General features: G+C 58.2%; 149 protein-coding genes, 1 tRNA gene and 1 riboswitch. Of the genes, 81 read left to right on the plus strand and 69 right to left on the minus strand.

The window, feature by feature from the left end; all coding sequences use genetic code 11:
* The first annotated feature begins 210 nt into the window (after nucleotides 1–210).
* Nucleotides 211–696 (plus strand): methylated-DNA--[protein]-cysteine S-methyltransferase, encoded by a 486-nt coding sequence (locus N902_RS0114695; RefSeq protein WP_034623119.1) that lies wholly within the window; start codon nucleotides 211–213, stop codon nucleotides 694–696.
* A 264-nt stretch (nucleotides 697–960) separates the two neighbouring features.
* Here the strand turns inward: N902_RS0114695 and N902_RS0114700 are convergent, their stop codons facing one another.
* The 7 genes from N902_RS0114700 to N902_RS0114730 all read right to left on the minus strand — a co-directional run bounded on the left by N902_RS0114700 (nucleotide 961) and on the right by N902_RS0114730 (nucleotide 13,665).
* Nucleotides 961–2,034, minus strand: coding sequence for a phosphotransacetylase family protein (locus N902_RS0114700; protein WP_027371513.1), 1,074 nt, complete (start codon nucleotides 2,032–2,034; stop codon nucleotides 961–963).
* Between the two features lie 197 nt (nucleotides 2,035–2,231).
* The gene (nifJ, locus tag N902_RS0114705; RefSeq protein WP_027371514.1) at nucleotides 2,232–5,888 is read right to left on the minus strand and encodes a pyruvate:ferredoxin (flavodoxin) oxidoreductase; all 3,657 of its coding nucleotides are present in this window, start codon (nucleotides 5,886–5,888) and stop codon (nucleotides 2,232–2,234) included.
* Nucleotides 5,889–5,988: 100 nt separating this feature from the next.
* Nucleotides 5,989–8,139, minus strand: coding sequence for an L-lactate dehydrogenase (quinone) large subunit LdhH (gene ldhH / locus N902_RS0114710; protein WP_027371515.1), 2,151 nt, complete (start codon nucleotides 8,137–8,139; stop codon nucleotides 5,989–5,991).
* Between the two features lie 171 nt (nucleotides 8,140–8,310).
* Nucleotides 8,311–8,949 (minus strand): LutC/YkgG family protein, encoded by a 639-nt coding sequence (locus N902_RS0114715; protein WP_034623122.1) that lies wholly within the window; start codon nucleotides 8,947–8,949, stop codon nucleotides 8,311–8,313.
* Nucleotides 8,950–8,958: 9 nt separating this feature from the next.
* On the minus strand, nucleotides 8,959–10,290 hold the full coding sequence (locus tag N902_RS18225) for a (Fe-S)-binding protein (RefSeq protein WP_051564643.1): 1,332 nt from the start codon (nucleotides 10,288–10,290) through the stop codon (nucleotides 8,959–8,961).
* Between the two features lies 1 nt (nucleotide 10,291).
* Nucleotides 10,292–11,677, minus strand: a complete 1,386-nt coding sequence (locus tag N902_RS0114725; RefSeq protein ID WP_027371517.1) for an FAD-binding oxidoreductase — start codon at nucleotides 11,675–11,677, stop codon at nucleotides 10,292–10,294.
* Between the two features lie 290 nt (nucleotides 11,678–11,967).
* Nucleotides 11,968–13,665 carry an L-lactate permease gene (locus N902_RS0114730; RefSeq protein ID WP_027371518.1) on the minus strand — a complete coding sequence of 566 codons (1,698 nt, stop codon included), beginning with the start codon at nucleotides 13,663–13,665 and terminating at the stop codon, nucleotides 11,968–11,970.
* A gap of 462 nt (nucleotides 13,666–14,127) precedes the next feature.
* Here N902_RS0114730 and N902_RS0114735 point away from each other — a divergent pair, with 462 nt between their 5' ends.
* Nucleotides 14,128–14,844: a FadR/GntR family transcriptional regulator gene (locus tag N902_RS0114735; protein WP_208596343.1), complete on the plus strand. Its 717-nt coding sequence runs from the start codon at nucleotides 14,128–14,130 to the stop codon at nucleotides 14,842–14,844.
* A 314-nt stretch (nucleotides 14,845–15,158) separates the two neighbouring features.
* Here N902_RS0114735 and ftsY read toward each other — a convergent pair whose 3' ends face one another.
* A complete protein-coding gene (gene ftsY, locus N902_RS0114740) occupies nucleotides 15,159–16,478 on the minus strand; it encodes a signal recognition particle-docking protein FtsY (protein ID WP_027371520.1) in 1,320 nt (439 codons plus the stop codon).
* 36 nt (nucleotides 16,479–16,514) lie between these two features.
* A complete protein-coding gene (locus N902_RS0114745) occupies nucleotides 16,515–17,237 on the minus strand; it encodes a Smr/MutS family protein (protein ID WP_084288482.1) in 723 nt (240 codons plus the stop codon).
* A gap of 115 nt (nucleotides 17,238–17,352) precedes the next feature.
* Between N902_RS0114745 and moaA the strand changes: the two genes are divergently transcribed.
* The 6 genes from moaA to argH all read left to right on the plus strand — a co-directional run bounded on the left by moaA (nucleotide 17,353) and on the right by argH (nucleotide 23,591).
* A complete protein-coding gene (gene moaA / locus N902_RS0114750; RefSeq protein ID WP_051564644.1) occupies nucleotides 17,353–18,384 on the plus strand; it encodes a GTP 3',8-cyclase MoaA in 1,032 nt (343 codons plus the stop codon).
* A 10-nt stretch (nucleotides 18,385–18,394) separates the two neighbouring features.
* Complete coding sequence (locus tag N902_RS0114755) at nucleotides 18,395–19,378, plus strand: PhoH family protein (RefSeq protein WP_027371523.1); 984 nt, start codon at nucleotides 18,395–18,397, stop codon at nucleotides 19,376–19,378.
* Nucleotides 19,378–19,806 (plus strand): rRNA maturation RNase YbeY, encoded by a 429-nt coding sequence (gene ybeY, locus N902_RS18230; protein ID WP_051564645.1) that lies wholly within the window; start codon nucleotides 19,378–19,380, stop codon nucleotides 19,804–19,806. Before N902_RS0114755 ends, ybeY begins: the two co-directional genes overlap by 1 nt.
* 111 nt (nucleotides 19,807–19,917) lie before the next feature.
* The gene (gene argF, locus N902_RS0114765; protein ID WP_027371524.1) at nucleotides 19,918–20,817 is read left to right on the plus strand and encodes an ornithine carbamoyltransferase; all 900 of its coding nucleotides are present in this window, start codon (nucleotides 19,918–19,920) and stop codon (nucleotides 20,815–20,817) included.
* A 115-nt stretch (nucleotides 20,818–20,932) separates the two neighbouring features.
* A complete protein-coding gene (locus tag N902_RS0114770; protein ID WP_027371525.1) occupies nucleotides 20,933–22,132 on the plus strand; it encodes an argininosuccinate synthase in 1,200 nt (399 codons plus the stop codon).
* Nucleotides 22,133–22,178: 46 nt separating this feature from the next.
* On the plus strand, nucleotides 22,179–23,591 hold the full coding sequence (argH, locus tag N902_RS19565) for an argininosuccinate lyase (protein ID WP_027371526.1): 1,413 nt from the start codon (nucleotides 22,179–22,181) through the stop codon (nucleotides 23,589–23,591).
* Here the strand turns inward: argH and N902_RS0114780 are convergent.
* Nucleotides 23,576–23,669 (minus strand) — tRNA-Sec (locus tag N902_RS0114780). The genes argH and N902_RS0114780 overlap by 16 nt on opposite strands.
* A 210-nt stretch (nucleotides 23,670–23,879) precedes the next feature.
* Between N902_RS0114780 and ftsH the strand changes: the two genes are divergently transcribed.
* From ftsH to N902_RS0114810, 6 genes are all read left to right on the plus strand, one after another.
* Complete coding sequence (gene ftsH, locus N902_RS18240) at nucleotides 23,880–25,877, plus strand: ATP-dependent zinc metalloprotease FtsH (protein ID WP_034623128.1); 1,998 nt, start codon at nucleotides 23,880–23,882, stop codon at nucleotides 25,875–25,877.
* Nucleotides 25,878–26,295: 418 nt separating this feature from the next.
* Nucleotides 26,296–27,153 carry a dihydropteroate synthase gene (gene folP / locus N902_RS0114790; RefSeq protein ID WP_027371527.1) on the plus strand — a complete coding sequence of 286 codons (858 nt, stop codon included), beginning with the start codon at nucleotides 26,296–26,298 and terminating at the stop codon, nucleotides 27,151–27,153.
* 2 nt (nucleotides 27,154–27,155) lie between these two features.
* The gene (gene glmM, locus N902_RS0114795) at nucleotides 27,156–28,508 is read left to right on the plus strand and encodes a phosphoglucosamine mutase (RefSeq protein WP_027371528.1); all 1,353 of its coding nucleotides are present in this window, start codon (nucleotides 27,156–27,158) and stop codon (nucleotides 28,506–28,508) included.
* A gap of 62 nt (nucleotides 28,509–28,570) precedes the next feature.
* Nucleotides 28,571–29,449: a UTP--glucose-1-phosphate uridylyltransferase gene (locus N902_RS0114800; RefSeq protein ID WP_027371529.1), complete on the plus strand. Its 879-nt coding sequence runs from the start codon at nucleotides 28,571–28,573 to the stop codon at nucleotides 29,447–29,449.
* 54 nt (nucleotides 29,450–29,503) lie between these two features.
* The gene (gene priA, locus N902_RS0114805; RefSeq protein ID WP_027371530.1) at nucleotides 29,504–31,837 is read left to right on the plus strand and encodes a replication restart helicase PriA; all 2,334 of its coding nucleotides are present in this window, start codon (nucleotides 29,504–29,506) and stop codon (nucleotides 31,835–31,837) included.
* 149 nt (nucleotides 31,838–31,986) lie between these two features.
* Nucleotides 31,987–32,481 carry a rubrerythrin family protein gene (locus tag N902_RS0114810; protein WP_027371531.1) on the plus strand — a complete coding sequence of 165 codons (495 nt, stop codon included), beginning with the start codon at nucleotides 31,987–31,989 and terminating at the stop codon, nucleotides 32,479–32,481.
* 129 nt (nucleotides 32,482–32,610) lie between these two features.
* Here N902_RS0114810 and N902_RS0114815 read toward each other — a convergent pair whose 3' ends face one another.
* Together N902_RS0114815 and icd are read right to left on the minus strand one after the other, a co-directional pair.
* Nucleotides 32,611–34,539 (minus strand): aconitate hydratase, encoded by a 1,929-nt coding sequence (locus N902_RS0114815; protein ID WP_034623131.1) that lies wholly within the window; start codon nucleotides 34,537–34,539, stop codon nucleotides 32,611–32,613.
* 64 nt (nucleotides 34,540–34,603) lie between these two features.
* The gene (icd, locus tag N902_RS0114820) at nucleotides 34,604–35,824 is read right to left on the minus strand and encodes an NADP-dependent isocitrate dehydrogenase (protein WP_084288484.1); all 1,221 of its coding nucleotides are present in this window, start codon (nucleotides 35,822–35,824) and stop codon (nucleotides 34,604–34,606) included.
* Nucleotides 35,825–36,019: 195 nt separating this feature from the next.
* Between icd and N902_RS0114825 the strand changes: the two genes are divergently transcribed.
* Nucleotides 36,020–37,060, plus strand: a complete 1,041-nt coding sequence (locus N902_RS0114825; RefSeq protein ID WP_027371534.1) for a threonine aldolase family protein — start codon at nucleotides 36,020–36,022, stop codon at nucleotides 37,058–37,060.
* Here the strand turns inward: N902_RS0114825 and ptsP are convergent.
* From ptsP to yedF, 3 genes are all read right to left on the minus strand, one after another.
* Nucleotides 37,057–39,345 (minus strand): phosphoenolpyruvate--protein phosphotransferase, encoded by a 2,289-nt coding sequence (ptsP, locus tag N902_RS0114830; RefSeq protein WP_027371535.1) that lies wholly within the window; start codon nucleotides 39,343–39,345, stop codon nucleotides 37,057–37,059. The genes N902_RS0114825 and ptsP overlap by 4 nt on opposite strands.
* A 139-nt stretch (nucleotides 39,346–39,484) precedes the next feature.
* Nucleotides 39,485–40,288, minus strand: a complete 804-nt coding sequence (locus N902_RS0114835) for a pseudouridine synthase (protein ID WP_244147437.1) — start codon at nucleotides 40,286–40,288, stop codon at nucleotides 39,485–39,487.
* A gap of 106 nt (nucleotides 40,289–40,394) precedes the next feature.
* Nucleotides 40,395–41,030: a sulfurtransferase-like selenium metabolism protein YedF gene (gene yedF, locus N902_RS0114840; protein ID WP_027371537.1), complete on the minus strand. Its 636-nt coding sequence runs from the start codon at nucleotides 41,028–41,030 to the stop codon at nucleotides 40,395–40,397.
* A 252-nt stretch (nucleotides 41,031–41,282) separates the two neighbouring features.
* Between yedF and N902_RS0114845 the strand changes: the two genes are divergently transcribed.
* The 9 genes from N902_RS0114845 (at nucleotide 41,283) to N902_RS0114885 (ending at nucleotide 49,769) form a co-directional block, all read left to right on the plus strand.
* Complete coding sequence (locus tag N902_RS0114845) at nucleotides 41,283–41,678, plus strand: thioesterase family protein (protein WP_027371538.1); 396 nt, start codon at nucleotides 41,283–41,285, stop codon at nucleotides 41,676–41,678.
* 455 nt (nucleotides 41,679–42,133) lie between these two features.
* Nucleotides 42,134–43,387 (plus strand): metallophosphoesterase family protein, encoded by a 1,254-nt coding sequence (locus N902_RS0114850; protein WP_027371539.1) that lies wholly within the window; start codon nucleotides 42,134–42,136, stop codon nucleotides 43,385–43,387.
* Complete coding sequence (locus tag N902_RS0114855) at nucleotides 43,384–46,866, plus strand: ATP-binding protein (protein WP_027371540.1); 3,483 nt, start codon at nucleotides 43,384–43,386, stop codon at nucleotides 46,864–46,866. The genes N902_RS0114850 and N902_RS0114855 overlap by 4 nt, the downstream gene beginning before the upstream one ends.
* Nucleotides 46,867–47,135: 269 nt before the next feature.
* Nucleotides 47,136–47,534 (plus strand): Mth938-like domain-containing protein, encoded by a 399-nt coding sequence (locus N902_RS0114860; protein WP_161635201.1) that lies wholly within the window; start codon nucleotides 47,136–47,138, stop codon nucleotides 47,532–47,534.
* Between the two features lie 42 nt (nucleotides 47,535–47,576).
* On the plus strand, nucleotides 47,577–48,155 hold the full coding sequence (locus N902_RS18245) for a hypothetical protein (RefSeq protein ID WP_208596344.1): 579 nt from the start codon (nucleotides 47,577–47,579) through the stop codon (nucleotides 48,153–48,155).
* Complete coding sequence (locus tag N902_RS18965; RefSeq protein ID WP_153304253.1) at nucleotides 48,106–48,408, plus strand: hypothetical protein; 303 nt, start codon at nucleotides 48,106–48,108, stop codon at nucleotides 48,406–48,408. Before N902_RS18245 ends, N902_RS18965 begins: the two co-directional genes overlap by 50 nt.
* Nucleotides 48,405–48,611, plus strand: a complete 207-nt coding sequence (locus N902_RS0114870; RefSeq protein ID WP_027371542.1) for a DUF2905 domain-containing protein — start codon at nucleotides 48,405–48,407, stop codon at nucleotides 48,609–48,611. The genes N902_RS18965 and N902_RS0114870 overlap by 4 nt, the downstream gene beginning before the upstream one ends.
* Nucleotides 48,612–48,832: 221 nt before the next feature.
* The gene (locus tag N902_RS18250; RefSeq protein ID WP_051564650.1) at nucleotides 48,833–49,303 is read left to right on the plus strand and encodes a universal stress protein; all 471 of its coding nucleotides are present in this window, start codon (nucleotides 48,833–48,835) and stop codon (nucleotides 49,301–49,303) included.
* 226 nt (nucleotides 49,304–49,529) lie between these two features.
* The gene (locus tag N902_RS0114885; RefSeq protein ID WP_027371544.1) at nucleotides 49,530–49,769 is read left to right on the plus strand and encodes a hypothetical protein; all 240 of its coding nucleotides are present in this window, start codon (nucleotides 49,530–49,532) and stop codon (nucleotides 49,767–49,769) included.
* 149 nt (nucleotides 49,770–49,918) lie between these two features.
* On the opposite strand, the gene N902_RS0114890 is transcribed toward N902_RS0114885, so the two are convergent.
* From N902_RS0114890 to N902_RS18255, 4 genes are all read right to left on the minus strand, one after another.
* Nucleotides 49,919–50,590 carry an ABC transporter ATP-binding protein gene (locus tag N902_RS0114890; protein WP_027371545.1) on the minus strand — a complete coding sequence of 224 codons (672 nt, stop codon included), beginning with the start codon at nucleotides 50,588–50,590 and terminating at the stop codon, nucleotides 49,919–49,921.
* Nucleotides 50,590–51,282, minus strand: coding sequence for an ABC transporter permease (locus N902_RS0114895; protein ID WP_027371546.1), 693 nt, complete (start codon nucleotides 51,280–51,282; stop codon nucleotides 50,590–50,592). Before N902_RS0114895 ends, N902_RS0114890 begins: the two co-directional genes overlap by 1 nt.
* Nucleotides 51,283–51,487: 205 nt before the next feature.
* Nucleotides 51,488–52,318: an ABC transporter substrate-binding protein gene (locus N902_RS0114900; protein ID WP_027371547.1), complete on the minus strand. Its 831-nt coding sequence runs from the start codon at nucleotides 52,316–52,318 to the stop codon at nucleotides 51,488–51,490.
* 539 nt (nucleotides 52,319–52,857) lie between these two features.
* Nucleotides 52,858–53,865 carry a hypothetical protein gene (locus tag N902_RS18255; RefSeq protein WP_051564651.1) on the minus strand — a complete coding sequence of 336 codons (1,008 nt, stop codon included), beginning with the start codon at nucleotides 53,863–53,865 and terminating at the stop codon, nucleotides 52,858–52,860.
* A gap of 201 nt (nucleotides 53,866–54,066) precedes the next feature.
* On the opposite strand from N902_RS18255, the gene recA reads away from it, so the two are divergent.
* The 4 genes from recA (at nucleotide 54,067) to metG (ending at nucleotide 61,659) form a co-directional block, all read left to right on the plus strand.
* On the plus strand, nucleotides 54,067–55,146 hold the full coding sequence (gene recA, locus N902_RS0114910; protein ID WP_027371548.1) for a recombinase RecA: 1,080 nt from the start codon (nucleotides 54,067–54,069) through the stop codon (nucleotides 55,144–55,146).
* A 293-nt stretch (nucleotides 55,147–55,439) separates the two neighbouring features.
* Entirely contained in the window at nucleotides 55,440–58,091 is a 2,652-nt protein-coding gene (gene alaS, locus N902_RS0114915) for an alanine--tRNA ligase (protein WP_027371549.1), read from the plus strand.
* Nucleotides 58,092–58,576: 485 nt separating this feature from the next.
* The gene (locus N902_RS18260; RefSeq protein WP_034623138.1) at nucleotides 58,577–59,704 is read left to right on the plus strand and encodes a PSP1 domain-containing protein; all 1,128 of its coding nucleotides are present in this window, start codon (nucleotides 58,577–58,579) and stop codon (nucleotides 59,702–59,704) included.
* The gene (gene metG, locus N902_RS0114925; RefSeq protein ID WP_027371550.1) at nucleotides 59,701–61,659 is read left to right on the plus strand and encodes a methionine--tRNA ligase; all 1,959 of its coding nucleotides are present in this window, start codon (nucleotides 59,701–59,703) and stop codon (nucleotides 61,657–61,659) included. The genes N902_RS18260 and metG overlap by 4 nt, the downstream gene beginning before the upstream one ends.
* Before the next feature lie 6 nt (nucleotides 61,660–61,665).
* Here the strand turns inward: metG and N902_RS0114930 are convergent, their stop codons facing one another.
* The 3 genes from N902_RS0114930 to N902_RS0114940 form a co-directional block, all read right to left on the minus strand.
* Nucleotides 61,666–63,096 (minus strand): RtcB family protein, encoded by a 1,431-nt coding sequence (locus tag N902_RS0114930; RefSeq protein ID WP_027371551.1) that lies wholly within the window; start codon nucleotides 63,094–63,096, stop codon nucleotides 61,666–61,668.
* Nucleotides 63,097–63,144: 48 nt separating this feature from the next.
* Nucleotides 63,145–63,390: a FeoA family protein gene (locus tag N902_RS0114935; protein WP_027371552.1), complete on the minus strand. Its 246-nt coding sequence runs from the start codon at nucleotides 63,388–63,390 to the stop codon at nucleotides 63,145–63,147.
* A gap of 99 nt (nucleotides 63,391–63,489) precedes the next feature.
* Nucleotides 63,490–63,720 carry a FeoA family protein gene (locus N902_RS0114940; RefSeq protein WP_027371553.1) on the minus strand — a complete coding sequence of 77 codons (231 nt, stop codon included), beginning with the start codon at nucleotides 63,718–63,720 and terminating at the stop codon, nucleotides 63,490–63,492.
* A 253-nt stretch (nucleotides 63,721–63,973) separates the two neighbouring features.
* Between N902_RS0114940 and carB the strand changes: the two genes are divergently transcribed.
* The 5 genes from carB to N902_RS18265 all read left to right on the plus strand — a co-directional run bounded on the left by carB (nucleotide 63,974) and on the right by N902_RS18265 (nucleotide 73,110).
* Entirely contained in the window at nucleotides 63,974–67,210 is a 3,237-nt protein-coding gene (gene carB / locus N902_RS0114945) for a carbamoyl-phosphate synthase large subunit (RefSeq protein WP_027371554.1), read from the plus strand.
* Nucleotides 67,203–68,585, plus strand: coding sequence for an amidophosphoribosyltransferase (purF, locus tag N902_RS0114950; protein ID WP_027371555.1), 1,383 nt, complete (start codon nucleotides 67,203–67,205; stop codon nucleotides 68,583–68,585). The genes carB and purF overlap by 8 nt, the downstream gene beginning before the upstream one ends.
* A gap of 62 nt (nucleotides 68,586–68,647) precedes the next feature.
* Nucleotides 68,648–69,670: a KpsF/GutQ family sugar-phosphate isomerase gene (locus N902_RS0114955; protein WP_051564652.1), complete on the plus strand. Its 1,023-nt coding sequence runs from the start codon at nucleotides 68,648–68,650 to the stop codon at nucleotides 69,668–69,670.
* On the plus strand, nucleotides 69,670–72,042 hold the full coding sequence (locus N902_RS0114960) for a penicillin-binding protein 1A (protein ID WP_027371557.1): 2,373 nt from the start codon (nucleotides 69,670–69,672) through the stop codon (nucleotides 72,040–72,042). Before N902_RS0114955 ends, N902_RS0114960 begins: the two co-directional genes overlap by 1 nt.
* A gap of 72 nt (nucleotides 72,043–72,114) precedes the next feature.
* Complete coding sequence (locus N902_RS18265) at nucleotides 72,115–73,110, plus strand: nucleoside recognition domain-containing protein (protein ID WP_051564653.1); 996 nt, start codon at nucleotides 72,115–72,117, stop codon at nucleotides 73,108–73,110.
* 77 nt (nucleotides 73,111–73,187) lie between these two features.
* Here the strand turns inward: N902_RS18265 and N902_RS18270 are convergent, their stop codons facing one another.
* Nucleotides 73,188–75,446, minus strand: coding sequence for a mechanosensitive ion channel domain-containing protein (locus N902_RS18270; RefSeq protein ID WP_051564654.1), 2,259 nt, complete (start codon nucleotides 75,444–75,446; stop codon nucleotides 73,188–73,190).
* Between the two features lie 188 nt (nucleotides 75,447–75,634).
* On the opposite strand from N902_RS18270, the gene N902_RS0114975 reads away from it, so the two are divergent.
* Nucleotides 75,635–75,916, plus strand: a complete 282-nt coding sequence (locus N902_RS0114975; protein WP_027371558.1) for an amphi-Trp domain-containing protein — start codon at nucleotides 75,635–75,637, stop codon at nucleotides 75,914–75,916.
* A gap of 4 nt (nucleotides 75,917–75,920) precedes the next feature.
* Here N902_RS0114975 and N902_RS0114980 read toward each other — a convergent pair whose 3' ends face one another.
* A complete protein-coding gene (locus N902_RS0114980; RefSeq protein ID WP_051564655.1) occupies nucleotides 75,921–77,906 on the minus strand; it encodes a peptidase U32 family protein in 1,986 nt (661 codons plus the stop codon).
* Nucleotides 77,907–77,938: 32 nt separating this feature from the next.
* Here N902_RS0114980 and N902_RS0114985 point away from each other — a divergent pair, with 32 nt between their 5' ends.
* The 3 genes from N902_RS0114985 (at nucleotide 77,939) to N902_RS0115000 (ending at nucleotide 79,642) form a co-directional block, all read left to right on the plus strand.
* Nucleotides 77,939–78,361, plus strand: coding sequence for an archease (locus N902_RS0114985; protein WP_027371560.1), 423 nt, complete (start codon nucleotides 77,939–77,941; stop codon nucleotides 78,359–78,361).
* 81 nt (nucleotides 78,362–78,442) lie between these two features.
* Nucleotides 78,443–79,042, plus strand: coding sequence for a class I SAM-dependent methyltransferase (locus N902_RS18275; RefSeq protein WP_051564656.1), 600 nt, complete (start codon nucleotides 78,443–78,445; stop codon nucleotides 79,040–79,042).
* Between the two features lie 189 nt (nucleotides 79,043–79,231).
* Complete coding sequence (locus N902_RS0115000; RefSeq protein WP_027371561.1) at nucleotides 79,232–79,642, plus strand: Ros/MucR family transcriptional regulator; 411 nt, start codon at nucleotides 79,232–79,234, stop codon at nucleotides 79,640–79,642.
* 312 nt (nucleotides 79,643–79,954) lie between these two features.
* Here the strand turns inward: N902_RS0115000 and nadE are convergent, their stop codons facing one another.
* The 7 genes from nadE to N902_RS0115035 form a co-directional block, all read right to left on the minus strand.
* The gene (gene nadE / locus N902_RS0115005) at nucleotides 79,955–80,734 is read right to left on the minus strand and encodes an NAD(+) synthase (protein WP_027371562.1); all 780 of its coding nucleotides are present in this window, start codon (nucleotides 80,732–80,734) and stop codon (nucleotides 79,955–79,957) included.
* 39 nt (nucleotides 80,735–80,773) lie between these two features.
* Nucleotides 80,774–81,787: an endolytic transglycosylase MltG gene (gene mltG / locus N902_RS0115010; protein ID WP_051564657.1), complete on the minus strand. Its 1,014-nt coding sequence runs from the start codon at nucleotides 81,785–81,787 to the stop codon at nucleotides 80,774–80,776.
* On the minus strand, nucleotides 81,784–82,230 hold the full coding sequence (ruvX, locus tag N902_RS0115015) for a Holliday junction resolvase RuvX (RefSeq protein WP_027371564.1): 447 nt from the start codon (nucleotides 82,228–82,230) through the stop codon (nucleotides 81,784–81,786). The genes mltG and ruvX overlap by 4 nt, the downstream gene beginning before the upstream one ends.
* A 23-nt stretch (nucleotides 82,231–82,253) precedes the next feature.
* A complete protein-coding gene (locus N902_RS0115020; protein WP_027371565.1) occupies nucleotides 82,254–85,835 on the minus strand; it encodes an FAD-binding and (Fe-S)-binding domain-containing protein in 3,582 nt (1,193 codons plus the stop codon).
* Nucleotides 85,836–86,341: 506 nt separating this feature from the next.
* On the minus strand, nucleotides 86,342–88,678 hold the full coding sequence (hypF, locus tag N902_RS0115025; protein ID WP_051564658.1) for a carbamoyltransferase HypF: 2,337 nt from the start codon (nucleotides 88,676–88,678) through the stop codon (nucleotides 86,342–86,344).
* Nucleotides 88,675–89,721 carry a tRNA nucleotidyltransferase/poly(A) polymerase family protein gene (locus N902_RS18280; protein WP_034623144.1) on the minus strand — a complete coding sequence of 349 codons (1,047 nt, stop codon included), beginning with the start codon at nucleotides 89,719–89,721 and terminating at the stop codon, nucleotides 88,675–88,677. Before N902_RS18280 ends, hypF begins: the two co-directional genes overlap by 4 nt.
* A gap of 6 nt (nucleotides 89,722–89,727) precedes the next feature.
* A complete protein-coding gene (locus N902_RS0115035; protein ID WP_034623147.1) occupies nucleotides 89,728–90,180 on the minus strand; it encodes an acyl-CoA thioesterase in 453 nt (150 codons plus the stop codon).
* Nucleotides 90,181–90,552: 372 nt separating this feature from the next.
* Between N902_RS0115035 and N902_RS0115040 the strand changes: the two genes are divergently transcribed.
* Both N902_RS0115040 and N902_RS0115045 read left to right on the plus strand, forming a co-directional pair.
* Nucleotides 90,553–91,344, plus strand: coding sequence for an enoyl-CoA hydratase/isomerase family protein (locus N902_RS0115040; RefSeq protein ID WP_027371568.1), 792 nt, complete (start codon nucleotides 90,553–90,555; stop codon nucleotides 91,342–91,344).
* A gap of 544 nt (nucleotides 91,345–91,888) precedes the next feature.
* Complete coding sequence (locus N902_RS0115045) at nucleotides 91,889–92,668, plus strand: enoyl-CoA hydratase/isomerase family protein (RefSeq protein ID WP_027371569.1); 780 nt, start codon at nucleotides 91,889–91,891, stop codon at nucleotides 92,666–92,668.
* Between the two features lie 37 nt (nucleotides 92,669–92,705).
* Here the strand turns inward: N902_RS0115045 and N902_RS18285 are convergent, their stop codons facing one another.
* Entirely contained in the window at nucleotides 92,706–93,683 is a 978-nt protein-coding gene (locus tag N902_RS18285; RefSeq protein ID WP_051564659.1) for an MBL fold metallo-hydrolase, read from the minus strand.
* The gene (locus tag N902_RS0115055) at nucleotides 93,680–94,879 is read right to left on the minus strand and encodes a DNA polymerase IV (protein WP_034623149.1); all 1,200 of its coding nucleotides are present in this window, start codon (nucleotides 94,877–94,879) and stop codon (nucleotides 93,680–93,682) included. The genes N902_RS18285 and N902_RS0115055 overlap by 4 nt, the downstream gene beginning before the upstream one ends.
* Nucleotides 94,880–95,184: 305 nt before the next feature.
* On the opposite strand from N902_RS0115055, the gene N902_RS0115060 reads away from it, so the two are divergent.
* A complete protein-coding gene (locus tag N902_RS0115060; RefSeq protein ID WP_027371571.1) occupies nucleotides 95,185–96,948 on the plus strand; it encodes an ABC transporter ATP-binding protein in 1,764 nt (587 codons plus the stop codon).
* Here the strand turns inward: N902_RS0115060 and N902_RS18290 are convergent.
* The 10 genes from N902_RS18290 to N902_RS0115115 all read right to left on the minus strand — a co-directional run bounded on the left by N902_RS18290 (nucleotide 96,900) and on the right by N902_RS0115115 (nucleotide 107,865).
* Complete coding sequence (locus N902_RS18290) at nucleotides 96,900–98,450, minus strand: SidJ-related pseudokinase (RefSeq protein ID WP_051564660.1); 1,551 nt, start codon at nucleotides 98,448–98,450, stop codon at nucleotides 96,900–96,902. The genes N902_RS0115060 and N902_RS18290 overlap by 49 nt on opposite strands.
* Nucleotides 98,451–98,881: 431 nt before the next feature.
* Nucleotides 98,882–100,090 carry an FprA family A-type flavoprotein gene (locus N902_RS0115075; protein ID WP_027371573.1) on the minus strand — a complete coding sequence of 403 codons (1,209 nt, stop codon included), beginning with the start codon at nucleotides 100,088–100,090 and terminating at the stop codon, nucleotides 98,882–98,884.
* Between the two features lie 84 nt (nucleotides 100,091–100,174).
* Entirely contained in the window at nucleotides 100,175–100,558 is a 384-nt protein-coding gene (locus N902_RS0115080; protein ID WP_027371574.1) for a transcriptional repressor, read from the minus strand.
* Between the two features lie 97 nt (nucleotides 100,559–100,655).
* Nucleotides 100,656–102,278, minus strand: coding sequence for a citramalate synthase (gene cimA, locus N902_RS0115085; protein WP_034623150.1), 1,623 nt, complete (start codon nucleotides 102,276–102,278; stop codon nucleotides 100,656–100,658).
* Nucleotides 102,279–102,401: 123 nt separating this feature from the next.
* On the minus strand, nucleotides 102,402–103,637 hold the full coding sequence (locus N902_RS0115090) for an aspartate kinase (RefSeq protein WP_027371576.1): 1,236 nt from the start codon (nucleotides 103,635–103,637) through the stop codon (nucleotides 102,402–102,404).
* Nucleotides 103,638–103,696: 59 nt separating this feature from the next.
* Entirely contained in the window at nucleotides 103,697–104,179 is a 483-nt protein-coding gene (gene tsaE, locus N902_RS0115095) for a tRNA (adenosine(37)-N6)-threonylcarbamoyltransferase complex ATPase subunit type 1 TsaE (protein ID WP_027371577.1), read from the minus strand.
* 123 nt (nucleotides 104,180–104,302) lie between these two features.
* A complete protein-coding gene (locus tag N902_RS0115100) occupies nucleotides 104,303–104,749 on the minus strand; it encodes a CBS domain-containing protein (protein ID WP_027371578.1) in 447 nt (148 codons plus the stop codon).
* A gap of 162 nt (nucleotides 104,750–104,911) precedes the next feature.
* On the minus strand, nucleotides 104,912–106,453 hold the full coding sequence (locus tag N902_RS0115105; protein ID WP_027371579.1) for a bifunctional ADP-dependent NAD(P)H-hydrate dehydratase/NAD(P)H-hydrate epimerase: 1,542 nt from the start codon (nucleotides 106,451–106,453) through the stop codon (nucleotides 104,912–104,914).
* A 278-nt stretch (nucleotides 106,454–106,731) separates the two neighbouring features.
* Nucleotides 106,732–107,127, minus strand: a complete 396-nt coding sequence (locus N902_RS0115110) for a holo-[acyl-carrier-protein] synthase (protein WP_027371580.1) — start codon at nucleotides 107,125–107,127, stop codon at nucleotides 106,732–106,734.
* A gap of 15 nt (nucleotides 107,128–107,142) precedes the next feature.
* Nucleotides 107,143–107,865, minus strand: coding sequence for a pyridoxine 5'-phosphate synthase (locus N902_RS0115115; RefSeq protein WP_027371581.1), 723 nt, complete (start codon nucleotides 107,863–107,865; stop codon nucleotides 107,143–107,145).
* 848 nt (nucleotides 107,866–108,713) lie between these two features.
* Here N902_RS0115115 and N902_RS18970 point away from each other — a divergent pair.
* The 6 genes from N902_RS18970 (at nucleotide 108,714) to N902_RS0115140 (ending at nucleotide 114,691) form a co-directional block, all read left to right on the plus strand.
* Nucleotides 108,714–109,241 (plus strand): GspH/FimT family pseudopilin, encoded by a 528-nt coding sequence (locus N902_RS18970; protein ID WP_027371582.1) that lies wholly within the window; start codon nucleotides 108,714–108,716, stop codon nucleotides 109,239–109,241.
* The gene (locus tag N902_RS0115125; protein ID WP_027371583.1) at nucleotides 109,234–109,839 is read left to right on the plus strand and encodes a PilW family protein; all 606 of its coding nucleotides are present in this window, start codon (nucleotides 109,234–109,236) and stop codon (nucleotides 109,837–109,839) included. The genes N902_RS18970 and N902_RS0115125 overlap by 8 nt, the downstream gene beginning before the upstream one ends.
* Nucleotides 109,839–110,198 carry a type IV pilus modification PilV family protein gene (locus tag N902_RS0115130; RefSeq protein WP_027371584.1) on the plus strand — a complete coding sequence of 120 codons (360 nt, stop codon included), beginning with the start codon at nucleotides 109,839–109,841 and terminating at the stop codon, nucleotides 110,196–110,198. Before N902_RS0115125 ends, N902_RS0115130 begins: the two co-directional genes overlap by 1 nt.
* A 179-nt stretch (nucleotides 110,199–110,377) precedes the next feature.
* Nucleotides 110,378–111,550 (plus strand): pilus assembly PilX family protein, encoded by a 1,173-nt coding sequence (locus tag N902_RS19895; RefSeq protein WP_153304255.1) that lies wholly within the window; start codon nucleotides 110,378–110,380, stop codon nucleotides 111,548–111,550.
* Between the two features lie 187 nt (nucleotides 111,551–111,737).
* Entirely contained in the window at nucleotides 111,738–113,087 is a 1,350-nt protein-coding gene (locus N902_RS0115135; RefSeq protein ID WP_027371585.1) for a UDP-glucose dehydrogenase family protein, read from the plus strand.
* A gap of 344 nt (nucleotides 113,088–113,431) precedes the next feature.
* The gene (locus N902_RS0115140) at nucleotides 113,432–114,691 is read left to right on the plus strand and encodes an IS110 family RNA-guided transposase (protein ID WP_051564662.1); all 1,260 of its coding nucleotides are present in this window, start codon (nucleotides 113,432–113,434) and stop codon (nucleotides 114,689–114,691) included.
* 365 nt (nucleotides 114,692–115,056) lie between these two features.
* On the opposite strand, the gene N902_RS0115145 is transcribed toward N902_RS0115140, so the two are convergent.
* Complete coding sequence (locus tag N902_RS0115145) at nucleotides 115,057–115,968, minus strand: AEC family transporter (protein ID WP_027371587.1); 912 nt, start codon at nucleotides 115,966–115,968, stop codon at nucleotides 115,057–115,059.
* Nucleotides 115,969–116,090: 122 nt separating this feature from the next.
* Here N902_RS0115145 and N902_RS18300 point away from each other — a divergent pair, with 122 nt between their 5' ends.
* Entirely contained in the window at nucleotides 116,091–116,837 is a 747-nt protein-coding gene (locus N902_RS18300; protein WP_034623152.1) for a hypothetical protein, read from the plus strand.
* Nucleotides 116,838–117,033: 196 nt separating this feature from the next.
* Here the strand turns inward: N902_RS18300 and N902_RS0115155 are convergent, their stop codons facing one another.
* Nucleotides 117,034–118,800 carry an ARMT1-like domain-containing protein gene (locus tag N902_RS0115155; RefSeq protein ID WP_051564663.1) on the minus strand — a complete coding sequence of 589 codons (1,767 nt, stop codon included), beginning with the start codon at nucleotides 118,798–118,800 and terminating at the stop codon, nucleotides 117,034–117,036.
* A gap of 177 nt (nucleotides 118,801–118,977) precedes the next feature.
* Here N902_RS0115155 and N902_RS18305 point away from each other — a divergent pair, with 177 nt between their 5' ends.
* The 8 genes from N902_RS18305 (at nucleotide 118,978) to N902_RS18325 (ending at nucleotide 129,604) form a co-directional block, all read left to right on the plus strand.
* Nucleotides 118,978–119,250, plus strand: a complete 273-nt coding sequence (locus tag N902_RS18305; RefSeq protein ID WP_051564664.1) for a hypothetical protein — start codon at nucleotides 118,978–118,980, stop codon at nucleotides 119,248–119,250.
* Complete coding sequence (locus N902_RS0115165) at nucleotides 119,247–122,459, plus strand: SpoIIE family protein phosphatase (protein ID WP_027371589.1); 3,213 nt, start codon at nucleotides 119,247–119,249, stop codon at nucleotides 122,457–122,459. Before N902_RS18305 ends, N902_RS0115165 begins: the two co-directional genes overlap by 4 nt.
* A gap of 394 nt (nucleotides 122,460–122,853) precedes the next feature.
* Nucleotides 122,854–123,444 carry a hypothetical protein gene (locus N902_RS0115170; RefSeq protein WP_027371590.1) on the plus strand — a complete coding sequence of 197 codons (591 nt, stop codon included), beginning with the start codon at nucleotides 122,854–122,856 and terminating at the stop codon, nucleotides 123,442–123,444.
* Nucleotides 123,445–123,599: 155 nt separating this feature from the next.
* Nucleotides 123,600–124,898: an NAD(P)/FAD-dependent oxidoreductase gene (locus N902_RS18310; protein ID WP_051564665.1), complete on the plus strand. Its 1,299-nt coding sequence runs from the start codon at nucleotides 123,600–123,602 to the stop codon at nucleotides 124,896–124,898.
* A 45-nt stretch (nucleotides 124,899–124,943) separates the two neighbouring features.
* Nucleotides 124,944–125,930, plus strand: coding sequence for a 2-hydroxyacid dehydrogenase (locus N902_RS18315; RefSeq protein WP_034623153.1), 987 nt, complete (start codon nucleotides 124,944–124,946; stop codon nucleotides 125,928–125,930).
* An 8-nt stretch (nucleotides 125,931–125,938) separates the two neighbouring features.
* Nucleotides 125,939–126,361: a hypothetical protein gene (locus N902_RS0115185; RefSeq protein ID WP_153304256.1), complete on the plus strand. Its 423-nt coding sequence runs from the start codon at nucleotides 125,939–125,941 to the stop codon at nucleotides 126,359–126,361.
* Nucleotides 126,362–126,554: 193 nt separating this feature from the next.
* Nucleotides 126,555–128,234, plus strand: a complete 1,680-nt coding sequence (locus N902_RS18320) for a L,D-transpeptidase family protein (protein ID WP_161635202.1) — start codon at nucleotides 126,555–126,557, stop codon at nucleotides 128,232–128,234.
* 329 nt (nucleotides 128,235–128,563) lie between these two features.
* Complete coding sequence (locus tag N902_RS18325; RefSeq protein WP_051564667.1) at nucleotides 128,564–129,604, plus strand: transglycosylase SLT domain-containing protein; 1,041 nt, start codon at nucleotides 128,564–128,566, stop codon at nucleotides 129,602–129,604.
* Between the two features lie 122 nt (nucleotides 129,605–129,726).
* On the opposite strand, the gene N902_RS0115200 is transcribed toward N902_RS18325, so the two are convergent.
* A complete protein-coding gene (locus tag N902_RS0115200; RefSeq protein ID WP_027371592.1) occupies nucleotides 129,727–130,575 on the minus strand; it encodes a ribonuclease H-like domain-containing protein in 849 nt (282 codons plus the stop codon).
* A 222-nt stretch (nucleotides 130,576–130,797) separates the two neighbouring features.
* Here N902_RS0115200 and N902_RS0115205 point away from each other — a divergent pair, with 222 nt between their 5' ends.
* Nucleotides 130,798–132,153, plus strand: coding sequence for an HD domain-containing protein (locus tag N902_RS0115205; protein ID WP_027371593.1), 1,356 nt, complete (start codon nucleotides 130,798–130,800; stop codon nucleotides 132,151–132,153).
* A 39-nt stretch (nucleotides 132,154–132,192) separates the two neighbouring features.
* Nucleotides 132,193–133,113 (plus strand): HpcH/HpaI aldolase/citrate lyase family protein, encoded by a 921-nt coding sequence (locus tag N902_RS0115210; protein ID WP_034623154.1) that lies wholly within the window; start codon nucleotides 132,193–132,195, stop codon nucleotides 133,111–133,113.
* Nucleotides 133,114–133,127: 14 nt separating this feature from the next.
* Here the strand turns inward: N902_RS0115210 and N902_RS0115215 are convergent, their stop codons facing one another.
* Together N902_RS0115215 and N902_RS0115220 are read right to left on the minus strand one after the other, a co-directional pair.
* Nucleotides 133,128–135,086, minus strand: a complete 1,959-nt coding sequence (locus tag N902_RS0115215) for an ABC transporter ATP-binding protein (protein WP_027371595.1) — start codon at nucleotides 135,084–135,086, stop codon at nucleotides 133,128–133,130.
* Nucleotides 135,076–136,821, minus strand: a complete 1,746-nt coding sequence (locus N902_RS0115220) for an ABC transporter ATP-binding protein (protein WP_027371596.1) — start codon at nucleotides 136,819–136,821, stop codon at nucleotides 135,076–135,078. The genes N902_RS0115215 and N902_RS0115220 overlap by 11 nt, the downstream gene beginning before the upstream one ends.
* Before the next feature lie 129 nt (nucleotides 136,822–136,950).
* Between N902_RS0115220 and N902_RS18330 the strand changes: the two genes are divergently transcribed.
* The 3 genes from N902_RS18330 to cbiB all read left to right on the plus strand — a co-directional run bounded on the left by N902_RS18330 (nucleotide 136,951) and on the right by cbiB (nucleotide 140,809).
* A complete protein-coding gene (locus N902_RS18330; RefSeq protein ID WP_034623156.1) occupies nucleotides 136,951–137,166 on the plus strand; it encodes a hypothetical protein in 216 nt (71 codons plus the stop codon).
* A 2-nt stretch (nucleotides 137,167–137,168) separates the two neighbouring features.
* A complete protein-coding gene (locus N902_RS0115230; protein ID WP_034623157.1) occupies nucleotides 137,169–139,763 on the plus strand; it encodes a cobyric acid synthase in 2,595 nt (864 codons plus the stop codon).
* Between the two features lie 95 nt (nucleotides 139,764–139,858).
* Entirely contained in the window at nucleotides 139,859–140,809 is a 951-nt protein-coding gene (gene cbiB, locus N902_RS0115235; RefSeq protein WP_027371599.1) for an adenosylcobinamide-phosphate synthase CbiB, read from the plus strand.
* Between the two features lie 16 nt (nucleotides 140,810–140,825).
* Here the strand turns inward: cbiB and N902_RS18335 are convergent, their stop codons facing one another.
* From N902_RS18335 to N902_RS0115305, 14 genes are all read right to left on the minus strand, one after another.
* On the minus strand, nucleotides 140,826–141,212 hold the full coding sequence (locus N902_RS18335; RefSeq protein WP_153304257.1) for a DUF4870 family protein: 387 nt from the start codon (nucleotides 141,210–141,212) through the stop codon (nucleotides 140,826–140,828).
* Between the two features lie 641 nt (nucleotides 141,213–141,853).
* The gene (locus N902_RS0115245) at nucleotides 141,854–142,657 is read right to left on the minus strand and encodes an alpha/beta fold hydrolase (protein ID WP_034623159.1); all 804 of its coding nucleotides are present in this window, start codon (nucleotides 142,655–142,657) and stop codon (nucleotides 141,854–141,856) included.
* A gap of 1 nt (nucleotide 142,658) precedes the next feature.
* Entirely contained in the window at nucleotides 142,659–143,381 is a 723-nt protein-coding gene (cobJ, locus tag N902_RS0115250) for a precorrin-3B C(17)-methyltransferase (RefSeq protein WP_244147439.1), read from the minus strand.
* 35 nt (nucleotides 143,382–143,416) lie between these two features.
* Nucleotides 143,417–144,433 carry a cobalt-precorrin 5A hydrolase gene (locus N902_RS0115255; RefSeq protein ID WP_027371602.1) on the minus strand — a complete coding sequence of 339 codons (1,017 nt, stop codon included), beginning with the start codon at nucleotides 144,431–144,433 and terminating at the stop codon, nucleotides 143,417–143,419.
* Nucleotides 144,426–145,205, minus strand: a complete 780-nt coding sequence (gene cobM / locus N902_RS0115260) for a precorrin-4 C(11)-methyltransferase (protein ID WP_208596345.1) — start codon at nucleotides 145,203–145,205, stop codon at nucleotides 144,426–144,428. The genes N902_RS0115255 and cobM overlap by 8 nt, the downstream gene beginning before the upstream one ends.
* Before the next feature lie 98 nt (nucleotides 145,206–145,303).
* Nucleotides 145,304–146,563, minus strand: coding sequence for a precorrin-6y C5,15-methyltransferase (decarboxylating) subunit CbiE (gene cbiE, locus N902_RS18340; RefSeq protein ID WP_051564670.1), 1,260 nt, complete (start codon nucleotides 146,561–146,563; stop codon nucleotides 145,304–145,306).
* Between the two features lie 197 nt (nucleotides 146,564–146,760).
* Nucleotides 146,761–147,861, minus strand: a complete 1,101-nt coding sequence (gene cbiD / locus N902_RS0115270; RefSeq protein WP_027371604.1) for a cobalt-precorrin-5B (C(1))-methyltransferase CbiD — start codon at nucleotides 147,859–147,861, stop codon at nucleotides 146,761–146,763.
* A gap of 180 nt (nucleotides 147,862–148,041) precedes the next feature.
* Nucleotides 148,042–148,680, minus strand: a complete 639-nt coding sequence (locus N902_RS0115275) for a precorrin-8X methylmutase (RefSeq protein WP_027371605.1) — start codon at nucleotides 148,678–148,680, stop codon at nucleotides 148,042–148,044.
* Nucleotides 148,681–149,004: 324 nt separating this feature from the next.
* On the minus strand, nucleotides 149,005–150,060 hold the full coding sequence (locus tag N902_RS18345) for a hypothetical protein (RefSeq protein ID WP_051564671.1): 1,056 nt from the start codon (nucleotides 150,058–150,060) through the stop codon (nucleotides 149,005–149,007).
* A 111-nt stretch (nucleotides 150,061–150,171) separates the two neighbouring features.
* Nucleotides 150,172–150,927 carry a precorrin-2 C(20)-methyltransferase gene (gene cobI, locus N902_RS0115285; RefSeq protein WP_027371606.1) on the minus strand — a complete coding sequence of 252 codons (756 nt, stop codon included), beginning with the start codon at nucleotides 150,925–150,927 and terminating at the stop codon, nucleotides 150,172–150,174.
* A 244-nt stretch (nucleotides 150,928–151,171) separates the two neighbouring features.
* A complete protein-coding gene (locus N902_RS18350) occupies nucleotides 151,172–152,062 on the minus strand; it encodes an ABC transporter substrate-binding protein (RefSeq protein ID WP_244147440.1) in 891 nt (296 codons plus the stop codon).
* Nucleotides 152,063–152,245: 183 nt separating this feature from the next.
* A complete protein-coding gene (locus N902_RS0115295; RefSeq protein ID WP_027371607.1) occupies nucleotides 152,246–153,046 on the minus strand; it encodes an ABC transporter ATP-binding protein in 801 nt (266 codons plus the stop codon).
* A 105-nt stretch (nucleotides 153,047–153,151) separates the two neighbouring features.
* Nucleotides 153,152–154,168: a FecCD family ABC transporter permease gene (locus tag N902_RS0115300; RefSeq protein WP_027371608.1), complete on the minus strand. Its 1,017-nt coding sequence runs from the start codon at nucleotides 154,166–154,168 to the stop codon at nucleotides 153,152–153,154.
* Nucleotides 154,169–154,183: 15 nt separating this feature from the next.
* A complete protein-coding gene (locus N902_RS0115305) occupies nucleotides 154,184–155,077 on the minus strand; it encodes a sirohydrochlorin cobaltochelatase (protein ID WP_034623161.1) in 894 nt (297 codons plus the stop codon).
* Between the two features lie 476 nt (nucleotides 155,078–155,553).
* A riboswitch (cobalamin riboswitch) is annotated at nucleotides 155,554–155,766 on the minus strand.
* A gap of 193 nt (nucleotides 155,767–155,959) precedes the next feature.
* On the opposite strand from N902_RS0115305, the gene N902_RS18975 reads away from it, so the two are divergent.
* From N902_RS18975 to ahcY, 12 genes are all read left to right on the plus strand, one after another.
* Nucleotides 155,960–157,669, plus strand: coding sequence for a cobyrinic acid a,c-diamide synthase CobB (locus N902_RS18975; RefSeq protein ID WP_051564672.1), 1,710 nt, complete (start codon nucleotides 155,960–155,962; stop codon nucleotides 157,667–157,669).
* Nucleotides 157,670–157,766: 97 nt separating this feature from the next.
* Entirely contained in the window at nucleotides 157,767–159,056 is a 1,290-nt protein-coding gene (locus N902_RS0115320; RefSeq protein ID WP_153304258.1) for a tetratricopeptide repeat protein, read from the plus strand.
* Nucleotides 159,057–159,190: 134 nt separating this feature from the next.
* Entirely contained in the window at nucleotides 159,191–159,925 is a 735-nt protein-coding gene (locus N902_RS18365; protein WP_161635203.1) for a DUF3450 domain-containing protein, read from the plus strand.
* Nucleotide 159,926: 1 nt separating this feature from the next.
* Nucleotides 159,927–161,402 carry a MotA/TolQ/ExbB proton channel family protein gene (locus tag N902_RS20430; protein ID WP_084288506.1) on the plus strand — a complete coding sequence of 492 codons (1,476 nt, stop codon included), beginning with the start codon at nucleotides 159,927–159,929 and terminating at the stop codon, nucleotides 161,400–161,402.
* Between the two features lie 297 nt (nucleotides 161,403–161,699).
* Nucleotides 161,700–162,311, plus strand: a complete 612-nt coding sequence (locus N902_RS0115335) for a MotA/TolQ/ExbB proton channel family protein (protein WP_027371611.1) — start codon at nucleotides 161,700–161,702, stop codon at nucleotides 162,309–162,311.
* A 3-nt stretch (nucleotides 162,312–162,314) separates the two neighbouring features.
* A complete protein-coding gene (locus tag N902_RS0115340; protein ID WP_027371612.1) occupies nucleotides 162,315–162,725 on the plus strand; it encodes an ExbD/TolR family protein in 411 nt (136 codons plus the stop codon).
* 21 nt (nucleotides 162,726–162,746) lie between these two features.
* Nucleotides 162,747–163,523: an energy transducer TonB gene (locus tag N902_RS18980; protein ID WP_051564674.1), complete on the plus strand. Its 777-nt coding sequence runs from the start codon at nucleotides 162,747–162,749 to the stop codon at nucleotides 163,521–163,523.
* 107 nt (nucleotides 163,524–163,630) lie between these two features.
* Nucleotides 163,631–164,578 carry an ABC transporter substrate-binding protein gene (locus N902_RS18380; protein ID WP_051564675.1) on the plus strand — a complete coding sequence of 316 codons (948 nt, stop codon included), beginning with the start codon at nucleotides 163,631–163,633 and terminating at the stop codon, nucleotides 164,576–164,578.
* On the plus strand, nucleotides 164,571–165,602 hold the full coding sequence (locus tag N902_RS0115355; protein ID WP_051564687.1) for a FecCD family ABC transporter permease: 1,032 nt from the start codon (nucleotides 164,571–164,573) through the stop codon (nucleotides 165,600–165,602). Before N902_RS18380 ends, N902_RS0115355 begins: the two co-directional genes overlap by 8 nt.
* Before the next feature lie 66 nt (nucleotides 165,603–165,668).
* Complete coding sequence (locus N902_RS0115360; RefSeq protein WP_034623165.1) at nucleotides 165,669–166,502, plus strand: ABC transporter ATP-binding protein; 834 nt, start codon at nucleotides 165,669–165,671, stop codon at nucleotides 166,500–166,502.
* A 259-nt stretch (nucleotides 166,503–166,761) separates the two neighbouring features.
* Complete coding sequence (locus N902_RS0115365) at nucleotides 166,762–167,691, plus strand: ArsR/SmtB family transcription factor (RefSeq protein ID WP_027371615.1); 930 nt, start codon at nucleotides 166,762–166,764, stop codon at nucleotides 167,689–167,691.
* 27 nt (nucleotides 167,692–167,718) lie between these two features.
* Complete coding sequence (gene ahcY / locus N902_RS0115370) at nucleotides 167,719–168,981, plus strand: adenosylhomocysteinase (RefSeq protein WP_027371616.1); 1,263 nt, start codon at nucleotides 167,719–167,721, stop codon at nucleotides 168,979–168,981.
* Between the two features lie 135 nt (nucleotides 168,982–169,116).
* Here ahcY and N902_RS0115375 read toward each other — a convergent pair whose 3' ends face one another.
* The 5 genes from N902_RS0115375 to N902_RS18385 all read right to left on the minus strand — a co-directional run bounded on the left by N902_RS0115375 (nucleotide 169,117) and on the right by N902_RS18385 (nucleotide 172,733).
* Nucleotides 169,117–169,914, minus strand: coding sequence for a metal ABC transporter permease (locus N902_RS0115375; protein ID WP_027371617.1), 798 nt, complete (start codon nucleotides 169,912–169,914; stop codon nucleotides 169,117–169,119).
* The gene (locus N902_RS0115380) at nucleotides 169,907–170,689 is read right to left on the minus strand and encodes a metal ABC transporter ATP-binding protein (RefSeq protein ID WP_034623248.1); all 783 of its coding nucleotides are present in this window, start codon (nucleotides 170,687–170,689) and stop codon (nucleotides 169,907–169,909) included. Before N902_RS0115380 ends, N902_RS0115375 begins: the two co-directional genes overlap by 8 nt.
* Nucleotides 170,690–170,712: 23 nt before the next feature.
* The gene (locus tag N902_RS0115385) at nucleotides 170,713–171,600 is read right to left on the minus strand and encodes a metal ABC transporter solute-binding protein, Zn/Mn family (protein ID WP_027371619.1); all 888 of its coding nucleotides are present in this window, start codon (nucleotides 171,598–171,600) and stop codon (nucleotides 170,713–170,715) included.
* A gap of 2 nt (nucleotides 171,601–171,602) precedes the next feature.
* Complete coding sequence (gene amrA, locus N902_RS0115390; RefSeq protein ID WP_027371620.1) at nucleotides 171,603–172,190, minus strand: AmmeMemoRadiSam system protein A; 588 nt, start codon at nucleotides 172,188–172,190, stop codon at nucleotides 171,603–171,605.
* Nucleotides 172,191–172,295: 105 nt separating this feature from the next.
* Nucleotides 172,296–172,733 (minus strand): YkgJ family cysteine cluster protein, encoded by a 438-nt coding sequence (locus N902_RS18385; protein WP_161635204.1) that lies wholly within the window; start codon nucleotides 172,731–172,733, stop codon nucleotides 172,296–172,298.
* A gap of 250 nt (nucleotides 172,734–172,983) precedes the next feature.
* Here N902_RS18385 and N902_RS0115400 point away from each other — a divergent pair, with 250 nt between their 5' ends.
* Nucleotides 172,984–174,156: an MFS transporter gene (locus N902_RS0115400; RefSeq protein WP_027371621.1), complete on the plus strand. Its 1,173-nt coding sequence runs from the start codon at nucleotides 172,984–172,986 to the stop codon at nucleotides 174,154–174,156.
* Nucleotides 174,157–174,190: 34 nt separating this feature from the next.
* Complete coding sequence (locus N902_RS18985) at nucleotides 174,191–174,955, plus strand: hypothetical protein (protein ID WP_153304260.1); 765 nt, start codon at nucleotides 174,191–174,193, stop codon at nucleotides 174,953–174,955.
* On the opposite strand, the gene N902_RS0115410 is transcribed toward N902_RS18985, so the two are convergent.
* Both N902_RS0115410 and N902_RS18395 read right to left on the minus strand, forming a co-directional pair.
* Nucleotides 174,942–175,580 carry a cytochrome b/b6 domain-containing protein gene (locus N902_RS0115410; RefSeq protein ID WP_027371622.1) on the minus strand — a complete coding sequence of 213 codons (639 nt, stop codon included), beginning with the start codon at nucleotides 175,578–175,580 and terminating at the stop codon, nucleotides 174,942–174,944. The two genes, N902_RS18985 and N902_RS0115410, sit on opposite strands and share 14 nt — an antisense overlap.
* Before the next feature lie 69 nt (nucleotides 175,581–175,649).
* Nucleotides 175,650–177,296 (minus strand): tetrathionate reductase family octaheme c-type cytochrome, encoded by a 1,647-nt coding sequence (locus N902_RS18395; protein WP_153304267.1) that lies wholly within the window; start codon nucleotides 177,294–177,296, stop codon nucleotides 175,650–175,652.
* Nucleotides 177,297–177,784: 488 nt separating this feature from the next.
* On the opposite strand from N902_RS18395, the gene N902_RS0115420 reads away from it, so the two are divergent.
* The 7 genes from N902_RS0115420 (at nucleotide 177,785) to N902_RS0115450 (ending at nucleotide 184,626) form a co-directional block, all read left to right on the plus strand.
* The gene (locus N902_RS0115420; RefSeq protein ID WP_027371623.1) at nucleotides 177,785–178,345 is read left to right on the plus strand and encodes a 4Fe-4S dicluster domain-containing protein; all 561 of its coding nucleotides are present in this window, start codon (nucleotides 177,785–177,787) and stop codon (nucleotides 178,343–178,345) included.
* Nucleotides 178,342–179,238, plus strand: coding sequence for a CoB--CoM heterodisulfide reductase iron-sulfur subunit B family protein (locus tag N902_RS0115425; protein WP_027371624.1), 897 nt, complete (start codon nucleotides 178,342–178,344; stop codon nucleotides 179,236–179,238). The genes N902_RS0115420 and N902_RS0115425 overlap by 4 nt, the downstream gene beginning before the upstream one ends.
* A gap of 74 nt (nucleotides 179,239–179,312) precedes the next feature.
* Nucleotides 179,313–181,298, plus strand: a complete 1,986-nt coding sequence (locus tag N902_RS0115430) for a CoB--CoM heterodisulfide reductase iron-sulfur subunit A family protein (RefSeq protein ID WP_027371625.1) — start codon at nucleotides 179,313–179,315, stop codon at nucleotides 181,296–181,298.
* Entirely contained in the window at nucleotides 181,262–181,720 is a 459-nt protein-coding gene (locus tag N902_RS0115435) for a hydrogenase iron-sulfur subunit (RefSeq protein ID WP_027371626.1), read from the plus strand. Before N902_RS0115430 ends, N902_RS0115435 begins: the two co-directional genes overlap by 37 nt.
* Nucleotides 181,721–181,797: 77 nt before the next feature.
* A complete protein-coding gene (locus N902_RS0115440) occupies nucleotides 181,798–182,757 on the plus strand; it encodes a 4Fe-4S dicluster domain-containing protein (RefSeq protein WP_027371627.1) in 960 nt (319 codons plus the stop codon).
* A complete protein-coding gene (locus N902_RS0115445; protein ID WP_027371628.1) occupies nucleotides 182,757–183,824 on the plus strand; it encodes a 4Fe-4S dicluster domain-containing protein in 1,068 nt (355 codons plus the stop codon). The genes N902_RS0115440 and N902_RS0115445 overlap by 1 nt, the downstream gene beginning before the upstream one ends.
* Entirely contained in the window at nucleotides 183,802–184,626 is an 825-nt protein-coding gene (locus N902_RS0115450) for an FAD/NAD(P)-binding protein (RefSeq protein WP_027371629.1), read from the plus strand. Before N902_RS0115445 ends, N902_RS0115450 begins: the two co-directional genes overlap by 23 nt.
* Nucleotides 184,627–185,010: the final 384 nt, after the last annotated feature.

Here is a 185,010-nt window from a genome sequence, read left to right on the forward strand (position 1 = left end):
ATCATGCACGTGAGTGCCGGGTTTCCCCCTTTTGGCGGGACCAAGAAAATGTACGGGCCTGCCGCTCACGGCACACAGAAGAGACGGCAAACTCTTATGTAGGCAATTCCACTTTCTGTGTCCAGGAGCCCAATTTTTTTTAGAAAGGTAAGAGTTTCAAGGAGTCAGGCGAAATCAGGTGGGTGGTCACTCCGGGAGAGGTTTGGAGAAATGACCGGCTATATGTGTCATGTGGACAGTCCCCTGGGATGCATCGTGTTGACCGGGACCCGGAACGGGCTGAGCAAAATAACATTTCAGTCCACTTCCCCTCCAGCCCGGAATGCCCCGGGCCCGGGGTATATGCAGGAGGCCAGAAAACAGCTTCTGGAGTATCTGCGCGGGGAGCGGACCAAGTTCGCCGTCCCCCTGGATATTCAGGGCACGCCCTTTCAGCTTCAGGTCTGGCAGGCTTTGCAGGAGATTCCGTACGGACATACAGCCTCCTACGCAGATATAGCCGCCAGTATAGGCAATCCCCGGGCCTGCCGGGCAGTAGGCGGGGCAAACAACACGAACCCGGTGCCGATTGTCATCCCCTGTCATCGGGTCATCGGACGCAACGGCCGGCTGGTGGGCTATGGAAGCGGTGTGTGGCGCAAGAGGCTTCTTCTGGAACTGGAAGGACGTACTCTACAACAGGACCCGGGATTATAAGCCCGGGTCCTGGACACACAAAATATACGGCAAACTTTACAATTTCACAGTCGGCATCAAAGAACCATAAGCCCGTACTCTCAGGGGGGGTGTGTTATCTGATGCGCCTGCAAAAAATATGTTTTTGCAGGCAGTGTTAAGTTTTAAGTTGAGAGTTTTAAGTGAAATCAAATGGTTGCAAATTTTAATTTGTGCGTTTAACCCTAGTCTTCGACTTTTTGCAGTTGAGTCGTATCTGGAAGCCTCTGGGGGCATGCCACGCAGCTAGGAATCGCGAATGCCCAAAGCAGTGGTGATGGTGTGATAGTCGAGGATGGAGTTGACCAGATCGATCCCGTGCTTGATCTTGACCGTGTCCCGAAGCTTGCTGCTCTCCAGGATCGTCTCCATCCGCTTGGCGACGGTGTAGGTATCGTCTTTGACCACAATCAGGGGCACCCCCAGGACCTCGGACCTGGAAAGAATGATGTCGTTGGGATACAGGTTCCCGGTCAGGATCAAGCAGGGGCATTTGCCTTCCAGGGCCACGAGCTGCAGGTCGGATCTGTCCCCTCCGACCAGGACGGCGGAGTTTCTCCGTTTTTTGAAGTGGAGCATGAAATTTTCCACCTGCATGGTCCCGATGAGGAAGTTTTCGACGATGGAGTCCTGCTTGCCGGGGACGGAAATAATCTTGCCCCCCAGGCGCTGGGCCAGATCGCCGACCCGGATGGCATTGAGCAGGTTGTCTTCTGGGATGGATCCGAGCACCGGAATGCCCTTGCGCTCCAGCATGGGGGCTATCTGGTCCCGGACTTCCTTCATCTGGGGCTCGGGAACGCAGTTAAAGACTGCCCCGATCATGTCCGTTCCCACCAGCTCCTTGGCGCTGATGATGTAGTCGTAATAGAACTCTTTGATAAAGCGGTCGATGAGTAGAACCTTGGCCCCCAGGGATTTGGCTACATCCAGACCGGCCACGTTGCAGTACTTCCCGGCGTGCAGAAAGCTGCCCGAGCCGCAGATGAGCATAATGTCCACTTCCCGGCTCAAGGTGGAATAGGCGGAGACGATCTTGCTCAGCAGGTCCGGACATCCTTGGCTGAATGCCTGTTCGCGCAACTCTTCAGTGACCAGAACAGGGGTAACCAGCTCCAGGTCCTGGCTCAGCCCCAGAGCGTCCTGAATGAAAAAGGCATCTTCGTCGCCCATCCTGTTCTCCATATCCCGGGGCAGGGTTCCGATGGGCTTCATATAGCCCACACGGTATCCCTGAGCTTGAAACTTGGAGCCCAGGGCCATGGCCAGGAGATTCTTTCCGGCGAATCCAGACGTTGAGCCGATATACAGTCCAGGCATTCTTTCCTCCTTTTTTCCTGCCCGCACTCTGTGTCAGAGCACACAGGGTGTAAATGCGAGACGGGAATGAATGACGCAGATGCATTCTATCCGCTCATGCCTGTTTTGTCATTGGTTTTTCAAGCTGGAAAAAGAAAAGGGGAAGGCCGGCGGCCTTCCCCTTGGACAGTCTCGTTCATCTCAGACGTCTGGGCGCGCTATGAGCTTGCCCGTCCGTCGTCGCAGGCTTCCCCTGAATCAGGCCTGGACTGCTCCGGGACGTCTTTGATCTGGCAGTGCTCCGTATCCTGGCCCTCTCCGCCTCCGGAGCTCTCCGGGGAAGGGGAGGAGACCTGGATCGGCTCTTCGTTGGCCATCCGGCGCAGGATCTCGTACCGCTCGTTGATATCCACCTCGATCTGGGCCCGCAGGACCTTGGACTCTTCCGGGAAGGTCCGCTCCAAGAGGTTGTAGCGGTTTTCTCCGCTCAAGAACTCCTGCAGGGTCCCGTCCGGGGCCTTGGAATCCAAGGTGAAGGGGTTTTTCCCTTCCCGGGACAGAAGCGGGTTGTACCGGTACAAGGGCCAATAGCCGCTCTGAACCGCCAGCTTTTCTTCCTCCTGACTCTTGCCCATGCCCTTCTTGATTCCTTGGTTGATGCACGGGGCGTAGCAGAAGATGATGGACGGACCCGGATAGGCCTCGGCCTCGGTAAAGGCCTTCATCAGCTGTTGCTTGTTGGCCCCCATGGATACGGAGGCGACGTAGACGTAGCCGTAGGTCATGAGCATCCGGCCCATGTCTTTCTTGATCGTCTTCTTGCCTGAGGCGGCAAACTTGGCGATGGAGCCCATGGGCGTGGCCTTGGAGGCCTGGCCGCCGGTGTTGGAGTAGACCTCGGTGTCCAGGACCAGGATGTTTATGTCCTCGCCGGAGGCCAGGACGTGGTCCACGCCGCCGTAGCCGATGTCGTAGGCCCATCCGTCGCCGCCGAAGGACCAGACAGACTTTTTGGTCAGCATGTCCTCAAGCCCCCAGATCTCATCCAAAAGCGGGGTGGGAGGGGTCTGGATCAGCAACTGCTTGACCAGGTCCCCGTATTTTTTCGAACCCTCGGCCTCATCCTTGTGCTCCAGCCACTTGGTCATGGCCTCCTTGAGCTCCTGCGGGATATCGGTCTCAACGGCCTGGCGGACCAGGTCGGCCAGCTTGTTTCTGCGCTGGGTGACCCCAAGGAGGATGCCGTAGCCGAACTCAGCCGAGTCTTCAAACAGGGAGTTGCCCCAGGTCGGACCGTGCCCTTCCTTGTTCGTGCAATAGGGTACGGAGGGAGCCGTTCCACCCCAGATGGAGGTGCAGCCAGTGGCGTTGGCAATGAGCATCCGCTCTCCGAAAAGCTGGGTCAACAGCTTGACGTACGGAGTCTCTCCGCATCCGGCACAGGCCCCGGAGAACTCAAGAAGAGGCTGATGGAGCTGCGAGCCCTTGACCGAGTTGCGGGACATGATGTCGTCCTTGAAGCTGACCGTGGTGGAGAAGTCGTAGTTGGGAACCTGCTCCTTGGTCTGGGTGTGCAGGGGCTTCATGACCAGGGCCTTGTCCTTGGCCGGACAGATGTCCGCACAGTTTCCGCATCCCTGGCAGTCCAGAGGATTGACCTGGATGCGCAGGTGATAGCCCTTGAGGTCCTTGCCTTTGCCCTCAATAGTTGCAAAGCCCTCTGGAGCGTTCTGGCGTTCCTCCTCGGTGAGCAGGACCGGGATAATGGCTGCGTGGGGGCAGACAAAGGCGCACTGATTGCACTGAATGCAGTTTTCCGGGATCCATTCCGGAACATTGATGGCCACGCCGCGTTTTTCGTATTTGCTGGTCCCGACAGGCAGGGTCCCGTCCGGCTCAAAGGCGCTGACCGGGAGCTCATCCCCCTTCAGGGACAGGATGGGCCGCATCACGTTCTGGACGAACTCCGGTTCGTCGGCATGGGCCAGAGGCGTGTCCGTGGCTTCGGCCCAGGAGGACGGATACTCGATGGGCACGATGTTTTCTATGGACTGATCAACAGCTGAAATGTTCATGTTGACCACTTTGTCGCCCTTCTTGCCGTACGTCTTGCGGATGGAGTCCTTGAGCAGGTCCATGGCGGTTTCAAAGGGCAAAACCTCCGCCAGCTTGAAGAAGGCGGTCTGCATGATCATGTTGATCCGTCCGCCCAGGCCGACATCGGAGGCGATCTTCACCGCGTCGATGGTATAGAACTTGAGGTTCTTCTGGGCGATGGACCGTTTCATGGATGCGGGCAGGTTCTCCTCCAGGGCCTGGACCGAGGTCCAGGGGGAGTTGAGGACGAAGGTCCCGCCGTCCTTGATCCCTTCCAGGACGTCGTATTGGTTGACGTACGCCGGCTGATGGCAGGCCACGTAGTCGGCGGCATTGACCAGGTAGGTGGACTGGATGGGCTCTTTGCCGAACCGGAGATGGGAGACGGTGTACCCGCCGGACTTCTTGGCGTCGTAGGAAAAATAGCCCTGGGCATAGAGCTCTGTGTTGTCCCCGATGATCTTGATCGCGCTTTTGTTGGCGCCCACGGTCCCGTCTGAGCCCAGACCCCAGAACTTGCACTGGACAGTGCCTTCGGGCGTGGTGTCGGCAAAGGAGGGATCCACGTCCAGGGAGCTGCGGGTCACGTCGTCGGTGATGCCCACGGTGAAGTGCTTTTTCGGTCCGGCAGAGGTCATATTGTCGAAGACTGCCTTGACCATGGCCGGGGTGAACTCCTTGGAGCCCAGGCCGTAGCGGCCGGCACTGAGCACGGGGATCTCTTCCCGCTCCATGAAAGTGGTGCTTATATCCTGATACAGAGGATCGCCCAGCGCCCCGGGTTCCTTGGTCCGGTCCAGGACGGTGATTCGTTCGGCGGAGGCCGGAAGGACCCGCAGAAAGGCCTCGGGAACGAAAGGACGGTATAGGCGGACCTTGATCAGACCGACCTTTTCATTCTGTTTATTCAAGTGGCGGACCACTTCCTCAATAGTGTCGCAGGAGGAACCCATGGAGACCACGACCCGGCTGGCATCCGGGTGGCCCACATAGTCGAAAAGCTTGTACTGGCGGCCGGTGAGCTTGGACACCTTTTTCATATTGTCTTCGACGATGGCCGGAAGCTGTTCGTAGAACAGGTTGGCCGCTTCCCGGTTCTGAAAGAAGATGTCCGGGTTCTGATTCGTGCCCCTAAGGTGGGGATGCTCGGGATTCATGGCCCTGGAGCGGAACTCTTCAATTGCCTCGTAATCGACCAGCTCGGCCATGGCGTCGTAATCTATCAGTTCCACCTTCTGGATCTCGCTGGAGGTCCGGAAGCCGTCAAAGAAATTGATAAACGGCAGGCTGCCCTGAATGGAGCTTAGGTGGGAAACCAGGGCCAGGTCCATGACTTCCTGGACCGAGGCGCCGGATAGCAGGGCGGTTCCGATCTGGCGGCAAGCCATGACGTCGGAGTGGTCGCCAAAGATGGACAAGGCATGGGTTGCAACGGCCCGGGCGGAAACGTGAAAGACACCTGGCAGCAGCTCGCCGGCAATCTTGTACAGATTGGGGATCATGAGCAGCAGGCCCTGGGAGGCGGTGAAGGTGGAGGTCAAGGCCCCGGCGGCCAAGCTGCCGTGGACTGCCCCGGCGGCTCCGGCTTCAGACTGCAACTCCCGGATGGACACCGTTTGCCCGAAGATGTTCTTGCGGCCTTGAGAGGCCCATTCGTCGGCCACTTCGCCCATGGAGGTCGAAGGGGTGATGGGATACAAGGCCGCTACGTCGCTCAACGCATAGGCGACATGCGAGGCGGCGGTGTTCCCATCAATGGTTTGCGTCTTTTTGCCCATAGCATACTCCTGACTGATGTGGTGGATCCGTTGGATCCGTTTGTATTTTCAGGCCGGCATACTAATGCCAAAATGTACCAAGGTCAATGTACAGGCCGTATTAGCGCATTTGGCGGGTCAATGCCTCCACTGTGTGCAGGACCTCCAGCTTGCCCTGCCGCCTGGCTGCCGTTCCCCGCAGCTGCATGATACACCCGGGACAGTCCGTGGCCAGGATGCGGACCCCTTCCTGTTCCAGCCTGTGCAGCTTGGTGTTCACTATCTCCCCGGACACCTCGGGGAACTTGAGGGAGTAGGTCCCGCCCAGGCCGCAGCAGGTCTCTTCCTCCGGAGTGGAGACGTACTCAAGGCCCGCCTGCTGGAGCAGCTCACGCGGACCGTGGGTGACTCCCATGCCCCGGCACAGGTGGCAGGGAGCATGGTAGGCGGTGCGGACCCCGGTGTTTTGGAACATGGCCTTTGCAGGCCGCAGATAGGTGTGCACAAAGGAGCTGAAGTCGATGATCTTATCCCCGAACTGGCGGGCCTTGACCCGGAGGCCGGACTCCTGGTCCAGAAGCAGGGGATAGTTTTCCTGCAGATGGGAGCCACACGAGGCGCACAAGGTCAAAATAAAGTCCACTTCGTTGGGATCAACGGCATGTATATTATGCCTGGCGACCTGAGCGGCGGCCTCTTTCTCCCCGAGCATAAGCAGAGGAAGGCCGCAGCAGCCCTGGTCCCGGGCAAAGCTGACCTCCACCCCGTGGCGGGTGAGGAACTCCACCGCCTGGACCAGCTGCTCGGGGTAGACGAAGTCCTGCAGGCAACCGGTAAACAGCCCCACTTTATATTTGGGATGGGAAACCGCGGTGTCCAGCTTGGGCCACTGGTCCCGGAACGCCTTGGGGGCCAGGGCGGGCAGGGCTTTGAAGTCGTATTCCTCAGCCAAAAGAAAATGGGGCAAATGGCGGAGAAAGGGCCCTTTCTGGACCGGCTTCTGACCCAGCTTTCCGGCCCGGAGCATGGTGTGGAACAGCCGGCGATGGGTGAGGACATGGGCGGCGGCGGTATTGATCAGGGGCTTTTTGCCCTGGCTCTGAATCAGGACCTGGACTTCCTTGATCAGGCGGGGCAGGTCGATGCCAGCCACGCAGACATCCTTGCAGGCCTGACAGTTCAGGCAGTTCTGAACCAGATTGGCGTCCGCCTTCAGGCCGTGGAAGAAATAGGTCAGGATCAGGCCGATGGCTCCGATATAGATATGTCCGTACCGGTGTCCGCCGACAAGACGGTAGATGGGGCAGACATTGGCGCAGGCCCCGCAGCGCACACAGCGCAGGGCCTGGGAAAAGATCGGATCCTGGGCCAAGGCTCTGCGCCCGTTGTCCAGAAAGACCACGTGTATCTCTTTGCGGCCCTCAGGTCCGGGGGCGCATTCCACGGCCCCGGTGATCCAGGTCACATAGGAGGTGATAGCCTGGCCGGTGGCGTTTCTGGGCAACCCCTGTAGAATGGTCAGGGCGTCGTCCAGGCTGGGCAGAAGCTTGTCCAGGCCCAGCAGGGCGACATGGACCCGAGGCAGGGTGGTCACCAGTCGCCCGTTTCCTTCATTGGTCACCAGCCCCAGGGTCCCGCTCTCGGCTATAGCGAAGTTGGCCCCGCTGATGCCCATGTCCGCATCCACAAAACGCTGTCTGAGCTCCCGCCTGGCCACCTTGACCAGGGATTCGATGTCCGTGCCCTGCTCCCTGCCGGTTACCTCGGTGAACAGGCGGCTGACCTCGTCCCGGGAGAGATGGATGGCCGGCATGACCATGTGCGAGGGACCCTCGTTCCGAAGCTGGATGATCCATTCGCCCAGGTCGGTCTCGGTCACCGTCAGCCCGTTTTCTTCCAAGGCATGGTTGAGCAGGGTCTCCTCCGCAGTCATGGACTTGGACTTGACGATGTTGGTGCACTTGGACTTTCGGGCAATGCGGGCGATGATCTCGTTGGCCTCCCGGTCCGTGGCCGCAAGATGAACGTGCACCCCGGCCGCTTCGGCCTGGGCCTTGAACTGAGCGAAGAGCTCGTCCATATGCTGCACTGCCCAGTCCTTGCGCCGGCCGATATCGGCAACCAGTTCCGAGACGTCCCTGCCGGCAAAGGCCTTGGTCCTCCCGGTTGGATAGGCCCGAGCGAAGTTATCCAGGGCCTGGCGTTGAAACTCCTGATCCAGAGCCTGTTTCAGCTCCTTGCGGTATTCTTTGAGCGTGTCGGCTGTCTGCATAATAGATATCCTTTACAGGCTATTTTTGGTTCTTCGACGTAGCCTGTGGATTTTTGGAGTTTGCCATCTCTTCTGTGTGCCCACTTTCGGCCCGGTATTTTCTAAACCCCACCAAGGGGGGGGCTGCCCCCTCCCGGCACTCAGGTGCAGGTCACTGCTTGTCGAAGAGTCCTATGCATTATCCTCGATAATGTAGATGTGCACGTCCAGCGGCCCGTGTACACCCAGGGTCAAAACCCGCTCGATGTCCGCGGTCCGGCTGGGGCCGGTAATAAATGAAGTGTAATTGGGCGGTTTGCCGAAATCCGCGGCCAGGGCCTGGTTCAATGCCGCAGTATCAGGCACAATCCCTGTCGCCGGAAGAAGAACGGCGTGGATCTCGCTGATCATCCCGGCCAGGCGGACGTCCTCCAGACTGGAGTTCAGGACCGCGGTTCCGGTCTCGGCAATGCCGTACTCCGCCCAGGTCAAGCCCACATCTATGCCTCCGAGGTGGGAGCGGAGTCCGGTCTGGATAAGCTTGATGGACTCCTTTTTGCACCGAGAGGTCAGTGCCTCCAGATCCCGGGGGGCGAGCCCGGGGGCGGCCATGATCTTGGACCAGTCCTTGAGAGAGCAGAGATCAGCCGCGGCTTCGGACAGATCCTGCTCGCATCCGGTGGCCAGCGGGGTGCAGGCTTGCTTGGCTGCGCAGCTCTGAACCACCTGGTCCAGGGCCTGCTCCAGGTCAGGGACCCGGATCACCTGAGCGGCGGAGGCTTCAGCCTTTTCCACGAAGGTCTGCAGGTACGACGGGTGTTCTGGATCCATGTCCGCTCCTTATGCTTGGCCCGGATTCCGGGCAGAGCCCGTGTCGGCCCGGATGCCCTGGGCGTAGATTTCTATAACGTGCTTGACCCGGATATCGGCGCCAGCCTTGGACAAGAGGTCGGTTATCTGCATCATGCAGGCCGGACAGCAGGTGGCCACCGTATCCGCTTTCGTCTGCAGGATGGATTGCCGCTTGACCTCTCCTATCTTTGCGGACAGCTCATAGTGCTGGAGGTTGAAGCTCCCCCCCATGCCGCAGCAGCGGTCGGCATCGGCCATCTCAACAAGTTCGAATCCAGGAGCTGCGGAAATCAGGGACCTGGGCTCTGCGGCCAGACCAAGGGATTTCTTCAGGTGACAGGGGTCGTGATAGGTGACCGTCTCTGTTTCGGATTGTGCTTTCTGGACAGGCCCGGGGGCAAAGGAGCCGGCTATGAACTGGCAGATATCCATGGTTTTGTCGGCCAGGGCCTGGATTCGTTCCCGGTCCCGCTCCGGGTAGTCCTCGGCCATCAAGGGCCAGATCTTTTTGATGGTCGCGGTGCAGGTGGCGCAGGGAGTGATCAGGCAGTCCACCTCCCGGCCGGCGAAGAGGTCCAGGTTGTCCCGGACCAGGCGGTCGTATGTCTTCCGGTCTCCGGAGGACAGGGCGGGAATCCCGCAGCAGACTTGTCTGGAGGGCATATAGACACCCACCCCGAAGTGCTCAAGGACCGAGAACGCCGCCTCGGCTACCCTGGGGAAAACCTTGTCCACCAGGCAGCCGGGATAAAAGGCGATCTTCAGGCCGCTTTGGCCTCTGGGGGTGTCCACTTCCCCCATCTTTTTGTGCCAGGAGGTCTTGGCCAAGGGCAGAAAGTGACGGTCCCCCAACAGGGGGGACACGAATCTGGCGCAGGAGGTCCCCAGGGTCTCGCTGACCGGCTTGGCGAACATCTTCTGGAATTTGGGGGCCAGGTCCAGAACCGCATTGAACAGGGTGGGATTGGCCAGCATGCCCCGGAAAACGGCCCTTTTGGCCGGGGAAAGCCCCAGGTAGCCGGTGATGACGGCCCGGGCCTGGAGAAAGATGTCCAAGACCTTGACCCCGCTGGGGCAGCTTGCTGCACAGGACCCGCAGAGCAGACAGCGGTCCAGACGTTCCTTGACCGCCTGCGGGTCGCGCAGGATCTCTCCGGCCAGGTTCTCGACCAGAGCGATCTTGCCCCGGGCGACGTCGGTTTCCCGACCGGTCTGAGCATACAAGGGGCATGCCGCCTGGCACATCCCGCACTTCATGCAGGTCACCATCTGATCGTCGAGCTTTTGCAGGCTCTTGGCCAGTTCGTGGATATCGGCCATATCAGCCCCCGATGATCTTGCCCGGATTGAGGATTTCATTCGGATCCAGGGCTTTTTTCAGTTTGCGGGAGTAATTCAGGGTGGCGGCAGTGACCTCCTTGGCCATGAAGTGGCGTTTGGCCAATCCGATGCCGTGCTCCCCGGACAAGGTCCCTCCCAGATCCAGGGCGGTGTTGAAGATCTCTTCAATGGCCTGATCCACCCGTTCGAACTCAGCCTTGTCCCTCCGGTCGGTGAGAATGGTCGGATGCAGGTTGCCGTCCCCGGCATGGCCGAAAGTGCCGATGGTTAGATCATACTTGGTTCCGATATCCCCGATGGCCCGGATCATGGCCGGGATCTTGCTCCGGGGTACTGTGGCGTCCTCCAGGACCGTGGTCGGCTTGAGCCGGGCCAGGGCGGGCAGGGCGTCCCGGCGGGCCTGCCATATGGCGTCTTTCTCGGCCTGGGTGCCGGCGACTTGAATCTGGGTGGCTCCCAGTTTGGTGCACAGGTCCCGGACTTTTTCAGCTTCCTCCTCCACCTGGACCGGATGACCGTCCACCTCAATGAGCAGCAAGGCCTTGGCTTCTGTGGGCAGGCCTGCATGTCGGAACTCCTCAACGGTCCGGATAGTGAACTGATCCAAAAACTCCAGGGTGCAGGGCACGATCTTGTGGGCGATGATGGCCGAGACCGCCTCCGAGGCCTTGTCCACGGAATCAAAGACGGCCATCATGGCCTGACTGGCCTGGGGCGGAGGGATGAGCTTGAACGTAATCTCGTTGAAGACGCCCAGGGTCCCTTCGGAGCCGACCATCAGCCCTGGCAGATTCAGGCCGGTGACGCATTTCACGGTCCGTCCTCCGGATTGGATCAGCTGCCCGTTCACATCGAAGAAATCCACCCCCATGACGTAGTCCTTGGTCACCCCGTACTTCAGACCCCGCAGCCCGCCAGCGTTCTCGGCCACGTTGCCGCCCAGGGTGGATACGCTCTGACTGCCCGGGTCCGGAGGATAAAAAAGCCCCTTTTCGGCCACGGCCTGGGCAAAAGGGGCGGTGATCGCACCGGGCTGGACCCGGGCGTAGAGATCTTCGGTGTTGATCTCCAGGATTTTGTTCAGCCCGTTGGTGACCACGACCACCCCGTTTTTCTTGCTGGGGATGGTCCCGCCGCTTAAGTTTGTCCCTGAACCGCGAACGGTCAGAGGGAGCTGATTCTCGTTGCACAGACGAACCGCATGACCCAGGGCCTCGCTGGTTGTGGGCCGTACGACCAGCTCCGGGATCACGGGGTCCAAAACGGCCGAGTCATAGGCATAGACCTGTCGGTCGGCCTCCTCGGTCATTACGTTCTCCGCCCCCAGAAGGGACTGGAACTCTTTGATCAGGCTGGATGATGCCATATTCCATGCTCCATGGATAGGCGCCGGCCATGGCCAGGAGATGGCCGGCGCATTTCAGGAATCTCTGTCTGGTGTTGAACACTACAACGAAACTTCGTTCTTCCATCATTTTCGCGCAAGCGGGAATCCAGGCATTTTGACAATAAGCTACAAAGGCTTTCCACTGGATTGTCACGCGTTTCGCGTGATGAGCCACGCGTCCCGCGTGGTTGCGATGTATTCCGCGATTAGGGCCGGGCAATAGTGAAACGATGAAAACGGCATGTGGCTTATATCTTTCGTTGTAGTGTTTAAAAAATGGTCGGGAAGAAGACATAGGAAAAGAGCAGTCCCATGATTCCGACCACAGCCCCGTACAGGATCAGGGGAAGGACGTTTCGCCTCAGGATCAGGCCTTCAACGCCGACCAGACCGACAGTAGCCGAGGCGGCGACAATGTTGTGGATGCAGACCATATTGCCCATGGCTCCGCCAACCGCCTGCAGAGCGACGATGATCTGCCGGGGGAGTTCCAGGGTTGACGCAATGCCGTACTGAAAGTCGGCAAAGAGGAGGTCGGACACCGTGTTGCTGCCGGTGATAAAGGAGCCCAGGGCCCCGATGAAGGCGGCGAAGAAGGGCCAGGAAGCGCCGGCGACCGAGGCCACTGCCTGGGCCATGGCCAGGGGCATTGAGGCATAATCAGAGGGATTCATGGCGGAGTTCTTGAATATCTGGACCAGAGCCACGGCGAAAAGCAGGGCGATGGTCGGATTCTTCATCCGCTTGAAGGCCGTTCCCCAGGCCTTTTTCACCTTGGCTCCGCTCATGCCGTGCAGGGGGATGGTCAGAACGGCCACCAGAATGAAGGGGATGACTCCCGGATTGTACAGTGGCCGCAGGGAATAGGTGACCCCCTCCTGGCCAAGGATGTCGGGGATGGTGAATTGCAGGGATTTGACCATCTCCCCGAAAGGAAGGAATTTAACCCTGGTCAACACCAGGATGAGGCCGACCAGAATGTACGGCAGCCAGGCCCGGAACTGGCTCATGCAGCACTGGAAGTTGATGTCTTTGGCTGTGGAGATCTCCCCGGTCCAGGAGCTGTCCCATTGGGACTGGGGGCCGAAGTCCCAGGTCTGTTCGGGGAGAAAGAGCTTCCTGCGGGCGATCCAGATCACGGCTCCGGTCCCGATCAGTCCTCCGAGCAGGGCAGGGAATTCCTCTCCAAAAAGGAAGGCCGAGCCCACGTAGGGAATGACAAAGACCAGGGATGCGACCAGGGAAAACTTCCAGGCCCCCAGGCCTTCTTTCCAGGATCGGTTCTGGCCGAAGAACCGGGTCAAAAAGCAGATCACGAACAGGGGCAGGAGAAAGGCCATGACCGAATGAAAAACAGCCGCCCATTTGCCGATGAGCATGTAGAAGCCGTCGATGTTGGAAAAACCGAGCTGGTGAGCGGAGGAGACAACTGCTTCGTTGATTTTGCCTTCCAGATTCTTGAGTCCGAACCAGATGGGGGTGCCGACCGCGCCGAAGGTGACCGGCACGGAGTTGAGAATCAGGGCGACCAGGACAGCGGCCAGGGGCGGAAATCCCAGGCTCAGGAGCAGGGGGGCGGCAATGGCGGCCGGAGTTCCGAACCCTGCTGCGCCCTCCAAGAAGGCGGCAAAGACAAAGGCGATGATAATGGCTTGAACCCGTCTGTCCGTGCTGATCCCGTGGAAACCGTAATTGATTGTTTCCATGCCTCCGCTCTCGGACAGGGTGTACAGGATAAGCAGGGCGCCGAAAACAATGAGCAGGACGGTCACCGCGCTGGCGAATCCCTGCAGGGTGGAGGCCAGCACGAGGGTGATGTCCATCTGCCAGACCGCTGCGGCCAGGATCGCTGCCGTCAGCCAGGCCAGAGGCATGGCTCGGGTTGCCGGCCAGCGAAATCCGACCATGAGGACCAATGCGACCAGGATGGGAACAAAAGCCAGTATTCCCAGGAAACCAACAGACATAAGGGCTCTCCTTGTTTGAAAAGGTCAAACCAAATACTATATTGTCCTACTCTCCGTGGCGGTTTCGTCTCGAGCCTTTGTTTTCGCTGAGAAACACCTGAAAACAGTGTTTAGACATCAGGTATACATTTATTGGTCTTACCAATAGACTTTTTAAATTTTGTTTGTCAATGGGGGTCGGCAGATTTTTGCTTGATTGGATGGAAAGTACTGGGCGAGGACAGAAAGAAGGCAAGGATCTTGGCTTGTTGGGCAGAGAGAATTTCGGTGAATCAGGGTGAAATACGCTTGGCGTGGGCTGTGTTTGGTGGTACTGTCCATGACAGTTCAGTTATGCTGGGCATGCTGCAGGGGACCAAAGAGGCTTATTGCAGGCTTGCTCGAACCATGTGGGAATATGGCTAGGCCATTTGCAGGGCATGCATGGGGTGCGGCCCTGAACCGGAACAGCAGAGGAACGAAATGGAAATGGATGTGCTGCTCAAGCCGATTAAACCCAAACGGCTTTCGGATCAGATCTTTGAGCAACTCCGCGATTCCATCTATCGCGGACAGCTCAAGCCTGGAGAAAAGCTCCCACCGGAGCGGGAGCTGGCAGCAGCCTTTCATGTCAGCCGTCCTTCGCTCAAGGCGGCCATGGACAAGCTGATCCATGTCGGGCTTATAGAACAACGACAAGGGCAAGGGACTTTTGTCCGCAGCAGGGAAGCCAGATATGATCAGAATCCGCTGCGCACTGTTCTGGAAGGAGAGGAGGTCACTTTGGTGGATCTGCTGGAAGTCAGGCTGGGGCTGGAAGTACAGGCCGCGTCCATGGCTGCCAGGAGAGCTACAGGCAAAGATGTTCACGCCCTGGAAATGTGCGTGCAGGACATGCTGTCCAGAGTCAGTGAAGGGGAAGTAGGCTCGGAAGAAGATGTGGCCTTTCACATGACTGTTGCCTACGCGACGAAAAACCCGGCTCAGATCTACTTGATGCGCAGCTTTTACGAGCTGCTTTTTCAGGGGATCAAGGAAAGCCGGTTCTATCTCTCAGAGGCTGGAAATCTGGAGCAGATGGGACAGCAGCATTTTCAGATCCTGCAGGGGATCAAGGAGCACGATTCCGAAAAGGCCCAGGAGATGATGCGGGAGCATATCTGTTTCGTCATCGATTTCTGCCTGCAAAAGCAGGAGTGAGGGGTCAGCGGTCGGGAGTCAGGAGTCCGGAGTCGGGAGTCGGGAGTCAGGAGACGGGAGTCGGGGGGCAGAAGACACCCCGTACTTGTCGAGGCCTTTGGTATGAAAAGCTGTTATGAATTATTCGTTAATAGTTGTCAGGATCCGATTGGGTAACCACTGCCAGTCGGTATCGGTATCGAAATCGTGCCCGCTTCGGGCATGTCGGTTGGTAAGAGGTCGGGAACCCTGATCTTGAAAGGGTGAACGCAGCAACGAGTGCGCCCTGTTAGAACATTCTGCACCCGGGGTGTACTCCATGGCCTGTTCCCCGCCTATGCGAGCAGGGCCCGGGCGAAGTCCTGAGGCGAGAAGGGCCGCAGATCCTCCATCTTTTCCCCCAGTCCGACAAAGGTGATCGGCAGCCGGTATTCGGAGGCGATGCTCAAGATCACCCCGCCCTTGGCAGTGCCGTCCAGTTTGGTCAAAATGATCTCGTCCACATTGACCCCTTCCTGAAACAGCTTGGTCTGGGACAGGGCGTTTTGTCCCGTGGTGGCGTCCAGGACCAGCATGGTCCGGTGGGGAGCGCCCTGGTGCTTCTTGTTCAGTACCCGGCGGATCTTGATCAGTTCGTCCATAAGATCCCGCTTGGTGTGCAGACGGCCGGCGGTGTCCACTATAAGCAGGTCGTATTCTTCCGCACAGGCCAGGTCCAGGGCTTCCCAGGCCACAGCCGCCGGATCGGAATGGGCCGTCTTGGCGTAAAATCCGGTTCCCACCCGCTGGGACCAGATTTCCAGCTGCTCTATGGCCGCGGCCCGAAAGGTGTCTCCGGCCGCGATCAGGACCTTGCGCCCCTGCATCTGCGCCCTGTGGGCCAGCTTGGCTATGGTTGTGGTCTTGCCCACCCCGTTGACCCCGACCATAAGCCAAACCTCGGGTGGCTCAGGTTTGATCCGCTTGGGCTGGGGTGGAAAGAGGGCGGCCAGCTCTTCGGAGAACAGGGCTTTGAACTCATCGCTGCTCTGGGGCCTGCTTTCCCGTACCCTGGATTGCATGCGTTCAATGAGCTTGGACGTGGTCTGCATCCCCACGTCGGCCATGACCAGAATCTCCTCCAGTTCCTCCCAGAACCGGGAATCGAACTCCGAGCTTCGGTTGAGCAAAGAGTCCACCTGCTTGGACAGCTGCTCCTTGGTCTTGGACAGGCCCTGGCTGAGCTTGATGAACAGGCGGCTCCTCTCGTCCTCCTCGTCTTCCAGGTCCAGGGCCAGGGCCAGGCGGTACTGCAGCTCGGAGCGGAACTCCTCCACCCGCTCGTAGTCCATCTCCTCCAGCCAGTGCCGGAAACTGCGGATGAAGTCCCGGGCTTCGGGGTCAGGTACTTCCAGGCATTGAAACAAAAAATGCAGACGGTCCCACAGGGTCTGGTCGGCCCGGTGCACATCCTTGACTATGTGTTCAAGCCAGACGCTGAGCCTTGGTTCAGCCTGCTGCAGATCAGAGAGCAGATCATTCTGCCACTGGAGCTCGGCCTGGGGGGCAGCCGGGCTGGCCTGGGCGGCTACGTCCTGGGCCTCGTTAGCAGACTCCTGGGGTGCGGCTTCCTGGTCCGTTTTCCAGAGTTTCTTGATCTTGCTGAAGAAACCCATTGATTATCTCCGAGTTGATAATTGTCTGTAGATGGTTTAAATATCATGGTTTGAGGTCAAACGGTCCCAGAATATCTTGCCCCGGCTTTTCTTGTACTTCCGGAGCAGGATATACAGGGCTCCGGCACCGCCGTGCTGGGGTTGGGCAGTAGTAAAGGCCAGAATGACCCGCTTGCAGGGATCGCGGATCAGCCAGTATTGGATCTGCTCCCGGAGCACGCCTCGTCCAGCCGGCGAGTTCTTTCCCCGTCCGGGAATAACCAGCAGGCATCGTTTCCCGGCCAAGTAGCTTTCTCTGATGAAGTGCAGCAGGAGGCTTTGGGCGTCGTCCACATTCAGGCCGTGCAGGTCCAGATGGGCCTCCGGGCTGAACTCTCCGTTTTGGAGCTGCCGCAAAGTTCGCTGGTTCAGGCCGTGTACAGCCCCTTGCAGGTATTCGTCCGTGAACTGGATGTCGAACTCTACCTTGCCCTGGACCAGGTCCTGCAGATATTTTTTTCCTTTTTCCCCTTCAGAGGCGGCCGCGGCGCTGGGGGGGACTTTCCTGGGCGAGACCTTGCGGCCGCGGCCATTGTCCTTTAAGGGCTCCACCCCCTGCATGGCCTGCAGAAAGGCGTCAGTCTCCGTCTCCCGGGGCTGAGAGTCGCCGGATCGGGATGTATCTGGTTCGGACTGCTGGGGTGCGCCCTGCCCCTGACTGCGGCCTTGTTTCGGCCGATCCTCGATTCGGGGAAGATCTTTCAAGTCCTTTAGGCGCATACGGGCTCCTGGGCACGTTCTACTCTGCACGGCAGGTTTTTTCAAGGGTCAGACCTCGCCTCTCCTGCCGGAAGAAGGGCCATTCTGATCGTGAACATTGAATTTGGATACACCCATGGACACTAAATACAGCACCCCCCTGCCCGGTTCCCTGGTCGACCAGCACGGGCGGAGGATCAGCTATCTACGATTGAGCCTGACCGATCGGTGCAATCTGCGCTGCTTTTACTGCAACACTTGTGCGGATTACACCTTTATTCCCCACCAGCGGATCTTGACCTATGAAGAATGCCTGCAGCTGATCGGGCTGGCCAGCCGGCTTGGGTTGAGCAAGGTCCGGCTGACCGGCGGCGAACCCCTCGTCCGCCGGGATTGTACCCGATTCGTGGAACGGGTTCTGGAGCAGTATCCGGAGGTGGATCTGCGCATGACCACCAACGGCACCCTGTTGGCCCCTGAGGCCAGGCGGTTTCGGGCCGCTGGCCTTCAACGGGTGAATGTCTCCCTGGATACTTTGGACCGGGCCAAGTTTCAGCGGATTACAGGCCGGGATTATTATTCCCGGGTTCGGCGGGGAATCGACGCCTGTCTGGAAGAAGGCATCCAGGTCAAGGTCAATGTCGTTGCCTTGAAGGGAATCAATGATCAGGAGCTGCCGGACTTTCTGCGGATGGCCTTGGACAATCCGGTGGATGTGCGGTTTATTGAATTCATGCCTGTAGGCCATTGTTCGGCCTGGAGCACATCCGTATTTTGGCCTGCGGAGGACATTCTCCGCAAGGCCGGGGAAATCACGGTGTTGGAGCCGGATCACGCCCCGGGCGAACACAGCGGTCCGGCCCGGATGTATCGACTGCCTGAAGGACGAGGCCGCCTGGGCCTCATCTCGCCCATGTCCGACCATTTTTGCGCCCGGTGCAATCGATTTCGGATAACGGCGGACGGGCGGCTGCGCACCTGTCTGTTTTCCGACCGGGAGTACTCCCTGCGGCCGCTGCTTCGATCCCCAAAGCACGGTCCGGAGGCCGTGCTCAAGGTCCTGCAGGCGGCGGGCAGGAAAAAGCCCTTTGGATCACAGCTGCTGGAGCAGTTTGCCCAGGCGGACGATTCGTTCTGCCGGCGGGACATGAATGCTATAGGAGGATAGATCCGGCCCCATGCACACCAGTCAGGAATACCTCAAGGAGCTTGAGTTCCAGGACCCAGACCTGGCCAGGGAGCTCTTCGGTCCGGAGGAAACGAATCTGTCCCTTCTGCGAAACGCTCTGCATGTTCAGGTCCACACCCGGGGGACCAAGGCAGTTGTGTCCGGTCCGGAGGAGCAGAACGTTCAGACCGCGGCCCGCTTTCTGGTTCAGATATACGAACTGCTGCGTCTGGGACACAGTCTGCAACGGCAGGATCTGGAAGCCGGGGTGCGGCTTATGGCCCGCAACCCTCAGGCCGATCTGGGCAGGCTCTTTGCTGAACAGCATTTCGCGGTCTCGCCCAAAAAGACCATAACCCCCCGATCCGTGGCTCAAAGCGATTATTTACAGGCCATCAGGAAGAAGGAGCTGGTTTTCGGCATAGGCCCGGCCGGGACTGGCAAGACCTATCTCGCGGTGGCCATGGCCGTGGCCCATCTGTTGGAAGGCAAGGTGGAGAGGCTGATCCTGACCCGTCCGGCCCTGGAGGCAGGGGAGAAGCTCGGGTTTCTGCCCGGGGACCTGGCGGAAAAGATCAATCCCTACCTGCGTCCTTTGTACGATGCGCTGCATGAGATGCTCGATTTTCGCAGAGTCCAGGACATGCTGGAAAACGGGGTGATCGAGGTCGCGCCCCTGGCCTTTATGCGCGGGCGGACCCTGAACAGATCATTTGTCATCCTGGATGAGGCCCAGAATACGACCCCGGAGCAGATGAAGATGTTTCTGACCCGGATTGGGTTCGGCTCCAAGGCTGTGGTGACCGGAGACATTACCCAGATCGACCTCCCGTCCCGAGTGGGCTCCGGGCTGGTTCAGGCCCAAAACGTGCTGCGGGAGATCCCGGAAATCCATTTCGGGTACTTTTCCGAGCAGGATGTCATGCGCCATGAGCTGGTGGGCAAAATAGTTCAGGCCTATACCCGGCACGAGGAGTCCAAAGAGTCCTCCTGATGATCCGCATTCATATCCTTCCGCAGGTCCGGGCGGTGACCGCTTTCTCTGCAGCAGAACTCAGGCGCATGGTCGGATGCATTCTCCATTCACTCGACTGGAAGGCGGGAGACCTCGAGATCCTGGTGACCTCAGACCGGGAAGTGGCCCAGAAAAACCGGGACCTCCTGGGACTGCCCGGACCGACCAATGTGTTGAGCTTTCCCCTGGATATGGATCCACGGACCGGGCTGAACGGCAGTATTGTGCTTTCGGCCCATGCCCTGTACAGAGAGTCTGATCTGTATGCCCAGGAGCCGGCGGAATACTGGCTGCGTATGCTCGCTCATGCCGTCCTCCACCTCGGCGGGTACGAACACGGTCCAGAGATGGAGGAGATGACCGGGCTGTGCATTGCCCGGGCCCTGGAGGAAACCCGGGGAAAATGAGCCGGGATTGCGGGGTTTACAAATAAAGCGCAGCGCATATACTCGGCGTTCTTTGCGCCCGGCCATGTTTTTTGCTGCATGTTTGCCCAACGTACGTGAGGAGATGGTTGCATGCCCCACAATGTGCTGACCTTGCTGGATATCCCGGCCAGCGACCTGCCCGCTCTCATTGACCGGGGCCGGGAGATGAAGGTTGAACGGACTGTTTCCAGGGTGCTGGAAAACAAGACCCTGGCCATGGTCTTTGAGAAATCGTCCACCCGAACCAGGGTGTCCTTTGAGGTGGCGGTCAATGAACTGGGCGGGAAGGCTGTGTTCATGACCCCGTCCGAGTCACAGCTCGGACGGAGCGAGCCGTTGCGGGATACAGCCCGTTGCCTGTCCCAGTATACCCATGGAATGATCGTGCGCACTTTCGCCCAGGCAAATTTGAACGAGCTGACTCAGCATGCCGATATCCCGGTGGTCAATGCCCTTTCCGATTCCTTCCATCCCTGCCAGGTCCTCAGCGATCTGCTGACTGTATCCGAGTATACCCCGGATTTTTCTTCCCTGACCATTGCCTGGGTCGGAGACGGAAACAATATGGCCCACTCCTGGATCAATGCCGCCAGGCTGCTTCCCTTTCGGCTGCGCATGGCCGTCCCCAAAGGGTTTGGGCCGGATCAGGGCCTCGTTCAACAGGCCGTGGAGGATGGGGCGGATATTGTTTTGAGCCACGATCCGGAAGATGCTGTCCGGGACGCGGACTACATCAACACCGATGCCTGGTTCTCCATGGGGCAGGAAGAGGAGGAACGGGAGCGGGCCCTGGCCTTTGAAGGCTTTCAGATCAATGCCCGGCTGCTGGAGAAGGCCCCGGTTGAGGCCAAGGTCCTGCATTGCCTGCCCGCCCACCGGGGACAGGAGATCTCTGAGGAGGTCCTGGAATCGGAGCGCAGCCTGGTCTGGGAGCAGGCCGGCAATCGGCTGCACATGCAAAAGGCCCTTTTGGAATGGGTGTATGCATGATTTTGGGGCTCAGTTCCATTCCCCAATGCGACCGGCTCGAATACAGACCGCAGCCGAGTGAACCGAGAACCGGGAACATTGAATGTATAAGCCCAATGAAGGAGTAAAAGATATCATGTCCCGTATAGAGAAAGTGGTCCTGGCCTACTCCGGAGGCTTGGATACCTCGGTGATTTTGAAATGGATCCAGCAGACCTACGAATGTGAAGTGATCGCGTTGACTGCGGATCTGGGCCAGGAAGAGGAACTTGCAGGGCTGGAAGACAAAGCCCAGTCCACCGGGGCGAGCAAGGCCTATATCCTGGATGTGCAGGAGGAGTTTGCCCGGGACTTTGTCTTTCCCGCCCTCCGGGCCAATGCGGTGTATGAAGGCCGTTACCTTCTGGGCACTTCCCTGGCCCGACCCTTGATAACCAAGCACATGGTGGAGGTGGCCCGCAAGGAAGGGGCCCAGGCCCTGGCCCATGGAGCGACCGGGAAGGGGAACGATCAGGTCAGGTTCGAGCTGGCGGCCATGGGGCTGGCGCCGGAACTGAGGACCATCGCCCCCTGGCGGGAATGGGAGCTGGCCTCCAGGACGGATCTGATCCGCTTCGCAAAGGAAAACGGCATCCCGGTTCCGGTGACCCAGGAAAAACCGTACAGCTGCGACCGGAATCTTCTGCATTTAAGTTTTGAAGGCGGGGAGCTGGAGGATCCGTGGCAGGAGCCCGGTCCCGGGACCTTTGTTTTGACCGTGCCCCCGGAACAGGCACCTGATCAGCCGCAGATCGTGGAAATAGATTTCGAAGCCGGCAATCCGGTGGCCGTGGACGGAAAAGCGTACAGTCCGGCAGAGGTGATCAAGGTCTTAAACCGGATTGCCGGGGCCCATGGCATCGGCCGGGTGGACATGGTGGAGAACAGGTTCGTGGGCATGAAGTCCAGGGGAGTCTACGAGACGCCCGGGGGAACGGTTCTGCACCTGGCCCACAGGGACCTGGAGGGGATCTGCATGGACCGGGAGGCCATGCATCTCCGGGACAGCCTGATCCCGAAGTATGCGACCATGGTCTACAACGGGTACTGGTATGCCCCGGAGCGGGAGGCCCTGCAGGCCATGATCGACGCCGGACAGAGCAAGGTCACCGGCACGGTGCGCATGAAGCTGTACAAGGGACAGGCCTATCCCCTGGGACGAAAGTCCCAGTATTCAATGTACAACCCGGCCATGGCCACCTTTGAGGCCGACGAGGTCTATGATCAGGCGGACGCGGCCGGATTTATCCGTCTTCAAGGACTGCGTCTTGTGGCCCGGGGGAGTCAGCAGGACTAGGCCGGACTGATCAAAATCCGGACATGTTATTAAAGAGAGCAGCACGATGAGCACATCAGGCATGTGGGGCGGAAGATTCAAGGGCTCCATCCAGGGCATGGTCCTGGAGTATACGGAGTCCATCGAGGCAGATCGCCATTTCGCCCGTCAGGACATTCGGTGCTCCAAGGCCCACGCCGCAATGCTCGGTCGGCAGCAGATCATTACCGACCAGGAGGCGCAGAGCATCATCTCCGGGTTGGATGCAGTTGAACGGGAGATAGAGGACGGCTCGTTCTCCTGGTCCAGGGATCTGGAAGACGTGCACATGAATATCGAGCACCGGCTGACCGAGATCGTTGGGCCGGTGGGCAAGAAGCTGCATACCGGTCGAAGCCGCAACGACCAGGTGGCCACGGCCTTTCGGCTCTTTGTCTCCGAGCGGATGCAGGAGTGGAGGAGGAATCTGCTGCGCCTGATCCGGGTGCTCGGAGACAAGGCTGAAGGCCACCGGGAGGTCATTCTTCCAGGATACACCCATCTGCAGCCGGCCCAGCCAGTGAGCCTGGCTCAGCATCTGTTGGCCTATGCCCAGATGTTCCGCCGGGATGTGGAGCGGATTGCCGACTGCCAGGACAGGGTCCGGGTCTCGCCCCTGGGGGCTGCCGCCCTGGCCGGCACCACCTATGATCTGGACCCTGAATACACGGCCAGGGAGATAGGGTTTGATCGGGTGTTCGCCAACAGCATGGATGCGGTCTCGGACCGGGATTTCGTTCTGGAGCCCCTGTTCGCCGCAGGCATGATCATGACCCATTTGAGCCGTTTGTGCGAGGAGCTGATCATTTGGGCCAATCCCAACTTCGGCTTTGTCCGCCTTCCGGATGGGTTCGCCACCGGATCCTCGATCATGCCCCAGAAAAAGAACCCGGATGTGGCCGAGCTCATGCGGGGCAAGTCAGGCCGGGTGATCGGAGATCTGATCTCCCTTTTGACCACCATGAAGGCCTTGCCTTTGGCTTATAACCGGGATCTGCAGGAAGACAAGCCTGGCTTTCTGGACGCCGATTACACGGTCAGCCTCTCCGTAGCGGTCATGGCCGAGATGATAGAGGCAACCGGATTTGATGAACAGCGTATGTACGCGGCGGTGCGGGCCGGATTTTTAAATGCAACTGAGCTCGCAGACTATCTGGTCGGCAAGGGGCTTCCTTTCCGCCAGGCTCATCACGTCACCGGCCGGATTGTGGCCAGGGCCGAGGAGCAAAACATCGGGCTGGAGGATATGCCCCTGGAACAGATGCAGGAGCATTCGCCGCTCATCGATGATGAGGTGTACGCTGTGCTGGATTACGAGACTGCGGTCGCCCGCCGGGAGAGCAGGGGAGGCACGGGCCCGCGGGCTGTGAGCACTCAGCTGCAAGAGCTGCGGGCTTGGCTGGACGGGCAAGGGGATAACGGGGGTGGCGGAAGCGTATAGGAGTCGAACCTACCGATGGGGGCGAACCCATCCACTGGATTTGAAGTCCAGGCGCCACACCGGTGACGAAACGCTTCCGCTGCGCACAATTGTCTAGCAGATATTCAATCTGAAGGCAAGCAGCCCCGGGGGCCTTTCAAGGCCTGTTTCTTGCTTGTCAACAGGGCGGGCATGCATTATTTTTGATCAGTTCACGGCTCATGTGCAGAGTTTTTTAGTCCCTGAGTGAAACCCGGGCCTCTTTTGCCGAGTCCGGCAGCCCTACACCCGACAGTATGGAGGCTTTCGTTGAATAACTTTCTGAAAAATTTGATACTTTGGGCGACCATTTCCCTGGTCATGGTCGCCTTGTTCAATATGTTCAATACCCCCCAAGGGGCCCGAAACCAGATTTCCTACAGTCAGTTTCGGTCCCTGATCGAGGGCGGGCAGGTTACCTCAGTGCAGATCCAGGGCAAGAAGATTACAGGAACCACCGAAGACAATCAGCGCTTTTCCACCTATGCACCTGAGGACCCGAATCTGGTTCAGACCTTGATGGGCAAGAATGTGGAGGTCTCGGCCAAGCCTGCTGAAGAGTCGCCCTGGTACATCACTCTCCTCGTGTCCTGGTTTCCTATGCTGCTGCTCATCGGGGTATGGATATTTTTCATGCGCCAGATGCAGGGTGGTGGCGGCGGAGGCAAGGCTTTCTCCTTCGGCCGGTCCAAGGCCAAGATGGTCACTGAAGAGACCGCAAAGGTCACCTTCGACGATGTGGCCGGGGTCGACGAGGCCAAGGAAGAGCTGACCGAGGTCGTGGAGTTCTTGAGCAACCCCAAGAAGTTTACCCGGCTGGGAGGACGGATTCCCAAGGGGGTGCTCCTGGTCGGCCCTCCGGGAACAGGAAAAACCCTTCTGTCCAGGGCCGTGGCCGGAGAAGCCGGGGTGCCCTTTTTCTCCATCTCCGGTTCCGACTTTGTAGAGATGTTCGTCGGCGTGGGTGCGTCCAGGGTCCGGGATCTCTTTGTCCAGGGGAAGAAGAACGCCCCCTGCCTCATCTTTATCGATGAGATCGATGCCGTGGGCCGGCAGCGGGGCGCAGGGCTCGGCGGCGGCCACGACGAACGGGAGCAGACCCTGAACCAGCTGCTGGTGGAAATGGACGGGTTTGAATCCAACGAGGGGGTGATCCTGATTGCAGCCACCAACAGGCCGGATGTCTTGGACCCGGCTCTGCTCCGGCCGGGACGTTTCGACCGCCAGGTGGTGGTGCCCAATCCGGACCTCAACGGCCGCAAATCCATCCTTAAGGTTTACTCCCATAAGGTGGCCCTGTCCAAGGAGGTCGACATGGACGTTATTGCCCGGGGGACGCCTGGATTTTCCGGGGCCGATCTGGAGAACCTGGTCAATGAGGCGGCTTTGATCGCGGCCAAGAATGATAAAGACCACGTGGACATGATTGACCTGGAAGAGGCCAAGGACAAGGTCATGATGGGCAAGGAGCGGCGCAGCGTTATCTTAAGCGAAGAGGAAAAGAAAACCACCGCCTATCATGAAGGCGGACACGCCCTGGTCGCCAACCTCCTGCCCAAGGCGGACCCTGTGCACAAGGTGTCCATCATTCCCAGGGGCCAGGCCCTGGGGGTGACCATGCAGCTGCCCCTGGATGATCGGCACAACTATTCCAAGGAGTATCTGGATGCCACCCTGGCTGTAATGATGGGCGGCCGGGTGGCGGAGCAGCTTTTTCTCCACCAGGTGACCACCGGAGCGAGCAACGATCTGGAACGGGCTTCCAAAATGGCCCGGAAGATGGTTTGTGAATGGGGGATGAGTGAAACTTTCGGCTCCATGGCCTTAAGCGACAATGGAAATGAGGTCTTCCTGGGCCGGGAGCTGGTGCAGCACAAGCAGTACAGCGAGGAGACCGCACGGCTGATTGATGCCGAGGTGCGCAAGATTCTGCAAGACGCCTACAACATGGCCAAGCGGCTGTTGGAGGACAATGAAGAGGTTGTGCACAATCTGGCCTCCGCCCTTCTGGAGCGGGAGACCATTTCCGGCAAGGATCTGACCACCCTGATGAACAGGGAAGAGCTCCCGCCCTTTGAACCCGCAGAGGGGGGCAAGGACCCGGGTCCGGGCCGTTCCAGCGGGGAGGAGGACCCGGAAGAAACAGACTCGGAGGACGCTGCCCGGGCTGAGGATCAGGCTGAGGAAGACAACGACGATGCTGAGTTCTCCTTTCGGGACGACGAGGAGGATCAGGCGGGCAAGGAAGGGACAGATAAATCGGCATAGGCCCGGGTTGCCCCCGAGCGGTTGGAATGCCTCGGCCGCACCTGAACAGAGGGCGCATGCCCATACAGGGAGGGGGTCTTCGACGTAGCCTGTGGATTGTTGGAGTTTGCCATCTCTTCTGAGTGCCCACTTTCGGCCCGGTATTTTCTAAGCCCCGCCAAAGGGGGATCCCTGCCCCCTCCAGGCTACTCACGTGCAGGTCACTGCTTTCTGTGTGACGAAAGCTTATCATGCACGTGAGTGCCGGGTGGCGGGACCAAGAAAATGTGCGGGCCTGCCGCTCACGGCACACAGAAGAGACGGCAAACTCTTATGGAGGCAATGCCACTTTCTGTGTCGAAGAGCCCAGGGAGATATTTGCGGCACGGCTGTCATGCATCGGAGCATTCTGCACAGAGCCGCGGAAGAGGACATCGCAATGACCACACCTGTGACCTGGACAATAGCCGGGGGCCGGGTTTTAGGCCCGGCCCCTTTTTTTGTGGCCGGAATCGTCAACTGCACCCCGGATTCGTTTTATGACGGGGGGCATTTCTTCGATCCGGATCAAGCAAGCGAGCAGTCTGTGGCCCTCGTGGATCAGGGGGCGGACATAGTTGATATCGGCGGCGAGTCCACCCGCCCCTTTTCCAGGAGGGTGAGCGCTGAGGAAGAGAAACGCAGGGTCCTGCCGGTCATCAATCGGGTTCTGGAGCGCAGGCCCCGGGCGGTTGTTTCCGTGGACACCTATCGGGCCGGGGTTGCCGCTGCGGCCCTGCAGGCAGGCGCAGGCATTGTCAACGATGTCTCGGCCTGCACCTTCGATCCGGACCTTATGCAGGTTGTGTCCGAATACAGGCCGGGATACGTGCTCATGCACTCCCAAGGCCGGCCTGAGGACATGCAGAAGGATCCCTCATATGACGATGTGGTCGGCGAGGTCTTTTCCTTTTTTGAGACCAGGATGAATCGGCTGGTTCAGGCCGGTCTGCCGGAAGAGCGCATTGTGCTGGACCCGGGGATCGGTTTCGGTAAGCTTTTGGAGCATAATCTGCGGCTTTTGGCCAATATACAGACCTTTTTCGCCCTTGGCCGCCCTGTGTATATGGGGCTGTCCAACAAGTCGACCTGGGGCAAGCTGCTGGATCTTGGACCTGATCAGCGGCAGACGGCAACTCAGGTGGCCACAGCCCTGATGGGGGCGAAAGGGGTGCCAATCCACCGGGTGCATGAGGTGGCGGATACGGTGCGTACGCTGCGCATAGTGCAGGCACTGCAGGAGCAGGAGGATGGTTAGCAATGAATGATAGGTTGTTCGGTACTGATGGTTTGCGCGGGCAGGTGAATGTCTTTCCCATGCAGCCGGAGGTGGTCATCCGTCTCGGACTGGCCGCGGGGCAGTATTTCCGCAACGGGAAGAAGCGTCATAGGGTGGTTATCGGCAAGGATACCCGCTTGTCCGGCTATGTCTTTGAGACAGCCCTGACCTCTGGTCTGTGTGCGGCCGGGATGGACGTGTTTCTGGTCGGCCCCATGCCGACCCCGGCCATCTCCTTTTTGACCAAGAATATGCGGGCCGACCTGGGGGTGGTCATCTCCGCCTCTCACAACCCGTTTCAGGACAATGGAATCAAGTTCTTTGACCGGGACGGGTTTAAGCTCAGCGATGAGACGGAAGAAGAGATCAGTCAGCTGGTGAACAACAGACAGTTGGTCTGGGACAGCCCCGCTCCGGAAGCCATCGGCCGGGCCACCAAGATCGAGGACAGTCCCGGACGGTATATTGTCTCCCTGAAGAACAGCTTTCCCTCGAACTTGAGCCTGGATGGGCTGACCGTGGTCCTGGATTGCGCCAACGGAGCAGCCTACCGGGTTGCCCCCCTCGTGTTTCAGGAGCTGGGGGCCAAAGTCATACCGGTGGGGGTCGATCCGGACGGATTGAATATCAATGCCGGATGCGGCTCTCTGCATCCCGAGTCCGTGCGGGCCAAGGTCCTGGAGACCGGGGCTGACCTGGGCATTGCCCTGGACGGAGATGCGGACAGGGTCATCCTGGTGGATGAAAAGGGGCGCATACTGGATGGTGATCAGGTCATGGCCATGTGCGCGCAGGACTTTCTGGACAAGGATCTCCTGCCGGGCAAGACCCTGGTGGCTACGGTCATGAGCAATATGGCCCTGGAGCTGTTCATGTCCGAGCGGGGTGGCCGCCTTCTGCGCACTCCGGTTGGAGACAGGTATGTGGCCGAAGCCATGCGCAGGCACGGGGCTGTGCTGGGCGGGGAGCAGTCCGGGCATCTCATTTTTCTGCAGTACAGTACAACCGGAGACGGAGTCCTGGCCGCCCTGCAGGTCTTGAAGGTCATCCAGGAGAAGCAGCGGCCCGTGTCTGAGCTGGCCGGGATTTTGGAGCCCTTGCCCCAACATCTGATGAATGTCCCTGTGCAGCGCAAGATTCCCTTTGAACAGGTGCCTGAAGTCCAAAAGATGGTCCAGGCGGCAGAGAAGTCCTTGCAGGGAAAGGGGCGGGTCCTGCTGCGCTATTCCGGGACCGAGGCCAAGGCCAGGGTCATGGTGGAAGGAATCGATCCAGAGCTGGTTCAGGCTTTGACCTCGGACTTAGCCCAAGTTATTCAGGATCATGTCCGTTAACGCTGGCGGCTTTCGTTGTCAGGTCGACATCCGGGTAATGAACGTTGTTCCGGGAGGGAGCCATGCGAATTTCCAAGGTCGTCATTCCGGTTGCAGGGTGGGGCACCAGGTCCCTGCCGGCGACAAAGAATCTGCCCAAAGAAATGCTCCCTGTGTTCAAGAAACCCGGGGTGCAGTACATCGTGGAAGAGGCCATTGAGGCCGGGCTCAAGGATGTGGTCTTTGTCACCAACCAGAACAAGACAATTATTGAAGACCATTTCGACTACAATCTGGCCCTGGAATCCGTCCTGGAGAGAACCGGGAAGCACGATCTCTTGAAGGTGGCCAGGGAAGTCGCCGAGATGGTGAACATCATTTCCGTGCGCCAGAAGCAGCAGCTTGGACTGGGCCATGCCGTACTCTGCGCCCGGGAGGTGATCAAGAACGAGCCCTTCGCTCTGATGGTCGGCGACGATCTGATGTTCAACGCCGACCCTGGAATCAGGCAGCTGACCAGGATCGCCGAGGCCGAGAGCATGGCCGTGGTCGGAGTGATGCCCGTCCCTGAGCACAAGGTCTCCTCCTACGGAGTGATCCAGGGGGAAGAGATCGGTCCGGATATGTTCCGGGTACGGGATCTGCAGGAGAAGCCCAGGTCCGGGGAGGCAGCCTCCAGGCTGGCCATGGTCGGGCGCTATGTGATGACCCCGGACGTGTTCGAGCACCTGCAGGATCTTTCTGCCGGGGGGCCGGACAATGAGATCCAGCTCACCGAGGCCTTGCGGGTCATGGCCCGCAACAACAGGCTGCTGGCGGTTCGGGTCCGGGGGATGCGGTTTGATATCGGGGACTGGACTGACTACTTGATCGCCAATATCTATTTTGGACTTCAGGACGAGGAGCTTCGGGATGACCTTGTCCAGCGCCTGCATGAGCTGGTTCCGCCTCCTTCCAAATAAAGCGAATGCCCTTTTCGGGACCTACATGCATCGAATGAGGTCGGCGTGGCCGGCATGACCCCGAGCGGTCCCACGGCTTGGGACGTCGCTTTGCTCAGCCCGCCGTACGCCACGCTGACCTATACCCAGCCAAAGGGGTTTCCGGACCAATCCTGGCAACCGGGGCTGCGGGTCGTGGTCCCGGTGCGCCGGGAGCTTCGGCTGGGCCTGCTTATGGACCGGGTTCAGCTTGAAGGCAGAGCGGCTCAGATGAAAGAGCTTCTCTGGCCCGGAGAACGATCCCCTCTCTTTTCTCCCGCCTTTCTTCGCCTGCTCAACGCCCTGACGGTCCGCTACGTCAGCTCGCCCGGGCGGATTCTGGCCGCTGTCCTTCCGGGGGCGGTCAAGTCTGTCGGGCCGAAGCTGGTCAGCTCCCAGGGGAGGATCAGCCTCAAACAGCTCGCGGACCTGAGCGGGGAGAGCAAGCAAGCCTGGATTGACGCGTGGCTGGCGGGTGAGCTCCAGTTTCAGAATTTTGGGGGATCCAAGACAAACCGGAAATGGGATGTGGCCTGCCAGCCGCCCTGGCCGCTTCGACCCCAGGCCCGCCGTCAGATGCAGATTTTGGATTATTTGTGGACCCAGGGCCCTCAAACCCGCCGGGAGGTGGTTCACACTCTGGGTGACTGGGCTGGCCGGGCCTTGAAGGAGCTGTCGGCAAAGAAGCTTATCGCACCCCGGGAGCCGGAACAGGCGGAGAGGACGCCGCAGGGTACGAAAAGTCACCTGCATCTAAGCCGGGATCAGGAGCACGTTCTGGCCGGACTGGAGGCGGACTTGGCCTCGCGGCGGGCCTGCGCCCGTCTGCTGTTCGGGGTCACGGGCAGCGGGAAGACCCTGGTATACGCCCGCCTGGCGGCCAGGTGCTTGGAGCAGGGGCGATCGGTGCTCCTGCTGGTGCCGGAGGTCGCCCTGGCCCTGCAGATCTTCATCCAAATCCAGGATCTGATTCCAGAAACAGCATCCATCCTGTATCACGGCTCCCTCCCACCAGCCAAACGGTCGGCACGCTTTGTTCAGGCCGGGAACGACACCGGACCGGTAATGGTTGTGGGCACCAGATCGGCGGTGTTTGTCCCTCGGTCGGACTGGGGGCTGATCATTATGGATGAGGAGCACGACGCGTCCTTCAAGCAGGAAGAGCGCCTGCCCTATCAGGCCAAGGAAGTGGCCTATTTCTTGAGCCGGGACCAGGGCGCTCTTTTGGTCCTCGGCTCGGCAACCCCGGACATGAAAAGCTTTCATGCCGCCCGAAACGGCGGAGTGGAGATGCTGACCATGCCCACCAGGATCAGTGGACGAACCCTGCCGGAGATAGAGATCGTCAACCTGCTGCAGGAACCGGAGGAGGACGGGCCCTTCAGCCCCCGCTGCCGTCGGGCCCTGGACGACTGCCTGCAACGGGGGGAGCAGGCCATCATCCTGCTGAATCGGCGGGGATACGCCCCGTTGGTCTATTGCACCTCCTGTGCCCAGGTTGTCCGCTGCGAGCACTGCGCAGTCGGCCTGACCTACCATAAGAAGCTGCATCGTCTGGTCTGTCATTATTGTGGGCATACCCGGGCTTTCCCTTCCCCGTGCGCCCACTGCGGCGGACATCAGTTCGTATCCCTGAATCAGGGCACGGAACAGGTGGAGGAGTATCTGCGCACCAGACTGGATCCAGACATTTCCACCCTGCGCCTGGATCGGGACAGCACCAGGCCTCAGGGAAGCATGGAGGAAATCCTGGAGCGCTTTGCCCAAGGCCGGGCTCAGGTTCTGGTAGGGACCCAGATGTGCAGCAAGGGCCACAACTTCCCCCAGGTGACCCTGGTTATTGTGGTCGACGGGGATGTGGGCCTGAACCTGCCTGACTATCGAGCCACTGAACGTACCTTCCAGCTTCTGGTCCAGGTCGCGGGCAGGGCGGGCCGGGGAGAGAGGCCGGGCAAGGTGTATATCCAGACCCGGAATCCGGATCATTACTGCTGGAGATTTGTGCAGGACTACGATTTTGAGGGGTTTTATGCCCATGAGATCGCTCTGCGCCAGCGGATGCACTACCCTCCCTTTGTCAAGCTGGCCCTGGTTCGAATGAGCGCTCCGGCCGACTCGGAGAAGGATGTGCACAGGCTCATGGATCTGGGAAAGGCCCTGTCCAGGGAGGGCAAGGAAAACGGGGTCCGGGTGTTGGGGCCGGCCCCTGCCCCTTTGAACCAATTGCGGGGCAGAGTGCGGATGCAGTGTCTGCTCAAGGCGGATGCATGGGCCGATATCCGTTCCGCATACATCCGCTTTGTACGCCGGGCGGGGCACCAGGGACGCTGCCGGATCCAGCTGGATCTCGATCCAATGCAGATGTTGTGAGAAAGTCAGGCTGGCAGAGACAGAGCCGGGGCACAGATGGGGTCTCGCAGGGAAGCCAGCTGACCCTTGACAGGGTAAAATATAATTGGTAATTATTCGCATCTGTAAGTTGATGAGTGTGACATAAATATCTACCAAAGGAGAAGGAAATGAGTTCGACCCAGGAAAACCTCATGGAGGCATTTGCAGGTGAGTCCCAGGCCAACCGCAAGTATCTGGCCTTTGCCCAGCAGGCGGACAAGGAGGGGCATACCCAGGTCGCCCGCCTGTTCAGGGCTGCGGCTGCGGCGGAAACGGTGCACGCCCATGCCCATCTGCGTACCGCAGGCGGGATCAACTCCACCGCGGATAACCTCAAGGAGGCCATTGCCGGTGAGACTCATGAGTTCAAGAGCATGTATCCGGAAATGATCGACAAGGCCAAGGAAGAGGGGAACAAGGCGGCTGAAAGAAGCTTCACCTTTGCCAATGAGGTGGAGAAGGTGCACGCAGATCTGTACCAGAATGCCCTGGACAATATGGACAGCCTGGAAGAGACCGACTACTTCGTATGTTCTGTATGCGGCTATACCTGCGGTCACGAGGCCCCGGAAAAGTGCCCGGTGTGTGGAGCCAAGTCCAAGGCCTTCTTCCAAGTCAGCTAGGACTCCAAGGACATTTCTGCCGCTTTTCCCGTGATTTTCGCGGATGCTGGACTCTTACAGCTCCCACGCTTTGGGTGGGAGCTGTAAGACTGCCTATCTCTTTGTGCCTGACCTCCTGGCTCGCCTCCTCTACTTCCCAGCCCTCTTCCTGGTGTGATTCAGGGTTCCGCCGGCCAAAAGGACCTCCCGCAGGCGGGGGGAGACATCCAGGACAGTGGAAACCTGCAGGGAGCCGGATGCATCGGTCACGATGATCTGCCCTCCGGACTGCAGGGCCTGATGCAGATTGATCAGCTCCAGGCCTTCGCCCTGGCTCAGTTTGTCCTTATCCTGGGGATTGACGAACTCCAGGGGCAGGATGCCGAAGTTGACCAGATTGAACTTGTGGATCCTGGCGAATGACTCGGCGATAACCGCCCGGACCCCCAGGTATCTCGGAGCCAGTGCGGCGTGTTCCCGGCTCGATCCCTGACCATAGTTGGCCCCGCCGACAATAAACCCGGTTTTAGCCTGTCTGGCCCGCTGGGGAAACGTCTCGTCGATCTTGCAGAAGATGAACTCGGAAATAGCCGGGATGTTGGCCCGTTTGGCCAAGATGTGGGCGCCGGCGGGCAGGATGTCGTCCGTGGTCACATTGTCCCCCAGGCAGAGCAGGACTTCACCGGCCAGTTCATCCGGCATGGCCTCAAACAGAGGCAGGGGAGCGATGTTCGGTCCGCGGACAATCTCCACCTCCTCATTTGTCTGGGCCGGGGGCACGATGAGGCTGTCGTCCACTGCAAACTCCCGGGGCAGATCGATCTGCACCGGCTGTCCGAAGGACCGCGGGTCGCGCAGCTGGCCGGAGAGTGCGGAGACTGCGGCTGTCTCCGGGCTGACCAGGTACAGATTGGCATCTGCCGTGCCGCTGCGCCCGGGGAAGTTGCGGTTGGAGGTCCGCAGGGAGACCCCTTGGGAGCGCGGGGCCTGGCCCACCCCGTTGCAGAATCCGCAGGCTGTTTCCACAATTCTGGCCCCGGCCTTGATCATGGTTTCCAGGGCCCCGCAGGAGGTCAGGTCCAAAAGGACCTGTCTGGAGCCCGGGGCGATGATCAGGCTGACCTCGGGGGGCACGGTTCCCTGCTCCAGGATCCGGGCGACCTTGAGCATGTCCTGCAAAGAGGAGTTGGTGCAGGAGCCTATGGCCACCTGATGCACCTCCAGGCCGTGGACCTCCTCCACCGGAACCACGTTGTCCGGGGAATGGGGTTTGGCCACCAGGGGCGGGACTGTTGCGAGATCGATGACCATCTCATCGTCGTACTCCGCATCCGGGTCGGCCTGGATCTCCCGCCAGTCCGCTTCCCGCTTCTGGGCCTGGAAATAACGGCGGGTGACCTCGTCGCTGGGGAAGACCGCAGTGAATGCCCCGCATTCGATGCTCATATTGGCGATAGTGGCCCGTTCCGTGGCTGAGAGCCCGGCCAGACCGTCCCCGGCAAACTCCAGAATGGTGCCCCGGCCTCCGGACACGGTCATGCGGCGCAGAAGCTCCAAGGCCACGTCCTTGGCCGCGGACCAGGACGGCAGCTGGCCGGTGAGGGTGACTTTGACCACCCGGGGCATGGGCAGATAGAAAGGGCGGCCGGCCATGGCCACAGCGATGTCCAGACCGCCGGCCCCGATGGCCAGCATGCCCACGCCGCCGGCTGTGGTCGTATGGCTGTCAGCGCCGAGCAGGGTCTGGCCGGGCAGGGAGAAGCGTTCCAGGTTGACCTGGTGGCAGATCCCGTTTCCGGCCCGGGAGAAGTAGAGCCCGAACTTGCGGCAGGCCGAAGCCAGGAAGTGGTGGTCGTCCATGTTCTCGAACCCGATCTGCAGGGTGTTGTGATCTGTGTAGGTCACCGAGCGATTGGTCTTTACCCGGGGGATGTCCAAAGCCTCGTACTGGAGCATGGCCATCTGGCCCGTGGCATCGTGCATCAAGGTGTTGTCGATACTGATCCCGATTTCCGAGCCCGGAGTGAGCTCTCCAGCAACCAAGTGGTTCTGGAGTATTTTGTGCACAAGATTGGGCATTTTGTTCTCCTTCAATTTTTTTTGCGTGCACGCAAAAAATTGTCTTTTGCATTGCGGTAGATGATTAGCGTATCCGGGAAGCAACCGCGTGGCCGAACTCGGAGCAGGACAGGACCGTGGCCTCCGGCAGGTCCTGGGCCAGGTCCCGGGTGACGGTTCCGGCGGCGATGGTTGCCTCCAGGGAGCTGCGGATGGCCTGGGCCGCTTCAGTCCAGCCCAGATGGTCGTACATCAAAGCCCCGGACAGGATCAGGGAGCCGGGGTTGACCTGGTCTTTTCCGGCCAGGCCGGGAGCGGTGCCGTGAGTGGCTTCAAAAACAGCCGCCTGGTCACCGATATTGGCCCCGGGGGCCATGCCCAATCCGCCGACTTGGGCGGCCAGTGCGTCGGACATATAGTCGCCGTTCAAATTGGGCAGGGCCAGGACATCATAGTCCTGGGGCCATAGCAGGACGTTCTGGAACATGGCGTCTGCTATGCGGTCCTTGATTACAATCTGGTCCTGGCCGGAAGACCCGTCCGGACCCAGGGCGGACTCGGGCACGGTCTGCCGCCCGAACTCTTCGGCAGCCAGCTCATAGCCCCATTGCCGGAAGCCGCCTTCTGTGAACTTCATGATGTTGCCCTTGTGCACCAGGGTTACGCTCCGCCGGCTTTGGTCGATGGCCCATTGAATGGCCTTGCGGACCAGGCGTTTGCTCCCGAAAGGCGACATGGGCTTGATGCCCACGGCTGCATCCTGACGCAGATTCGTGCCGAAGGTGTCGTGCAGGAAATCGATGATCTGCCTGGCCTCCGGACTCCCCGAGGCCCACTCCAGACCAGCGTAGACATCCTCGGTATTTTCCCGGAACACGACAATATTCACTTTTTCCGGCTCCTTGACCGGGCTGGCCACCCCGGGCAGATACCGGATGGGCCGAATGCAGGCGTAAAGGTCCAGGCCTACGCGCAGGGCCACGTTGACGCTGCGGATGCCGCCGCCCACTGGAGTGGCCAGCGGGCCTTTGATGCCCACCTGGTGGTCCATGAAGGCCTGCATGGTCTCCGGCGGCAGGTATTGGCCGCATTCCCGGTAAGCCTTTTCTCCGGCCTGGACTTCCATCCAGTCCACCCTGCGTCTTCCGCTGTAGGCCGCGCTAACAGCGGCATCGAAGACCTCAACTGCCGCGGCCCATATCTCCGGGCCCACGCCGTCTCCCGGAATATAAGGAATTGTTTTCCGGGCCCGGCGGGCATCTTCTGTCTGGTCCTGGCTGGGATTCTCCGTCTGCAACTGGGCCATGCTCGATTGTCCTCCTGGCAAATGGTGCGTACGCAGGCCGATCCTGCCCGAATCTCCCTCGGCGAATGCCCACGCAGTGTGCCACAAGAGCTTCTTGTTGGTCCAGAATGGAGTGGGGCGCCCTTGACAAGGGTCCCAGTTTTTTGAATAGGACATGCACGGACACATATCCCACCGAAGAGAAAGGACAGCTGTATGGATATAGATAAGAGCCAGTTCGCGTCAGACAACTATGCCGGCATCTGCCCCCAGGCCCTGCAGGCTATGCTGGACGCCAATGCCGGTTTTCAAGCCGCGTACGGTGAGGATCGATGGACCCAGGAGGCGTGTGACCGTTTCCGGGAGATATTTGAAACCGACTGTGAGGTTTTTTTCGTATTCAACGGCACAGCGGCCAATTCTCTGGCTGTGTCCGCCATGTGCCATTCCTATTACAGCATTGTCTGCCATGAGCTGTCGCATATGGAAACGGACGAATGCGGGGCTCCGGAGTTCTTCTCCAACGGAGCCAAGCTTCTGGTGGGCGGCGGGGAAAACGGCAAGCTCACCCCCCACAGCCTGCAGCAGCTGGTGACCAAACGCACGGACATCCATTATCCCCGACCCAGAGTGGTCAGCGTGACCCAGCCCACTGAGGTCGGAACCGTGTACAGTGTGGAGGAGCTCAAGGATCTCTGGGCCATGGCCCGGACCTATGGCCTGTCCATTCATATGGACGGGGCCAGGCTGGCCAATGCGTTGGATTTTCTTCAGGTAAGCCCCAGGGAGATCACCTGGGAGTGCGGTGTGGATGTCCTCTGCCTGGGGGGGACCAAGAACGGCATGGCCGTCGGAGAGGCGGTCATTTTTTTCGACCGGGCCAAGGCCGAGGATTTTGATTACCGGTGCAAGCAGGCCGGCCAGCTGGGGTCCAAGATGCGTTACCTGGCCGCTCCCTGGGTGGGCATGCTGCGGGACGGGGCGTGGCTGGAGAACGCCCGCCGGGCCAACGCCTGCGCCTGTCTTTTGGACCAGCTGCTCCGGGAGATTCCAGAGGTGGAGATCATGTTCCCCCGTCAGGCCAACGCCGTCTTCGTTACCTTTCCTCCACGGGTCACAGCCGCCCTGCATGCACGGGGCTGGAGCTTCTATTCCTTTATCGGAACCGGCGGAGCCCGGCTGATGTGCTCCTGGGCCAGTACCGAGGAAGGGGTGCGGGCCTTTGTCCAGGATGTGAAGGACGTTCTGGCCGGCTAGGTCCCCACCTGTTCCTGAGCCCAGGACCGGATCGCTTCCGAGTCGTTGAGCCCGAGGGCGAAGTCGGCAGCCCGAGCGGCTTCCGAGGTGTCTGCATTCCGGATCATCGCCTTGGCCCTGGGGATGGAGCTGGGGTTCATGCTCAGCTTCCGGATCCCGAGTCCAAGAAAGAGATAGGCGCAGGCCGGATCGGCTGCGGCTTCTCCGCATACCGAGAGCGAGGTCTGGGCCTTGCGGCACATCTCGGCTGCGTCGGCGATGATGGATAAAACCGCCGGATGAAACGGGGTATACAGGGATGCGACCTTGGGATTGTTCCGGTCCACTGCAAGGGTGTACTGGATGAGGTCGTTGGTCCCGATGCTGACGAAGTCAATGAGGGGGAGGAGACTGGGCAGTATTTTCGCCGTTCCGGGCACCTCGAGCATGATCCCGACCGGCAGCTCACAGTCCGCACCAATCCGGCGCCTTTCCTCTTCCACGATGGACAGAGCGACTTCCAGCTCGTGCATGCTGACGATCATGGGAAACATGAGCTGAGCCGGACCGTGCTCTGCGGCCCGGAGAACGGCCCTGATCTGCTGGCGGAACATCTCTTCCAGCTCCAGACTGACCCGGATGGAGCGCCAACCCAAGAACGGGTTGTCCTCTGCAGGGTAATCCAGGGCGGACAGGAACTTGTCCCCGCCAACATCCAGGGTCCGAAAGCAGACCGGCAACCCGCGGGCCTGCTTCAGCATCCGGGTATAGAGCTCAGTCTGCTCCTCTTCCGTGGGCAGGCGCTTGCGGATAACGAAAGGAAACTCCGTGCGGTACAGACCGATATGGTCGGCTCTGTACCGATGCACGATTTCCAGGTCGGAGAGAAGGCCGATATTGGCTCCCAGCTCAATCCGGGAGGTGTCTCTGGTCACCGCCGGCAGGGGGATGAGGGAGCGCAAATGTTCGGCCTGCACCTGGTGTTCCTGCAGCAGACGGTTATATTCCCTCTCGATCTCTTTATTGGGCTCCCGAAAGATCAAGCCGGACCATCCGTCCAGGATCAGGTCCTCTCCCTCCCGAACGGCGTCGAAAATATCCTCGACCTGAATGACAATGGGCAGCTCAAAGGATTTGGCCAGGATGACCGTGTGCGAGGTCTTGCCTCCTCTGGCCAGGACAATGCCCTTGAGGTGCATCTGACGCAGGGCGACCAGCTCGGTGGCCGACAGGTCGGAGGCAATGACTATGGTGTCCTGGGTCAAAGCTTGCGTACCATGGGGGGAGATGCCTAGGAGGTTGCGGAGCACGTTTTCGCCCACGTCCACGATGTCTTGACCCCGATCCTGCAGGTAGGGGTCGTCCACATTGGAAAAAATGTGCACGTACTCCATGACAACCTGCTTCAGGGCATACTCAGCCCGGTCCCCCATGCTGATGCGTTCAGCAACCTTGCGCCGGAAGGTGGTGTCTTCAGCCAGCTGCTTGTGAATGGTCAGGATGGACCGGTCTTCCTGGGAGAGATCAGCCATTTCCTCGATGAGCTGCGAGGTCTGCAGCACGGTGGTCTGCAGGGCGTTCTCGAACCGGGCCAGTTCAACATTGGGATGACAGTTCTGTATCGGCTCTACGGACTCAAACCCAATCCCGGAGGCCAAGATATGCGCTTTTCCCCGGGCGTATCCGGAGAGAACGGACTGTCCTCGAAGTAGGCTCCTGCGCTGCTCGGCCCCATCGGAATAATGGAGGGCATTCTCTGTCTGGTCTTTAAGCTTTTGAATCTCGGCCTTTTCCTTGTCCAGGGCCTGCAGCAGGCCGGAGTAGGCCGCGATGGACGAGATCTGAGATCCGATGGCGGCAAAGATGGGGATATCCTCTTCAGACAGCTCTCCCAGCTTTTCGGTCTGCAGGACCAGGACGCCGAGGCACTGCTGATGGTAAACCAGGGGGATGCCCAGGAAGGTCTTGAACACTTCCTCCCCGGTCTGCTCAAAGAGCTTGAACCGGGGGTGCTGCGCAGGGTTGAAGATCAGCATCGGCCTGCCCTGTTCCAGGGTCAGGCCGGTAAGCCCCTCATGAGCGGTCATGGCCACGCTGCCCACTGACTCCGGATGCAGGCCCACAGTGGCTTTGAGGACCAGATGTTGCCGGTCGGGGGTTAAAACATAGATGGAGCAGACATCCAGGCCATAGGTTGAGGCGATGAGCTGAGCGATTTGATGCAGGGTGGCTTCAGGATCGCTGGAGTCGGCGATAATCCGGCTCAGATCCGTGATCACCGAGAGATGGTCAGGCTGTTGGTACATGGCGGCTCACTTATGGCACGAACGTTGCTTAAAATCAAGAAACAGGGAGTCTGGAAAGAGCCGCATTTCCAGTCCAGCCCAGGTGGGCAGGGGCAGCGCAGTGAAAGAGCCAATCTTCAGTGCCCTTGTCCCTGTGGGGTTAGGGATCTGGAACCGAAGGCTCCGGCTCAAGTCCCACTTCGCGGTGCAATGCCCTGATTTCCTGGGGGGTGAGCTCTCGCACATTGCCGGGAGGCAGGTTGCCGAGAAATATGGGGCCTTCCTGGACCCGAATCAGCTTAAGCACGGTCAGGTCCAGGTCCCGACACATGCGTCTGACCTGGCGGTTTATGCCTTGAACCAGCCGCAGAGAGAGCCAGGCGGTGTCTTTTCCGGCCGGTTCCATAGAGACCTGAACCGGGGCCAGTCGTTCTCCTTCGGCCAGGCGCATCCCGTTGCGCATAGGCTGCAGCTTGGCCTGGGTAACCCGGCCGCGGACCAGGACCTTGTACACCTTGGGCACGTGCCATTTGGGATGAGTGAGGCGGTGAACAAGCTCCCCGTCGGTGGTCAGCAACAAGAGGCCTTCTGAAAAGTAGTCCAGCCGGCCAACGGGCACGGGACGACGCTGGAGAAGATCGGGCGGGAGGAGGTCCACAACGGTTGTCCTGGCCTGGGGATCCCTGGCCGTGGACACCACCCGGACCGGCTTGTGCAAGAGGATATATACATGGTTCTGATCGGCGCCCTTGCGGACTGTGAGCAGGCGGCCGTCAACCTCTATGCGGTCTGCATCCGGGTCGATCTTCAGGCCCATCTCCTGGACAACCACATTGTTGACCGTGACCCGCCCCTGGGCTATGAGATCGTCCGCCTTGCGCCTGGAGCACAGACCGCAGGCGGCTATGGCCTTGTTCAGGCGCAGGGACGGGGAGGAGTTGCTGCCGGACATGCGGGTATTCAAACCCGCCTTGGATCTGCTGTCAATGGGTGATTTCCCGGCCTGAACATGCTGCCGGCAGCAGCCACGGACCACTGCCCACTATCCGTCTGCCCGGCATGCACAGGACTTAGACCTTAATAACCTTATCCGCCAGTTGCAAACTGGTGACCACATCCAGCATGTTTGTGGTCTCCCCTATCTCTTTGCGGTCCAGAAGGTGAAAAAAATCCAGACAGGTTCCGCAGACCAGGATGGAAACTCCGCTGTCCTGCAGTTTGCGCAGACTGTCCAAGGCCGGACTTCCGGTTACAGCCAGCTTGACCGCGCTGTTTAAAAGCAGGATGCGCCACAGGGAGGGACCCATTTCCGGCAAGGTGGACAGGAAGTTGGCCATAAGCTTTTCTCCAAGCACATCGTCCCCGTGCCCGATGACATTGGAGGTGATGAACACCAGCTGGGCATCGGTTCCGGATTCAGAGCGAGGAACTGGAGAAGGGCCGGTTTGGGGGCTTGCCTGTACCGCCGTTTTCCGGGTTGTGCCTTCCCCTGCCTGGGCTGTAAGCTCAAAAATTCCGTCCTTGTCCCGGACATTGACAACCTGATACCCTTGGGAGCCAAGGAACCTGGTCACGTTTTCCCGGGCGGCTTCATTGTCCACCCGGATCACCAGCCGGTCCGGCTGGGATTGGGAAAGAGCATCCTTGCATTTTAGCACAGGCTGCGGGCAGGCCAGTCCCTGGCAGTCTAACGTGATTGCAGTCATCTGTGTACTCCATGTATGTTCAAACCTGTGCTGCCCACTGAAGGGGTATGCACTGCAATTCCGGGCAAACTACAAAATCCATAACCATCGAAGACCCCAATTCTCAAGAGCACAGTCAGCAAGCGGGGTCAAATAGCAAAATATAATCAAAAAAGAAAGATTGATTCCAAAACATAATCCTAAGATAATCGTTCAGACCCCTTGCCAAAGCTTAGGGGGAGGCCCCCCTGAACACATACATCCGGAGAAATAATGGACCAGAAAGGAACGCTCAAGTCGGGTGCCCGGGGCACGGCGGCGAAAATCCTTCAGCCTGAGGACCTGGCTGACCAGGTGGGAAGCGGCGATCTCCCGGTGCTGGCCACGCCGGTTATGGCCGCCTTGATGGAGAAGGCGGCAGTAGACTGCGTGCAAAAAATGCTGGAAGAAGGTACGACGTCAGTGGGCATCAGGCTGGATATCTCTCATTTGGCAGCCACCCCGGAGGGAATGGAAATCCGGGCCCAAGCCGAGTTGACCGGGGTAAATGGCAAAAAGCTGGTTTTCACGGTCCAGGCCTGGGATGAAGCCGAACTCATCGGCCAAGGAACTCACGAGCGAGTTGTGGTCAGCAGGGAGAGATTCATGGACCGGGTTCGAGGAAAGTAAGCTAGGAGTGCATTTTTTGTGCTCGGCAGAGGTCAGGCAGTAGAATTCACTAAAAGCAATGCGTTATGCTCTATCTTTTGGAGCAACGAAACGGCTCTTCGACACAGACAGTGGAACTGCCTACATAAGAGTTTGCCGTCTCTTTTGTGTGCCTTGAGCGGCAGGCCCGCACATTTTCTTGGTCCCGCCAAAAGGGGGAAACCAGGCACTCACATGCATGATATGCTCAGTCCATCTGAAGGCAATATCCATCATGTGAGTGCCTGGAGGGGGCAGGGATCAGGGATCCCCCTTTGGCGGGGCTTAGAAAATACCGGGCCGAAAGTGGGCACACAGAAGAGATGGCAAACTTTAAAAATCCACAGGCTACGTCGAAGAACCAACGAAACTTGAGGCGTCATAAATCATTCAGAAAAACAGGTAGCTGTAAAGCAGCCTTTGACTGTTGAGAGCTTATGTCCTCTTTCACCTTCATCCACGCCGCAGACCTGCACCTGGACAGTCCCCTGAGCGGGCTGGAAACCTATCCGGATGCCCCGGTGGAACAGATCCGGGGGGCCACCCGCCGGGCATTGGATAATCTGGTCACTCTGGCCCGGGAGCAGGAGGTCGCCTTTGTCCTCTTGGCCGGGGATGTCTTTGACAACTCTTGGCGCGATTTCCACACCGCACTGTTTTTCGCTCAGTGCATGGGTCGGCTGGGGGAGGCCGGGATTCCGGTCTATGCTGTCAGCGGCAACCACGATGCGGCCAACCCCATCGGCAAGACCCTGCGTCCGCCGGACAACGTCCATTTCTTTTCCCCCGCCAGGCCGGAGTCCGTCACCCTGGAACACTGCAGCACGGTCATCCACGGCCAGAGCTATCCCGGCCGCGAGACCAGCGAGGACCTGGCCGCCCAGTATCCGCCGGCCGTGCCCGGGGCCCTGAATATCGGGCTCCTGCATACCGGATTGACCGGGCGTCCCGGTCACGAACCCTACGCCCCCACCCACCCTGATATCCTGGCCGGAAAGGGGTATGCATACTGGGCCCTGGGCCATGTTCACCAGCGGGAGGTCGTCGGCCGCGATCCCTGGATCGTCTTTCCCGGCATCATCCAGGGCCGGCACATCCGGGAAACCGGGCCCAAAGGGTGCAGCCTGGTCCAGGTCGAGGACGGCCGCATCCGGGATGTTGTGCACCAAGAGATTGATGTTCTGCGCTGGCACCACGGCAGCGTTGACTGCACCTCCTGTGCCTGCGATGAGGATGTCCGCCAGGCTGTCCGCGGGCAGCTGCAGGCCGCACGGGACGCAGGTGACGGCCGTCCGGTCGCGGTCAGGCTGGAATGCACTGGAACGACTCGGATGCACGCCCGGCTGCACGACAGCGAGCAGCATTTCCACGAAGAATGGCGGACCCTGGCCGCTGAGCTGGGGGATTTGTGGATTGAAAAGATCCGGCTCCAGACCCGTCCGCCTGCTGAGCAGTCCGAAGAGATTGATCCGGATTCGCCGCTGGGCGAACTGATGCAATGCATTCAGGCCCTGGAACTGCCGGAAAGCTGCTCCAAGGAACTAGGGGACCTGATGAAGCAGCTTCCGAGTGAGGTCACCGAGGGCGAGGAGGGCTTGAATCTCAAGGATGCACAGCAGTGGCAACGGATGCAGGATGATGTCCGGGAGCTGCTTCTCGGCCGCCTGCTGCGCCAGGGAGGAACGGAATGAGGATCGCCCGTTTCACGCTGGAGGCCTTCGGTCCGTTTACGGACACCAGTCTTATCTTCGACCCGCAGCCCCTGCATCTGATCTACGGCCCGAACGAGGCCGGCAAGAGCAGCACCCTGCGCGCCCTGACCGCCTGGCTGTACGGTTTTCCCGAACGCACCGCCGACAACTTTCTGCACGCCAATCCCCGCCTGTGCGTCTCCGGCACCCTGGAAAACGGCAGCGGGGAGACATTCACTTTTTCCCGGCGCAAAAAACGCAAGGGCAGTGTCCTCGACGCCCAGGGCAATGCCGTTGATCCCCAAGTGGTGGCGGCTTGGCTGCAGAGATTGGATCAGGAGACCTTTCAGGCCCTGTTCGGCCTGGACCATTCAGGTCTGGTCCAGGGCGGGTCAACGATACTGCAGGAGCAGGGCAGTACGGGCACCACATTGTTCGCCGCCGGCAGCGGGGTTGCTTCCTTGAAGCAAATCCAGAACGATTTGCAGGAGGAGTATAAGGCCCTGTTCAAACCCGGGGGCAGCAGGCCGGAGCTCAACACCGCCCTGCAGCGCTACAGCGAGCTGAAAAAAGAGTACAACCTGCTTACCCTGTCCAGCACCGCCTGGAAGCAGAAGGAACGGGCCCTGCGCGAGGCGGAAAAGGCTCTGGAGTCTCTCAAGGAGCAGCGAAGGGTCCAGCAGGCCGAACGCCGCCGCCTGGAGCGGATTCAGAAGGCACTGCACCCCCTGGCCCGCCTGCGACGGGCAGAAGCCGGGCTGACCGAGCTCGGTCCGGTGCCGGAATTGCCCGACGATTTTCCCAAACGGCGTCAGGAGGGCCAGGTCCAGTTGCGTGAGGCCCAGCAGAGCCTGGAAAATGCGGAAAAGCGGTTGGCCATTGATCAGCAGAAGCTGGAGGCTGTATCCCTGAACACCGAGCTTTTGGATCAGGCCGCGAGTATAGCTGATCTGCACCAGCGCCTGGGTGCCTACCGCAAGGGGCAGAGCGACCTGCGCTCCCTGGAAGACGAGGAGCGCGAACAGCGCACTGCGGCCCGGGATCTCTTGCGGGGACAGCGCCCGGATCTGGACCCGGCCGACAGCGATACGGTGCACGCGCTCCTGCAGTACCGATCCCGCATTCAGGCCCTGGGCGAGCGCAAGCCTCTGGTAGACAAGGAGCTCGAAGAGAGTCATGACCTTTGGCAGACCAAGCGGGGCGAACTGGACCGGATCCGGGATGCTTTTCAGGATCTGCCCGCCGCCCAGGACACCACACTCCTGCGACAGGCAGCGGACCAGGCTGGACGCCTCGGGGACATTGACGCCGAAATCGGGAAAAAGGGCCATGAATGCGAACGCAAATATCAGGAGTGCACGACAATGTTCGCCCGCCTGGGCCGGTGGCACGGCAGGCCCGAAGACGTCCTGGCCCTGCCCTTGCCGCTGGAGGAGACGGTCCAGACCCTGAAGCAGGAGTGGGAGGACGCCCAGCGGCGAACCCAAGAGCTTGACGCCCAGCGCCATGAGTTGACCCAGACCCTGGCCGATCTGCACGAGCAGCTCCAGGCCCAGCAGCAGGCCGGGGCAGTGCCTTCGGAGGACGAACTGGACGCCAAGCGGGGGGAGAGGGATGCGGCCTGGTCCCTGCTGTACCGGCAGTGGGTGCACGGCGAAGACGTCAGTGACTCGATTTCCGAGATCACTCCTGAAGGCAACCTGATCCAGCATTTTGAGCGCACCCTCCAGGAGGCGGACACCATAGCCGATCGCTTGCGCCGGGAGAGTGACCGGGTCCATACCCATGCCCGGCTGGTGGCTCAGTACGACAAGGCCCGGCAGCAGTGGGCTGCGCTGGAGGAGGCGGAGCGGCACGCGGCCGCATCCCGGGAGGATTTGCAGGCGCGGTGGTGCAAGGCCTGGTCCCACTCCGGTATTCAGCCCGAGGATCCGCGCACCATGCTCGGCTGGCTGCAACGCTTTCAGAAAGTGGTCGATCAGGCCCGCAGTCTCCAAGAGGATCGTTTCGCGCTCCAGGAGCTGGAAACCAGGCGTCATGCTGCCCGACAGACCCTGGTCCGTGAGCTGCAGGCCCTGGATGAAGCGGTGCCCCGGGGGGAAGATCTGACCCCGGTCCGCGAGCGGGCAGATGCTGTCCTGGAGTCCAGGGACCAGGTGGCCCGCAAGCAGCAGCAACTCCAGGATGAACAGGCTCGCCTGGAGCGTGAGGCTGGAGCGGCCCGGCAACGGTTGACCGCTGCCGAGGAGGCCAAGGCCGCTTGGCAGAGGGAGTGGGGGCAGGCCATGCAGGAGTTGGGGCTGCCCCGGGATGCGACCCCCGAAGCGGTTCGCAGCTTCTTCACCGATCTCGATGCCTATCTCAGCCGGGTGAACCAGGCCGATGGGCTGCGGCAACGCATTGAGGGCATCCGGCGCGACAGCCGGGAGCTGGAGCATGATGTGGCCAGCCTCGTGGCCCGGACCGCTCCGGACCTTGCCGAGATTCCCATGGATCAGGCGATAGAGCGCTTAAACGGTCTCCTGCAGCGCGAACGCGACCGGGCCACCACCGCTGACCATTACCGGGAGCGAATCGCATCCACCCAGGAAGAGATCGAAGCGGCCAGAATTGCACGTGATGCGGCCAACCGGGAATTGACTGCGCTTTGCGACCTGTCCGGATGCACTACGGCCGAGGAGCTGGCCGGGGTTGAAAAGCGGTGGCAGGAGCACAGGGCCCTGGAGCAGGAGAAGGCCACAGCCTTGAACGAGCTCCGGGAGATCCCCGGCGTGAGGGATGTGGACGCGCTGATTGCTGAGGTGGAGGCCGAAAATCCGGACCAGCTCCCGGCCCGTCTCCAGTCCTGCGACGAGGAGCTGAAGCGTTTGGACCAGGACATTGAAGACCAGAGTGCCCAGGCGGGGGAGCTGCGCCGCGAGTTCCGGGAGATGGACGGCCGGGACGAGGCTGTGCGCAAGGCTGAAGAGGCCCAGGAGACCCTGGCTGTGATCCGCCGTCTGGCCGAACGCTACGCCCGGCTCCGATTGGCGTCCACGGTCCTGGATGAGGCCATCGAGCGCTACCGGGCCGAGAACCAGGATCCGGTCCTGGCCTTGGGCAGCGGCTACTTTCGGGAATTGACCCTCGGCTCCTTCGACGGCCTGCGCACTGACGTGGATGACAAGGGCGGTCAGGTCATCGTCGGTCTGCGCGGGGAGGAGCGCGTCCCGGTCGGGGGCATGAGCTCCGGAACCAGGGATCAGCTCTACCTGGCCCTGCGTCTGGCCTCTCTGGAGCATCGGCTCACGAGCAGCGAGCCCATGCCTTTTATTGTGGACGATATCCTGGTCAACTTCGACGAGGAACGTACCCAGGCGGCCCTGAAGGCCATGGCCAGGCTGGGAGAGAAGAATCAGGTTCTTGTGTTTTCCCACCACCGCCAGGTGGCGGATGCCGTCCGGGAGCTGAACCTGGGGCGGGTGCACAGCCTGAACTGAGCGCACTGCATGTCTTCCCGGGGGATCGTCCACAGAGGTCAGCGGGTGCATTGAAAAAATCCGGCTCTTGGACACAGAAAGTGGAATTGGCTACATAAGAGACGGCAAACTCCAAAAATCCGTATAATGCAAAGGATCACTGGCGCGAAGAATAAGCGTCCAGTGCATCCGTTTGTTGGGATTTTCTTTTTTCAGGATCGAAATCGCTATCGGGATCGGGATCGATATGCATAAGCTGACGGTTCCTCCTGCACCGAATGACATATTCTTTGGATTACGATAGCGATCCCGATTTCGATTATCCCAGCCAGTTGGGGTTCAATATCATGATCGAACAGTACTCGTTTGGACGCATGACCATCCAGGGACGGGTGTACACCGAGGATGTCCTCATCTGCCACCAGGCGTGTATCTCCCCTTGGTGGCGAAGGCAGGGACATGAGGTCCGGGTCGAGGACATCGGCCTGGTCTTGGAGCACAGGCCGGAGGCCCTCATTCTGGGGCAGGGACAGCCGGGACAGATGAAGGCCTCGCAGGAGGTGCGGGACCATCTTGGGGCCCTGGGCATCGAGCTGATCCAGAAGCCCACCCGAGAGGCTGTCCAGGTCTTTAATCGCCGGCTGGAGCAGGGCGCACATGTGTGCGGCGGGTTCCATCTGACCTGTTGAGGGGGGCTGATCGTGATTGGCGGGTTCAGAGGTCTTTTCCATGTGCTGGCCATTGTTCTGCTGGTGGCAGGTCCGGCTTATGGGGCGGATGGGGTCCAGGGACTTCAATCCTATTCGGACTATGCGGGGGGACACGATATCACTGGCTGGTACATGAGCGAAAAGCTGGATGGGATCCGGGGGTATTGGGATGGAGACAAGCTCTTGACCCGCTCCGGGGAGAGGATACATGCCCCTGAGTGGTTTACGGACTGTCTTCCGGACTTTGAGCTGGACGGAGAACTGTGGGCTGGACGGGGCAGATTCCATCTTGTGCACACCACGGTGCTGGACAGGGAGCCCTCTGAAGACTGGAGACAGATAACCTACAATGTGTTCGAGGTCCCGCATGCCTCTGGAGATTTCCCCGCCCGGCTGCAGAAGGCAAAAACATGGTTTGAGGACCACAACTGTCCCCATGTGCGGGTTGTACGGCAACGAATCTGTTCAGGTCCGGATCATCTGCAGCGGTTTGTGCAGAGGGTGAGAGGGAAAAAAGGCGAAGGGGTGATTGTCAAAGAGCCCAAAACATTTGTATGTAGAATTGTCCAGGGTCCATGTACTCAAGGTCAAGGTTGCTGAAAAGATGCGCGGGGTTGTGGTCGCCATCAATCCCGGACAGGGCATGTTCAGACGTATGATGGGCAGTTTGACTGTTCGGCTGCCCACCGGGAAGACATTCAAGCTGGGAACTGGTTTTTGCCGAGAGCAGAGGGAAGACCCGCCCCAGGTTGGTTACCGGGTGTTGTTTGAGCATCATGGATGGACGGTGCACAACAAGCCGCGCTTTGCCTCCTTTCTCAAGGTTGTTGATGAAGCGGAAAGCAAGCCATGAGCAGGCTGCTGATCATTGCCGGATTGGTCCTGGCGGCCCTGGGAGCAATCATGCATTTTGCCCCCTGGATGCTGGGCTGGTTCGGGAAGTTGCCCGGGGATATCCACATCCATTCGGGCCGGACCAGGATTTTCATCCCCATCACCTCAATGGTGGTGGTCAGTATTGTGCTTAGTGTGCTGATCAATATCTTTCGGCGCTGATCCGGCTTTTTCGGTGGTATGCCCGGAATACAGGCCCGGGGAATCTGCCGGTCCCAGCTACCCAGAATAGACGACAAACTCGGAGGAGTGAGATTTCATTTCCAGGGTCAAGAGCCGAAAATCAGCGCCTTGGAGTGACTGCATGCGGCGTGAACAGTGTCCACATCCCTGAGCCCTGAAAAAAACTCTGCAATGATGGTCTGGAGATACAGGAGGTATCTATGTCGTGGCTGCAGAAAAAGTGCGTGGTGGTGCCCATAGACTTTTCAGATGACAGCTTTCAGGCCATTGAGGTCGCCAGAGAGTTTGTAGAACAGGGTGCGGACCTGCATCTTGTGCATATTACCAGGCCGTGGAGTGAGCATGAGATCGGGGGATCCTGGGGACAGCAGACCGAAGAGGAGCGCCTGCATTCCCTTAAGCAAACCCTGCGGGATAAAGTGCAGGAGTCCGGATATAATGATGCCCAAATCGCCGTGTCCATCGGCAGTCCTCCGGTGGAGATCACCACCTATGCCCAAGAGGTGGGAGCGGAATTGATTGTTATGCCCTCGCACGGGAGAACGGGAATCAAGCACTTGGCTTTGGGGTCGGTCGCCGAACGGGTGGTCCGCATGGCCAAGTGCCCTGTACTGGTACTCCGGACCAAGGAAGAGCCGCACACCAAGAAAAAGCTCATTGCCTATGATTAGCTCCCGGGCTGCTCAGGATGGGACAAGCTTCACGATCCGAAAGTGGGCACACAGAAGAGATGGCAAACTCCAAGAATCCACAGGCTACGTCGAAAAACCAGAATCTTCCACCCTCACGCTATCCGGACAGGTCATATCCATAATTGGTGTTGACATGTTCTTGAATATGTGTGCTGACGCGTTGTATGGGCATATATAAATGACCACGAACAAAAGGAGGGTGAACATGGAAGATCTGCATCAGGAAAACAGTGTTTCTTTAGGCCGGGAAGGAGAAGTCATTTTTGTCCGCAAGGGCAGCAAGATGCCGATGATCTGTCCGTATTCGCCGAAAGGGGCCAACTGCAGCCATAATTGCCCCTTGCTGGTTGAAATGACCGGCGGCGGCTCCATGGAAAAAACGTATACATATCTGAAGTTTTGCAATGGAACGCTGCTGGAGCTGAGCGGGGATGAGAGGAAATAAGACCTCATTTCGGCTATTCGCAGTTGGCAGTCAGTCCGGGTCCTCCTGACTCTGAAGGTGGGATCCGGGCTTTGCTCCCATTCGGCTCACAACGCAGGGGCGATAAAATCGCCCCTGCGTTTTTTTTACCAAGATGAAGCTCAGAGGTCTCAGGACACGTCGTCCCCTGCGGGGATGATCTGTCCCTTGTGCAGAAAGAGAATTTGCTGGCTGATCCTGGTCAGCCATTTGTGATCGTGGCTGACCAGGATCAGGTTGGTGCCCCATTGGACGTGGGCCTGAAGGATTGCCTGCCGGGTCAGGTCTGTGCTTTCCTGATCCAGATTGGATGTGGGCTCATCCAAAAGAAGGACCTCCGGCTGCAGGACCAGCCTGGAGGCCAGGGCCACCCGCTGCCGTTCACCTCCGGAAAGCTGATGCCAAGCGCGGCGGGCGAAGATTTCCGGAGGAAGGCCGACCATGGTCAGGGCGGTACGTATCCTTTCCTCCGCCCCCTTTTCTTTGCGCACTTTCGGTCCGTAGGCCAGATTTGCGTATACAGAGCGTTTCAGCAGATACGGACTCTGGGTCAGAAGGGTGATTCTGCGTCTTAAGGCTTCCTTGGAAGGACGGGGCTCTTGCTCCCGGAACCGGATCACTCCCTGGTCCGGATCTTCCAGAAAGGCCAGTAGACGAAGCAGGGTGCTCTTGCCGCTGCCGTTGGGGCCGGAGATGCCCAGAATGGTATGGTCCGGGATAGAAAGTTCCGGGATATCCAGAACGGTCCGGCCGGCATACAAAACACGCACGTTGTGCACAGAATAGAGAAGTGCCACGGACATTATCCTGTTTTTCGGCCCAAGATGTGAAGTACGAGATTGACACCAAAGGCGATGGCCAGGAGGACAAGACCTAAGGCAATTCCCATGCCGAACTGCCCCTTGTTGGTCTCCAAAGCGATTGCCGTGGTGATGGTCCTGGTGTGCCACTTGATGTTGCCCCCGACCATCATTGAGATCCCAACCTCGGAGACAATGCGGCCGTAGGCGGTCACAGCGGCGGCAAGGATGGCATAGCGGGCCTCCCATACTGTAGAGATCATCACCTGACGGGCATTGGCCCCAAGGGTGAGCAACGTCGGCCGCAGGCGCTCGTCCATGTGTTCCACAGCCGAGGCGGTCAAGGCAATAATGATGGGCAGGCCGAGGATGATCTGGCCGATGGCTATGCCGGGCAGGGTGAACAAAAGGCCGAACTCACCGAGGGGACCCTGCCTGGATATGGCTGCGTAGACCAGAAGGCCGATGACAACGGTGGGAAAGGAAAGCAGGGTGTCCACGATCAGCCTGATTGCCTTCTTGCCGGGAAAGCTCGTGTATCCCAAGAGAAAGCCGCAGGGTATGCCCAGGATCAGACTGCCGGCAATGGAAATGGTGGATACTCTGACGGTCACCCAGATGGCGGAAAGGGTTTGGGCATCGCCTGAGGAGAGGAGCTTCAGGGCCTGGATCAGGCCTTGCCAGAGATAGTCCATGTCGTTTGCTCAACATTGGTCAGCCACGGCGGTCGTCTGATAAAGGGCAGCCGGGCCGGGTGCCCTGTGGGGCCGCTGTCTGCCGCCAACGCCAAACTGGTCTGCTTCGCTCCCGTAGGTGCCCGGCCCTGAGCGCGGGGCCTCCGGGAGCGAAAACGCAACCCGTTTTGCGGTGTTTGTGTTAAGAACAAAGCTTTGGACCGGATTATTGCGAATCGGCGTTGGGGGTGAACAGCTGTTTGCCCAGAAGTCTAAACTCGCCTATGGCATCCTGTACTGGGGGAGAGGAGATCCATTCTGCAAAACGGGTAGCCAGATCGTACTGAACATTGGGGCAGTGGTCCGGGCTCACCGGGATCACGCTGTACTGGTTAAACAGGGAGGTGTCGCCCTCAACCAGGATCTCCAGGGGGGGATTTCCCTCTTTGGAATGGGCGTACTTGATGTAGGTCCCCCGGTCGGTCAAGGTGTAGGCATCCCGCTCCGCGGCTATGCGGATGGTGGGCAGCATGCCCTGTCCGGTTTGCAGATACCAGCCTTGCTCTTCTGGAACCTCCAGACCAGCCGAGGTCCACAGCCCGCGTTCCTTTTTGTTGGTCCCTGAATCATCCCCGCGGCTGGCGAAAGAGGCGTTTTCCCGGGTCAGGGCCCGCAGGGCCTGGCCAATCTGCATGCCTTGGATGCCCGCCGGGTCGTTCTTGGGGCCGATGAGGACGAAATCATTGTACATGACCTGTGTTCTGTCCACGCCGTAGCCGTTTTGAATAAAGGCCTTTTCCGCAGGCGGGGCATGGACCATGAGCACATCCACATCGCAGTTGCGGCCCAGCTCCAGGGCCTTTCCGGTTCCCACCGCAGTCCATTTGAGTTCAATGCCCGTGTCCTCCTCGAACATCGGGGCCAGCTGGTCCAGGAGTCCAGTGTTGTCCGTGCTGGTCGTGGTGGCCATCATCAGGGATTGGCCGGCCCAGGACCAGGCGGCGGGAAAAAGGAGCGAAAGACACACAGCGGCGATGAAAACAACTCGTCTGTTCATGTTGTTCTCCCTCCGTAAAGGTAAGAAGTTTGTGCCCAGGTAATGGCCCTGAAGCCATCCGGACCTTGAGCTTGCTGACGATATGAGGTCAGGCTTGATATGTCAAATAGGATATCACGTACTGGCTCTTCGACGTAGCCTGTGGATTTTTGGAGTTTGCCATCTCTTCTGTGTGCCCACTTTCGGCCCGGTATTTTCTAAGCCCCGCCAAAGGGGGATCCCTGCCCCCTCCCGGCTACTCACGTGCAGTTCACTGCTTTCTGTTTGAGTGAGTTTAACATACACGTGAGTGCCGGGTTTCCCCCTTTTGGCGGGACCAAGAAAATGTGCGGGCCTGCCGCTCACGGCACACAGAAGAGACGGCAAACTCTTATGGAGGCAATTCCACTTTATGTGTCGAAGAGCCTTACGTACTGAAACCGGGTGGAACTTCATCACAGAATAGACGGCAAACTCCAAAAAACCACAGGCTGCGTGGAAGACCAAACGGATTCTGTATGCGGCTTGGGCTCAGGATGCGGACCGGTTGACTATTGTCTTTACCCCGGTTCTGTCCAGGCCATTTCAGGTGTGCGGTGGGGATCGACTTTCAGTTCCTGGATGGTCCCTCCGGGGGATCCGATACGGACGGCAACCGGGGTACTGCTCTGGATCGCTTTGGATGAAAACCTGGTCATGCATCTGGCCGCATCATGCACTGCGGCCGAGGGCCACCGGGCGGAAAGCTGCCGGCCCAGGGCCAACGGGCCGGGAAAATCAACCAGCTTGAACAGCAGATCCTCGGGCTCAACCATCCGGGCCAGTGTTTCGTTGTCTGCCTTGTTTCGGCCGATGGTCAGCCAGAGGCCGTCCGCCCAGTACTGCCGTCCGACCGTGGCCAGCTGAAAGTCCTGGATCCGGGGCGGAGTGAGGTTATGCATCAGGGGGTGGAAACGCTTGACGTGTTCCGGGTCGGTAAGCAGGCATCCACCGGCGGGGGTCGGTATTTCCGGAAGGCTGTATTCCTGGGCCAGGCGCAACTGTTCCTTGCGCCCCCTGCCCTGGATATCCAGGAGCTGCTCCCTGTCCACAACACCCTCTTTTTCCACAGCGGTTGGCGCAATCAGCCTGGCGCTTAAGGGACGCAGGAGATTGTCCTTCACGCCCGCCTCCCGGAGGATGATGTTTAAGGCGTCCCGCCGCTGGGACATGGGCCGCTGACCAAGGACCTCTCCGGTGGCCACAAATGAGCCCTGGATCCTGGGAAGCAGGGCCTTGGCCTTGTGCAGCATAAGGATCTTGCAGTCGATGCAGGGATTGAGGTGCTTGCCCCATCCCCATCTGGGCCCCTGGGTCAAGAGGCGGACAAAATCCTCACCGACGTCTTCTGCCGTGATATCCAGGCCGTACATTTTCTGCCAGTCGGACAGCTTCTCCGGATGCCCGAAAAACGGGCTGACGAAGTGAAGGCCCAAAGGTCTCAGGCCCTGGTCCTGCAGGACCTTGCAGGCCAGGATGCTGTCCAGTCCACCGGAAAAGAGAACCACACAATCGTATGTACTGCGCATATGCGCAATCCTAGCTCAGCTTGGCCCGGGGGGCAAGCAGGGCCCAGAGCACGGCTTCGGCTGGACTCCTTTGGGCCCGATGCCCCGGTGTATTGCCCTTGGCCTGTGGATCTGATAAAAATTCCTTTTGTTCAAAGAGATTTTCTGCACTGCATCCCGTGGAACGTGAACCTGCACCAAGCCAAGCACCTGGAGAAGCCCATGGCCCGGAAACAGAATCAGGGATCGGAAGACCTGCGCAAAGAGGCCCTCAAGACCGCGTTGACCACCATCGAGCGCAAATACGGACAGGGATCGGTCATGTTTTTGTCCGACGAGGCCCATCAGCGGGTTCCAGTTATTCCCACTGGAAGCATCGGTCTTGACCTGGCCCTTGGAGTCGGGGGCATACCCCGGGGACGGGTGGTCGAGATCTACGGCCCGGAATCCTCGGGCAAGACCACTTTGGCCCTGCAGATTCTAAGCGAAGCCCAGAAGAAGGGTGGGACCGTGGCCTTTGTCGACGCTGAGCACGCCATGGATGTGAGCTACGCCCACCGGATCGGGGTCAAGACCGATGAGCTTCTGGTCTCCCAGCCGGATTACGGGGAGCAGGCCCTGGAGATCTGCGACCTCCTGGTCCGTTCCGGGGCCGTGGACGTGATTGTGGTCGACTCGGTTGCCGCCCTGATCCCCCAGGCTGAACTGGAAGGGAATATGGGGGAGACCCAGGTGGGCGGGCAGGCCAGGCTGATGTCCCACGCCATGCGCAAGCTGACCGGGTCCATTCACCGATCCAAGACCTCGGTGATTTTCATCAACCAGATCCGGATGAAGATCGGGATGACCGGTTACGGCAGTCCGGAGACCACCACTGGAGGCAATGCCCTGAAGTTCTACTCCTCGGTCCGGCTGGACATCCGCAAGATCCAGTCCTTGAAGGACAAGGACGAGGTCTACGGAAACCGGGTCAGGGTGAAGATTGTGAAGAACAAGGTGGCTCCGCCCTTTCGGGAGGCAATGTTCGATATCCTGTACGGAACCGGGGTGTCCAAGGAGGGCGAGCTTCTGGATTTGGGCATTCAGCACGGAATAGTGGACAAAAGCGGCTCTTGGTACGCCTTTGGGACGGAACGGCTGGGTCAGGGCAAGGAGAACGTGCGGGCCTTTTTGCAGGAACACACGGATATCCGGCAGTCCATTGAGGACCAGCTTCTGGAACGCCTGGGGATGAAAGAGCCGAGCGAAGCAGAAGACAGTGGGCAGAAGACGGAGGAGAGCGGTGCAAATGCAGACACGTAGACCCTGGAAGCGGTTCTCAGTGTACCTTGTTGAATTTCTCCTCATTGCGGGCAGCTACAAACAGAACAGGGCCTATTATCCCTTTTGCTGAGAGATTCTTCGCTCCTAGACTCGCAATGACACACAGAAGAATGGCGGCCTGCCGGATAGTTCCGGTGACCTCCTCTTGTCATTCTGAAGGAGCGCAGGGACTGAAGAATCTATTCATGAGGATTGAGAATCGCTCAGCGGACAAGAAAGACAACGATCTGCATGGTGATACGCAGCAAGCTTAATGACCACAGGAGTTCATTGTGATCAGCGCGGCAGAGATACGACGCTCGTTTCTGGATTTTTTCGCTCAGCACGATCACCATATCGTGCCCAGCTCACCGCTTATCCCCAAGGACGACCCCAGCCTGCTGTTTACCAATGCCGGAATGGTCCAGTTTAAAAAGCTGTTTCTGGGGCAGGAGAGACGTCCGTACAGCCGGGCGGTGACCTCGCAGAAATGTCTGCGGGTCGGCGGCAAGCACAACGATTTGGAGAATGTGGGGCGCACGGCCAGGCATCATACCTTTTTCGAGATGCTGGGCAACTTCTCCTTCGGGGACTACTTCAAGGAACAGGCCATCGCCCTGGCCTGGGAGTACTTGACCAAGGAGCTGGGCCTCCCGGCGGACAGGATGTACGCCACAGTGTACAAGGACGACAATGAAGCCGCCGCCTTGTGGCAGAAGGTGGCCGGGATGCCTCCGGAACGGATCTATCGCCTGGGTGAAAAGGACAATTTCTGGTCCATGGGCGATACCGGTCCCTGCGGACCGTGCTCGGAAGTGCATTTCGACCAGGGAGAGCATATGGCCTGCGGTCCAGACTGCGAGATCGGGGTCTGCGAGTGCGATCGATATCTGGAGATCTGGAATCTGGTCTTTATGCAGTTTGACCGGGACGAGTCCGGGAATATGACCCCGCTGCCCAAGCCGAGCATAGACACCGGCATGGGGCTGGAACGCATCGCCGCTGTCTGCCAGGGCGTGTACTCCAACTTTGATACTGATCTGTTTACCGGTCTGATCCAGAGCATGGCCTACAAGGCCGGTGTGGAATACAAGGTCGATCCGGACACGGATGTGGCCCTGCGGGTGATTGCCGATCACTGCCGGGCGGTGCCGTTCATGATCGCGGACGGCATCCTGCCGGCCAATGAAGGCCGGGGGTACGTGCTGCGCCGCCTGATCCGGCGGGCCTTTCGGTTCGGCCGTTTTTTGGGGTTGACCGATCCCTTCCTGCACGAGATCTGCGGACAGACGGTGCGGGAAATGGGCGAGGCCTATCCGGAGCTGGAAAAGACCGGGGACTTCATGGACAAGGTCGTTTCCCAGGAAGAAGAAAACTTCAGCCGGACCCTGGACAAGGGCCTCTCCCTGCTGGAGGAGGAGCTGCACAAGCTGTCCGACGCAGAGACGCATCTGGTGCCCGGCGACGTGGTCTTCAAGCTCTACGATACATTCGGCTTTCCGGTTGATATCGTCAAAGATGTTGCTGAAAAGCAGGGATTTCAGGTTGATGAGCCCGGCTTTAATCAGTTGATGCACGAGCAGAGGGAGCGGTCCAAAGCCTCCTGGTCCGGGAGCGGGGAAATCGACCTTGCGGCCAGCTTTTCCGACTACTTGGATGCTGGGTGGAAGACAGAGTTCGTCGGCTACGATGCTCTGCAGTCATCCAGCCGGATAGTTGGCTTAATGGGACTGGACGGGCAATCAATCTCCCAGGTTGAGGCTGGAGAGCAGGGCTATGTGATCACAGCCAGAACACCTTTTTACGGCGAGTCCGGAGGACAGGTCGGGGACAGCGGACACATCCTGGCCGAAAGCGGGCTGGGGCGGGTGATCAATACCTTGCGGCCGGCCACAGACTTTATCGTTCATCACATTCAGGTTGAAAAAGGTCATCTGTTCCAGGACCAGGAAGTGAATCTGCATGTGGAGGAAGGGCCGCGGATTGCTACAGCCAGGAATCACACCTGTACTCACTTGCTCCACGCCGCTTTGCGCGAGGTACTGGGCGAGCATGTTAAGCAGTCCGGCTCATTGGTCGGTCCGGAGAGGCTGCGTTTTGACTTCACGCATATCCACCCCCTGACCGATGAGGAGCTGACCCGGGTCGAAGACAAGGTCAACGCGGCCATTCTGGCCAACATCGCCTTGCACAAGGAAATCATGCCCTTTGAACGGGCCAAGCAGGAAGAGGCCGTGGGGCTGTTTGCCGAGAAGTACGCCGACGAGGTGCGGGTGGTCAGCGTGCCGGGCGTGAGCAAGGAGCTGTGCGGAGGCACGCACCTGGAGGCCACTGGCCAGGCCGGGAGCTTTGTCGTTCTGTCCGAGGCCGGAGTCGCCAGCGGTGTGCGGCGAATAGAGGCCGCCACCGGTTGGAATGCCTTGATGTTTTGCCGCAGGCAGCGCCGTAACCTGGAAAAGACGGCCGGCAGACTGCGGGTGCTTCCGGACACTCTCCCGGAAAAGATCGACGAGCTGCAGGATCAGATCAAGACCCTGCAGAAAGAGAAGGAAGCCCTGCAGGCCAGCCAGTTGAACGGCAACGCCCAGGACGTGATGGCCCGTAAAGAGGATGTGAACGGCATACCGGTCCTGGCTTTGCATCTGGACCTGCCGCCCGGGGCCGGGATGAAGAGCCTCCGCTCCATGATGGACGATCTGCGGACCAGGATGCAGTCCGGGGTCATCTTCCTGGCCACGCCCAACGGAGATAAGGTCAATCTGCTGCTTGCAGTCAGTGCCGACCTGCACCACCGGTTTACCGCTCCGGATTTGATCCAGGATGTGGCCCGGGAAGTGGACGGCAAAGGCGGGGGGCGTCCGGACCTGGCCCAGGCCGGAGGCACAGATCCTTCCGGCATAGAGCGGGCGATATCCACGCTGAAAGGGCTGTTGGCCGAAAAATAGACTGGCCCCCAGGGGGGCAGGGATCCCCCTTTGGCGGGGCTTAGAAAATACCGGGCCGAAAGTGGGCACACAGAAGAGATGGCAAACTCCAAAGATCCACAGGCTAGGTCGAAGAACCACAGAGGAATACATGGGGTAAAGACCCTAAGCTGGCTCATCCTTGGCATCAATGGACTTTTTGCAGTTCCTTCCATCTTGTCCTTGTGAGGGAGCGAAGAAACTAAAGAATCTTCTACCCATACATGCCTACGGGGTGGGCAGGCTGGCGCTAACCAAGCAAACAAAGCTCAATACGCAATGCTCAGGGCTTTTTCATGCCAACCCACATACCTGCCAAGGGCAGGCACAACCAAGCATACAAACGATTTCAATACCGATACCGATTTCGATGCCGATATCGATTGAGGGTGGTTACCCAATCAGATCCTGATAACAATTAACGAATAACTATAACAGTTTTTCATACAAAAACGAGAAGATACGATATGCAGTGTTATCTGGGAGTCAAATTCCGGCTCCAGGGACAGATCTATTACTTTGTTGCCCAGGACGAAGCGGCAGCTGCCAGGGTCACGGACTGGGTGCTGGTGACCACGGACGAAGGGCCCGGCCTGGCCCATGTGGCCGTGGTCCGCGATGAGCCGCCTCCAGGGCTGGATCCGGAGGACATCAAGCCGGTTCAGCGTCTGGCCAATGCCGAGGACTTTCAGGCCAAGGCCCAGAATGATCAGGTGCGCAAGGAGGCCCTGGCCTTTTGCCGGGAGAAGATTCGTGAGTTCGGCCTGGACATGAAGCTGGTGGACGTTGAAATCCGCTTTGATCAGAGCAAGATCATCTTTTACTTCACGGCTCCGGCCAGGATCGATTTCCGGGAGCTGGTCAAGGTCCTGGTTTCCAAGCACAGGACGCGGATAGAGCTGCGCCAGATCGGGGTCAGGCATGAGGCCCAGATCCTGGGCGGAATCGGCAACTGTGGCCGCATCTGCTGCTGCCACTTGTTTATGCGCAAGTTCGAGCCGGTGACCATCAAGCTGGCCAAGGAGCAGCAGCTCTTCCTCAACCCCTCCAAGATTTCCGGGGCCTGTGGAAGGTTGCTGTGCTGCTTGAACTTTGAGCGCGAACAGTACGCGGATTTTCAGCGCCGATGTCCGAAGATCGGCAAATGGTACGAAACCCCGAAAGGGGAGGTAAAGGTCCTGCGGGCCAATATGTTCCGGGACTCCTTAATCGTTGATGCCGGGGAAGGAGAGCGGGAGCTGACCTTGACTGAATGGCAGGAGCTGGTTCAGGGCAAGGCAGGATCCCAGCTGGATCACGTCTTTGAAAGCAAGTCGAACAATCAGCGAGGTCCGCGGGGCAAAGCTCCGGAGTCAAGATCCGGCAAGCCGGTTCCGCCGGAAGATGACGGTGGGGGCCACCAGCCGCGGTCTGAGTCCAGATCCGCAGAGAAAGAGACGACAGGGGGGGCATCCAGAGATGCGCATACCCAGGGCCAGAAGAAGCGGGCCCATTCTCCGGCCGGGCCTTCCAGACGGGGCAAGGGCAAGTCAGGATCCAGGCCGCTAAAAGGCAGAAAAAGAAAAAGCAGGAAAAATGAGGAAGGGCCGCAGTGAACAGTTTCTATGTAACCACGCCTATCTATTATGTGAATGCCAAGCCGCATTTGGGCCATGCCTATACAACCATACTGGCGGATACTGTCAATCGATTCCATCTTCTGCTCCAGGAGCGGACCTATTTTTTAACCGGAACGGACGAACACGGAGACAAGATTGTCCAGGCCGCTGCGGACAATAACCAGGACCCTCAAAGCTATGTGGACGCGATCAGCGCTCAGTTCCAGGAGTTGTGGCCCCAGCTGGGAATAGCCACCGATCAGTTCATCCGGACCACCCAGGAAAGGCACAAACAAACGGTCCAGCGGTTTCTTCAGCTGGTCTACGATAACGGAGACATCTATTTCGGGGAATACGGGGGGTATTACTGTTTCGGGTGCGAGCGCTTCTACACTGAGAAAGAGCTGGCCGACGGCTTGTGTCCCGACCATTTGAAGAAGCCTGAATATATCCAGGAAGCAAACTATTTTTTCCGGATGTCCTCGTATCAGGACTGGCTGCGGGAGTACATCCAGGACAATCCCGATTTTATTCAGCCCAGCCAATACCGGAATGAGGTTCTGGCCATGCTCCGGGAGCCCATGGACGATCTCTGCATTTCCCGGCCCAAGTCACGCCTGACCTGGGGCATTGAACTGCCATTTGACTCCAGGTACGTGACCTATGTCTGGTTCGATGCCCTGATCAACTACATCAGCGCACTGGACTGGCCAAGCGGGGAGAAGTTTGCTGCCTTCTGGCCCTTTGCCCACCACGTGGTGGCCAAGGACATCTTAAAGCCCCACGCTATTTTTTGGCCCACAATGCTCAAGGCCGCCGGACTCCAGCCCTACAAAGGACTGCGGGTCCACGGGTACTGGAAGGTGGATGAGGCCAAGATGTCCAAGAGTCTGGGCAATGTGGTCGAGCCCTTGAGCATGCGGACCAAGTACGGATTGGATGGATTTCGCTACTTTCTGATGCGGGAGATGCACTTCGGCCACGACGGGAGCTTCACTGAGCCCGCCCTGGTCAACCGATTCAACGCCGACCTGGCCAACGATCTGGGCAATCTCTTCAACCGCTCCCTGGCCATGACCCACAAGTATTTTCAGGGGGCTGTCCCTGAATGCGGGCCCCTTTGCCCTGAGGACAGGGAGGTACTCGATCTGGGCCATAAGGCCGTCGAGGCCTATATCGACCATTTCCAGAGCTTTCAGGTGGCCCAGGCCCTGGAGGCCTTCTGGGAGTTTGTGCGCGGGATGAACAGGTATATCGACGCCATGGCCCCCTGGGGCCTGAACAAAGAGGGCAACTCGGAGCGGCTGCAGACGGTGATGGCCGTAGTCCTGGCTTCCCTGCGCCGAATCGCCCTGGCTGTCTGGCCGGTTATGCCTGATGCCGGGGAAAAGCTGCTCCAGCAGCTGGGGCAGGACCCAGATCCCAAACAGGCGGACCTGCGGGCGGAAGGACGGGATTGGACTATGCTTGCGCCGGGCACTCGGGTGGCCAAGACCTCCAACCTCTTTCCCCGCCAGGAGCTGGACATGGATAGGTCCAAAGGGGACGAGGACTGGGCCGGGAAGCAGGCTGCAAGCCGGAAGGCGGCGCGGAAGGCAAAGGATGTCCGGGAAGCCAAAGAGCCTGCTGAGATCGAGTTTCCCGACTTTCAAAAGCTTGACCTTCGGGTGGGAACCGTGGTCCAGGCTGAACCCGTGCCCAAGGCGGACAAACTGCTCAAGCTGCAGGTGGACATCGGCGAGGATGAGCCCAGGCAGATCGTCGCCGGCCTGGCCCAGGACTTCTCCCCCGCAGAGGTCCAGGGCAGGCAGGTGGTGGTGGTCGCAAACCTGAAGGCCCGGAAGATGCGCGGCGTGACCTCTCAGGGCATGGTCTTGGCTGTGCACGATGTCCAGGGACTTCGTCTCCTGGGGCCGGAGGAGGCGGTGCAGGCAGGGAGCAGGGTGAGCTGACCCGGACTATCCCTTGATGCAGGCCAAAGGGGTTACCCGGGCTACTTTTCGGGCCAGACCGGCCCGGTGGGTGCTTTCCACAACCAGGTTGACGTCTTTGTAAGCCTGGGGAGCCTCCTCGGCCGCTCCCCGCCTGCTTGCCGTGCGGAGGACGATTCCTTGATGGGCCAGGGCGTTGATGACGCTCTGGCCTTTCCATTTTTTCAGGGCCTGTTTCCGGCTCATGCTCCGTCCGGCCCCGTGGCAGGCCGAGCTCCAGGCCAGATCTTCCCCGGCCCTGTTTCCAGCCAGGATGTAGGAATGAGAGCCCATGGTCCCGCCGATGAGTACAGGCTGGCCCACATCCCGGTACTGAGCGGGAAGATCAGGATGGCCGGGACCGTAGGCCCTGGTTGCCCCTTTGCGGTGCACGTAAACCGCCTTTTGCTGACCGTCGACCATATGCTCTTCGATCTTGCAGGTGTTGTGACTGACATCATAGATCAGGGACAGGCGGGCAGCAGGAAAGAGCTGGGCAAAGGACTCCCGGACCAGATGGGAAAGGATCTGGCGGTTGGCCAGGGCGCAGTTGATCCCGCAGGCCATGGCCTGGTAAAAATCCCTCCCTTCTGGAGAGCGGATGGGGGCGCAGACCAGCTCGCGCTCCGGGAGGGCAATCTTGTACTTGGAGGCAGCCCGGCCCAGGGTCTGCAGATAGTCCGTGCCTATCTGATGGCCCAGGGCTCTGGATCCGCAGTGGATGGAGATCAGGATGTCGTCTACGTCCAGGCCGAAGGCCTCGGCTGCCGTCCGGTCGTAGATGGCATCCACTGCCTGGATTTCCAGGTAGTGGTTCCCGCTGCCCAGAGTTCCCATCTGCTTGTACTGCCGCTGTTTGGCCTGGGGGCTGACCTTGGACGGGTCCGCTCCCGGAGTCCGGCCGCTATCCTCGATGTTGGCCAGATCCTGGGGGTCGCCGTAGCCCTGAGCCACGGCCCAGGCGGCACCATGGACCAACACCTGGTCCAACTGCCTGGAGTTCAGGGATATGGCTCCCTGGGAGCCGACTCCGGCCGGAATCCGCAGGAAAAGGAGGTCTGCGGCCCGTTCTATATGCGGCTCGATCTGGGCACGTTTCATGGAGGTGTGCAGGCTGCGCACTCCACAGGAGATATCGTAGCCGATGCCGCCCACGGAGATGATCCCGCCCTGGTCCGGGTCAAAGGCGGCCACTCCGCCGATGGGGAATCCGTATCCCCAGTGGGCGTCGGGCATGACCAGGGAGGCGCGGACGATTCCCGGCAGACAGGCCACGTTGGCTGCCTGTTCAAGGACCTTGTGGTCCAGCCGGTGGATGAGATCCCATGCACCATAGAAGACGGCCGGAACCCGCATGGGACCATGAGCTGAAAGCTGAAAGCGGCATTCACCCGCAGAGACGAGTTGGTTGCTGTTCATGGCCGGCACCCCGGGTGCAGAGGGGCAAGATGTGGAGATTGGTTGAGATCAGGCGCTTAGCGGCTCAACCAGGATATAATCAGCTTCATTATTGCGCAAGGTCAAGGTGAAGTCGTTGATCTTCAAGGCCACCGGGTCCTTGAGCGGAGCCCGGCCGATGACTGTGATTTCCGTTCCAGGTACCAGGCCCATGTCCCGTATTCTGCGGCCGAGTTCGCCCTGGGCCTTCAAAGAGATGACCCGGGCCCGCTGGTTGAGGGTGAGGTGGCGCAGTCCAATGATATGTTCGTTCATAGCGTGCTGGTCCTTAGAGTCGATCGTATCCGTGAAAAAACGTAAGAAAGGCAGGCCTGAAAGGCCTGCCTTTCTCCATTGGTCCCCCGATTGGAGCAGCTATTCCGAAGCGAAGGCCAGGATCTTGGAGGCCAATCCCTGCCCCAGGACCAGCTCTGTGTCCCGGACCTTCATCCGGCAGGGTCCCCCGCCGCAGGATGTGATGCGGATGCTGGTTCCAGGGGTCAGCCCCATGGCGTAGAGCTTGGAACGGGCTCCGCCCCCGGCGTTGAGGGAGGAAATGGTTACCTTGCTGCCCGAGGGAAAATGATTTAAAGGAAAGGCACCCATAGGCATAGACCTCGCAATGAATGATTTGCCAAGTTTGGCCGTCCTAATTCTTATAAGGAGGTTACTTCCTCCTGTCAAGGGAGTTTTTCAAGGTTCTTCGATCCCGCCAATAAATGTTCGACGATCGCCCTCTATGGTATGTACCTTTTCGATTCTTGCCCCCAGGACCGGAATGAAGTACACGTCACCCGGACCGGAGAGGCGGCTACCCCAAGCGGACGTTATTTTATAATCCCCAAGGCCAGTGAGTGTTATGCCCAAAAGAACGGATTTACAACGAATCATGCTCATCGGATCCGGGCCGATCATTATCGGTCAGGCCTGTGAGTTCGACTATTCCGGGACCCAGGCCTTGAAGGCCCTGAAGGAAGAGGGCTATGAGGTGATTCTGGTCAACTCCAACCCGGCCACGATCATGACCGATCCGGACCTGGCGGATCGCACCTATCTGGAACCCATAACACCTGAGGTTGTGGCCCAGATCATTGCCAAGGAGCGGCCGGACGCCCTGCTGCCCACCCTGGGGGGGCAGACCGGGCTGAATACCGCTGTGGCCGTGGCTGAACAGGGAGTCCTGGACAGGTACGGCGTTGAGCTCATCGGGGCCTCCCTGCCGGTTATTCAAAAGGCCGAAAGCAGGCTCCAGTTTCGGGAGGCCATGGAGAGCATTGGCCTGAAGGTGCCCCAAAGCGGAATAGCCCAGACCATGGAGCAAGTCCGGGAGTTCGGGGAATCCCTGGCCTTTCCCATGATAATCCGCCCGGCCTATACCCTGGGCGGAACCGGGGGCGGAGTGGCCTACAACAAGGAAGAGCTGGAATCCTTTGCCAGGCAGGGGATGGCCGCGAGCATGACCTCGGAGGTCATGATCGAGGAGTCCCTGCTGGGATGGAAGGAGTTCGAGCTTGAGGTCATGCGGGACGGCAAGGACAACTGCGTGATTATCTGCTCCATTGAAAACCTGGACCCGATGGGGGTGCATACCGGGGACTCCATAACCGTTGCCCCGGCCCAGACCCTGACCGACCGGGAGTACCAGGAGATGCGCGATGCGTCTCTGGCCATCATGCGCGAGATCGGGGTGGAGACCGGGGGGTCCAACGTCCAGTTCGCCATCAACCCGGAAAACGGGCAGATGATGGTCATTGAGATGAACCCCCGGGTATCGCGTTCGTCCGCTCTGGCCTCCAAGGCTACGGGATTTCCCATAGCCAAGATCGCGGCCAAGCTGGCCGTGGGCTACAGCCTGGACGAGCTTCCCAATGACATAACCCGGGAAACAGTGGCCTGTTTTGAGCCCTCCATCGACTACTGCGTGGTCAAGATCCCCAGATTTACCTTCGAAAAATTCGCCAAGGCCCAGGATGTACTGACCACATCCATGAAGAGCGTGGGGGAAACCATGGCCATCGGCCGGACCTTCAAGGAGGCCCTGCAGAAGGGGTTTCGGTCCCTGGAGATCGGCGTGCCGGGGCTGGCCAAGGATTTTCGACCGGAGAGTCCGGATCCGGAGCTGATCCGGAGCAGGCTGCGGACCCCGAACTCGCAGCGTCTCTTCTATCTGCGCCAGGCCGTCCTGGACGGGTTTTCGGACCAGGAGATCATTGATCTGACCCGGATAGACCCCTGGTTTGTGGCCCATATCCGCCAGCTGGTGGAGTTCGAGGCCAGGTTGCTGGCTGCGGCGGAAGGCAACATGGAGTGGAAGCCGTGCGCACAACTAACCGAGCTGTTCCGGGAGGCCAAGGAGGTCGGGTTCTCCGATCAGCAGTTGGCCACGGTTTTTTCCCGGTCCGAAGCCGAGGTCCGCGGATTGCGCAAAACCATGGATATTCTGCCCACGTATAAGCTGGTGGATACCTGCGCAGCCGAGTTCGAGGCCTACACCCCGTATTTTTATTCCTCCTACGAGCGGGAGAACGAGGCCCGGAGCACCGGAGCCAGAAAGGTGGTCATCCTTGGCGGGGGGCCGAACCGCATCGGACAGGGAATCGAGTTCGACTACTGCTGCGTGCACGCGTCCTTTGCCCTGCGGGATATGGGGGTGGAGTCCATCATGGTCAACTCCAACCCGGAAACAGTGAGCACGGACTATGACACCTCGGATCGATTGTATTTTGAGCCCCTGACCCTTGAAGACACCTTGAACATCATCGAGCAGGAACAGCCGGAAGGGGTTATCATCCAGTTCGGGGGGCAGACTCCCCTGAATCTGGCCGTCTCCCTCCTGGAAAACTCAGTGCCCATTCTGGGGACGTCTCCGGACAGCATCGACCGGGCCGAGGACCGGGAACGGTTTCATGATCTCCTGCACCTGCTGGATCTGAAGCAGCCGGAAAACGGCACGGCTGTTTCCGAGGACGGTGCGCTGGTCATCGCCAGGCGCATCGGCTATCCCTTGGTGGTTCGGCCCTCCTATGTGCTTGGGGGCCGGGCCATGGAGATCGTCTACGATGAGCAGGATCTGCTCAATTACTTCCAGGAGGCGGTGATCATCTCACCGGACCATCCCATCCTGCTGGACAAGTTCATGGAAAACGCCATTGAGATAGACGTGGACGCAGTCTCGGACGGGGAAGATACCTATGTCGGGGGAATCATGGAGCACATAGAGGAAGCCGGGGTTCATTCCGGGGATTCGGCCTGTGTGCTGCCTCCGCATACCATCGGAGAGGAGATGATCGAAGAGCTAACCCGCCAAACCAAGGCCCTGGCCAGGGAGCTGGGGGTCAAAGGCCTGATGAACATCCAGTTTGCGGTCAAGGACGGGGAGATCTATATTCTGGAGGTCAACCCCCGGGCTTCCCGGACTGTGCCTTTTGTGAGCAAGGCAACCGGAGTCCCCCTGGCCAAGCTGGCCACCCGGGTAATGATGGGCGGGCGCTTGCGGGATCTGGATCCCTGGTCCCAGCGGAAGCGGGGGTATCTGGCGGTCAAGGAGGCCGTTTTGCCCTTCAGCCGGTTTCCCGGGGTGGATACCCTTCTCGGGCCGGAAATGAGGTCCACCGGGGAGGTCATGGGAATGGACGCCTCCTTTGGCTTGGCCTATATCAAGAGTCAGCTGGCCGCGGGACAGAAGCTGCCCATGCAGGGCACGGTATTCATTTCGGTCAACGACCGGGACAAAGCCCAGATTGTTGAGCCGGCCCGGACCTTCTCCAGTCTCGGCCTGCGCCTGGTGGCCACGCAAGGCACTGCGGACTATCTTGCTCAGCACGGGATTTCGGCCGATACAGTGAACAAGGTCTATGAAGGACAACCCAATGCCATTGATTTGATCAAAAACAAGGATATTGATCTGGTCATCAATACCTCGTCAGGAAAACTGACCATTCAGGATTCGTCCTCCCTGCGCCAAGCGACTATTTTGTACAATTTGCCATATACCACGACCCTGGCCGGAGCCAAGGCCATGGCCCAGGCCATGCGCGAATTGCAGGGCCGGGGGATGGATGTGCGCAGTTTGCAGGAGTATTACGGACATGCGTAAAGAGTATTGCGGTCTCATCGGCATCTACGGACATCCGGAGGCGGCCCGGATGGCCTATTTCGGACTGTATGCCCTGCAGCACAGAGGGCAGGAAAGTGCGGGCATCGTGACCTGGGACGGTGAAAAACTCCGGGAACAGCGGGGTATGGGCCTGGTGGCGGACGTGTTCAGCGAACGTCACCTGGGACACGAGCTCAAGGGCAAGACGGCCATGGGCCACATCCGGTATTCGACCACCGGGGCTTCCCTGCTCCGAAACGCCCAGCCGTTTCTGGTCCGGTTCCGGGATCTGCACATGGCCATTGCCCACAACGGGAACCTGGTGAACACCTATCAGTTGCGCAAGGAGCTTGAAGATCAGGGCTCACTGTTTCAGACCAGCATGGACAGCGAGGTCCTGATGCATCTGGTGGCCAAGAATCTGAATGGGAACAGCCTGGAGGAAGCCATTGCCTGTGCCTGCCGGCGGGTTCAGGGGGCCTACTGCCTGCTGATCCAAGCCAACTCCAAGCTTATAGCCGTCCGGGATCCTTGGGGCTTTCGGCCCCTGGTCCTGGGACGGGCTGGGGGGACAACGGTGCTGGCCTCCGAGACCTGCGCCCTGGATCTTCTGGAGGCCGAATACCTGCGGGAGGTCCGTCCAGGGGAAATGGTGGTCATTGAAGACGGCCGGCTGACCAGCATGCAGGCCGTGGAGTCCAAGCAAAAGAATCCCTGCATCTTTGAGCTGATCTACTTTGCCCGGCCGGATTCCATTGTCTTTGGGCATACGGTGTATACCTGCCGGAAGAATATGGGCCGGGCATTGGCTGAAGAGGCCCCGGTGGAAGCGGACTTCTGCATGCCGTTTCCCGATTCCGGGGTGTACGCCGCAGTGGGCTACGCCCAGGCCTCGGGCCTGCCCTTTGAGAACGCCATGATCCGCAATCACTATGTGGGGCGGACCTTTATCCAGCCCTCCCAGGACATGCGCGACTTCGGGGTTCGGGTCAAGCTCAATCCGGTCAAGGAGATGATCAAGGGGAAACGGATCGTGATTATAGAAGACTCCATTGTCCGCGGGACCACGATCAGGACCAGGATCAAGAAGCTGCGGGAGATGGGGGCCAAGGAGCTGCACCTGCGGGTGAGCTGTCCACCCATCTGCCATCCCTGCTATTATGGGATCGATTTTTCCTCCAAGGGAGAACTGATCGCAGCCAATCATACGGTTTCGGATATCGCCAAGTACATTGGCCTTGACTCTCTGCACTTTTTGACAGTCGACGGTCTGCGCCGTTCCGTTGACGCTGAGCGCAACTTCTGCCTGGCCTGTTTTCAGGGAGAGTATCCGGTCCTTCCGGGGGAGCACTATGGAAAGGCGAGGTTTGATTGATTGCCAACCCGAAGCAGGCCCGACACGGACCTGGTTGCATGAGGTGAGGTCAGGCATTGACTATGAGCGAGTTTGGTTCCCAGAGTTCACAACCGGACGGCATGGCCCGGGACTGGGTCAGTTTGGCCAGAGAGGTGCTGAATACGGAAATCCAGGGGCTGGAGCGGGTTCGGGACAACCTGGGGCCTGAGTTTGAGCAGGCGGTGAGCCTTCTGGCCGGCTGCCAGGGGCGGGTGGTGGTCACCGGGCTGGGAAAGTCCGGGCTGGTTGGACGCAAGATTGCCGCCACCCTGAGCAGCACCGGGACTCCGTCGTCGTTCTTGCATCCGGTGGAGGGGGCACACGGCGATCTGGGCATGATCCGGTCCGGAGATGTGGTTGTGGCCATTTCCAACAGCGGCGAAACAGACGAGCTCAATGCCATCATCCCGGCCCTGCTCAGTCTGGGAGCGAACATCATCGGCATGACCGGAAATATTCGTTCCCGCATGAGCCGGATGTGTCATGTGACCCTATGTACCGAAGTCCCTAAAGAGGCCTGCACCCTGGGCCTGGCCCCCACTGCGAGCACAACCGCCACCTTGGCCTTGGGCGATGCCCTAGCAGTGGCCTTGATTGAGTGGAAGGCCTTTGGGCGGGATGACTTCCGCCGCTTTCACCCGGGCGGAGACCTGGGCCGGCAACTGAGCATGAGCGTGCGGGCCTTGATGCACACCGAGGATGTGCCGACTGTGTATGCTGCGGACACCTTGGGCCGTGCCCTGGAGGTCCTGGATCAGGGCGGCATGGGAGCCGTGATTGTCGTTGATCTGGAGCAGCGGCTGCAGGGAATTTTGACCGATGGGGACGTGCGGCGGATGCTCTGCCGGACCGAGTACGACCTGAACAAGCCGATCCATACCTACATGACCCCGGAGCCGAAGTATGTCACTGTGGACCAAAAGGGCGGGAAGGTCCTGGACCTGATGGAGAAAGGAGCGATTATGGTCCTGCCTGTTGTGGATGAACGCCGTGTCCTGCAGGGTGCTGTGCATATGCACGATCTGCTGGGCAAGGGGAGACTGAGCTTTAACGGGATGAGCTGATGCGTAAATTTTTGGTAATTACAGCTGTTGCTCTTTCATCCCTGGTTGTGATCGGGCTCGTCGGGGGGCTCGGACTCTACCTGTGGGCGACGAATGATCTGCCCAAGGTGGAGAAGATCACGGACTACAATCCTGCACTGACCACAACCGTGTACGCCCAGGACGATGAGGTCCTGGGGTATCTGGCCAAAGAGAAACGCTTTCTGCGCTCTCTGGATCAGATGGCCGAGGTGGTTCCCCTGTGCTTTCTGGCTGCTGAGGACCACAGCTTTTATCAGCATGAAGGGATCGACATGCTGGGGATCATGCGGGCGGCGATCAAGAACATCCGGGCCGGATCCATTGTGCAGGGCGGAAGCACCATAACCCAGCAGGTGATCAAGGCCCTGCTTTTGACTCCGGAGCGGAGCTACGAGCGCAAGCTCAAGGAGGCCATCCTCGCCTATCGTCTGGAGAAGAATCTGAAGAAAAACGAGATCCTGACCATATACTTAAACGAGATCTATCTGGGCCACGGCGCATACGGGGTGGAGGCCGCTTCCAGAATCTATTTCGGCCAGCACGTTGATGAACTGAACCTGGCTCAGGCCGCGCTTCTGGCCGGTCTGCCCAAGGCGCCCTCCCTGTATGATCCGTACAAGAACATGGATCTGGCCCGAGCCAGGCAGCGGTATGTCCTGGATCGGCTGTTGGACCTGGAGTGGATCACCCAAAAGGAGTACGACCAGGCCCTGCAGGCCGATATAACCTTGCAGTCCATGGCCGATCCGACCTGGAAGGTCGGAGGCTACTATCTGGAAGAGGTCCGCAAGTGGCTGGTGGACAAGTTCGGAGAGGAAAAGACCTATTGCGGGGGGCTGGAGGTCAGGACCTCAGTAGACCTGACCCATCAACAGGCTGCTGAACAGGCCCTGCAGCAGGGGCTGGTCGCGTCCACAAAGCGGCGGGGGTGGCGGGGCCCGGTGTTCACCACCCAGGACACGAACTCCACCGCGGATTTGTCCCGGCTGGAGGAGGATTTCCCAGGAGCTCCCCAGGACTGGATGCTGGTTCGGGTGGCAAAGGTCCAGTCCGAAGGGGCCACAGTCAGCCACGGGAATCAGACCGGGTGGATCGATGTGTCCACAATGGACTGGTGCCGGGAGCCGGACCCGGACAAAGCTCCGGAGGATGTCCCCGCGGTTCGCGATGCCCGGAAGGTCCTGCAAAACGGGGACGTGGTGTGGGCCTCTGCACAGCCTGAAACTAATGGAGATGCCGGGCAGGATGAAGTCAGCCTGAAATTGCAGCAGCTGCCGGAAGTCCAAGGGGCCGTATTTTCCATGGATCCCAGAACCGGAGAGGTCCTGGCCATGACCGGCGGGTTTTCCTACTCCCAGAGTCAGTTCAACCGGGCTGTACAGGCCAAACGTCAGCCTGGGTCGGCCTTTAAGCCCATCGTCTATTCCGCGGCCCTGGACAACGGGTTCACCCCGGCATCCCTGCTTTTGGACGCCCCGATCGTCTTTTCCGGCCGGGATATGGAGCGGGATTGGAAACCGGAGAACTACGAGCGGCGGATATTTGGCCCCACGCTGCTGCGTACGGCCCTGGTCAAGTCCCGAAACCTGGTGACCATCCGATTGGCCAGGCAGATAGGCATTGATACCGTCATTGAGCGGGCCAAAACCCTGGGCCTTGAGGCCGAATTCCCCCGCGACCTGTCCGTCAGCCTCGGATCGGCCTCGGTCAGCCTCAAGGACATGTGCCAGGCCTATTCCGCCTTTGCCCGGGACGGAAGCACGATCAAACCCAGGTTGGTCACCCGGGTGACCGGCCCTTGGGGCGAGGAGATGTATGCCTCGGAGCCGGAGCAGATTCAAGGGGTGAGTGCGCAGAATGCGTACATCATCAGCTCCCTGTTGCAGGAGGTCATCCAGAGCGGCACAGGGTGGAGGGTTCGGAAGCTGGGGCGTCCGGTGGCCGGTAAGACAGGGACCACTGACGAGCAGAGAGACGCCTGGTTCATGGGCTATACCCAATATCTGCTGACCGGGGTGTTTGTTGGATTCGACCAGCCCAGACCCATGGGCAAATACGAAACCGGGTCCAGGGCCGCATCTCCTGTCTGGCTTCACTATCGGCAGGAGGTGGAGGACGGCTATCCACCGGTGCGTTTTCCCCAGCCCCGGGGTATCGTCATGGCCAAGGTCGATGCCTCGAACGGCTTTCTGGCCGGTCCGGGGACGGAAAAAAGCTACCTGCTGCCGTTTAAGGCCGGAACACAGCCTACGCGCATTTCAAAGGGCAGGGCTTCCCGGTCGGATGAATCCGAAGACCGGGATTCCGGAGGAGCAGATCAAGGCCAGGATATGCTGAAGTCCGTGTTTTAGTCTTTTCCAAAGCCCCTCCCGCGTCCCGGAGGCGCAGAGGCCACAGAGCAACCAGGTCGGAAGGCTGCGCGCATGAAGCTTTATCCCGTGTGGGTTTTTGGCAAACAGGCTTGGAGCGAAGCATTCCAGGTCAGCTGCCGGCTGTTCAAGATCATGATCCCCATCCTGATCGGGGTCAAGATCCTGCAGGAGTCCGGGTTGATTGTGTACCTGGCCAAGCCTCTGAATCCGGTCATGCAGCTCATGGGCCTTCCCGGTGAAACCGGTCTGATCTGGGCCACGGCCATGGTCAATAACCTGTACAGCGGGATGATCGTCTTTCTTACCCTGGCCGATTCCATGCAGCTGACAGTGGCTCAGGTAACAGTCCTGTCCACGGCCATGCTCGTGGCCCATGCCCTGCCCATTGAAGTCAAGATCGCCCAGTCCGCAGGCACCCGCTTTGTGTTTCAGGCCCTGTCCCGGATCGGCGGGGGCTTCGTCCTGGGCTGGCTGCTGCATCAGCTCTACTCCCTGACCGGCTGGCTCCAAGGGCCCAACGTCATCTTCTGGCAGGGGGAGGTCCCCACCCATCCAAGCCTGTGGTCCTGGGCTCTGAATCAGGCCACGAATCTTGGCCTGATATTCTTGATCATCCTGGCCCTGGTCCTGTTGATGCGGATCATGCACCGGCTGCGCATAGTGGACGCCTTGATCTGGCTGTTGCGGCCGGTGCTTCATTTTTTGGGTATCGGCCGGGAAGCGGCCACTCTGACCATCATCGGGATGGTTATGGGCTTGACCTATGGGGGCGGACTGATCATTCAGGAGTCCAAGTCCGGACAAGTGGCCCCCCAGGACGTCTTTTCCTCCCTGACCCTGATGGGCCTGACCCACAGCCTGATCGAGGATACGCTCCTTCTCTCCCTGCTGGGCGCACATATGTCCGGCATTCTCTGGGGCCGTCTTGTTTTCTCCCTCCTCGCGGTCGCCCTTCTGGTCCGTTTGCTCCCTCTCCTGCCCCAAAAAGTCGTACACCGCTTCCTGTTTGTGGGCAGGGTGCAGGGGACTGCGGCAAGCCGGGGATAAGCTCCCGATCCCGGGCCAAACCCGGGATCGGGAGCAGGGTACTTCGAAGCAACCCGCGGATTTTTAGAGTTGGACAGCTATTCAGTGTGTCCGCTTTCACCCCGGACCGCCCCGGTTTCCTTGTTCCCGAGCAGGTGCACATAAGCCGGCGGAGCAGATCCGTCCTTTTCCTGCCCGAAATACAGGGTGGTGTGGGGAAAGGGGATTTCTATGCCCGCAGCGTCGAAATGCAGCTTGACCAGCCGGTTGTATGCCCGTCCTACGGCCCATTGCATGCCCGGGGAGGTCATGATCCTAACCCGGATGTTCACTGAGCTGTCGGCCAGAGCGGTCACTCCGGACACCTCAAGGGGGGCCAGGATATGGTCCTTGAATTCCTCGTCCACAGCCAGCTGGTCAAATGCCTCCCGCAGGCAGGAGACCGCCTCGTCGATGCTTTCCCGGTAGGCGATCCCGTATTCGCCGACATGAAAGGCGAAGTCGCGCATGAAGTTGGAGACCGTGCCCACTGAGGAGAAGGGCACGATATGGTAGGTTCCGGAGAGGTCGCGCAGTCCCACGGAACGGATGCTCAGGCGCTCAGCTACCCCGGTGATGCCGCCGGCCGTGACCACGTCTCCTGTGTTCATGGCGTTATCAATCTGAATGAACACTCCGGTAATGATATCCTGAACCAGCTTTTGGGCTCCAAAACCGATTGCCAGCCCTAGCACCCCGGCGCCGGCGATGAGGGGACCGATGTTGATCCCGATCTCGGCCAGAACGATCATCCCGGTCATGATCATCAAGGTTATGGCCAACGCGTTGCGGAACAGGCTGATCAAGGTCTTGGCCCGGGCGGTCGGCTCTCCACGGCCGGCCCGGGGATTTAAGAAGTGCTCTATGACACTGGCCAACGCGACCCAAACGGCCAGGGCAACGATAAGGATAACAGCCACACTGAAGACCTTGCCGATCAGGTTGCGTCCTCCGGGGCTCGCATACCAGCTGCCCACATCAAAAAGCCCCCAGGCGTCCAGAATGAACAGGACGACGGCTGCCAGGATCACAGCCCGGATAACCTTCAGGATATTGGGGATATAGGCATTGAGCCTGGTCTCTAGAAGGGGGATTTTGTCCCGGAGCTCTTCGGTGAGCACGATCCGTCTGCCGATGAGCTGGGAAAGGATGCCGGAGAGGATGAGGCCGATGCCGACAAAGACCAGGGTCTTGACTGTGGCCAGCATGACCACGGGCAGGGCATCGCCCGGCCGGAGGATGGAGATGTTCAGGATGGCCAGGAAATAGGCCAGGACAGCTATATGCCAGATACGGGACAGAAGATGAAGGGAGATTCTGGAAATGCCGAGAGTGGAGGCCTGGGCCTTCTGGTCCAGGGCGTTTCGAAGCTTGACCCGGTTTGCCAGAACGGTTCGGAGCACATAAGCAAAGGCCCCGAGCATGACCAGGAAGTTGACAGCCTGGGCCAGGGCTGGAGAGACGCTGTGCCGGATCAGGGGAACGGCAAAAAGCAGGCCGTAGCCGATAAACCCGGAGAGTCTGGCCAGACGCCGGTTCCAGTACTCGGCTTCCTCGTCTCTGATGGGAATCAGGCGCAATCCAGAATAGCGGGAGGAGAAGAGCATCCGGATTGCGGCCTTGAACAGCTCCACAACCAAAAAGGCGTTCAGAAAAAGGGCAATGCGGGTGGGCAGGGCACCTGCCTCTCCAATGGCAAAGGTGGCCAGGAAGTTGCCGGTGATATAGGCCAGGACGACCACCAAGGCATCGGCAAGAGCAGCCAGAAAAACAGTCACCAGGACCCGGAGCAGGGCGCTTTTGCCCCCTCCGTAGAGGGACCAGCTGCTCAAACGGGAAAACAGGGGCCGGGCCAGACGCCGAAAGATGAAGAAGGCCAGGATGACTGCCAGGATGATCAGACCCATGTCCGTCGTTGCCTGGACCAGTGCATCCAGATTCCAGCCCTCTGCCGGGGCGGAGGTGAAGACCGAGCTCAGCGCGGTCCATATCTTCTGCATCTGGGTGACCAGGCTTCCGGCGAAGCCGCTCACTGCTTCGGCCAGCTGTCTGGCCAGGGATGTATCGGCTGAGGGCGCAGCCTGGGCGGCTCCGGACGAGGCCAGCTCCCCGCCCTTGTCTGCTGCAAGGGAACGCAGCTCCTGGATCAGTGCCTGACGGGACTGCTCGTTTTCCAGGAGATCGGCTATCGTGGAGTAGGCCGGGGGAGACGACTGCTCTGCCTGGGCAAAACTGCCTGTTGCGGATATGAACAGGACTGCCGTGGTCAGAAGAGGTATCAGCCAGGACCTCAGCGCTGAGAAGCCGGGAGTGTTCACGTCGTGGACCTCCATGTGGGTTGATGGTTAAAGATATGCGCTGGACAAATAGAGTGAAGCGCTCTTTGTTTTTGTTAAGTAAAGAGGGCGAGAGGCTTTTCACCCCATCATGGTGTCAAATTTGAGGTTGCAACACCTTGCATATACAACAATAGAGCGCCGGGATGTCAAACCCCAAGGAGCAAAAAATGGGCAGAGAAACAAAGATTTTTCAAAGCGAAGAACAGAAAAGCAGACCTGAATTGAGCGTTTTTCTCCGACACCTTGCGGACAAGATAGAAGCGGGCAGGGCAACATTGGCCCGGGGACAGGAAAAGGTTGCGGTGGACATACCCCGCAATGTGATTCTTGAACTGCAAGTGGAGGATGAAGACAAGGGCAGAAAGGGCACGCAGCACTCCTTAAAAGTCGAGATCAAGTGGTTTGAACAGGATGAGCAGGTTGAGGGCGGCCCTGTTCACCTGGAATAGAGGCCTACAAGAGCTGAAGGTCCCAGTTAAAAGAACTCACCCGGGTCGGGGGGGGCATTTTCTGAGGCCGACGTTCATGCAGATGGACGAAGAGCCGGTATCCGGCATCTTCCAGTTCACGTTGATGCGGGCTCAGATCCAGCTCCCAGTTGGGAAAATGATAGATAAGGGGACCCTTTTTCTGTATATAGGACGGCTCCTTTTTCGGGCTCTGGATCAGGCTGCCGGGGTGGAGTTCCTGATGCACGCTTCGAGCCACGCACAAGGGCCATGGACCGCTGAGGACGATTCCCAGAGGGAGCGGGGATTCCCGGGGTAGAGAAAGGAGATCGGCCCCGGACAGTTCCGGACTGGCCACGGCCCCGGAAAAGCCCAGACTCCGCAGTTCCTCCAGGCAGAGGGCATTGGCTGCGTTGCAATAGGGGCCGGCCCACAGAGACAGATCGTCCCTGGCCTCAAAGAGGGCGGCCTGCCAGGGGGCGTTGCAGCAGAATTTTTTGGCTCCGTTTCGGACCAGATTGCGGATGAGCCTTGCCCATCGGTCTTCCTCCTCCGGCCATATGACCGGGGGGAGCCAGAACCAGATTCTGGGGTAGACGGTTTTGCTGACTGTGATCCTCAGGACCGGGGAAAGCCAGAGTCCCGGGCTTCCAGGGCTCCGCCCCTCGGGGAGTCTGGGCCGGACATGGACGTGCTCGGCCCGGCCCGAGACCTTGGCGCTTCGAGGCAGGCGCGGTGAAAAGTCGGCTTGTTCCTGCCTCGGCTTGGGCAGCATCTGGAGCTGCGCGTGCAGGCGACGGAGACGGTCGGCCAGCTCCGGCTCCCGGCGGTCTATGAGCACGACAGGGCTTCCCGGGGCAATGTTCCCGGCCCGGGCGGGCAGGGCGATCTTTTTTCCCTTGGCCCTGAAGGCAGAGATCTTGTATGTCGTATGTCCGGGGAGGTCTTCGCTTCCTATCCGCAGCAGGTCCCCGGCCAGCAGGGGGGCTCTGGACGTGAATCCCACAGACCCGCCGGAGGACTTGTTCACCTTGCCCACCAGCTGTCCGGATCCGGTATCTTTTTCTGTGTTCACCGGGCAAAAAACGCGCTGGGGCAAGAAGCGGTAATGGGTTCCGGGGCGGCCCAGGCTCTGGTTCAGAAGGTCAAGAGCCGTTTTCCTGGCCCCGGGGTCCTGGGGAAAATCCCGCAAGAGCTGGTAGGCGCGGACAGCGTAGAAAACGTAGTGCGGGCCCTTCTTCCGACCCTCAATCTTCCAGGCCTTGACCTGGGGGATGTCCAAAAGGAGCTTGGTCAATACATCCAGGCTCAGATCCAGGCAGGAAAAGTAGCGTTTGGTCTTTCCCCGGTGGGTGTACAGGCGGCGGCAGGGCTGAACGCATCGACCCCGAAGGCCGCTTTTGCCGCCCAAAAAGCTGCTCCAGTAGCAGCGGCCGGAAACCGCATAGCACAGGGCCCCGTGCACAAAGACCTCCAGCTCTAAGTCCTCGGGACAGGAGTCGGCCATGGTCTTGACCTCGTCGATGCTCAGCTCCCTGGGGAGAACGACCCTGGAGATATCCAGACCTGGGAGCATGGGCAGGGACAGGGCTGAGGTCATGGCCGCCAGGGTGGAGAGATGGATTTGTCCTGTGTACTCCACTTGGCGGGCCAGATTGACCAGAGCGAGGTCCTGGACAATGATGGCCTGGGGCTGCACAGAAACCGTGATCCGCTGCAGGAGGCGGCCGGCTTGCTCCAACTCGCCCGGTTTGACCAGGGAATTGAAGGCGATATAGGTTTTGATTCCCTGCTCCCGGGCGAGAGCGGTCAGCCTGGCCAATTCCGGTATGGAAAAGTTTTCGGCTTGCATCCGGGCTGAAAAGTGTTTCAGGCCGCAGTAGATGCTGTCTGCGCCTGCGGAAATGCCGGCCAGAAAGCTGTCCGCGCCCCCGACAGGGGCCAGGATTTCCGGCTTGGGGCCTGAGTGGGTCTGATCATTTTCTGCCATGTGCGATGTCCTTGTCCTGCCTGAGGCGAGATATGAAGTCTGGATACGAGGTTTATGACCATGGTGCGGATATCGGGGTCCGCGGTTGGGGGCCGAGCTTGGAACAGGCCTTTGTCCAAGGGGCCACGGCCATGTTTAGCTTGATGACCGAGGATATGCAATCCGTAAATGCCACGGCCGAAGTGCGCATTGAGGCCCAGGGCTATGATCTGGAATCCATGTTTGTGGCCTGGCTGAACTCCCTGCTCACTGAGGCGGACTTGCACGGTTTGATCCTGACTGAATTCAAGGTCCAGATCAAAGACAATTTCACCCTGAGCGGAACGGCCAGGGGGGAGCCCTTTGCCGCCCTGGCCGGCGGCCCGGGGGTAGAGGTCAAGGGGGCAACCTTTTGTCAGACTGCTGTGTATGAGGATGGCGGGACATGGGTCGCCCAGTGCGTTGTGGACGTGTGATAGACGGTCAGATGAGAACGATGCAGCATGAGATGTGGGGATAGTATTTGTTCAGGGTGCTCAACGATTACCGGGGATTCTATGCATAAAGACAGGGTCCGGTGGAATGCCAAGTTCGAGGATCAAAGGGAGCTGGGAGAGCCCTCGTCCTGGATTGTGGACATGCATGCCATGGCTCCCGGCCCCAGGGCGTTGGATTTGGCCGCAGGCAGAGGAAGAAACAGCGTCTTTCTGGCCGGCCAGGGGTTTGAGGTCCTGGCTCTGGATGTGGCCGACAGGGCCGTACGTGCCCTGAAAAATCATTCCATACCCGGGATCTTTCCGGTTCAGGCCGATACGGACCGCTTGTGCCTTCATCCGGACAGCTTTGATCTCATCGTCTGCTGCAATTTCCTGGACCGCAGGCTTTTTCCGACCATAACCGAAAGCCTGAAGATGGGTGGGATTCTGCTCTATGAGACTGCAATGGAGAGCGATCTTGCAAAGAGCGGTCAGCCGATGAACCGGGACTATCTGCTGCGGGCCAATGAGCTGCTGCACGTCTTTTGGGGGCTGCGCATAGTTGCATATCAGGAGGCCGTAATTGCGGAAGGCCCGTCCGTGGACCCCAGGGTTGTGGCCCGCCTGGCTGCTCAGAAGGGCTGGACCGGGGATCGTTGTCTGATTCATTGCAAGGCATGAAACGAGTTGGGGGCATAGAGTGCGGATGCCCGGGAAAGCAGTCACACGCCGATGCCGCAGATGATAGATGACCGGGCTAAAATAACGATGCAGGAGAGATTTATTTTTTATCCCAAGATACTTGCCAAAAGCTTTCAAAGTATATATCCTGAAGAAGTTCACGAGTTAAAATAATTAAGGAGTTCCTGTATGGAAGAACATGTACAAGAAGCATTGGATATTGTGAAAGCTCAGGCAAGTGTTCGAAACATGACTGAGGAAGAAATCACATCCATGGTGCAAGGCTTGTCCAAGCAACTGAAAAAGATTACTGAAGGCGGGGCCGAAAGCCAGGAGAGGACGGAACAGCCCCAGGAGCCGGCTGTGGATCCAAAAAAGGCTATCCGTGAGAAATCAGTTGTTTGCCTGGAATGCGGAAAGACATTTAAGGTCTTGACCAAGCGCCATCTGGCCCTGCACGGTCTCACCCCGGAAGAGTACAAGGAAAAATGGGGCATGAAGAAAAATACGGCCCTGATTGCCAAAGGTCTGGCCCGGCAGCGGAAGCAGAAGATGAATGAGATGCAGCTCTGGAAGCGGAGAAAGGCGAACAATTCATAGCCGGACATTCCGTCTTCGAACACGGTAAACCCGGCTTTTCAAGTCACCAAATGGAATTTTTTTATCGTTCCCACGCTCTGCGTGGGAACTCTTTTGGACGCTCCGGCGTCCAGAAAGAGACCGCGGGAGCGGTCAGGAAAGCTCCCACGCAGAGCGTGGGAGCTATAAGTAATCGCCTGGCTCTTTGCAGGCGTTTGTTGTACCCAAACTGCAGCTGTAGTGTTTGTAAGTCACCAAATGGAATTTTGGGTTCTTCGACGCAGCGAGTGGATGCATGAAATACCACGTCCTGGGTCGAAGAGCCAAAAAAACTCACCGCAAATGGCCGGGGATCACTGCGACCGGGATGGGCTCCATCTTGTGCCGGTTCTTGGCGTGCAGCTTTGTATAAATGTCCAATACTTCCCGTTCCCGGTCCGAGAGAAAGCTCGGGTCCCCTCCCTGTTCCGCGAACTGCATGGCCTGCTCAAGCTCTGTATAGCTCGCCCCGAGCTGGTCCTGGTCGCTTCTGCTGTCCGCCCACAGCCCGTCGGTGGGGGGGACGTCCATGATCTCCTGAACGACCCCCAGGTGCCGGCCGAGGGCGTAGACCTCCGATTTCATCAGGTCGGCGATTGGAGCGATATCCACGCCTCCGTCTCCATATTTGGTAAAGAATCCCACCCCGAAATCCTCGATCTTGTTTCCGGTCCCGGGCACCAGCATCCCGTGATGAGCGGCAAAGGCATACAGGGTGAGCATGCGCAGCCGGGAGCGGGTATTGGCCATGGTCAAATCGTCCTGGATGTCCCGGGGAAGTGTGTTCTCCACGGCCTGAAAGGCGGATGTCAGGTCCACACGCACCCCCTGAACCTGGGTGAAGCTGGCCTCCAGCCAGGCGATGTGCCGGGCGGACAGCTCCATCTGGCTTTGGGGCTGATAGATGGGCATGTCCACCGCCAGGACCTGCATCCCGGTCCGTGCGCACAAGGTGGAGGTTACTGCGGAATCGATTCCTCCGGAAACACCGACCACAAAGCCCTTGGTTCCGGCATGGCGGGAGTAGTCGATAAGCCAGTCGACGATGAATTCGCATACCTTTTCCGTCTGCATAACTTCTCCTGAGGCCGGATTGCAGTGAGCATGAACCTCTCAGCGCAGCTGATAGCGGCGAACCGCACGGTTGTGTTCAGTCAGGGTGCGGCTGAAATGATGGCTTCCGTCGCCCTTGGAAACAAAGTACAGGTAGTTGTGCTGTTCTGGGTTTTTGGCCGCCTGGAGTGAAGCCAGGCCGGGGGAGCAGATCGGCCCCGGGGGCAGGCCGGCATGGGTATAGGTGTTGTAGGCATTCCCCTGGTCCCGCAAATGGGATCTGGTCAGGTTTCCATCAAAGCTCTGTCCCAGACCGTAGATGATGGACGAATCGCATTGCAGGCGCATGCCCCGCTGGAGTCGATTGGCAAAGACGCCGGCTACGGTTCTGCGTTCGTCAGGTCGTCCGGTCTCCTTTTCCACCAGGGAGGCCAGGATGACCAGGTCGTGAATCCGTTTGGGATCCGGGCTGGACTCGGGCCACAGGGTCTGGACCTTGGTGCTGAATTCCCGGAGCATGAGGCGGACAATGGGCTCCGCGTCCCGATCGGCCGGACGGGGCAGGTGATAGGTTTCAGGGAAGAGATAGCCTTCGGCGGAGTCGGCCGGGATGTTGAACTCCTTCAGGATGTCCTGGTCATGGATCGCGGCGTTGAACGCATCGTAGCTGGTCAGGCCGCTTTGGCCCACGATGTCTGCGGTCTGCCACCAGGTCAGGCCCTCGGGAATGCGAAGGGTATGCAGAACCTGCGGCCCCCTGGCCAAGGTCCGCAGAATATGCAGCCGGCTCCACCCGGTGTCGACCTCAAATTCCCCGGCCTGAATATTGGTGGACAGACCGGAACAGACGGCCAGCAGCCTGAAGAGCTTGGGGCGGGCTATGACCTTGTTCGCCCGGAGTTCATCAGTTATCTGGGCCAAGCTTTGCCCGGGCTGAATTCGGATATGCACGGTTGTGCCCGGGGTCTGGACCGGAAGGAATGTGTACTGGAGGGCAAACACGGCGCAGAGCAGGGCGGCGATGAAGGATGTGCACAAAACCACTGCCGCCCGTCGTTTCCACACGATTTTCATTCAGTATGCCCGGTGGTTGGAGTACAATCCGTGGGTGAACTTGAAGCGAGAAAGCTCTCCAAAATGACGACAGCCGCCATCTGGTCCAGGACCGGCTTTTGCTTCCGGGCGGAAAGCCCGGATTCCCGGAGTCTCTGGGCCGCCTCGGTAGAGCTCAGGGTCTCGTCCTGCAGATAAACGGGCCGAGAGGTGATCCGGCTGAGACGGCGGGCGAAGTTCCGGGCCTGCCTGGTGCTCAGGGTCTCTTCACCCTCCAGGCCGACAGGGAGTCCGACCACCAGGCAGTCCACGCCTTCCAGGTCCAGGACATCCTTGATTTCGCTAAAGAGCTGGGAATTGTCCTTTTTGACCAGAGTGGCGTAGGGCAGGGCAAGGGTCCCACCCGGATCGGACATGGCCAATCCGACCCGTTTGAGCCCAAAGTCAATGGCCAAGACCCGCACACAGTCTCCAGGCAGGGTCTGCTCTAGGCAGAGTTGAATTCTCCGGATTTAAGCTCATTCTGGATCTTTTTCGCCCATTCCCGGCCATACACCACCCTGTTTATGTATTCCAGGGCATGGATGACCTCCCGCTTGGGCTGCAAGTCCAGCAGGATGCGCCTGATGCCTATCTTGCAGGACGGGCAGCTGACCACTACGGGCAACTGCAAGGGGTAGTCCTGAATGTCCAGGGCAAGCTGCGCCTTTTTGCGGTCCCGGATGGTGTTGTATATATGCGGGGATGTCAAGGCGCCCAGGCCGCTCTCCCCGCAGCAGCCGGGACTGAGCTTGACCGGTTGGTCCAGCATCCGGCTCAGGGCCAGAGCGTAGACCTGGCTGCTGGTGTTGGCCGGCAGTCCGCTCCATTCGCTGTGGCAGGAACTGTGCAACAGCAGGGGGTGCCGGGAAACGTCCCGGTCTTCTTCCTGTGCACTGCGTCCGGCTTTGACCTGCTCTTCAATCCTCGCACCGTATCTTTGGTCCACGTACTGCAAAATATCAAGGAGTTTGGGGTCGGCGTTCTTCCGGCTCATGGTCCGGGTCCGGAGGAGGGATTCCCGGCATGTGCCGCAGGATGTGACCACCGCTCTGAGCTGAATGCGGTGCTCCTGGGCCAGGGATATGGCCCGGCCGATACCTTCATCAGCAGCGTTCTGGGTTGCCCTGTATTCCTGATGGGAACCGGACGCCAGCAAGGGATATCCGCAGCACTGCTGTCTGGGAGGGATGATCACCGCGGTGCCCAGGCTGAGCAAGAGATTGATGGCCGCCAGCCCGATCTCCTTGGAAAACAGGCTGGCTCCGCATCCGGGGAAGTAGTAGACCCCGGAGACCGGGGCTCCCGGCCGGTGTCCTCTGGGCCACAAAATGGGTGGTTCCCCGGGCTGGAGGACCTGGTACAGGTTGGTGAAGTCCAGGCTGGGGGCGGGTTCGCGGAACAGGATGTTCGTGCGCCGCTCGCGCCAGGACCTGGGCAGCCGGGCGATGGTCTGCTTCTGCACGCTTTGCCCGATGCTGCTGACCTTGGCCGCTGCGGGCACTCGTTCCGGGTTCCTGCTTAAGTACTTCATGACTCTGGTCTTGATCGGATGCTGACCGGTCCAGAAGTCCTCTTCCAGAAATGAGCGCATGGACAGGACCTGGTCCGGAACATTGATCTTTACCGGACAGATGGCTGTGCATTTTCCGCAGGCCGTGCACCGCTCCAGGATATCCTCCAGGGATTCCATAATGTGCTTGTCCGGCTGTCCCTTGTCCAGCAGACTGTAGTACAGGGCCTCGATCAGGGCGCCGAGGGTAATGATTTTGTTCCGGGGGTGATAGAGAAATCCTCGTTCCGGATAATACATGGGACAGACCTGCTTGCATTTCCCGCATCTGGAACAGGTCTGAATGGTGCGCAAGAGCTCAATGAGCTTGTCCTTGTGCGGCAGGCTGGTCTTGGCGATATCCTGGATCAGTCGGTTGAAGGAAAAGGTGTATGGAATCTGTTGAATCCCGGACTGCACCAATTTTCCTGGATTGAGCAGGTTTTTGGGGTCCACCTGCTGTTTGTAGGCGAACAGGTCCTGGATCTTTTTCTGATCCAGAAAGGCGATCTTGGTGATGCCGATCCCGTGTTCTCCGGATACCGATCCGCTGAGCTCCAAAACTTTCCTAAACACCTTGCCGGCGGCCTCCTCCGCCAGGCGGAGCATCTCCTGGTCGTTCGAATTGACCGGGAGATTCACGTGGCAGTTGCCGTCTCCGGCATGCATATGATTGGCTATGATGATCCGAGTGGAGCTCATATGCCGGTGGATGTCCTCCAGGTCCTGAGCGTGCTGCGGATGCCGGCTGATCAAGTCCTGGAAGAAGTAGTGGATCTGGAGCTCAAACTCCTGTTCAGCTAATTTTTTGCTGGAGATCTTTCGTTTCAGGACCTTGTTGGCAAAGGTCATCTCCATGTCGATAAACTCGTCCCCGGGGTCGACCTGATCCAGTTCGCTGACCTGCTGCAGGGCCTTGCGGTAGGCCCGGGCCAGATAGTGAAGATTCAACTCTTCGATAAAGTCGGCGAACTCGGGGATGGCCTGGATGGGGATGACCACGTCCTCATTGATCTTAAAGCCGCTGGTGTGCTTGGTGATGGCGCTGAGCCGATGCCGGTCGTGCCAGAACTCTTCAGCCTCTTTCTCGTCCCGGGCCACAAAGACGTCCACATTGTCCACCTTCTCCGCAATGGCCACAATGTCCTGCTTGATCTGCTCCAGGGCCTGCAGATCCCCGGAGTCTATCTGGATCAAAAGGACGGAGATCGGCTCGCCTTCGTATTTCTGGGATTTTTTTTCATACTCAATGGCCTGGACGTATTTGGTGCCGAACTCTTCCAGGGAGGACATCTTGACCAGGTCGCCCTGCTCTCTGATCCGGTCCCGGAGCTGCACCAGCTCAGTGATCACCCGCATGGCATTGTGCATGGACTGGCCGAAGAACTCCAGGCACAGGGTCTGGGAGTGCTCGGGCTTTGGGTACAGGGTAAAGCAGGCCTCGGTGATGATCCCGTCCACCCCTTCCTTCTGAATCCCCGGCAGGCCGCCCAGGACCTTGTTGCTGACGTCCTTGCCCAGCCCCGGAGCGCGGATATCCCCGCCTTCCAGGCTGACGGTCCGGAGCAGGTTGCCTTGGTGGTCGGTGACGTCAAAGACGGCCGTCTCCCGGGGCAGGATTTTGTGCCGGGGGTGATTGCGCCGGGTGACGGTTATGCTTTGCCCGGAGGGCTGGACCATGGTGTAGCTCAAGATATTGTCCAGGGTGGTCCCGTACTCGAAGGCAAAGGGTCCTCCGGCATTCTCCGAGATATTTCCTCCCAGGGAGGACGATGCCTTGGAGGCCGGGTCTACGGTGAAAAGCAGGCCGTGTTCGGCCACGGCTTCAATGGCGTTGAGGGTTATCACTCCGGTTTGGGCGCACAGGACCATATCGTAGGTATCGATGGACAGGATGGATTTCATCCGGCTCAGGCTGAGAATAATGGTCCGCCGGGCAGCCGGGATTGCCCCTCCGGTTAGGCCTGAGCCTCCGCCGCGGGGAACGATGCTGAACTCCATTTCGTTGGCCAAGGCAATGATCCGCTGGACCTCTTCCGTGCTTCCGGGGGCGACCAGAAGCATGGGGATTTCCAGCCGCAGGTCGGTGGCGTCAGTGGCGCACTCCACCAGGGCGTTCGGAGCCGTAACGATATGTTCGCTGGGCATGATCTGGGCCAAGCGTTGCTTGACCTGGGATTTGAACTGCTGATCATTCTGATATTCTTCCCAGAAGGATTCCAGTCCGTTTTTGATCTGTGCGTACTCCCCAGGGGCGATTCCCCCTTTTTCCGCCTCCAGGCGTTTGAATACGCTTTTGGCCACGGATTCGGCCGGAATGAAGGGGTTATAGCGGACGATGAAGAACTCGAATGACAAACTGGTAGCCAGCTCTTGAGTGGATTCGGACCAGGAACGAAACTCTTCCGCCGGAATAGAGAGAACGCGGTTCAAGATGGTTTGTCCCGGAACTGAGATATGAGGTGTTTTGTTGTGCATAATTGTAAGCTCAGTGTAAGATATGGGCACTCAATTTGAGAGAAACATGTATTTTAACCGCTTCTTTTCTCCTTGGCAAGTCAGACATGTAATGTTGAAGATATCGTTTGATGTCCAGGGGATAAAAGGGAAGCTGCCCGCCTTTCGGCCCCAGGCGAATCCGGGATGCAGCGCGCGCTGGTGAATAAAAATTGCTGGTTCTTCGACGTAGCTTGTGGATTTTTGGAGCTTGCCATCCCTTCTGTGTGCCCACTTTCGGCCCGGTATTTTCTAAGCCCCGCCAAAGGGGGATCCCTGCCCCCTCCAGGCACTCACATGATGGACATTGCCTTCAGATGGACTGAGCATATCATGCATGTGAGTGCCTGGTGGCGGGACCAAGAAAATGTGCGGGCCTGCCGCTCACGGCACACAGAACAGACGGCAAACTCTTATGTATGCAATTCCACTTTCTGTGTCCAAGAGCCAAATTGCTGCTCTGTGGGGTTGGAACCCTGGGACAGGTCTCAGCCCTTGCTGAGCCGGAATCGACCATAGACGGCCTGGCCCAGGGAGATGCAGGCGTCATTGGGTGGAAGGCTGTGATGGACCAGGGGGACAAGTCCCCGCTTTGCGAGCTCAGCAGGAAGACGTCTGGCCAGGGTTGCATTCTGGAGGACCCCGCCGCTGAGGGCGACATGTGCAAGGCCGGTTGTTCGGGAAGCAGCCAGGGCCCAGTCGCAGAGTCCCTGAATCAGGCCGAGGTGGAACCAGCGGCTGATGGAGGACGGGTTTCGGCCCAGGGTCCAGTCGGCATAGACCTGGGCAAAGAGATGCATGGTATCCAGGGCGGGCGTTTGCACGCCCGGTTTGACAGGGCAGCGGTAGCCGGGGCCTTCTTCCCGGGATTGGACTTGTTCCAGACGGATTGCAGCCTGACCCTCGTACTCGATTTCCAGGCACAGTCCGAGCAGGGCTGATACGGCGTCAAACAGGCGGCCGCAGCTGGTGCTCACAGCGCAGTTGATGCCCTTGTCCAGCATCTGGCCCACCATGTCGCTGGCCGCAGGGAAGGCCTTCAGCCAGGGCCATTCACGGTTTTCGGGGGCATGTTTCCCCAGGGAGAATAAAAAGCTCTGGGCCGTGCGCCAGGGTTCGGCTGCCGCTTTGTCACCCCCGGGCAGAGCGACGGGGCTGAAGTGCCCAAGCCTGTGGGTTTCCATCCGGGAGGGATCAACATACAGAAGTTCACCGCCCCACAGGGTGTGATCCGGTCCGAGTCCGGTCCCGTCCAGAGCCAGGCCCAGGCTGGGCTGATCCAGTCTGTTTTCAGTCAGGACGGCCAGAATATGGGCCGTATGATGCTGGAGGGCAAAAATCGGACGCCCGGTCTGTTCCGCGGCATAGCGGGTAGTCATGAAGTCGGGATGCAGGTCGGTGACCAGGGCGTGGGGAACCGTCTGCAGGATGGTCTGGAGATGGGCGATGGTCTCTTGATAAAACCCAAATGTGGCCAGGTTTTGGACGTCTCCAATATGCTGGGAGACAAAGGCCTGATCATGCTTGGTCAGGCAGACGGTGGCTTTGAGCTCCGGACCCAGTCCGAGGGTACTGGGCCCGCTTTGACCCAATGCAACGGGCGAGGGGACAAAGCCTCTGGCCCGGCGGTAGAGAAGGGGGGATTCCCGGTCCGGCAGGGTGCACAGGACCGAATCGTCGCTGCGGACCAGGATGTCCCGGTTGTGGAGCAAGAATAGATCGGCGATGTGCCCCAGGCGTTCCAAAGCTTCCCGGTTGCCAAGGGCAATGGGCTCGCTGCCGGCATTGCCCGAGGTCATGACCACAGCCGCCGGATGGTCTTTTGGGAAACAGGCCTCCAGCTTGGAGAGCAGAATATCGTGCAGCGGGGTGTATGGCAGCATGAGCCCGATCCTGTCCGTGTCCGGTGCCAGGCTGTCGGCCAGAGGACCGGGGATGCGTTTGGGAACCAGAACAATGGGCCGAACACTCCCGGCCAGCCAGGATATGTCCTGGTCCGTCGGGCGGGCCAGGGCACGGGCTGCGGACTCATCCCGGACCATCACCGCCAGGGGCTTGCCCGGACGGTTCTTGCGCTGCCGCAGGCGTTGGACCGCCCGGGAGTCAGTGGCCAGACAGGCCAGATGGAATCCGCCCAGACCCTTGACGGCCACTATCCGGCCCTGGGCCAGGGCCGCAACAGTCGCATCCAGGGCTTGGTGGCCCGCCAAATCGGATGCATCGCTGGAGCCCGGAGACCACACCCCGGGCCCGCATGCCGGGCAGGCGTTGGGCTGGGCATGGAATCTGCGGTCGGCCGGGTCGTGGTATTCCCGCTCACATGCTGCGCACATGGGGAAGCAGGCCATGCAGGTCGAGTCCCGGTCGTAGGGTACTGAGTGAGTAATCGTAAACCGGGGGCCGCAGTTGGTGCAGTTGGTGAACGGATACATGTACCGGGAGTTGGCGGGATCGTGGATCTCGGCCCGGCATTCGGAACACATGGCTATATCCGGACTGATCAGGATGCTGTGTCCGGGTCCGGTGGAGCTGGCCTGGATGTGAAAGCCGGAGAACCGGGGAGGGTTCTCCAGCCATATGCTTTCCAGGGCGGTGATCCGGGCCACCGGCGGGAGGTCCGTCTCCAGCCTTCGGCAAAAGGCCTGTACAGACTCCGTCTGGCCCTGGACAATGATCTCCACTCCCTGGGACGTATTGCGCACCTCTCCGCTCAGGTGCTCCTCCTGGGCCAAGCGGAAGACAAAGGGCCGAAACCCGACGCCCTGAACTCTGCCGCTGAGGGTGAGGTGCAGGGCAGGGGGTGGATTTTCCGATTTACTGGTCATGGCTGTAAGCTGCGGCAGCGGAGGTAATGCAGGTATTCTCCAGATCGTCGGCCCAAGTTCCGCCATTCAGGAGGAAGGCGAACCCCCCGGATGGTCCGCAGGTCCGCCTGGGCCCGGCTGAAATGGTCGTGTCCGTGAACGGCCCTGATCAGGCTCCAGAAGTCCTCCATCAACCCTTGGGCCTGCAGGTCCAGGAGCAGTGCGACCCGGTGCTCAGGGGCCAGGCGGTCGTAGTGTGCAGCCGTCTGGCTCCAGGCTGCGGCCAGCCGGCCGGCGGCTGTCATTGTATTGGGCAACCGAAGCCTGCGGCCCAGGGCCCCAGCCCGTTCTGCACTCATGGAATCCGGAACGCAGCCCGCAGTGCGGGCTGAAGCATCTTCCAGGCTGTGGACCAGGGCCATCCACACCCTCAGCTCCCTGCCGGCCAGACGATCCATGATCCGGGCGGACCGCTTCCGGTCTGCTCGGAGGAGTTCGTTCAGCCAGGGATGCAGACAGGTCGTACAGGCCAGAAGGCGCAGGAAATTGCCGGGTTTGGAGCCGCCACAGGCCAGGCGGACTTCCCGGCCCACCCGTTCGGGGGCTATGCGGTCCAGCATCCCGGCCGAGGCCACCCGGGTCATAAGGGACAGAAGCTCCGGCGCCGGACGGAACTCGGGCAGGCAGGCCTTGAATCTGGCCGCACGGATGACCCGGAGGGGATCGGCAAAAAAGTTTTCTGCCCGCACCGGCCGCAGCCATCTGTGAGCCAGATCGGATACGGCCAGGGGGTGAGTGTACAGATATCCGGACTGGTCCAGGGCCAGGGCATTGACGGTCAGGTCCCTGCCCAGCAGGTCCTGGTCGATGTTTTGGGCAGCTGAAACAGTATACTGTCTGCCCCGAAGCAGAAACACCGGATGGCTTTGCCCGACCTTTCTGGCCCGGGGATATGTCCGGGCGAACTCCTCTTCCCTGCAGCCCACGACGACATAGTCTGTGTCCAGCACAGGTCTGCCCAGGAAGGCATCCCGGACTGCGCCGCCGACGCAATAGATATGCATGCGCGCCTACCCGGCGGACTCCACTTCGAGCCCTTCATGCCGGGAGATAATGTCCAGAAGCCGGGGCGGGAACTCGGCCTTGTGCATGGATTCATAGTCAAAGGCCACAATGCTGGCTGTTCCCAGGGCAGCCGCGGTCTGGAGCTTGCTGGAGTGGATCAGGTACTGCTGCTCCAGATGGGAGGGGGTGATTCGCACCGTCCGGCAGCCCACGGCTATGCTGTCCGGATAGGTCAATGGGGCGATATAGGTGCAGCCGGCCTTGGCCAGGATGAAGCTCAGGCTGGATCCCGCGAAATAGTCCCCAAGGCCGGTGGTGTGGAAGTAATGCACCCTGGCGGACTCGAAAAAGCGGAAGAAGCGTGCGTTGTTCACATGCTGGAAGGCATCCATGTCCCCCCACTGGACCGGGAGATCCAGGCTGATCCGAAAGTCGTCAATGCTCAGTCGTTTGCTCATAGTCTCTATGCGGGGTTGAGGTTTGCCGGACGGTCTACTGGAAGACCACGAAAATTTTGGTTCTTCGACCTAACCTGTGGATTTTGGGAGTTTGTCGTCTCTGCTGTATGCACTTCCACTTTCTGTGTCGAAGAAACAAAATTTTTCATGCTTGGTTGCGCCTGCGCTTTGGCAGGCATCTGAGTTTGGAAGTGCCCCCCGGAAGAATGTACAATGACGTCAGAGCGGCCTGGACGTCAAGGTGTCCCCAAAGTGGAAGGATTTGAAATTTCGTCTTCTCCATGGCAATGTTGCCTCCAACAGAATGGATGGGAGTGCGGGGCGATTTCCGCCCCGGCCGCATTGGTTCCGGAAACACAAGGAGAAACGCGTATGGCTTATCAGAACATAGGGCTGGAGATCCAGGACGGAGTGGCGGTGGTGACCATTAACCGCCCCAAGGTGCTCAACGCCTTGAGCCCGGATACCTTGAAGGAGCTGGGGCAGGCCGTGGCAGAGATCCGCAGTACCGAGGAGGCCCGGGTCATGGTGATTACCGGAGCCGGAGACAAGGCCTTTGTGGCCGGTGCAGACATATCCGAGTTCCCCAAGATGAACGCCCTGGAAGCCAAGCATTTTGCCGAAGAAGGACAAAAGGTCTTCTTTGCCCTGGAAGAGCTGCCCATTCCGGTCATAGCCTGCGTGAACGGCTTTGCCCTGGGCGGAGGCTGTGAAATGGCCATGAGTTGCGATTTCATCTATGCTTCCGATCAGGCCAAGTTCGGGCAGCCGGAGATCAATCTGGGTATCATTCCAGGATTCGGGGGAACCCAGCGCCTGTCCAGACTGGTGGGCAGGGCCAAGGCGAAAGAGCTGTGCATGACCGGGGATCAGATCTCGGCCCAGGAGGCCAAGGATCTCGGTCTCGTGGCCCGGGTGTTTCCCCACGACGAGCTCAAGGATTCCGTAATGAAGACGGCCAAAAAAATGGCTTCCAAGGGCAGAGTCGCCCTGCGGGCCGTCAAGCAGGTCGTTGACCGGGGCGTGGAGGTGGACCTGAAGACAGGCTGCGCCTTTGAGGCCGAGGCATTCGCCACCAGCTTCGTCAGCCAGGACGCCAAGGAGGGAGCGACTGCCTTTTTGGAGAAGCGGAAGCCAGAGTTCAAAGGGACCTTCACCAGTTGAGAAACAGGGGTCTTTTCTATTACCCCACATGCCTGCCAAGGCGCAGGCAGGCTTGCGCTGACGAAGCATGCAAACGATTTCGATACCGATTTCGATATCGACTGGGAGTGATTATCCAACCGGATCCTGATAACGCCCCGCGGATCAGGAGCGAGGCCGGAGGCAAACGCAGTTTGCCGCAGGCCGAGACTGCTGGATCCGCTGGTTGTGAGGCGCTTTGCGCCGAGCATCCAGCGGATCTTATCCGCGGGGCGTTGTTGCCGGGCGCAAAGCGTCCGGCAACAACTATTAACTCATAACAGTTTTTCGGCTCTTGGACCCAGAAAGTGGAATTGCATACAGAAGAGATGGCAAACTCCAAAAATCCACAAGCTACGTCGAAGAACCAGTTTTTCATACACATGACTGCCGACCTGGCGCGCCATTATTGGAACACCCGGACCCTGCGTGGTTGAACGCCACGCAGGGTCCGGGTATTTTCTCTCGGTGCTTACCGTTCGGACAGTAGGCTCATGTACATCCCATGCGGAATATCGGAGGACCAATGCAACTGCAGACGTGTCGGTATGAACATCCAGGTTCTGGCCTGGGTCTGATCACTTTGGATCGGCCCAAGGAGTACAATGCGATCAACAAAACCATGACCCGGGAATTGGAGCAGGTCCTGAATCAGGCGGCCAAGGACGACCGGGTGCGGGTTCTGGTCCTGACCGGAAGCGGCCCTGCGTTTTGTGCCGGGGGCGACCTCGCCTGGCTGATGGAGGCCGATGACCAGCCCAAGAAACGGGAGATTGTGGATCTGGCCGGGGGCCTGATCGAAAAGCTCTGGCATTTTGAAAAGCCGGTTCTGGCCGGAGTAAACGGAGTAGCCGCCGGAGCCGGAACCGCCCTGGTCCTGGCCTGTGACATGAGCATTGCTGCCGAGTCGGCCAGATTCGCCCCCAATTTTGTGAACATCGCTGCTGTTCCGGACAGCGCTGCGTCCTGGCTGCTGCCCCGGGTGGTGGGCATGCACCGGGCCATGGAGCTGATGCTATCCGGCCGTACCCTGTCGGCTTCCCAGGCTTATGAGCTGGGACTCTTTACCTCTGTCGTTCCGGACACGGAGTTCCAGGACCAGGTTCGGGAAATGGCCGGGAGGCTGGCCGGGGGCCCGCAGGGCGCGATCAGGTCCATAAAGGCCCTGCTCAAGGCCAGCGCGGACAACGATCTGAGCCGGCACCTTGAAGAAGAAGCCGTGCGTCAGGTCCGGGCCTGGTCTGATCCGGACTTTGCCGAAGGCGTGCAGGCCTTTGTGCACAAGCGCACGCCCCGTTTCGCCTGATGGCCGAGCACCAAGGTAAAGACAGAGCCTCTGGCCCTCATGTGCAGGAGGCCGGGCTCCATATCTGGTGCGGTCCGGACCTGGTTTTGTGAATCTCGCCCCGGGATTCCAAATAGCTCAAGTGAGCAAGGGCCTCGCCGGTTGCAAACCACTTTTGGGCCAGGGGAAACTTGTTCCAGTCCGTGGTGTCCAAATCCCAGGTCATGCCGGAGGCTATATCGAAGCCGTGCCCCGGCTGGTCCCAAACGATCCGCCTGACCTCCTCCAGGCGCTGCACATGGTGCTCCCTGATCTCCCGGATCCGGCGTCTATGGTCTGAAAACAACCGTCTATGCCCGGGCAGAACCAGGGAAACCTCCAGGTCCTGCAGGCGATCCAGACTGTGCATGTAGTGGCTCAAGGGATCCTCCCCCGGCACCCATTGGGAGATGTTGGGGGTGATTTCCTCCAGCAGCGTGTCTCCGGCAAAGAGCAGCTTGCGGTCCGGCTCGTAGAAGCAGAGGTGGCCCCTGGTGTGCCCTGGAGTGAGCAGGCAGTGCAGGGTGAGCCCGTTATATTCGATCCTGTCTCCTTCCCCCAGGGCTTGAATCTCAACCGGACCCTGGGGCCGGTACTTGAATCCGGGATGGGCGTCCACTGCCTGGCTCAGCTGGTCGCCGGGCAGTCCGTTGAGCAGGGCAAAGCGCTGTATGGTCTCCAGGTCCAAAGGCCGGGTGATCACCTCCGCGTCCGGAGGACTCATGTATATCCCTGCCCCCTGGGCATACAGCCTGGGGACCAGCCCGCTGTGGTCGGAATGCATATGGGTGACCAGGACATCCAGTCTGGAGATATCTATCTCCAGTTCCTGCAGCCCCTGGTTCAGCGCCGTCCAGCACGAATCACGGTTCAGGCCGGTGTCGATCAGGCAGCTGCGCTCTGTTCCGTACAGGACGTAGGCATTGAGATACTTCAGGGGGTTGTTGGGCATGGGCACAGTGATCCGGTACACTGGGTCCTGAACCTTCTCGATCATTTTGTCTCCTTTGGCTCTGACGGTTCGCGGGTCTGCAGGCTGAGCACAGCCCCTCGGACCAGGGCCCGGTTCCCGAATTTGGCCGTGATAGTATCCACCGCCTGGTCCAGGTTCCGGTCCCGGGGGGAGTTCTGCTCCGGAAACAGGGAGAGCTGGGACTGTCTGGCCTGGAACTGGGAAACGCTGACCCCGCAGAGGCGCACGGATTTGGAAAGGCGCATCTCATCCAGCAGGCCGCAGACGGTTCGGTAGATGACCTGGGTGCAATCCGTGGGTTGGGCCAGGGTCCGGTTGCGGGTAACGGTTTGGAAGTCATTGAACTTGATCTTCAGGGTTACTGTCCTTCCCCGGCTCTTGATTTTCCGCAGAGAGCGGCCGACCTCTTCGCTTTGTTCCAGCAGCCAGGTCTTGATCGTCTCCCGATCCGCCGTATCCCGGGCAAAGGTGTCCTCGGCTCCGCAGGATTTTGCTTTCCGTCTGGGTACGACCTGTCCGTCATCCTGGCCCTGGGCCAGATAAAACAGTGCCCGCCCCCGCTTTCCCCATTTGGCTTCCCAGAACTCCAGGGAAAACTGACTGATCTGGCCGCAGGTCGAAATGCCCAGTTCATGCAGCCGGGCAACTGTTTTGGCTCCTACGCCGGGCAGCTTGGAAACAGGGAGGGAGGCCATGAACTCCGGGACCGAGGCCGGAGGAATGACCCGCAGGCCATCCGGCTTGTCCAGGTCTGAGCCGATCTTGGCCAGGAACTTGTTCGGGGCCAGGCCGATGGAACAGGTCAGTTCATGCTGGTGGAAGATGCGGTCTTTGATGCTTCGGGCAATGTCTTCAGCCGGGCCCAGGAGTCGTTCGCAGCCGGTGAGGTCCATATAGGCCTCGTCGATGGAGGCCTTTTCCACGACCGGGGAGCAGTCCTGGAGGATGGCCATGATCTGGCGGGAGATCTGGGCGTATCGCCGTCTGCGGCCGGAAAGAAAGATCCCGTGGGGGCACAGGTTGCGGGCCGTGGCCATGGGCATGGCCGAGTGTATGCCGTACGGTCTGGCCTCGTAGGAAGCAGTGGAGACCACGCCCCGATCGGAGAGGCCACCGATTATGACCGGCTTCCCCCGCAGGCTGGGTTGGTCCACCTGTTCCACAGACGCAAAGAAGGCGTCCATGTCCAGGTGGAGGATGATCCTTTGAGCAGTATTCATGAGATGTCGGGATGCATTGTGATACAAAAGGCACAGGTTAATGCGGACCTACCCGGGAGTCAAAATCCGAAAGCTCTGAGCCCCGATCTACATTGTATCCGCCATATGCGGCGCATCGTCAAGCATTCGGCAGTGGTCTCGACTTCTTGACATGCCGGTCAGGGGCGGTCATTTTGGGTTGCCTTTGGTTTGTGCTCTTGTCAGAGGACAGAAGACAGAGATCAGAAGACAGAGGTCAGAGATCAGAGGTCAGAGATCAGAGGGCAGAAGTCAGAGGTCGGTAAAAAACAAGGCGTAGAATCACGATGGGACTTGGAGCAAAATTTCACCTTCGCCCCAGACACAAGCGCATTTTGGCCTATGTCCGGGAAAGCTGGGGCAAGCTGGCCCTGGCCATGCTCTGTATGCTTGTGGTCTCGGCAACAACGTCCGGGACGGCCTTTATCGTCAAGCCGATCCTGGATGACATCTTCATGAAGCAAAATGAGCGCATGCTTTTGCTCATGCCCATTCTTGTCCTCCTCATTTACGTCTTTCGCGGCGTGGCCATGTTCGGCCAGGAATACCTCATGCAATACGTGGGGGAAAACATCATCAAGCAGCTGCGCGAAGACCTGTACGCCAAGATTTCCGACCTGTCCCTGTCCTTTTTTCAGCAGCAGAAGACCGGGGTTCTCATGTCCCGGATCACCAACGATGTGAACATCATCAAGACCATGGTGTCCACCGCGGTCACCGGGGCCCTGCGGGACGTATTTACCATTGTCGGTCTGGTCTTCGTTATCTTTTACCGGGACTGGCAACTGGCCCTGATCGCCATGGTGGTCCTGCCGGTGGCCTTTTTCCCCATCTACGAGTTCGGACGCCGGATTCGGCGCTTCAGCACCAGGAGCCAGGAATCCATGGCCGACTTGAATGCGTTTCTGCACGAGACCTTTGCCGGAAACAAGATCGTCAAGGCCTTCGGCATGGAGCCCCAGGAAAAGGCCCGTTTCTTGAACAAGAATCAGAAATACTATCGGTATGAGATAAAGACCTACCGGATTAAGGCCTTGAGTTCTCCGATCATGGAGTTCCTCGGAGGCATCGGCATGGCCCTGGTCATTTGGTACGGCGGATATGGGGTCATTCACGGGGACTCCACTCCGGGGACCTTTTTTTCCTTTATGACCGCTGTGATGATGATGTACGCTCCGATCAAAAAACTGAGCAAGTTGAACAACGCAGTCCAGCGGGGCATGGCCGCAGCCGACCGGGTATTCGACATCCTGGAGACCAAATCGGAGATCGTGGAGCCGAGGGATCCCGTGCCCATGCCTCCGCCTCCGCACACCGTATTTTTTGATCATGTCGGGTTTGCCTACGCCGGGAATACATCTGTCCTGCAGGATATCTGTCTTCAGGTCCAGCCCGGGGAACGGCTGGGGATCGTGGGGACCAGCGGGGGAGGCAAAACCAGCCTGGTGAATTTGATCCCCAGGTTCTACGATCCAACGTCCGGGACCGTCAGAATCGACGGGATCGATATCCGCAGCTTTGCTGTCTCTGAGCTTCGAAGCCGGATCGGGGTGGTCACCCAGGAACCGATTCTGTTCAACGATACAGTGAGGGCCAACATAGCCTACGGAACAGACAACCCCACCCAGGAGCAGATCCTGGATGCAGCAAGGTCAGCCTACCTGTACGATTTCATCCACAGCCTTCCTGACGGCCTGGACACGGTCATTGGTGAGCTCGGGGGGCGTCTGTCCGGAGGGGAAAAGCAGCGGATGTGCATAGCCCGCGCTCTGTTGAAGGATGCCCCGATTCTTATCCTGGACGAAGCGACATCCGCTCTGGATGCCGAAGCCGAGCAGCTGGTACAGAAGGCTTTGGAGAACCTGATGCAGGGCAGGACATCATTCGTCATTGCCCACAGACTGTCCACGGTCATCGATGCGGACCGGATCATTGTTCTGTCCGGAGGCAGGATCGTGGAGCAGGGCAGCCACGCCTCCCTGATGGCCGCGGGAGGGGAGTATTACCGGCTGTATTCCAAGCAGTTTTCCTCCCGGTCCGCCAGCTCCTGAAAAAAGGCCCGGGCGATGCACTGCCCGGCAACCGCAGCGGTAAAGCCGATAAGCTCAGGAGCTGAAATCCGGCTGTTGAACTCTCCCAAATGGGGGCCGGTGACCAGAGTGATATCCTGTTCACCCGGGGCACAATCCATGTCTGGGGCCAGGGCCTTGGATCTGAGCAGGGCGGTGAATTCCTGCCCGGTGTATTGCAGCTGATCCCGGGCCCTGAGCACCTCGGTCATATGCCGGTCCACTCCCAGGGGCTCTATCAGCGCCTTGGCCGTCTCATCGCAGTCCAAGGTTTCCGCATCCAGGGGAGCGCCCAGAAATCCCGCCGAATATTCCCGCACAATGGTCTTGAGCAATTGTGTAAAGGCCTGGGGATCAAAAAGATGCCTGGCATCCACTGGTTCCCTGTCCGGGGTCAGCCCCATACAGGTCGGGTCCTGGAGCCGGAACCAGCTCCCGGCCGCCAAAATGAGACTGAGGATCTGGGTCCCCAGGTGGTGAAAGAGATGCCGGGAGCTGCCGGACCAGGGCTGCAGATGCTCGAAATCGCGCAGTCCGGAGAGGCCGAAGTTCGGATACAGACAGGATGCGAACCACCGGTCCAGGCGTCCTCCCCTGGTCCAGACATACACCCCCTGGTCGTCCCGGCGTCCGGACTGAGTCCGGTTGTGAAACAGGGGAATGGGGGCTGTATGTACAATCCCCCGCCTGCTCAGCTGCCCGAATCCCCTGGCTGCCTTGGCCAGTACTCGGTCAAAGCAGGTAAAGTCCAGGTTGCGTTCAGGGGCCGGGTCCAAAGCATAGGTGAAGTAGGCCGGGGTGGTCAGATAGGGCAGGCAATATGGTGCATCCGGGAGTGATTCACCGCCCGAGGCTGTGATCCGTGAGGTGCGCTGGATCCGCAAGCAGCCCCGCAGGGGAACCGGGATGTGCTGATCCGGCAGGAGGTCCTTGTCTGCGCCCAGATACTGCATCCACCAAGCCTCATTGGCCAGATCATAGCCCTGGCCCTCTGTCCGGGCCATTTTGAGAACCAGGATCCGGCCGGGAAGGGCCGGGTCGGTGCACACCAGGCTGCGGCCGGCCCGGGTAATCCTTGGCTCGGACATGCCCGCCCGGCTGATCAGAGAATGAATATCCCGTGGAGGGCCGTCTTCCAGGTCCAGAGCGGGCTGCTGCGGGGGAGTGATGCTCAGGGGCAGGCTCCCCAAGGCCTGGGCCGCGGCCAGGGTGGTCGATCCGGTACTCGTGGCGGCGAATGCATGCAGGGTTTCCCAGGCCCGGGAACGCAAATGTCCGGGTGAGCTGCGGGATACGAAGCCGCTCAAGGCAGTGGCTGCTTCCAGGTACAGGAAGTGGGCGCAGGTCTGCCGATTGTGGGTGGGATCAGAGAGGACCCGGTGCAGGAGGTCGATGTCTTCCAAACCGGCCTGTTCCGGCTGTTGAGCGAGCTTTTGAGCTGTGGAGCGGACAGTCAGGTATTGGGCGGTAAAGGATGGGGGCATTGGACAGGATGAATATGTTCAGAAAATCGTTTCCTCGACCCAGGAAATGCAATTACAAATCGGCATGCCCGCCAAGGCGGGCACGTTTTCGCTAACGAGGCATACAAACGATTTCGATACCGATACCGACTGGGAGTGGTTACCCAATCGAATCCTGATAAGGCTGAGGATTACTGGCGCGAAGAATGAGCGTCCAGTGCATCCGTTTGTTGTGATTTTTTTCTTCGGGTTCGTAATCGCTATCGGGATCGGGATCGATCTCCTTAAACTGAGGGTTCCTGCTGCACCGAATGACATATTCTTTCGATTTCGATACCGATCCCGATTTCGATTTGGATTATCCCAACTAATAACTTATAACAGTTTTTCATACCAAACCACATGCCTGCGCCGTGGCGGGCATGTGGGTTGGTATATATCCGTGTGGCCGACTACCTTGAACCCGTGGCCCGGTCCTTGATCTGTCTGCCCAGGCGCTGGCCCACGGCAAAGAGGTCCTTGGCCTGATCGTGGGTGGGGACATGCTTTATGCCTGCCGGCTCTTCAGGCAGGTCCATGCCCATGTCCTGCAGCCACTGGGCGATCTTTTTCGGGGCCTCGCCGCTCCAGCCGTAGGAACCAAAGGCATAGCCGATCTTGTTTTGGGGCTTTAAGCCCTGCATATAGGTAAGCATGTCGGCGATCAGGGGAAGAACTCCGTTGTTGTGGGTCGGCGATCCGACCAGTACGGCCCCGGCGTCCCAGACTTCGCCCATGACGTCGGAATGATGCCAGCTCTTGATGGCAAAAAGCTTGACCTCGATGTCTTCCGCACTCAGTCCCGAAGCCAGGCTGTCGGCCATCATGGCGGTGGACTTCCACATGGTGTCGTAGACTATGACGGCCTTGGCTGTCGGCTGTTGAGCCGCAAACTCCTGGTAGGCGGCCAGGGTGTTGGCCACGTTGTCCTTGAGGACCAGCCCGTGATCCGGGGCGATCATGTCAATATCCCAGCCCAGCTCCTGGACAGCCTGCAGGGCCTTGGGGACCTGGGCGGAAAAGGGGAGAATGATATTGGCGTAGTAGTGAGCCATATAGGACTTGAGCTCCGGCCATGGGATCCAGTCGTCGAAGCGCTGGCTGGAGGCTATGTTCTGGCCGAAGGCGTCCTGGGAAATAAGGAGCTTGTCTTCAGGGATATAGGAGACCATGCTGTCCGGCCAGTGGAGCATCCTGGTCTCCAGAAACTGGACCGTGCGCTTGCCCAGAGAGGCTGTTTCCTTGTTTCCGACCACATGCAGGGGCCAGTCGTGGGTGTGGAAGCGGCCGTCAAGGAACTGCTTGCCCATTTTGGAGACATACATGACTTCTGGCCGGACCCGGTCCACAATCTCGGCCAGGCATCCGCTGTGGTCAGGCTCGCAGTGATTGACCACGATCTGATCGATCTTGGCCGGGTCGATAATTTGTGCGATTTGGCATAGAAGCTCTGAAGTGAACCTGGAGTCCACGGTGTCGAACAAGGTCACCTTGTCGTCCAGGACGAGGTAGGCATTGTAGGTGGTGCCCCGTGACGATTTGGAATATCCGTGAAAGTCGCGCAGGTTCCAATCCACGGCACCGACCCAGTACACTCCGGGTTTGATTTCCACCGGATTCATGACAGCCCTCCTTGGCTCTATGGTTTACAGCCCCAGCAGCATTTAAGCCCGAGCATTTCAAGTATACGAGGTGTTTTCCTGAGCTTAGCACTCGGGGCAAACCCCATAGACCAGCACATTGCAGCTGAGGATGGTGAAGTCGGTATCAATCTCCCGGCACAGGGCCGCGGTATCCGGTCCGGAGTGCACATCCGCCACTCGACCGCAGTTGGTGCAGCAGATATGGATATGCGGATGCGGATTTCCGTCAAACCGCATCTGGCTGTTTCCGGCCTGCACCTTCTGGATGATGCCTTCTGAGGACAACAGGTCCAGATTGCGGTAAATGGTCCCCAGGCTGACCTTGGGCAGCCTTTTGCGGACCATCTCGTAGAGCTCGTCTGCGGTTGGATGGGAACGTACCTTGCGCAGCTCCTCAAGGATGACTCTGCGCTGGGGGGTGACCCGAAGGTTCTTAATCGGATTCACAACTGACTCCTGAGTAATATTGAGAATAAATCTCATTAATTTTTATACACTGCGCACCATGCTGTCAAGGACTGATACGTCGTGTGAATCCTGTGCCTTAGGCATTCTCCTGTGCCTGCAGCCTGGCCAGCTTTTCCTGATCGTCCTTAAAAAGCTTGTAGTTCACCGAATCGACCAGGGCCTGCCAGCTGGCCTCGATAATATTGAAGGATACCCCCATGGTCATCCACCGGCATTTATGATCCCCGGACTCGATGAGCACCCGAACCCGGGAGGCGGTCCCGGGGGCATCGTTCAGGTTCGGGGAGAGGACCCGGACCTTGAAATCCAGCAGGCTCATTTCATGCAGCTTGGGGTAGAACTTTTCCAGTCCCTTGCGCAGGGCGTTGTCCAGGGCGTTCACCGGTCCTCGGCCGGTTGCGGCCGTGTGCTCGACCTCGCCTCCAACCTGGATCATGACCGTGGCCTCGGAGAAAGGTTCTCCGTTCTCCTGATTCTTGGCGTCCATGACCCTAAACCCGAGCAGGGAGTAATAGCGCCTGGCCCGGCCCAGGGTCCGGTTCAGCAGAAGCTCGAATGAGGCCTCGGCGACGCTGAATTCAAAGCCCTTGCTTTCCAGGGTTTTTATCTTGTTCAGTAGTTCCAGGACAAAGGGATCGTCCTTCTCCAGGGGAATGCCGTACTGCTTGGCCTTGAACAGAATATTGCTCTGTCCGGCCAGGTCGGAGAGCAGGACCCGCTGTTTGTTGCCCACGGACTCGGGCGGGATATGTTCGTAGGTCTTGGGGTTGCGGCGGATAGCGCTGACATGCACCCCCCCTTTGTGGGCGAATGCCGCCCTGCCCACAAAGGGCTGGCGGGCAAAGGGCCGGATGTTGGCCACTTCGGAAATATAGTGGGCCGCTGGAGTCAAGCGCTCCAGGTGATTCTGGGGCAGGGCCGTGTATCCCATCTTCAACTCCAGGCTGGGCAGGATGGAGCAGAGATTCGCGTTGCCGCAGCGTTCCCCCACCCCGTTTATGGTGCCCTGCACGTGGGTCGCCCCGGCCCGGACCGCTTCAAGGGAGTTGGCCACGGCCAGTTCCGAGTCATTGTGGGCGTGGATGCCCAGGTGGGTGTCCGGAAACTCTTGAGCGACCCGGGTGAAGATGTCCCTGACCTCCGAGGTCATGGACCCGCCGTTGGTATCGCACAGAACCAGGGCGTCCGCGCCCGCGGCTTTGGCCTGGTGCAGGCAGCTCAAGGCATAGTCCGGGTCATCCTTGAAGCCGTCGAAGAAGTGCTCGGCATCAAAAAAGAGGTGCCGGACGTGAGGCCGAAGATAGGCCAGCGAGTCGTGGATGAGCTCCAGGTTTCGCTCCAAAGTGGTCCGCAGGGCTTCCTGGACATGGATGGTCCAGGTCTTTCCGAACAGGGTGACCGCCGATGCTGCCGCCCGGAGCAGGAGGTTGAAGTGCTGGTCGTTTTCCGGGGTGGCCTTGGGGTTGTGCGTGCTGCCAAAGGCGGTCACAACGGCGTTTTTCAGGCTGTAGTGCTTGATTTCCTGAAAGTAGAGCTCGTCTGTGGGATTGGAGCTGGGCCATCCCCCCTCGATGAAATCAATGCCCAGATCATCAAGCTTTTGGGTCACCCGGATCTTGTCTTCAGTGGAGAAATGGACGTCCTCGGCCTGGGTGCCGTCCCGAAGGGTAGTGTCGTATACCGTGATTTTGGAAGTCATAACCTGTATCGATGTAAGTTTTTTATTTTCCGGGATCTGGATCGAGCGCTTTCAAGGATCACGAATTGAAATGACCAGCATTGGGAGCGACTACAAGAAGCGAGCTTATCTCAAGGGTCATTGCTATGATTCAGCAGCCGCCGGTTCCTGATCCAGGCCGAAGGCCTCGTGCAGGGTGCGTACAGCCAGCTCGGTGTATTTTTCCTGAATCAGGCAGGAGATTTTGATCTCCGAGGTGCTGATGATCATGATATTGATGTCTTCGGACTGCAGGGCCTTGAAGGCTATGGCCGCTACCCCTGAGTGATTGCGCATGCCCACCCCGATGATGGAGACCTTGCACACCTTGGTGTCCGGGAGAATGGCCCGGGCTCCAAGGTTCTCCTTGAGGCGGTCGATGACTTGCATGGTCCGGTCCAGGTCTCCCCTGGGGACGGTAAAGGTGATGTCCGTGCGGCCCTCCCGGCTGGGATTCTGGACAATCATGTCCACAATGATATTGGCCGAAGCCAAGGGCTCGAATACCGAGGCCGCAATGCCGGGCTCGTCGAATACATCCACCAGGGTGATTCGGGCCTGGTCCTTGTCGTAGGCTATGCCGGAAACCAGTACAGCTTCCATATCTTCATCCTCCTGCACGAGAAGAGTCCCTGGTTCATCGGAAAAAGTGGACCGGACATGAACCGGGACATTGTATTTCTTGGCAAACTCAACGGAACGGATCTGCAGCACCTTTGCCCCCATGCTGGACATCTCCAGCATCTCATCATAGGCGATTCTGGGCAGCTTTCTGGCCTGGGCGCATATGTTCGGATCTGTGGTGTATACCCCTGCGACATCGGTGTAGATCTCGCAGACCTCGGCGTTTAAGGCCCCAGCCAGGGCTACGGCGCTGGTGTCCGATCCCCCTCGCCCCAGGGTGGTCAGATGGTTGTTGCAGTCGCAGCCCTGAAAACCGGCCACGACCAGAACGTTGTACCGCTCCAGCAGCTCGTGGAGCTGTTCGGCATTGATGTCCAGGATCCTGGCCTGGCCGTAGCTCGGGTCGGTGTGAATCGGAATCTGAAATCCAAGCATGGACCTGGCCTTGATCCCGCTATTCTGCAAGAGCATGGAAAAAAGGGCCACAGAGATCTGTTCCCCGGTGGTCAACAGGACATCCAGCTCGCTCGGTGCCGGGGTATCAGACCACTCTCTGGCCATTTTCAAGAGGCGGTCGGTCTCCCCGGCCATGGCCGAGAGGACCACGATCACCCTGTAGCCTTGATCCAGTTTGCGCTGCACTTTGGCCTGGACCTGCTGCATGCATTGCAGGTCGGCCACCGATGTACCTCCGAATTTTTGGACGACAACCTTCATGACGATGCGATGCTCCTGTTCAGAATAAAAATCGGGACCTAAGCCTGATCCATGACCGCTTATCCACTGTGCAGTGCGCCTGTTTCACCCAGGGCGTGCAGCCAATCTTCAGCCCGGTCCCCGCGGGCCTGAAAACGGATGAGCCGGTCCTGCCCGGCCATTTCAATGGTTAGCCGCAGATAGTTTGCTGGAAGTTCGCTCCAGGGGAGATATTCCGCCCATTCGATGAACAGGGCCGCGTATTCCGTATCCAGGCATTCGGCCAGGGCCTCATCCATGCCGGCCCGGCCCAGGCGGTACAGATCGGCATGAATCACTTCCGGTCTGGTGGAATAGATATTGACCAGGTTAAAACTCGGGCTGCTGACTTCCGCCTGGTCACCTCCCGGGAGGTTTTCCACCACACAGCGGATCAATGTTGTTTTGCCCGCTCCCAGGGGCCCGGAGATCAGCACAGGGCAGGGGCCCTTGGAAATGATGATCTGGGCCAAGGTGTGCCCCAGCTCTGCGGTTTGGTCAAGATTGGAAAGGGTGCACTGCATATTGTGTTGTGCGGATAGGCATATTGGGAGAGTTGCGTGGATGCGATGCAGTCTCGGTGTCCAGATGGACTCTCATGCCCTCGCCCCGGCTCATTATGGCCACTTGGATAGCGACAAGGCGGTCTATTTGAGCATGGTCTTGAGCACGTCTTCCTTGCCCACAATGCCCACCAGCTTGCCGTCCTGGACCACGGGAATGGTGTGGAAGTTCTTCTTGACCATCAAATCGGCCACATCTTCAAGCTCGGCATCTGGAGAAACCGAGGTTGGATCTTTGGTCATGGCCTGTTCCACCGTGGTGGCGGCCATTTTTTGAACCTCTTTCTCCAAATGGCTCATGGAAGTCAGGGGAATGAGGCCGTCAAGCAGGGTGAATACCGTGGGCAGAGGAAGCTTTTTCTGCTGCACAATGAGATCGCTTTGGCAGATGATGCCCACCAGGATGTTTTCGGCATCGATCACGGGCAATCCATTGATATGATTGTCCAGGAGCAGGCTGGCTGCCTGGGATATCTTTGTCCCCGGCTGGACGGTCATCACGTCCGTGGTCATGATTTCCGAAATCTTCATATGCCACCGTTTTGTCTATTCAAAAGTTTGATGCAGATGCAATGTCTTGTGCCCGGTGGAGATGGTCGGGGCAATTGCTGCGCCCAAGAGGCTGGCTCCTGCTCGAAGCGAGAAAAAGCCTTTCCGTCCATTCGGGACGGCCCAGAGCGGAAACATACATTTCTAGCTGGGTTTGTCCAAAAGTTCAAGAACCCGGGGCAGGGTATGGGCGATATCCTGAGGAAGATGTCCGCGAAACGGAAAATCCTTGTGCAGGACCCGGCCTGTGGCTCCGTGCCAGAACACTCCGGCGCAGGCCGCAGGAAATGGATTCAACCCCTGAGCCAGCAGAGAGGCGATAACTCCGGAAAGCACATCCCCAGAGCCTCCAAGGGCCAAATGCGGCCAGGCCTCGGAACAGAGACGCACTGTCTGTTCAGGGGCGGCAACAATTGAGCCCGCTCCTTTCAAAACCAGCGTGGACCGCAGCTTTTGACTCCAGGTTCTGGCTATTTCTATCCGCTTGGCCACAATATCCTCCACACCTTGGCCGCAGATCCTGGCCATTTCCCCAGGATGGGGCGTGAGCACACTGTCTGCAGGGAGGTGGGCGGTCAGATCGGGGTTTTGGGCCAGGGCAAAGAGGGCGTCGGCATCAAAGACCGTGGGGGGATGATCGGTGTGAACATAGGAGCGGACAAAGTCCATAGCTCCATCAGTCCGCCCCAGTCCCGGACCGAGGACAACAGCGTCAAAGGACTGCACATCGGCCAGGTCGGCCATGCAGCCCTCGGTCCATTGCGACCCCGGTCCCAGGGCCATGGTCATAATGTCCGGCCAGCCCTGCTTAATCTCGGAGATCAATCCCCTGGGACAGCCCACAGTGACCAGGCCGGTTCCGGAACGCAGAGCGCCCAGGGCGGCCAGGACCGGAGCGCCGGTCAGACCGGGGGAGCCTCCGAGGATCAGAACGTGCCCGTGGCTGCCTTTGTGGGCCAGGTGGGAAGGCTTGGGAAGCAGGGACAGGGCCTGGTCATCCAGTTCATAGCAGGAGGGGGGATTCTGTTCCTGTATGGATCGAGGCAGACCGATGTCCTGAATATGCAGCCGGCCGCAGAATTCTTTGGCCTCCGGCATACGCAGTCCGGTCTTGGCTGCGGCAAAGGTCACTGTTACATCGGCCTTTACGGCTGTGGGGCTGGGACGCCCGGTGTATCCATTGATCCCAGACGGGATGTCGATGGACAGAACAAAGCATTTTCGACCCAACCTGTTTATGCACTGGATCCACTGTTGATAGTCTTCCCGCAGCTCCCCCTGGAAACCGGTACCCAACAGGCCGTCGACAATAATATCCGGAATGCACAGCCCTTCCAGGTTGTAGCCCTTTAGCGGGGTCATGGCTACCCCGGCCTTGTCGGCCAGATCGAGGTGAAATGCCGTCTCTCCGGAATAGGCGTCAAGGTCCCTGCTGTGGAGGACCAGACAGACGGCGCCCTGATCCACCAGGTGCCTGGACAGAGCAAAGGCATCACCGCCATTGTTCCCGGAGCCGGCAAAGAGGGCGATCCGTTTGCCTTCCAGCGGTCCTGCTTCTGTGCGCAGCACATGCAGGAGTTCGCGGCTGGCGTTTTCCATGAGCAGATGCCCGGGCAGGCCGAACTCATGAATGCTCAAGCGGTCCCATACGGCAATCTCATCCGGCGTGGGCAAGGGACGATACATGGCGCATCCTTGGTGTGCTAAGGGGCCTTATGAAGATAATGCTCTAATAGCCTGATTTTCCTTGGAAGTGTTATCATTACAGCGAAAGATAAGAGCAGTATGCCGTTTCCGTCGTTTCACTATTTTATCGTTCCCACGCTCTGCGTGGGAACTCTTTATGGACGCTCCAGCGTCCATAAAGAGACCGCGGGAGCTGTCAGGAAGGCTCCCATGCAGAGCGTGGGAGCTATAATTAATCGCCAGGCGCCCGCCTGGCTCCTTCAAGGTTTGGTCATGCCTTAGTTATCGCTGTAGTGTTCCTCACCTTCCAGGATGACCACCGCACATGCTGTATGCCGGGAGTGGGAGAGGCTGATATGCCATCTCCCGGCACCCGCTGCCCGGGCTGCCTCTGCGGCTTGGCCGCTGAGTGCGAGCTGTGGCTGTCCCTGGGGAAGATTGTAAACAGCAATGGAGCGAAATGTAATAGCACCCCGGAATCCGGTGCCCAGAGCCTTGACCGCGGCCTCCTTGGCCGCAAACCTGGCGGCCAGATAGGCGACAGGGGAAGCAGAAGGCAAGGCCTGGAGCTCGGCAGAGGTCAGTATCCTGGTTGAAAATCTGGTCCCGTGCCGGTTCCATATTCTCTCAATACGCTCCAGTTCAACCACATCCACTCCCAGGCCGACGATCATCGCATATGCCTTTGTTCAGCAGAATCCGCGGATAATATCCAGCATGTCCCGCACAGCGCGTTCCATGCCCACCAGGGAAGCCCGGGCCACAATGCTGTGACCGATGGAGAACTCGGAAACCCCTGGCATGTGGGCAAAGGCATGGATGTTGGCATAGGTCAGTCCGTGACCCAGATTGACCTTTAGTCCAAGGTTGTGGGCCAGGGCCAGGCCCTCCTTGATCCGATCAAGCTCCCTGTCCCTGCCGGCTCTGGTCTCGGCATCGGCAAAATGTCCGGTATGCAGCTCAATGTATTCGGCCTCGATCTCTGCGGCCGCTTTGATCTGATCCGGATCCGGATCGATAAACAGGCTGGAGGTGATGTCGGCCTGGTGCAGGGGCTGGAGGTACTCTTGGAGCTCTGTTTCCCGGCCCAAGAGATTCATCCCGCCCTCAGTGGTCAGCTCCTGCCTCTTTTCCGGGACCAGGCAGACGATGTGCGGCTTGGCCTGAAGGGCGATGTCCTGCATCTCCCGGGTGGCGGCCATCTCCAGGTGCAGCTTGGTGCCCAGGGTTTGGGTGAGCAGCCTCACATCCCGGTCCTGAATGTGGCGGCGGTCTTCGCGCAGGTGGACAATGATCCCGTGAGCCCCGCCAAGTTCGGCATGATGGGCGGCATGGACCGGATCGGGTTCATGGGCCAGTCTGGCCTGGCGGATAGTGGCAATATGGTCGACATTGACGATCAGGTCCGGCATTGTCGTCTCCTTGAAAAGTGTTCCCTGTCCGCCACAGTTCTAAAAGGCAAGGGGTGCGGTTTGTCAAGGCCTGGAACCGGAGAATGCAAGAGTTTTTCCCTTGAAACCCTGGGCCTTGGTACGGCTATAGTCAAAATAATGGCTTTTGTACACAAAGTATACCGAGCCAGCTGGCATCAAATCCGAGAATTTGACACCTTGGTCAAGGCTGGAGCATAATGCAGTGCATAAAATTACAGACAGAACCGGGGCTATTATTCATTTTGACCAGGGATTCTTCGCTCGCATACTCGCTCAGAATGACAGACAAAAGAATCACGGTCCGATGGCAACCATAAGAATGGCTGCCCGCCGGAGGGTGTTATGCCCCCACTTGATACGCCTGCAAAAGGCAGAATTACCACTACAACGACAGTCTGGGTACAACAAACGCCTGCAAAGAGCCAGGCGATTACTTATAGCTCCCACGCTCTGCGTGGGAGCTTATCCTGACCGCTCCCGCGGTCTCTTTCTGGACGCCGGAGCGTCCAAAAGAGTTCCCACGCAGAGCGTGGGAACGATAAAACTGCGGGGGGCGAAGACTGAAGAATCAATGGGTTAGAGACTATACTTTGGCTTACCATTGACATCAATTGACTTTTTGCAGTTCCGTCCTCTTGTCATTCTGAAAGAGCATAGCGACTGAAGAATCGATCCCTGTTTCAAGGAAAACCCGGCGGGGCAACTTGCGTACCGAACATTGATCATTTCTGGACCCGCTGTCGCAGTCTCTGGAACCCGCCTGCGCGGGAAAGTCGGAAAAACCCCAATTTTCGATGTAGGGTCAGCTTCTGAACGGATATAGCTTCATGCGTCAATTAAAGAACATTCATGGCGGCCACACAGGCCTGACCCTGATGGAGCTGATGGTGGTCATCGCCATCCTGGCCATCATGGCCGGCATGAGTATGTCCGCTTTAAGCGAGTATATCCCGGATTATAGGCTGAATGCTGCAGTGAGAACTCTGGTGGCTGATTTGCACAAGGCAAAGACCGAGGCTATAAAAGTCAACAAGTATGTGACAGTTGTGTTTGATACAGACGAATCTTCCCCTTCAGGTGGTATTGGATCTTATGTTGCCTTCATTGATAATGGGGCTGGTGGTGGTAACAGTGATAACCATGAACAAGACGGGGATGAATTAATTCTGATGAAAAATTATATACCAAAGAATGTAGTCATGTCTTCAGAAACATCATATAATTATGTCATATTCGATCAATATGGATTACCTAATACCCAAGGCAATATTATATTAAGAAATATTGAAAATGAAAAGATAAAAATAACAATTAATGAAACTGGATATATAGATATTAAAAATAAATATGAATAAAAATCAGAATTATATATCTATTTGGTTCCGAGGTGGATTCACTATTGTTGAGCTGCTTGTTACACTTGTGATCTCGGGAATAGTTTTGGGTGCTGTTTATAATGTATTTATTTCAAATAACAAAATATATATTAAACAAAACAAATTAGTTAAGATAGAGCAAAGACTTAGAGCAGCAATGAGCTTATTAACCCATGATATCCGGATGGCTGGATATGGCTCTGAACAAAATGACACTGTTGGCATAAATAAAAATGCATCGAGTGAACACAAGGTAATGCTGTCATTTTTTGATGAACAAGAGAATGCAACAATGAGCTATAGCTATTATGTTTATGACAGTGAAACATATGGAGATAATGCATTGGGGCGCAAGAAAAATAATGCAACAGTTCAGCCACTTATGCCCAATGTTAGGTCTTTTGATATTCAATATTGTAATCCTGAGAATGGATGTGAGGGGATAGCTAAAAATCTAGACAATATTAGTTATGTAACCATTTATTTGGCATCTTATGCCGATAATTCTCAATTGAATGTTCCTGATTTAAGCATGAACCGGACTGTCTACATAAGAAACGCCTGCCTGGAAGATTAATGCCATATTACGCTAAGAACAACTCCGATGGCTTGACTTTAATCGAGGTGTTGGTGTCCATGGTCATTCTGGTTGTCGGCATACTGTCTGTCATGACCATGCTGTCCACAGCAGCCAAAGGGAATGCCCAAGCTAGAAAAATGAGCCGGGCATTGAACGTTGCTGAAACAAAGCTGGATGAGTTTTTATACGGCGATGAGGCATGTAGTGGAAGTGGAAATCTCAATGGATATGAGTGGAATTACAATTCTACAGCAAGTAATCCGGTGAATGGAACAACCTATTGTAAGGTTACCGTTAGTTGGTCCAGTTATGGAGATGAAAAGAATATTTCTTTGGACACCTTAAGAGCTGAATGATTTAAATCTAACCTGGGTTGAGGAATTCGTCGTAATTTACTGAAATGTCCTAAATTGCGAGCACCTGAAAGGTGCGTGGCAATCTCATTCTGCCACCCCGAGATTGCTTCGCTTTGTTTGCAAAGACTCCTGAGAATCGATTAGCTTCCATTTAATTTGAGCTTGATAAGGTGTGGTAAATGTCTGAGACAAAGATAAATCAAGAGGGATCAACCCTTGTGGTCACAGTCCTAGTCCTGGTCATTCTGTCCATCTTGGGCACGGCCGCTCTGACCTTAACCAATACAGAGCTACTTATCGCCAGAAATATGAAACTAAAGGCTAATGCATTTTATAATGCTGAATCTGGAGTAAGATTTGCTTTGACAGGAATCAAGAGAGGTTTAATAAATAGTACTCTTGATTTACCAGGGATCAAAATTGATAAGGACGAGTTGAATGGACTGGACTTAAGTGCAACATTGAATGTTGATAATGCTAGATCTGAAGGTATTATATTCTTATATCCAAATCCATTAAGTGAAAATCCTGCTGATAGTAATAGATACTGTTTTATATCGACGGGAAAGGATGAAACTGACTCGGATACAAAAGCAACTATTTCAACTTGTTTTCAAATTAAGGATAAACCTTATTATGCATTTAAGCAAGGAATTGTTTCGGGAGGCAATATAAATATCAATGGGGTTGTAAATATTGATGGAAATCTACATGCCAATGGAAATATAACTCAAACAGGAGTTGGTGGAGGGGCAGTTGATGGTCAAGTTACATCTGTTTATGAGTCCGAGATTGATGCAGATGTGAATGGAACTATTGCTTTTGGTGAAGAATATGAAATACATATACCAAGGGTAACATCTGATAATATACCAAGTGAATTTGATGCCGATGAAGTTCTTTCAGGCGGAGAGGAAATTGATCAAAGCTTGGTAGACAATGTATGGAATGACACTTCTTCTGAAAATCCAATCATATATGTCAATGGAGACGTAACAATAAAATCAGGAACTGATGTAGCGAGCTTAACAATAATTTCAGAGGGTTCAATCGAATTCAAGGGTCATTCCTCATGGGAAGATAATGAAAAACTTTCTACAACCATAATCGCAATGAATGACATCACATTTAATGGAAGTAGTGATAGTTATGGTATTTTTTGGTGTAATGGAAGTTTTATAAGGAAAGGGTCAAGTCTTGTTCATGGTTCAATAGTTGCTGGAGCAGAAGTAGATGATAGTGATGTTGATTTCAGCGGAACATTAGAGTTTAATTATGTTGACAATATGAGTGATGATATATATGTCCCTAGTCCTTCGACACCTGTTAATATTACGTGGAAAGAAATGTAATATTACGTTAAAAACGTATTCAACTATAGATACAGAACACAAGATAAAGATCATCTTTGATATGGCAAAACCATGACCTGATCTCCTCTCCTCGAACCATGTTTACAACCGCCAGTCCTTTCGGTAACTTCCCTGCATCACAAGTTGGCATTGCTGAGTGAAAGGCTCAAAAAAACGAGAATGACTGATGAATATTTGTATTGTTGGAACCGGCTACGTGGGGCTGGTCACGGCCGCCTGTTTCGCCGAGATGGGCAATCAGGTGGTCTGTGTGGATGTGAATCAAGAGATCGTCAGCCGCCTGCAGCAGGGCAAGGTCCATATTTATGAGCCCGGTCTGGAAGATCTGGTGCAGCGAAACGCTCATGCCGGCAGGTTGACGTTCACCACCTCGCTGGAAAAAGGGCTGGAGGACAGCCTGTTTGCCTTTATCTGCGTGGGTACGCCTTCAGACAGCGACGGCTCCTGCGACATGCGCGCGGTAAGCGCAGTTGCCCGGCAGATCGGGCAAACCATGACCGACTACAAGATAGTGGTCACCAAATCCACGGTTCCGGTGGGCACTGCGGATGCAGTGCGCCGGATCGTCTCAGATGAGCTCACAGCTCGCGGGGCGAACATAGAGTTTGACGTGGTCTCCAATCCCGAGTTTCTCAAAGAAGGGGATGCGGTCAGCGATTTTCTCAAGCCGGACCGGGTGATTGTGGGCACGGACAACGTGCGCACTGCCGAACTGCTCAAGATCCTGTACAGTCCCTTCGCCCGCAGCCGGGACAAGCTGATGGTCATGTCTGTGCGCAGTGCGGAGATGACCAAGTACGCCGCAAACTGCATGCTGGCCACCAAGATTTCCTTTATCAACGAGGTGGCCAATATCTGCGAGCAGGTTGGCGCTGATGTCCGGGAAGTGCGGCTGGGGATCGGCGCTGATCACCGGATCGGGTATGAGTTCATCTACCCGGGCATGGGCTACGGAGGATCCTGCTTTCCCAAGGATGTGCAGGCTCTAATCAACACCGCCAAGAATCACGCCTACGAGCCCCAGCTCTTGACTGCGGTTCACGAGGTGAATCAGCGGCAGAAAACCAGCCTGGCTGCCAAAATCAAAGAGTATTTCCAGCCCCAGGGGGGGGTGGGCGGAAAGACCCTGGCCGTCTGGGGGCTCTCGTTCAAGGCCAACACCGACGATATCCGGGAATCGGCCGCTCTGGCCATGATCGATGAGTTGGCCGCGCAGGGCATGCAGATACGGGCCTTTGATCCGGAGGCCGGAGAGCGGGCCGGGCAGAGGTATGCAGATAACCCCCGGGTGCAGATAGAAGATGACCACTACAAGATGCTGGACGGAGCCAATGCCTTGGCTGTGGCCACGGAGTGGAACCAGTTCCGCAATCCGGACTTTGCCGGGATTAAGCGCCGACTGACCGCACCGGTCATATTCGACGGCCGCAACCTCTATCACCCCGAGCACCTGGCCAGTCAAGGCTTTGCCTACTTCTGTATCGGACGACCGATGACGGACGGCAACCGGGCTTAGACCGGCACTTTTCTGAATTCATCCCAGCGAGATACATGATCGTAAGGAGAAAGGGCTGGAACCTGCTGATGAGAGCAGGTTCCAGCCCTTTTTTCGTTGATTATCCGGGGTTCGGATCTATCCTGAACTCCTTACAAACCCACATGCCTGCCAATGCGCAGACACAACGAAGCATGAAAATAACACATCCTGTAAAAACAAGACCTTAGAGCATTATTTTCATACAAACCCACATGCCTGCCAAAGCGCAGGCACAACGAAGCATGAAAAAACTAGCCTTGCTAAGATTCATGGTTATCTTCTCCGGAAAAACATAAAACCCTCAATACCGGAGGAAGACAACCATGAATCAAGACAAGACTAAACAAACTATTTCTGTTGTCCACCCTGTATGCTGTGGTCTGGACGTGCACAAAAAATCAATCTCTGCCTGCTTGATATTCAATGATTCCAGCGGGCAAGAGCAAAGCATCATCCAAGAGTTCGACACTTTCACCGACAGCCTGATACGACTTCGAGAGTGGCTCATCGAGCATAGCTGCCCCATAGTAGCCATGGAAAGCACGGGAATCTATTGGAGACCGGTCCACAATATCCTTGAAGAAGCAGTAGAGGTTATTCTGGTCAATGCTCGTCATGTCAAAAACGTGCCCGGGCGCAAGACGGATATTGCCGACAGCAGATGGCTCGCCGGGCTGCTTCGGTACGGCTTGGTCAAAGGCAGCTTCATTCCTCCAAAACATGTGCGGGAATGGCGGGACATCACCCGGTGCCGACAAAAGCACGTTCAAACCCAAAATGACTACAAAAGACGAGTCCACAAGCTCTTTGAATCAGCCAACATCAAGATTGATTCTGTGCTTTCTGATCCTTTTGGAGCCACAGGGCGTCGGCTTATTGCTTTGCTGGCAGACCCTGAGGCAGAGATTACCCTGGAAGACGTCAAAAAAGCAGCTCATGGCAGGGTAAGGCACAAGGCTTTTGAGCTTTTTCGTTCCATTCAGGGCCATTTCACTGCTCACCATGCTTTTATGCTGCGGTCTCTGCTTCGGAGTATTTCTCACCATGAACAGGAGATTGAGACTCTTGACTGTCGCCTTAAGGAACTGATGAGCGAGCATACTCCCATTCTTGAGGAGTTGGACCGTATTCCAGGCATCAATGAAGTAACTGCCAGGGCTGTACTGGCTGAGATAGGTCCAGACCTGGAGGCATTTCCCTCCTGCAGCCATCTGACTTCCTGGGCTGGTCTCTGTCCCGGGAACAACGAAAGCGCCGGAAAACGCAAAGGGGGCAAAAGCCCGGTCAAAAAGCATCATCTGAAAACGATTCTGGTTGAAGCCGCTTGGGCCGCTACGAGGAAAAAGGATTCGTATTACAAAGAAAAATTCCACCGTCTCAAGTCACGTCGAGGGCCTAAAAAGGCCATAGTAGCTATTGCCCACAGATTACTCAAAGCCATATACCATGTGATCAAGTTCGGAACAGCATTTAGAGATCTGGGTGCACACTATCTGCAACAAAGAGCTCAAGCAGCAACCTTAAGGTACTTGAGAAAACAAGCATCGGTCCTTGGCATGAAGTTGGTGCCCACTGAAGCCTGATCGAGAGACAGTCAACCACCTTAAAATATTTATAAGGTCGAGAAATCAACTGAAGCCGCAGAGCGCGGTACAAACGTGACCTTCTTCAGCAGGAACAACAAATTGTCGGCTCACAAGAGACCACGCATACAAAAATTATCAGATTCCTGCTGAAGACCAATAAGATCAACGGGTTAATTCGGTTTTTTCATACAAACCCACATGACTGCCAAGGCGCAGGCACGCTTTCGCTAACGAGGCATACAAACGATTTCGATACCGATACCGACTGGGAGTGGCTACCCAATCGGATCCTGATAACTATTAACGAATAACAGTTTTTCATACGAAGAGAGTCCCCTGGATTCCCGTTGAAGGGGAGCCGGCTAAAGCAGGGAAATGACCAGGGGCAGGGAGATACCGGAGACAACGGTCGTGCTCAGGATCAGGGCGGCCAAAAGCTCTGGCGAACGATTGAAGTTGATGGCGTACATCAGTGGCAGCAGGGCGGACGGGCCGGAGGTCTGGAGCAGGGCTACGTTATGTTCCAGGGCCGGGAAGGAGAACAGGTTGAGAATCCGGTCGGCCAGCAGGGGAGAGGCAAACAGCCGGATGCCGACCGCCAAAACGATGGCCCAGGCGTAGACCTTCCAGTGCCTGCTCAAGGAGATTGTGGCCAGCTGCAGTCCAAGGACGAATATGAGCAGCGGAATCGCCCCCTCGGCCATGAGGTGCACCCCTTTGGCCAGTCCGGAGGGGAGCTGCCAATGCGCGGCGGTAAAGATCAGGGCCAGGAGCATGGCGTGAAAGATGGGGATCTTGAGCACATCCATGAGCATGTCCCTGGTATGGGCCTTGTCGCTGCTGACGAAAATGGCCAGCGTGGTCAGGGGGATGTTGAAGACCACAAAAATGATCACCGACATGGGAACGGCCTGCTGACCATAAGTGAAATAGATCAGGGGCAGGCCGAAGTTGCCGATATTGATCATGGAGCAGGCCAATATGAAGGATATTCGATCCTGGGGTGACAGGCGAAGGGCACAAGCCGCCAGCCTGCCCAGGATCAGCATGGCCCCGGTGAGCAGGACCATGAACAAAAACGGCTGCCAGAGTTCGGGCAGTGTGGTCTGATGCCGGGTCAGGGAATCAAAGACCAAAAGCGGGGCGAAGACATTCAGGGCCAGACCGGCGATTTGCTTGATGTCCGGCTGAAAGAAGCGCTGGCAGAAAATGGCGATGCCTACAATGAGCAGCAGGGGGAGGAGTGATTGGTTGAATATGAGCAGGAATTGCATGCGCGCGTCCGCGATATGGGAGTTGACTGAAAGGAGCCGTCTGTCTATCGTGAATGCACTGGGAAAGCAACCCGTCAGATAACCGTGAGCCGGCGGCTGAAAAGCCGATGAGGAGAACACTTATGAAACGCATTTTTTTCAGCCTGGGAATGCTGATGCTGATTGCAGCATGTACCGGGTACAAAAGCCAGGAAACGCCTTTCAGGCCGCCGGAATCCATAGCCAACATGCAGACGGCTGCCGGAGCCCAGGTAGCCTCCGTGGCCTACGATGATCCGGAAAAGGCCGAGCAGGCCTTTGGCTTCAACATCCGCAAGGCCGGATTGCTTCCGGTGCAAGTGGTCATCGACAATGCTGGGACGAACTCTCTGACGGTCGTACCCGGACAGACCTTTCTCATCGACGATCAAGGCAACTATTGGAATCTTTTGGACCGGCAAACAGCCTATGAACGGGTGGAGGAGAGTTCGGAATACGCCCGGATCGCGGGCCAGGCCGGCAAGAGATCGCTTCTCGGAGCTGCCGGCGGGGCCGTGGTCGGGGCGGCTGTGGGTATTTTGACCGGTGAAAACGTGGGCGCAGCCCTGGGCAAGGGCGCTGCGGTCGGAGCTGCCGGAGGCGCGGTCCTGGGCGGAAGCGAAGAGCTGGCCTCAAACAAGGCTGAACGCCGGATCAGCCAGGATCTGGCGGACAAGAATCTGGAAAACCGGACCGTTGGACCGCGCATGCTGGGACGAGGGTTTCTGTTCTTTCCCGGTGAAGCTCCCTCGGCAGCAAAGCTGCGTCTGCAGCTCAAGGACGATGCGGGCGGAGAGGTGCATAACCTTGTTCTGGACCTCTCCCAGGCAGCAGGGGGCATGGAGGATTGATCTTTCGAATTCACTGAATACGACAACGACACTTTGATATGACCTTGTCGGGGATTGGTCCAAGGACACTGTGAGTTCAGGAAAATGCCGCTGTAGAATGAATATTCGTCGCAGAAGTAGAGGCAGCCACGCGCCTGCGCATGGCTGCCGTCTTTTCGGCCGCCGGGCCTGAACCAGGTGAACCAAGGCCAGGGGGTCAGGATCTGCGGACGAACCGGCGTTCCATGCTGGCGTCGAAAAACTTGCCTATCCCGTATTCCCGCCGCCGGAAGAAACGTTCCGGGTTGGGGCCGATGATCTGCATCTCCGGATATTTTTGCTGTACCTCCAGGGCGATCTGCATCTCTTTGGTGCATCCGGTGGAGTAGGTCGCGTCCTTCCCGGCCCAGATCGGCGGAATCTTTTCCCCCATGAGCTCGAAGCTGGTTTCAATATCCTCCACGGTCTGGAACCTCCAGATATCCAGCAGACCGCTGCGCTGAACGATTTCCCACATATACATCAGATCGTCCGCATCCATGCCAGACTCGAAATGCTCGGCCGGGTTGATGATGTACGTCTTTTCCAGCTTGGTGCGCAGATAGTGGACAAAAGTGTTCAGGACCGTAATGGCGGTTTGGGTCTGACCCGGAATGCTGCCCACGATCGCGCTGTAAAACATGACCTTCTGCCCGTTGTCATGTGCCTTGAGCATCCGGCGCTTAATCCGTTCAGCCTTGAGCACCAGATCCTTTTCGGAGTGGATGTCCACCTTGGGGGATTTCGGCTTGTAGCTGAAGTGCACTGTTCCGTCCTCATCCCGGTAAAAGGCCAGTATGTCCCGGGTGAACTGATGGGAGCTGTACACCAGGCGGTGGTAGTTGCCGCTGCCCTTGGCAATGACTACATCCGATTCTTTCCAGGCCCGGGCAAAGGTGACCGAGGTCCGGTACATATTCAGCCTTTCCCTGGTGCCGTCTGAAATGACCACCAGGTCGTTGGCCCGCAACGTGTCCAGAAGGTCGTTCTTGGAGATGTTGCTGTCTTCGATCAGCCGTGCGCCATTGAGGAACTCGGAGAGCACCGGGTCGTTCTCATAGTCCCAGAAGATTGGGTAGTCATAGTAGAACCCCTCCTTCAGGGCCAGGATGACCTTGTGTCCCAGCCGGTGAAAAGCCTGGACAATCATCAGGTCAAAGAGGATGCCCCCGGCCGAGTTGGGCACGTACAGGATCTTCATCCCCCGGTTCTGGGTTCCGAAGATATCGGTCATGGTCTGTTCGAAATCTGTCCAATCCCTGCCGATCTCCCGGTCCACTTCGTCGGGCTGCGGAGAAAAGTCCTCGATTTCCCAGATCGCGTTCCAGGTGGACAGGCAAAAGAGGCGCTTGAACTCCAGGATGTCCAGCTGCCAGCGCAAGTCCTGGATCCTCTTGCAGCCCATGGTCGAACTGGGACAGGCGCTGATGAATCTCTTGAACAGGGCTGTATGCATGAACTTGTGGGCCCGGGCATTGAATGTCTTTTTCCGCTCCTGGTAAGGATCCTGAAGCGCACTTTGGCTGAGAAAGATGGTCAAAAGCCATTTCATGAGCCGGGAGGGAATGACAAATGGGTAGCGCAGGGTGTTTTGAAACTTGTAGCGGCACAAGGCGACGATTTTTCGCCGCAGATACGGATCCAGCGGGATGTGCCGGATCAGAAGGACCAGCCTGCGCCATGTGGCCCGGTACTCGTTCCGCAGCTCAGCAGTCATCTCCGATTTGAGCAGGTTGTCCAGCATCCAGTCCGTGCAGGGAGCAAAAAACTGCCCCTCCTGCATATCGACCAGAAACCGGAGCTGGTCCAGGGAGGCGTTCTTGTCCGGAGCGATCAAATGCTCCAGGTTGTTTTTGGTCATAAAGTGCAAAAGCCAGGCATCAAGGTACGGATCCCGGCCGTAGGCCAGGTCGGCGATTGATTTCACTTCCGGCAGGTTATTCACAGAAATCTCTCCAGGAAAGGTCTGTGTGGAGTAGGTCAATTGCGGTCAACACATTGCAAAGATCCCGGGTCCAGCTTATCATATCCTGCATGTTTTCAGTCCTGCAGACCGGGAATCAGCTCATTTTTCGTAGACTGCCAAGGTCGGCAGCTGACCATGACCAGGAGGAATTGGAAGATGCATCTGCATAGAACCAAGAAGAATGCTCCGCCCCCGATCACAGAGATGTGGCGTTTTTTATTTCTTCTGGGACTGGTCATGCTCAATTACCCCTTCTTGATCATCTTTGACAAGGTATATCTCATCTTCGGCATTCCCCTATCTGTTGTGTACCTCCTGGTGGGGTGGCCTCTGTCCATCCTGGTCATCTACCTCTTTTCCAGGGGCCTGACCTTCGAAGAGGAGCAGCCCAGGGATATATCCCGTAGTGATCAAGGAAGCTTGCAATGATACATGTGGGTGTCTTGTCCCTGATCATCCTGGGATACTTTGCCCTGCTCTTTGCCGCCGCCTCTTGGGCTGAGCACAAGGGGAAGAAAAATCGGAGCATAATCGCCAACCCCACGGTCTACACTTTGTCCATGGCCGTGTTTTGCACCTCCTGGACCTTTTACGGGAGTGTGGGGCGGGCGGCAACCACCGGCCTTGATTTTATCGCCATATATCTGGGGCCGACCCTGATGGCCTTCACCTGGTGGTTTTTCCTGCGCAAGATGCTTCGGGTGAGCAAGGAACTCAAGCTGGTTTCCATCGCCGACTTCATCTCCAGCCGGTATGGCAAATCAGTGTTCTTGGGTGCCGTGGTCACTATCTTCGCCGTGATCGGAATCATGCCCTATATAGCCCTGCAGATTAAGGCGGTGTCGGAAACCTTTACTCTGATCGCATCCGCTCCAGGGCAAGACGTCATGGGAACTGATTCCTCCTTCTTCTCCCATGTCCTGCGGGTGGATACGACCTTGATCCTGGCCCTGCTGCTGGGGCTTTTCAGCGTTATATTCGGGGCCAGACATCTGGATGCCTCTGAACGGCATGAGGGGCTGGTGGCGGCCATAGCCCTGGAGTCTGTGGTCAAACTCTTCGCCTTTCTCATGGTCGGTGTTTTCGTAACCTATGGTCTTTTTGACGGATTCGGGGACATTTTTGCCAAATTTTTGTCCCGCTTCCCGGAAAAACAAGGCCTCCTGCTGCTTGATTCCGAGTTCAGCTCGTATACCACATGGGCCACATTCATCGTCATGTCCATGATGGCCTTTATGTTCCTGCCCCGCCAGTTTCATATCATGGTGGTGGAAAACACCAGGGAAAAACATATCCTCGAGGCTATGTGGCGGTTCCCGGCCTACCTCTTTTTGATCAATATCTTTGTCATCCCCGTTGCCTTGGGAGGTCTGCTGCTCAATGACGGAGACGCGGGTCAGGCCGACTACTTTGTGGTCTCCATCCCCTTGATGGCCGACCATCTCTGGCTGGGACTCCTGGTCTTTGTCGGCGGTTTTTCCGCTGCCGCCGGCATGGTCATGCTCTCCTCGGTGGCCTTGTCCACCATGATGTTGAACAACCTGCTCATGCCGGTCATCTTAAAGATCAAGTCCCTGCACGGGAACGACATATCCGGCCTGTTGATCAATCTGAAGCGGATTTGCATATTTGTGGCCATCCTGGTCGGGTATGGATTCTACAATGTAATCGGTGAATCCTACACCCTGGTCAAGATCGGATTCATCTCCTTCATCGGTGCCACCCAGTTCGCCCCAGCCGTACTTTTCGGCCTGTACTGGAAGCGGGCCAACCGAATCGGGGTGCTAACCGGATTGATTCTGGGGTTCATCGTCTGGTTCTATACTCTTCTGGTTCCATCCTTTGTCTTTTCCGGCTGGTTGGGTGGGGAGATCCTGGAAGATTGCCTGCTTCATCTCGGTTTCCTCTGTCCGCTGCATTTGTTTGGAATGCAGGGGTTGGATATGTGGAGCCATTCCCTGCTCTGGACCATGTTTTTTAATGTCGGCGCCCTGGTCAGCCTGTCCTTTCTCTTTGGCCAGGATGAGGTTCAAAAGGAACAGGCCGCCAGATTTGTGGATATATTCAGCAAGACTGGGGTGGTTGCCAAGAAGCAGCGGCTGAGCAAGGCACCGACTGCGGATGAGCTGATGCAGTTGATGAGCAAGTTTATCGGAGAGAAGAAGGCCCAGGCAGCCATCAGTGCCTTTTTGGGTGAGAGGCGAATCGTTGACCCGGAGCTTCCGGAGATCAAGGATTTTACGGAAAGGACCCTGGCCGGGTATGTGGGCAGCGCTCTGGCCCGAATCATTGTCGAAAACTACCTGGCCGCCCGCGGAAGCAGGATGGAGGATGTGTTTGACATTTTCGGGTCGGTCAATATCAGCAGGGCTGCAACCCGGGAACAGCTGCAGGTCTTGTTTGAGGCGGCCAAGGTGGTGGCCAGCGGGCAGGACCTGCAAACAATTATGGACAATCTCCTGGATCTTTTGACCCGGCAGTTTCCATTCGACCTGTGTGTGGTCCGGATCGTTGATGAGCAGGGCAAAAAGCTGCGGCTGATGAGTCAAAAGGGCATGAGCATGCAGCATCTTGATGATGCGGACCGGGAGGTGAACCTTGATACCGTGATTGGAGAGGCCTTTCTGACCAATACCATTCAGGTGGTCAACGATACGGATGGGGTGGAGAGGCCGGTTTCTGCAAAGATCATGCAGCGGGAGGGAATCACCTCCTTCGCCCATGCCCCGATAGCTGTGGAAGGCAGGCCCGTGGGGGTCCTGTCCGCTTTCTCCCGCACAGACAAGGGCATTTTTACAGAAGAATTCATCGAGGTCTTTGAAAGCATTGCCGCTCAGTTGGGCATTGCCTGGCGCAATGCCCGCCAGACCGAGCGGCTTATCGCCGCCCGCCAGTATAGACGGGAGCTGGAGATCGCCAAAAACATCCAGCTCGGCCTTCTGCCCACATCCCCTCCGGATGTTCCGGGCGCTTCCCTGGCTGGAGTCTGTGTGACAGCCGATCATGTGGGCGGGGACTACTACGACTTTCTGGTCAACGACGACGACTCCCTGGACCTGGTCATTGCCGATGTCTCCGGCCACAATATAGCCGCTGCCTTGATTATGGCCGAGGTCAGGACATTCATTCAGGCCCAGTCCTTGAGCAGGAAGCAGCCCAGCAGACTTTCAAGGGACTTGAACAGATTTTTCCATACCAATCTGGTCAAGACTGAGATGTTCATCACCATGTTCTATCTGAAATACTACCCGCAAAGCAGGGAAATCGCATACTCCAACGCCGGGCATAACCTGCCCTTGATCTGGAAAAGCAGGCGGCAGGAGTTTCAGGTCCTGGACGCAGAGGGGCTCATCCTGGGGATCAAGCCGGAGGTGGAGTATGAAGAAAAGACAGAGCGGCTGGAGCCCGGGGATGTGCTCGTGCTGTACACCGACGGAATCACCGAGGCCAGGAACCAAATGGGGGATTTTTTCGGCGAGCAGCGACTCTGCTCCCTTATCCGCGAACAAAGCAGTGCCCATCCCCATGAAGTTATAGACCATCTCCTGAACCAACTGCAGCTGTTTACCGGAAGTGAGAACTTCAAAGACGATATCTCCATGGTCGTTATGCGGATTGAGGGGGAATCTGATCCTTGATAGGGATACTGCGCGCCCTCTCCTGGGAGCGAAAGACGGCTTGAAAAAATGGATCCTCGACACATTTCATGCTTCGTCAGCGCAAGCGTGTCTGCGCCTTGGAAGGCATGTGGGATTGTTTGTATGAAAAACAGTTATTAGTTAATAGTTGTGAGAATCCAAATCGAAATCGGGATCGCTATCGAAATTGAAAGAATATGTCATTCTGTGCAGCAGGAACCCTCAGTTTATGGATATCGATCCCGATCCCGATATCGATTACGAACCCGAAGAAAGGAAATCACCGACAATGGGTAACCACTTTCAATCGGTATCGAAATCGTTTGTATGTTTCGTTAGCGAAAGCGTGCCCGTCAGGGCATGTGGGCTAGTTTAACCTAAAAGCGAGGAGACAATGGCTACAGGAACTCAACGGCTCGAACAGTGCCTGATCAATCAGTTCGGTCCGGAAGCTGCGGACTTGGCTCGGATTTTCGATGCATGCCTGGAGCAGGAGTGCACCTCCTATGCAAATATAGATCTGCCGGTGGAGGACAAAAACGAATCTCTGCTCACCGCATTTGAGGAGCGGGCCATTGTCCCGGTCCAGAAACGGCCCAGCCAGGGATGGGATTCATGCGGGCTTCGCCTGACGCCGGACGAAAGCTACTTCATGCCCAGAGTGGCCAGGATACTGTTGGCCAGGGCCAGGGACGAGGGAAAGCTGGATCCTGAGCAGGCAGTACGCGACGTGCTGGATGCCTGTGCCGGAGAGCAGGCGGGGTCTATGGCTGCCTTGTTTGAAGGGGCCAAGACCCATGTCCGGTCGTTTAAATTTGAGGCAGGGCTGCTCCATCAGGTGGTGCAGAGTCTGCCTGCCCCGGCTGACCTGCACGCCAGCATGGACACCTTTGTCCTGGCCGGGATCATGAGCCCGTGCACAGGGGCTTCCGTCCCCAGTGGACTGGCCTGGTTTGAAGTCAACAGGTGCCTGTTCTGGGAATAGGGCTGCCGGAGGGACGGCCCGGGAATGGCCCCGGGCCGCGTTGACAATCGGTCGTATCCACTTTAGCGTTCCATGGTGCAGAGTGCAGGGGAACTCCCTTGGTGATAAGCGGGATGCAGGGGAAGGCATGGGCGAGAAAATTCGCGGAGAGGCGCATGGCTGATGTGTGTGTGATCGGGGCCGGGCCGTCTGGGCTCAGTTGCGCGCGGCTTCTGCGGGCCAATGGACTGGATACCGTTGTTGTCGAGGCTGAAGACGACATCGGAGGCCGCCTGCGGACCGATCAGGTCCAGGGATTTCTCTTGGACCGCGGATTTCAGGTTTTGCAGACCGACTACCCCGAGGCCAAGCGGCAGCTTGATTATCATTCCCTCGACCTGCACCCCTTTCAGTCCGGAGCCTTGATCCGCCACGACAACCGGTGGATCCGGTTTGCCGATCCATTCCGGGACCCCAGGCATGCCCTGAGCAGTGTCTTCTCCCAAGTCGGCGGACTCCAGGACAAGGTGCGCTTGTGGGCGTTACGGCGGCGTGTGCTCCGCTCCACGGTGCAGGACCTGTTTCAAGAGCCGGAGCGGCCCATGGGTGAAGCCTTGGCCCGGGCAGGATTTTCGGAACGGATCATAGAGCGTTTTTTCCGTCCCTTTTTCACGGCTGTATTCTTTGACCCCGAGCTCCAGACCACCAGCCGGATGTTTGAGTTTGTCTTCCGGGTCTTCGCTTCCGGGGATGCAGCCCTGCCCGGAAAGGGGATAATGTCTGTTCCCAGGCAGCTGGCCCGGTCGTTTCCTCCCGAGATGATGATTCTGAATGCTCCGGTGAGCCGTATCAAGCCCGGGACGGTTACCTTGAAGTCCGGTCAAGAGATCCAGGCCAAGACTGTGGTGGTGGCCTGTGACGGCATGGAGGCGGCCAGACTCCTGGATATGCACAACCGGCATCCCTATCGCAGTGTGCGCTGCATCTATTTTCAGGCCCCGGAGCCGCCCTTGCGTGAACCCCTGCTTATCCTGGATTCAAAGGGCAATGGGCCCATTACCAGCATGTGCGTTCCCAGCCAGGTGGCTCCAGGATATGCCCCCGAGGGGCTGTCCCTGATATCGGTTACAGTCGTAGGGCAGAGCGCAGTTGCAGATGATGAGCTGCTCCGGGCTGTGCTGAGTCAGGCCGGGGAGTGGTTCGGTTCTCAAGTCCAGGCGTGGAAGCATCTGAAAAGCTACACCATCCCCCGGGCCTTGCCGGTTCAGCGTCCGCCGACACCGAATCCGTTTCGCCGCCGGATCCGAATGGGGCCCGGGGTGTATCTGGCCGGAGATCTTGGATCCCTGTCCAGCCTGCAGTGGGCCCTGCATTCCGGCCGGAGGGCGGCGGAGACGGTTATTCAGGATTTTGGACTTACCTTTCAGGGGTCCAATCTTACTGAGGGGGTGCTCGATAGTGAAAAAACATGCTGAAAATACGATTACAAAGCCCTGCGGGGATGCTTTAACGAGGAACGCATGACAGACCGGCCATGTCTTTTTGTGACCCGGCGACTGCCCCAGGCGGTCATGGAGTTTGCGCACAGCAGATTTCGCTGCACAAGCAATCCCCAAGACCGTCCACTGTGCAAAGAAGAGATCATCGAGGGGGCTCAGGGATGTCAGGCCCTGCTCTGTCTGCTCACGGACACTGTGGACAGTGAGGTCATTGAAGCCCTGCCCGGGTTGCGGGTAATATCCAACTATGCAGTCGGCTTTGACAATATCGATCTGGATGCGGCAACCCGCAGGGGAATACCTGTGTGCAATACGCCGGGAGTTCTCACCTCGGCAACCGCGGATTTGACCTGGGCCTTGATTCTGGCCGTCAGTCGAAGGATTCCTGAAGCTGACCGGTATGTACGAGCAGGCTCCTTTCAGGGCTGGGATCCCTTGCTGATGTTGGGCCGGGAGCTCAGCGGCCGGGCCCTGGGCATAGTCGGCATGGGCCGGATCGGACGAGCGGTGGCCAAAAGGGCGCAGGGCTTTGACATGCGCATCCTGTATTCCAAGCGCACCCCCCTGCCGCCTGAAGAGGCCCTTCCCCAGGCCGAGCATGTCAGCTTTGAGGCCCTGCTTGGCGAATCGGATATCGTCAGTCTGCATCTGCCCTATTCCGAACAGGTGCATCATCTGATCGACGCCCGGGCTTTGCAGACCATGAAGCCGGGGGCGATACTGATCAATACGGCCAGGGGTGCTTTGATCGATGAGCAGGCCCTGGTCGAAGCCCTGAAAAAGAGAGAGCTGGCCGGAGCCGGCCTGGATGTGTATGAACACGAGCCGGCTGTTCACCCCGGGTTGCATGATTTGGACCGGGTGGTCCTCGCTCCGCATATCGGCAGCGCTACAGTGGAGGCCCGGGAAAAGATGGGGTTTATGGCCGCTGAAAACGCCCTTGCCGTGCTCCAAGGCGGTCAAGCCCATTCCATAGCCAACCCTCAGGTTCTGGACTCGAAAACATGATGGGGGGCATGGGCATGCAAGGTGGGGGATATGACCGGGAACAGCTGCAGACCTGCCTGAACACATACCTCCAGGACAGGCTGGACTCGTTTCATCAGGCTCAGGCCGAGGATCGGGCCGCCGGGGGCAGAACGGCTGAAGAGGAGAGGTCCATGGCCATGGACCGGTATCAGCACCGGATTTGGCAGCTCAAGGACCGGCTGTCCTGCCAGGTGTACGGCCCGCATACAGAGAGCCTTGTCGACGGATTTATCTCCAGGTTCGGGATTTCGGTTTCCAAGCCCAGCCAGGAGTATCTGTGGATCCTGCGCAAGGTGCTGCAGACCGAGATCCGCCTGTACACCATACTCATGCACCGGCTCAGCTCTGAGAACGGGGAGCAGTTTCTGTTTCAGCGCAAGGTGCCGGGCAAGGGACCGGAAGAAGCGTGAATCAGCCGACGGATTCCGGAGGTGCATCTTCGGCTGGTTGCCGGAATATCCAGCATGTGCCGCAAATGACACTTTTGATGGAGGTATGAACTGCATCGTGGGTGAAGATACAGGCCGCGGGACGCGGAGGATATCAAGTTTTCAGAGGAAGATATACAGATGTGTCGGTCCGCTTTTACCAGCCGTGCTGTGCATGGCCGTCTGTCTTATCGGACCCCGGGAAGCACCGGCTGCCTTTTCCCAGCCTCCTCCTGCATCTCCTGCGGCATCATCCCGGCATGACCGGATTGCAGAAACTATTCGGGATCGCTTGGAAAATCGAAGGTTTGCCTGCCAGGGCGAGCTCATTTGCGGTGTGGAGCTGCTGCCCGAGTTCTATGCCCGGCATGAGTACAGCCCGGTCTGGGGACTGGAACAAGGCCAGATGCGAGCGGCCCGGAACATGCTTGAGTCCATCCGCGATTCCGCCCATCAGGGCATGAATCCTTCCGACTATCACCTCGGCATACTGGAAAGGCTCCTGACCAGCATCCAGGAGCAACTCCCGAAGCTGGACGCCAGGAAAGCGGCTGATGCGGACATCCTGCTCACTGACGCATTTTTGACCCTGGCCGGACATCTGCGGGCCGGCCGGGTGAATCCAGAGACTTTGCACCCATCCTGGATGGCTCATGCCCATGCCCCGGACTTGGTCGGCGCCCTGCACAGGGCTTTGCAAACCACATCCGTTCAGAAGGAGCTGCGCGAACAGCTTCCGCCTCATGCCGGATATCACAGGCTTCGCCGGGCCTGGGAAGAATATGCCCGCCTGGTCCAGTCCGGGGGATGGACCTCGGTTCCTTCAGGCGAGAACCTGTCCCAGGGGGATATATCCGAGAGGATCCCCGCCCTGGGACAGCGTCTGCACGCCACCCATGATTTGGCTCAGGCTGAGAACGCCACCGTGGGGCTGGAGTTTACCTCCCGAATACACAAAGCCGTTTGTCGCTTTCAGGCTCGGCATGAACTGCGGGTGGACGGAGTGGTTGGCCCCAAGACCCTGGATGCCCTGAATGTATCCGCTCGGCAAAGGACTCGGCAGCTGGCCCTGAATATGGAACGCTGGCGCTGGATCCCCCGCGACCTGGGGACTCCCCATGTGCGGGTCAATGTGGCTGATTTCAGTCTGGTCTATTCCGAAGGCCCGGGGAGAGAGATGCGCCAACGGGTCATCGTGGGCAAGACCGCCAGGAGGACCCCGGTCTTCAGCGATCAAATCTCCCATATCGTCCTCAACCCGGTCTGGAATGTCCCCCGGAGCATCATGATTGAAGATATTCTGCCCAAGGTGAAGCAGGATCCAAAATACCTCCAGGAGCATTCCATGACCCTGCTGTCCGGATGGGGGGGCAAAGCCGAAGAAATCGACCCGAGCACCATTGACTGGGAGAGTGTGGACCCAGAGTCGTTTCCATATCGCATCCGCCAGGAGCCAGGACCGGACAATGCCCTGGGCCGGATCAAGTTTATCTTTCCCAATCCGTTTGCGGTGTATCTGCACGATACGCCGAACAAATACTTGTTCAACAAGGTATCCAGGGACTTCAGCTCCGGGTGCATCCGGGTGGAGCACCCCCTGCGGCTGGCCCTTGCCTTGCTTCAGTCGGAACAGGGGTGGAGCATGCAGTCCTTGCGCCGGGCCATCCAGAGCGGGGAGACCCAGACCATCCATCTCTCCCGCCCGGTCCCGGTCCATCTGCTGTACTGGACGGCCTGGGTGGACGACGAGGGCCGAACCCACTTCCGGAAGGATATCTACAGCCGGGATCAGAAGCTGGAAGCGGCCTTCAGCCGCACATTGTGGGCTGAAAGCGGTCCTGCACCTGAATCTTGATCCGATTCGCTCCGCTTGAGGAGGTTAATAATCCCGGCTCTTCAATGCTGAAAGTGGAATTTCATACCCAATAGATGGCAAACTTGAAAAAGTCCACAAGCTAGCACTACAGCGACATTGTCCTGAACTCACAGTGTCCATGGTCGAAGCCGGGGACCAATCCCCGGTACGACCATATCAAAGTGTCGCTGTACAACCAGGTCGAAGAACCGATTGTATGTGCTGTATTCAAGGGTCCAAGCTGGACGAAGTGACGGTGAGCATCAGCAGGGGGCCGCAGGAAAGAGAAGATATTGCCAGGCCGGAAGGACCGGCCTCTGGAGGAACGAATGCGCAGACGAGAAGCCATGGCTGCTTTGGCTGCTGCCGGAGCGGGGTGCTTGTACCCAGGGCTCGGCAGTGCACGGACCCAGCAGTATGGGTCCGGGGTGCAGATTATCCAGCCCAGGACCGAAACCATCCCCAGGACCGCGCAGGCGCGGAAGAACTATGAATACCGCATGGGACGGGCCGTACTGGATCTGATCGATGCCTGGTACGGACAGGGTGATCTTCCGATATGGGGACGTCCCGCGGCTGAGATCGACATGGAGAAAAGGGTGGTCAATATCGCCTACTGGGTCATGCAGTTCATCCCGGAGCACGAAGATGTCTACCCGGTTGATCCGGTCTGGATCATGGCCCAGATGATGGAAGAGTCATTCTATTATGAGTTTGCGGTGTCCTGGGCCTTTGCGGTGGGAATCTGCCAGTTCATGTCCGCAACCGCCCAATCTGTAGGAATGATATGCCCGGAGAACAGCAAAGTGCCCGAGGCCGAGCTCAAGCGCCCGGAATCAGCTTCGGCCCAAAAGCGGCTGGAAAAGCTGCAGAAACAGCGCAGGGAGCTGATCAATTCCGATCCGGCTTTATTCCGCAATGCCCGTACCAAGCTAAAGGAAGTCCTCAAGGTCCTGGCCTCAGGCGGGGGGGATCTGGATCCGGAACTGGACCTGTCCCGCCTGGAGCAGCTCGAGGTCCTGGATGAACGGATCTCTGAGGCCAGATCGGAATACAGGGCATTCCTGCGGGCCAACTACGAGGGGCGGAGCATCTTCAACTCCCGGGATGTCAGATTCCTCTACCGTTTTGATCAGCGGGTGACCTACAAAAAGCCCATCCAGGGGATGATCCGGATCATGGCCGAAAACCTCCGGGCACGGCACGGCAATCTCCTGGCGGCCACTGCCGCCTATAATGCGGGGCTGTCCCGAACCTATACCGACAGGGCCGGATATGAAACCTACGGCCGGATGCCCCCGTTTCAGGAAACCGTGGGCTATTTGAGCCGGATTGTGGTCAGCCATCACGAGATCGCCAAGAGGATGTAGCTGGTTTTAAGAGTCGATCCAGCCGCGGACTGTAGACAGACCTCGGCTCAGAAAAAAAGACTCTTGGACACAGAAAGTGGAATTGCCTACAGAAGAGACGGCAAACTCCAAACATCCACAGTCTAGGTCGAAGAACCGGAAAAAAAAGGCCGGATATCCTCCAGGACCTCTGGATGCAGGGGATAGGGATTGGGGAAAAGCTCGGGGCGCGGGAGGCTCAAATGGGGGGCTGAAAAGGGCAGATGGCCGGTTTTCCGGTTCCAGGCCTCTACCATGAGCAGCTCCAGATTGATCACGTCCTCGCAGTTATACCGCAGCAATGTGGTCAAGTACCTGCTGTCCTGCCGGGTGGTATAGAGGTGCCAGAGGATGACGGCCATATATCCGTCGAACCCGTCAAGCTCTCCCCGGTCCAGGCCCAGTTGACGCTCGCATCCTTTCAGACCGCCGCAAAAGCCCAGGCCGGCCAGCAGGAAGCGCAGGTCGATGTGTGCGGCCGGGGCCGGAATCCCCATTTCCCGTTTGAGGCAGGGCAGATCAAAGCAGGATCCGTTGTAGGTGACAAGCAGCTGGGGACGGGCCAGAATATCCGCAGCCTGCTCCAGGTTTTGACCGTGGACAAAGGTATGGACCCGGTTGTGGTCGTAGGCGGCAATGGTGGTGATATGCTCCAGGCCGCCCCACCCTCCGGTGGTCTCAATGTCCACATAGGCAGTGCTGTGTACAAAGGAGGAGAACACCCGCCAGGTTTCGGGTCTGGGAAGATTTGCCCAGAAGTAGGCCGCGTCGCCGGTCTCGAGGCGTTTCTGGGAAACATCCAGCTCATGGGCCAGGATCTGATGCCTCTTGGGCGACATCCGGGAAGGCCTGCAAGCCCGGAAGTCCTCCCAGGTCAGGATTCCTTCCTCCCACCAGGACCTTTCTGTGGCCGGACCGATTCGGGAGAGATGGCAGAAGGTATGGGTGAGCATTATAGATTATAACATATCGAGTTGACTGAATATCTTGACCAGAAACTGGTGAAAGGCTAGCATGAGTCAAACGGAATTGCAAAGCAGCCGGGCCATCCGGAATGCAGGACAACCGGCGTGTCGGGTATGAAGCAAGCGGAAATTGATTACCTGTGCAGCTTCAGTGCAGGGAACAAAAAGTAACCAACTTTTTGCCCTCATTATAATTGTAAGGAGGTAGCAATGCCCCAGCCCCTTCGGGATGCAGTATCCATGTGCAAGACCATCAACCGCAACGGGTTTGATGCCTATATCATAAACAGCGGATTGCAGAAAGCAGTGCTGGAGGACGGCCACGAACAGGAGGTGGAGCTGGCTACGGATATTTCTTTCTCCGATCTCCAGCGCCTTTTCCCCCATGCCGTCCCAGGCAGGCAGGAGGGCCAGGTAGGTGAGATCCGGGAAGGTGAATCACTGTTTCGGCTGTATGCCGCAGATGTGGAGCCCGCCTCGCATATGGACGTGGCCATGGTCAAACTGACTCCCCGCCTGCGCAATAAGCTCCAGGAACGGGGCGAGCTTCCGGCCAACCTGGCCTGCCCCATCTTTTACGGCACCGTGGAAGCGGACGAAGGCTTTGCAGGCTGGGATGGTGGAGAAATCCGCCTGCGGGGGCTTCCGGACGAGACCCTGCGCTCCAATTTCCTGCTGGCCATTCGAGCTCTGCGGTTTGCGGTCAACTTCAATCTGCCCATCGAGGCCAATACATGGATGGCCATTGTCCGTCATGCCCGGGCCGTGGTTGATTATGTGCCGGTCTACGACATCATGGACGAATGGCGCAAGGTTGAAGCTGAGAATATGTGGCATTTTGTCCGGCTCCTGTTCGATTCTCAGATCCTGCACGGCTTGATTCCGGAAGTCGCGGCCTTGAGCCGGGTGTGGCAGGTGAAGAATGAAAGCGGGCAGGAGGAAACCGTTTTTGAGCACACCATTGAGGTCATGCGCTACTATACAGAGCAACTGCCCTATGACTGGTTCGGAACCATGGCCTGCATGCTCCATGATGCCGGCAAACTGCACACAGTTGAATACACTGAGGACAGATGGACCTTTCATCAGCATCCCCATGTAGGGGCCAAGCTTGCCCGGCTGATCCTTCGCCGTCTGGAGCTGTGGCCGGAAGACATTGATCTCATTGCCCATCTGGTCCGACATCACAAGCGGTTCGATCCAATGCTCACCGAGCGCGGGATTCGAAGATTCAAGGCCTTGGACGAATATCCCCGGATTATGGAGATGGCCAGGGCCAATATCAAGGCCAGGGATGGAAGCACCAAGGCGTTCAATCACAACTTAAAATACCTTGAGCGGGCTGACATCCCCGAAGAAATGACCGAGCCGCTCTTAAACGGCAACGAAATCATGGACTTCACCGGTCTTCAGCCTGGACCGGTTGTGGGGGTAATCCGGGAGGCCCTGCTCAAGGCCCAGATTGAAGGAAGGGTGAACAGTGTGCCGGACGCCGTTGATTTCGTGCTCTCCTATCAGCAAAAGGAAGGGCTGAGCCCCAAGAAGGCGGAGCACAATGAAGAGTAGCGGCAGATTCAAGGGAAACTTGATGCAGAGGAGAGGCAAATGAACGTGATCCGTTTGCGGCGCAGCGTCCTGTCCGTGCCTGCGAATAAAGAGCGCATGGTACACAAGGCCATGGGCCTGAATGCGGATGAGATTATGCTCGATCTGGAGGACAGTGTCCCGGTCCAGGATAAGGAAGGTGCCCGCAGGGCGGCTATTGCCTGCTTTCAGGAGGCGGATTTCGGTCCCAAGGTCCGGGCCTGCAGGATAAACGACATGCAGACACCGTACGCCTATCGGGACATCATAGACATAGTCGAACAGGCCGGGACATCGGTTGACGTCTTGGTGGTGCCCAAGGTGGCCGGCCCCGCGCACGTGAGCGCCATAGACCTTGTTCTGTCTCAGATAGAGACCGCCTTGAACCTGACCCGGAAGATCGGAATCGAGGCCTGTATCGAGACCGCGGAGGGCCTCTCCCAAGCTGAGGCCATTGCCGCGTCCTCCGACCGGGTAGAGGCCCTGGTCTTCGGGGTGGCCGATTTTACAGCCTCCATGGGGGCTCCCCCCATTGGGGTCAGTGGGCACGGGGAGGGCGAGACCGGGCAGGGCCGCTGGTACAGTGTCCTGTGCCGCTTGGCGGTTGCGGCCAAAGCCAACGGGTTGCAGGTTATAGATGCCCCGTACGGCGACCACTCCGATCCCGAAGGCCTTTTTGCTTCCTGCCGGCTAAGCTCCGGCCTGGGTTTTGACGGCAAATGGGCGATTCACCCCAGCCAGCTGGAGACCATCAATACAGAGTTTTCGCCCAGTCCCGAGCGGGTGGAGCAGGCCCGGCGGGTGGTTGCTGCCTATGAGCAGGCAGCCGGGGGGCACAGCGGAAGCCTGGCCATGGAGGGCAAGATGGTCGACGCGGCCTCAGTCCGCCTGGCCCGCTCGGTTGTGGACAAGTGGGAGCAGATGCACGGCAGCCGGAATTAGGGTGAACTCACTTTTTATACCTGCACCTGATGCAGCCGGGCATAGTAGCCATCCTGGTCCAGGAGCTGGGTGTGGGAGCCGGATTCGACAATCCGGCCGTGGTGCAGGACGTAGATAGTGTCTGCATGCCGGGCCGTGGCCAGTCTATGGGCGATGGTGATGGAGGTCCGTCCCCGTTGCAGACGGTTCATGGCTCGACCCAGCTTTTGCTCGGATTCTGAATCTATGGACGAGGTGGCCTCATCCAGAATGAGGATGTCCGGGTCTCGGGCCAGGGCCCGGGCCATAGACAGGAGCTGACGTTCACCGCTGGACAGAGACGCCCCCCGCCCGCTGAGGACAGTATCCAGCCCGTTCTCCAGCCTGCTGATCAACGGCCACAGGTCCATTCCTTCCAAGAGACTGACCATTTCTCTGTCCGTCAGTTCCGGATTCCCCTGGAGCAGGGTCTGCCTGATGGTTCGGGCGAAGAGAAAGGACTCCTGCATGACCAGGGCCATGCGGGATCGAAGAGAGGTAATATCCCAGGCAGTGATGTCTCGCCCGTTGATCAGAATGCGCCCCTGCTGGGGGTCATAGAAGCGGACCAGAAGATGGATCAGGGAGCTCTTGCCAGCTCCGGTCGGCCCGACAAAGGCAATGCGTTCTCCCTGGCTCAGGGAGAAGGAAATGTCTTTGAGCACTGGTTCCTGGGAGGTGTAGCCGAACCATACCCCGGCGAATTCCACGCTTGTGAGGGGCTCCCCGGTTTGGGCCCGGGAAGCGGCAGGTTCCAGTTCTTCTTTGGTGTCCAGGATCTGAAAGATCCGCTCCGCAGAGGACAGTGCGTTCTGCAGCAGGTTGAACTTTTCGGCCATGTCCCGCAAGGGGCGAAAGAACATCCGGATATAGGAGAGAAAGGCCACCAGCGCCCCCAGGCTGAGGCTCCCGCCCAGAACTCTCGATCCCCCGTAGCCAACGATCAGGGCCATGGCCAGAAATCCCAGGACCTCTATCAGGGGAAGAAAAACGGCCAGAATACGGATTTGATCCATCCCGGCCCGGTAGTTCTCATGGTTGAGGATCCGGAATCCGTCCATGTTCGCCTTTTCCCGGCCGAAGAGCTGGATGACCCGCATGCCTTCAATGGTCTCCGAAAACCGGGAGTTGATTTCCGCCACCTTGATCCGCAGGATGCGGAAGACCCGTCTGGCCCGGCGGGCAAAGATGGTGGCCGCGACAAGGACCAAGGGAATCACCGCAAAGGACACCAGGGCCAGCTGCCAGTGAATGACCAGCAGGATGACGGCAATGCCCAGGAGCATGAACAGGTCTTTGAGCACAAAGGACAGAAAGTTGGTGAACAGTTCATGCAGGTTCTGGACGTCGTTGGTCATCCTGGTCACCAACCTGCCCACCGGGGTGCGGTTGAAAAATGAGAGGGAGAGGCCTTGGACATGGGCGTAGAGCTGCATGCGCAAATCGTGCATGATCCGCTGGCCGGACAGCTCCATGATCATTCGCTGGCCGAAGTTGGCCCCGAAATTGACGCTGATGACTCCCAGAAAAGCCAAAACCAGCAGGCCCAGCCCCTCCAGGTCCTGGTGCCTGATTTTGGCCAGGCTTTCCGGGGATAATTCTGAGAGATCGGCATAGGCGATCAGGATGCGGCCCTTCTCTTTTCGGAACAGGTGGGGATGGTCCTGGACGACGCCTTGAACCTGGGGATCCTGAGGGTCAAGGCGCAGAAATCTGGATTCCTGATCCTGACCCTCGCTCTGTTCGGAACGGGCCGGCACGATATACCGGTCCACAGCCATCTTGGTCATATAGGGAACAGACAGCTCGCAGAGGGTGATGACCAGGACCAAAAGCAGGGACAGGCCGACCAGGACAGCGTAGGGACGGACAAACGGGGCCAGCCTGGTCAAGATCCCCAGATCTTGAGGCTTGCCCAGCTGATCCTCCTCAAAGTATCCGTAATCATGTACCATTCAGGGCCTCTTCGATTTCCTGGAACCGGAAGGTGCGGGCGTAAAAGCCGCCTTGGTCCATAAGCTGCTGGTGGGTCCCGGCCTCGATTATCCGGCCCTGATCCAAAGTCAGGATCCAGTCCGCGGTGCTCAGGGCGGCAAGGCGATGAGAGGCGATGCAGGTGGTTCGGTTCTCGGTTTCCGGATGCAGGTGATCCAGTATGCGCCGTCCGGTCTGGGTGTCCACCTGGCTGATCGGATCATCCAGGATGAGGAGAGGACCGGCGTGGACAAAGGCCCGGGCCAGGGCGATGCGCTGTTTTTGTCCCCCGGAGAGGATGACCCCCCGTTCACCGACAATGGTATCCAGTCCCTTGGAGAATCCGCGGACCGTATCCTCCATGTCCGCCTTGCGCAGGGCGAGCAGCATGTCCCGGTCCGTGGCTCCCTCCCTGCCCAGGAGCAGGTTATCCCGGATGGTTCCGGAAAAGAGAAACGGTTCCTGGGGGACGTAGGCGGTCAGAGAGCGCAGCCCGGAGAGGGAAATGCTGCGCAGATCCAGACCGTGGACGGTGATTTTTCCCCGTTCGGGGTCGTAGAGTCTGGGGATGAGCTGCAAAAGGCTGCTTTTGCCTGATCCAGGCGGACCGACCAGCCCCAGGGTCTGGCCGGGGGCAAGCTGGAAAGATATGTCTTCCAGGGCCCGGTGTCCGCCAGGGTAGGCAAAGAAGACCCCTGTAAAGACCACAGGCGGTGGGCTTTGGGGCACGGCTTGAGGTCGGACCGGGTCGTGAATGACCGGTTTGGTGTTCAGTATGGCCTGGATCCGATCCAGGGAAGCCCTGCCCCGCTGCATGAGGTTGATCACCCAGCCCATAGCCATCATCGGCCAGGTCAAAAGACCCAGGTAGCTGATAAAGGCCACAAAGTCGCCGGGAGAGATAGTGGACACAATGGTCAGCCTGCCGCCGAAATAGATGACCACGGCCATGCTCAGATTGGTCAACAGGAGCATGAGAGGGAAAAAGGCCCCGGTGGTCCGGACCAGGCGCAGGTTCTCATGGACATAGGCCCCGGATTCCGCATTCAAATGCTCTATCTCCGCCTTTTCCAGGGTGTAGGCCTTGACCAGGCGTATCCCGGCCATCCGTTCCCGCACAGCCTCGGTCAGATCGGAGAAGCTGGCCTGTACCGCCTGATAGCGCTGGTGCATGCGTTTGGTAAAGAAGCGGGTGCCCAGGATGATAATCGGCATGGGGATGAGGACCAAGAGGGTGAGCACCGGCTCAATGGCCAGCATGAAGCCCACGGCGGCAAGGCCGAGGAACACGGCGTCGTTGATGGCGACCAGGCCCATGCCCGCAGCCATGCGCACCTGAAGAATGTCGTTGGTGGCGTGGGCCATGAGGTCTCCGGTCCGGGTGGCGTCGAAGTACTGGGCGGACAAACTTTGCAGGTGGGCGAAAAGCCGGTTGCGCAGGCCTTCTTCAACCCGGCGGGAGGTGCCCAAAAGGCAGTTGCGCCATATATAGCGGAAAAGCCCCATACAGCAGCCGATGGCTGCAATCTGGCCGGAATAGACAAGCAGGCCGGTGGTATCCAGAGACAGGGCGGTCAGATCGTCCACAGCCCATTTGATCACCCTGGGGATGAGCAGTTGCAGGAAGTTCACGATGATCAGACTGATCAGGCCCAGGGCCAGGGCGGCCTTTTTTTCGGCGAAATAGGGTCGGATAAGGCTGAAGGGGTGGGCCATAAGAGAGTTCACTGTTCAGACCCGGCATGGCGGGATCACGTGCGGCACAGGGCCGGTTTTGCTTTGGGGCAAAAAAGGTGTCAGATTGTGTCCTGCTGTGGGAAAAAAGTCAAAACCACGAGGTGGCTGATGTCTGACGATCAGGACACGCACACGGGCCTGAATTGGGTGGACAGACTGATCCGGGCCATGCAGAATCTGCCCGGAGCAGGCAGAGGGCCCAGGACACGGGAAAAGCCGGATCCGGAAGAGTACGCCTGGAAGGAGAGCGAAGAGGAGTACCAAAAGGCCCAGGCTGAGTGGCTGGCGAAAGTTGAAGCAGGAAAGCGGAAAAAGAAGGGTTGAGAATGGGCAGACACGGGGGAAATATCCGGGAACTGGCCGGACGGGCCGGGGTGGACAGGGATTCGATCATTGACTTCAGCGCGAACATCAACCCGTTGGGGCCGCCGGAGTGCCTGAGGGCCGTGGTCAGCCGCAGCCTGGACCGGATTGTTCATTACCCGGATCCGGAAGGTCTGGAGCTTCGCGAGCTTCTGGCAGAAAAGCACAATGTGGACCAGGAGCATGTTGTTCTGGGCAACGGTTCCACCGAGCTCCTCTTTGCCCTGCCCCGTAGCTGGGCCTGTTCCCGGGCGGTCATCCCCGCTCCCTGTTATGTGGATTATGCAACGGCCGCAGAGCAGGCCGGACTGGAAATAGAACATGTTCCCTTGCCTCCGGAGCAGGGGTTTGTTCTGGACTGGGATCAGCTGGAATCCAGATTGAAGGGAAACGAGATCGTCTTCCTGGGCCAGCCGAACAACCCCACCGGGGTTTGCCTTGATCCAGCCGGGATATGCCAAACCGCCGCTGCCCATCCCGGAACCCTGTTCGTGGTGGATGAGGCGTTTCTTGATTTCGTCCCCGGGCTGCAGACTTCCTTTGATCCGGATATGGCCAACATCGTGGTCCTCAAGTCCCTGACCAAGATTTTCGCCGTTCCCGGCTTGCGGCTGGGATACGGCCTGTTCCCCTCAGGGGTGGCTGAGGCTGTCCGCCGGGTCATGCCTCCATGGAGCGTGAACTCCCTGGCCCTGGACGTGGGAGCTGCGGTCATCGGGGACCAAGCGTATCTGGACCGGACCCGGAAACTGGTCGCGGAGCTGCGGGCGGAGCTGGTATCCGATCTGTCCTGCATATCCGGTCTGCGGGTGGTCTCCGGAGAGGCCAACTACCTGCTGTGCAAAGTGGAGGATACAACCCGGGATGCTGTTTCCCTGTCCGGGGCCATGCTTGAACAGGGGATAGCTGTCCGGACCTGCGCCAACTATCAGGGCTTGGACCATACGTATTGCCGGGTTGCAGTCCGCAGCCGGGAGGACAACCAGCGCTTGATTCAGTCCCTGGCCGATATCCTGGGGCGGAAACCCGGGCACCATGCCGGTCAAAAGACCTGCACAAAAGCACAAAGGCGGGTGCCGGCCCTGATGTTTCAAGGCACGGGCTCCAATGCCGGCAAGAGCATTCTCACCGCGGCCCTGGGCCGGATCCTGCTTCAGGACGGCTACCGGGTGGCCCCGTTCAAGGCCCAGAACATGTCCCTGAACTCCTTTGTCACCAGGGACGGGGGAGAGATGGGCCGGGCCCAGGTGGTCCAGGCCCAGGCCTGCAAACTGGACCCGGATGTGCGCATGAATCCGGTTTTGATCAAGCCCAACAGCGAGACCGGGAGCCAGATTATTGTCCGGGGCCGGCCGGTGGGCAACATGCAGGTCCTGGATTACGTGCAGTACAAGGCCCGGGCCTGGGAGGCGGTGCAGGAATGCTACGGTTCCCTGGCTTCCGACTACGAGGTCATGGTTCTGGAAGGGGCGGGAAGCCCGGCGGAAGTGAACCTCAAGGCCCACGACATCGTGAACATGCGCATGGCCAGACAGGCCGGGGCCAGGGTCCTGCTTATCGGGGATATTGACCGGGGCGGGGTCTTCGCCTCATTTGTGGGGACCATGGAGGTCCTGGCCCAGTGGGAGCGGGAGCTGGTCTCCGGGTTTGTCATCAATCAGTTCCGGGGGGATGCATCCCTTTTGGATCCGGCCCTGGAGATCACCCGGCGGCATACCGGGCGGGAGGTCCTGGGAGTCGTCCCCCATATCCAGGAGCTAGGACTTCCGGACGAGGATTCGGTCAGCTTCAAGTCCGGGTGGCGGGCGGCGAAGGCCCAGGGCGGGGACGGAGTGGAGATCGCAGTGCTGGATCTGCCCCATATCTCGAACTTTACGGACTTTGAGCCCTTTATCCAGGAACCGGACGTGCGCCTGAAGCTGGTGCGCCGGGCCGAAGATCTCGGTCAGCCCGCAGCTGTGATTCTGCCCGGGAGCAAGAGCGTGGCCAATGATATGGCATTTGTGCAGCGCAGCGGATTGGGAGCCGGGATACGGGCGCTGGCCCAAGAGGGGAAAAGCGAAATCGTGGGCGTATGCGGCGGATATCAGATGCTGGGACGAACGATTCGCGATCCTCATGGCCTGGAGTCTGCAATACAGGAAATGTCCGGGCTGGGGCTCTTGCCCATGCATACAGACCTGGATACGGACAAGACCCTGACCCGGCGGCAGGGCGTGCACTCTGCGTCCGGCTTGCCGGTTCAGGGCTATGAGATCCATCACGGCCGCTCCCGGGCCGAAGGGGGACGGCCGGTCCTTCGCCTGGGACAGGGCGATGACCGGGGGCTGGAGACGGAGGGGATGAGCCCTCCTGTATGGGGTGCATATCTGCACGGCCTGTTCGATGCCGACGAGTTTCGGCGCTGGTTCATCGACCGTTTGCGGGTGCGCCAAGGGCTGTCCCCCCTGGGCGCGGTTCAGGTCCGCTACGACCTGGAGCCGGCCCTGGACCGCCTGGCGGATGTGGTCCGGGAGCACCTGGATGTGGATCGGGTGAAGAGGGAGCTTGGGCTGTAGTTTCTGCTGGCGGTTCATCCGGCTACTGGGTCAGATGCCCCCTCGTGTCATTCTGAAGGAGCGTAGCGACTGAAGAATCTCAGATTGGAGCTTTGATGATACCCCTTGAGTTGCAGATCATATGCGCCCTGGTCCTGGATCAGCTGATCGGCGATCCCCAGGGCTGGCCGCATCCGGTGCGCTGGATCGGGGCCCTGGCCGCTGGAGTGGAAAAGCCCCTGCGCCTGCAGACCTTGAACCAGACCAGAGCAGGAGCTCTGGGCGTGATCCTGGTTCTGGCCGTCACCGGAGCCGTCACCTGGGGCGCACTCTGGCTGCTTGGTCGTATCCATCCCCTGGCCGGGGATCTGGGTGGAGTGCTTGTGCTGTGGACCGCATTTGCGGCCAAGGACCTGCGGGTGCACAGCATGCGGGTGTATCGGGCCTTGGCACAGGGGGATCTTCCGGAGGCCAGGCAGGCGGTGTCCATGCTTGTGGGCCGGGAGACTGCGGAGCTGGATGGCCCTGAAGTCAGCCGGGCCTGTGTGGAGAGCGTGGCTGAAAACAGCGTGGACGGGGTCATTGCCCCGTTGTTTTTCGCCTTTCTTTTCGGGCCCATAGGGGCAGTCCTGTACAAGGCGGTGAACACCCTGGACTCCATGTGGGGGTATACCACCGGAGGATACAAGGAGTTCGGCCGGGCTGCGGCCCGGCTTGACGATGCGGTGAACTGGATCCCGGCCCGGCTCGGGGCCGTGGCTCTCATAGCAGGCGGGAAGCTGCTGGGCTATCCGGCGGGCATAGGCTGGCGTGTCTTTTGTCGGGACCGGAACAAGCATCCCAGTCCCAACGGGGGACAGGCCGAGGCGGCCATGGCCGGGCTCATGCAGGTCCAGCTGGGTGGAGAGGGCCGGTATCACGGCCAGACTTCCAGCCGGCCCAAGCTCGGAGACCCTGTAAATCCCCTGGGACCGGAGCATATTCAGCAGGCCAACCGTTTGGCCGGGACTGCAGTGGTCCTGACCGCGGCCGGGCTGCTTCTGGTCCGAATCAGTGTTGGCTGGTGAGCTCGAAGAACGCCGGTCAAGCCACAGGCATGCCCGTTCCCTGGTGCAGGCGCAAAGCGCCCCGGATGACCCGGTACATGAACCAGATTCCGGCGATCAGGGTGATCAGTGCGCCAAGAGGGGCGGTGATGAACAGGGCATAGAATATCGCCGCCGCAACTGACCAGGCCAGGGTCCACCAAAAGGTGCGGATCAGCCAGGAGATATGGCTGGCCAGAATCGGATCCAGGATGCCGGCCTCTTTGTCCTTGGCATGGGCCATGACCACGCCGATGATCAGGGTGAACCCGGAAATGATCGTCCCTGCATACAGGGCATACATGATCCACACCAGGCGGCGGAGTTGTTCTATTCTTTCAGGGGCCTGAAGCGTCGAATGAGAGTGGGGTGAATATTGGGGCATGGTTTGGCTCGTATGTGGTAAGAGAGATAATCAGCAAGTAGACGACGGTCAGATCCCATACTGTCCAACCGGCAATATTATCCAGCCTGCAGTAGCAGGGACCTTGTCCGGAGGATGGACGCCCCGCTGTTGTCCAGCCAGAATTGCTGCCAATGAAAAAAAGGGTTCTTCGACCTAGCCTGTGGATTTTTGGAGCTTGCCATCTCTTCTGTATGCCCACTTTCGGCCCGGTATTTTCTAAGCCCCGCCAAAGGGGGATCCCTGCCCCCTCCCGGCTACTCACGTGCAGATCACTGTTTTCTGTGTCGAAGAGCCTTTTCTTTCTTTGGTTTCGTAATCGCTATCGGGATCGGGATCGATATCCATAAACTGAGGCTTCCTGCTGCACGGAATGACATATTCTTTCGATTTCGATAGCGATCCCGATTTCGATTTGGATTATCCCAACTATTAACTCATAACAGTTTTTCATACGAAAGCGTATCATACACGTGAGTGCCGGGTGGCGGGACCAAGAAAATGTGCGGGCCTGCCGCTCGTGGCACACAGAAGAGACGGCAAACTCTTATGGAGGCAATTCCACTTTCTGGGTCGAAGAGCCAAAAAAAGTAGCAGCGTCTTGCTCCCAAGAGTGCCGCGGTTTACACCCTGGCCTTGCAGAACTCGTCCACAGTTGTGTTGAATTCCTTGGTTCGCTCCATATGGATAAGATGTCCGGCCTGTGGAAATACCCTAACCTGGCAGTCCGGGATATGCTCGGCCATGCGCCGGGCGTTCTCAGGGGGGATAAGTTGGTCGTCCTCGCCTGCCAGGAGCAGCGTCGGGGCCTTGATCCTGGTGAGTCGCCCGGAGCAGTCAAAGCCTTGGATGGCTTTCTGTTGAGCGGCAAAGGCGTGCTCCGGCTGCTCCGGGATAGTTTTCTGCCGCTCGCGATAACCCTGGATGATCTCCGGCCGTTGGGTGACTGTATTCGGGCTGAAAAGAACGGAAATGTTCTTTTCCACGATCTCTTCCGGGCTGAGTCCGGTGTTGTCCATCAATCGCTGGTATACTTCCGGTGAGCCGGAGACGTGCAGATCGCCTCCGGGGTGGGTGGCGGCCAGGATCAGGCCCCGGACCCGGTGGGGGAGAATCAGGGCCAGCTCCTGGGCGATCATACCGCCCATGGACAGTCCGACCACGAACGTTTCTTCGATATCCAGCGCATGCAGCAGCCGGACCGTGTCCAGGGCCATCTGTTCGATGCTGTAGGGACCCGGAGGAGTGCCGCTCCGGCCTGCTCCCCGGTTGTCAAAGGATAGCATCCGGTAGCTGCGGCTGAAAAAGGGGACCTGCGGCTCCCAGGCCCATGTTCCGGCCCCAAGGCCGCTGATGAATACAACTGGAAATCCGGAGCCGTGAATCTCATAGTAGATATCTATATCGTTGCACTGGGCGGTTGGCACGTCATCCCCCACTCTGTTTTGTCAGGTCGTACTTGGCCGCATACCCCCGGGGGGTGAGCAGCCAATGACCGATTCGCCTGGTCTGCGAATTGCCGATAATCACCGTACATTTCATGTCCACAGACTCGGTGTCAAGTCCCTCTAATGTGGTGAAAACGACTCGCTCGTCATCTTTGGAAGCGTTTTTGACCACTCCCACCGGAGTATCCCCGTTGCGAACCTTGAGGAGCAAGCAGCGAATGGCTTCCAGCTGCCAGGTTCGGGTCTTGGACCGCGGGTTGTAGAGGATGATGACGAAGTCGGCCTCGGCGGCGGCCCGGACCCTTTTATCTATGACTTCCCAAGGGGTGAGCAGGTCGCTCAAGCTTATGCTGGCGAAGTCATGCATCAAGGGCGCTCCCAGGCTGGACGCTGCCGCGGCCAGGGCCGGGATGCCGGGCACGATTTGCAAATCCATGCTTTCCGCCAGGTTTCTTTCTTCCATCAGCTCCAGGATCAATCCGGCCAGGGCGTAAATGCCGCTGTCCCCGCTGCAGACCACGGCTGTCCGCCGCCCCTGGCAGGCCAGATCCAGGGCGGCCCGACAGCGCTGGACCTCCTTGGTCATCCCGGTGCTGATAACCTCTTTGCCGTGCACAAGGCCCTGGTCCAAGAGCTGGATATAGGAAGAGTACCCGACAATGACCTCAGCCCGGTCCAGAACCAGCCTGGCCCTGGGGGCCATGAGATCGGCCGCGCCCGGCCCCAGGCCTACCAGGCTTAAGGTTGCAGGGCTACGGCCAGGGTGGCGTTTCGGCTCTTGGTCTTGGGTACCAGGAGCCGGCCGTGATTGGTGTGCAGGATGGCTGCTGCTTCGCATATGCTGGACACTCCCATGTGGTTGTGCACTGTGGCGGATGGGTTGGGGACGTCAACGTCCTGGAGGAGGCGATGCTCGATGCAGACCAGGCTGATGCCGAGGGCGTCTGCGGCCTGAAGCAGTCCAGGCTCCTGGGCTTTCTTGCTGGTGCTGACCAGGCAGTGCAGGCTGGCCAAGGATAAGTTGTTGACAGCGAATGCGTGGCGGATAAGTGCCTGAATTTCGCGTCCTGAAGTTTGGGTGTTGCAGCCCATCCCGGCTACCAGGCAGCGGGGCCGGAGGATGAGATCGGCTTCTGAGCCTGCATCCTCACGCCATTCAACTTTGACCAGGGGGCCGCACCCGGGATCAGACTGCTCGAGGGTATAACCGGCAGGCGGCCCATCCTTCCAGCCCAGGCGGTCTTCCGGATCTGCAACGCGCACTGGCTCTCCCTGAAGCAGGGCGGCGTTGATCTTCTTGATCCCGGATACAGGCTCCAGGCCCATTTCCTTGCTTCTGGCAATACAGTCGATGGCCAAAAGGCCCAAAGAGTCAGTGGCGGTGGTGATCACCGCCTGCCCTCCGGTCAGGGAGGCCGTTTCCCTGGCCAGGTCGTTGGCTCCTCCCAGATGTCCGGAGATGAGGCTGACCGCGAACCGGCCCTGATGATCAACAACAACCACGGCCGGGTCCCGGTCCTTGCCCTGAAGCAGAGGGGCGATGGTCCGGACCGCAATGCCGCTGGCGGCAACAAAGACGAGCTGGGAATAGGCTGTCCAGGCCTGACCCACCGCTGCATGGAAGTTGGCAAAACCCATATCCTGAGCTCCGGCCAAGGCCCGGGGGAGGTAAACATCGGCCTGCAGACCCGCCGCCATGCCCCTGGCCAGTTCTGCACCCTGGGCGGTGAGGGCGAACACGGCCCGTTTATGCATCGTTCATCCTGGCTGATCGAAATCCATGGCTAAAATCCGGACTGTACAGTCTGGAGACCTGAGATTGGCCCCCTGCCTGTCCGGGAAGGACCAGAAAGACAGCCTGGCGGGTGATTCCCCGGTCAGATACATCCTGCTCCACATGAGCCAGATCGGTCCACAGCATTTCCTCTCCCGGCCAGCCGACACTGGACCCGACACAGATCGGGGTTGTATCCGGCAGGCCCCCGGTCCGCAGTTCTTGGACCATATCCTGGACCAGAGAGGCGGAAAGATAGATGGCCAGACTGCAGTGGTGCGCGGCCAGGGTCTGCAGACGTTCTTTGTCCGGGACCAGTGTCCGTCCGCGCATGCGGGTAAAGATCAGAGTCTGAGTCAGTTCGGGGATGGTGAAGGATATACCGGCCTGGGCGGCGGCGGCAAAGGCGGCCGTGATTCCCGGAATGACCTGATAATCAATTCCCTCCTGCTGCAAAAGGCGCATCTGCTCCAGGACGGCACCATATAATGATGGATCACCGGTGTGCACCCGGGCCGCTTTGTGACCCTGGTGTACGCACTGGACCAGGGCGGCATGGGTCTGCTCCAGGGTCATCCCCGAGGAGTCCATGATTTCGGCGTTATCCTTGGCCCAGCTCAGAACTTCCCGGGGGACCAGGGATCCGGCATAGAGGACAAGGTCGGCCTCCTGGATCAGCCGCTGGGCCTTGATGGTTAAAAGTTCCGGATCTCCCGGACCGGCGCCGATGAAAGAGACTGGGGGCTGTGACATATGGTCGTTTTCCATTGATCGTTTTTTGATTACGATGTTTGATTCTGAGCACAGAAGGATCAAAGTGGGCATTTGAAAGTGATTACAAGACCCTCGAATTAATGCATGTCTTCCTCTTTTGGGCGCTTTGGCCCAAAAAATGGGTCAGACTTGCTGAAGGCAAAGCTGACCAGAAAGACGGGATTCAAGGGTTCCAGGCGCTTGTCCGTACCTATGCTCCGGGAGCGGGAAATGCTGATCTGCTGTACGTCGGCTTCCAGTCCGGCCTTGCCCAGCTGATCTCTGGCCTGATGCAGGGTGGACAGCAGGGTGCACAGAATCATTATCTTTCCTCCTGGGCGCAACCGGTCCAGGGCCTGGGGGACAAGATCCGGACTGCGGCTTATTCCACCGCCCACGACAATCCGGTCCGGATCAGGGAGTTCAGAAAAGCATTCCGGAGCGTTGCCGGTCACAATGTCCAGGGCATAGGCTCCGGTTCGGACTCTGTTAGTGCGGATATGCTCAGCCCGCTTTGGGTCTGATTCCACGCAGATCACCCGGCCGTTCCAAGCAAGCAGGGAGGCCTCCAACCCGATGGACCCGCACCCGGCGCCAATATCCCAGACAGTGTGTCCGGGCTGGATATGCAAACACCCCAGGGCAGTGGAACGGATTTCCGCCTTGGTGATCAGGCTGTTCTCATGTTCAAGATGCTCTTCCGGAGTCCCTAAAGTCAGCTTTCTTTCCGGACGTTGGGTCCGTTCCAGGAGAACGAAGTTCAAAGTAGAAAAACGCATGTCCGCTGCCTGAGCGCAGTCCAGGGTGAGGAGTTTTTCCGTGCCCAGGCCCAGATCCTCACAGACATGGAGGATAAAGTGGTCAATATCCCGCTTCAGGAGCTCCCGGGCCAGGGCGTCCGGGGACCAGGTTGCATCGGTATACACTCCAATCAGCTCATGCCTGGACATGAGCCTGAGCAGGGGGTGAAGCTCCAAACGGCCGTGCAGGGAGACGGTGCGCACCTGATCCCAGGGGATCTTCAGCCTGGCTGCCGCTGTCTGCAGGGCGGTTATTCCGGGATGAAAATGCAGGTCCTGGGCAGGGAGGTCCTGCAGCAGCCTGCGGCCGATGCCGTAGAACAAGGGATCGCCGTCGGCCAGAACGGCGATTTGTTCCCTCTGGGCCTTAGCTGTTTGGATTTCGGCCAGGACACTCTCCAGAGGAGCTTTGATTTGGATCTGTCTGGCCGGATAGTTGCCACAGGCTTCCAGCATGCGCTGTCCTCCAACCAGCACGGTGCAGGAGCTCAGGAGTTCGCGGACTGAATCAGGTTGGTCCTGAAGGTCGGTTCCGAGTCCGATAACGTGTATGGGCATATACGAAATCAATAGTTAATAGTTATCTGTTCTCAGTTTATATGAAAAACTGTTATTAGTTATTCGTTAATAGTTATCAGGATCCGATTGGGTAGCGACTCCCAGTCGGTATCGGTATCGAAATCGTTTGTATGCTTCGTTAGCGCAAGCGTGCCTGCGCATTGGCAGGCATGTGGGTTTGTATGAAAACAATGCTCTTACATCTCAACTACCACCTCTCCCTGATCGTCGAACACAACCAGATCGATGCCCCTTGTCCAACCGGCAAAACCCTGAATGCTGGCCAAGGCCCGAGCGGCTAAGGCCCGGATCACCGGCTGGGAATTATCTGCTGAGCCGATGATGTCCAGGGCCTGACGGGCGGTGTTGCAAATCTTTATCTCTTCGCTCCGAGGATGATCCAGGCCCGCCTCCAGGCACCAAGCGGCCAGGATCTGAAAATCGATACTGCATTTTCGGGCATGGGTGTAGGCGTGGCCCAAAGCGGCCTTGACCAGCTTGCCGAAAAAACAGGCATAAGTAATTCGGGCAAAATTCCTCCTGCAAGCTTCCTGCAGAGAAAAAGACAGAAAGTCGGCCACCAGGATACAGGCGGCTTCCGACAGCCCGGGGTGTAGGTTGCGAACAAAACGCTCGCTGCGCCCACCGGTGCACAGGGCGACCCAGGAGACGTCTTGGGCCCGGGCCGCGTCCAGGCAGGCGGTGATGGTATCCCTGTATGCCTGGTGGGAGTAGGGCCGCACTGTCCCCCGGGTGCCCAGGATGGAGATCCCGCCGATGATGCCCAGCCGGGGATTGAAGGTCTTTGTGGCGATTTTTTCTCCATCGGCTACTGAGATGGTTATCTGCAAAGGGCCTGAGAGACCGGCGATCTTTCGGGCTTCTTCCACGGCCATACGGATCTGCTCCCTGGGTACTGGGTTGATGGCCGCCTGGCCCACGGGGACGGACAGGCCGGGCCTGGTCACCAGGCCGACGCCCGGGCCTCCGCTAATCCGTATCTCATCTATGCCCTGGTCTTCGGGACCCGGTTCTGCGGCAGCAGTGATCCGGGCCAGATGGGTGGCGTCCGGATCGTCGCCACCGTCCTTGATCACCGTGCACTTTACCCCGTTTCCATCCCGGGCACACTCCTGAATGGGGATGCTCATGCGTTCTTTATTGGGCAGAGGGATGTCCACCTCTGCCGGGACTGCATGTCCGGCCAGGACCAGGGCCGCGGCCTTGGCTCCGGCGGCTGCGGCCGACCCGGTGGTAAAGCCGGTTCGTAAGGAACTTTTCCGGGGTGCCCCATTCATGTTGTGTCCTTACCATTACAGTGATATTTTGCTGTAACTCATTGATTTCTTGTTCATCGTTTTTTTTCGTTCCCACGCTCTGCGTGGGAACCCTTTTGGACGCTCAGGCGTCCAGAAAGAGACCGCGGGAACGGTCAGGAAGGCTCCCACGCAAAGCGTGGGAGCTATAAGTACAAGATATCAAATTGTTAATGCCATCTCTGCCAGAGCGTTCACGCAGGCCGCAGCCAGGGGCGAGCCGCCCTTACGGCCGGTTATGGTTATCCAGGGGACGTTCGAGATCTGCACCAGGGCTTCCTTGGATTCCGCTGCACCGACAAAGCCAACCGGCATGCCCACAATAAGCTCAGCCTTTCCGACTCCGTCCTGCATGGCCTGGATCAAAGAAAACAAGGCAGTAGGGGCGTTGCCGATGACAAAGATGGTTTTTGTATCTGAAACAACAGCCTGCTCCATGCCTGCTGCGGATCGGGTCATGCCTCGCTGCGCGGCTTTCTCATCCACTCCGGGCTGGTCCAGGAGACACTCCACCCGGCAGCCCAGGCGCTGCATTCGGGCCTGGGTGATTCCGGCCCTGGCCATGCGGGTATCGGTTACTACCTTGCATCCCTGCGACAAGGCCGTGATGCCGGCTTGGATAGCTTGGGGGTGGAAGCAAACCAGGGACAAAAGCTCGAAGTCGGCCGAGGCGTGAATCATGCGCCGGACCACCGGCCACTGCCGGGAGCTAAAAGGGCGGGGTTCCGGTACTTCCCGGTCAATGATGGCCATGGACCGGCTTTCGATATCCTGTGGGGAGATTGTCTGAGAGTTGGGCATGTATGACCTCTGAAGATTTTGAAGTCCAGTATTGGCCTTGGGTTTTAGTCCCGCCATTGGCCTGAGCACCGGCAAGTCTGCAATATCTTTTATCCCAATGTGGACAAAAACAGGGTTATTGCATTTCTCCCAAATGTTGCGCACAGCTTGTAGGGGAAATGATTATTCGTCCTCATGTCACCCGGGTAACACACAGAGGGCGAAAAATTTTTCGCCCCTACGGCTGAGCCACCAATCTTAGCCTACAATCAAGCTGGTGGTTCTTCCCTGTTGCCAAATAGCAAATACCATCAGCGGTCACACCAGGCGCGGAAGCCTGAATACTCACGAGAAGCCCACCAGCATATATCCGGCCCCGACCAGGAGTAGGCTGAGGACCCGCAGGCTTTGTCCCAAAACCAGGATTTGGGTGCCCATTTTGGGAGAAAAAATACCCAGGTATCGGGGCAGTTGGTGGCGTAGACTCCGGATGGGGACAGCGATCACATTTCCCAAGATCAGGGCCAAAACCACCTGGTGGTTGGTGAATACCCCTGAGGAGGCCAGTGCTCCGGCGGTTGCAAAGCCTGAGGTGTAATCGGCCAGAAAGCTGATGACCACCATGGACAGGGCCTCGATGGGGATCAGGGCCCCAACTGCGGTTTCGGCCATGGCCGTCTGGATAAAGTCGAAGCATCCCAGGCGCTGGAGGGCAAAAACCAGGATGTAAATAGGGATCACAAGCTGGACTATCCGGCCCAGACGTCTGGGGACCCGGCTGAGCAGGAGGCCGGGCAGGTCAGAGACGGCTGTCTTTTTCTGTCTGCCGGTTTTTGTGGACTCCTCTGCGGCCTCATTCGGCGGTGCTAGGCGGAGTCGGCCGTACAAAGCACACAACCCGGTGCGGATGACAGCGGCCACAAAGATGAGCAGGAGATAGATGCCGCCCGGAGTTCCGGTCAGAGGCAAGATGACGAACAGGGTCGTGGGCAGGTGCAGAAAAAAGGCCGGGAGCTGGTTGATGAAGTTTGTCAGGAACAGGCGTTGCTTGTCGATGAGCCCGCGATCGTAAAACGAGACCAGCATGCCGTTGGCCGCTATCCCGGAGACAAAGGCAGTAGTAAATGTGGCGCTGCACCGTTGGCCCAGGCGGGCAAAAGAAAACAGCGGCCTGGCCACAATTGACAGGGACCGGGTCCATCCTGTGGCCTCGATTATTTCCCCGGCAGCCAGCCCCAGGGCAACGAAAAAGATGATCCGGAGCACGGGCCAGCCCACGTGATGCATCACGTCAATGGCGCTGATGCCCTGAACCAGGAAGACAAGGACCAGGATCAGGCCCAGGGTAATCCCCAAAGACGCAACCCAAGGCCGGGATAATGGCGAAGTGTACTGGTTCATTTTTATTGACCAAGACTGATTTGCGGTCTCATTTGGTTCTCTTCCTGCCGCTTGCTCGAAGCTGTGTGATCATGACCTAGACACATATCGATACCAAGTGTCAATCAAGTCTTAATCCTCAACTGCATAGGGATCCTTTTTTCTGGACAGGATCAATGTCCAGTACTTGGGAGCCTTTTGGGCTAGCTGGCTCAGGTCGCGGACGACTTCCTGGTCCGGAAAGCTGCAGCGGACCACGCCCAGACTAGAGTGCAGCCGGCCGCATTCTTCCAGGCTGTGCACAATATGGGCGCATTTCTTGTAAGCCTTGAGAAAGACCACGGTGTCCGCCTGCATGGCGGATGAATGCCGGATGCCGTTGCCGCCCTTGACCCCGGAGAGCAGCAGCAGGTTCTCCTCTCCTTCCACAAGAGGGGTGTTGGTGGCTGCTGCGGCGGCCTGATAGGAGGTGATCCCGGGTATGGTGGTTATCGACACCTGGGGATCCAGATTGTGGAGAGTGCGCAGAAGATAACTGAAGGTGGAGTAGGTCAACGGATCGCCCATGGTCAAGAATGCAGCGCTCTGGCCCTGGTTCAGATGTCCCAGGACTCTTCCCGCGTTTTCCTCCCAGGCTGCCCGCACTGTTTCCCGGTCCCGGCTCATGGGAAAGGGGAGATTATGCACCGGTATGCCCTGAGGCAGATGCGGAGCGGCCACCCGAACAGCCAGGCTGTGTTCGTTCTTGGTGGAGGACGCGGTGAAAATAACGTCTACTGTCTGCAGGATCTTCACCGCCTTGACTGGGATAAGGTCCGGATCGCCGGGGCCGACCCCGATACCGTACAGGGCGCCTTGCTGATGTGATGGATTCGTATCGTGTTTCATGGGATCTCCTGCATGCTGCCGCAGATTTTGGATGAGAAGACGTCATCAGTTCTTCGTTGTGACTTACGTCACGCATACTAACCGACATGCCTGCCAAGGCGCAGGCACGCTTGCGCTAACGAATCATACAAACGATTTCGATACCGATACCGATACCGACTGGGAGTGGTTACCCAATCGGATCCTGATAACTATTAACCAATAACTCATAACAGTTTTTCATACCGATAACTGATATCACGTTTTACCGGGCTGCGAGCCCGTATTGTTTGCGCACAAGGGCGCGTACCTCGTCCACTTCATCGGTGGTATAGACATCCGGGTAGAGCAGATGCCCAATCCGGGCTATGCCCAGCAAGAGGCGAAAAGTTGGCCTGGAGACCAAAGCTTCATCAATGATAAAGACATCCCGGGCGCGCACCGCTTTTATGGCCTGAAACCCCGGCTCCCGGTAAATCATCTTTTTCGTGGGCTGATTCATGGGCCCCTTCTGGGCTAGATAGACGTCTATCTTATCTCCCTGAGCCAGGATTCTTTCCTTGCCATAGGCGGCGATGTTTGTCCCCCGCAGACCCTTGGCATCGGCGGCCGCATTGATGCCCCCGGCCGATTCCAGGGCGAACACAGCTGTGGAATCCGGGGCAAAGGTCTTCATTTTGGAGTGAATGGCCTCAAAGTAGACTAGTTTGGGGTGTTCAATTTTTTCATTAAGCTGTTCGAACCGATCCAGGGTGCGGATGAATGTGTCGATCATTTCCCCGGCAGCCTGCTGTCTGCCGGTCAGGACGCCCAGCTTCTTCCAATAGCCGGTAATTTCTTGCACCGTGTTCGGCTGCAGGGAAACCACCTGCACGCCAAGACGCTCCAGACCTTCCACCAGCCGGGGATATCCCCGGTCCAGCATGGGCCGGATGAGGACACAGTCCGGTCTTGGGGCCAAAAAGCGCTCCAGGTCCTGATGGGCGGCGAAAGCAGACTTGTCCAGGGCCTGGGGAGGAAAGACCTCATGTCGGCTGACCCCGACAATCTCATCCTCCAGGCCCAGGGCGAAGAGATTTTCCGTGTGCGCTCCGTACAGGGAAATGATGCGCTGCATAGGTTCCCGGACCTGAACATGCCGGCCTGCCTGATCCATAATAGCCTGTTTTTCATTATAACTGGCTGATTCAACCGCCCTGGATGCAGAAAAAGGAAACAGGCTCAGGCAGCAAAGGGCACAAGCAAAAAGCGTTTGCGGGGTCCCGTTCAGCAGGCATGAGATGTTATTGAGGCAAAGGCCGTTGAGTCTCAGCTTGACCATATATCATCATCCTCAGTTTCATCCGGCCCAGGGATCGTCGGCCCGGAAAACCACGTGGCGGCAACCGGTCGAATCATCTCTGCGGACTTCGGCGTGGACTTCAAAGACCTGGGCCAGAGTGTCCGAGGTCAGAGTATCCTCGGTCCGGCCCCAGGTGTGCAGCCTGCCTTGGCGGAGAAAAATGAGGCGATGGCAAAAGGCTGCGGCCAGATTCAGGTCTTGAAACACAGCCACCACGCTCAATCCACTGCTGTGAACCAGGTCCCGGGTCAGGCCCATGAGATGCAGGCCGTACTTGATGTCCAGGTTTGAGGTGGCTTCGTCCAGGAGGAGAACCGGTGTGTCCTGGGCCAAAGCCCGGGCAAAGATGACCCGCTGCTTTTCCCCGCCGCTCAAGGCGGTGACCGGCCTGGACCGTAGGTGACGGATTTTGGCCTGGTCCATGACTCGGTCCACCAGATCGAGGTCTTGGGCGGACAGAGCCTGAAACCTGGACAGGTGCGGGTAGCGGCCCATGGCCACCACCTCCTGCACAGTAAAGGGAAAATTGATCTGATCGCTCTGGGGCACCAGGGCTATATGCCGAGCCAGTTCCCTTTGGGAAGAATGCCGGATGTCTTGGCCCTGAAATGTGATTCTTCCCTGGGTCGGCCGCTTATGCCCGAACAGGAGATCAAGGAGCGTGGTCTTGCCGCTTCCATTGGGGCCCAACAGGCCGTAGAAGCAGCCGGAATGCAGGCTCAGGGTGATATCCTCGAGCACCGGCTGCTGGGCATAGGCAAAGCCGACCCTGTCCAGCTGAAAGAGGGCCGTATGCATTGCCTCAGATACACGAAGAGCTTTTCCGCATGCCTCTGCAAAGATATGACCTGAGGAGCCCATTGCTGCTGTTTGTAGTTCGTCAGCCATAAAGATTTGTGCTCATCATTCTACCCGCATTCTCCGGCTGCGAAAGATGACGAAAAAAAACGGCCCGCCCAGCAGGGCGGTAAGCACCCCGATGGGCACCTCCTGGGGCAGAAGAGAGCGGGTGATGGTGTCCGCAGTCAGAAGGAGCAGGGCTCCGGCCAGGACAGAAGCCGGCAAAAGCAGACGATGGTCCGGACCGGTGAGAAGGCGCATCATATGCGGGACCACCAGACCGACAAAACCGATAATTCCGGAAACCGAAACGCAGACGGCGGCCAAAAAGGATCCGGCCAGAAGAAGAAACAGCCTGGTTCTGGAGGAATCCACTCCCATGGACCTGGCCACCCGTCCCCCCAGGCAGAGAAGATTCAGGTCCCTGGCTGCACACATAAATACGATCAGGGTCAGGCCCAAAAAGGCGCAGACCAGCCAGAGCTCGGACCAGGTGCTGGAGGCAAAGCTGCCCAGGAGCCAGAAGATGATCACCGCCACGTCTTCCTGGGCCAGATACTTGAGAAAGCTCATCCCAGCGGACAGGATGGAGGTGACAATGACCCCGGAGAGGATGAGATTGGTGGAGGAAAAGCCCCCGGCGGTTTGGGAAAGCACAAGGACCAGAACCATGGTCAGCCCGGCCCCGGCAAAGGCCATCAGGGGCAGGGACCAAAAGCCCAAAAAATCGATGCCAAAGAGCAGGACCAGGGAGGCGCCGAAGGCCGCTCCAGCTGATACGCCCAGGGTGTACGGCTCGGCCAGGGGATTGAGCAGGATTCCCTGGAAAACGGCCCCGGAAGAGGCCAGGCCGGCCCCCACCGCGGCAGCAGTCAGGATCCGGGGCAGCCGGACGTCCCAGATGATTACGGCCTGGACGTCCGGCTGTCCGGACCGGGAAGAGGCTGCATCCCAGGGGGGCGAGGCCAGAATCCCCAGCACGTCCTGGATCGGTATGTCCATGGAGCCCAGACAGGCTGAGGCCAGGACCAGGGCCATGAGCCCCAGCAAGAGAAGGGCCAGGGTAAACGCTTGTTTCATGGCAGCTGGTTCTGTTTAGAGGTGTGAAAAGACATCCTGGAGATGATCAAGCCATATATCAGCGATAGTATTGTATTCAGCCGTTCCCTTGAGCACGGCTTCGGTCCTGATCCCTTTATCAGCCAGGATGGATTTCCAGGAATCGGCACCGGGTCCAGCCATGTCATTGCGCACATGATCGCCGGCCACAGACATAAAGGGCATGAGATAGGCCGTATCTGTGCCCTTGTCCTCAATCCGGTCCAGAATATCCTCCAGGGAAGGCGAGCCTTCCACTGTGCCCACATACACATTGGGGTCTTCTTGCTGAAACGAATGGGCCATAGCCTGGTAAAAGGCATTGCTGGGATGGTGGGTCCCGTGTCCCATGAAGATCACGGCCTCACCAGCCTTCCTTTCCTCCGGGATAGTGTTCAGCATGGCATCCCTGACGGCGACAAGATCCTGCGGGGCGGACAGGAGGGGATATCCGAGCAGGATTTTTTCAAAGCCGCAGGACATGGACTCGAAACCGGTAACGATGGACCTTAGGTCGTGAAACTCGGCTCCGGGGATGGTATGCAGGGATTGAACGGCCACATGCGTAAAGCCCTCATCCATCATCTTGGCCAGGGCCATTGCTGTCGAGTCGTAGTGTTTTCCTTTTTCGTTCAGCTTGTGCCGGATGATCCTGGACGTGTAGGCCCAGCGGACAGGGACCTGAGGAAAGGCCTTTTTGACTCTGGCCTCGATATTTTCAAAGGAAGCTTGGGCCTGGGGATAACTGGAGCCAAAGGCGACGAGCAGGATACCTCTTTTGTCTGGTTTTTTGTGTCCATGCGCATGGCCATGGGCCCATGCTCCGGGAGACAGAAACAAGCACAGGGATACCAGAATCACTAGCTGAAAAACCGTTTTTGTTTTTGGCATACGAACCTCCTTCATAGGTAAGTCTTACTTCGGCTCTTCGACACAGAAAGTGGAATTGCATCTATAAAGAGTTTGCCGTCTCTTCTGTGTGCCGTGAGCGGCAGGCCCGCACATTTTCTTGGTCCCGCCACCCGGCACTCACGTGTATGATACGCTCACTCAAACAGAAAGTAGTGAACTGCACGTGAGTAGCCGGGAGGGGGCAGGGCTCCCCCTTTGGCGGGGCTTAGAAAATACCGGGCCGAAAGTGGGCACACAGAAGAGACGGCAAACTCCAAAAATCCACAGGCTACGTCGAAGAACCCTTCCTTCTTAGCTGGAACAGGACACCGAGAGATATCTCTGTTCCCAGTTTCAGGGTGAAGCCGATGGGGAAAAGGCAAAAAAAATCCCTGGATCGAATCACTTCGATCCAGGGATTTCCCTTTTTATCCACCGGAAACGACTTGGAACGGATTCCAGCCACGGGAATCGACGTTCTGACATTCGCTTAGGCAGGTTTTCTGACTCCCGGATCATCCTCCAGCCGCGCCTTCCCCTCAGAATAGTTCTGAAAGTGGCTTCATGCGGCGTTCGTCCCCGGATACAGCGGCGGGCCCGTCCCTGACTTGCACAGGGTTCCCTTTTCAGCCTGTTGCCTGAATCTTCTAGCATAGAAATATTCAGGCAGTAAGCACCCAAGCTATTTTTTGGTGTATACCTTAAGCTGAATTGTCTGTCAACGCACCTCTCCAGGGATTATATGGTCTTGCATTACTCATCTCCATGTCCCGCGTATTTCGGGTGACAACGGTCAAATCATAGGTTAGGCAGTGGCGGCAATGCGTCCGTCCATTACCGGTACGGATTTTACAAATTCAGAGATGACAGATTGGATGCCTCATGAAAATACCAGCTTTCATTGTTGCAGGGACCCACAGCGGATGCGGGAAGACCACAGTCACCTTAGGCCTGATGGCCGCACTGCGGGCGCGCGGCTATCGGGTCCAGCCGTTTAAGATCGGTCCGGACTTCATCGATCCCGGGCACCATGCCCGGATCACCGGCCGGGCCTCGCATAATCTTGACGGCTGGATCCTGGATCAAAGGACCAACCAGGAGATATTCGTCCGAATGCAGGAAGACGCGGATGTCCTGGTCGGAGAGGGGGTCATGGGCCTATTTGACGGTTTTTCTGCAACCGATGACGTGGGGTCCACGGCCCAGATGGCCAAATGGCTTGGCCTGCCGGTACTGCTGGTTGTGGACGCCCGGTCCATGGCCCGTTCGGTGGCCGCTCTGGTCCAGGGATATACTGGTTTTGACCCGGTTCTCTCCTTTGCCGGAGTGCTGTGCAACCGGGTGGGCAGTCCGGGACATGCCCGGATTCTGCAAGAAGCTCTGGTGGCCGCCGGATCCCCGTCCTGCCTGGGCTGTCTGCCCCGTCAGGAGGATTTGGCTATGCCCTCCAGGCACCTGGGGCTGTACACGGCCGATGATATGGCAGATGACGGGGACGTTCTCCCTGCTCTTATTCAATGGATTGAAGATCATGTGCATGTGGACAGTCTTTTGAACATGACCGGAGGCCGGAGATTAGAGGACAGAGGACAGAAGACAGAGGTCAGAAGACAGAGGTCAGACGTCAGAAGTCGGATGTCGGATGTCAGAGGTCAGAATTCAGAGATCAGAGGACAGAGATCAGAGGTCAGAGATCAGAAGTCGGATGTCGGAGGTCAGAAGTCAGAGGACAGAGGACATAAGACAGAGGTCAGAGGTCGGAGGACAGAAGACAGAGGTCAGAAGACAGAGGGCCGAGGTCAGAAGTCAGAGGTCAGAAGTCAGAGATCAGAGATCAGAAGACAGAGGTCAGAGGCTGGAGATGAGAAAACGGAGGTCAGAAGTCGAAGGGCGGGGAGTGGAGGAGGAAAGTCGGAGGACAGTTGGCAGGGAGCGAAAACAGATTTTCATCCCAAGGTGCGGATTGGTCTGGCCCGGGACCGGGCCTTTTGCTTCTATTATCCGGAGAACCTGCGGCTCTTGGAACAGGCCGGAGCCGAGCTGGTCCCTTTTTCTCCTCTCAGCGATGCACATCTTCCGGACAATGTACAGGGCATATATCTTGGCGGGGGATATCCGGAGCTGTATGCCGACAAGCTGGCAGCAAACAGGAGCATGCGGGAGGAGCTCAAACGCTTTACAGCCCGAGGCGGGGCGGTATATGCGGAATGCGGCGGATTCATGTACTGCATGCAGAGCCTGGAGGATGTGCAGGGACACACGCATCCCATGCTTGGTCTGTTCCCCTTCCGGGCCCGGATGAATGCTCGCCTGCGGGCCCTGGGCTACCGGGAAGTACAGCTGCGCCGGGACTCCTTGCTCGGTCCGGCCGGCACCATACTCCGGGGGCATGAGTTCCACTATTCGTCCATACTCGAAGCGCAGGCCGAGGTCGAGCGGGTGTATTGCCTGCGGGGGCGAAAAGGAGGCGCCGAGACCCTGGAAGGCTATGCAGCGGGCAACGTTCTGGCCTCGTACGTCCACCTGCACTTTGCCTCCTGTCCCCGGGCAGCACAGAGTCTGGTCCGCTGCTGCCGGGCAAGCCCGGGATAGTGATCCTGTTCTGGGTCGGATTTTGACAAGATAGTCAAACAGGAGTACCTAAGTCTTGAAATGCATACGGGATGAAAAAACGTGTTACGAGGACGGCATGATTTTTTTGCGCCTCACATACTGGCTGCTTGCCCTGATTGGTATCAGTGTTTTGTGTACTGGTTTGGATGCAGCCCCGGCATATGCTGCGGAGTTCGACTCCCCCCGCGAGCACCGCTTGGCCTACAGGGCACATAAGGAGCTGGAAAACGAGGATTACGAGGCGTGTCTCGATGTCCTCAGCTCCTATATCTCCGAGAACGAGTCCCCTGCGGCCACCCTGTTTGTCCTTCAAGCCCAAGCCCACAGCGGATTGGGGCAGGAGAGCAAAACCCTGGCAACCTATGCCCGGGCGGCAAAGCTGTATCCGGAAAACGAGCTCATTCTGCGCAACTACGCAGTGACAAGCCAGCAGGCCGGGCGCATGACCCAGGCGGCCCGCCTTTTTGAGCGGGCCCAGGCCCAGGGCGGGGATGCGGAGCTTTTGTACCAGGCCGGTGCAGCTTGGTTTCAAACCAAGCACTACTCCCGGGCCGCAAAGGTCATCCAGCAGTTGATCGCCCGGAGAGCAGAGCCCAAGATGGAGTGGGTGGAGCTCCTCGTCTATTCCCTGATCCAGGACAGGCAATGGAGACAGGCGGAAAACCAGTTGCGGAATCTGCTCCATGACCGTCCGGGCAATGCAGATCTATGGCGGATGCTGGCCCATATCCGCTCTGAACAGGGTGATCTGCTAGGAGCGGCCTCAGCATTGGAGCTGGCCTATGATATTGGGCATGCGGGGGCTAAAAAATGGAGAGATGTGGCGTCCATGTACGCTTCCGCCGGCGTGCCCATGATGGCAGTCAGGGCCATGCGCAAGGGGATGGGGGAATCCCCGGAACCGGAGCTCTGCTGGCGGATGGGCCGGCTCTATGCCCAGGCCCTGCGGACCGATGCGGCTGTGGAGTGGATGGACAAGGCCCTGGCCAGGGAGCGCAGGCCCGGCTGGCTCCTGGAGAAGGCCCAGATGCTGTATAGCCATCAGCGCTATGCGCACAGCAGAGAGGCGGCGACTGCGGCGGCAAAGGCCTATCCCGAGGTGCGGGGAGAAGCCTGGATGCTGGCCGGGTATGCCGCCTGGCAGAAGCAGGACTGGCAAACGGCAAAGGAGGCCTTTGCCCTGGCGGCAAAGGTGGAAGAGACTGCTTCCCGGGCTGCGGCCTGCCTGCAGACGGTGAATCGGATTCTGGAGTCCCAACACAAGATACGCATGGCGGATTCAAGCTCCGGTCGGCCCAGGATGGGTTCAGATGCAGAGACCGGGGAAAGAGCTGGAGTAAACCAAAACCGGGATCATCACTCGTAGGACTGGAGATGACAAACGCGGCGACAATGTTGATCAAGATGGTCAGAAATTGCATCCATCGTATGGCCCTGAGCACCTTAATCCCTGGCGGCCGGGATGAAATGGGGATTTGGGGTCCTTTATGTGTATGTGGAGTGGGAGCAGCACTTTGCTGCGCACTGGCCAGCTTTTCTCCTGTTCAGGCCCAGGAAACGGACGCATCCATGCAAGAGGCCCTGCAGAAGCAGCAGGCCGTGCAGAAAGAAGTCCAAGCCTGGAGCGAGGAAAAGCGGGCCCTGGTTCAAGAGATCCTGTCTCTGCAGACAGAGAAGAAATGGCTGGAGCTGCAGAATACGCAGTATGCCGCCTACATTGAGCAGAAAAGACAGGCTGTTAAGCGCCTTGAAGACCAGGAGGAGGTGGCCAAAAGCCTGCGTATGGAGCTGGAGCCCTATCTTTCCGAGGTTGTCGCCAGGCTGGAACAGTTCGTTGAGAACGACCTTCCCTTCCTGCCCCAGGAACGAGAGGACCGGGTGAGGTTTATGCAGCAGTCTTTAACTGAACACGGGGTCAGCCTGGGCGAGCGTCTGCGCCGTGTTCTGGAAGCCTTGACTGTGGAGGCTCAATACGGGACTTCGGTGGATGTGCAGGACAGAAAACTCGAGGTGCAGGGAGTGAGCACCCAGGCTCAAGTGGTGCGTATCGGCCGGGTGGGGCTGTTTTATGTCACCCGGGATGGGAATACAGCCGGAATGTGGGATGCGCGGGCCCAGGGCTGGGCGCAGTTATCCCAGGACACGGCTAGAGAGCTGCGGAAAACCGTGGACATCATCCGGGAGCGTCGGGCGGCTGAGTTGGTAACGCTCCCGGTGGGAAAGCCCGAGGAATAAAATGATCGTACGAGCCGGTACACAAGGCATGCTGGGTGTTGTGCTGACGTTTTGCATTGTTCTCTCCTGGGGAGGGCCAGTCTGGGCAGTTCAGCCCGGTTCCTCGGAGGTGGAACAGATTATCGAGCAGCGGACTGGAGATATTCGGGATGAGGCTGCTGCAACCAGGGCCTTGTTGCAGAAAGATAAGAAAGACCTTCAGGCCGCACATGCAGAACTGAAATCTTCGGTTGCAGATCTTCGGGCTGCCCTGGAAGACAAGAAGGATGCTTTCAGCGCGCTCGAAAAGGAAGAAGCTGCACTGAAGAACAAGCTCCAGTCCGAGCGGGAAGAGGTGGAGGAGGTTCAGGGCAGTCTGGTGACTGCGGCCAAGAACCTGGGGCAGGTTTTGACCAAAAGCCCCCTGGGGCCTCTGATGCCCGAGCAGCGGACGGACCTGGCAGAGATCACCCAGCGGCAGGAGCTGCCCGGGATGGACGAGATCCGCTCGGTGGTTGAGAGCAGTTTTGACCTCATGAAGCAAAGCGGGAACATCACCCGCTTCTCCGAATCATTTATTGATTCCGGGGGCACAGAGCAGGCCGGAACCTTGGTCCGCATCGGCGGTTTGAGTGCTTTGTACCAGACAGATGAGGACGCCGGTTACTTAAGGGCCGGCCCCGAAGGTCGGGAACTTGTGGCCGCCGGAGGAGAGCTGTCCTGGTGGAGCGAACGGAATCTGCGGGCATATATCGCCGCAGAACAGGAGACCGTCCCTTTGGATATCAGCAACGGCGCTGTTTTCGCCCAGATGTCTCGAGAACAGACCTGGGGGGAATGGGTTCGGGCCGGTGGCTTCCTGGTCTGGCCTTTGTTCGCAATAGCCGGGCTGGCCCTGATCCTGGTTGCGGAGCGTCTGATATTCATGATTCGGATCCGTTCCAATTCCGACCGGATCATGGAGCAGATAACCGAGCTGGCGGAAAAGAATGCCTGGAGCCAGTGCCGTGAGGTGTGCGTCCAGAACCGGCGTTCCCCATTGTGCCGAGTGATAGGCAAGGCCCTTGAACATGTTGGAGAAAGCCGACAGGTCGTGGAAAACGCCCTTCAGGAAGGAGTCCTGAGCCAATTGCCGCGGTTGGAGCGTTTCTTGCCCACCTTGAATGTACTGGCCGCCATTGCCCCTCTGCTCGGTCTGCTGGGCACGGTGACCGGGATGATTTCCACCTTTCAGGCCATAACCGTCTTTGGCACCGGAGAGCCGAAAGTTATGGCCGGAGGAATCTCCGAGGCCTTGATCACAACCCAGATCGGTCTGGGGGTGGCCGTGCCCATCATGTTTCTGCATCATCTTCTGGATCGGCGGGTGGACAAGATTATCGGAGAGATAGAGGAGAAAGGCGCGGCCTTTTCCCTGCTGGTGCTGAGCAGGCAGGACCAGGAGGGTAAAGATAAAAACGCCGGGCTGGACCAGGAAAACCCAGAATCAGTCAAATAAGGCTCTTCGACACAGAAAGTGGAATTGCATATACAAGAGTTTGCCGTCTCTTCTGTGTGCCTTGAGCGGCAGGCCCGCACATTTTCTTGGTCCCGCCAAAAGGGGGAAACCAGGCACTCACATGCATGATATGCTCAGTCCATCTGAAAGCAATGTCCATCATGTGAGTGCCTGGAGGGGGCAGGGATCCCCCTTTGGCGGGGCTTAGAAAATACCGGGCCGAAAGTGGGCACACAGATAGCGATGGCAAACTCCAAAAATCCACAGGCTACGTCGAAGAACCTCAAATAATGTCCTATGCCCGAGAATCTGCTTATTCAGGCTTGGTCCTTTTTGGACAGCGGTGGCGGTGTGATGCCGCCTCTGCTCGCGATCTCCGTCTGGATGTGGTGGCTCATTCTGCTCAAAGTCCTGGATTTTACCTCCTGGAGGCGTCAGGAGATGCCGGTCCGGGATATGTTGCGTACAGACAGGACCGTGTTTGGGGCGCCCTGGCAGAACAATATTCTGATCTTGGCCAGGCAGATGGGCAGAGATGTCCGCGGCATGGATGAAAACGAGTTCATTGAGCGGCTGGTCCGGCCGGAAGCCCGGAAGATAGATCGGCATATAGAGACCATTCTCGTCCTGTCCAAGGCCGCACCTTTGCTCGGGCTTTTGGGCACTGTGTGCGGAATGATCTCCACTTTTGAGGTCATCTCCCTTTTCGGCACCGGAGAGGCAAAGCCGATGGCAGCTGGGATTTCCGAGGCCTTGATCACAACCCAAACCGGACTTTTGGTGGCCGTTCCAGGCCTGGTGCTGGGCAGTCTGCTGCAGAAGAGAGCCGAAGTGATCAAGGCCCGCATGCAGCGATTCTGTCTGTCTCTTGTCCGGCATCTGGACCTCAGCCAAACATCAGCGGAATAAACCATGCGCAGTATCCGGAGCACACGCCAGCGTTCCAGGGGAAGTACAGAGCTGAACATTGCCCCCCTGATCGATATGGTCTTTATCCTGCTCATTTTTTTTCTGGTCACCACCAGTTTTGTCAAAGAGTCCGGGGTGGAGGTGAAGCGGCCTGCGGCCCAGACCGCAGAGGAACAGAAAACTACCTTGATCATCGGCGTGACCTCCGCAAACCGGGTCTACATGGAAGGCAAGCCCATAGATGTCCGGGCCGTCCAGGCCCATGTGGAACGCTTTGCCCTCAAGAATCCGGGCGCGAATGTGGTTATTGCCGCAGACAAAGAGAGCCGGTCCGGCACAGTGATTCAGGTCCTGGATGCCTGCCGTTTGGCCGGTGTGCGGGACGTGGCAGTGGCTGCAAGCCGGCCGGGATGAATCTCAACAATATGAACGTGCATGAAACATACATGGCCACAGAAAACGGAGCTGACCAGCAAACCGCGGTGGCGCAGACACCTGCTGGTTATGATCGTCACCATCTGCTTGAATCTGCTGATTTTTTTGGCTATTCCCTTCTTGTCCCAGCTCCGGGATGCAAAGACTGACCCTCCCGCCATCATCGGCGACCCGGTCCGGGTCAGCATGCAGGCTGACGATCCCGCACAGAAAAGCGCCCAGGAGGAGCCCCAACCCCCGGAACCGGAAGAGCCGAGCCGGGTTCCCGAGCCGAGGATCCAGCCTCAAGAAGTGAGATTTTCGCCCTCCTCACCGCCTGATCTTCCAGAGATGAACATTGATATGCCGCAGATTGACCTGGGACAGATCACTGTCAGCAAGCCCACCCCCCCGGCCCGAACAGAAGCCAAGACCCCGCAAGAGCCACAGCCCGAGTCCAGTGAGCAGAAAACGGCTGCTCAGCCGGAGCCGGCCGGGAAAAAGCGGTACTCCCTGAGTGAAGTGGATTCCCAGCCCAGGCTGGCCAGCAGGGTGAACCCCACCTATCCTTTCCGGGCCAAGCGACGCGGGGTGGAAGGAAAGGTGGTTGTGCGGTTTTTGGTTGACAAACTGGGACGGGTAAGCCAATCCAGCGTGGTGCAGGCCGAACCCGAGGGTGTCTTTGAGCAGAGTGCACTCAAGGCTGTGAGGCAGTGGCGGTTTGAGCCCGGGACAAAGGATGGAAGGCCTGTTGCCACCTGGGTGCAGGTGCCTATTCGTTTTGAGCTCAAGCGATAACACTACAGCGACATATTCCTGACCTCACAGTGTCCATGGACCAATCCCCGGCAAGGCCATATCAAAGTGCCGCTGTACAAATAACAGGCCCTGAGGAAGTGATATCCATGAAGCATGTTCGTTTGGGGGCGCTTTTCCTCATTTTCCAGATTATCTTCCTTATTAGTGGTGGTCTGTCCGATGCCAGGACGGTCAAGGATACCCTGGACCGGGAAGTTCAGCTGCCGGATAAAATTCAGCGGGTCGTTTCCCTGGCCCCAAGCATTACCGAGAGTGTCTTCGCCATCGGGCAGGGGGATAAGCTGGTGGGCGCAACCCAGTACAGCGACTATCCTGCCCAGGCCCGAAAGCTGCCCTCCATCGGCTCCTATGTGAATTTAAATGTCGAAAAAATCATCAGCCTTCGCCCGGATCTGTGCCTGGCCACCAAGGACGGCAATCCGTACCAGGTCGTGCAGCAGCTGGAGAGGGCGGATATCCCGGTGTATGCCCTGGATCCCAGGGATATGCCCGCAATCATGGACACCCTGACGGATCTGGGCCGGCTGCTCGATGCCCAGGCCCAGGCTGAGCAGGTGGTAAAAACCATGCAGAGACAGGTTGCGGCCCTGCGGCGCATGGGAGATCGAGCCGAACACAGGCCGAAGGTCTTCTTTCAGATAGGGATTTCGCCCATTGTTTCAGTGGGATCCGACACCTTTATCCATGAGCTTATTTCCATAGCCGGAGGGGAGAATGTCGCCGCCGGATCTGTGCAGTATCCCCGCTATTCTCGGGAGGATGTCCTGGTTGCTGATCCGGATGTCATCCTGATCAACTCCATGAGCAAGGACGAGGATCTGGTCCAGGCGGAAATCAAAAAATGGAAGGCCTTTCCCCAGATCGATGCCGTACGCAGTGAGCGTATCCATCCTTTGGACGCCAGCCTGTTCAACCGTCCGACCCCCCGGCTGGTCGAGGCCCTGCGCATCCTTGTCCACCTATTTCATCCCCAGGTGCTTGACAAAGAGGAGATGATGCCGGTTTCCAGCGGATCAGGGGATGGAAATGGCTGACCCTTCAGGACCTTCGACCGGCAGTCCCCGGGGAGCCTTGGGCCGTACCTTGGGCATCTGTGCAGCTTTGACCCTTGGCCTGCTCCTGGTCATGGTCCTGGGACTGGCCTGGGGCTCCACCGGAGAGCACCTGATAGAGGTGCTCAGGGGCCTGCTGCGGGGGGAGATTGAAGAAAGCGTGCACTGGACCATTATCCGGCAGATCCGTCTGCCGCGGGTCCTGTTGGCAGCAGCGGTCGGAGCCACTCTTGGGATCGGGGGGCTGGTCTTTCAGGCCCTGTTGCGCAACCCCCTGGCTGAGCCGTATATCCTTGGAGTTTCCGGAGGTTCGGCCGTAGGGGCGGTCCTGGGGATGATGCTCGGTCTTCGGTTTTTCCCCGGTGTTGCCGGGCTGGCCTTTTCCGGCAGTCTGGCCACGCTGCTCTTGGTCCTGCTCCTGGCTTCCAGGCGGCGGCTGGTGCAGGAAAACAGCCTGCTCCTGGCCGGAGTCATGGTCAATGCGTTCTGCTCGGCAATCATAACCTTTCTCATATCCATAACCGAGCATACCAAGCTCCAGGGCATCCTGTTCTGGCTCATGGGCGATCTGTCCAGTTCGAACATCACCCAGGTCGGCGGTCTGGGGCTGCTTATCCTGCCCAGCTTTTTTCTGGTTTTTGTCTTGGCCAGGCCCATGAATCTCCTGCAGTTCGGACGGGACGCGGCTCACAGCATGGGAGTGAATGTCAAGGCCGTAACCTTCATCCTTCTGATCGTGACCTCGCTCACGGTCAGCGCCTCGGTCTGTCTTGTCGGCCTGGTCGGGTTTGTGGGCCTGGTCATTCCCCATTTGCTGCGGATGTTGCTTGGACCTGACCACCGCCTGCTGGTTCCGGCCTGTGTCCTGGGGGGGGCCATGTTCATGACCGGCTGTGACTTGCTGGCCCGGCTGGCCTCGGGCCAGGGCCAGCTCCCGGTCGGAGTGGTCACCGCCTTGATCGGTGCTCCGGCCTTCATCTTTCTCTTGGCCAGGTCCAAACAGTGAACCGGACAGGAGCTTGTCCACCCCAGGCTGGACCTGAAATACATACCGTCGTGCCGAGGAGATGCAATGCCCCAAAGTGATGCTGTTCGGGTTCTGAATGTATGCGCCGGGTATGAGCAGGTTCGGGTTCTGGACTCAATCAGCTTTACCGCGGCCAGGGGAGAGATGCTGGTGGTCATCGGGCCCAACGGATCCGGGAAAAGCACCCTGCTGAAGACCCTGGCCGGCATCCTGCGGCCCCACACCGGACAGGTGGAGGTCATGGGCCGTGGCATCGGCTCTTATTCCAGGCGGGAGATGGCCAGAAAGGTGGCTCTGGTCCCCCAGCAGAGCACTGTTGCCTCGTCATACACCGTCCTGGAGACCGTGCTCATGGGTCGCTATCCGCATCAGGGCCTTTTAGGCTGGGAAACCGGCCGTGATGCCCAGGTGGCCCGGGAGGCCATGCAGTCCACGCGGATTGAGCACCTCAAGAACCGGCATCTGGCCCAGCTCAGTGGTGGGGAGTTGCAGCGGGTGCTCATCGCCCGGGCGTTGTGCCAGGAGCCGGAAATCATGCTTCTGGACGAGCCGACATCCTCTCTGGATCTAGCCCACCAAGTCCGGGTCATGGACCTGCTGGAGGAGCTGAACACGGAGCGGGATTTGACAGTGATCATGGTGGCCCACGATCTGAATCTGGCCTCCCTGTACGGCGAGCGTATCCTGCTCATGCGCGACGGCCGGGTCATGGACCACGGTCCTCCCCGGGAGGTCCTCAACTTTGAGAACCTGGAAGCAGTGTTCGGCTGCGTTCTCCTGGTGGACGAAAGCTCACTCGACCAGCTTCCGCGGATAACCGTCATTCCCGGACGATACCTGGATACAGAGATCATTCGCAGCACGCAGCCTCCCCCCTAAGCCGGATCTTACCGCCCCTGGATTCCAAGGCTCTTCGACACAGAAAGTGGAATTGCCTACATCCACAGGTTACCTCCAAGCACCATGTCCGAGGCGTCAGCTGAAAGATGCGGGTGAGAGCCTGCACAAATGAATGTCCGCAGGCAGCCCCCTTCCTGGACTCTCCCCCCTGATTGAGCTCGCTCTTGACAAGAAGGTGCGGGTTGTGTATCAATACATCTGTCCGAACGGATATCAACATATCTCGATATAAAAATTTATGGATAAGATTAAGATTTTTAAAGCCCTGGCGGATGAGACCCGATACAGGCTCTTCGTGCTCCTTTTGCACCATGAGTTCAATGTAAATGAGCTGGTCCAGGTCTTGAACATGGGGCAGTCCAGGATATCCAGGCACCTGAAGATCCTTACCGAAAGCGGGATCCTCGGCTCCAGGCGCAACGGGAGTTTTGTCTATTACCACGCAGTGATCAACGATGAAAACAAGTCCTTGATCGACTATGTGCGCCAGGGCCTGGAGAACGACCCAGGGTTGAACCAAGACCTGCAGAGGGCCGAGGCTATTTATGCGGAGCGCAAGAATCGGACAGCCAGGTTTTTTCAGGAGATCGCTCCGGACTGGGACGATCTCAAGCATGAGATTTTGGGTTCTGTGGATCTCAATGCCTTGATTGTCCGGGAGATCGCCTCCGGAGAGGTGGCAGTCGACCTGGGATGCGGGACCGGTGAGCTGGCCCGGGTCCTGGAGGAGAGGGCGACCAAGGTCATCGGCATCGACAGCTCGCCCAGGATGCTGGATCAGGCCAGGAAACGATTTGCCTCCAACGGGCAGAATGTTGAGCTGCGACTTGGCGAGCTGGAGCATGTGCCCCTGGGGGATGAAACAGCGGATACCGCCGTGGTGAGCATGACCTTGCATGCCCTTTCGGTGCCGGCCGTAGGTATCCGGGAAGCAGGGCGGGTGCTGAAGAAGGGCGGACGGCTGGTGGTGGTTGATTTCGACAAGCACGACAACCCTGAGATCCGGGATCGTTTTGGAGGTCCCTGGATGGGGCTGGCCACGGCCGAGGTCAGACAGTGGCTGGAAGATGCCGGTTTCAATCTCCAGCGCACAGAACAGATTGCAGTCAAGCATGGGCTCTGCATCAATATGTTTGTTGCAGATAAAGATCCATATACGTCACGTTGAGAACCTGTAATGTGAAGGAGCCATACAATGGACAAAGGAAGTACGTACGAAGTGAAAGACATGGGTTTGGTCACCCAGGGCAAGAATAATCTGGAACTGGCAGAGCTGCACATGGGCGCTCTCCTCGAGGTCCGGGAACGGTTTGCCCGGGAAAAGCCCCTGAAAGGGGTGCGGGTGGGCCTGGCTCTGCATGTGACCAAGGAAACAGCAATTCTGGTCCGCACCTTGAAGGCCGGCGGGGCTGATGTGGCCATTACCGGCTGCAATCCCCTGTCCACTCAGGACGACGTTGCCGCTGCTCTGGCTGAGGAAGGGGTCAAGGTCTGGGCCTATAAGGGCGAAAACACGGAAGATTATTATCGGTATATCGAAAACGTGATCGCGTTTAAGCCTCAGATCACCATTGATGACGGGTGTGACCTGGTTTCCGAGATCCATAAGAAGCACGCCCATCTCATTCCGGATATTATCTGCGGGTGTGAAGAGACCACCACCGGCATCATCCGACTCAAGGCCATGGAAAAAGACAATGCCTTGAAATATCCGATGATCGCGGTAAACGACAATAAGACCAAGCACTTGGTGGATAATTATTACGGGACCGGCCAGTCCACCATCGACGGCATCACCCGGGCGACCAATCTGCTCTGGGCCGGCAAGACAGTGGTGGTCAACGGCTACGGCAGTTGCGGACGGGGCGTGGCCCAGAAGGCCGAAGGCATGGGAGCCAACGTGGTCATAACTGAAGTGGACAACTTCCGGGCCCTGCAGGCCGCATATGACGGTTTCCGGGTTATGCCCATGAACCAGGCCGCCCGGATCGGGGATGTCTTCTGCTCAGTGACCGGCAATAAGCACGTGATCAGCTTTGAGCATATGAAGCTGATGAAGCATGGGGCCATGATGGCCAATTCCGGTCACTTCGACAACGAGATCGAGCTGTCCACCCTGGGTGAGAAGGCGGAGTCCAGGCGCAATGTGCGGCCGTTCATGGAAGAGTATGTTTTGGACGGCAAGAAGCTCTTTGTGCTGGGCGAGGGGAGGCTGGTGAATCTGGCCGCCGCCGAGGGACATCCCAGCGAAGTCATGTCCACTTCATTCTGTGGTCAGGCCCTGTCCTGCGAGTACGGGGTAAAGAACAAGGGCAAGATGGAGGCCAAGGTTCTGCAGCTGCCCACCGAGATCGATGATCAGATCGCCGGGCTGCAGCTCAAGGCCATGGGTATATCCGTTGACAGCCTCACGGCTGAGCAGAATGACTACCTCAACTCCTGGGAAGAAGGTACGTAAACAGAGGTCAGTGATCAGAGGTCAGAATTCAGTACAAACTGATAGTCATAAGTATAGATTGTATTGCATATAAACGGAAAGCGATTGTTCGTTGACAAAAAAGGCCCCGACTTGTCGGGGCTTTTTTTCATGTTTTCAGCGTGGAGCCAGAAGATGCACGCTGAAAAAGGCCAGGGAGGCGACGAGGATGATGCTCGGGCCTGCTGATACGTCCAGAGCAACGGATAGAGCGAGTCCCAGGCCGGCGAAGATGAGATTTAAGATCAAGGAAATACCCATCATGCGCAGGGGAGAGGGGCTGAACCGTTCGGCGATGAACGGTGATATGCTCATCAGGGCGATGACCAGAATCAGGCCCACGACCTGGATGACGATAACCACGGAGAAACCGATCAAGAGCATGAGCAAAAGGTGAAGGAAGGCAACCGGGATGCCGCGGACTCTGGCGAACTCCGGATCAAAGGACAGGGCCAGAAAGTCATGGTACAGATAGCCGACCGAACTCAGAATAAGTACCGTCAGGCCGGACATGAGCCAGATATCGCTGTTCTGAACGGCCATGATGCTGCCGAAAAGATAGCTCATCAGATCCACGTGATAGCCAGGGGTCAGGTCCAGAAGGATCACGCCCAGGGCCATTCCCAGGGCCCAGAGGACGCCGATCATTGTGTCCGCTCTGTATCTGGCCTTCAGACTGACCCAGGCCATGACCATGGAGGCAAGCACGGAAACCAGGGTGATCCCCAGCAGGGGAGCGAAGCCGAAGTAGACGGCCAGTCCGACCCCGCCGTAGGCAGTGTGCGCGATGCCGCCGGAAATGAAAACTATGCGGTTTATAACCACGAAGGTGCCGATGATTGCACACACGATTCCAGCCAGGCATGCGGCTAAAATGGCGTTGTGCATGAAGTGCATATGCAAAAGATCAAGCATTGGAATCCGACTCGTGGGAGGCCAGGACCCGGTGCGGGACCGGACCGTGGGTTATGAGTTCCACCGGGCAGTGGTATGCGGCGGAGAGCATCTCTGAGGTGATTTCCGGGCGGTCGTGAAAGTGAACATCTTTGCTCACACAGACCACGGACTTGATATGGCTGGAAAGGACCATCAGGTCGTGACTGACGACCAGAATGGTCACCCTGGTGTTCAATTCTTGGAGGAAATCGAAAAACTGGCTTTGACCTTGAGTATCCACGTTGGCAACAGGTTCGTCCAGGAGGAGGAGTCTGGGCTGGGTGACCAAGGCCCTGGCCAGCATGATCCGTTGCCGCTGCCCCCCGGAGAGATCGCTGATCTGTTTGTGGGCCAGGCCGTCTGCCCCGGTCTGACGCATGGCCTCCCGTGCCCGTTCCCGGTCCGCATTGGAGAATCGGCGCCATCCGCCGCATCCCCGCATGCATCCCATGAGGACGGCTTGTTCCGCCCGCATGGGCACGCTGGGATTGATCTCCGAGTCCTGGGGCACATAGCCGATGTCCGGGGCAGCTTCTTTCGGGGGGCGTCCAAAGATATGGATGCTGCCCTGGCTGGGTGTGAGCAGGCCGAGAATGAGCTTGACCAGGGTTGTCTTTCCCCCGCCGTTGGGGCCGATGACAGCCACAAAGTCCCGCTCCTGGATCTGGAGATTGACGTTTTCCAAGACCAGGGAGCGGTGGTAGGCGAAGGAGACATCGCGGATGTCGATGACTGGGGGGCTGCTGGGCGTCATGGAGGCTTTCTGCATTACACAGCTCACTTGTCTAAGACCCGGCGCAGAGTCCGGGCCTGTTCCCGTAGATTGGCAGCCCAGTCCCGAGCCAGAGGGTCGGCGACAATGACCTCGGCACCAATCTCCCGGGCAATGGTTCGAGCGCTCTTGGCCGAGAATTGGGGCTGAACAAATATGGCCTGAATGTTTTTTCTGCGGGCAAAGGTTATGAGCTTTGCCAGCTGGGAGGGTTTGGGGGTCTTGCCTTCCAGCTCCACGGCGACCTGGTGCAGATTGTACGTTCTGGCGAAATAGCCCCAGGCCGGGTGAAAGACCAGGAAAGACCGTCCGGACACAGGAGCCAGCGTGGATTGCAGATCCTGGTGCAGGGCGTCAATATCCTGCAAAAGTTCAGAGAGATGCGCTGTATACGTCGGTGTGTTCTGGGGATCGACCCGGGCCAAACCGCGGCAGACATTTTCAGCTATCTTCCGGGCAAGCTGGGGGGAAAGCCAGACATGGGGGTCTTTGCCGCCCTTATGATCTCCTCCGGCCACCTCCTGCTGGGTGGAGGTAAAGCTGTATGTGGAGGGCAGGTTCTTCTTGGGGATAGCTTTATCCGTGTGCTCTATGTGCAGGTCGGGATTCGCCGAGCGAATGCGCTCCAGCCATGCCCGCTCAAAGGGGACTCCGGCTGCAAAATAGATTTGAGACTCGGTGAGCTGGGAGAGCTGACTGGGCTTGGGCTCATACACGGCCGGATTGGACCCGGGGTGCACCATGACATTGACATCCACCCTCGATCCCCCAATGGCCTGGACAAAGTAGGCAAGAGGCGGGATGCTGACAAAGGCGTTGATTTGCGCTGCATAAAGCCCGGGGGCCCAGCAGATGACCGCCAGGATGGGCAACAGGGAAAGAATTCGGGCCATTGCTACTGTCCTTTTTCCGCAAAGGATTGAACTTGGTAGGTAAAAATCTGCAGATCCCCGTCTTTCCAGGCAGTTGATGGTAAGCCTGCCTTGAGACACAAATTGCTCAAGAAGGCATCAGGCTCTGGGAGCTGTTCCCAGACCTGGGGCAGAAAAGTGGACTGGGCCGTGCCTTTCTGCAGGATGACTCCGTCCTTTCCCGGCCGCAGCTTGCGGACCAGATCGTCTGTCGATGCATAGTCCAGAGGCTGCGGGGTGGTCAGTACGCTGATTTCAATATCCACATCCGTAAGCTCCCCTTTGGTCAGCGGAGGGAAGCGGGGATCCCGAAAGGCGGCGTTGCGAGCATTGCTGCGGATATTGTCCCGCAGTGGCTCGGATCCGACCAGACTGCCGATGCAGCCCCGCAGATTGCCGTGCAGGTGAAGGGTGACAAATGTCCCCAAATTCTGATCAAAGACCGGATCCCGCAAGCGTTGATCCAACTTGGCCGGCAAGCGGTCCTGATCACCGTCAAGTTCTTGAATCAATGTGGTCCGGGCCAGATCCAGCAGAGTCTGTCCCTGTTCCTGGGTCAATGTCTCCGGCATGGAGGATCACCTCCTTCGTGTTGTGTATTCAGCGATGCGTACAAGGTTCACGAACTTTGAGCCGAGGGGCATCACCCTGCGGAATCTGTCCCGGAGCCGCAGGGTCTACACCGGGGACCATTCCAGAACGTCCAGGATCTCATCCCGGCTATACAGCCGGCCGCAGCCGATTCCCGGGCATTCCCGCGCCGTCTGTTTCCAAGCATAGGCGCTGCGCATTGCCTTGGTCCAGAAAGGATAGCTGCGGCATTGGGCCGGGCGGACCGGATAAATGGAACACCCCCCGCGGTAGAACAGGCACGAGCCGTCCGAATCCTCTTGTATGCTGTAGCTGTCTTTGAAGGGATACAGGGCCCGTGCGCAGAGTTCTTGGACGGAACAGTGCAGAAACTCGGCGATAGCTTTGATTTCCGGACCGGAAACATATACCGTTCCCGAGTCGCCTGTACAGCATTGTCCGCACTGACGGCAGGTGAACCTGACTCCAGAATCAAAAAAGTAGGTCATCCGGTCGCTGACAGCAACGGCTTGTCTTTCGGGCATAAACCTGTCCTCAGGCTCCAAGCAGCATCCAACCAGGGGCACCGGTTTGGTGCCGACCTGGTGCGAATTATGCTCACTCTCCATCAGATGAGTCTGATCCGGCCGGGAGCAGGCTCACCTGTCATTACCCTGTGCCCGATCCCGGCTGATGCAAAGCCGATTCTCCTGCCCCCAATAATAATCAGAATGATTAAAATGGCAAATCGAGGGCATATGGAAAGCTCGGCAGTACTGTTTTCAGGTGCGAGGTATGTTTTTTCTCATTCTCGGTTTCGGCATTCATTTTCTGCGACACGGGATGATCTTTCCCCTGATCCCTTTGTACGTCCAGTCCCTTGGGGCCGGGGAGTCCATGGTCGGTGTGGTTGTGGCCTGCTTCCACATCCTGGCCATGGTCCTGGCCATCCCCCTGGGCAGCCTGATGGAACGGTTCGGCTTGCAAACCATGCTGGCCGCCGGTGCGGTGTGCAATGTGCTCTATGCCGTCCTGCTTTTGGTTGCAACCTCCCTGTGGATCGTGATGCTGGCCCAGGTTATCGGCGGACTGGGCTTCTTGCTCCTGGTGGTGGCCACCCAGACCCATATCGGCTCCCTCCGGGAAAACCGCTTTCGGGAAAGGCGGTTCGGGATCATCACCCTGGTTTCGGCCGTAGGCCAGACCCTGGGACCGGCCCTGGGAGGTGTTGTCTTTTCCTGGGCCGGCTATAGCGGAGCTTTCTGGGCTGCCCTGGGGCTTTCCATGGTGGGTGCAGTCTCTGTGGCCTGCCTGGGACCGGATATATTCCGGGGACAGACCCGGAGAAGCAGTGGCGGTGGACGGCAGATAATGGCCCTGCTGCGGAACACGCATCTGGTATGCACGTTGTTTTTCACCTTCAGCGTGATCGTGGTCGTGAGCCTCAGGGGATCCTTCCTCCCTCTTCTGCTTCAGCAGAAAGGCATCTCCGAAGGTCAGATAGGGGTGCTGCTTTCCTGTTTCGCCCTGGCCATGACCGTGATCCGGGTTGGGGTAGGCCGGATCCTGGGCAGGACCAGCAGGCTGAATGTGCTGATTGGAACCTTGTCCTGCATTATCGTTGGCGCGGGAACCCTGCCCCTTCTTGATTCGTCCGTTTCTCTGTCCTTTTTCCTGGCCCTCTTCGGGCTCGGCTTCGGTCTTTCCCAGCCCCTGTCCATGGTCATGATCTCCGATGTCAGCGGATCCGGGCTGGCCATGGGGGTCCGCTTTTTTACCATCACGTCAGCCAATTTTCTGAGTTCTTTGACAATGGGCTGGATAGCCGAGTACTTTAGCCTGTCGGCCGTGTTCTATCTCGGGGCCGGGTTCCTGGCTGTCATGGGCCTGTGGATCTCCTGGACCCTGGCCTCGCAAGGCGCAAACCGTGAGACTGAAGAGGATGACGATGTTCAGCACAGGGCTTAAAGCTCTCGACGCCCATTTCCACGCAGACATTCTCATGTCCCAAGTGCCGGGCTTTGTGCCGGCATATCAAAGGCTGGGGCTGGGGGGCATCTCCTGGTCCTATGCCCACGCAATCGATACCTGGCGGGATTATCCGGGCTATTGGGATCATCTGGCCGGTGTATGTGCGGACCTTACCGGGCGCGGCCTGCCCTGCGCCTATCTGGTGGGGATTCATCCCCGGTGCATCCCAAAGGATCTGAGCGCGGACACGGCCCTGCCCGCGGAGTTGGAACAAGCCATGGTCCGGCATCTCAATCAGCCCGGATGCCGGGGGCTTGGAGAGCTCGGCCTGGAAACAGGCTGTGCACTGGAAGGAGCCGTTCTGAATCGGCAGCTGGATCTTGCATGCCGCCATCTTCCGCAGGGGAAAAAGATCGGGCTCCATACCCCCAGGCAGAACAAGCTGGACATAACCAGGCTCATAATCCGCACTCTGAGTTCCTATCCGGCGCTCAAGGACGCTTTTCTCCTGGACCATCTGGACGCCTCGACTCTGCCCCTGGCCCGGGATGCGGGATATATGCTGGGCATGACTCTGCAGCCGGGCAAGTCCGGGATAGATGAGGTCCAAGCCATGCTTGACCGCGAGCCGCGGATTGAAGACCGGCTGATTGTGAACAGCGATGGGGCCAAAGACCTGTCCCAGCCCTTTCTGGATGGAGTCCGACAGGGGCTTCCCGAAAGCAACCGGGCCTGGCACAAGGTCTTTTTGGCAAATGCCAGGGAGTTCTGGGGTGTGCCCATCAGTGCTGCTTGACTTCCCAGTCCTGCACTGTATCCACCTCCGTGACCTCCTCCTCGCCGGTGAACATGGCCTTGATGTGGGCGAAAGCCGTGTGCCCGGTGGTGGTCATATAGGTATGCACGATGAGGAAGGCCAGGAAGGCGAATCCACCTGCCGTGTGCAGGTAGGCGACCGTGGACAGCCGCCAGCTCAGCCCGAGATCCGGCCAGAGATTGTAGTAATAGTACAAAAAGCCGGTAATGATCTGAAAAGGGACCAGGACAGTGACGATGCCCAGGTAGGTCAACCGCTGCAAAGGATTGTGCTTGGCTCCCTTGGTCTTGGGCACCGGATGCGGCTTGCCCTGGAAGATGCCTACCGCGTAGTACCAGACGACCTGAAACAGCTTTTTGAAGGTCGGGATATATTGCTTCCATTCTGATGTGGTCAGCATCCAAAAGATGATGAAGATATACAGAACCAGCCATGCCCAGGCGCACATATTGTGCACAGTGTACGCGGATTCAAAGCCCATCAGGGTGTATACGGAATGGATTTCAAACCCGGTTAGCAGCAAGGCGATGATCAACAGGGCCTGGGCCCAATGCCAAAAGCGTTCAAAGCGGGTATACAGATATATGGTCTGGCCTGTCTGCATCGGATCCTCCTGAGCAGAAGTGGGCACGCATCGTGCGCTGAATAAGTATGGACGTTCCAGTTGCAAAGCCTAAGTGCGCATGCGGGCGCTGATTATCCGGACCAGGGCATGAATCCCCACCCCAAGGACAGAACCAGCAACAACCAGCCAGCCAACGATGTCCAGCAGCCCGCTTGCGTCCCGGCCGGGCATGTAGAACCCGCCCAGTGCGCTCATTCTCCCGTTTGGGGCATGGCAGGACCCGCAGCTGAGGGAGTCTTCCTGTGGGGCCACCATGTGGGTGATCGGAAAATAGTATTTGGTTTCGATGAAATCGTATTCCCCGCTGAACTCCAGGTCCATGTAGTCCATCCCGGCCTGGATCGCTGAAGGCCAATGGAAGTTTTTCCAATATGCGTCGGATTCCTTGGATCCAAACAGGTGCACATTGACCAGGGTGTTCAGCTCGGTGTCGTACGGCTGTTTACCCCTGTGGATCTTAAAAGGATAGATCAGAGACCTGGGATCGTCCTTCCCGCCTAAAGGATGGTTGATCTCCAGCGGTTCCTGGTCGGGGTCTATTGTATCTGTGATCAAATGGTATTCCATCCGCCCATTGAACCAGGCATAGTCCGGAGGGACATCCTTGGCCCAGCGGAAGGATCCTTTTTTCCCGTGATATACTGCTTTTCCATAGGGGCCCTTCTCCACAACCGGCTTGCCCTTCTCGTTCAGCCGTCCGGCAGTGGACCAGTCCCACCACATCTTGGTCGGGTTCTCGCGGGCAAAAGAGGGGATATGGCAGGTCTGACAGGCCACCCGGTCAGTGTGGTCGTTGGCTTTGTGCCCGCTCTTATGTGGGGTTGTGGTATGGCAGGAAACGCATGAGATACGGTGGACCTGGTCGTCTTCGATCAGGCTGGTGCGCTCTTCAAAGGCCGGAATCTTGTAGCAGCGGCCCGCGATGCGGTGGCCGACGGTGGTGTGGCAGCGAACGCACTGGAAGTCTCCGCCTTCAGGAGACATGTGCACGTCCAGCTCCCGGCTGGGATTGAGAAGTGAAGAATCCAGATCCCCATGCTTCACTCCGTCCCCTCCGCCCCCGTAGAAGTGGCAGGCCCCGCAGTTTTCCCGGTCCGGCAGGCTGACGGATTGGGCGGCAGCATTCCAGTCCGGGGGATAATACATCTTTCCTCCGAATTCTCGGGGTTCATCAACCGGGTGACCGGCGCCTGTGGGGAACTTTTCATATGTCCCGGTTTGTTCGTGGCAGACAAGACAATCTATGTTCTGCTCAGACGAAAAATCAAAGGACTTGTCCTTCCAGCCGTAGCCGGCGTGACAGGAAGTGCAACGAGCCTCGTTGCTCTGGATGAACATTCAGAAATTGTTCATGGTCAGGCCGTTTTTGCCCATTATTTCATTCGGATCGGCTGGACAGATCCAGGTCCAATGGATTGTGTTCTGAACCTGTTCACCGGCTTCGTTGTGGCAGGAAAGGCAGGCTTTTGTAACCTCCGGCCCGGAGGCGAAGTCCTGCTGCAGGACCTCGAACGTGGAATGCTCGGCTGTAATCCAGTGTTCAGCCTGCTTGGACGCTTTTCTGGCTTCAGCCGCTCCGTAGTCCGGGTCGGATTCGGACTGGACAGCCGCCCACCCGGGGGCACTTCCGGAAAGGATGATCCATGCTGCACAGCAAATCCCCAGCAACAGGATCCATAACCGTGCATGCTCCATGGTTTGAGTCACAATGCGCATTCCCCCTCCTAGACGATTTCCGGTTCTTCGACGTAGCCTGTGGTTTTTTGGAGTTTGCCATCTCTTATGTATGCAATTCCACTTTCTGTGTCGAAGAGCCCGATTTCCTATTCAATCCATGCTCCACAAGGGCTACCATAAGCGTATGCCAGGACCGGTCTGCGGTCAATTCTTTTCCTCCGGGACAAGTCCCGCAGCCTGGATATTTGATGTTGAAATCTGCCACAAGCAAAAGATGTGCCGTAGAAATAGCCCGGGATGCAGGAATCCATCCCAGGCGGGAAGGAAATAAAACCTCGATGTTTATAAAGGGTTTACAACATGTGTTAACGCTTGACCCTTACAAGGGAGCGCACAAACACACACGCCCACTTGACAAGTGATTCGCAGGACAGTATTGCTCATCTACTCTTACACATTGAGATGACAGGCATTCTAGTGAAAATATTTAGCAAAGTGTGGTGAGTATGGAATGTATACGCCTGGATTCCAGCATAAATTCCGGGTTTATAGATCAGGTCGCCCGGGAGAGCGAGCAGGACCCGTACTTGTGCTATCAGTGCGGAAACTGTACTGCCGGATGCCCGAACAACTTTGTCTATGACATCCCGGTGCATCGGATAATGCGCCTTCTTCAAGCCGGACAGAAGGAGACGATACTCGGCTCTCATTCCATCTGGCTGTGCGCAACCTGTGAATCCTGCACTACTCGCTGCCCGAACAATATTGATGTAGCCAGAATCATGGATGTCCTGCGGCATATGGCCAGGCGGGAAGGGTATGTGACCGAAAAGCGGGTCAAGCAGTTCAATGACAGCTTCCTGCATTCTGTGCAGAAGCATGGACGGGTCTTTGAGCTCGGGACCGTCATGCGTTTTGTCGCCCGGACCGGCCGCTTCTGGACTGATGTCGAACTCGGACCCAAGGTCCTGGCCAGAGGCAAAATGGCCACCCGGGCCCATAATATTCAGGGCAAAGAGCAGGTGTCCAAGATCATCAACCGATTTCTGGGAGATGAAAGAAAATGAGCTCAGAGTTGACCTATGCATATTACCCCGGGTGTTCGGGCTTGAGCACCTCCTTGGATTATGAGCGATCAACCCGGGCTGTTTGCTCGGCCCTGGGCATGACCCTCAAGGATATTCCCGATTGGAGCTGTTGCGGATCAACTCCGGCCCATACCGTCGATCACGTCCTGTCCGCCGCATTGTCGGCCCGCAATCTGGCCCTGGCCGAGTCCATGGGGGTGCAGTCCGTGCTCACTCCATGTCCGAGCTGCCTGACAAACTTGAAGGTTGCCGGGCATCGGATGGAGAAAGATGATTTCAAAAAAGAAGTGAACGCCCTCTTGGATCATCCATGCGCCAACTCGCTGACCACCAAGTCCGTGCTCCAGGCCCTGGTCCAGGATGTGGGGATGGACAAGATCGCGGAGAGGGTGCGCAAGCCCTTAAAAGGCATAAAGGTCGCCCCTTATTACGGATGCCTGATGAATCGTCCTCCGGAGGTCATGGATTTTGACGATCCGGAAAACCCTGTGTCCATGGACCGGATCTTACAGGCCCTGGGCGCAGACGTCCTGGATTTCCCTCTGAAGGTCGAGTGTTGCGGCGGTTCGTTTGGAGTGGCCAGAAAAGATGTCGTGGTGCATTTGTCCGGAAAGCTGCTCGGCCTGGCCCGGGACATGGGAGCGGATGCTGTGGTCACTGCCTGTCCGTTGTGCCAGATGAATCTTGATCTGCGCCAATCCCAGATCAATGCCCACTTAAAGGAAACATTCAATCTGCCGGTTTTTTATTACACCCAGCTTGCGGGGGTGGCCCTGGGCCTGGATCCTGACCATCTTTTGCTCAAAAAGCTGGTGGTCAAGCCATGGAAGGTTCTACACAAGATTCAGGAGCCGGAAGCCGCAGCTGTCTAAGGCTGGGGCCGGAAACCGAGGTACGGATCAGCCCGGAGCGTGGGCTGAGATCTCAACATGAGGAGTAGGACTCGATGCGACTCGGCGTATTTATATGTCATTGCGGAAGCAATATCGCCGGTACGGTGGATGTGGCTCAGGTGGCGGAGCGAGCCAAGTCCTTCCCGGATGTGGTGTATTCCACGGATACCTTGTACGCCTGTTCCGAGCCGGGGCAGGAGGGTATCGTGCAGGCCATTCAGGACTACAATCTGGACGGCGTGGTGGTCGCTTCCTGCACCCCCCGGATGCATGAGCCCACCTTTCGGCGGGCCGTGGAACGGGGCGGTCTGAACCGCTACAAGTTCGAAATGGCCAATATCCGGGAGCATGTCTCCTGGGTCAGCAAGGACCAAGAGGCGAATACAGCCAAGGCAGCGGATCTGGTGCACATGGCTGTGGAAAAGCTCCGCCAGGACCGGGCCCTGTTTCCCAAGACCTTTGATATCAATAAGCGGGTCATGGTTATCGGCGGTGGAGTGGCCGGGATCCAGGCCGCCCTGGATTGCGCCGAAGGCGGGCTGGAAGTGATTCTGGTGGAAAAGACCACCAGCATCGGCGGCAAGATGGCCAAGCTGGACAAGACGTTTCCCACGGTGGACTGTTCCTCCTGCATCCTGGGGCCGAAGATGGTCGATGTGTCCATGCATCCGAACATCACCCTGTACGCCTACTCAGAGGTGGAGGAAGTTGGCGGATATGTGGGGAACTTCGAGGTCTCGGTGCGTAAAAAGGCAACCTATGTGGACTGGGACAAGTGCACTGGCTGCGGGTTGTGCATGGAAAAATGCCCGAGCAAGAAATCATATGACGCCTTCAATGAGGGCATCGCGCCGACCACGGCCATCAACATCCCCTTTCCTCAGGCCATCCCCAAGCGGGCGGCCATCAATCCCGACTACTGCCGGCAGTTCATCAAGGGCAAGTGCGGGGTGTGTGAGAAGGTCTGCCCCACGAAGGCCATAAACTACGACATGCAGGACGAGGTGGTCAGCGAAAAGGTGGGGGCCATTGTCGTGGCCACCGGCTATGACCTGTTTGATCACTCCAAGTACACGGAGTACGGCGGCGGCCGCTACAAGGACGTCATCACCTCCATGCAGTATGAGCGCCTGCTCAACGCATCCGGCCCCACGAGCGGACACATCAAGAGGCCTTCGGACGGCAAGGAGCCTCAGAACGTGGTCTTTGTCCAGTGCGTGGGTTCCAGGGACAAATCTGTGGACCGGCCCTATTGTTCCGGCTTTTGCTGCATGTACACCGCCAAGCAGACCATATTGACCAAAGACCACCTGCCGGACTCGCAGTCGTATGTCTTTTACATGGACATCAGGGCCCCGGGCAAGCAATACGACGAATTCACCCGCCGGGCCATGGAAGAATACGGAGCCAGGTATATCCGGGGCCGGGTTTCCCAGATCTATCCCCACGGAGACTCCCTGATCGTTCGGGGCGTGGACACCCTGATGGGCACCCAGGTGGAGGTCGAAGCCGACCTGGTGGTCCTGGCAGTGGGTGCGGAATGCTCGTCTGGGGCCGGGGAGCTGGCCGAGACCTTGCGCATCTCCTATGACGCCTACGGCTTCTACATGGAGAGTCATCCCAAGCTCAAGCCGGTTGAGACCAATACCGCCGGCATATATCTGGCCGGGTGCTGCCAGGGGCCCAAGGACATCCCTTCCTCTGTCGGCCAGGGGTCGGCCGCCGCCTCCAAGATCCTGGCCCTGTTTTCCAGGGATCAGCTTGAATCGGATCCTCAAGTGGCTCAGGTGAATCAGGCCCGGTGCGTGGGCTGCGGCAAATGCATTTCCACCTGTCCATTCGGGGCCATTCAAGAGATACAGGACAGAGGCGGAAATCCCAAAGCCGAGGTTATCGAGACCATCTGTCAGGGCTGCGGGCTGTGTTCTGTGACCTGTCCCCAAAAAGCTATTCAACTGCAGCACTTTACAGACAATCAGATCCTTGCGGAGGTCAACGCGCTATGTCAGCCCATGATGGAAGAGAGCTTCGAATCATAGGATTCTTGTGCAACTGGTGCTCTTACGGCGGGGCGGACACTGCAGGCGTAGCCCGTCTCAGCCAGCCGACGGATTTGCGGATTGTCCGCTTGCCGTGTACCGGACGAATGGATCCCCTGTTCATGTTTAAATCCCTTTTCACCGGTGCGGACGGGGTCCTGGTTTCCGGGTGTCACCCCAGGGACTGCCATTATTCCGAAGGCAATTTCTACGCCCGGCGGAGGCTGGAGCTGGCCAAAAGGCTTTTGCCGCTTCTGGGATTTGATCAGCGCAGGTTTGAATACACCTGGGTTTCGGCCTCGGAGGGCCAACGCTGGCAGACAGTGGTCACCAAGTTCACGGATCAAATCCATGAACTCGGTCCAGCCCCAAAAGTGGGCCTTAGCCCCGAGACCGCGGCCAGGATGGCAGAGGCCGGGTAAAAGTATTCGGGCCGGCGGGGATAGGATGCTGGAGGCAGAGCCATCCGGTGTCGAAGAGCCATATTTGAGGAGGCATATTGAGCATGCTCGAAGAGCTGAAGACGAAGATAAAGGATGAGCTTCCAAACCTGGATTGGGTCATCGGATGGAAGCAGGGGTTTGATCCTCTTCAGGCCACGCCGCATTTCATGCGCACCGAACAGGATGTGGATCAGCTGATCTACAATCCTCTCTGTGCCCAGAATCTGGCCACGTTCTTGCCTGGCATGAAGGACAAAAAAGTCGGAATCCTGGTTAAGGGATGCGACAGCCGGACGATTGTCGAGCTGCTTCAGGAAAACCTGATCACCCGGGAAAATCTGGTCATTTTCGGACTGCCCTGCTCCGGAGCGGTGGATGTGTCCAAGGTGCGCAAGGAGATTGACTCTCCGGGCCGGATTACCGAGGTGACCTTCGACGGCGGACACATCCGGATAAGCACAAAACAAGGGTCATCGTCCCTGGCACTTGCGGATGTGCTTTTGCCCAAGTGCCGGACCAATCCCTACGCAATGCCGGTTATTGCCGATCATGTATTTGGTCAGGAAGAAAAGGCCGGTCCCTGCGGGCAGGGTGAGTCTCCGGCCCTGGAGGCCTTGGAGGCCATGTCCCTTGAGCAGCGGTTCGACTACTGGCAATACCACATGGATCGCTGCATCCGCTGCTATGCCTGCCGGAACGCATGCCCCATGTGCGTCTGCCGCGATCACTGCATCGCGGATACCCGGGATCCGCATTGGCTGAGCCAGGAGACGGATGTGCAGCAAAAATGGATGTTCCAGCTCATCCATGTCATGCATCTGGCCGGAAGGTGTACGGAATGCGGGGAATGCGAGCGGGCCTGCCCCATGGACATTCCCATCTTGAGCCTGCGTCAGAAGCTGAACCGGGAGATCAAGGACCTCTTTGACTATGAAGCAGGTGTGGATCCGGAAGCAGTCCCTCCGCTGCTGACCTTCAAGGTTGAAGAGGCCAATATCAACGAGAGAGGATGGTAATGGCGGCAAAGACCTTTTTGACCCATGACGATATCCCCACCTGGCTGGACACATTGCGCGACGCCGCACGGGTGCTGGTTCCGACCGATGTGGACGGAACAGTGAAGTTCGAGGCCTACGATTCCGAAAGGGAAATAATCCTTAAGGCCCAGGCCACTGCTCCGCCCAAGGAAGCGGTGTTTCCCCAGACCGAGACCCTGTTGCGGTATCGGTATTACAAGGATCCGGAGCACCCGGAGACCCAGTCTGTTGACCTCAAGGAAGACCTGCCTGAGGACAAGGTGGTGGTTTTTGGGGCCCGACCCTGCGGCACACGAGGATTTGTGATTTACGACCGGGTTTTTGCCACCGATGCAATCACGGATCCCTACTATAAGGCCAGGCGGGACAATACAGCATTTATCACCATTGCCTGCGACACAGCGGAGCATACCTGCTTCTGCCATTGGGTGGGCAGCCATCCGGCGGACAGCGAAGGATCGGACGTGGTGCTCCACCCGGTGCAGGACGGTTACGTGGCCCACGCGGTAACCGAGAAGGGTGAACAGCTTTTGGAGCAGGCCGGGGGGCAGAAGGCATCTTCTGACCAGGAAAAAGAGGCCCAGGCTGTTCAGGACCGGGTCATGGAGGAGCTGGGGGAAGCGCCGGATCTTTCCGGCGTTCCGGCCAGCCTGCTGCAGATCTTCGACAACCTGGATTTCTGGAACGATGTATCGGCCAAATGCATCAGCTGCGGGGCCTGTACCTACTTGTGCCCCACCTGCTATTGCTTCAACATCACCGACGAATCCTATGGATTGTCCGGCAAGCGGATACGGACCTGGGACAACTGCATGTCCTATCTCTTTACCCTGGAAGGCAGCGGGCACAATCCGCGGATGACCAAAGCTCACCGTCTTCGGAACAGAGTGGGGCACAAGTTCAGTTACTATCCGGAGCTGCACGGGGGAGTGTTCGCCTGTTGCGGCTGCGGACGGTGCATCAAGCATTGCCCAATGGCAGTGGATATCCGGGAAATCATCCTGCGCGCCAAGGAGACAGCTGATGAACAATCCGTATCTGCCTGATATAGCGACCATCAAGGAGATTATTCAGGAGACCCCGAATATTAAGACATTCCGGGTGGTTCTTAACGACCAGTCGCGGATGGAGGAGTTTTCATTCAAACCCGGTCAAGTGGGCCAGCTCTCGGTTTTTGGAGTGGGCGAGTCCACCTTTGTCATCAACTCCCCCCCGACCAGGACGGAACATTTGCAGTTCAGCGCCATGCAGGTGGGTGAGGTGACCACCCGTCTGCATTCCCTGCAGGAGGGGGACCAGATCGGAGTCCGGGCTCCCCTGGGCAATTCCTTCCCCATCGAGTCCATGAAGGGCAAGGACATCCTTATTGTCGGAGGCGGAATCGGGATGGCTCCTTTGCGGACCCTGATGCTGACCATGCTCGACAAACGGGACGAGTTCGGGGACATCACTGTGATCTATGGGGCCAGGTCGCCGCAGGATCTGTGCTATACATACGAGTTTGATCAGTGGCAGTCCCAGGGGGCGAACCTGGTGCTCACCGTGGACCGGGAGTTCCCCGACTGGGACGGTCGGGTGGGGTTTGTCCCCGCTGTGCTGACCGAAGAGGCGCCGAGCCCAAAGAACAAAGTGGCCATCACCTGCGGGCCGCCAATCATGATCAAGTTTGTGCTCAAGGGGCTCAAGGATCTGGGCTTTGAGGACGAACAGATCATCACCACCCTGGAAAAGCGGATGAAGTGCGGGGTTGGTCTATGCGGCCGCTGCAATATCGGCACCCATTATGTCTGCGTCGATGGACCGGTGTTTACCTATGCCCAGCTCAAGGCCCTGCCTTCGGAGCTGTAGAAATTTTTCAGTTTTGGCGCGCCAAAACTGAAAAATTTGTCATGAATATTATGGCTCCCTCGCTCTGCGTGGGAGCTTTTTCGACCTCTCCCGCGGTCTTTTATGGACACCAGAGCATCCAAAGCGGTTTCCACGCAGCGCGTGGAAGGATAAGTGGAACTGCATCTATCAGAGTTTGCCGTCTCTTCTGTGTGCCGTGAACGGCAGGCCCGCACATTTTCTTGGTCCCGCCAAAAGGGGGAAACCCGGCACTCACGTGTATGATACGCTCACTCAAACAGAAAGTAGAGAACTGCACGTGAGTAGCCGGGAGGGGGCAGGGATCCCCCTTTGGCGGGGCTTAGAAAATACCGGGCCGAAAGTGGGCACACAGAAGAGATGGCA

The organism is Desulfovermiculus halophilus DSM 18834 (assembly GCF_000620765.1).
Classification (GTDB): domain Bacteria; phylum Desulfobacterota; class Desulfovibrionia; order Desulfovibrionales; family Desulfothermaceae; genus Desulfovermiculus; species Desulfovermiculus halophilus.

What these genes read in the sequence shown, in the direction of transcription:
- N902_RS0114695 (WP_034623119.1), top strand. Translation starts at nt 211, where the DNA reads ATGACCGGCTATATGTGTCATGTGGACAGTCCCCTGGGATGCATCGTG.
- N902_RS0114700 (WP_027371513.1), bottom strand. Translation starts at nt 2,034, where the DNA reads ATGCCTGGACTGTATATCGGCTCAACGTCTGGATTCGCCGGAAAGAAT.
- nifJ (WP_027371514.1), bottom strand. Translation starts at nt 5,888, where the DNA reads ATGGGCAAAAAGACGCAAACCATTGATGGGAACACCGCCGCCTCGCAT.
- ldhH (WP_027371515.1), bottom strand. Translation starts at nt 8,139, where the DNA reads ATGCAGACAGCCGACACGCTCAAAGAATACCGCAAGGAGCTGAAACAG.
- N902_RS0114715 (WP_034623122.1), bottom strand. Translation starts at nt 8,949, where the DNA reads ATGGATCCAGAACACCCGTCGTACCTGCAGACCTTCGTGGAAAAGGCT.
- N902_RS18225 (WP_051564643.1), bottom strand. Translation starts at nt 10,290, where the DNA reads ATGGCCGATATCCACGAACTGGCCAAGAGCCTGCAAAAGCTCGACGAT.
- N902_RS0114725 (WP_027371517.1), bottom strand. Translation starts at nt 11,677, where the DNA reads ATGGCATCATCCAGCCTGATCAAAGAGTTCCAGTCCCTTCTGGGGGCG.
- N902_RS0114730 (WP_027371518.1), bottom strand. Translation starts at nt 13,665, where the DNA reads ATGTCTGTTGGTTTCCTGGGAATACTGGCTTTTGTTCCCATCCTGGTC.
- N902_RS0114735 (WP_208596343.1), top strand. Translation starts at nt 14,128, where the DNA reads ATGGAAATGGATGTGCTGCTCAAGCCGATTAAACCCAAACGGCTTTCG.
- ftsY (WP_027371520.1), bottom strand. Translation starts at nt 16,478, where the DNA reads ATGGGTTTCTTCAGCAAGATCAAGAAACTCTGGAAAACGGACCAGGAA.
- N902_RS0114745 (WP_084288482.1), bottom strand. Translation starts at nt 17,237, where the DNA reads ATGCGCCTAAAGGACTTGAAAGATCTTCCCCGAATCGAGGATCGGCCG.
- moaA (WP_051564644.1), top strand. Translation starts at nt 17,353, where the DNA reads ATGGACACTAAATACAGCACCCCCCTGCCCGGTTCCCTGGTCGACCAG.
- N902_RS0114755 (WP_027371523.1), top strand. Translation starts at nt 18,395, where the DNA reads ATGCACACCAGTCAGGAATACCTCAAGGAGCTTGAGTTCCAGGACCCA.
- ybeY (WP_051564645.1), top strand. Translation starts at nt 19,378, where the DNA reads ATGATCCGCATTCATATCCTTCCGCAGGTCCGGGCGGTGACCGCTTTC.
- argF (WP_027371524.1), top strand. Translation starts at nt 19,918, where the DNA reads ATGCCCCACAATGTGCTGACCTTGCTGGATATCCCGGCCAGCGACCTG.
- N902_RS0114770 (WP_027371525.1), top strand. Translation starts at nt 20,933, where the DNA reads ATGTCCCGTATAGAGAAAGTGGTCCTGGCCTACTCCGGAGGCTTGGAT.
- argH (WP_027371526.1), top strand. Translation starts at nt 22,179, where the DNA reads ATGAGCACATCAGGCATGTGGGGCGGAAGATTCAAGGGCTCCATCCAG.
- folP (WP_027371527.1), top strand. Translation starts at nt 26,296, where the DNA reads ATGACCACACCTGTGACCTGGACAATAGCCGGGGGCCGGGTTTTAGGC.
- glmM (WP_027371528.1), top strand. Translation starts at nt 27,156, where the DNA reads ATGAATGATAGGTTGTTCGGTACTGATGGTTTGCGCGGGCAGGTGAAT.
- N902_RS0114800 (WP_027371529.1), top strand. Translation starts at nt 28,571, where the DNA reads ATGCGAATTTCCAAGGTCGTCATTCCGGTTGCAGGGTGGGGCACCAGG.
- priA (WP_027371530.1), top strand. Translation starts at nt 29,504, where the DNA reads ATGACCCCGAGCGGTCCCACGGCTTGGGACGTCGCTTTGCTCAGCCCG.
- N902_RS0114810 (WP_027371531.1), top strand. Translation starts at nt 31,987, where the DNA reads ATGAGTTCGACCCAGGAAAACCTCATGGAGGCATTTGCAGGTGAGTCC.
- N902_RS0114815 (WP_034623131.1), bottom strand. Translation starts at nt 34,539, where the DNA reads ATGCCCAATCTTGTGCACAAAATACTCCAGAACCACTTGGTTGCTGGA.
- icd (WP_084288484.1), bottom strand. Translation starts at nt 35,824, where the DNA reads ATGGCCCAGTTGCAGACGGAGAATCCCAGCCAGGACCAGACAGAAGAT.
- N902_RS0114825 (WP_027371534.1), top strand. Translation starts at nt 36,020, where the DNA reads ATGGATATAGATAAGAGCCAGTTCGCGTCAGACAACTATGCCGGCATC.
- ptsP (WP_027371535.1), bottom strand. Translation starts at nt 39,345, where the DNA reads ATGTACCAACAGCCTGACCATCTCTCGGTGATCACGGATCTGAGCCGG.
- yedF (WP_027371537.1), bottom strand. Translation starts at nt 41,030, where the DNA reads ATGACTGCAATCACGTTAGACTGCCAGGGACTGGCCTGCCCGCAGCCT.
- N902_RS0114845 (WP_027371538.1), top strand. Translation starts at nt 41,283, where the DNA reads ATGGACCAGAAAGGAACGCTCAAGTCGGGTGCCCGGGGCACGGCGGCG.
- N902_RS0114850 (WP_027371539.1), top strand. Translation starts at nt 42,134, where the DNA reads ATGTCCTCTTTCACCTTCATCCACGCCGCAGACCTGCACCTGGACAGT.
- N902_RS0114855 (WP_027371540.1), top strand. Translation starts at nt 43,384, where the DNA reads ATGAGGATCGCCCGTTTCACGCTGGAGGCCTTCGGTCCGTTTACGGAC.
- N902_RS0114870 (WP_027371542.1), top strand. Translation starts at nt 48,405, where the DNA reads ATGAGCAGGCTGCTGATCATTGCCGGATTGGTCCTGGCGGCCCTGGGA.
- N902_RS18250 (WP_051564650.1), top strand. Translation starts at nt 48,833, where the DNA reads ATGTCGTGGCTGCAGAAAAAGTGCGTGGTGGTGCCCATAGACTTTTCA.
- N902_RS0114885 (WP_027371544.1), top strand. Translation starts at nt 49,530, where the DNA reads ATGGAAGATCTGCATCAGGAAAACAGTGTTTCTTTAGGCCGGGAAGGA.
- N902_RS0114890 (WP_027371545.1), bottom strand. Translation starts at nt 50,590, where the DNA reads ATGTCCGTGGCACTTCTCTATTCTGTGCACAACGTGCGTGTTTTGTAT.
- N902_RS0114895 (WP_027371546.1), bottom strand. Translation starts at nt 51,282, where the DNA reads ATGGACTATCTCTGGCAAGGCCTGATCCAGGCCCTGAAGCTCCTCTCC.
- N902_RS0114900 (WP_027371547.1), bottom strand. Translation starts at nt 52,318, where the DNA reads ATGAACAGACGAGTTGTTTTCATCGCCGCTGTGTGTCTTTCGCTCCTT.
- N902_RS18255 (WP_051564651.1), bottom strand. Translation starts at nt 53,865, where the DNA reads ATGCGCAGTACATACGATTGTGTGGTTCTCTTTTCCGGTGGACTGGAC.
- recA (WP_027371548.1), top strand. Translation starts at nt 54,067, where the DNA reads ATGGCCCGGAAACAGAATCAGGGATCGGAAGACCTGCGCAAAGAGGCC.
- N902_RS18260 (WP_034623138.1), top strand. Translation starts at nt 58,577, where the DNA reads ATGCAGTGTTATCTGGGAGTCAAATTCCGGCTCCAGGGACAGATCTAT.
- N902_RS0114930 (WP_027371551.1), bottom strand. Translation starts at nt 63,096, where the DNA reads ATGAACAGCAACCAACTCGTCTCTGCGGGTGAATGCCGCTTTCAGCTT.
- N902_RS0114935 (WP_027371552.1), bottom strand. Translation starts at nt 63,390, where the DNA reads ATGAACGAACATATCATTGGACTGCGCCACCTCACCCTCAACCAGCGG.
- N902_RS0114940 (WP_027371553.1), bottom strand. Translation starts at nt 63,720, where the DNA reads ATGGGTGCCTTTCCTTTAAATCATTTTCCCTCGGGCAGCAAGGTAACC.
- carB (WP_027371554.1), top strand. Translation starts at nt 63,974, where the DNA reads ATGCCCAAAAGAACGGATTTACAACGAATCATGCTCATCGGATCCGGG.
- purF (WP_027371555.1), top strand. Translation starts at nt 67,203, where the DNA reads ATGCGTAAAGAGTATTGCGGTCTCATCGGCATCTACGGACATCCGGAG.
- N902_RS0114955 (WP_051564652.1), top strand. Translation starts at nt 68,648, where the DNA reads ATGAGCGAGTTTGGTTCCCAGAGTTCACAACCGGACGGCATGGCCCGG.
- N902_RS0114960 (WP_027371557.1), top strand. Translation starts at nt 69,670, where the DNA reads ATGCGTAAATTTTTGGTAATTACAGCTGTTGCTCTTTCATCCCTGGTT.
- N902_RS18265 (WP_051564653.1), top strand. Translation starts at nt 72,115, where the DNA reads ATGAAGCTTTATCCCGTGTGGGTTTTTGGCAAACAGGCTTGGAGCGAA.
- N902_RS0114975 (WP_027371558.1), top strand. Translation starts at nt 75,635, where the DNA reads ATGGGCAGAGAAACAAAGATTTTTCAAAGCGAAGAACAGAAAAGCAGA.
- N902_RS0114980 (WP_051564655.1), bottom strand. Translation starts at nt 77,906, where the DNA reads ATGGCAGAAAATGATCAGACCCACTCAGGCCCCAAGCCGGAAATCCTG.
- N902_RS0114985 (WP_027371560.1), top strand. Translation starts at nt 77,939, where the DNA reads ATGAAGTCTGGATACGAGGTTTATGACCATGGTGCGGATATCGGGGTC.
- N902_RS18275 (WP_051564656.1), top strand. Translation starts at nt 78,443, where the DNA reads ATGCATAAAGACAGGGTCCGGTGGAATGCCAAGTTCGAGGATCAAAGG.
- N902_RS0115000 (WP_027371561.1), top strand. Translation starts at nt 79,232, where the DNA reads ATGGAAGAACATGTACAAGAAGCATTGGATATTGTGAAAGCTCAGGCA.
- nadE (WP_027371562.1), bottom strand. Translation starts at nt 80,734, where the DNA reads ATGCAGACGGAAAAGGTATGCGAATTCATCGTCGACTGGCTTATCGAC.
- mltG (WP_051564657.1), bottom strand. Translation starts at nt 81,787, where the DNA reads ATGAAAATCGTGTGGAAACGACGGGCGGCAGTGGTTTTGTGCACATCC.
- N902_RS0115020 (WP_027371565.1), bottom strand. Translation starts at nt 85,835, where the DNA reads ATGCACAACAAAACACCTCATATCTCAGTTCCGGGACAAACCATCTTG.
- hypF (WP_051564658.1), bottom strand. Translation starts at nt 88,678, where the DNA reads ATGACCAGTAAATCGGAAAATCCACCCCCTGCCCTGCACCTCACCCTC.
- N902_RS18280 (WP_034623144.1), bottom strand. Translation starts at nt 89,721, where the DNA reads ATGCATATCTATTGCGTCGGCGGCGCAGTCCGGGATGCCTTCCTGGGC.
- N902_RS0115035 (WP_034623147.1), bottom strand. Translation starts at nt 90,180, where the DNA reads ATGAGCAAACGACTGAGCATTGACGACTTTCGGATCAGCCTGGATCTC.
- N902_RS0115040 (WP_027371568.1), top strand. Translation starts at nt 90,553, where the DNA reads ATGGCTTATCAGAACATAGGGCTGGAGATCCAGGACGGAGTGGCGGTG.
- N902_RS0115045 (WP_027371569.1), top strand. Translation starts at nt 91,889, where the DNA reads ATGCAACTGCAGACGTGTCGGTATGAACATCCAGGTTCTGGCCTGGGT.
- N902_RS18285 (WP_051564659.1), bottom strand. Translation starts at nt 93,683, where the DNA reads ATGATCGAGAAGGTTCAGGACCCAGTGTACCGGATCACTGTGCCCATG.
- N902_RS0115055 (WP_034623149.1), bottom strand. Translation starts at nt 94,879, where the DNA reads ATGAATACTGCTCAAAGGATCATCCTCCACCTGGACATGGACGCCTTC.
- N902_RS0115060 (WP_027371571.1), top strand. Translation starts at nt 95,185, where the DNA reads ATGGGACTTGGAGCAAAATTTCACCTTCGCCCCAGACACAAGCGCATT.
- N902_RS18290 (WP_051564660.1), bottom strand. Translation starts at nt 98,450, where the DNA reads ATGCCCCCATCCTTTACCGCCCAATACCTGACTGTCCGCTCCACAGCT.
- N902_RS0115075 (WP_027371573.1), bottom strand. Translation starts at nt 100,090, where the DNA reads ATGAATCCGGTGGAAATCAAACCCGGAGTGTACTGGGTCGGTGCCGTG.
- cimA (WP_034623150.1), bottom strand. Translation starts at nt 102,278, where the DNA reads ATGACTTCCAAAATCACGGTATACGACACTACCCTTCGGGACGGCACC.
- N902_RS0115090 (WP_027371576.1), bottom strand. Translation starts at nt 103,637, where the DNA reads ATGAAGGTTGTCGTCCAAAAATTCGGAGGTACATCGGTGGCCGACCTG.
- tsaE (WP_027371577.1), bottom strand. Translation starts at nt 104,179, where the DNA reads ATGCAGTGCACCCTTTCCAATCTTGACCAAACCGCAGAGCTGGGGCAC.
- N902_RS0115100 (WP_027371578.1), bottom strand. Translation starts at nt 104,749, where the DNA reads ATGAAGATTTCGGAAATCATGACCACGGACGTGATGACCGTCCAGCCG.
- N902_RS0115105 (WP_027371579.1), bottom strand. Translation starts at nt 106,453, where the DNA reads ATGTATCGTCCCTTGCCCACGCCGGATGAGATTGCCGTATGGGACCGC.
- N902_RS0115110 (WP_027371580.1), bottom strand. Translation starts at nt 107,127, where the DNA reads ATGATCGTCGGCCTGGGAGTGGATGTGGTTGAACTGGAGCGTATTGAG.
- N902_RS0115115 (WP_027371581.1), bottom strand. Translation starts at nt 107,865, where the DNA reads ATGCCGGACCTGATCGTCAATGTCGACCATATTGCCACTATCCGCCAG.
- N902_RS18970 (WP_027371582.1), top strand. Translation starts at nt 108,714, where the DNA reads ATGCGTCAATTAAAGAACATTCATGGCGGCCACACAGGCCTGACCCTG.
- N902_RS0115125 (WP_027371583.1), top strand. Translation starts at nt 109,234, where the DNA reads ATGAATAAAAATCAGAATTATATATCTATTTGGTTCCGAGGTGGATTC.
- N902_RS0115130 (WP_027371584.1), top strand. Translation starts at nt 109,839, where the DNA reads ATGCCATATTACGCTAAGAACAACTCCGATGGCTTGACTTTAATCGAG.
- N902_RS19895 (WP_153304255.1), top strand. Translation starts at nt 110,378, where the DNA reads ATGTCTGAGACAAAGATAAATCAAGAGGGATCAACCCTTGTGGTCACA.
- N902_RS0115135 (WP_027371585.1), top strand. Translation starts at nt 111,738, where the DNA reads ATGAATATTTGTATTGTTGGAACCGGCTACGTGGGGCTGGTCACGGCC.
- N902_RS0115140 (WP_051564662.1), top strand. Translation starts at nt 113,432, where the DNA reads ATGAATCAAGACAAGACTAAACAAACTATTTCTGTTGTCCACCCTGTA.
- N902_RS0115145 (WP_027371587.1), bottom strand. Translation starts at nt 115,968, where the DNA reads ATGCAATTCCTGCTCATATTCAACCAATCACTCCTCCCCCTGCTGCTC.
- N902_RS18300 (WP_034623152.1), top strand. Translation starts at nt 116,091, where the DNA reads ATGAAACGCATTTTTTTCAGCCTGGGAATGCTGATGCTGATTGCAGCA.
- N902_RS18305 (WP_051564664.1), top strand. Translation starts at nt 118,978, where the DNA reads ATGCATCTGCATAGAACCAAGAAGAATGCTCCGCCCCCGATCACAGAG.
- N902_RS0115165 (WP_027371589.1), top strand. Translation starts at nt 119,247, where the DNA reads ATGATACATGTGGGTGTCTTGTCCCTGATCATCCTGGGATACTTTGCC.
- N902_RS0115170 (WP_027371590.1), top strand. Translation starts at nt 122,854, where the DNA reads ATGGCTACAGGAACTCAACGGCTCGAACAGTGCCTGATCAATCAGTTC.
- N902_RS18310 (WP_051564665.1), top strand. Translation starts at nt 123,600, where the DNA reads ATGGCTGATGTGTGTGTGATCGGGGCCGGGCCGTCTGGGCTCAGTTGC.
- N902_RS18315 (WP_034623153.1), top strand. Translation starts at nt 124,944, where the DNA reads ATGACAGACCGGCCATGTCTTTTTGTGACCCGGCGACTGCCCCAGGCG.
- N902_RS0115185 (WP_153304256.1), top strand. Translation starts at nt 125,939, where the DNA reads ATGGGCATGCAAGGTGGGGGATATGACCGGGAACAGCTGCAGACCTGC.
- N902_RS18320 (WP_161635202.1), top strand. Translation starts at nt 126,555, where the DNA reads ATGGCCGTCTGTCTTATCGGACCCCGGGAAGCACCGGCTGCCTTTTCC.
- N902_RS18325 (WP_051564667.1), top strand. Translation starts at nt 128,564, where the DNA reads ATGCGCAGACGAGAAGCCATGGCTGCTTTGGCTGCTGCCGGAGCGGGG.
- N902_RS0115200 (WP_027371592.1), bottom strand. Translation starts at nt 130,575, where the DNA reads ATGCTCACCCATACCTTCTGCCATCTCTCCCGAATCGGTCCGGCCACA.
- N902_RS0115205 (WP_027371593.1), top strand. Translation starts at nt 130,798, where the DNA reads ATGCCCCAGCCCCTTCGGGATGCAGTATCCATGTGCAAGACCATCAAC.
- N902_RS0115210 (WP_034623154.1), top strand. Translation starts at nt 132,193, where the DNA reads ATGAACGTGATCCGTTTGCGGCGCAGCGTCCTGTCCGTGCCTGCGAAT.
- N902_RS0115215 (WP_027371595.1), bottom strand. Translation starts at nt 135,086, where the DNA reads ATGGTACATGATTACGGATACTTTGAGGAGGATCAGCTGGGCAAGCCT.
- N902_RS0115220 (WP_027371596.1), bottom strand. Translation starts at nt 136,821, where the DNA reads ATGGCCCACCCCTTCAGCCTTATCCGACCCTATTTCGCCGAAAAAAAG.
- N902_RS18330 (WP_034623156.1), top strand. Translation starts at nt 136,951, where the DNA reads ATGTCTGACGATCAGGACACGCACACGGGCCTGAATTGGGTGGACAGA.
- N902_RS0115230 (WP_034623157.1), top strand. Translation starts at nt 137,169, where the DNA reads ATGGGCAGACACGGGGGAAATATCCGGGAACTGGCCGGACGGGCCGGG.
- cbiB (WP_027371599.1), top strand. Translation starts at nt 139,859, where the DNA reads ATGATACCCCTTGAGTTGCAGATCATATGCGCCCTGGTCCTGGATCAG.
- N902_RS18335 (WP_153304257.1), bottom strand. Translation starts at nt 141,212, where the DNA reads ATGCCCCAATATTCACCCCACTCTCATTCGACGCTTCAGGCCCCTGAA.
- cobJ (WP_244147439.1), bottom strand. Translation starts at nt 143,381, where the DNA reads ATGGCCCCCAGGGCCAGGCTGGTTCTGGACCGGGCTGAGGTCATTGTC.
- N902_RS0115255 (WP_027371602.1), bottom strand. Translation starts at nt 144,433, where the DNA reads ATGCATAAACGGGCCGTGTTCGCCCTCACCGCCCAGGGTGCAGAACTG.
- cobM (WP_208596345.1), bottom strand. Translation starts at nt 145,205, where the DNA reads ATGTCACAGCCCCCAGTCTCTTTCATCGGCGCCGGTCCGGGAGATCCG.
- cbiE (WP_051564670.1), bottom strand. Translation starts at nt 146,563, where the DNA reads ATGCCCATACACGTTATCGGACTCGGAACCGACCTTCAGGACCAACCT.
- cbiD (WP_027371604.1), bottom strand. Translation starts at nt 147,861, where the DNA reads ATGAATGGGGCACCCCGGAAAAGTTCCTTACGAACCGGCTTTACCACC.
- N902_RS0115275 (WP_027371605.1), bottom strand. Translation starts at nt 148,680, where the DNA reads ATGCCCAACTCTCAGACAATCTCCCCACAGGATATCGAAAGCCGGTCC.
- N902_RS18345 (WP_051564671.1), bottom strand. Translation starts at nt 150,060, where the DNA reads ATGAACCAGTACACTTCGCCATTATCCCGGCCTTGGGTTGCGTCTTTG.
- cobI (WP_027371606.1), bottom strand. Translation starts at nt 150,927, where the DNA reads ATGAAACACGATACGAATCCATCACATCAGCAAGGCGCCCTGTACGGT.
- N902_RS18350 (WP_244147440.1), bottom strand. Translation starts at nt 152,062, where the DNA reads ATGGATCAGGCAGGCCGGCATGTTCAGGTCCGGGAACCTATGCAGCGC.
- N902_RS0115295 (WP_027371607.1), bottom strand. Translation starts at nt 153,046, where the DNA reads ATGCATACGGCCCTCTTTCAGCTGGACAGGGTCGGCTTTGCCTATGCC.
- N902_RS0115300 (WP_027371608.1), bottom strand. Translation starts at nt 154,168, where the DNA reads ATGAAACAAGCGTTTACCCTGGCCCTTCTCTTGCTGGGGCTCATGGCC.
- N902_RS0115305 (WP_034623161.1), bottom strand. Translation starts at nt 155,077, where the DNA reads ATGCCAAAAACAAAAACGGTTTTTCAGCTAGTGATTCTGGTATCCCTG.
- N902_RS18975 (WP_051564672.1), top strand. Translation starts at nt 155,960, where the DNA reads ATGAAAATACCAGCTTTCATTGTTGCAGGGACCCACAGCGGATGCGGG.
- N902_RS0115320 (WP_153304258.1), top strand. Translation starts at nt 157,767, where the DNA reads ATGATTTTTTTGCGCCTCACATACTGGCTGCTTGCCCTGATTGGTATC.
- N902_RS20430 (WP_084288506.1), top strand. Translation starts at nt 159,927, where the DNA reads ATGATCGTACGAGCCGGTACACAAGGCATGCTGGGTGTTGTGCTGACG.
- N902_RS0115335 (WP_027371611.1), top strand. Translation starts at nt 161,700, where the DNA reads ATGCCCGAGAATCTGCTTATTCAGGCTTGGTCCTTTTTGGACAGCGGT.
- N902_RS0115340 (WP_027371612.1), top strand. Translation starts at nt 162,315, where the DNA reads ATGCGCAGTATCCGGAGCACACGCCAGCGTTCCAGGGGAAGTACAGAG.
- N902_RS18980 (WP_051564674.1), top strand. Translation starts at nt 162,747, where the DNA reads ATGAAACATACATGGCCACAGAAAACGGAGCTGACCAGCAAACCGCGG.
- N902_RS18380 (WP_051564675.1), top strand. Translation starts at nt 163,631, where the DNA reads ATGAAGCATGTTCGTTTGGGGGCGCTTTTCCTCATTTTCCAGATTATC.
- N902_RS0115355 (WP_051564687.1), top strand. Translation starts at nt 164,571, where the DNA reads ATGGCTGACCCTTCAGGACCTTCGACCGGCAGTCCCCGGGGAGCCTTG.
- N902_RS0115360 (WP_034623165.1), top strand. Translation starts at nt 165,669, where the DNA reads ATGCCCCAAAGTGATGCTGTTCGGGTTCTGAATGTATGCGCCGGGTAT.
- N902_RS0115365 (WP_027371615.1), top strand. Translation starts at nt 166,762, where the DNA reads ATGGATAAGATTAAGATTTTTAAAGCCCTGGCGGATGAGACCCGATAC.
- ahcY (WP_027371616.1), top strand. Translation starts at nt 167,719, where the DNA reads ATGGACAAAGGAAGTACGTACGAAGTGAAAGACATGGGTTTGGTCACC.
- N902_RS0115375 (WP_027371617.1), bottom strand. Translation starts at nt 169,914, where the DNA reads ATGCTTGATCTTTTGCATATGCACTTCATGCACAACGCCATTTTAGCC.
- N902_RS0115380 (WP_034623248.1), bottom strand. Translation starts at nt 170,689, where the DNA reads ATGACGCCCAGCAGCCCCCCAGTCATCGACATCCGCGATGTCTCCTTC.
- N902_RS0115385 (WP_027371619.1), bottom strand. Translation starts at nt 171,600, where the DNA reads ATGGCCCGAATTCTTTCCCTGTTGCCCATCCTGGCGGTCATCTGCTGG.
- amrA (WP_027371620.1), bottom strand. Translation starts at nt 172,190, where the DNA reads ATGCCGGAGACATTGACCCAGGAACAGGGACAGACTCTGCTGGATCTG.
- N902_RS18385 (WP_161635204.1), bottom strand. Translation starts at nt 172,733, where the DNA reads ATGCCCGAAAGACAAGCCGTTGCTGTCAGCGACCGGATGACCTACTTT.
- N902_RS0115400 (WP_027371621.1), top strand. Translation starts at nt 172,984, where the DNA reads ATGTTTTTTCTCATTCTCGGTTTCGGCATTCATTTTCTGCGACACGGG.
- N902_RS18985 (WP_153304260.1), top strand. Translation starts at nt 174,191, where the DNA reads ATGTCCCAAGTGCCGGGCTTTGTGCCGGCATATCAAAGGCTGGGGCTG.
- N902_RS0115410 (WP_027371622.1), bottom strand. Translation starts at nt 175,580, where the DNA reads ATGCAGACAGGCCAGACCATATATCTGTATACCCGCTTTGAACGCTTT.
- N902_RS0115420 (WP_027371623.1), top strand. Translation starts at nt 177,785, where the DNA reads ATGGAATGTATACGCCTGGATTCCAGCATAAATTCCGGGTTTATAGAT.
- N902_RS0115425 (WP_027371624.1), top strand. Translation starts at nt 178,342, where the DNA reads ATGAGCTCAGAGTTGACCTATGCATATTACCCCGGGTGTTCGGGCTTG.
- N902_RS0115430 (WP_027371625.1), top strand. Translation starts at nt 179,313, where the DNA reads ATGCGACTCGGCGTATTTATATGTCATTGCGGAAGCAATATCGCCGGT.
- N902_RS0115435 (WP_027371626.1), top strand. Translation starts at nt 181,262, where the DNA reads ATGTCAGCCCATGATGGAAGAGAGCTTCGAATCATAGGATTCTTGTGC.
- N902_RS0115445 (WP_027371628.1), top strand. Translation starts at nt 182,757, where the DNA reads ATGGCGGCAAAGACCTTTTTGACCCATGACGATATCCCCACCTGGCTG.
- N902_RS0115450 (WP_027371629.1), top strand. Translation starts at nt 183,802, where the DNA reads ATGAACAATCCGTATCTGCCTGATATAGCGACCATCAAGGAGATTATT.